The sequence below is a fragment of the Pigmentiphaga sp. CHJ604 genome (assembly GCF_036972535.1).
In the GTDB taxonomy this organism is placed as follows: Bacteria; Pseudomonadota; Gammaproteobacteria; order Burkholderiales; family Burkholderiaceae_B; genus Pigmentiphaga; species Pigmentiphaga daeguensis.
On record NZ_CP136998.1, the window covers coordinates 5,241,869 to 5,465,712 of the forward strand.

Genomic DNA, 223,844 nt, shown 5'->3' on the forward strand with positions numbered 1-223,844 from the left:
CATGGATTCCCCGAGGCGCGCCAGAATTCGATATCGGATATTCGATCTTTGATCAAATCCTAGCAAGCGGGTGACCACGATGACCAGGGGGTTTACCCGTGCCGCGCCACCGCGCGCACCCCGGCGTAAACTGCGCCCACTCTTGCGAAACCGACGACATGAAGAAGATCGCCGCGCTACTGGCCCTGGCCGCCTTCGCACTCTGGGCCGGCAACACCTCGCTGTTCCACGCCCCCCGCGACGGTCACCCGCTCCCCCTGGCGCATCGCGGCGTGCACCAGACCTATGCCGTGCAGGACCTGGACGCCGATACCTGCACCGCGGCCCGGATCCGGCCGCCCGTGCACGGCTACATGGAAAACACGCTCGCCTCGATGCGTGCCGCCTTCGAGGCCGGCGCCCGGACGGTCGAACTGGACGTGCACCTGACCCCGGACGGGAAGTTCGCGGTCTTTCACGACTGGACGCTGGACTGCCGCACGAACGGCCACGGCGTCACCCAGGACACGCCCATGACGGTGTTGCGGACCCTGGACGTCGGCCATGGCTATACCGCCGACGACGGCAGGACCTGGCCGCTGCGAGGCCGCGGCGTGGGCCAGATGCCCACGCTGGACGAGGTGCTGGACGCCTTCCCCGGCGGCCGCTTCCTGGTCAATTTCAAGAGCCGGCGGGAAGAGGAAGGCCGGGCCCTGGCGGAAATGCTCGCGGCCCATCCCGCGTGGCGCGAGGCGGTCATGGGCGTCTACGGCGGCGCCGAGCCCACGCGCGCCAGCATCGCGCGCGTGCCGGGGCTGCGCGGCTACGATCGCGCATCCACGCTGTCCTGCCTGCTGCGCTACGAACTCCAGGGCTGGAGTGGCATCGTGCCCGAGGCATGCCGCAATACGCTGGTGATCGTGCCGGTCAACTACGCCTGGGCATTGTGGGGCTGGCCCTATCGTTTCGCCGCACGCATGCGCGAGGCGGGCAGCGAGGTCATCGTGATGGGCGCCTACTCGGGCGGGGGCTTCAGTTCGGGCATCGACACGCCGGCCGACCTGGCGCGGGTGCCGGCCCGCTTTCCCGGCCATGTCTGGACCAACCGGATAGAAACGATGGGCGGCCCTATCCGGGCGCATTGAACCGGTACGCGCGCCTCCCCGTGCACCGCCCCGAGTTCGCACTTACCGCAGAAAACCTTCAAGGACACCGCATGACTCTCGCCCCGCCTCCCAGCTACCCGCGCTGCTTCATCGCCCTGGGGCCGGACGCCGCCACGCGCTTGGACCTGGCAGACCGTGCCGCGCGCTTGCCCGGAACCCCTCTGCGGCCGGCCGATTTGCATCTCACCCTGGCCTTCCTCGGCGGGTTGGACGCCGGCCAGGCCGACCGGCTGGCCGAAGCGCTGGGCGCACTGGCCACCGCCGTGCCGCCGCTGGACAGTCTCGCATTCGAGCTCTGGCCACATCCCGCGCACCCACGCGTGGCAGTGCAGGCCTACGCGCTTTCCGACAGGCTCCGCGCCTTGGTGGCCCAGGTCCAGGCCATCTTGCGAAGCATGGACCTGCCGGTCGAAACCCGGCCCTTCCGGCCGCACGTCACCCTGGCGCGGTTCGGGCACGATCGAGCAGTGCCACCGATCCCGGCTGCACCGCAGGCGCCGCCAGCGGCGTTCGACAGCCTGGGCCTGTATTGTTTGGCGGCGCGGGAAACCGGGTTGCGCTACCAGGTCCTGTATCGCTGGGCCCTGCCACGGTGACGGCGCCGGGATCCGTCATGCAGGATCCCGCCTGGGCAGGCTCCACGCGAACCACCTGCGCTCGATCCGCTCGATGGCCTGGTAAAGCAGCAAGCTCAACACGACGAGGATGGCCAACGCCACGAAAGACTGCGGCATTTTCATCATCGACGTGGAGAACAGGATCAGGTAGCCCAGACCGCTCTCGGCGGTGACGAACTCGCCCACCACCGCGCCGATCACGGCCAGCGTGATACAGACCTTGAGCGCGCTGAAGATGTAGGGCACCGCGAACGGCATACGAATGAACCAGAGTTCGCGGTTGCGGCTGGCCCGCAGCGAGCGCGAGAGCTCCAGGATTTCGGCCGGCGTCGCCCGCAATCCCGTGACCAGCGAGATCACCAGCGGAAAAAAAGTGATCAGACAGGTAATGACCACGCGCGGCAGCACGCCCGCTCCCAGCGCGACAACGATGATGGGCGCCACTGCGACGATGGGTGTCGAATGGATGACCACCAGTATCGGCACCAGCGTGCGCGACAAGAGCGGCGAGTGGGTAATCATCACCGCGACCGGGAAGCTGACGGCAATGGCGGCGACGAAGCCGGCGATCACCACCTCCACCGTGCTGCGGAAATGACCAAACAGCTGCGGCGCGGTAAACGTTCCGGCCGCGCGCACGATTTCCGACGGCGCCGGAAACACATAGGCCGGTATCGCAAACAAGCGGCAGGCAAGCTCCCAAGCCGCGAGCAGCCCGGCGGCCGTCAACAGCGGGGCATGGCGATGGGCGTAGGTAAGCAGCGGATGCATCGTCTAGGGTTCCGTCCTGCGGGTGAACACCTGTTCCCGGATGTCATTGGCCATGCGGTTGAAGCGGGAGTCGGTCAGCGTATCGAGCGAACGCGGCCTGGCGAAGGGTACGTCGATCACATCGCGCACGCGCCCCGGCCGGGCCTGCATTACGACGATGCGATCGGACAGAAGCAATGCCTCGGGGATCGAATGCGTCACAAACACGACCGTCTTGGGCGTATCGCGCAGAATGCGCAACAGCTCGAGGCTCATCTCGTCGCGCGTGAGCGCGTCGAGCGCCGAGAACGGCTCGTCCATCAAGAGGATATCGGGATCGTGCAACAGCGAACGGGCAATGCCCACCCGCTGCTGCATGCCTCCCGACAGTTCATCGGGCCGCTTGTCGATGAAATCGGCCAACCCTACCATGCCCACGAGTTCGCGGGCGCGGGCCAGCGTCGCCGGATCCACCCGGCCCATCTTGAGCTTGACGGGAAACGCCACGTTGTCGAGCACGCTCATCCACGGCAACAGCGTCGGGCGCTGGAAAACGATGCCGATTTCGTCGCGCGGCTCACTCACGGGCTGGCGATAGATGCGAATGCTTCCCGCGCTGGCGGGCAGCAGCCCGGCCATCAGCCGCAACAGCGTCGACTTGCCGCAACCCGATGGCCCGATCAGCGCGACGAACTCGTGCCGGGCAATGCCGAGGTCTATGCCGCTCAAGGCCTCCGTACTGCTGCGGTCGCTGGTGACAAACGTCTTGCCGACGCCGGCCAGTTCGATGATGGGCGACTCCATGCTCAACGATCCGGAAGCGCGCCGCGATAAACCAGCTTCTCGGGATCCACCTTGCCGGCCGGATAGTGCTCGGAGGCAGCCACCCACTCCCAGCTTTTCTTCAGCAGACCGGGTTCGAGCGTGCCTATGCCGTCGCGCCGGCTAATGGCATTGTCGATCAGCGGCATGGAGGCCGTGAACTGGGCGGCGGCGATCGCCGGATCCACTTCGGCCGATGCCTTCTGCACCGCCTTGCCGGCCGCGGCCGGATCCTTGAGCGAAAACAGCACGGCCTTGTGGAAAGCCCGCAGGAAACGCCTGAGCACCTCGGGCCGCTGCTCGATTAGCTTGTTGGACGCCACCAGGACCGTCCCATAGGTCTGCAGGCCGAACGACGACCACGGCAGCACCTCGACCTCCTTGCCACGCGGGCGCAGCAGGGAATTGGCCAGCGGCGACTGGGTGCGGAAGCTGGAGATGGCATCGACCTTGCCGGACGCCAGCATGGGCATGAGTACATTGGCGTCCACCAGTTGCAGCTTGACCTGATCGATGGCGATGCCATTGCGTTCAAGGACGACAGGCATGAGCACGCGCGAGGCCGATAGCGCGGTGGCGGCTACCGGCCTGCCCTTGAGGTCCTGCAGTGTCTTGATGCCGCTGCCCTTGACGACGAAGAAGGAATCGGGCGCCTCGGTATAGAGCGAGTACACGACGCGCATGGGCATGGCCTCCTTGGCGGCCGCGCTCAGCACCGCCGACAGTCCCGAACTGGCGATATCGGCGGCTCCGGTGGCGACCTTGGTGAGCGCATCGGACGACCCTCGCCCGGACTGCACGGTCACCTCCAATCCCTCGGCGGCGAAGAATCCCTCGTGCACGCCCACGTAGAACGGCGCCTTGTCGCCCGAAGGCAGCCAGTCGATCTGCGCGACCACCTTGTCCGCTGCGGCGGCCGGTCCGGCCAGCATGACCGCCATCCCCCACGCCGCTAGTCCCCGCAACGTCAGACGCGCCACGTGCGCGCAAGCGCCTTTCCATCTTTCCGCGCGTTCCGCGCCGGTCGTTCCTGCCAGCATAGCCCTGCCCCTCGAAATGGTTGACTGCCGAAAGATCCTCGCCCGCTCGCCCATCCGCTTGGTCAGGGGCCCAATGGACGTTCGCCGGTAATGCTGACCCGCCACATCAACCGGCGGTAACGCTCCTTGTCGTAAGGCGTGGCGCGATGAAGCGTGCATCGGTTGTCCCAAACGACGAGGTCGCGCGGCTGCCAGGCATGGCGATAGAGGAAACGCTCCGCCGTGCACCAGGCAAGCAATTCCTGTACCAACGACAGGCCGTCCTCGTCGCCCAGACCTTCTATGGATTTGACCGTCTGGCCGCCGGGATAGAGCGACAGGGAACCATCGACCGGATGGCGGCGCACCAGCGGCTGCGATACGTCCGGCGCCCGCGCCCGCTGCTCGTCGGTCGGGACTGGCACTTTGCCAGCGAACACGGGGTTGCTGGCGCGATCGGTGATCATCTTCATGTACGAATGTTCGACACGCAGTGCCTTGAGCTCGCCGCGCCGCGCCTCGGACAGGCTTTCGTAGGCCAGGCGGGTATTGGCGAACTCCGTCGCCGCGCCTTCCGGCGGCACCTCCAGGCCATACAGAAAGGTGTAAGCAGTCGGTTTGGCGAAATAGGCCTGGTCCGTATGCCAGCCGTAGCCATCGGTCGACGAACCGATCGGCCGGCCGTTTTCGACGATGTTCGAGAGAATGTAGATGAAGGGATTGCCCGGCATGCAGAACTGGTCCAGCACGCTCGGCTCCAGGGGGCCGAGCCTGGCGGCCGCGGCCTGGATCGCCGCGGGCGACAATTGCTGATCACGAAAAATGATCACGCCGTGGCGGGCCAATTGCCGGGGCAGATCGGCGTAGAACGCATCGTCCGCGCTGGCCAGATCGACACCGTGCGCGACCGCTCCCAGCGGCGCGCCGGCAACCGATTCGTAATGCCATGCAATGGTGTTCACTTCGCAAGCTCCCAGGATGGGCCGAGGTATCGGCGAACCATCATCCTAGGAAGGCAAGCGCAATCTGAAAATCAGCAAATTCAGTGCGATGCGTTCGCTTTTTCAGTACACCTGGACGCACGCGGGCAAAGCTCGGCGCCTTCGGTCGCCGCACCTACACGAGTGCGTGCATGTGCTCCGCCAGGTAGTGCACGAAACGCGAAGTCGGCACCGATAAGGTGCGACCGCGACGCGCCAGCAGCACCAGTCGGCCCTTGGCCAGGGGCGGATCGGCCAGCGCGATGGCAACCAGCTCGCCGCGCTCCACCTCGGCCGCCACGCCAACCGCCAACTGAAAAAAAACGCCGCCGGACTGACGCGCGAACTGTCCCATCAACTCGAAACTGTCCGTTTGCAACGCCGGGTTGACCACGTGGCCCGATTGGCGCGCCAAGCTTTCGATCAGGTTGCGCCCGCCAGCCAGCGCGGAGTTGGTGAGAGCCAACGGATGGGCCAGGCAATCGCTCAAGTGCAGCGTCTTGCGGCGCGCGAGCGGATGACCAGGCGCCATGACGGCATGCAGCGGTGTCCTGACCTCTACCAGCCGGGTCAGCAAGGCGTTGGGAGGCGGATTGAACAACAGGCCGAGTTCGACCGTATCGTCCTGCAGCTCGTCGAAGGTACGCGCCGTCGTCCCCATGTTGACAGTGAACGATACGCCGGGATATTCATCGCGGAAGGCGGAGATAGCCCGCGACAGCAGTTCCCGGGTAGCGGTCTCGTGCGACGTGATGCGGATGTGGCCGCGCCGCAACCCACGCAAGCTGTCGAACTGGAAGCGCAACAATTCAAACTCGCGCTCCTGCTTGCGGATGTGGGCCAGCAGCAGCTCGCCTGCGGCGGTAGCTCGCATTCCACGCGGCAGACGCTCGAACAGCTCGACGCCCAACTCCTGTTCCAGATCCAGTAATTGCCGATTCAACGCTGACGCGGCCACGTGGACCTGCTCGGCCGCCTTGCGCAGCGATCCGGCGCGCGCAATGGCATCGACATAGACAAAAACACGGGGTAGCACGGGGGGCGTCCTTCGATCGGGGGCGGCGCGCGGCGCGCCAGGATGCCCCCGACTTTACCGTGGCGCGCCGGCCGCGGCGAGCCGTCAGGCCTGCGCGCTGGGCAGGGGCGAGCTTTCCGACAGGCGGATCATCTCCACCGCCAGCGCGGCCACGAGGCGATCCCGCTGGCCTCGGGCCGACGGTTCGTTCCACAGGTCCTCGACCTCGTGCGGGTCGGCTTCCAGGTCGTAGAACTCGCACACCTCTGGGTCGTCCGACAGCGTCAGCCGGTAGCGGCCGTCGAACAGCGTACGCACCTTGAAGCGGCGGGGCCGCCCGAACGCGTATTGCAAAGGCTCGCTTTCGACCACGATGCCGGCGCGTTCGGGGACCGACGCGGCCTCGCCGCGGATGGCCGGCAGCAGGTTCGCGCCCTGGATGCCGTTGAAGGGCGCCAGGCCCGCGCGCGCCAGGATGGTCTGCGCGATGTCTATCGTGCCCGCCACGTCGTCCACCACCGCGCCGCGCCTGGGTCCGGGCAGTTGCGGGTCGTGCCAGATGAACGGGACCTGGGTCACGCTGCGATAGTGCATGACGCCCTTGAGCGCGATGCCGTGGTCGCCCATCATCTCGCCGTGGTCGGAGGTAAAGATGACCACGGTGTCCTCGCGCAGTCCCAGCTCGTCCAGCTTGGCCAGCACCCGGCCGACGGAATCGTCCACCAGGCTGATCGAGCCGTAGGTCAGCGCGGTCACCTCGCGGCACTCGCGCTCGTTCAGGGCGAACGGCACGTAGGCCTCGCGCGAGGCGCCCGCGCGAGTGCGCTCGTGCACGGCCCGCAGCAGCGCCGGCATGTTCTCCTGGTGAAAGGACGGCGGCAGCGGGATGCCGGCCGGGTCGTACATGTCCCAGTACTTGCCGGGAGGCGTGAACGGGTGGTGCGGATCGGGAAACGAGCACTGGATGAAGAACGGCGCGTCATCGTCCCGTCGCGCGTGCCGGGCCAGCCACTCGCAGGTCTGCTCGGCCACGTAAGTCGAGGGATACAGTTCCACCGGCATGCGCGTGCGCCAGGCCTGCGGCGAATCGTAGCGGTCGTCGGGAATGGCGTTCTCGCGGCCGCGCAGGCTGTCCGGATCGGGATGCCGCTCGGCCAGCCAGCGCGCGTAGTCGCCTTGCACGCGGTCGCCGTGCAAGGTGCACAGGCGCACGTCGTCGAAGCCGTAGAACGGCGTCTGTACATGGAAGGACGGATCGGCCTTCCAGTACGGCGTCCACTCGTTGTCGTACTCGCGGCCGCGACGGTGATGCCGGTGCGCATCCTTCATCGCCTCGGAAGGCGGCGTGCCGCCGTTCAGGTTTTCCCAGCCGCGGATGGGCGGATTGTTGTAGCCGAAGTTCTGCAGGTGCGACTTGCCGATCAGCGCCGTGGCGTAGCCCGCGTCGCGCAGCAGCTCGACGAAGGTGACGTCCTCGCGCGACAGCGGGATGCCGTTGTGCAGCACACCGTGCAGCGAGGGCATGCGTCCGGTCATCAGCGTAGCCCGGTTGGACATGCAGGTGGGGCTGGCCACGTAGAACTGCGAGGCCCGCACCCCGTCGCGCGCCAGTGCGTCCAGGTGCGGCGTGCGCAGGATGGGATTGCCGTAGCAGCCCAGGTGATCGGCCCGCTGCTGGTCGGTCATGACCAGCAGGATGTTGGGCCGCTTGGAAGCGCGTGGATCCATGCGATCAATCGGCCGAGATGTTGAATTCCTTGACGATCTTGCCGTAGCTCTCGTACTCGGCCCTGGCCATGCGGGCGAGATCCTCGGACGAGCCGCCCAGCGGCACTTCCCACTGCTGCTTGAGCTTGGCGGCGGTGTCCGGCTGGCGCAGCACGGTGTTGAACTCCTGGTTCAGCTTCTCGACCACGGCGGGCGGCGTGCCCTTGGGCGCGAACACGCCGTACCAGGCGCCGGTCGCGGTGTTGGGGTAGCCCTGCTCGGCCAGCGTGGGCAGGTCGGGCATCAGCGGCGAACGCTCTTTCTCGGCCATGCCCAGGGCCACCAGGCGGCCGGCGGCGATGTGCTGTGCCACCACGCCGATGCTGGCGTAGGTGATCTTCACGTGGCCGCCCAGCACGTCGGCGATCGCCGGCGCCACGCCCTTGTAGGGCACGTGCAGCATGTCCACGCCGGCCGACTTCTTGAACAGTTCGCCGGCGATGTGCATGGGCGAACCGCTGCCAGGCGTGGCGTAGGCCAGCCCCGGCTGCTTCTTCAGCAGCGCGACCAGCTCCTTGGCGTTCTTCACGCCCAGCGACGGATGGGCGACCATCATCATCGCGCCTTTGGACGGCGCGACGATGGGCACGAAGTCGTTCAGCACGTCCAGGTTCACGTTCGCGCCCTTGGGCAGCACGTGGGGAGCGATCAGGAAAGTGTTGGGCGCGAACAGCAGGGTATAGCCATCGGCCGGCGCACGCGCGACGGCGGACGCCCCCATCATGCCGCTGACGCCCGGGCGGTTCTCGACGATGACGGACTGGTGCAGGCGTGCGGCCAGCTTCTCGCCCAGCATGCGCGCGCCGATGTCCGGCCCGCCGCCGGCGGGATAGCCGACGATGATGGTGATGGGCTTGGAGGGGAAATCGTTCCCTTGCGCATGCGCGGTCAGCGCGGCAAGCGGCAGACAGCCCAGGGCCAGGGCGAATTTGCGGAGCAATGCGTACATAGGGGCACCTATCGGATACGAGGCGAACGCGAAGAAGGGCAGATTCTTCCCTGAAAATCGGCCGGCCTCCACCCCAATAACGCCTCATTAGGGCGCAATTCGTCCCGCCTGCCGATAAAATCGACGCTGCGCGATCGACGGAGGAAGAAGTGGATGTATTGAGCGAGGTCCTGTCCGGCTGCCGGGCCGACAGCGCCACGACCGGCCGCTTCACCCTGCATGCCCCGTGGTCGCTGGAATCCACCGGCCTGCAGGGCGCGATGTTCCGCATCGCCCGGGGCGCGCCCTACTGGATACAGCCCGAAGGCATGGCGCCCGTGCGGGTGCCGGCGGGCGACCTCGTCGTGCTGCCCCGCGGCGGCCGGCACATCATCTCGTCCGAGCCGGGACTCGCGCCCGTTCCCTTCGCCGAGGTGCTGGCGGCGCACGGCATGCGCGAGCGCGGGGAAAAGCCGCTGGTGTTCACCCACGGCGAAGGCGGCACGCCCACCGAACTCTTCACCACCATCGTCGACTACGGCCCCGTCGGGCAGAACACCGTGCTGCGCTTCCTGCCCGGCCTGATCCACCTGCGCGAGGACGACGTGAACCTGGCCTCGTGCCTGGCGCCCACCATGCGGCTGTTCATCGAGGAAAGCCTGAACCGCGAGCCGGGCTGGAAACTGTCGGCCGCGCGCATGGGAGACCTGCTGATGGTGCACGTGCTGCGCGCCTACCTGCTGCGGCACCGCGATACCGAGCCGAACTGGCTGCGCGGCCTGGCCGACCCCAAGATCGCGCAGGCGATCATGCTGATGCACCGCTGGCCCGAGAAACCCTGGACCCTGCCCTCGCTGGCCGACGAGGTCTGCATGTCGCGATCACGCTTCAGCGCGCGCTTCCGCGAACTGGTGGGCGTATCGCCGATCTCCTACCTGACGGCGCGCCGCATGGAGCGGGCCGCCGAACGACTGCGGCTGGGATCGGTACGCCTGGCCGACGTGGCCGAACTGGTCGGCTACGGCTCGGAAAAGATATTCGCCCGCGCCTTCCGGCGCTGGGCTGGCGTGCCCCCCGGGGAATACGGGCGGCGCGCGGGCTGAGCCAATCAGGGCTGCCGCTGGCGGACGATCAGCACGTCGCAGGGCGTGTGCTGGATCAATTGTTCCGCCACGCTGCCGATGGCCGTGCGCAGTATTCCCGTGCGGCCGTGCGTGCCGACCACCAGCAGCTCGGAGGGATGGCGCGCCACGTAGTCGGGCAACACGTCTTCCGGCAGGCCGTGCTCGATCTTCCATTCGATGTCGGGCCGGTTCAACAGCGCCGCGTTCCGTTTCATGAACTCGGTCACTTCGTTGTCGGCCTTCGCCCTTGCCTGCTCCACCACGGCCGCCTCGGCATGGGCGTTATGGGCGGAGAAGGCGTGGAACAACAGCGGGCGCGCATCCGGGAACAGCGTCAGGGCCGCTTGCAGCGCCTGGCGCGACCCCTCGGAGAAATCGACGGCGGCGACGAAATCGCGATAGTCGTGATGCGGGCGTTCGCGCACCACCAGGATGGGCTGGGCGGCCTCGCGCGCCAGCTTCTCGACCGTGGTGCCCAGCAGCAGGCGGCCCAGGGTCTCGTCGCGGGCCACCCCGGTGACGATGAGGTCGCAATGGCGTGCCTCGGCCGTCTTGCGGATGACCTCGACCGCATGCCCCGTTTCCAGCACCAGTTCGGCCTGGACGTCGACGCTGCCCAGGCCGGCCCGGAAGCGCCGCTCGGCGGCGTTGCGGTCGGCCACCTGGCTGCGGCGGGCGGTCAGCACGTCGCCCAGCGACGTCTCGTTCACGCACACCGCGATCAGCTTGGCGCCGTGCTCGCGGGCCAGTTGCACGGCCCGGTCCTGGGCGCGGTCGCAGCGCGCGCTCAGGTCGGTGGCAAGCAGGATGCAACGCAGGTTTTCGGTGGAGGGTCCTTCCATGCTGATCTCCCTGGTGTGGCGGACGCGGCGGCGCGCGTGTTGCGGCCCGTTGGGCGGGCGAGGATCCGGAGGCGGGACGGGAAGACCGCGGATCGCGCAGCGTCCCCGTCGGACCTACGATACCAACGGAAGGCGACCCTGCCAATCACGATGACGCGCGAGGGGCCTCGCGCTCGGCCGTGGAACAGGCCTCGATGTAGTCCGCCAGGCGCCGCGCCGCCGCCGACAACGGCCGCCGCTCGTCATGGGCCAGCCACAAACCCATGGTCATGGGCGGCCCGCCAGGCGACAGCTCGGCCAGGAGGCCGGATTCCACGTCCTGCCGGACCGTCTTCGCCAGCACGCACCAGATGCCCACTCCCGCCGCCGTCAGTTCCCGCACCATCCCGGACTCGGTGGCGCGCGAGGCCACCGGCGTGCCGGCGATGCCCGCGGCGCGCAGCATGTCGGCCATGTGGATCGAGAAACCCGAACGGTGCGCGGCCCGCACGAACTTGTGCCGGGCCAACTCCCGCGGCGGCACGGCGGCGCGTCCGGCCAGGGGATGCGAGGGTGCGGCAACCAGGGCGAAACGCTCGACGCCGATGGCCCGGCCGGCCACGCCCTCCTGCGGCCACCGGCTCAGGAAACAGGCCAGGTCGGCGGTGCCGTCGCGCAACTGCGCCAGGACTTCGTCCAGCGTGCCGGCCACCATGGCCAGCTCGTACTCGGGATGCTCCCGGGCGAAGCCGGCCAGCGCCGGCGGCAGCACCGAATTGGCCACCGGCCGCTGGCAGGCGAAGGCGATGCGCCGTTCTCCGGCCCCCCGGCCGCCGCCCAGGTCCTCGGACAGCCGCGCCGCGTCGTCCAGCACCGCGCGGGCATGCGCCAGCACGCGCTCGCCCGCCTCGGTCAGCGTGGCGCGCCGGCCGCGCTGGCGCAGGAACAGGACTGTTCCCGCCCTGCGCTCCAGGATCTGGATGTGCTGGCTGACCGACGGCTGGGCGATGTCCAGTTGCCGGGCGGCACCGGCGAAGCTGCCGGTCTCGGCCACCGCCACCAGCACCTCGAGTCCGCGCGGAGACAGGCTGATCATGCGTCCTCCGATAGGCCATTACCTATATCTCATATAGGGTACCGGCCCGTTGCCCCGGACCGCCCCCGACGATGATACTGCCTGGCTTCCAAGGCGCCGCCTCGCGGCGCCCATGACAACAGGAGGCATCCATGAAACGTTTGCTGGCCCCCGCGCTGGCCCTCGCGGCGCTGCTGGCCTGCGGCGCGCCCCAGGCCCAGTCCCGGCCCGACTTTCCGTCCAAGGGCGTGCACATCGTCAATCCCTTCCCGCCCGGCTCGCCGGTCGAGTACGTCGGCCGCCTGGTCGCGCAGAACCTGGAACAGGCCTGGGGCAAATACGTCGTCGTCGAAAGCCGCTCGGGCGCCGGCGGCACCGTGGGCGCCAACTACGTCGCCAAGGCGGCGCCCGATGGCCATACGCTGCTGGTCACCACGGCGTCGCCCATTTCCTTCGCCGCCGCGCTGTACGAGAAGCTGCCCTACGACCCGGTCAAGGATCTCGCTCCCGTCTGGGGCATCGTCACGCCCGGACAGGTCGTGGTGGTCAACAGCCAGCTTCCGGTCCGCACGCTGGCCGAACTCGTAGCCTACGCCAAGGCCAACCCCGGCAAGCTGTCGTACGCCTCGTCGGGCATAGGCACCGTCCAGCATTTCGGCGGCGAGCTGTTCCAGGCCCGTACCGGCACCAAGATGGTCCACGTCCCCTACCGGGGCGGCGCTCCCGCCGCCACCGACCTGGCCGGCGGGCACGTGCAGGTCATGTTCGACTCGCTCACCAACCAGCTCCGCAACATCGAGGCCGGCAAGGTCCGGCCGCTGGCCATCCTGCGATCGCGGCGCGACAGCAAGCTGCCCGACGTGCCCACCGCCGCCGAGGCCGGCGTGTCCGGCGTCGAGGTCGTCAACTGGATCAGCCTGTTCGCGCCGGCCGGCACGCCCGCCGACGTGCTGCGCACGCTGCGCCAGACGGCGAAGTCCGTCATGGCGGCGCCGGACAACGTCGCCAAGCTGACCGAGACCTTCGGCGAGGCCCAGGTCCTGGACGGCGAGCAGCTCGCGCAGATGATCCCGACCGAGGCCCGCACCTACATCGAACTGGTCGAACACGCCGGCATCCCCAAGCAATGACCGCGGCCCCCGCCGCCCCACGCAGGAACCCCGCATGAAAATCGTCCGCGTCGAAACCATCCTGCTGACCATCGCGCTCAATCGCGACTATGGCGGCAGCGTCTACAGCGTGCCCCGCAAGAACGCCATCGTCACCCGCATCCATACCGACCAGGGCCTGGTCGGCCATTGCGTGAACGGCGAAGGCAACTTCGACGTCCATCGCCAGGCGCGCGAGATCGTCGACCGGGAACTGGCCCCGCTGCTGATCGGCCAGGACCCCACCGCCATCGAAACCCTGTGGTCGCGCATGTGGACGTCCACCCATCGCGGCGGCCGCGACAAATGGGCTGCCGTGCGCGCCGTGGCCTGCGTGGACAGCGCGTTGTGGGACCTGCTCGGCAAGCGCGCCGGACTGCCCCTCTACCAATTGTGGGGCGGCGCGCGCCACGCGCTGCCCATCGTCGCCATCGGCGGCCAGTACCGCGAGGGCTACGCGCCGCAGGACTACGGCGCCGAGATGGAGGAATACCGCGCGCTGGGCCTGGCCGGCTGCAAGTTCAAGGTGGGCGGGCGCGAAGTCGAGGAAGACCTGGCGCGCACCCGCGCCGCGCGGCGCGCGGGCGGCGACGATTTCGTGCTGTTCGCCGATGCCAACCGTGCCTGGAGCCGCACCCAGGCCCTGGCCTTCTGCCGGCAGGCGGCCGACCTGGGCCTGCGCTGGTTCGAGGAGCCCTGCCACTGGGACGACGACCGGCGCGACCTGGCGCTGCTGCGCGCGCAGACGGGCATGCCCATCGCCGCCGGCCAGTCGGAGATCACCACCCAGGACTGCCGCGACCTGATGCTGGACGCCGCCATCGATGTCTGCAACCTGGACGCGAGCTGGGGCGGCGGCCCCACCGCCTGGCTGCGGGTGGCGCGCATGGCGGCCTGCTTCGGCGTGCAGATGGGCCACCACGGCGAGCCCATGGTGGGCTCGCACCTGCTGGCCGCGGTGGAGAACGGCACCTATGTCGAAACCCACCATCCCGACCGGGACCCGATCTTCCACCAGATGCTGATCGGACGCGGCGCGATAGCGAACGGGCACTACATGCTGCCCCAGGGGCCGGGCTGGGGCGTGGATTTCGATCCGGACTTCATCGAGCGGTACCGGACGGATTGAAGGCGGACGAGCCGGCTCAGAACCGGTGGTTGATACCGATCGCGAACGCCTGGTTGCCGGCCAGCGCATTGCCCACGTCGTTGGCGTTCCACACCTTGTAGAAGCCGGTGGGCGAGGTGTTGGACGCCTTGTTGTCGATGTAGGTGTAGGACGTGTACAGGCTGGTGCGCTTGGACAGATCGTATACGTAGCCGATGGCGTACAGGCGCGCGTCATGGTTGTCGGCGGTGCGGTCGTTCTTGTTGATGAACGAGACGATGACGCGGCCGCGCGCGCCGGCGGGAATGCGCGCGCCCAGCAGCAGGTCCTCGGATTTGTCGTTGACCGTGCCGGGCACGATGGATCCGCGGTTGATGACGTAGTTGACGAAGGCGGTGGCCACGCCGAAGTCGTACTTGGCGCCGATGAAGGTCATCTTGGCGTCCTTGCCCGGGGCGACGGCATCGTTGGCCTTGGCGTAGGCGATCTTCATGCCGAACGGGCCCCTGGTGTAGCCCACCGAGGCGCCCAGTTGCGAGTTCGTGCTGCTGGAACCTGCGACCTCGCCCGGGGCATATGACAGCTCGCCATTGAAACCCGAGGCGTGGCCCAGGTAGTACTTGGCGACATTGTTGGCGCGATTGCTTCCGCCCTGGCCGCCGGCCGAGATCAGGCTGGCCGAGGTGCCGGTCATGCCGGTCGAGAAGGGATCGAACTCGACCTGCGCCATGGCCACGGTCGTGTACTGGCGGCCCAGCGTGAGGCGGCCCAGGCTGCCTTCGAGCCCGACCCAGGCCTGGCGGCCGAACAGCGTGCCGCCCTGGGCCGAACTGCCGTTATCGACGTTGACGCCGCCTTCCAGCATGAAGATGGCCTTGTTGCCCCCGCCCAGGTCTTCGCTGCCCATCAGGCCGAAGCGCGAGCCGGACATGATGCCGGAGTTGAGCTTGTTGTTGGTGCCGGCGGCATTGCCGCTGTCGTGCAAGAAGCCCATGTCTACGATCCCGAACAAGGTGACGTTGGAGGTCTGGGCGAACAGGGGCGCGCTGGCGCAGGTCGCCAGGAGAGCAGGCAGAAGTCGGGTGCGAAGCTTCATGACATTTCCTTCTATGAGCACAGGGCTGGAAGAGAGGCGTTGCCGGCCAGGCGTGGGTGGCGGCCGGCAAACCGTGGGGGGCGAGCCGCGGAAGCCCGCGTCCCGCCGTGGATCACATGGCGCGGTCAGGCTCCGTAGCCGAACATCCTGGGCAGCCACAGCGACAGTCCCGGGAACAGCACCAGCAGCAGCAGGACGCCGACCAACAGGAAGCAGAACGGCCATATCGCGCGGTTGATCTGTCCGATGGGAACGCCCGATAGCGCCGACAGCACGAACAGGATCAATCCGTAGGGCGGCGAGATGATCGCGATCATGAAGTTCAGCGTCGCGACCACGCCGAAATGCACCAGGTCGATTCCCAAGGCATGGACCGCGGGCAGCAGCACCGGCACTAGCACCAGCAGCATGACGGCGCCGTCGAGCACCGTACCCAGCACCAGGAACATGAGGTTGACCAGCAGCAGGAACATCACGGGCGACAGGTCCAGGCCCATGACGTAGCCCGCCAGCGACTGACTCAGCCCTTCCGAGGTGAAGGCGTAGTTGACGATGAAGGAGCTGAAGATCAGCAGCATCACCGCCGCCGACTGGCGCATGGATTGCACGAATACGGCGGCCAGGCCGCGCAGGCCGACGTTGCGGTAGACCAGCACGCCCAGCACCATGGCCCAGAAGGCCGCGACCGTGGCGGATTCGGTGGGCGTGAAAATACCGGTCCAGATGCCCCCCAGCAGGATAACCGGCAGCGTCATGGGCACCGCGGTGCGCGCCAGCACGCCAGGCAGTTCGGACAACGGCACCGCGCGGCCGCGCGGCAGGTCGTGGCGGCGCGCCATCCACACGATCATGGCCATCAGCGCGACGGTCATGATCAGCGCCGGCACGATGCCCGCCATGAACAGCGCGCCGATCGAGGCGCCGCTGATCAGCGCATAGATCACCATCGGAATCGACGGCGGCACCATGGGGGCGAGGCAGGACGCGGCCGCGGTGATCGCCACCGACAGGCCGCCGGGATAATTCCCGACCTTGCGCATCATGCGCGTGGCGACCATCCCGGCGCCGGCGGCCTCGCTCACCGCGCTGCCCGACAGGCTGGACATGACCAGGTTCATCAGGATGGTGACGTGGCCCATGCCGCCGCGAAAGCGGCCCACCAGAGCGTCGGCCGCGCCCCAGAGCCGCTCGCTGATGGTGGCGGCGTTCATCACGTTGCCGGCCAGGATGAACATGGGCACGGCAATCAATACGGTCATCTCGAACGACGAATTCAGGGTCTGGTCGACGATGATGCCGAGGTCCTGCCCGCTCACCCACAGGTAGAGCACGCCGGAACAGAACATGATCAGCACGACCGGGAAGCGCAGCACGGCGCCCAGGACGACGACGGCGCACAGTGCCAGAAATGCGGTGCTCATGGAACGATCAGCCGAGGATGTTGGAGTTTTCTTCAGGCGCGTCGTCAGCAACGCGCTCGCGCCAGTCCGGCCGCAACAGCTGCCAGAACTGGATGACGGCACGCACGATGACGGCCACCCAATAGACGACGAAGCAGCTGAACACCGCATCGAGGCGCCAATCGAGCACCGAGGTACGCTCGCGCCACAGGAAGGCGACGTAGTCGTAGATGGTGGGCAGGGAGGCGAGGAAGGTCACGCCGATGGCCAGTGACGCCAGCAGCCCTATGCCTCGCCGGCCGCGCGGTCCGCACAGGTCGTAGACCACGTCGAACCGAACCTGCTCGCGATCGGACAGCAGCAGGCCGTCGGTCAACAGCACGACCCACAGCAGCAGCACCATCGCCAGCTCGTCCGTCCAGACCAGCGGCATGGAGAACACGTAGCGCATCACGATGCCCAGGAGCGAAATCCCGAAGATCGCCACGAAGGCCAGCGTACACAGCGCTTCCATGCCTCGCTGCAGGCGAACGAACCCTTTCCGGTACATGGCTGCCTACCTCACCGCTTCGATTTTTTCCTTCAGTCCCTTGGGCCACTTGGCGGCAATGCCCGCCTGCGCGTACTCCTTGTCGACGCTCGCGCGGAAAGCAGCCAGGTCCGGCGTCTGTATCGTCAGGCCCTTGCTCTTGAAGAAATCCACGATCTCGGCTTCTTCCTTGATGCGGCCCTGATCGTTGTAGTCGGCGGCCAGGCGGGCGGCCTGGCGTACGGCCTGCTGGCCGGCGGCGTCGATCTGGTCCCACTTCTTCTTGGCCATGGTCAGGAACACCGGCTGCACCAGGTGGCTGGTCAGCACGATGGTCTTGGTGACTTCCTGGAAGTTGTTCGCCTTGGTGATGGGCAGCGGATTTTCCTGGCCATCGATGGCGCCGGTCTTCAAGGCCAGGTAGACCTCGGACACCGCCATGGGAGTGGGCGTGACGCCCAGGCCCTTGCCGAGCGCGACCCAGCCGGGGCCGCCCGGCACGCGCAGCTTGATGCCGGACAGGTCGGCCGGCGTCTTCACGGCGCGGCCGTCGCGCAGGTTGACCTGGCGCGTGCCCAGGTACATGGGCTCGATGATCTGCAGCTCCATCTTCCTGGCCACCTCGGCGAAGTAGGCCTTGCCGATGTCGCTGTCGAACACCTTGCGGGCATGCGCGTAGTCACGGAAGAGGTAGCCCGACGAGAACACTGAGAACTCGGGAATCTGCTGTTCGACCTCGAACGTGGTCATCGTGCTCATCTCGAGGTTGCCGCGCTGCAGGGCGGGTACCTCCGTTCCCTGGCGAAACAGCGAGCTGCCGGTGTAGACCTCGACCGCGAACTTGCCCGGGGCCAGTTTCTCGAGCTGTTCCTTGAACACGCGCAGGCCGCCCGAGAGCCAGTCAGTGTCGGCCGCCGCCGACGACACGCGCAGCTTGATGGGATCGGCGGCCAGCGCGAGCGCCGGCGCCAGCGCCGCCGCAAGGCCCAGCGCGCCGGCGATCTTGGTGAAGGTCCTCTTGTCCATGGTCATGATTCCTCTGGAGTTGGGTAAAAGGGGCCTCGCCCCTTCGACGGGGCGCGGGACGCCTGAATGCGAGGTCGGCGCGGCCGACGGCAGCCGTACTAGGGCATGTGTTCGAAGAAGTGCCGCACGGAATCGGCCAGCGCATGGCTGGGTGCCCAACCCAGTTCGCGGCGCGCGGCGGAGATGTCCGAAGGCGTATGGCGTATGTGCGGAAAACCGGCGAATCCGCCCTTGGGCGTGACCGCCAACCGCACGCGCAGCCCGGGGTGCGCCGCGCGGACCGCATCGACGAAGTCATCGAAGCGATGCAGCGCGCCGCTGCCTATGGTGTAGACGCCCTGTGCCGGCTCGCGCGCATCGAGCGCGGCGACGTTGGCCCGGGCGCAATCGCGGGCATCGACGAATTCATCGCCCCCCTCCCAGACCAGCAGCGGATCGTCGATCACCGCCTCGCGGCCGGCACGGGCCGCTTCGAGCAAGGTGGCCAGCAGCTTGCCGGGCACCGAGGTGCCCGGACCGGACCATCCGCCCAGCACGGCGGCATAGCGCAACGCGACCACGTCCAGCGCATGGAGATCGCGGTACAGCAGGCCGAAGTATTCGGCGGCGACCTTGGTGCCCGCATAGATCGACGCCGGCCGATGAGCGAGCATGCGCATGGGGTAGTCCTCGGGGAAGGCCGGACCGGCGAAATCGCCGAACGCCGGGTAGTGGACGGTGGTGGAGCTGGCCAGCACGACGCGCTTGAACGCCAGACGACGGGCAAGCTCGAGGATGTTGGCGGTCCCCATCACGTTGACGCGGATACCGTCGAGCGGCGATCGGCGGATGGCATTGGACAGCAGGGCGGCGGTATGCACGACCCGGTCGACGCCTTCCTGCTCGGCCACGCGCGCCAGATGATCCAGGTCGGTCACATCGCCGGTTACGACCGAGGCCCGCGAATCGTCCACGATGGAGGCAATCGCGCCGGGAATGGGGCAGGCGTCGTAGAGCACGACCCGTTCGCCCCGCTCCGCCAGCAGACGGGCGGTATGGCAGCCGATCAGTCCCGCGCCGGTAATCAGGATGGCCATGGAATTCGCCGTTGGATATTGCTTATGCGGCGCATTCTATCCATCGAATTTTTTGCATTAAATATAAATTCCTTATTAATTTACATTTTAAAGGGAAATCCCCTAAGGGTCCCGCAAGCGCTGCAAGGCTTGCGGCACGAGGAATCTGGCGTGTTTCGCCAGCGAATCGAAGCAATGGACTTCGGCCCGGGAATGAAAGAATTTATAATTTCCGTCATACCCAACGGCGCGGCCAGGCAGGAAACGGCGCGCCCTCTCCAGGCAAATCTCCAGACACCATGGCCCAGGCACCCAAGCGTACGATCTCGGAAGTCGCCCACGAGCGCATGCGTACCGACATCATTTCCGGCGAGCTGGCTCCGGGAGAAAAGCTCAAGCTGGCCGATCTCCAGAAGCGCTACGATCTGGGCCTGAGTCCCATCCGCGAGGCCTTGCTGCAGCTGTCGGGCGAAGGCCTGGTCAACAACGAAGGCCAGCGCGGCTTCCGCGTGGCGCCGCTGTCGCGGGCGGACCTGGACGACCTCATGTCGGCGCGCATCGCCATCGAAAGCATGCTGTTCGAGGACGCCATCGCCCATGGCGACGACAACTGGGGAGCCGCCGTCACCTCCGCCTGGTACAAGCTTTCGAAGGCGCCCTTGCCCAACAGTCCGTCCGAACACGATGGCGCCGACTACTGGGAAGCCGCGCACCGCGAATTCCACCGGGCGCTGCTGTCGGCGGCCAGGTCCAAATGGCTGCTGCGGATCAACGAGCAACTGGTCAACCATTCCGAGCGCTATCGGCGCATCCGCCTGGTCCATCCGTTGTCGCAGCGCCAACTGGCGCAGGACGTGATCAGCGAGCACGAGGCCATCATGAAGGCCGCGCTGTCGGGACAGGCCTCCAAGGCCGTGGCGCTGCTCAAGCTGCACCTGATGCGCACGACCGAGGTCCTGGCCGAGCGTTTCGCCTCGGATCACTGACCGCCGTACCGGCATGAAATCCGGGAACCATTTCCGTTCCTGATTTTCAACCCGGCCGCGAGGCCGCTTCCTATGATGGCCTGACTAGAACAGCACATAGGAGGCAGTCATGACACTCTCATCGGCCGGCCGGCGCGACATGTTGCGCATGACTCGCCAGGGTCCGCTCCAACTGACGCGCGGCCGACAGCAGCGAGGTCGCATGGCGGTACAGCGCCTCGCCCGCCGCCGTCGGCTCGACGCCCCGGCCGGTCCGCCGCAGCAACGCCACGCCATGCTCGCGCTCGAGCTCCGCCAGCCGCTTGCTCACGGCACTCCTCTCCTTTTCCGCTTGCGCCCCAGGCCCCGTCAGGGCTCCGATGCCGCAGGCCGCAGACCCAGCCTGGCAGCCAGGCGCGCCAGGTTGGCCCGGTCCACGCCCAGCTCGCGCGCGGCCGCCGACCAGTTGTCGCCATGGCGGCGCAGGGCGGCGGCGATCAGGCTGCGCTGGTAGTCCTCGACCGCCTGCTTCAGCGGCTGCGCCGACACGCGGGCGGCGGCGGCCGGATCATCGTGCGCGCGAGCGGGCTGCGCCGCATGCCTTTCCTCCAGCCCAAGGTCCGCCACGGTCAGCGTCAGGATGGCCGGGCGCTTGGCCTGCCGGGACAGCGCCTTCAACGCGCTGCGACTGATCAGGTGCTCCAGTTCGCGGACGTTGCCCGGCCAGTCGTAGGCCAGCAGGGCCGCCTGCGCCTCGGCGGACAGGCGCAGGTTGCGCAGTCCCAGGCGCGAGCGGTTCTCGTCCAGGAAAGCGCCGCTGAGCAGCAGCACGTCGCGGCCCCGTTCGCGCAGGGGCGGCACCCGCAGCGGGTAGACGCTCAGGCGGTGGTAGAGGTCGGCGCGGAAGCGTCCCTTGCGGACCTCCTCGGCCAGGTCCCGGTTGGTGGCCGCGATCAGCCGCACGTCCACATGATGCTCGCGGTCCGAGCCCAGGCGCTGCAACTGGCCGCTTTGCAGCACCCGCAGCAGCTTGGCCTGCACCGGCAGCGGCAGCTCGCCCACTTCGTCCAGCAGCAGGGTGCCGCCATCGGCGAGTTCGAACTTGCCGCGCCGGTCGCCCACCGCGCCCGAGAACGCGCCCTTGACGTGGCCGAACAGCTCGCTCTCCACCAGGGCCTCGGGCAGCGCCGCGCAATTGATGCTGACGAGCGGCCGGGCCGCGCGCGGCGAAGCCGCATGCAGCGCCTGCGCCACCAACTCCTTGCCGACGCCGGTCTCGCCCGTCACCAGCACGGTCAGGTCGCTGGCGCCCACCGCACGGACTTCGTCCAGCAGGCGCCGGATGAAGGCGCTGTGCCCGAGCAGCGGACGCGGCGCGGCTTCCGCCGCCGCGGCGCGGTAGATTTCCGCGCGTTGGTGTTCGTCGCTGGCGCGCGAGGCCAGTTGCTGCAACCGGTCGGCCACGCTGACCGTGGCGGCGGCCAGGCTGGCGAACGCCTGCAAGGCGTCCAGGTCGTGCGCCGAGAAACGCCCGGCCTCCAGCGCGTCCAGCGTCAGCAGGCCCCAGGGGCGCTCGCCCACCCGCAGCACACAGCCCAGGCAGTCGTGCACTTCCAATTGCTCGCCTTCCATCCCTTCGACCAGTCCGTCGTAGGGATCGGGCAGGCGGCTGCCGGCCGGGAAGCGCGTCGGGCCGTCGGACTGGAGCAGCAACTGGAAACGGGGATGTTCGTCCACCTTGAAACGGCGGCCCAGCGTGTCGCTACTCAGGCCATCGACCGCCAGCGGCACCAGCCATTCGCCGTCCAGCCGCAGCAGGGCTGCTGCATCGCAAGGAACCAAGGTGCGCACGGCTTCCAGCAGACGCCGGTAACGCTCCCCTTCGGCAAGGTCGCGCGCCAGGTCATCCACCAATGGAACAAGGGCATGCAGCAGGGCATTTGCAGTCATTCTGACTAACAATAGGTCATAAAGACACATGAAAATTATAGGTCAATATGACTCGCCCCCGCGAAAAATGGCGCAGTGCCGCGAGAATCGGCCTGGCATGCATCTTGAAAGAGGGAAGCGAAGGCCGCCCCCTTTCCGGCCGGCCGCTCTTGCAGGAGATACCATGCTGTCCGCTCAACAACGAGCCATCATCAAGGCCACTGTCCCGCTGCTGGAAACCGGCGGCGAAACCCTGACCACCCATTTCTACCGCCTGATGCTGGCCGAGTACCCGGAGGTCCGGCCCCTGTTCAACCAGGCCCACCAGGCCAGCGGCGACCAGCCGCGCGCGCTGGCCAACGGCGTGCTGGCCTATGCGCGCCACATCGACGACCTTACGCCCCTGGGCGGGCTGGTCGGCCGCATCGTGAACAAGCACGTCGGGCTGCAGATCCTGCCCGAACACTATCCCATCGTCGGCACCTGCCTGCTGCGCGCCATCCGCGAAGTGCTCGGCCCCGACGTCGCCACCGACGAAGTCATCGAGGCCTGGGGTGCCGCCTACCAGCAACTGGCCACGCTGCTGATCGGCGCCGAGGAACAGTGCTACGCCACGCAGGAGAACGCAGCCGGCGGCTGGCGCGGCGCGCGCACCTTCCGCGTCGCCCGCAAGGAACAGGAAAGCGCCGAGATCACCTCGTTCTACCTGGTGCCCGCCGATGGCGGCGCCCTGCTGGACTTCCAGCCCGGCCAGTACATCGGCCTGAAGCTGGTCGTCGACGGCGAGGAAGTGCGCCGCAACTACTCGCTGTCCGCGCCGCCCAACGGCCGCGAGTACCGCATCAGCGTCAAGCGCCAAGGCGACGGCGTGGTTTCCAACCATCTGCACGACAAGATCGGCGAAGGCGACACACTGGAACTCTTCCCGCCCTCGGGCAACTTCACGCTGCAGGCCAGCGACAAGCCGCTGGTGCTGATCAGCGGCGGCGTCGGCATCACGCCCACCCTGGCCATGCTGCAGGCCGCCCTGGGCAGCTCGCGCGCCATCCACTTCATCCACTGCGCCCGCAACCAGGCGGTCCACGCCTTCCGCGACTACGTGGACGCCGCGGCCGGCAAGTTTCCGCAGCTCAAGCGCTTCTATTGCTACGACGAGGCCGGCGAGACGGCGCAGCGCCCCGATGCGGTCGGCCTGCTGACCAAGGAGCAACTGGCGCAATGGCTGCCGCAGGACCGCGACGTCGACGTCTACTTCCTGGGCCCCAAGCCCTTCATGCGCAACGTGCGGCGCTACCTGAAGGAGTTGGGCGTGCCGGAAGCGCAGACACGCTACGAGTTCTTCGGGCCGGAGGCGATGGCGTAAAGCGCGCCGCTACGCAAAGAAGCGCTTCATCTCCAGCCCGCGGATGATCTGCGCGGTCGCCTCCGCCAGCGGAGGCAGCGGGCCGCTGGCGGGCGTGGCCAGGGTCAGGTTGTTCATGATGACCGGCTCGACGATGGACGAGAAGGCCAGGAAGTCCTGGCCCGCCATGTCGCTCAGCGCCGAGCGCGGGATGATGGTGAACATGCCTTCCTCGGCCATGGTCTCGAGGATGGTGTGCACCACGTCCACCTCGGCCACGACGTCCAGCGTCACGTTCAATTCGCGGCAGGTGCGGTCCACCAGCGCACGGATGGTGTTGGGCGCGCTGGGCAGCACCAGCGGATAGCGGCCCAGGTCGCGCGCGCGCACGCGCGGCGGGGGCACCGGTCGGCAGGCCTTGCCATAGGCCAGCACCAGATCCTCGCGGTAGATGGACTCGAACCGCAGCAGGGACGAGGACGGCGGATCGTACAGCAGCGCCAGGTCCACCCTGCCCTTGACCAGCCATTCGTTCATCTCGGAACTCAGGCCCTCGGCCAGCGTCAGCGCGGCGTCGGGGTGCAGGCGGCGGAACGACTGCACGATGTGTGGCGCCATGCGGCGCGCCACGCGATGCGGCATGCCCAGCCGCACCTTGTCCTGGGCGGCGGCGCGAAAGGCGCGCATGTCCTGGCGCGCGTGCTGGGCCATGGCATCGAGCGTCTTGGCGTGCTCCAGGAACCGCAGGCCGGCCTCGGTGGGTTCGACGCCCCGGCCGGTGCGCGCCAGCAGATGATGGCGCAGTTCGGCTTCGAGCAACTGGATCTGCCGGCTGAGCGAGGGCTGCGAGACGCCCAGCACCTCGCCCGCGCGGGAAAGGCTGCGCATTTCGCAGACGACGATGAAGTAGCGGATTTGCCGAAGGTCCATGGACGCAATGGTATACGTTTTTCCTATATCAGAAGTCAGGCTGGGCGCATTGCTCGGCTCCGAGGGCTTGCGCATGATGCGGGGCTGACGTTCACCGCTATCCCGCCATGCCCGACTGCGCTCCTCCCCTGGCCGAGATCACGCCTGCCGCCGAGTCCCTGCCGAAGCACGCCTGCGACACCCACTTCCACGTCTTCGGTCCCGCCGACGTCTTCCCCTACGCGGACGACCGCCCCTACACGCCGCCCGACGCGCCCTTCGAACGGCTGCGCGACCTGCATCGGCGGCTGGGATTCGAGCGTGGCGTCATCGTGCATCCGGGCTGCCACGGCTACGACCTGTCGGTCACGCTCGACGCGCTGGATCGCGGCGCGGGCCAATACCGGGCCGTGGCGCTGCTGGATCCGCAAGCCGACGAGGCGCGCATCGCCGAACTCGACCGGCGCGGGGTGCGCGGCGTGCGCTTCAATTTCGTGGCCCACCTGGCCAACGCCGGCTGGGACGAACTGGCGCAGGTCGTGCCGCGCATCGCGCCCTTCGGCTGGCATGTCTGCATCCATTCGGACCAGGCCTCGCTCGAAGGCCTGCTGCCCAGGCTGAGAACCTTGCCCGTTCCGTTCGTGATCGACCACATGGGCCGCGTGGCCGCCGCCGAAGGCACGCAGGGGGCGGCCTTCCGCGCCTTGCTCGCGCTGCGCGACCACCCTCGCGCCTGGGTGAAGATTTCCGGGCTGGACCGCACGTCCAGCAGCGGCAAGCGGCCGTTCCAGGACGCCGAGCCGCTGGTGTCGGCGCTGCTGGAAGCCATGCCCGAGCGCCTGCTGTGGGGCACGGACTGGCCCCATCCGAACGTGCGCGGCGACATGCCCGACGATGGCGAACTGCTGAACACCTTCCTGCGGCTGTGCCCCGATGCCGCCACGCGCCGACGCATCCTGGCGGACAACCCCCACGAGTTGTTCCGGTTCGCGCAATGACACGGCGCGTGTTCCACTTCGCCCAGGACACCAGGAGACCTGACCATGCCTAGACTGAATCCCCCCGACGTCGAACAGATGTCCGAACACCAGCGCCGCGTCTACGACGCCATCGCGTCGGGCCCGCGCGGCAAGGTGCGCGGCCCGCTGGCGATCTGGCTGCACCGCCCCGGCCTGGCCGAGCACGCCCAGGCCCTGGGCCAGTATTGCCGCTACGACTCCAGCCTGCCCCCGCGCCTGTCCGAACTGGCCATCCTGACCATGGCCGCGCTGTGGCGGGCCCCCTTCGAATGGTGGGCGCACCACCCCATCGCGCTGAAGGCGGGCCTGGACGCCGACGTGGCCGAGCAGATCCGCGCGGGAACCACGCCCGTGTTCACCCAGCGCGACGAATCGGTCGTCTACCGTTTCGTGCGCGAGCTGGTGGAAACGCGGCAGGTCCCGGACGCGCTCTACCAGGAAGCCGTCGAAGTGCTGGGCCAGGACGGTGTCGTGGACCTGGTCGGCATGGCCGGCTACTACACGCTGATCTCGATGACGCTGAGCGTCTTCGAGATTCCCACGCCCGACGGCAGCACCGTCGAGTTCGGGCGCTGATTCATTTCCAACCATCATCAGATACGAGAGACACACCATGACTGGCCGCCTGCAAGGCAAGATAGCGATCGTCACCGGCGCGGGCAGCGTCGGCCCCGGCTGGGGCAACGGCCGCGCCATCGCCTACCGTTTCGCGCAGGAAGGCGCGCGCGTGTTCGCGGTGGACCGCGACCCCGCCGCCATGGAGGAAACCGTGGCCCGCGTGCGCGAGATCGGCGGCGAGATCGCCATCTGGCGCTGCGACGTCACCTCGTCGGACGAGGTGCGCGACATGGTGCGCGCCTGCGTCGACACCTGGGGCGGCGTGGACATCCTGGTCAACAACGTGGGCGGCTCGCGCAAGGGCGGCCCCGTGGACCTGGACGAAGCGGCATGGGACGCGCAGATCGACTTCAACCTGAAAAGCGTCTACCTGGGTTGCCGCCACGTGCTGCCGCTGATGGTGGAACAAGGCGGCGGCGCCATCGTCAACATCGCATCGACTTCCGGCACGCGCTGGACCGGCTCGGCCCAGGTCGGCTACGCCAGCGCCAAGGCAGGCGTCATCCAGCTGTCGCGCGTCGTGGCGCTGGAGTACGCGAAGAAGAACATCCGCTGCAACACCGTCATTCCGGGCCAGATGCATACGCCGATGGTGGAGGTCCGGCTGGCCGGGCAACGCGCGGGAGGCGACGTGGAAAAACTGCTGGCGCAACGGCAGTCGCGCATCCCGCTGCCCTTCATGGGCGATGGCCTGGACACCGCCAACGCCGCGCTATTCCTGGCTTCCAGCGAAGCCCGCTTCATCACCGCCACCGAAATCGTGGTCGACGGAGGCATGAGTGCGCGCTGCGACTGACGCCCCCGTGCGCTATCCCGATCCGGCCGTCATCGCGCTGGATCCGCGCTTCGAGAAACTGGTGCTGCCGCTGGCGGCCGTCGAACGCCTGGCCACGGGATGCCGCTGGGCCGAAGGGCCGGTGTGGTTCGGCGACGCCCGCTACCTGCTGTGGAGCGACGTGCCCAACGATCGCATCATGCGCTGGGACGAGATCACGGGCCAGACGCACGTGTGGCGGCCGGTGTCCGGCCACGCGAACGGCAACACGCGCGACCGCCAGGGACGGCTGGTCACCTGCGAGCACCAGGGGCGGCGCGTGACCCGCACCGAACACGACGGCCGCATCACCGTGCTGGCCGACCGCTACCAGGGCAAGCGGCTGAACTCGCCCAACGACGTCGTCGTGAAATCCGACGGCTCGATCTGGTTCACCGATCCGCCTTTCGGCATCGTCGGCTACTACCAGGGCGAAAAGGCCGAGCAGGAAATCCCCGCGGCCATCTATCGCATCGACCCGCACAGCGGCGCGGTCGATATGGTCTGCGACACGGTCAACGGACCGAACGGCCTGGCCTTCTCGCCGGACGAGAAACAGCTGTACGTGATCGAATCGCGTGCCCGGCCCCGCAACATCCTGGTGTTCGACGTCTCGGACGACGGCCGCCGGCTGGGGCCGCAACGCGTGCTGTTCGACGCCGCCGACGGCACGCCCGACGGCTTTCGCGTGGACGTGGAAGGCAACCTCTGGTGCGGCTGGGGCATGGGCACGCCCGAGCTCGACGGGGTCCGCGTCTACTCGCCGCGGGGGGAACTCCTGGGCCGCATCGCCCTGCCCGAGCGCTGCGCGAATCTCTGTTTTGGCGGCAAGCATCGCAACCGCCTGTTCATGGCTTCCAGCACGTCGATCTACTCGTTGTTCGTCAACACCCAGGGCGCCTCCGGCGGCTGAACGCCCGCGCCCGGACTTCAAAAACGATAAAGGAGAACACCATGTTCAATCCGATCCGTTTCCAAGCTCTCGCGCCGCTGGCCGCGGCGCTTCTCGGCCTGGCCGCCTTCGGCGCGCAGGCCCAGTCCGTCACCAGCATCGTCGTCGCCTTCCCGCCCGGGGGCCCCGCCGACTCGCTGGCGCGCGTCGTCGCCACCCAGCTCGAGAAAGAGCTCAAGCAGACCGTCGTCATCGAGAACAAGCCGGGCGGCAACGGCGCCATCGCCGCCAGCCAGGTGGCCCGCGCGCGGCCCGACGGCCAGACGCTGTTCCTGAGTTCGGTGGGCGCGATCTCGATCAACCCCGCCCTGTACCCCAAGCTGATCTACGATCCTGCCAAGGATTTCGCGCCGGTCTCCCTGCTGGTTTCCACGCCCGAAGTGCTGATCGTCGGCCCCAACCATCCCAGCAAGACCGCCAAGGATTTCGTCGCGCGCGCCAAGACGCAGAAGGGCGCCACGATGGCCTCCTCCGGCGTGGGCAGCATGCCGCACATGGCCATCGTGCAGTTGAAGCTGTCGACCAAGGCCAACATCCTGCATGTGCCCTACAAGGGCGCCGCGCCCGCCATTACCGACACCATAGGGGGACAGGTCGACGGCTTCATCGGCGACATCTCCGGCCTGATGTCGAACATCAAGGCGGGCAAGGCCAAGGCGCTCGCCATCGCCGCGCCCAAGCGCTCGCCCCTGCTTCCCGACGTCCCCACCTTCGACGAACTGGGCGTGCCCAACGTCTACGCCAACAACTGGTACGGCCTGTATGCGCCCAAGGGCACGCCGGCCGACAAGGTGGCCGAATTGAACGCCGCGGTCCGCAAGGTCCTGGCTTCGCCCGAGCTGAAGGCCTACGCCGAGTCGAGCGGTGTCGAACTGTCGCCCACCACGCCCAGGGAATTCGACGAACTGGGCCGCAAGGATGCCAAGAAGTGGGGTGACCTGATCCGCGCGGAAGGGATCAAGGCCGACGAGTAAGCCCGCCGCTTGCCGGCCGACCGGCGCCCACGTATCGTTGCTCCGCACCCGCACAAGGAGACGTGGGATGGAGATACGGACGACATGGCGCATGCTGGCCTGGGCCGGCTGCCTGGCCGCCGGCGCGGCCGCCGCCGAACCGCAGGCGATCGAAACGGAACTGGGCCCGGACGCGCGCGCCGTCCGGGTCGTCGGCCAGCCCGGGGAATCCCCCGCCGAACTGCGCGCCCGCCTCGACCGGCGCCTGGACGACCTGTGCCAGGGACGGGTCTATGCCGTGGCCTACCAGGAAGGGCAAACCGTCCGGCGGTGGCATGCGGCGGGCGGCTCGACCATGATGGCCACCCCCGAAGCCGTCGTTCCCTATGCCGATGCGCAGGCGGTGTGCGAACGGCAGCGGGACTGATGCCGGCGCGCGACATGGCGGGCCCGGGACGCACGCTGCAAACCCTGTATCCTGGACAGACGGCGGCGGGAAGGCTGCCGGCATTGCTGACGAGCTAGCCCATTCATGCCCAAGGACCGCTCCCTCCCTTTCGCGCCGCCCCGCCGCCAGGCCGCCGCGCCGCGCAACTCGCTGCTGTGGATCTTCGAGCCGCTGGAACGGGACGCGGGCTATTCCAGCAAGCGCATGTTCGGCTGCATCGCCGCCTACCTGGACGACCTGCTGTGCCTCGTGGTGGCGGACCGCGGCGATCCCTGGAGCGGCCTGCTGGTCTGCACGTCCAAGGACCGCCACGCCGCGCTGATCGACGACGAGCCCGCGCTGCGTCCCCACGCGGTGCTGGGCAAGTGGCTGTACCTGCCGCAGGACCACGCGGAGTTCGAAACCGTCGCGGCCAGGCTGGCGGAACTCGCACGGGAACGCGACCCGCGCCTGGGCGTCGCGCCCCGGCCACGAGCCCGGCGAGCCAGGCTGGATGCCGCGGGCTGACCGCGGTGGCCGCGTGGACGGCCCTTAGCGTGCGGGGCGTTCCTGTGCGCCGACCTCGCTCCGCTCGCGCGGCAGGCAGACCAGCACCAGCAGCGAACACGCCCCGGCGCAGATGAAGGCAAGGCCGTAGCCCCCGCCGGCCGAGACGAATATCGCGAACAGCGTGGGCGCCACCATGTTGGTCAGGTTGACCAGGATGCTGGACCCCGCGGCGGTTTCCGAAATCATGTGCGGCGGCGAGCGGCGCGCCACTTCCGCGATCTGCACGCCGTTCCAGCTCGCGGCCGAGCATCCCGCGACGAAGGCCAGCACGATGGCCGCCCACAGCGGCCAGGCCGGACTGGTGAGCCCCAGCAGCACCGTGGTCACCGCCGACAGCACGGCCGCGATCGACAGCACCGCGGTGGCCGACCGCAGATAGTCGGACAACCAGCCCAGCGCGATACGGCCGATCACGCCCCCCGCCTGCATCACCGCGAACACCATGCCGGCCCGCCCCAGGGAATAACCCAGCCCATCGACCAGATAGACCACGGTGAACGTGAACCAGCAGCTCTGGGACACGGCGAACAGGCTGCCCACGACGGAGATCTTCAGCAGGCCGCGGTTGTGCATCAGCGATGCCAGGGGCACGCCCAGGGTACGCAGCGACCGCCACGTCGGCATCGGAAAGGCGCGCCCCGTCCGCTCGGGGACCTCGTCCAGCCCCGCGCTCAGCCGCCAGGTCAGCACAATGGGCAGCAACACGACCACCGCACAGGCCAACAGGGCGATGCGCCAGCCCGCCAGCGCCACCACGGCAGGCACGAGCAGCCCCGCCATCACGCCGCCCAGCGGCACGCCGGCCTGCTTGATCGAGAACATCAGGTTGCGCTTGCCCGGCGGGGAGAATCTTTGCAGGACCTCGCTGCCGGCCGGGTTGGCGGCGCCATTGCTCAGGCCCATGGCAAAGCACGCGGCCAGCGCCACGCCCAGGCTGGGATACAGCAGGAACGCCAGGCAAACCGCCCCCAGCGACAACGTCAGTTGCAGGGTGCGCATGCCGCCGACCTGCTTGAGCAGCGCGGAGCCCGCGAGCAGGATGGCCAGTCCGCCCATCGAGTTGCTGGCGGTCAGATAACCGATGGAACTGCCGCTCCAGCCGAACTCCGCGGACATGGCCGGCGCGATGATGGGAATGAGGCGGGTCAGGAACGACGAAATGGTCTGCAGAATGCAAATGGCCACTACTGGCATCAGCCAGGCCGGTGCGGTGCGTGTCATCGAGTCTCTTGCGTCGCGCTTGTCGGGGATGCCAAGGGGGAAATGCGGCGTCCCGCCCGGTGATCCGGGGTTTGCCCTTCATGATACCGCCAGGGATCCCGGCGGTCTGCCCGGATCGCGGCGGTTGCCCAATTGCGGCAAACAGTGCAACATGGCCCACCCGGGTCACGGGCTTTTTCGCCAGACCCATTTAGGAGCGAGCAGTTTGCCCAAGGAAGATTTGATCGAAATGCGTGGCGTGGTCAACGAGGTCCTGCCTGACTCACGGTTCCGGGTCACGCTGGAAAACGGCTTCGAAATCACCGCGTATTCCGGCGGAAAGATGCGTAAATTCAACATCCGCGTACTCGCGGGCGACGACGTCACGCTCGAGATGTCCCCCTACGACATGACCAAGGGCCGCATCACGTTCCGCCATATCGCGGGCCGCCCTGCCAACCCCGGCCCCAATCCCCGGAAAAAATGACGGCCACGGCCGTCCAAATGAAAACAGCTCCCTGGGGAGCTGTCGGCTTTCAGTCAGCCTGCTTGCGCAAGCTCAAAGCACCTTGATCTTGGTCGCCGCCGGGCCCTTGGCGCCCTGGCCGGCGATGAAGCTCACGCGCTGGTTCTCTTCCAGGGAGCGGTGGCCGCTGCCCTGGATTTCCGAAAAGTGCGCGAACAGATCCTTGCCGCCCGCGTCCGGCACGATGAAACCGAAGCCCTTCTCGGAGTTGAACCACTTGACGATGCCTGTTTGTTCCATGTCATTTCCTTGGTGATAAAAAAACGGATTTCCCGTCAACTCACGACACTCAAGGAAGAAATTGGAACGACGAAGACCGCTATCGTGGACTTTGACTGAACTGGATTACGACTCTTGAAGGTCGTGGCTGGCGGACTATGGACCGGATAGCGCGAGATGTCAAATCGGCCTTGTCAGGACGCGGTCCTATCCGGGGAAATGACAAGGCACTGGTGCCGGTGAAAGGAATCGAACCCTCGACCTTCTCATTACAAGTGAGCTGCTCTACCAACTGAGCTACACCGGCAGAAGGCGGGATTGTAATGGAAATCGATGTCCGTCACGCCGGGGCGGCCGCCGCGACACGCGCCGGGTCGCAGGACCAGGCGCTCCACGAGCCCGCGTACAGCGCCGCCTTCACTCCCAGATCCTGCACGGCGGCGATCCAGTACGCGGCCGCCACGCCCGATCCGCAATAGGCCACCACCGGCCGCTCGTCGTCGTCGAACAGGCCGAGCTTGCGCGCCAGGGCCTCGCGCTGGGCGAAAGGCAGCAGGCGGCCGTTCGCATCCTGCCAGATGCCGGCGGGACTGCTGACCGCGCCCGGCAAGTGGGACGGCTGCCTGCCGTCGCCGGCATAGGCCGCCGCGGTACGTGCATCGAACAGGCGATATGCCGGGAGATCCGCGGCGATGACGTCCGTATCGATGGAAGGCAGTTCAGGCGCGGCAGCCGGCGCGGCAAGCGGCGCCGCGCCTGCGCCTCGGGCGGCCCATGCCCCCAGGCCGCCATCCAGGATGCGGACGCGAGGCAGGCCGGCCCAGGTCAGCACCCACCATGCGCGCGCGGCAGCCGAGCCATTGGCGGCGTCATAGACGACGATGTCGCCGTCCGGGTCCAGGCCGGCCTCGGCCGTCCAGCGACGGACCGCTTCGGGCGCGGGCAGCGGCAGGCGGCCGCGGGCGGGATCGCCAGGCTCGGCGTAGTGCGTCGGCAGCGCGGTCTCGATGGAACCCGGCACCGGCTCGGCCGGCGGCGGGCCCGCATCGGGGGCGACGTAGACCACGGCCACGTTTCCCGAGGCCAGGGCCGCCGCCAGGGTTTCAGCGGAGATGAAGGGGGAAAGCGTATCGGAAGCGGGAAGAACGGTGCTCATGGGGATTCCTTGTGAAGGATCAGCGTTTGGCTTGCAGAAGGTCCCGGCCGGCCGACGGCGGCATCGCGAGCGTCATGGCCGCACTGGCCAGGGCGACGGCGCCCAGGACGAGGTAGACCCAGGAATAGGCGGCATCGCCCGTGCCGGCCGCGGCCCCGCCCTGGAGCAGCAGCGCGGCCGCGGCCACGCCCATGGCCACGGTCAGGTTCTGGATGGCCAGGAAGAAGCTGGTGGCGGCGGCCAGCCGGGGCCGCGCCACGTCGGCATAGGCCAGCGTGCCGTAGGCGTTCATCTGCAACGAGCGCGCCCAGCCAAAGCCGAACAGCGTGGCCGCGTACACGACCATGGCCTCGCGCGGCGGCACCCATCCCGCCGCCGCCAGGCAGCCGGCCGCCAGCGCGCCATGCAGGAACAACCCCTTGCGGTATCCGGTCCGGCGCAGGATCTTGCCGCTGAAGAACTTCATCGCGAAGCCTCCCACGGCCGGGACCAGCACGAACAGCCCCGCCTCGAGCGGGCTGTAGCCGTCGCGCTGCTGCAAGGTCACGGGCAGCAGGAAGGGCACGCCACCCACGGCGATGCGAAACACCGAACCGCCCGCCATCGCGTCACGAAAGCTGCGCAATGTCAGCAGATCCAAGGCCAGCACGGGTTCGGCCGTGCGCCGCGCATGCCGCACATAGGCCGCCACCAGCAGTGCGCCGGCCGCCAGCGCCGCCACGGCCGGCCCGGTCCGGACCCGGGCCTCGGCCAGCGCCATCAGTCCCCACATCAGGCAGGCGAAGCCGATGCCGCTCAGCAGCGTGCCGCGCAGGTCGAAAGCGCCCTGGCCCCGGCCTTCGGTGGCGGGCAGGAAGCGCCGGACCAGCCATAGCGCGCCCAGGCACAGCGGCACGTTGATCCAGAAGATCCAGCGCCATCCCACATAGGTCGTCAGGAGGCCGCCCAGGAACGGGCCGACCATCGGCGCGATCATGGCCAGCAGGATCACCAGCGCCATCGCCTCGACCAGTTCGTGCTTGGCGGCGGTGCGCAGCACGATCAGCCGGCCCACCGGCGCCATCAGGGCGCCCGCCATGCCCTGCACGAAGCGCAGCACGATCAGGACGAGGGCGTTGGGCGCGAAGCCGCAGGCGATGGAGCTGGCCAGGAACAGCCAGATCGCGCCGGCGAACACCCGCTTGTCGCCGTAACGTTCTGCCAGCCTGCCGCTCAGCGGAATCAGGATGGTCAGCCCCAGCAGGTAGGCGGTAATGGTGGCGCTGAGCGTGACCGTGTCCGAGTTCAGGTCCGCCGCCATCGCGGGCAGCGCCGAGGCCACGCTGGTCGCGTCGAGCTGTTCGACGAAGAAAATGGACGAGACGATCCATGCGGTGCGCCGGGTCTGCGGCGACAGGCGCTCGGGCGGCGCGGCCGCCGCGGTGGCTGCTGGAGGCATCAGGCCGCCCGGCGCACACCGGCCGTGCCGGCATCCGCTTCAATTTCCGCCTCGCCGGCGATCAGTGTCCGCAGCGCCTGCCGGACCACCTGCCGCTGGGCCGGCGTTTCCCATTGCGCGCGCGGGAACTCGCCCACCACCCGCCCGGGCCGGTCGAAGACCAGCACGCGGTCGGCCATGGACAACGCCTCGTCCAGCGAATGCGTGATCTGCAGGACGGTCTGGCCACGCGCCTTCGCGATGCGCTGGAAGTCGCCGCGCAACGCGGCGGCGGTCACCTCGTCCAGCGCGCCGAAGGCCTCGTCGGCGATCATGACCTCGGGCTGGGTGATCAGCGCCCGCGCCAGCGCCACCCGCTGGCGCATGCCGCCCGACAGTTGCTGGGGATAGGCCTGTTCGTGGCCGGCCAGGCCGACCTTGTGCAGCAGTTCGACGGCCTGCGCCTCGGTGCCGGACGAGCGGGCGCGCAGGATCTCCAGCGGCACCAGCACGTTGTCGAGCGCCGAGCGCCAAGGCAGCAGGCGATCGGTCTGGAAGACGCAGCCTATCCGGCCGCGCAGGCGGTTGAAGTCGCGCAAGGGATCGACGCCCAGCACTCGCACCCGGCCGGCCGAAGCTTCCGCCAGGCCCAGGATCAGGTTGACCGCCGTCGATTTGCCGCAGCCGGTGCGGCCGACGATGCAGACGTGTTCGCCGGCGGACACGGAAAAACTCAGGTCGGCGATGGCCGGCGCGCGGCCCTTGCCGAACCGCTTCTCAACCTGGGTGAATGCAATGGCGTCAGGCATGGCTGCGTACTCCGTCATGGCCGCGATACGACAGGAAGCGGCGTTCGAGGCCGCTCAGCACCTGATTGCTCAGGATGACGAAGGCCACCAGCACGGCCGTCCAGACGATGGTCTGGTCCATGCGGAACATCTCCTGCGACACGCGCAACTGGTGGCCGATGCCGGTGATGCCGCCCAGCAGCTCGGCCATGATGGTGACGCGGGTGGCATTGCCGATGTTGATTCGCCACACCGTCAGCAGCGACGGCAGGACCGCCGGCCACCACAGGATGCGCGCCCGCTGCCAAGGCGTGGGCCGCATGGATTGCACGAGGTCCACCCAGTCGCGCGGGATGCCGCGCAGGGCGTCGCGGGCCTGGTAGAAGAACGCGGGCAGCGCCGAGGTGACTACCACGAAGGCGATGCGCGCCTCGGCATCGCGGAACCAGAGGATGGCGAAGATGACCCAGCACAGGGACGGAATGCCCTGCTTGAGCTCGACCAGCGGCACCAGGAAGCGCTCGACGTGGACGTTGCCGGCCACGGCCGCGCCCAGCAGGGACGACACCAGGAACGATGCCAGCAGGTACGCCCAGATGCGTCCGTAGGTGATGGCGATGGCGGACCAGCCTTCGGGCGAGGCCAGCAGATCGCCGCCGGTGGCCGCTATCTGTGCCAGCGAGGGGAAGAACATGGGAGTCGAATGATGCGACGCCCATTCCCACGCCCCCAGCATCAAGGCAATGGCCAGCGCGCCTTCCCATGGCACGGCCGTCCAGGCGGCCGGCCGCGCGCCGCGCCTGCGTGCCGCTACGCGAGGGTCCGCCAGGCTACTCATTCCTTCCTTCCACGTCGAAGGCGGACACCAGCGAATCGAGTTCCGCGTCGGTCAGCGGGCGCGGCAACTGGCCCCCTTCGGGCAACAGCTTCTGGGTCAGCAGCGCCACGGTCTTGATGTGGCGGCGCAGGGGCTCGATGCGGGTCAGGTCGCGATAACGTTCCAGCACGCCTTGCAATGCGTCCACCTCGACCTGCGCGTCCTTGGACACCAGACGGGCGGCCTCGGCCGGTTTTTGCCGGATGAACGCCGCCGCTTCGCGGTTGGCCGCGTAGAACTTGCGGATCAGCGCCTGGTTGGGCGCCTGGGCGATCCACGGCGACGCCACGCCCAGCGTGATGGACGGCACGAAATCCGTGCCCGAGGCCTTCTGCCAGACGGCCTTGTCGAACACCGGCAGCGCATGCAACGTCCCCTTGCCCTGCGCGACCGCGGCGGCGCCCTCGGTGGGATTGACCAGCAGGGCGTCGATGCGCCCCAGTTGCAGCTCGGCCAGTCCCGCGGCGCCGCGCGCGCTCGAGGACTTGATCGTGACCTTGCCCAGGTCCACGCCCCGGGCCTGCAGGAACCACTTCGACAGCGCCCAGCTTCCCGTGATGGTGTCGGTCTGCACCACCTTGCCCTGGAGCTGCTTGATGTCCGTGATCGCGGGATCGCGGATGACGATGTCCGACTCGAAATTGAAGATGTTCCACAGCAACGTGAAATCGGCGCCCTGCTGCTTGAAGCGGCTGACCGCGGCGATCGCGGCGCAGAAGCAGACCGGATCCCGGCCCGTGGCGAAATCGGTATAGGCCACGTTGGAAGGCTTGGGCGTAACGGTCAGTTCGAACCCGTGCTTGCGGTCCAGCCCCAGCTTCTGGATCAGCACCGGTATCCATATGCTTTGCGAAGGCGGCGAGAACACCGTGACCGCCAGCCTGGGCAGCGGCTCGGCCGCCTGGGCGAAGGATACCGTGGCGTTCACCGCCAGCCCCACGGCCAGCGCGGTGCCGACCTTGCGGAACAGCTCTTTCAGGTTTTTCATGACTATCAGTCCAGCACCGCGCGATGCAGCACGCGGTCTTGTCCCGCGTAGTTGAAGATGCCCCGATGCTGGACGATACGGTTATCCCAGATCAGCGCCGCGCCGGTCTCCCAGCGGTACTCGGTGCAGACTTCGGGCGACTTGATGAACTCGAACACGATGCCCAGCAGATGGTCGCTGACCAGCCGAGGCACGCCCAGCACCCGCTGCGCATAGAGTTCGCAGGCGAAAAGCTGGCGCGCGCCGGTTTCCGGATGCACCCGCACCAGCGGCACCTCCAGCGGTGGCGTGTCGAGCCGCGCCTGGGCCAGCCGCTCCGGATCGCCGTAGGACATGGACACCAGCCCCATCTGGTCGGCGTTGTGCAGGATGGTCAACGTGTCCAGATAGGCCGCGAAGCGTGGATCGAGCAGTTGGTAGGCCGCCGTGGCGTTCGAGAACAGCGTCCCGCCGCCGTGCCGGGGCGCCTGCACGGCGTACAGGGCCGTGAACTTCTGCGGACGCTCGCGATAGGCCTGGTCGATGTGCCAGATATAGTTGGTGCGCGTCTTCTTGCGCGCCGAATCGATGGCGTTGGCCTCGCCGCCCACGCGCGGCGCCTGGGGGTTGCCGGCGAACCGGGGCGAGCCGAACAAGGCGGCGAACGGCTCGAAGTCGCCGGCCGCGACCGATCCCGGCTCGAACGACAGGAAGCCGTACTCCAGCAGGGCGCGGTAAAGGAAGGCCTGGACTTCGTCCGGTGTCCGGACCTCGGGCTGGAAGCGGAACCCCTGGACCAGCCCCCCCACGATGGGGGAATACGGCTGGATGCGGATTTCGCCCAGGCGCGCCTCGTCGTAGCGATACAGCTCGGGGGCGAGGATGCGGGGCTGGTGCAGCTCGGTGTCCGCGGGCCGATGCAGCGGTTTGAGCAATGCGTTCATCGTCATTCGTCTCGCGAAAGAGAGCCAGAATAACGACGGCCGCCGCGGCCGCTAACGAATGTTTCCGAGTTTCGTTATGCGTCGCGTGAAAGCGGGAGAGCGCAGGCGGGGCAGTTGCCCCGCCGGCTCGGAGAGGACTTACTTGATGACGGTCAGCTTAGGCCGGCCGCGATCGGGGCCGCCCGAGGGCGCGGGATCCGTATCGTCCGGCCCTTCGTCGGACGGGGCCGGAGGCGTCTCGCCCGCCGGTACGGCGGACAGTTGCGGACGGCTGCCCGACACGTTCTCCTGGGGCTCGGCGGCAGCGGCGTCGTCGACGACCGGACTGTCGGGCGCGGCGCCCGTGCCCGCGGGCGGTCCCGCCTCGAAGGCCATGCCATGTCCGGTCTCGCGGGCGTAGATGGCCGTGACCGCATCCACCGGGACGGAAATCTGGCGCGCCACGCCGCCAAAGCGCGCCTGGAACTCGATGAACTCGTTGCCCAGTTGCAGCTTGTGGGTGGCCAGCCTGCCGACGTTCAGGACGATCTCGCCGTTCTTGACGTGCTCGCGGGGCACCACTACCCGCTCGTCGACGGTCACCGCCAGGTGCGGCGTGTAGCCGTTGTCGGTGCACCACTCGTGCAGCGCGCGGATCAGGTAAGGCTTGGTGGAGATTTCGCTCATGGTTGCATCCCTCGCGCGGCATGCCGCGGCTCGCGCACGGCCCGGACAGCAAGGGCCGCCGCGCGGGGCCGGCGGATGATCCGTGCGCTGCGCATCAGCGGCGCATGACCTTTTCGGACGGCGTCAGCGCCTCGATGTACGCCGGCCGCGAGAAGATGCGCTCGGCATACTTCTGCAGGGGGGCGGCGTTCTTCGGCAGCTCGATGCCATAGTGGTCCAGGCGCCAGAGCAGCGGCGCGATCGCCACGTCCAGCATCGAGAACTCTTCGCCAAGCATAAACTTGTTTTTCAGGAAGATCGGCGCGAGCTGCGAAAGCCGGTCGCGGATCTGCTGGCGCGCCTGTTCGAGCGCCTTCTCGTCGGCGCGGCTTTCCCGGGCTTCCAGCGTGCCGACGTGCACGAACAGTTCTTTCTCGAAGTTGAACAGGAACAGCCGCGCGCGAGCGCGCATCACCGGATCGGCGGGCATCAGCTGCGGATGCGGGAAGCGCTCGTCGATGTACTCGTTGATGATGTTCGACTCGTACAGCACCAGATCGCGCTCGACCAGGATGGGCACCTGGCCGTACGGGTTCATGACGGCGATGTCCTCGGGCTTGTTGTAGAGGTCGACGTCGCGGATTTCGAAATCCATGCCCTTTTCGAACAACACGAAACGGCAGCGTTGGGAAAACGGACACGTGGTTCCGGAGTAAAGCACCATCATGGCGGGGCCTCCGAGAGGGGATGTAAAAACGTTAAAGGGCCAGTCATCCAAGAGGATGCTGGCCCCGGACAGGTAGTTCGAGAACTACTTGACGTCCTTCCAGTACACGGCGTTCAGGCGCCAGGTGATGACCGTGAAGAAAGCCAGGAAAATCAGCACCCACACCCCCAGGCGCACGCGATGCTGCTGCACGGGCTCGGCCATCCACGACATGAACGCGACCAGATCGGCCACGTCGTTGTCGTACGCTTGCACCCGGGCCGCATCCTTGGCCGTGAAACGCGTTTCCATCGTTTCGTGGCCATGGTAGTCGGCAACCGGCTCATGCTTGACGGTGGCAGCGCCATTCACGTCGTAGGTCGTCGTGACACGCTCCCAGCCGTGCTCGCCTTCGCCCCGGTGCATGGCGACGGTGGTGAGTTCGCGCGGACCCTGGCGTTCCCACAGGACATGAGGCATGCCCACGTTGGGAAAGACCAGGTTGTTCCAGCCCGTGGGCCGAGTATCGTCGCGGTAGAACGTACGCAGGTAGGTGTAGAGGTAATCGGCGCCCGACGGTCCCGCGTTGACGGATTTCGCCCGGGCAATGACCGACAGGTCGGGAGGCGCGGCGCCGAACCATTCCTTCGCCTCTTTGGCGCTCATGGCAACGGTCATCATGTCGCCGACTTTGCCGTCCGTGAACAGGAGGTTGTCCTTGATCTGTTCGTCGGTCAGGCCGATGTCCTTGAGCCGATTGTACCGCATCGACGAGGCGGCATGACAGTTCAGGCAATAGTTGACGAACAGTTTGGCCCCGTTTTGCAGGGCCGGCAGGTCGTTCAGGCGCGAGGGCGCCTTCTCGAGGTGATACCCGCCTTCGGCTGCCTGCACCCCAGTGCAGGCAAGCATCAGAATCAGTAGACCGAGCAGCTTCTTCATCGTGATATCCGTTAGTCTGTCGGGCCGGCGCAACCGCCGCCGGCCCGGTGAACATCCTCAGTGGGCGGAGAAAGTGACACGTTCGGGCACAGGCTTGAACGTGCCGAGCCGGCTCCAGAACGGCATCAACAGGAAGAAGCCGAGGTAGAGGACCGTGCCGATCTGCGAGATGAGGTTGAAGACGTCGTTGGGCGGCTGCGTGCCCAGGTAGCCCAGCACCAGGAAGTTGACGATGAAGATGCCGTAGATCCACTTGTGCCAACCGGGACGGTAGCGGATGGACTTCACGGGCGAATGATCGAGCCAGGGCAGGAAGAACAGGATGACCACCGCGCCGCCCATCGTCAGCACGCCCCAGAACTTGGCGTCCCAGACGCGCAGCAGGACGGCGATGGCCAGCAGCACCACGACGATGGCGATCTTGGCGACGCCGCTGACGCGGCTCTTGAGCAGGAACCACACCGCCGCCGCGACCGCGGCGAACGCCAGCACCCAGGTGAAGTCGTCGGTGCAGGCACGCAGCATCGAGTAGAACGGCGTGAAGTACCAGACCGGCGCGATGTGCGGCGGGGTCTTGAGCGGATCGGCCGGGATGAAGTTGTTGTACTCGAGGAAGTAGCCGCCCATCTCCGGCGCGAAGAACACGATCGCGCTGAAGATCATCAGGAAGATCGCCACGCCGAACAGGTCGTGCACGGAGTAGTAGGGATGGAACGGAATGCCGTCGAGCGGAATGCCGTTGGCGTCCTTCTTGGCCTTGATCTCGACGCCGTCGGGGTTGTTGGAGCCGACTTCGTGCAGCGCGATGACATGCGCCACGACCAGGCCCAGCAGCACCAGGGGTACGGCGATGACGTGGAACGAGAAGAAGCGGTTCAGGGTCGCGTCGGAGACGACGTAGTCGCCGCGGATCAGGATCGCCAGGTCAGGACCGACGAACGGGATGGCCGAGAACAGGTTCACGATCACCTGGGCGCCCCAGTAGGACATCTGGCCCCAGGGCAGCAGGTAGCCCATGAAGGCCTCGGCCATCAGGCACAGGAAGATCGCCACGCCGAAGATCCAGACCAGCTCGCGCGGCTTGCGGTACGAGCCGTAGAACAGCCCGCGCAGCATGTGCAGGTACACCACGACGAAGAACATCGAGGCGCCGGTGGAGTGCATGTACCGGACGAGCCAGCCCCACGGCACTTCCCGCATGATGTATTCGACCGACTGGAACGCGCGTTCGGCGTCGGGCTTGTAGTGCATGACCAGGAAAATCCCGGTCACGATCTGGATGACCAGCACCAGGAGCGCCAGCGAGCCGAAGAAATACCAGAAATTGAAGTTCTTCGGTGCGTAGTACTCGGACAGGTGCGCTTTCCAGGTCGAGGTGAGCGGAAAGCGGGCGTCGATCCAGCCCAGAAGGCCAGTGGTCTCGACATTCTTCTCGCCAGCCATGGCTGCTGCTCCTTTTGCTCGGCGGGTTCGGCGCTGCGCTGCTTGGTGCCGCAACGCCGACGTGTTTCTATGGCTACGTTTGACAGGAGGACGCGGTTATCGCCTCCCCCGCTGCGAATGACTGACGCTCAGGCCTTGTTGTTCTTGTCGACACCGACCACGATCTTGGTATCGGACACGAACTCGTAGGGAGGAATCGTCAGGTTGTCGGGCGACGGCTTGTTCTTGTACACCCGTCCGGCCATGTCGAAGGTCGACCCATGGCAGGGGCACAGGAAGCCGCCGTGCCAATCGGCCGGCAGGTTGGGCTGGGGCCCGGTGGCGAACCGGGCGGTGGGCGAGCACCCGAGGTGCGGGCAGATGCCGACGGCGACGAGGTACTCGGGCTTGATCGAGCGGTACTCGTTGCGCGCGTACTCGGGCGTGATTTCGTTCGGGTTGCGCTCGGAGTTGGGGTCGGCGAGCTGGGCGTCGACTTCCTTCAGCGTGGCAAGCTGCTCGGGCGTCCGGCGGATGATCCAGACCGGCTTGCCGCGCCACTCGACGGTGCGCATTTCACCGGGCTGCATGTCTCCAATTTCGACTTCCACCGGAGCACCCGCCGCCTTCGCCCGTTCGGACGGGGCGAACGTGCTGACGAAAGGAACGGCCACTCCTACGGCCGCGACTCCCCCGACAGCACAGGTGGTGCCGACCCAGAAACGGCGGTCGGCGTCTACCACTTTGTCCTGACTCATTGATTGACCCTCAAGATTACTTCTTCTCTTAGCACTTGAAAGCAGATTGGCGCTCTTGGCGGACCGGCGCCTTATAGTAACCTTCGAGTATAACGCAATGCCTACAGGGCCCGACAGACTTCGTAGCACATTCGCCATCGCACTGTTACGGCCGAGCTCACCGCCACGCAGAAAAATGAGAGATACTCTCGCGCAACAACAAACGGGAGGTGGTCCATGAGCATCATGAAGGAGTTCCGCGATTTCGCGATGCGCGGCAACGTCGTCGACCTCGCGGTCGGTGTGATCATCGGCGCGGCGTTCGGCAAGATCGTCGACTCCCTGGTCAAAGACATCGTCATGCCGATCGTCAACGTCATCCTGGGCGGCAACGTCGATTTCAGCAACAAGTTCATCGTACTCCGGGCGCCGGCCGACTACACCGGCCCGCAGACCTACGACGCCCTCAGCAAGGCCGGCGCCACCCTGCTCGGGTGGGGCAATTTCCTGACTATTCTGATCAACTTCGTGCTGCTGGCCTTCGTCATCTTCTGGATGGTCAAGGCCATGAACCGCGCCCAGGCCCGCTTCACCAAGGAAGCCCCGCCGCCGGCGCCCGCGCCGACCCCGGAAGACGTCGAACTGTTGCGCGAAATCCGCGACCTGCTGAAGAGGTAGGCCCCCCCCCTACGCCCTGCGGGCGCCCCCCAGGGGGCGATGCGGGTGGACCGGCGGAGCCGGATCCACCGCATCCTGGGTCTAGTACCCAATTCTTGGGTTGCGGCACCGATGCTATCGCTGGCTGCCAGCGATAGCATCGGTGATTCAGCCCAAGATCGTTTCCCTAGACCCAGGAAACCGCGGAGCTGGCTTTGCCAGTCCGCCAGTTTCGCCCCCTTTAGGGGGCCCGCGTCAGCGGGTAGGGGGTGGGCTTCCCCTCAGACCGGGTTGTCGATGTCGATGAAATCCACCCGGATGCCGAAGCGGTCGGCGATGGCGCGGCCCAGGGCCTGGACGCCGTAGCGTTCGGTGGCGTGGTGGCCGGCGGCCAGGAAGGCGGTGCCGGTTTCGCGGGCGAGGTGGACGGTGGGTTCGGAGATCTCGCCGGTGATGTAGGTCTGGGCGCCGGCGTCGATGGCGTCCTGGAGCATGCCCTGGGCCGCGCCGGTGCACCAGGCGATGCGGCCCGCGGGACGGGAGGGGTCGCCGATCAGCATGGGTTCGCGCTGCAGGCGCTGCGCGATGCGGGCCGCCAGGTCGCCCACCGTGGCCAGGCCGGGGGCCTGGCCCAGCCAGATCAGGCCGTCATGGCCGGCGGTCTGGGGCACGCCCTCCACGAAGTGGGGGGCCAGGCCCAGCACCTCGGCCAGTTGTGCGTTGTTGCCCCACCGAGGGTGGGCATCCAGGGGCAGGTGGTAGGCGAACAGGTTCAGGTCATGGCCCAGGACCAGCGACAGGCGGGTGCGGCGGGTGCCCCGCACGCGGGGGTCCTCGTTCTTCCAGAACCAGCCGTGGTGGACCAGCAGGCCGTCCGCCCCGGCGGCGATGGCATGCCGGATGGCGGCCTCGGATGCGGTGACGGCGGCGATAATATGCCGGACCACGGGCCGTCCCTCGACCTGCAATCCGTTCGGACAGTAGTCGCGGAAGCGGGCGACCTGCAGTTCGGCGGCCAGCCAGGACGCGAGTTCCTCGGCGCTGACGCCGCCCGCGCCCCCCGCTGGTGCATGGGTTTGCGCTGAGGCCCGCTCGCCTGCGATCATTGTCAATCTCCTAAGCTAGGGAAAAGTATTTTGCACATGCGCCGACTATGGCTGATCTTTGCCCAGACCACCACCGTCTGTCTGGCCATTTTATTCATCGTCGCCACCCTGCGCCCCGAATGGCTGCCACGCCGCGGGGGCCCGGGCAGCAATAACGCCATCGTCGTCCCGTTCTTCGAGGCCTCGCCCTCGCCGACCGGCGAAGGCGGCGCGACCGCGTCCTATGCGGCGGCCACCCACAAGGCGGCGCCGGCCGTGGTGAACATCTTCACCAGCAAGGACACGCCCCAGCAGCCTGCCTATCCGTTCTCCGACGATCCGGTATTCCGGCGTTTCTTCGGCGAACCCGACACCAACCCCGAACCGGTCTCCAGCCTGGGATCGGGCGTCATCGTCAGCCCGGAAGGCTACATCCTGACCAACAACCATGTGATCGAGGCGGCGGACGAGATCGAAGTGGCGCTGGCCGATGGCCGCAAGGGCAAGGCCACCCTGGTCGGGTCCGATCCCGAGACCGACCTGGCGGTACTGAAGCTGGCGCTGCCCAACCTGCCCTCGGTCACCTTCGGCCGGGCCGAGGATCTCCAGGTGGGCGACGTGGTGCTGGCCATCGGCAACCCGTTCGGCGTGGGCCAGACCACGACCATGGGCATCGTCTCGGCGCTGGGCCGCACCCACCTGGGCATCAACACCTTCGAGAACTTCATCCAGACCGACGCCGCCATCAACCCCGGCAATTCCGGGGGCGCGCTGATCGACGCCCAGGGCAACCTGGTCGGCATCAACACCGCCATCTATTCCCGCTCGGGCGGCTCGCTGGGCATAGGCTTCGCGATCCCGGTCAGCACGGCGCGCCAGGTGATGGAGCAACTGATCACGACCGGCACGGTCACGCGGGGCTACATCGGCGTCGAGCCGCAGGACCTGACGGCCGAGCTGGCCGACGCCTTCAAGCTGTCGCGCAAGGAAGGCGTCATCATCGCCGGCGTGGTGCGCGGCGGGCCGGCGGCCAAGGCCGGCATACGCACGGGCGACATCGTGGTATCGGTCGCGGGCAAGGCCATCCTGGACACCACCACGATGCTGAACGCCATCGCCCAGTTGCCGCCGGGCGAGAAGGTGTCCATCAAGATCGTCCGTGGCGGACAGGAAATGGAAGCCAGCGTGACCATCGGCACGCGGCCCAAGCCCAGGCGCGAGGCCCAGCAACCCTGACGCCGGCCCGGACCTACTTGCGGCCCAGGCCCAGGTAGCTCTCGACCACGCGCGGATCGTCCGCCAGCTCGCGGGCCGGGCCGGCCAGCACCACCTGGCCGGTCTCCAGCACATAGGCGTAGTCGGCCGTCTGCAAGGCCGCGCGCGCGTTCTGCTCGACCAGCAGGATGGCCACGCCGCGGCGCCGCAGTTCGGCGATGATCAGGAAGATTTCCTTGACGATGCGCGGCGCGAGCCCCAGCGATGGCTCGTCCAGCAGCAGCAGGCGGGGCTTGGCCATGAGGGCGCGCCCCAGGGCCAGCATCTGGCGCTCGCCGCCGGACAGGGTGGCAGCCAGCTGGCGGCGGCGTTCCTTGAGCCGGGGGAAGAGCCCGTAGACTTCCTCCATCGACGCGGCCTGGTCGCGATGGCCCGAGCGATAGCGCTGGAAAGCGCCCAGCAGCAGGTTGTCCTCGACGCTCATCTCGCCGAACAGTTCGCGTTTCTCGGGCACGAGGTTCAGGCCGGCGGCGACCATCTGCTCGATGTCCACGCGGCGCTGTGGACGGCCCTCCAGGCTGATGGCACCACGCGCCGGCAGCAGTCCCATGATGGCCGACAGCAAGGTGGTCTTGCCCGCGCCGTTGGGGCCGATCACCGTCACGATGGTGCCCGCCGGCACCGCCAGGTCTATGCCATGCAGCGCCTCGACCTTGCCGTAGGACACCGACAGGCCCGAGACCTCGAGCAGCGGCGCGGCCATTGCCGCCGACCCCGTCATTCCACACCTCCCAGATACGCTTCCAGCACGCGCGGATCGCGCTGCACGTCCTCGGGCAAGCCCTCGGCGATCTTCTCTCCGAACTCCATCACCACCACGCGGTCGGCCAGGCCCATGACGAAATCCATGTCGTGCTCGACCAGCAGGATGGCCATGCCTTCGGCGCGCAGCGCCTTCAGGGTGTCGGACAGGGCCTGCTTCTCGAGGTAGCGCAGGCCGGCCGCCGGCTCGTCCAGCAACAGCAGACAGGGATCGGCGCACAGCGCGCGGGCGATCTCCAGCATGCGCTGCTTGCCCAGCGGCAACGAACCGGCCGCCACGTGCAGGGCGTCGCCCAGCCCCACGCGCCGGGCCTGCCGCGCCGCCTCGGCCAACAGGCGCGCCTCCTCGCGGCGTTCCAGGTGCAGGCCGCCCAGCACCAGGCCCGACAGCAGGCCCGGACGCTCCCGCAGGTGGGCGCCCAGCGCGATGTTCTCGATCACGGTCATCTGCGGCAGCAGGCGCACGTGCTGGAACGTGCGGCCCATGCCCAGCGCGGCGATCTCGCGCGAGGGCCGGCCCGTCACGTCCCGCCCGCGGAAGACCACCTTCCCGGAGGTGGGGTCGTCCACGCCGGACAGCAGGTTGAACATGGTGCTCTTGCCCGCGCCGTTGGGGCCGATCAGGGCCAGCACCCCGCCGGCGGGGACGGTGAAGCTGATGTCGTTGTTGGCCACCAGCCCGCCGAAGCGCTTGGTCAGGCCCCGGGCCTCCAATACGACTTCGCCGTGCGCCGGCTGGGCACGCCGCGCCAGCGGCCGCGCTTGCTCGTCGACGGTGCGCCGGGGCTCGGCCAGCGGCAGCCAGCGCCGGGCCAGGCGGACGATCACGGGCCAGAGCCCGTCCGGCGCGCGCTGCAAGGCGACCACGAGCAGGATGCCGAAGACGATGCTCTCGAAATTGCCCGAGGCGCCCAGGAGGCCGGGCAGCAGGTCCTGCAGCCATTGCTTGAGCATGGTGACCAGGCCGGCGCCGACCAGCGCGCCCCACACCTGCCCTGCTCCGCCGATGACGGCCATGAACAGGTATTCGATGCCGATATGCAGGCCGAAAGGCGTGGGATTCACGAAGCGCTGCATGTGCGCATACAGCCAGCCCGAGACGCATGCCAGCAGGGCCGCGATCATGAAGATCGCGATGCGCGAGCGGGCGGTGTTCACCCCCATCGACTCGGCCATCACCATGCCGCCCTTCAACGCCCGGATGGCCCGTCCCTCGCGCGAATCGAGCAGGTTGCTGACCAGCAGCATGGCCAGCAGCAGGATCGCCCAGATCAGCCAGAACAGGTGCCGGCCCTTGGACAGGTCCAGCCCGAAGATCGAAATGGGCGGCAAGCCGGACAGCCCGGTATGGCCCCCCAGGAAATCCAGCGTCCCGAACAGGAAGTACAGGCTCAGCCCCCAGGCGATGGTGCCCAGCGGCAGGTAGTGCCCGGACAGGCGCAGCGCGATCGCGCCCAGCACCCACGCGGCCACCGCGGTGACCACCAGGCCGGCCAGCAACCCCAACCAGGGCGATCCGCCCAGCCACGCGAAGGCTGGCGGCAGCGTGGCGATGGATAGCCAGGCACTGGTGTAGGCGCCCAGGCCGACGAAGGCCGCCTGGCCGAAAGAAGTCACCCCGCCCACGCCGGTCAGCAGCACCAGCCCCAGCGCCACCAGCGCGTACAAGCCGATGTAGTTCAGCAGCGTGACGGTGAACTCGGACATCCCGAACACGGCGGCGACGAGCAGGACGAGGCCGGCGCCGACGAACCAGATGGGGCGCAGCCGCATCATTCTTCCTCCACGTGACGCGAGGCGAGCGAGCGCCAGATCAGCACCGGGATGATCAGCGTGAACACGATGACTTCCTTGTAGGCGCTGGCCGCGAACGACGAAAAGGCCTCCAGCAGGCCCACCAGCACCGCGCCGGCGGCGGCCAGCGGATAGCTGGCGAGGCCGGCGATGATGGCGGCGACGAAGCCCTTCAGGCCGATCAGGAAGCCGGTGTCGTAGTAGATGGTCGTGATGGGCGCGATGAGGATGCCCGAGAACGCTCCGATCAAGGCGCACAGCGTGAAGCAGAGCTTGCCGGCCAGGCTGGTCGGAATGCCCATCAGGCGGGCGCCGACCCGGTTCACCGCCGTGGCGCGCAGGGCCTTGCCATACAGCGTCCGGCCGAACAGCACGGTCAGCGCCAGGATGAGGGCGATCGACGAACCGATCACCCACAGCGTCTGGGCCGAGACCGGAATGCCACCCAGCTCGATGCCGCCATCGGTGAACGGCGAAGTGCGCGCTCCTTCGGCGCCGAAGAACAGCAGCCCCAGCCCCACCATGGCCACGTGCACCGCCACCGAGACGATCAGCAGCACCAGGACGCTGCTCTCGGCCACCGGCTGGAAGGCCAGGCGCCAGACCATGGGGCCCATCGGCACCACCACCAGCAGCGCGAACAGGATCTGCACGGCCAGCGGCATTTGCTGGAAATCGACGAAACGCGCGGCGGCGAAGATCAATGCGGGATAGAGCAGGTTCCAGCCGGCGGCCCGCGGAACGGCACGCCAGTCCTGGCGCCGCCACGCGGTCCACAGCTCCACCAGCATGACGGCGCACCCGCCCATGGCCAGCAGCCAGACCGTTCCCGGCAACTGGCCGGCCTGCAGGCCCGCCAGGGTCAGGGCCCCCCAGGCGACGAACTCGCCCTGGGGAATGAAGATCACGCGCGTGACCGTGAAGGCCAGCACCAGCGCCATCCCCAGCAACGCATAGATGGCGCCGTTGACGACACCGTCCTGGATCAGGAAAAGGGCGATCTGTAAATCCATGTCAGCTCCGGCAGGGCCGGAGATCCGCCCTGGTCCACCAGAAAATTACTTGATCAGCTTCCAGCCACCGTTTTCGACCACGACCATGACGCGGGAACGGTTGTCCAGGCCGACGTGGTCCGTGGGGCTCATGTTGAATACCCCGTGCGCGCCCGCCACGTTCTTGACGTTCTCCAGCGCGTCGCGCAGGGCCGCGCGGAACTCCGGCGTGCCCGGCTGCGCCTTCTTCAGGGCGACGGGGACGGCCGCCTCGATCAGCTTGCCGGCATCCCAGGCGTGGGCGCCGAAGGTGGACACCGAGCCCTTGCCATAGGTCGCCTCGTACTTCTGCACGTACTCGGTGGCCGAGGCCTTGACCGGATTGTCCGCCGGCAACTGGGCCGACACCAGCACCGGACCCGCGGGCAGGAAGGTGCCTTCGATGTCCTTGCCGCCCACGCGCAGGAAGTCGTTGTTGGCCACGCCGTGGGTCTGGTAGTACGTGCCGCGGTAGCCGCGCTCCTTCAGCGTCTTCTGGGGCAGCGCGGCAGGGGTGCCGGCACCGGCGATCAGCACGGCGTCGGGCTTGGCGGCGATCATCTTCAGCACCTGGCCGGTCACCGACGTATCGGTACGGTTATAGCGCTCGTTGGTCAGCACCTTGATGCCGGCGGCCTGGGCCGCCTTCGAGAATTCCTGGTACCAGCCCTCGCCGTAGGCGTCCGCGAAGCCGATGAAGGCCACCGACTTGATCTTCTGGCCCTGCATGTGCTCGACGATGGCCTTGGCCATCTCGGCATCGTTCTGGGGCGTCTTGAAGGCCCAGCGCTTCTTGGCGTCCTGGGGTTCGACGATGACGGCCGAGGCGGCCATGGACACCACCGGGGTACCGGTTTCGGCGGCAACGTCGACCATTGCCAGCGAGTTCGGCGTGATGGTCGAACCGACCATCACGTCGACCTTGTCCTCGGTCACGAAACGGCGGGCGTTCTTGACCGCCGTCGTGGTGTCGCTGGCGTCGTCCAGCACGATGTAGTTGACCTTCTGGCCCGCGATGGTCTTGGGCATCAGGGCGAAGGTGTTCTTCTCGGGAATGCCGAGCGAGGCGGCCGGGCCCGTGGCCGAGACGTTGACGCCCACGGTGATGTCGGCCTGCGCGGCGGCGGCGAAAACGCCAAGGCCCACGGCCAGGGCCAGTTTGTTCAAGGAAAACATGAAGGTCCCCATTGTGCTTGTTCTGGAACCGAACCCCTGCCCCGGCCGCGCGGGCGGCACCGGGGCACGGCGGGTTCAGACTTTCTCGATGGCGGTCGAATCCGATTCCCGGCTCTTGACGAAGCGGGCCGCCACCAGGCCCAGTTCGTAGAGCACGCATAAAGGTACCGCCAACAAGAACTGGCTGACAACATCCGGCGGCGTGACGACGGCCGCCAGCACGAACGCGCCGACGACGACGTAGCCGCGCGCCGCGGACAGCTTGGCCACCGTGGTCACCCCGGTCTTGACCAGCAGCACCACCGCCACCGGCACCTCGAAGGTCAGGCCGAAGGCCAGGAACATCGTCATGACGAAGTTCAGGTAGGCCTCGATGTCAGGCGCCGGCGTGATCGACTGCGGCGCGAAGGTGGCGATGAAGTGGAAAACGGTCTTGAAGACCACGAAATAGCAGAAGGCCATGCCGGACAGGAACAGCACGGTGCTGGACACGATCAGCGGCAGGGCCAGCCTCTTCTCGTGCTGGTAGAGGCCCGGCGCGACGAAGGCCCAGGCCTGGTACAGCACGAAGGGCAGCGCGAGCACGAAGGACGCCAGCAGCGTGACCTTGACCGGCACCATGAAGGGCGTGATGACGCCGGTAGCGATCATGCGCGTGCCGGGCGGCAGGGTCGCCAGCATGGGCTGGGCCAGCACGTCGTAGATCGCCGAGGCGCCGGGATAGAGGAACAGCACGATGAAGACGGCCACGACCGCGATGATGGCCTTCAGCAAGCGGTCGCGCAGTTCCACCAGGTGGGAGATGAAGCTGTCTTCCTGCGATACGTCTTTGTCAGTCACGTTCTTTCACGTACCGTCGAAGCCTCGGCCGGCTGGCCGGCGGCGGGTTGATTGGCGGACGACGGCAACAGGTCCGGCGGAAACAGCGAGCCCTGCGCGAGGTCCTGCTCGGACGGCGCTTCCTGGGCGGCGGCCGGTTCGGCCCCCTCCGGCTGCGCGGACGAGGCCGCCGGAGCGGCGGGCCCGGCGGCCGGTCCCGTGGAGGACGCCTCGACCGCCGGAGCAGCTTGGGCGGCCGGCGCGTCGAGCGCGGACGCCTCGGCGGGGGCGGTCGGCTCCTGTGTCCCCGTCGCCGCATCCTTCACGTCGCGGGCGGCCCCCTCGACGGTCTGCTGGACCTCGTTGAGCCCCTTGTGCAGTTCCTCGACGTTGGTCTTGACCGTGGTCTCGAGCGAACGGGCCGCGTCTTCCATTTCCTTGCGCAGGTTGCGCAATTCCTCGAGCTCCATCTCGCGGCGGATGTCGCTCTTGACGTCGTTGACGTAGCGCTGCGCCCGGCCCAGCAGGTGGCCGATGGTACGCGCCACCTTGGGCAGCCGCTCGGGCCCGATGACGATGAGCGCCACCACGCCTATGGTGAGAAGCTCGGTAAAGCTGACGTCGAACATTCAGCGCCTATGGGAACACCCCCTACGCCCTGACGGGCGCCCCCTCAAGGGGGCGGCACTGGCGGACCGGCAGAGCCGGATCCGCGGTGCCCTGGAGTGGGTCGGTTATCTTGGCGCGGGGCGCCTTCGTGTTGATGATGGATCTGGAGGGGAAACCCCTGTCAGGTCCGTTCTTTTTCTTTGGCTTCCACGTCGATGGTGTCGGCGGAGACGCGCTTGGGGTCGGCGGAGGGGGTTTCCGAGTTGGAGGCCGCGGCGTCGCCGCCTTCCTTCATGCCTTCCTTGAATCCTTTCACGGCGCCGCCCAGGTCTTGCCCGAGGTTCTTCAGTTTCTTGGTGCCGAAGATCAGAACCACGATCACCAGGACAACCAGCCAGTGCCAAATGCTAAAGCTACCCATTACATGCTCCACGCCTTGCGGCGGAAAATCGTCCAGTCAATAGAGGCGGAAATCGCCCGGCTCAGTCGCGCTTCCAGGGGCGGGGACCGCCTATCACGTGGTAGTGCAGGTGCGGCACTTCCTGTCCACCGTCCGCGCCGTTGTTGGCCATCAGACGGAATCCCCCTTCCGGGCCGGGGCGGCAGCCCTGTTCGAGCGCCAGGCGGGGAATCAGAACCTGCATTCTACCCAACAGCGGCACGTCGCTCGCGGCCACGTCCTGCAGCGATGGAACGTGCCGCTTGGGAATGACCAGGAAGTGTACCGGCGCGATGGGATTGATGTCGTGGAAGGCGAAGATCTCGTCGTCTTCGTAGACCTTGCGCGAGGGGATTTCCCCACGCGCGATCTTGCAGAAAATACAGTTGTCGCTCATCTCATTGTTTCGGGGCATTGCCGGCTCGGGCGGCTTTTTCATCCAAACCCGACAGGCCTTCGCGCCGCGCGAGCTCGGCGACGACCTGTTCGGGACGCAAACCGTAATACTCCAGCATGACGAGGCAATGAAACCAGAGATCGGCTGTCTCGTAAATGATCTTTTCCGGCACGCCGTCCTTGGCCGCCATCACGGTCTCGGTGGCTTCCTCGCCGATCTTCTTGAGGATGCCGTCGGGCCCCTTGCTGAGCAGGCGGGCCACGTAGGAGGTCTCGGGCGAGCCGCCCCGGTCTGGCCGGCGGCTGGCGATGGTGTCGGCCAGTTGCACCAGGAAATCGTTCATTTGTAGATGCTCTCCGGGTCCTTCAGCACCGGGTCGGTCTCGACCCAGTGCGCGCCGCCCTCGGTTTCCAGGCGGCGGTAGAAGCAGCGCTCGCGGCCGGTATGGCAGGCGATCCCGCCCACCTGTTCGACCCGCAGCAGCACCACGTCGCCGTCGCAGTCGAGCCGGATCTCGCGCACGCGCTGGACGTGGCCCGATTCCTCGCCCTTGCGCCAGAGACGGTTGCGCGAGCGCGACCAGTAGGTGGCGTTGCCGGTGCGCAGCGTCTCGCGCAGCGATTCGCGGTTCAGGAAGGCGAACATGATGACCTTGTCGGTCGTGGCGTCCTGCGCGATGCCGGGCACCAGGCCGTTGTCGTCGTAGACGATGGCGTCCAGCCAGGCTTCCTGGTCGGTGGAGAGAGTCCGGGGTGCGGTATCCATCAGTCGTCCAGCCTCATGCGTATGCCGCGGTCGGCCATGAAGCGCTTGGCCTCCTGCACCGTGTGTTGCCCGTAGTGGAAGATGCTGGCGGCCAGCACCGCATCGGCATGGCCCTCGGTGATGCCGTCCGCCAGATCCTTGAGCGAACCGACGCCGCCGGAGGCGATGACGGGAATGGCCACGGCGTCGGACACCGCGCGCGTCAGCGCGAGGTCGAAGCCCGACCGGGTGCCGTCGCGGTCCATGCTGGTCAGCAGGATCTCGCCCGCGCCGTACTCGGCCATCTTGCGCGCCCATTGCACGGCATCCAGCCCGGTGGCGTTGCGCCCGCCATGCGTGAAGACCTCCCAGCGCGGCGCCTCGCCCTCGCCCGACACCCGCTTGGCGTCGATGGCGACCACGATGCACTGGGCGCCGTAGCGGCTGGAGGCCTCGCGCACCAGGTCGGGGTTGGTCACGGCCGAGGTATTGATGCCCACCTTGTCGGCGCCCGCGTTCAACAGCCGGCGCACATCCGCCACCTGCCGCACGCCCCCGCCCACGGTCAACGGAATGAACACCTGCGAGGCGACCTGTTCGATCACGGACAGGATGATGTCGCGCTGATCGCTCGACGCCGTGATGTCCAGGAACGTGATCTCGTCCGCGCCCTGGTCGTCATAGCGGCGCGCGATCTCCACCGGATCCCCGGCATCGATCAGATTCACGAAATTGATTCCCTTGACCACGCGACCAGCAGTCACGTCCAGACAAGGGATAATACGACGCGTCAACATCACAGAATTCCAAAAACACACGTTGCCGGGCGCAGAATCCCTCCGCCCAACCACTACGATACGCCCATTCCCAAGAACGCAGCCCACCTTGGGCACCGCGGATCAGCGCGGTTGTTCCTCCAGGATGCGGTGGATCCGGCTCCGCCGGTCCACCCGCATCGCCCCCTGGGGGGCGCCCGTCAGGGCGTAGGGGGGGTACCTAGTTCATCGGCACGAGCCTGCGCCGCCTGGAAATCCAGCGTGCCCTCGTAGATGCTGCGGCCCAGGATGGCGCCTTCCACGCCTTCGTCCTCGACGGCGCAGAGCTGCTCGATATCGGTCAGGTTGGCGATGCCGCCCGAGGCGATGACCGGGATGCGCACGTGCTGGGCCAGCTTGACCGTGGCCTCGACGTTGACGCCCGACAGCATGCCGTCGCGGCCGATGTCGGTGTAGATGATGGACGAGCAGCCGTAGTCCTCGAACTTCTTGGCAAGGTCGGTCACGTCGTGGCCGGTCAGCTTGCTCCAGCCGTCGGTGGCCACCTTGCCGTCCTTGGCATCCAGGCCGACGATGATCTGGCCGGGGAAGGCACTGCACGCGTCATGCAGGAACCCGGGGTTCTTGACCGCGGCGGTGCCGATGATCACGTAGGAAATGCCGTTGTCCAGGTAGCGCTCGATGGTGTCGAGGTCGCGGATGCCGCCGCCGATCTGCACCGGGATGTCATCGCCCACGGCGTCGAGGATGGCCTTGATGGAGGCCTCGTTCTTGGGTTTTCCGGCCACGGCGCCGTTCAGGTCCACCAGGTGGAGGCGGCGCGCGCCCTGCTCCAGCCAGTGGGCGGCCATGGCGGCGGGCTCTTCGGAAAACACGGTGGCATCGTCGAGATCGCCCTGGCGCAGGCGGACACAACGACCGTCTTTGAGATCAATCGCGGGAATGAGGAGCATGGCGAATCAGGATGTCGTTCGAATCAGTGGCGCTAACTGGGCTGCGGGACGGAAAAAGGGGGCCTTGTCGGCTAACGGGACTCACGGGTTCCACCGCACGAAATTCTGGTAGATACGCAGGCCCGCCCCTGCGCTTTTCTCAGGGTGAAACTGAGTTGCGAAGATGTTATCTCTGGCTACCGCGCAGGTAAAGGCGACCCCGTAATCGGATTGACCGGCAATTACCCCTAGATCGGCGGGGGCCACATAGTAGCTGTGCACGAAGTAGAAATAGGTGTCGTCGGCCACGCCGTCCCACAGGGGATGGGACAAGGTCTGCCGCACGCGGTTCCAGCCCATGTGGGGCACCTTCAGCCGCTCGGGCCCCTGGAAGGCCGGGCCGGCGAAGCGCACGACCTGCCCTTCGAAGATGCCCAGGCCGTCGGCCGGCCCTTCCTCGCTGCGCTGGAACAGCATCTGCTCGCCCACGCACACGCCCAGCAGGGGCTTGCTGCGGGACGCCTCGACCACCGCCTCGCGCAGGCCGGTTTCCTCGAGGTAGCGCATGCAGTCGGGCATGGCGCCCTGCCCCGGGAACACGACCCGGTCGGCCGCGCGCACGCCAGCCGCATCGCTGCAGATGCGCACCTCGGCCTCGGGCGCGACGTGTTCCAGCGCCCGGGCGACCGAGCGCAGGTTGCCCATGCCGTAGTCGACGATGGCTATGCGCGTCATGTCAGCTCCGCCGGGCCGCCCCAAGGGGCTGACACGCCGCCCCGGGGGGCAGCGAACGTAGCGAGCGTGGGGGCTGTTCTCATCTAGAGGACTCCCTTGGTCGAGGGCACGGTGCCGCCGGCGCGCGGATCGACTTCCAGCGCCATGCGCAGCGCCCGGCCGAAGGCCTTGAACACCGTCTCGCACTGATGGTGGGCGTTGACGCCCCGCAGGTTGTCGATGTGCAGCGTCACCAGGGCGTGGTTGACGAAGCCCTGGAAGAACTCGCGCGTCAGGTCGACGTCGAACTGGCCGATCATCGCGCGCGTGAAGGGAACGTGGAACTCCAGGCCGGGGCGGCCCGAGAAATCCACCACCACGCGCGAGAGCGCCTCGTCCAGCGGCACGTAGGCATGGCCGTAGCGGCGGATGCCGGCCTTGTTGCCGACCGCCTTGGCCACGGCCTGGCCGAGCGTGATGCCGACGTCCTCGACCGTGTGGTGCGCGTCGATGTGCAGGTCGCCGTCGGCCACGACGTCGATGTCGATCAGGCCATGGCGCACGATCTGGTCGAGCATGTGGTCCAGGAACGGCACGCCGGTCTGCAGGTTCTGCTTGCCGGTGCCGTCGAGGTTGACGACCGCGCGGATGCGCGTTTCGTTGGTGTTGCGGGTGATCTCGGCGGTACGCATGATCGTTTCCGGATGGTCGGGTTGAATGGGCGGCGGCGTCACGAGGCGCTGCCGTCGTCCAGGCGGTATTCGGCGCTGCGCGCGTGCGCCTGCAGCCCTTCGCCATAGGCCAGGGTGGCGGCGACGCGCCCCAGGGTCCGCGCGCCGGCGCCCGAGACCTTGATCAGGCTGGATCGCTTCTGGAAATCGTACACGCCCAGCGGCGACGAGAACCGCGCGGTGCGCGAGGTCGGCAGCACGTGGTTGGGGCCGGCGCAGTAGTCGCCCAGCGACTCCGAGCTGTGGGTGCCCATGAAGATCGCGCCGGCGTGGCGGATCAGGTCAGCCCAGCGCTCGGGCTCGGCGGTGGAGATTTCCAGGTGCTCGGGCGCGATGTCGTTGGCGATGGCGCAGGCTTCTTCCAGGTCGCGCACCAGGATCAGCGCGCCGCGGTTGGCCAGGCTGGTGCGGATGATGTCCGCGCGCGGCATCGTGGGCAGCAGCCGGGCGATGGCGGCCTCGACCTGCGCGATGTAGCCGGCGTCGGGGCACAACAGGATGGCCTGGGCCAGTTCGTCGTGCTCGGCCTGCGAGAAGAGATCCATGGCGATCCAGTCGGCCGGCGTCCCGCCGTCGCAGATGACCAGGATCTCGCTGGGGCCGGCGATCATGTCTATGCCCACCGTGCCGTACACGCGCCGCTTGGCGGCGGCGACGTAGGCATTGCCGGGGCCCACGATCTTGTCGACCGGGGCGATGGAAGGCGTGCCGTAGGCCAGCGCGCCCACCGCCTGGGCGCCGCCGATGGCGATCGCGCGGTCGACGCCGGCGATGGCGGCGGCGGCCAGCACCATGGGATTACGCACGCCGTCGGGCGTGGGCGTGACCATGACGACCTCGCCCACGCCGGCCACCTTGGCCGGGATGGCGTTCATCAGCAGCGACGACGGGTAGGCCGCCTTGCCGCCGGGCACGTACAGGCCCACGCGGTCGAGCGGGGTGACCTTCTGCCCCAGCACGGTGCCGTCGGGCTCGGTGTAGGTCCAGGTCTCGGCCCGCTGGCGCTCGTGGTAGACCCGGATGCGGTCGGCGGCGGCCTCCAGGGCGGCGCGCTGCTCGCGCGGCAGCGCCTCCAGGGCCGCGATCCAGTCGGCGCGGGGAATGTCCAGTTCGCGGATGGACGCGGCCTGTACGCGGTCGAAGCGGCGAGTGTATTCCAGCACCGCGCCATCGCCACGGGTGCGGACGTCCAGCAGGATGTCGGCCACGGCGCGTTCAATGGACGCGTCCTCGGACGCTTCGAAGGCCAGCAGCGCGTGCAGGCGGGCTCGGAAGTCGTCGCTACGGGTATCGAGTCGGTTGATGAGGGACATACGCTAGCTCTGCAAAATCGGTTTCCGGGAGGCAGCCCTGCCCCGCGCCGGCGGCGCGGGAGCGATGGACGACGCAGCCTCTGCATGGCGCGGCGGGCCGGCCGCGCGGCGAGCGCCCCGCGGATGCCGCCAGATCAGGCCGGCATGGCCAGGCTGGCGCGCGCGAAGGCGTCGATCAGAGGCTGCAACCGGTGTCGCCGGGTCTTCAGGGCCGCCTGGTTGACCACCAGGCGAGACGATATGTCCATGATATCTTCGACCGCGACCAGGTTGTTGGCCCGCAATGTCCCACCGGTGGATACCAGGTCGACGATCACGTCGGCCAGCCCCACCAGCGGCGCGAGCTCCATCGACCCGTACAGCTTGATCAGGTCGACGTGCACCCCTTTCGCGGCGAAATGCTCGCGCGCGGCCTGCACGTACTTGGTCGCCACGCGCAGGCGGGCGCCCTGGCGCACCGCGCTGGCGTAGTCGAAACCCTCGGGCACGGCCACGCACAGCCGGCACTTGCCGATGCGCAGGTCCACGGGCTGGTACAGGCCGCCCGGATGCTGGGCCGCATGTTCGATCAGCACGTCCTTGCCGGCCACCCCCAGGTCGGCGGCGCCGTACTGGACATAGGTGGGGACATCCGAGGCACGCACAATGATGATGCGCACGCCGGGGTCGCTGGTCGGCAGGATCAGCTTGCGGGACTTCTCCGGGTCCTCGGCCACCGTGATGCCGGCCTCGGCCAGCAGGGGCATGGTCTCGGTGAAGATGCGGCCCTTGGACAGCGCCAGGGTGATGGGCGTGTTCGGATCGGCCGGTGCGAAGGCGCTCATCGTGCCTGCCCCCCGGATCCGCTCACGCGGCGGATGTCGGCGCCCAGCTGCAACAGCTTGCGCTCCATCTGCTCGTAGCCGCGGTCCAGGTGATAGATGCGGTCTATCGTGGTCTGGCCGTCTGCGACCAGGCCCGCGATGACCAGGCTGGCCGAGGCCCGCAGGTCGGTCGCCATGACGGTGGCGCCCGACAGGCCGGCCACGCCCTTGACCACGGCGGTATGGCCGTCGATCTCGATGTCCGCTCCCAGCCGGCGCAACTCCTGCACGTGCATGTAGCGGTTCTCGAAGATGGTCTCGGTGATGACCGCGGTTCCTTCTGCGATGGCATTCAGGGCCATCAGCTGGGCCTGCATGTCGGTCGCGAAGCCGGGATATTCCAGGGTGCGGAAACCCACCGCGCGCGGCCGGCCACTCATGCCCGCCTGCACCCAGTCGGTACCGCACTCGATGGCCAGCCCGGCCTCGGCCAGCTTGTCCAGCGTGGCGCCCATGCTGGCCGGATCGGCGTTGCGCAGCACGATCTCGCCACCCGCCGCGCCCACCGCGCACAGGAAGGTGCCGGCTTCGATGCGGTCCGGCATGACCCGGTGGGTCGTGCCGTGCAACCGCGAGACGCCCTCGATGACGATGCGGTCCGTGCCGTGGCCGCTGATGCGGGCGCCCATCTTGATCAGCAGTTCCGCCAGGTCGACGATCTCGGGCTCGCGCGCGGCGTTCTCGAGCACCGTCAGCCCCTCGGCCAGCACGGCCGCCATCATCAGGTTTTCGGTGCCGGTCACCGTGATCATGTCGGTGCGGATGGTGGCGCCCTTCAGGCGCTTGGCCCTGGCCACGACGAAGCCGTGCTCGATGCTGATCTCGGCTCCCATCGCCGCCAGCCCCTTGATGTGCTGGTCGATGGGACGCTGGCCGATGGCGCAGCCGCCGGGCAGGCTGACCCGGGCCTCGCCGAAACGCGCGACCAGCGGCCCGAGCACCAGGATCGAGGCGCGCATGGTCTTGACCAGCTCGTACGGCGCTTCCAGCGATTCGACCCGGGTGGCATCCAGCGTGACGCGGTCGCCCGGCTGGCCGGCGCGCTCGGCCTTCACGCCCAGTTGGCGCAGCAGGCGCAGCGTGGTGCCGATGTCGTTGAGCTGGGGGACGTTCTCGAGCGTGACCGCATCGGCGGTCAGCAGCGACGCGCACAGGCAAGGCAGCGCGGCGTTCTTCGCCCCCGACACCTCGACCTCGCCACGCAGAGGGCGACCGCCGGTGATCTGCAGCTTATCCATTAATTGCCCGCCTTGAATTCCTGGGGAGTGAGGGTGCGCATCGACAAGGCATGGATTTCTTCCCGCATGCGTTCGCCCAGCGCGGCATAGACCAGTTGGTGCCGCGCGATGGGGCGCTTGCCCGCGAATTCGGCGCTGACGATGACCGCCTCGAAGTGCTGGCCATCGCCCTGCACGTCGACATGTTCACAGGGCAGTCCGTCGAGGATGTATTGCCGGACCTGCTCGGGAGAGGGAAGCATGGTGCTCATCTCAGTTATCCATAACGCCGCACGCGACCCAGGGCACCGCGGATCCGGCTTTGCCGGTCCGCCAGTGCCGCCCCCTGGGGGGCGCGCGTCAGCGCGTAGGGGGGGGCTTTCATCTCAGTAACGCAGTTTGTAGCCGGTGGACAACAGGCGCAGCGCGAACCCGGCCACCACCAGGAACGTGCCCGCGACCACCGCCAGGCTGTGCCAGGGGGTGACGTCGGAGACCCCGAAAAACCCGTAGCGGAAGCCGTCTATGGTGTAGAAGATCGGATTCCAGTGCGACACCGCCTGCCAGAACGGCGGCAGCGAGTGCACGGAATAGAATACCCCGGACAGGAAGGTTGCCGGCATGATCAGGAAATTCTGGAAGGCCGCCATCTGGTCGAACTTCTCGGCCCAGATCCCGGCCACCAGCCCCAGCACCCCCATGATGCCGCTGCCCAGCACCGCGAACACCAGCATCCAAAGCGGTTCGGCGAAATGCGGCGCGGCGAAGAACAGCGACACCGCGTAGATTCCCAGCCCGACGAACAGGGCGCGCACGATGGCGGCCAGCACGTAGGCCCAGAACACTTCCCAGTGCGTCAGCGGCGGCAGCAGCATGAAGACCAGGTTGCCCGTGACGCGGCTTTGCATCAGCGACGACGAGGAGTTGGCGAACGCGTTCTGCAGCATGCTCATCATCATGAGCCCCGGGATCAGGAAGGCGGTGTACGGCACGGTGCCATACACCGTGACGCGGCCTTCCAGCACGTGGGCGAAAATCAGCAGGTACAGCACCGCCGTCATCACCGGCGCGCCCACGGTCTGGAATCCTACCTTCCAGAAGCGCAGCATTTCCTTGTAGAACAACGTCAGGAAGCCGGAGCCCGCGTTCAGGTTGGGCTGCAGGCCGACGAAGCCCGCCGGCTTGCCGGCCTCGGAACCCGTGGTGGAAACGCCGCTCTCGGGCGGCCGTGCGACGACGCTCATGCCGCCTTCTCCAGCGACGCCGAGGCGGAGTCCCCGTGCATGATGTTCAGGAAAGCATCCTCGAGATCGGCGGGCAGCACTTCGATGCCGTCGATGATCCCGCCGGCCGTGCGGACCTGCGCCAGCAGGGACTCCAGTTCCGTGCTGTTGTCCAGGCGCAGCACCGCGCGGTTGCCCTGGCGCTGCACCAGCTTCTCGTCCAGGGTGCGGCTCTTGCCCGCGGGCCACCCCGATGCGCCCATGTGCAGCACCAGGCGCGAACCGCCGACCTTGGCCAGCAGCGCCCGCGTGGTATCCAATGCCACGATGCGGCCGGCCTTGAGCATGGCGATGCGGCCGCACAGTTCCTCGGCCTCTTCCAGGTAATGGGTGGTGAGCAGGATGGTGTGGCCCATGCGGTTCAGGCGCGAGATGAACTGCCACAGCGTACGCCGCAGGTCCACGTCCACGCCGGCGGTGGGTTCGTCCAGCACGATCACGGGCGGCCGGTGCACCAGCGCCTGCGCCACCAGCACCCGCCGCTTCATGCCGCCCGACAGCGCGCGCATGTTGTCGTCGGCCTTGGAGGTCAGGCCCAGGTTTTCCAGGATCTCGTCGATCCAGTCGTCATTGTTGCGCAGCCCGAAATAGCCCGACTGGATGCGCAGCGTCTCGCGGACCGTGAAGAACGGGTCGAACACCAGCTCCTGCGGCACCACGCCCAGTGCCCGGCGGGAGGCGCGGAACTGGGACACGACGTCGTAGCCGCAGATGGATACCTGGCCCGTGGTCGCGCGCGACAAGCCCGCCAGGATCGCGATCAGCGAGGTCTTGCCCGCGCCGTTCGGCCCCAGCAGCCCGAAGAACTCGCCCTGGGCGATGTCCAGGCTGACATCGTTCAGCGCCTGGAACCCATCCACCGCCTGGCCAGCGCCCACGCGCCGCCACAGGCTGGTCTGCCTGGGGTACACCTTGGAAACATGCTCGATGCGAACGGCGGATGACATGGCTTGATCAGAAAACACTACCGCGCCGGGGGGCCTCGCAGCCCCCTAAAAAGCGCAAATCCCGGCAAACGCCGGGCAATTCCCCATTATAGAGGATGGTCGGAAACAGCAAGAGCTGACTACCCGGCCTACCCCAGGGCACCGCGGATCCGGCTTTGCCGGTCCGCCAGTGCCGCCCCTGGGGGCACGCGTCAGCGCGTAGGGGGTCATTTGAATGCAGCGTTCCGCTCCGCCAGCGACTTGATCAGGCCATCGACGCCGTTCTGGCCGATCTGCTGCGAGAACTGGTTGCGATAGTTCTCGATCAGCCATACGCCCAGCACGTTGACGTCGTAGATCTTCCAGCCCTGGCCCGCCTTCTCCATGCGGTAGTCCACGGGGATGGGATCGCCGGCCGGCTGCTTGATCACGGTCTTGACCACCACGTCGGTGGCGTCGGCCGGGTAGTGCGAGGGCCGCAGTTCCACCGCGGTCTGCTGCTTCACGGACGAGACCGCGCCGCTATAGGTGCGCACCAGGGTAGTGCGGAATTCCTTGACCAGCGCCTTCTGCTGCTCGGGCGTCGCCTGGCGCCAGTAGCGGCCGGCGGCCAGCCGGGTCGTCTTTTCGAAGTCGACGTACGGCAGGATCTTCTGGTCCACCAGTTGCAGCAGGCGCTGCGGATTGCCGGACTGCACCGACGGATCGGCCTTGATGGCGGCCAGCACTTCGCCCGTGACCTGCTGGATCAGCGCCTCGGGCGTACCGGCGCCCTGCGCCCGGGCCGCCTGCATGGCGCCCATGGCCAGGATGACGCCGGCGGCCAGCGCCAGCAGCCAGTTCAGGATCCGGGGCGCGGCCGCCGCGGGCATCGTCATGTTTTTTGAAATCATGGAAATCCTTACTTTTGCAGTGCACCCGACGCCGGAGCGGGCGCCGCGGCATCGTCATCGTCGTCGTAGTTGGGCAGAGAATAGTCCGGCAACGCCCCCTCCGCGCCGCTGGCGCCGCGGATCAGGCTGGCGCGCCGCTGCAGGTAGGCATCGCGGGTGAAGGTGTAGGGATCCAGGGCGACCTGGTCGAGCAGGTTGCCCACTTCGAGCAGGTTGGCGCGCGCGTTCACGACACGCAGGCCGTAGACGCTGTTGCGCACGGGCACGTTGTCGATATTGCCGACGGCCACCGGATCGGCCAGGAAATCGACCGCCGTGCCGCCCGCGTCGCGGATGGTGCTGGGCCCCAGCAGCGGCAGCACCAGGTACGGGCCGGCGCCGACGCCCCAGACGCCCAGGGTCTGCCCGAAATCGGCCTTGTTGCGGGGCAGGCCGTTCTGCGTGGCGAGGTCGAAGCAGCCGAACACGCCCATCGTGGTGTTCAGCAGGACGCGGAAGGTGGTGTTGATGCCGTCCGGCGCACGGTTCTGCAGGAAGCTGTTGATGGCCGACATCACGTCGCCCACGTTGGCGAACATGTTGCGCACGCAGCTTCGCACCGGCGACGGCACCACGTTCACGTAGCCCTGCGCCACCGGCTTGAGCACGGCGCGATCGACCGTGTCGTTGAACTTGTACATGCTGCGGTTGAATCCCTCCAGGGGATCCCGCGGGTCGGCCGGCCGCCCTTCCGGGGCGGTGGCACAGCCCGCCAGCCCTGCCGCCAGCATCAATGCCAGGATTTTCTTATTCATCTTCATACACTCGTCGTCATTTCGCGGCGGGCTCTGCCGAGCCCGCGGAACCGCCTTCCGCCGGCTTGCCGGCACCACCCTCGGCAGCCTTGCTGTAGAGGAACTGGCTGATCAGGTTCTCCAGCACGACCGCGCTCTGGGTATAGCGGATCTTGTCGCCGGGGGCGAAATTCTTGTCGTCGCCGCCCGGTTCGATGCCGATGTACTGCTCGCCCAGCAGCCCCGAGGTCAGGATCTTGGCGGACGAATCGGTGGGAAACTGGTAGCGCGCGTCCAGGTCCAGCGTGACCACGCCCTGGAACATCTTGTCGTCGAACGCGATGCTGGACACCCGCCCCACGACCACGCCGGCGCTCTTGACCGCCGCGCGCGGCTTGAGCCCACCGATGTTGTCGAAATTGGCCGTCACCGCATAGGTCTTGCCCACCGACAGCACGCTCAGCAGGTTGCCTGCCTTCAAGGCCAGGAAGACCAGGGCGAGTGCGCCCACCAGCACGAATATTCCCACCCAGAGATCGACTTTTTCTCGCGACATCTCGTATTCCTCCGGTACCCCGCCCACGCGGCGGGTCCCTAAGCCAATTGCTTGCAACGGCCGCCCGACGGGCGCCGCGCCTTGTTTAGTTGCCGAACATCCAGGCCGTCAGCAGGAAGTCCAGGCCCAGCACCGCCAGCGACCCGGCCACGACGGTACGCGTGGTCGCGCGCGACACGCCCTCGGGCGTGGCCTTGGCGTAATAGCCCTGGTAGAGCGCGATCAGCGTGACCGCCACCCCGAAGACGATGCTCTTGAGCACGCCGTTGCCCACGTCCTTCCAGACATCGACGCCATTCTGCATTTGCGACCAGAAGGCGCCGTCATCCACGCCGATGAGCAGCACGCCCACGCCCCAGCCGCCCAGGATACCGACCGCGGAAAACACCGCCGCCAGCAGCGGCATGGCGATGATGCCGCCCCAGAAGCGCGGCGCCAGCACCCGGCGCACGGGATCCACGGCCATGACCTCCATGGCCGACAGTTGCTCGCCCGCCTTCATCAGGCCGATTTCGGCGGTCAGCGAGGTGCCGGCTCGGCCGGCGAACAGCAGCGCGGTCACGACCGGGCCCAGCTCACGCACCAGGCTGAGCGCGACCAGCAGGCCCAGCGCCTGCTCGGAACCGTAGCGGTTCAGGGTGTAGTACCCCTGCAGCCCCAGCACGAAGCCGACGAACAGGCCGGATACGGCGATGATCACCAGCGAATAGTTGCCGATGAAGTGGATCTGCTGCACCACCAGCCGCGGACGGCGCAGCGCGGTGCCGCTCTTGAACAGCAGCTCGATGAAAAACCGGGCAAAGGTGCCCAGGCCGACCAGCGATGCGCGCGTGCCGGCGCCCACCGAGATCAGGAAACGGGTCAGGGCCATCAGCGCACCCTCCGCTGGCGCTCGAGCCAGGCCTGGTAGGCAGGCGTTTCGGGATACTGGAAAGCCACCGGGCCGTCGGGCTCGCCGTGGAGGAACTGGTGCACGAACGGATCCTGCGACGCGGACAGTTCGGCCGGCGTACCGCCGGCGACGACGGTCCCGCGCCCCAGCAGGTAGACCTGGTCCGTGATGTGGAAGGACTCCTGCACGTCGTGCGTGATCAGCACCGACGCGCAGCCCAGCCGGTCGGTCATGGTCCGGATCAACTGGGCGGTCACGCCCATGGAGATGGGGTCCAGGCCGGCGAACGGTTCGTCATACAGGATCAGCTCGGGTTCCAGCACCACGGCTCGCGCCAGCGCGACCCGGCGCGCCATGCCGCCCGAGATTTCCGAGGTCCGCAGGAAGGCGGCCGCCTTCAGGCCCACGGCGTCCAGCTTGGACAACACCCGTTCCAGGATTTGCTGTTCGGTCATGGAGGTGTGCTCGCGCAACGGGAACGCCACGTTCTCATAGACGTCCAGGTCCGTGAACAGCGCCCCCTGCTGGAACAGCACGCCCATGCGCTTGCGCAGATCGAACAGGCGGTCGCCCGACAACTGCCCGATATCCTCGCCCAGCACAAGCGCCCTGCCCGCCTGGGGCGGCAACTGGCCCGTGGCCGCGCGCAGCAGCGTGGTCTTGCCCGACCCGGAGCCGCCCATGATGGCCACCACCTGCCCGCGACGGACCTGCATGTCGACGTCCCGTAGGATGACACGGTCGCCATAGCCCACCGACAGGCCGTCGAAGGCTAGCGCCACATCGGTGGGGGAATGCGTAGATCGTGCCGAATCAGGCATGTAGAGGCAAGAAGAGTTGAAAAGATGGGCGTTGCTTGCAAAAAACCGGTGGGTTCGAGGGGAATCCAGCGGGGGATTCTAACAGCAGCACGCCTGGGCACCGTGCTAACCCTTAGGCAGCAGCGGGTTTTGTCCCCCGGCGCATACGCCGCGATTTGCCGGCGGCGCATGCTCGTCCTGTCCATGGCGCGCCGAAGCCCGGCATGGCCCATGGAAGAGTGCAGATTATGAACCACGGCGCCCCGCGCCGGTTTACGTTTTTACAACAAACGCCCGGCTCGCCGGTGTATCCACATGAAAAACGCCCCGAGGTCCGGCCGGACGACTCGGGGCATGATGCCACCGCGCTTTTAAGCGCGGATTAATGTCAGCGAGGCAGCTCGGTCGCCCCCATCAGGAAGGTATCGACCGAGGCCGCGCACTGGCGGCCTTCGCGGATGGCCCAGACCACCAGCGACTGGCCGCGCCGCATGTCGCCGGCCGCGAAGACCTTGTCGACGTTGGTGCGGTAGTCGTCGGTATTGGCCCGCGCGTTGCCCCGGGCATCGCGCTCGACACCGAAGGCTTCCAGCACCTGCTGCACGGGCGACACGAACCCCATGGCGAACAGCACCAGGTCGGCGGGCAACTCGAACTCGGAGCCCTCGACCTCGACCATCTTCATCTGACCGTTGTCGCCGCGCACCCACTCGACGCGGCAGGCCACGAGCGAGGTCACCTTGCCGTTCTTGCCCTTGAAGGCCTTGGTCGACACCGCCCAGTCGCGGTCCACGCCCTCTTCGTGGGACGAGGAGGTGCGCAGCTTCAGCGGCCAGTACGGCCAGGTCAGTTCCTTGTTCTCGGATACCGGGGGCTGCGGCATGACCTCGAACTGGGTGACGGACGCCGCGCCATGGCGGTTGCTGGTGCCCACGCAGTCCGAGCCCGTGTCGCCGCCGCCGATCACGATGACGTGCTTGCCGGTGGCCATGATCTGGTCCTTGAGCTTGTCGCCCGCCACCACCTTGTTCTGCTGCCGCAGGAAATCCATCGCGAAATGCACGCCCTGCAGTTCGCGGCCCGGCACCGGCAGGTCGCGCGGGGTTTCCGCCCCGCCCGACACGACGATGGCGTCGAACTCGGCTTGCAGTTCCTGCGGCGTCTTCACGGTGGCGGAGATGCCCAGCGCCTTGGCGTCCTCGGGCCGCCCCACGAACGTCGAGGGACGGAACACGACGCCTTCCTGCTCCATCTGCGCCATGCGGCGGTCGATCTGCCACTTTTCCAGCTTGAAGTCGGGGATGCCGTAGCGCAGCAGCCCGCCGATGCGGTCGCTTTTCTCGAACACGGTCACGTCGTGGCCGGCGCGCGCCAGTTGCTGCGCGCAGGCCAGCCCCGCGGGGCCGGAGCCGACCACCGCGACTTTCTTGCCCGTCTTGGCCTTGGGCGAGGCCGGCACCACCCAGCCGTGCTCCCAGCCGTGGTCGATGATGGCGTGCTCGATCGACTTGATGCCGACGGCATCGCTGTTGATATTGAGGGTACACGCCGCCTCGCAGGGCGCCGGACAGATGCGCCCGGTGAACTCGGGAAAATTGTTGGTGGAATGCAGCACCGCCAGCGCCTGCTTCCAGTTCTGCCTGTACACCAGGTCATTCCAGTCGGGAATGATGTTGTTGACCGGACAGCCGTTCGTGCAGAACGGAATGCCGCAGTCCATGCACCGGGCACCCTGCTGCTTGGCCTGCTCGGTGTTCAGATGGAGGACGAATTCCTTCCAGTGCTTGACGCGCTGCTCAGGCGCTTCCGCGGCTTCCTGCAGACGCTGGTATTCCAGAAATCCGGTGACCTTACCCATGGCTCTTTCCTGACTATCCTGTTTGGAGCCGGCGCGTGCGCCGCGCCGGCTCCGATTCTTCATTACGGTTCACGCCGCCTCCCGGCGGCAGGGCGTGCCTAGGCGGCCAGCTTCTGCGGATTCCGGGCATCCCACATTTCGCCCAGCGCGCGCCGGTACTCCGTCGGCATGACCTTGACGAACCGGGTGCGGGCGGTCTCCCAGGCATCCATGATGTCGCGGGCGCGGAAGCTGCCGGTGTAGCGGAAATGGTTCTCGACCAGGCGGCGCAGGATGGCCTCGTCGGTATCCCGCTCGCCGCCCCGCACCATGCTGTGCCACAGGCGCTGCGAACCTTCCTTCTCCTGGACCGCCGCGGGAACGACTTCCTCGAGCTCGACCATGGCCATGTTGGCGCGCAGACGGAAGGCGCCGTCCGGGTCGTAGACGTAGGCCACGCCGCCCGACATGCCCGCGGCGAAGTTGCGGCCGGTCTCGCCCAGCACCACCACGGTGCCGCCGGTCATGTATTCGCAGCCGTGGTCGCCCACGCCTTCCACCACCGCCGCGGCGCCCGAGTTGCGCACCGCGAAGCGCTCGCCCGCCACGCCGTTGAAGTAGGCCTCGCCCGACAGCGCGCCGTACAGCACGGTATTGCCGACGATGATGTGCTCGGGCCCATGGCCGCGGAAATCATTGGGCGAGCGCACGATGATGCGGCCGCCGGACAGTCCCTTGCCGACGTAGTCGTTGCCGTCGCCCACCAGGTCCAGCGTCACGCCATGGGCCAGGAAGGCACCGAAGCTCTGGCCGGCGGTGCCGTTGCACTGGATGTGGATGGTGTCGTCGGGCAGGCCCTCGTAGCCGTACTTGCGCGCCACCATGCCGGATAGCATGGCGCCGATGGTGCGGTTCACGTTGCGCACCGTCGTGATGAACGAGACCTTCTCGCCACGCTCGATGGCGGGACGCGCACGCTCGATCAACTGGTGGTCCAGCGCCTTGGCCAGGCCGTGGTCCTGTTCATCCACGTGCAGGCGGGCCACGTCGGCCGCCACGCGCGGCTGGTGGAACACGCGGCTGAAGTCCAGGCCGCGCGCCTTCCAGTGTTCGATGCCGGCACGCATGTCGAGCAGGTCGGAACGGCCGATCAGGTCGTCGAACTTGCGTATGCCCAGCTGGGCCATGATTTCGCGCACTTCCTCGGCGATGAAGAAGAAGAAGTTGACGACGTGCTCGGGCTTGCCCTGGAACTTGGCGCGCAGGACGGGATCCTGCGTGGCCACGCCCACCGGGCAGGTATTCAGGTGGCACTTGCGCATCATGATGCAGCCTTCGACCACCAGCGGCGCGGTGGCGAACCCGAATTCGTCGGCGCCCAGCAACGCGCCGATCACGACGTCGCGGCCGGTCTTCATCTGGCCGTCGGCCTGCACGCGGATACGGCCGCGCAGGTGGTTCAGCACCAGGGTCTGCTGCGTCTCGGCCAGGCCCAGTTCCCACGGCGTGCCGGCATGCTTGATCGACGACACGGGCGAAGCGCCGGTGCCGCCGTCGTGGCCGGCGATCACCACGTGGTCGGACTTGGCCTTGGCCACGCCCGCGGCCACCGTGCCGACACCGACCTCGGACACCAGCTTGACCGAGATGGATGCCTGGGGATTGGCGTTCTTCAGGTCATGGATGAGCTGGGCCAGGTCCTCGATGGAATAGATGTCGTGGTGCGGCGGAGGCGAGATCAGGCCCACGCCCGGCACCGAGAAGCGCAGCTTGGCGATGTATTCCGACACCTTGTGGCCGGGCAGCTGGCCGCCCTCGCCGGGCTTGGCGCCCTGCGCCATCTTGATCTGGATCTGGTCGGCGCTGGCCAGGTACTCGGCCGATACGCCGAAGCGTCCCGAGGCCACCTGCTTGATGCGCGAACGCAGCGAATCGCCGGCCTTCAGCGGCACGTCGGCCACCACGCGGTCGGCGCCCAGCACCGACGCCAGGGTGTCGCCGTCCTTGATGCCGGCCTTGCCGTGCTGCAGTTCGGCGCGATAGCGCAGTTCGTCCTCGCCGCCCTCGCCCGTATTGGACTTGCCGCCGATGCGGTTCATCGCGATCGCCAGCACCGAGTGGGCCTCGGTCGAGATCGACCCCAGCGACATCGCGCCGGTCGCGAAGCGCTTGACGATCTCCTTGGCCGGCTCGACCTCGGCCAGCGGAATGGCGTGGGCAGGGTCGAACTTGAACTCGAACAGGCCGCGCAGCGTCATGTGGCGCTTGCTCTGGTCGTTGATGATCTGCGCGTATTCCTTGTAGGTGCGGTAGTTGTCCGCACGGGTGGAATGTTGCAGCTTGGCGATGGCGTCCGGCGTCCACATGTGCTCTTCGCCGCGGATCCGGAAGGCGTATTCGCCACCCTCGTCCAGCGCGCCGTCCAGCAGCGGGTCATTGCCGAAGGCCGCCTTGTGCATGCGCAGGGATTCCTCGGCCACCTCGAAGATGCCGATGCCCTCGATGTTGCTGGCGGTGCCCGGGAAATACTGCTCGACCAGCGGACGGTTCAGGCCCACGGCCTCGAAGATCTGGGCGCCGGTGTACGACATGTAGGTCGAGATGCCCATCTTGGACATGACCTTCTGCAGGCCCTTGCCGATGGCCTTGACGTAGTTGTAGATGGCCTTGTCCACGGGCACCTTGGCGTCGTGCTCGTGCTCGTGGGCCAGCGCCTCCATCGCCAGGTAGGGGTGCACCGCCTCGGCGCCGTAGCCGCCCAGCAGCGCGAAATGATGCACCTCGCGCGCCGAGCCGGTTTCCACCACCAGGCCGGTGCTGGTGCGCAGGCCGGCGCGGATGAGATGCTGGTGCACGGCCGAGGTGGCCAGCAGCGCGGGAATGGGCACGCGGTTCGCGTCGACCAGCCGGTCGGACACGATCAGGATGTTGTAGCCGCTCTTGACGGCATCCACCGCCTGGGCGCACAGCGCCGCGACCCGGGCCTGGATGCCTTCCTTGCCCCAGGCGGCCGGATAGGTGATGTCCAGCTCGAAGCTCTTGAACTTGCCGTTCGTGACGCGCTCGATGTGGCGGATCTGCGCCATGTCGGCGAAGTCCAGCACCGGCTGCGCCACTTCCAGGCGCAGCGGCGGGTTCACGTTGTTGATGTCGAGCACGTTGGGCTTGGGCCCGATGAACGACACCAGCGACATCACCATGTTTTCGCGGATGGGGTCGATGGGCGGGTTGGTGACCTGCGCGAACAGCTGGCGGAAGTAGTTGTAGAGGCTCTTGTTCTTGTTGGACAGCACGGCCAGCGGCGCGTCGTTGCCCATCGAGCCCGTGGTTTCCTCGCCCAGCGCGGCCATGGGGCGCAGGATGAACTTGTAGTCCTCCTGCGTCCAGCCGAATGCCTGCTGCCGGTCGAGCATGGGCACGGACGAGCGGCCTTCCTCGACCTCTTCGCGGACGGGTTCGGGCAGCGTGTCCAGCTTGATGCGGATGCGCTCGATCCACTGGCGGTACGGCTTGCTGTTGGCGAGCTGGTCCTTCAGTTCCTTGTCGTCGATGATGCGGCCGAGCTCCAGGTCGATCAGGAACATCTTGCCCGGCTGCAGGCGCCACTTCTTGACGATCTTGCTTTGCGGGACCGGCAGCACGCCCGACTCCGAAGCCATGATGACCAGGTCGTCGTCGGTGACGATGTAGCGCGCCGGGCGCAGGCCGTTGCGGTCCAGCGTGGCGCCGATCTGGCGGCCGTCGGTGAAGGCGATGGCGGCCGGGCCGTCCCAGGGTTCCATCATCGCGGCATGGTATTCATAGAAGGCACGGCGCGCCTCGTCCATCTCGGCATGCTGTTCCCAGGCCTCGGGAATCATCATCATCATGGCGTGCGAGATGGAATAGCCGGACATGACCAGCAGTTCGAGGCAGTTGTCGAACGTGGCGGTGTCGGACTGGCCTTCGTAGACGATGGGATAGAGCTTCTTCAGGTCCTCGCCCAGCACCGGCGACTGCATCACGCCTTCGCGGGCGCGCAGCCAGTTGAAGTTGCCCTTGACCGTGTTGATCTCGCCGTTGTGGGCGATCAGGCGATAGGGGTGGGCCAGCGGCCAGGCGGGGAAGGTGTTGGTGGAGAAACGCTGGTGCACCAGGGCCAGCGCCGTGACGGCGCGCGCGTCGGCCAGGTCGCGGTAGTAGCGGCCCACCTGGTCGGCCAGCAGCAGGCCCTTGTAGACCACGGTGCGGCTGGAGATGGACGGCACGAAGTATTCCTTGCCGTGCTTCAGGTGCATCTTCTGGATGGCGTGCGAGGCCATCTTGCGGATGACATACAGCTTGCGCTCGAGCGCGTCGGGCACCATGACGTCGCCGCCCCGGCCGATGAAGAGCTGCCGGATGACCGGTTCCATGCTCTTCACGTTGGGCGACATCGGCATGTCCTTGTCGATGGGCACGTCGCGCCAGCCCAGCACCACCTGGCCCTCGGCGCGCACGGCGCGCTCGAGCTCGGCCTCACAGGCCAGCCGCGACCCTATTTCCTGGGGCAGGAACACCATCGCCACCCCGTATTCCCCGGGAGCGGGCAGGACCACGCCCTGGGCGGCCATTTCCTCGCGGTACAGCGCATCGGGGATCTGGATCAGGATGCCGGCGCCATCGCCCATGAGGGGATCGGCGCCCACCGCGCCGCGGTGGTCGATGTTCTCGAGGATCTTCAGGCCCTGCTGGATGATGGAATGGCTTTTCTGGCCCTTGATGTGGGCCACGAAACCCACGCCACAGGCGTCGTGTTCGTTGGACGGGTCGTACAGGCCCTGGGCGTCCGGCTGGCGCGGCGCGGGCAGGCCGATGCGCGAAGCGTCGATGACGGCCGTCCGGGACGACGGGGCCGAGAGGTGATCCTGGCTGGATAGGGGCATGGTGCGCTCCGCTGGAGGACTCGCGTGCCGGGCACGAATCCGGGTACTGGACATCGGGAATTCCGGACCCGGCGCGCACAGGAGCAGCGCCAGGGGGAAAACGACGATACTGCGGCGCACCAGGGGCCGCAAGAAAAATAAAAAGGGGAACGTCCCCAATTATTATCCAGGCTACAAATCGAGGAAATTAAATTGGGGTCGCACCATTACCGTGCGTTTTCATCCTCTGCTCGCGGCTGCTTCCGGGGCCTCCCCCGCTTGCTGGCCGCGGCGCGCCGGCTGCTGGTGCCCTCGAGCGACTGCACGAAGGCCGGCCCACCCAAGGCCCATTGGCCGTATAGCGCCTGTTCGATGCGCTGCGCCGCCGAGGGCGCCACGCCCTCGGCCATTCTGGCGCGGTAGTTGGCCTGCCGGTCGAACGGCGTATTGCCGCAGGCCCAATAGTCGGCATGGTCGTGCAGCAGCCCCGCCGCCGCGGCCCCCACGTGCGCCGGGGCCGAGGACCAGCGCCACAGTTCCGCATCGCCGGCCAGCCCCTGGCGCAGCGGGACCGTCTCGAGCCAGATCAGGCAGGGCAGCACCCAGGCGCCCGGCTCGACCAGCGTGGAGCGGAACCGGCCGGCAAAGACCCTGCCTATATGTAATCGGGCGGCCAGGCGGCGTCCCAGGGACTGGATCACGGCCGAAATCCCGCCTGGGCCCGAGGGCGTGGCCAGCAGCAACAGTTGATCGAAAGTAAGCGCCCACCCGTGAACGGCCACGCCGTGCTGCCGGGCGTCGGCCTCCAGCCAGGCGGCCACCTGGTCCAGCATGGCGCCGCCGTCGCCCCCCGCCGACAGGGGAACCGTGAAACGGGCCTGGGCGAGATGGGGAAGATCCGGAGCGTACAGGCGGGGAAGGCGGGCCATGTTTATTGGGGACGCATCAATATAGAAGGTCGGAAAATGCAGGTTTCCGCGAACGATACGCCGATTTCATGGTCTATGCAGTATGAAACCCTGATCGCCCGCCCAAGCCCGGTCCCCATCGGCTCCCCTCCGGCGCCGTCCCGACCGGGTCCGCTCGCCGTGCTGCATTGCACAGCGATCGAATCGCTTTATCGCACCCATCAAAAACACCCATTAGCACTCTTTGTTCGAGAGTGCTAACCTTCAGACATGGAGGTAAGCCGTTTATGAAACGTTCGTCGAATCAGTCCAACGTCCTCGCACCCGCCACAAGCGGTCCGGGCGCGCTGGCCCTGGCCATCGCCAACCCGGGCGCCCTTGGCACGATCGAAGCCTATATCGGCGCCGTCAACCGCCTGCCGGTGCTGACGGCCGAGCAGGAACACGACCTGGCCCTGCGCTACCAGGAAAAGCAGGACCTCAACGCCGCCCGCGAACTGGTGCTGTCGCACCTGCGCCTGGTGGTGGCCATCGCCCGCCAATACCTGGGCTACGGATTGCCGCACGCCGACCTGATCCAGGAAGGCAACGTCGGCCTGATGAAGGCCGTCAAGCGCTTCGACCCCAACCGCGGCGTACGGCTGGTCTCCTTCGCCATCCATTGGGTCAAGGCCGAGATCCACGAGTACATCCTGAAGAACTGGCGCCTGGTCAAGGTGGCGACCACCAAGGCCCAGCGCAAGCTGTTCTTCAACCTGCGCAGCCTGAAACCGGACTCGCATGCGCTCACGCCGGAGCAGGTCGAGGAAATCGCCGCCAGCCTGAACGTGCGGCCGCAGGACGTGACCGAGATGGAAGTGCGCCTGTACGGGCAGGACATGGCCCTGGAAGGCCGTGGCACCGATGACGGCGAAAACGATTTCGCCCCCATCGCCTACCTGTCGGACGAGGGCCAGCACGAGCCCAGCGCCATCCTCGAAGAACGCCGCCGCGACGAACTGCACGGCAGCGGACTGTTGCAAGCCCTGGATAGCCTGGACGAGCGGTCGCGCCGCATCATCGAGGCGCGCTGGCTGAAGGACGAAGGCGGCGCCACCCTGCAGGAACTCGCGGACGAATTCGGTGTGTCCGCCGAGCGCATCCGGCAGATCGAGGCCCGCGCCATGACCAAGATGCGCGGAGCGCTGGCCGAATACGCCTGAGCTCGCAAGCATCCCCGCGCCGCTGGGCGCGGATCCAAGGCGGATGCCGGAACGCGACCGGCTCCGCCTTTTTCATCGCCGGGCCGCCCCAAGATGAAAAATGCCCCCTTGGGGGGCAGCGCCGCCGCGACGCGGCAAGCGTGGGGGCCATTTTTCATCGCCGGGCCGCCCCAAGATGAAAAGCGCCCCCTTGGGGGGCAGCGCCGCCGCGGTGGGGCCACTTGCCATGCCGGTGCCGGCACCGGTCACATCACGTTACAGAAATGGCGGAAATTTACGTGGAAACACGGGTGGCGGGTGAACTTCCCCGCCTGGGCGTGGACTAACCATCAGGTGGGACACGCTTTGGGTGCAACGCCCTCGTGTCGGAATGTCGGGCTTCCCCCCGCTCGACGTTTCTTCCGGCGCAGTCTGCCGGTACCAGCCGATACATCCGCCTCTGCTTTTCTCCTCCCTCCCCCCCACTTGAGGCGGATATTCCACGGGACACCTTCGGTGTCCCGTTTTTTTATGCTCCCCCCTACGCGCTGACGCGCGCCCCCCAGGGGGCGATGCGGGTGGACCGGCAAAGCCGGATCCACCGCATCCTGGGTCTAGTACCCGTTTCTTGGGTTGCGGCACCGGTGCTATCGCTGGCTGCCAGCGGTAGCAACCGTGCTTCAGTCCACGATGCTTTCCCTAGACCCAGGAAACCGCGGATCTGGCTCCGCCAGTCCGCCGGTTTCGCCCCCTGGGCCCGGCGCCGAGCCGCCCCAAGGCGGGCCCAGGCCCCCTCGGGGGGCTGCCGCGTAGCGGCTGGGGGCTCACCATCCAGGGCGCGCGTCAGCGCGTAGGGGGGGTTACAACAATTGGCGAATGTCGCTGGCCAGGGCGTCGACGCCGGCATTGTGGCGGGCGAAGAGGCGCAGGTGGCCGTCGGGGTCGTAGATGTAGACGCCGGCGGTGTGGTCCATGGTGTAGGAACCGGGCTCCTTGCCGGGGACCTTGGCGTAGAACACCTTGAAGGACTTGGCCACGCGGGCGGTGGCATCGGCGTCGCCGCGCAGCCCGAGGAAGCTGGGGTCGAACTGGGTCACGTACGCACGCAGGATCTCGGGCGTGTCACGCTCGGGATCCACCGTCACGAAGGCGACCTGGACCTTGTCGCCGTCCTTGCCCAGGCTGCTCTTGACCTGCACGAACTCGGCCAGCGTGGTCGGACACACGTCGGGACACTGCACGAAGCCGAAGAACACCACCAGGACCTTGCCCTTGAAGTCCTGCAGCGTGCGCGGCTGTCCGTTGAAATCCGTCAGGGACAGATCCGTTCCCAGATCCGATCCGCTCACGTCGGTGCTGTTGAACGAAGGCTTCTTCTGGCAAGCCGCCAACATCGCCGCCGCCACGGCGGCAGCGCCGGCGCGCAGGACGAAACGGCGGGAAACAGCAAACTCGGCCATGACTAACCCTCAATGACGACAAACGGAGGGAGAATCCGCCCGGACACGGGCGGACGTCCCTCACAACCAGTGATCGACCAGCAGGGCCGCGAACAGCAGCGACAGATACAGGATCGAATAGCGAAACAGGCGCCGCGCCAGCTCGTCGCTGTAGCTGCGGTAGAGCTTCCAGGCATAGCCCACGAACACCAGCCCCAGGGCCACGGCGCTGGCCAGGTAGACCAGGCCGCTCATGCGGATCACGTAGGGCAGCAGCGTGGTGGCGAACAGCGCCACGGAATACAGCAGGATGTGCAGCCGCGTGAGCTTCTGGCCGTGCGTGACGGGCAGCATGGGCAGGCCGGCGTTCTCGTAGTCCTTGGTGCGGTACAGCGCCAGGGCCCAGAAATGCGGCGGCGTCCAGATGAAGATGATCAGTACCAGCAGCCACGCCTCGGCCGGGACGCTGTCGGCCACGGCGGCCCAGCCCAGCGCCGGCGGCATGGCGCCGGAAAGGCCGCCGATCACGATGTTCTGCGGCGTGCGGGGCTTCAGGATGACGGTATAGATGATGGCGTAGCCGACGAAGGTCGCGAAGGTCAGCCACATGGTCAGCGGATTGACCAGGGTGTAGAGCACGGTCATGCCCAGGCCGCCGACCACGCCCGACATGGCGATAATCTGCAGCGCGCCGATGTCGCCCCGCGCGGTGGGCCGGTGCGCGGTGCGGGCCATGCGCGCGTCGACCTGCTCCTCGATCAGGCAGTTGATGGCGAAGGCGGCCGCCGCCAGCAGCCAGATGCCTATCGTCGCCGCGATCACGGTCTGCCACGGCGGCACGGCGGGGGTGGCGAGGAACATGCCGATGACCGCGCAGAAAACGGCAAGCTGGCTGACGCGAGGCTTGGTCAGCACCCAATATTGCCGAAGACGCAGACTGACGGTAGACACAGTAATGCTTTCCATGAGGATTCCCGAACTTCAGTAGGCCCTCGCGCCGCCATCCGGCGCGTGGCGGGCCCGTCCCAGCCTGACCAGCAGCGTCACGCACAGGATGGTCAGGACGGCGGCCCCGCCGTTATGCAGCACGGCGATCACTATAGGCCATTGCAGGAAAATGCTGGTCAGCCCGGTCAGCAGTTGCACCACGAGCATGGCCAGCAGCGCCCGCGACGGCCCCTGCAGGCCGTCGTATCGGCGCAACCTGAGCGCCAATCCGCCCAGGTAGATCAGGACCACGAACGCGAAATTGCGATGCGTCCAGTGGATGGCGGTCAGCGCGCTTTGCGAGATGATCTCGCCCGATGGCAGCTCGCCCAGCCCGCGCACGATCGAATAGCCGCCGCCGAAGTCCATGTCCGGCAGCCACTGGCCGTGGCAGGTCGGGAAATCCATGCAGGCCAGCGCCGCGTAATTCGTGCTGACCCAGCCCCCCAGCGCCAGCTGCGTATACAGCAACACCAGGCCGACCGCCACGTATTTCCGCCAACGTCCGGCTTCCGGCACGATATCCGGCAGCACGGTCTGCCTGGCCGACAGCCAGGTCAGCAGCGCCAGCAGGCTGATCCCGCCCAGCAGGTGGGCGGTGACCACGGCCGGCATCAGTTGATGGGTGACGGTCCAGGCGCCGAAGGCCCCCTGCAGGCAGACCGCCGGCAGGATCACCGTGGCCAGCCAGGGGGACTGTGCCAGCGCCTTGCGGTGGCGCCAGGCCATGAACACGATGCCGATGATCAGCATGCCCAGCAGGGTGCCCGCGTAGCGGTGGATCATCTCTATCCAGGCCTTGGATAGTGTAACCGGTCCTTCGGGCATGGCCGTCGCGGCGGCGTGGATGTCATGCCGCGCCCCGATCGGGGACGCATTGCCGTAGCAACCCGGCCAGTCGGGGCAGCCCAGGCCGGAATCGGTCAGCCGCACGAAGGCGCCGAACATGATCAGGTCGAAGGTCAGGAACATCGTGAACGCCACCAGCCTGGCGTAGCGGGCGCGGATCCGGGTGGTGCCCTCTTCGAGGCGTTGCGTGTCCATGGTCCCGCCCTAGCCGATGCGCGACGCGTGCAGCAGCTTGCCGATGTCCTCGCGCAGGCGCAGGGGATCGGGATTCTCGGGGAAGCGCAGCATCAGGTTGTTGCGAGGGTCGACCAGCCAGATGTGCTGGCCGAGCGCCGCGGGCGTGGCGTCGACGCCGGGCGGCAGCGCGAGGAAGCGCCCCACCTGCTCGGCCCGGGCGCGGACCATGTGGGTGCCTTCGTAGGCGCGGATGACCACGGTCGGCACGGGCTCGTCGTCCAGGATCAGCCAGACGCGCTCGATGCGCCCCACGTTCTTGCCCGTGCTGGCATGCGTCTGGCGCATGATGTAGAGCTTCTTGGCGCACTCGTCGCCGCAGTCGCCGCCGTGGGCGGCCACCATGACCCACTTGCCGTTCAGGCTGCGCAGGTCGAACGGCGTGCCGTCCAGGTCCGTCAATTGCAGTTGCTCGGCCGGCGGAACCGGGCGCTGCGGCTCGACCAGGTCGCCGTAGTTGGTGCCGGCGCTGCCCGGACGCCATTCCAGGAAATAGACCAGCGCGGCCGCCACCACGGGCGCGGCGCAGATCGCCAGCACCGCGTACAGGGCGAACAGCGAGCGCCGTGGCCGGACGGCGGCGCCGCTAGCGTTTCGGGCGGAGGACTCGGACAAGGATGACTCCAAAGGCGATGGCGGCGATGGCCGCGAACGAAAACCACTGCAACGCATAACCGCGGTGCGTGTCTATATTGGTAGGCGGACCGGCCCAGTCGCGGACCAGCCCGTCCGGCGCTTCGCCGGTCTGCTCCAGCACGGCGGGCAGCAGGGCCACACCCGCGGCCTTGGCGTAGGTCTCCAGCTCCAGGTTCTGCACCCGGGGCGGCGCGCCGGGCCAGCCGGGCAGGCTCGATGCCAACTCGTCGCGCTTGCGCCCGCTCAACGCGGGCAGTTCGAACAGGCGCGGCACGCGCGGGACGAGTTCGCCCCGCACGGTGACCGGGCCGGTCGGCGTACGTACGGTGACCGGGGCGTCGGGCACGGGACGCGGCAGCCAGCCCCGCAGTACGGCCACCGCCTGCCGGCCCTCGTCGTCGAACGCCAGCGGCGTCACGACCCAGAAACCCGGCCGGCCGTCCGCCATGCGGTTGTCCAGCAGCACCGTCCGGTCGGCCAGCCAGTGGCCGGAGGCCTGGGCCGACCGCCAGGGGATCAGGTCCTGGGCGGTCCGCTCCGGCCCCAGGGCCAAGGGCGGCAAGCCGCGGCCCGCTTCCAGCGCGGCCAGGGTGGCGGCTTTTTCGTGAGCCCGCCCCAGTTGCCAGCGGCCCAGCGCGACCGTGACCGCCACGGTGGCGGCCAGCAGCACCAGGGCCAGCGGGACCGACCCACCGCCGGCATGCCTGCGGCCGGCCGGCGGGATCGGCGCCGGCATGCCGGCAGGATGGGGCGCCGAGCGTTTCATGCAGCGGAAGAAGCGCACGGCACCGCGCGGACTGCCATAATCGCGGGCTGGAGGAGAGATTCGATGCGCATCATAGTAGGCATAGCCTTCGTCGGCATTCTGTACAGCTTGGGTTCCGCCCTGGTCTACCTGATGAGGGACACCGGCAATAGCAAGCGTATGGTCTACGCGCTGACGGCCCGGATCGGCCTGTCGGTGCTGTTGTTCCTGTTCGTGCTGTTCGCCCATTGGATGGGCTGGATCCAGAGCACCGGCCTGCGTTGACCGGCCCGCGCCAGGCGGCGCGGCATCTGGACGGCCCCGGCGGCCCCGAAGGGCAGGCCCCTGTCCGGCTCACCGGAAGGCCCAGCCTGCTAGTGTGCCTGCCCCCACACACCCCGGGAAGCGGCCAACTGTCGCAGGCCGCTGAGAACATGTCCCCCTTCCGTCTCACGCCCCCCCGAACCAGGGCACAGCGGATCCGGCTCCGCCGGTCCGCCAGTGCCGCCCCCCTGGGGGGGCGCGCGTCAGCGCGTAGGGGGGGGGTTCCCTTCTAGAACCAGTAGACGAAGAGGTACAAGCCCAGCCACACGACGTCGACGAAGTGCCAGTACCAGGCGGCGCCTTCGAAGCCGAAATGGTGGGTAGCCGTGAAGTCGCCCCGGATCAGGCGGCGCAGCATCACCGCCAGCATGATGGCGCCCATGGTGACGTGGAAGCCGTGGAAGCCCGTCAGCATGTAGAACGTGGAGCCGAAGGCGCCCGAGGTGAGCTTGAGGTTCAGCTCGGTGTACGCATGGAAATACTCATAGGCCTGGAAGCCCATGAAGGTCGCGCCCAGCAGGATGGTGACGAACAGCCAGAAGGCGGCCTTCGCGCGGTTGCTGGCCAGCAGCGCGTGGTGCGAGATCGTCAGCGTCACGCCCGAGGTCAGCAGCAGGGCGGTGTTGATGGTGGGGATCCAGAAGGGCCCCATCGCGGTGAAGGGCTCGATGGTCCCGGCCGGGCCGGTATTGGGCCAGGCGCCGGCGAAATCCGGCCACAGCACCATGCGGTTGTCGAGGTCCGACAGCCAGGGCGTGGTGAACGCGCGGGCGTAGAACAGCGCGCCGAAGAAGGCGGCGAAGAACATGACCTCGGAGAAGATGAACCAGCTCATGCTCCAGCGGTACGAAACGTCGACACGCTTGCTGTAGAGCCCGCCGGTGGACTCGGCGATGGCATCGCCGAACCAGCGGTAGAGCACGAAGAGGAAGCCGAGCACGCCGGCCAGCACGAACCATGGGCCGACGCTCACGCTGTTGACCCACAGGGCCATGCCCAGCAGGAAGAACAGCAGTGCCAGGCTGGCCGTGGCGGGATGCATGGATGGAGCCGGCACGAAATAGTACGGCGCCTCCTTGCCCGAAACCGAGTGACTTGCACTCATCTCAACTCTCCTTCGCGAATTCCACAAAACCGCACATGATTCGGAGACGGCCTTCCCGGCCATCCTTGTTCTTCTAGCCGACGACCGTCCTGACGATCAGCAGCAGCACTACCACAAACACCACCGCCATCACGACACCGGCGATGATGACGTAGATCGGATTGAGCTTGGCGGCATCGTTGCGGTAGTCCGCCCCGCGCCGCAAACCCGTGAAGGACCACAGCACCGCGCCCAGGGTCTGGAAGAAATTGAGCTTGCGGCCGGCGGCCGATTTCAGGTCGTCGCTCAACTCTTGCCTCCGGACCCGGCGGCGGGCCGCACGTCGGCCGACCGTCCGCCGACCTCGAAGAACGTATACGACAGCGTGATCGTATGCACATCCTTCGGCAGCTTGGGATCCACCACGAACACCACCGGGAACTGGCGCGTCTCGCGCGCTTTCAGGTCCTGCTGGGAAAAACAGAAGCACTCCAGCTTCTTGAAATACTGGCCGGCCACCATGGGCGCATAGCTGGGGATGGCCTGCCCCGCCATTTCGCGGTCCTGCTGGTTGGCGATCTCGTAGACGATGGTCGCCAGCTCGCCCGGATTGACGTCCATGGACGACTGCACCGGCCGGAACCGCCATGGACCGTGGATGTTCGCATCGAACACGATCTTGACGGTACGGCTGGTGTCGACCTGCGTATTGCGCGCGAAGGCGGCGGCATCGTCGTCGACCTTGGTCAGCACGTTGATGCCCGTCACCTCGCAAATGGCGCGGTACATGGGAACCAGCGCATAGCCGAAGCCGAACATCATCGCGATGATGACGGCCAGCTTGCCCAGCATCCGACGGTTGTCGGACGCGGGCTTGGCGGGTTGCCTGGGGTCGGGATGCGTCATGCGGGCACCTGCGACACGTATCGGGTCAGCCGAGGAAGACCTTGCGCAGGATCACCGCGAGGAAAAACGCGGCGACCAGAACTGCGAGTGCAAGGCCCGTGCGCCGGTTGCGGCGGCGCTGCTCGGACGTGACCATCTACTTGACCTGAGGCGGCGTTTCGAACGAATGGTACGGCGCCGGCGAAGGAAGGGTCCACTCCAGGCCGCCGTCCTCGGCGCCCCAGGGGTTGGCGGGAGCGGGCTCGCCATGGCCCCGGTAGGCCTTCAGCACGACGTACAGGAACAGCAGTTGCGACAGGCCGAACCAGAAGGCGCCGATGGTGGCGATCTGGTGGAAGTCGGTGAACTGGGCGGCGTAGTCCGCATAGCGGCGGGGCATGCCGGCCAGGCCCAGGAAGTGCATCGGGAAGAAGGTGACGTTGAACGAGATCAGCGACGACCAGAAGTGGATCTTGCCCAGCTTCTCGTCATACATCACGCCCGTCCACTTCGGCAGCCAGTAGTAGGTGCCGCCGAACAGCGCGAACAGCGAACCGGCCACCAGCACGTAGTGGAAGTGCGCCACCACGTAGTAGGTGTCCTGCACCTGGATGTCGATGGGCGCGACGGCCAGGATCAGGCCGGTGAAGCCGCCCATCGTGAACACGAAGATGAAGCCGATCGCGAACAGCATCGGCGTCTCGAAGGTCATCGAGCCGCGCCACATGGTGGCCAGCCAGTTGAAGATCTTCACGCCGGTGGGCACCGCGATCAGCATGGTCGCGTACATGAAGAACAGCTGGCCGGTGACGGGCATGCCGGTCGTGAACATGTGGTGGGCCCACACGATGAACGACAGGATGGCGATCGAGGCCGTGGCGTAGACCATGGAGGCATAGCCGAACAGGCGCTTGCGGGCGAAAACCGGGACGATGGCCGACACGATGCCGAACGCCGGCAAGATCATGATGTAGACCTCGGGGTGCCCGAAGAACCAGAAGATGTGCTGGTACATGACCGGATCGCCGCCGCCGGCCGCGTTGAAGAACGAGGTGCCGAAATGGCGGTCGGTCAGCACCATGGTGATGGCGCCGGCCAGCACGGGCATCACGGCGATCAGCAGGTAGGCGGTGATGAGCCAGGTCCAGCAGAACAGCGGCATCTTCATCAGCGTCATGCCGGGCGCGCGCATGTTCAGGATGGTCACGATGATGTTGATCGCGCCCATGATGGACGAGGCGCCCATGATGTGCACGGCGAAGATCGCGAAGTCCATGCCGGGGCCCATCTGGACCGACAGCGGCGCGTACAGCGTCCAGCCCGCGGCGGTGGCGCCGCCCGGCACGAAGAACGAGACCGTCAGCAGGATGGCGGCGACGGGCAGCAGCCAGAAGCTGAAGTTGTTCATCCGCGCGAAGGCCATGTCCGAGGCGCCGATCTGCAGCGGGATCATCCAGTTCGCGAAGCCCACGAAGGCCGGCATGATCGCGCCGAACACCATGATCAGGCCGTGCATGGTGGTGAACTGGTTGAACAGCTCGGGCTGGAAGAACTGGATGCCCGGCTCGAACAGCTCGGTGCGCAGCAGCAGCGCCAGCAGTCCGCCTTCCATCAGCATCGTGAAGGAAAAGATCAGGTACATCGTACCGATATCTTTGTGGTTCGTGGCGAACAGCCAGCGCCGCCAGCCAGTCGGATGGCCGTGGGCGTGGTCGTCATGATCGTGCCCGTGGGCGTGATCGATCGCGGTGCTGCTCATGATGGCTCCTTGCTGCTCCGTACTGCTGTCTTCGCTATCGTGACGAAGGCGCTCAATATGTGAAAACTGAACCGGTACTGCAGGCCGCCCCCGCGGGGCGGCCGCTCGTCCTTAGCGGGCCGACTTCACATCGGCGGGCTGCACGACGGGATCCTGGCCCTTGCCCGCGTTGCTCCAGGCATTGCGGGTATAGGTGATGGCGGCGGCGATCTCGACGTCGGACAGGTGCGCGAACGAGGCCATGGCGGTGCCGGGACGGCCCTTCAGCACGGTTTCGATCTGCTTGTCCTTGGGGCCCAGTACGGTCGGGTCGGCATCCAGCGCGGGGAAGGTGCCCGGCACGCCCTTGCCGTTGGCCTGGTGACAGGCCACGCAATTGGACGCGAACACCTTTTCGCCGCGGGTCTTCAGTTCGTCGGCCGTCCAGGTCTTGTTGGGATCGTCGGCTTGCGCGGCCAGCTTGGCCTTCTGCTCCTCGACCCACTTACTATAGTCCTCCTGGGAGACGACCTTCACGACGATGGGCATGAAGGCGTGGTCCTTGCCGCACAGTTCCGCGCACTGGCCGCGGAATTCGCCGGTTTTCTCGGCGCGGAACCAGGTGTCGCGCACGAATCCGGGGATCGCGTCCTGCTTGACGCCGAAGGCCGGCACCATCCACGCGTGGATGACGTCGTTGGCGGTGGTGATGACGCGGACCTTCTTGTTGACCGGCACGACCAGGGGATTGTCGACCTCGATCAGGTAGTTGTCGCCCTTGGGCTCGGTACCGTTGCGCTGCTCCATCGGGGTGGACAGGTTGGACAGGAAGGAGATGCCCTCGCCTTCGCCGTTCAGGTAGTCGTAGCCCCATTTCCACTGGTAGCCGGTGGCCTTCACCGTCAGGTCGGCATTGGACGTGTCCTTCATCGCGACCACGGTCTTGGTGGCCGGCAGGGCCATGCCGATCACGATCAGGAACGGAATCACGGTCCAGGCGACTTCGACGCCTATGCTCTCGTGGAACGACGCGGGCTTGGCGCCGCGCGACTTCCGGTGCGCCCAGATGGAATAGAACATCACCGCGAACACCGCGATGAAGATGACCAAACAGATGGCCAGCATCATCCAGTGCAGCCACTCGATCTGCGCCGCGATGCTGGTGACGGGCTCGTGCAGATTGAGCTGATTGACTTTCGGGCCGCCCACGCTGTCGTTGACGGCAAATGCTGCGTTGCCGGCCAGCATGCTGACCATCAACGCCCCCAACGACCCACCCAACCACTTCTTCATGTCCGACCTCGAAGAACAGCGTTTAGTGTTATTCAGGCAGCCGACACCGTGCGCAGCTTGCGCGGGCCCCCACCGCCACAAAACTCCTTACCATGCGCCTTGGAAAATAATTATGTTGCTAGCGCATAGAATCGCAGGATTATACGGGGTGCCAGACAGGACCAGCAACCCGACCCGCTTCCGAGCAGGCTCAACGCACTCCGCCACGCCGTATGGACGAGACCGGAACGTGCGTCTCGCCTGGCGCCGAACGGTACGACGCGGCCCGCCACGCATGGCCGTAGGCGACCTCGGCCGTCAGGCGGATCAGGCCGTCCGGCCCTCGTCCCGCCTCGATGGCCTCGACCAGCCGGGCGCGCCATGCGCGCGTGGCCAGCCCCCGCTTGCGGCCCCGCGCGGGATTGCCGCCCAGGCGCCGCACGTCGTCGAGCAGGCTGTCGGCATGCCGGTAGGTGAAGGTGAGCACCTCCTGGTCCATCACCGGATCCGCGAAACCGTTCTCGATCAGCAGGTCGCCGAAGTCGTGCATGTCGACGAACTCTGGCGTGGCCGTGGCAAGGCCCGCCCGCGCCACGGCCTCGCGCAGCTCGCGGAACGTCGCCGGCCCCAGGCAGCTGAACATCGCCAGCCCGCCCACGCGCAGCAGGCGGCGCCATTCGGCCAGCACCGCGTGCGGCTCGGGATGCCAGTGCAGCGCCATGTTGGACCAGACCAGGTCCAGCGACTCGGGCGGCAGGCCCGTTCCGGCCATGTCGGCCTGGACGAACGCCGGCAGTTGCGGCGCGCCGCGGCCGGCCAGCTTCAGCGCGGAATGGCGCAGCCGGGCCCCCACCAACGAGGGCAGGTGCAGCCGGCGCGCATGGGCCAGCACCGCGGCGCTGAGATCCACGCCGGTATAGGCGGCCCCGGGATAGCGCGCCTGCAGGCGCTCCAGCGCCGCGCCGGCGCCGCAGCCCGCATCCAGCATGGCCTTGGGCGCCAGCCGGATGTATTCCAGGCGCTCGAACATGCGGGCGCCTATCTCGCCGTACAGGAACTGCGCCGCCTCCAGGTCGCCCCGGCGCCCGAACTGCAGCGCGACGTGCTCGCGCGCCAGCGGCAGCGACGGCAGGCGGTCTGGATGGGAGCTTTCTGTCATTGCAACACGCACGAAAATCCAAGGAATCCCTAAACTGCGGCGCAAAAGCGCCCGGGCGCACGGGCCGCGCCCAGCCTCCATGATGCCACCGACAGGTTTTTCATGCCCGGACCCTTCCCCATGCCGCGCTGGCGGCACCTGGCGGCGCGCCTGCGGGCGCTCGTGCCGTCCGACTGCCCGCTGTGCGCCGGCCGCAGCCGGGGCGGCATGCTGTGCGCCGCCTGCGAAGACGCCGTCTGCTGGACCGCCCGCACCTCGCCGGGGCTGGGCCTGCCGTGGCGCTGCGCCCGGTGCGCGCTGCCCCTGCCGGAGCACGACACCGCCTGCCCCGACTGCGCGGGCCAGGTTCCGGCGTTCACCCGCACCATCATCGCCTTCGACTATGCGCCGCCGGCCGACGCCCTGGTGCTGCAACTGAAGAACGGCCGCCGCTATGGCCGGGCCGACCTGCTGGGCAACCTCCTGGCCGAAGCGGTGCGCCACCAGGCTCGACCCCTGGAGCCCGGGACCGTATTGGTTCCCATTCCGTCGTCCTACGCCTCGCTGCGGCGGCGCGGCTTCAACCCCGCCGCCGAGATCGCCCGCGCCCTGGGCCGCGACCTGGCGCTGCCGGTGCGGCACGACCTGCTGCGCCGCAGCCGCGAACAGGCCAAGCAGAGCGGCCTGGGGCGCCTGGGCAGGCGCGAGGCGGTGCGGGGACTGTATGCTTGCGCTCCCCGGGCCGGCGGGCTGCGCATCGGCCTGGTGGACGACGTCATGACCACGGGCAGCACCCTGCATGCAGCGGCGGCCGCGCTGCGGATGGCCGGGGCCGCCTCGGTGGTCGCATTGGCCGTCGCGCGCACCCCAGGGCAATTCCCAGCCGGTTCGCGCGCAAGGCCACGGGCAGAATGTCGGGACTGAGGCAACAAACGATTTCGATCGATTTCAAACCCGGGCTTCTTGTCAACACATTGCGGCGCAACTGGAATACCTTAGAGGGCGCCGCGATCCGGGGCATTTTCCTCGCGGCGCGAATCAGGCAAGCCTTTTCTGGAACTCCATGGCCGATATTCCCCCTCAGCCCGAACGGGCTCCGTCTTCTTCCACGTCGAACGGCAAGAAAAAACTGCGCTGGCTCTGGCTGGCGGTCGTGGTCGCCCTGGCCGGCGGCGGATACTGGTGGTGGCATGCGCGCCAGCAGGCGGCGCCCGACGCGGGCAAGCCGGGGGCCGGCGCACCGCGCGGACCCGGCGGCCCGGGCGGCCCCGGCGGCTTCCAGGCGGCCACGCCGGTCCGGGTCTCGCCCGCCCGAGCCGAGGACATGAAGGTCTATCTGAAGGCGCTGGGCACGGTTACCGCATACAACACGGCCACCGTGCGCAGCAAGGTCGACGGCGAGCTGCAGAAGATCCTTTTCCAGGAAGGCCAGCTCGTCAAGGCCGGCGACCTGCTGGTGCAGATCGACCCGCGCCCCTACCAGGTGGCGCTGGCCCAGGCCCAGGGCACGCTGGAACAGAACCGCGCGCAGCTCGACAACGCGCGGCGCGACCTCGAACGCTACCAGACCCTGTACGCGCAGGATTCGATCGCGCGCCAGCAGGTGGATACCCAGGTGGCCCTGGTGCGCCAGTACGAAGGCACGCTCAAGACCAACCAGGCCGCGGTGGACAACGCCAAGCTGCAGCTGGACTACACCCGCGTGGTGGCCCCGATCTCCGGCCGCCTGGGCCTGCGCCAGGTCGACCTGGGCAACCTCGTGCGCAGCAGCGACACCAACGGCCTGGTCATCATCACCCAGACCCAGCCCATTTCCCTGCTGTTCACCATCGCCGAGGCCGACCTGCCCGACGTGCTGGCCCAGTTGCGCGCGGGCAAGACGCTGGCCGTCCAGGCCTACGACCGGGCCGACGTGCGCCACATCGCCGACGGCGTGCTGACCACGGTGGACAACCAGATCGACACGACCACCGGTACGGTCAAGCTCAAGGCCCGCTTCGAGAACAAGGACGAAAGCCTGTTCCCGAACCAGTTCGTCAACGCCCGGCTGCACGTGCGCACGCTGGCCGGCGCCACGGTCATTCCCGCGGGGGCGGTGCAGCGGGGCACGCCGGGCACCTTCGTCTACGTCGTCAACGACGACAACACCGTGTCGCTGCGCGTGATCAAGCTCGGCCCGAGCGATGGCGAGCGCGTGTCGGTGCAGGAGGGGCTCAAGCCCGGTGACCGCATCGTGGTCGAGGGCGTGGACCGCTTGCGCGACGGCGCCCAGGTCCAGGTCGTGACAGGCAGCGAGGCCGTTCCCGAGGCCGCCGGCTCGCAGTTGCAGCGCGGCGCCGGCCAGGGCGCGCGCCGCCGAGGCAACGGACGCGCCGCGCCATGAATCCGTCGCGGCTGTTCATCCTGCGCCCCATCGCCACGTCGCTGGCGATGGTGGCGATCCTGCTGTCGGGCCTGATCGCCTACAAGATGCTGCCGGTCTCGGCCCTGCCCGAGGTCGACTACCCCACCATCCAGGTGGTCACGCAATATCCCGGCGCCAGCCCCGACGTCATGACCTCGCTGGTAACGGCTCCGCTGGAGCGCCAGTTCGGCCAGATGCCGGGCCTGAACCAGATGTCGTCCATCAGTTCGGGCGGCGCCTCGGTCATCACCCTGAAGTTCAACCTCGACCTGCCGCTGGACGTGGCCGAGCAAGAGGTCCAGGCCGCCATCAACGCCGGTTCGAACCTGCTGCCCAACGACCTGCCCGCGCCGCCCATCTACAACAAGGTCAATCCCGCCGACACGCCGGTCCTGACGCTGGCGATCAGCTCGCCCACGCTGCCGCTCTACCAGGTGCGCGACCTGGTGGACACGCGCATGGCGCAGAAGATTTCGCAGGTATCGGGCGTGGGCCTGGTCAGCATCGCCGGCGGCCAACGCCCGGCCGTGCGCATCCGCGCGAATCCGCGCGCCCTGGCCTCGGTGGGGCTGAACCTCGGCAATATCCGCACCGCCATCACCGGCGCCAACGTCAACCAGCCCAAGGGCAACTTCGACGGTCCCACGCGCGCCACCACGCTCGACGCCAACGACCAGTTGAAGACCATCGAGCAGTACCGCGACCTGATCATCGCCTACGCCAACAACGCGCCGGTGCGGCTGTCGGACGTGGCCGAGATCGAGCGCGACGCCGAGAACACCCGCCAGGCCGCCTGGGCCGGCGGCCAGCCCGCCATCCTGCTGAACGTGCAGCGCCAACCCGGGGCCAACGTGATCCAGGTGGTGGACAACATCCGCAAGCTGCTGCCCGACCTGCAGGCGGCCCTGCCCAGCACGCTGGACGTGGCCGTGCTGTCGGACCGCACCGAATCCATCCGCTCGTCCGTGAAGGACGTGCAGTTCGAGCTGATGCTGGCGGTCGCGCTGGTGGTCATGGTCACCTTCGTGTTCCTGCGCAACCTCACGGCCACCATCATCCCGAGCGTGGTCGTGCCGTTGTCGCTGATCGGCACCTTCGGCGTCATGTACCTGGCCGGCTTCAGCATCAACAACCTCACGCTGATGGCGCTGACCATCGCCACCGGCTTCGTGGTGGACGACGCCATCGTCATGATCGAGAACATCGCCCGCTATCTGGAGCAGGGCGAGACGCCGGTGCAGGCGGCCCTGAAGGGCGCGGCGCAGATCGGCTTCACGCTGATCTCGCTCACGTTCTCGCTGATCGCCGTGCTGATCCCGCTGCTGTTCATGGGCGACGTGATCGGCCGGCTGTTCCGCGAGTTCGCCATCACGCTGGCGGTCTCCATCCTGATCTCGCTGGTGGTCTCGCTCAGCCTGACTCCCATGATGTGCTCGAAGTACCTGCGGCACATACCCGACGAGGAACAGGGCCGGTTCTACCGCAAGAGCGGCGAATGGTTCGACCGCATCATCGCCGGCTACGACCGCATGCTGCGCTGGGTGCTGTCGCACCAGCCGCTGACGCTGCTGGTCGCGCTGGGCACGCTGCTGCTGACGGTGCTGCTGTACGCCGTCATCCCCAAGGGCTTCTTTCCCCAGCAGGACACGGGCGTCATCCAGGCCATCAGCGAAAGCTCGCCGTCGGTATCCTTCGCCGCCATGGCGCGGCGCCAGCAGGCCGCGGCCGACATCATCCTGCGCGACCCCGACGTGGCCAGCCTGTCGTCCTTCATCGGCGTGGACGGCACCAACGCCACGCTCAACACCGGCCGCCTGCAGATCAACCTGAAGCCCCATGCCGAACGCAGCGCTTCGGCGGCGCAGGTGATCGCCCGCCTGCAGCCGCAACTGGACAAGCTCGAGGACCTGCGGCTGTACATGCAACCGGTGCAGGACCTGACCATCGAGGACAGCGTCAGCCGCACCCAGTACCAGTTCACGCTGCAGGACCCCGACCTGGACACCCTGGGCACCTGGACCCGCAAGCTGGTCGACCGGCTCAGGCAGTTGCCGCAGCTGGCCGACGTCACCCACGACCTGCAAGACCGCGGCCTGCAGACCTACGTCGAGATCGACCGCAATGCCGCCTCGCGGCTGGGCGTGACCGCGGCCGACATCAACAACGCGCTGTACGACGCGCTGGGCCAGCGGCTGATATCGACCATCTTCACCCAGGCCAACCAGTACCGCGTGGTGCTGGAAGCGGCGCCGCAGTTCCGCCAGGACCCGTCGTCGCTGTCACAGATCTACGTGGCGACCGCCGACGGCAAGCAGGTGCCGCTGACCAACATCGTGCAGGTATCCGAACGGACGACGGCGCTGTCGATCAGCCACCTGGGCCAGTTCCCCTCGGCCACGGTCTCGTTCAACCTGGCCCATGGCGCCTCGCTCAGCGGCGCGGTGGACGCCATCCTGCAGGCCGAGCACGAGATCGGCATGCCGCTCGGCATCCAGACCAGCTTCCAGGGCGCGGCCCAGGCCTTCCAGGCCTCGCTGAACAGCACGCTGCTGCTGATCCTGGCGGCCATCGCCACGATGTACATCGTGCTGGGCGTGCTGTACGAAAGCTACATCCACCCCATCACCATCCTGTCCACCCTGCCTTCGGCCGGGGTGGGCGCGCTGCTGGCGCTGATGATCGCGGGCAGCGATCTCGACATGATCGGCATCATCGGGATCATCCTGTTGATCGGCATCGTGAAGAAGAATGCCATCATGATGATCGATTTCGCGCTCGAGGCCGAGCGCAAGCAGGGCATGGCGCCGCGCGACGCCATCCACCAGGCCGCGCTGCTGCGCTTCCGGCCCATCCTGATGACGACCTGCGCCGCGCTGTTCGGCGCCGTGCCGCTGATGCTCAGTACCGGTAGCGGCGCCGAGCTGCGCCAGCCGCTGGGCATCGTGATGGTGGGCGGCCTGCTGTTCAGCCAGTTGCTGACGCTGTTCACGACGCCGGTCATCTACCTGATGTTCGACCGCCTGGGCCACGCGATGAACCGCAGGCGCGAACGGCGCACGGCCTCGCTGGGCCAGCCGGGCGGCACGCCATGAACATCTCCGCGCCGTTCATCATGCGGCCGGTGGCCACGGTGCTGCTGGCCATCGCCGTGGTGCTGGCCGGCGCCCTGGCCTTCGTCAAGCTGCCGGTCGCGCCCTTGCCGCAAGTGGACTTCCCCACGATATCGGTGCGCGCCAGCCTGCCCGGCGCCAGCCCCGAGACCATGGCCTCCAGCGTCGCCACGCCCCTGGAGCGCGCGCTGGGCAGCATCGCCGGGATCAGCGAGATGACCTCGCGCAGCACCCAGGGCTCGGCCAGCATCACGCTGCAATTCGACCTGAGCCGCGACATCGACGGCGCTGCGCGCGACGTGCAGGGCGCCATCAACGCGGCGCGCACCATGCTGCCCAGCGCGCTGCGCAGCAATCCGACCTACACCAAGCGCAACCCTGCCTCGGCGCCCATCATGGTGCTGGCGCTGACCTCGCCCACGCTGGACCAGGGCCAGCTCTACGACGTGGGCTCGACCATCCTGGCGCAGCGCATCGCGCAGATCAAGGGTGTCAGCGACGTCCAGGTGGGCGGCAGTTCGCTTCCCGCGGTGCGGGTGGAACTGAACCCCACCGCGCTCAACCAGTACGGCATCGCGCTGGACGAAGTGCGCACCGCGCTGAACAACGCCAACGCGCGCGGCCCGAAAGGCGTGCTCGAGAACGACGAGACGAGCTGGCAGGTCGCCACCAACGACCAGTTGCGCAAGGCGCGCGAGTATCGCGGGCTGATCGTGGCCTACCGCAACGGCTCGCCCGTGATGCTGAGCGACGTGGCGCGCGTCGAGGATTCGGTGGAAGACCTCTTCAACATGGGCTTCCTGAACAACAGCCCGGCCATCCTGCTGGTGGTGGGGCGCCAGGCCGACGCCAACATCATCGAGACGGTGGACCGCATCCGCGAAGCGCTGCCGCAGATGCGGGCGCTGCTGCCGGGCGACGTGGCGCTGACCGTGGCGCAGGACCGCACGCCCAGCATCCGCGCCTCGCTGGCCGAGGCCGAGCACACGCTCATCATCGCCGTCATCCTGGTCATCCTGGTGGTGCTGCTGTTCCTGCGCAACGTCCGCGCCGCCATCATCCCCAGCGTGGCGGTGCCGGTCTCGCTCATCGCCACCTTCGCCGTGATGTACCTGTGCGGCTACTCGCTCAACACCATGTCGCTGATGGCACTGATCGTCGCCACCGGCTTCGTGGTGGACGACGCCATCGTCGTGCTGGAGAACATCTCGCGGCACCTGGAGGCCGGCATGTCGCCGCTGCGGGCGGCCCTCGTGGGCTCGCGCGAGGTCGGCTTCACGGTGCTGTCGATGAGCCTGTCGCTGATCGCGGTATTCATCCCCATCCTGCTGATGGGCGACATCGTCGGCCGGCTGTTCCGCGAATTCTCGGTCACGCTGTCCGCCGCCATCCTGATGTCGCTGATCGTGTCCGTCACCCTGACGCCCATGATGTGCGCCCGCATGCTGCGCCCGGTGCGCGAGCAGCGGCCCCCGGGGCGGATCTCCCGCCTGATGGAAGCCGGCTTCGCCGGCATGACGCGGGGCTACGGCCGGGCGCTGCACTGGGTGCTGCGCCATTCGCTGCTGACCCTGATCGTGCTGGGCGTGGTGATCGGGCTCAACGTCTACCTGTACGTGAAGGTGCCCAAGGGCTTCTTCCCCCAGCAGGACACGGGCCAGCTCATGGGCTTCATCCGCGCCGACCAGGGCACGTCCTTCCAGGCCATGCGTCCCAAGCTGGAATACTTCCGCAAGGTGGTGCTGGCCGATCCGGCGGTCGAGAGCATGGTCGGCTACAGCGGCGGACGCGGCGGCAGCAACACCAGCTTCATGATGATCCAGCTCAAGCCGCTGGCCGAGCGCAAGGTATCGGTGGACGAGGTGATGAACCGGCTTCGGGGCAGGCTGGGCAACGTGCCCGGCGCGCGCATGTTCCTGATGCCCAACCAGGACATACGCATCGGGGCCCGCATGTCCAACTCCAGCTATCAGTATTCGCTGAAGGCCTCGGAGCTGTCGGCGCTGCGCACCTGGATGCCGCGCGTGACGCGCGCGCTGGCCGCGCTGCCCGAGCTGGCCGACGTCGACGTGGACGTCGAGGACAAGGGCCGGCAGATCTCGCTGGAGATCGACCGCGAGACCGCGACGCGGCTGGGGGTGAACATGTCGATGATCGCCGCGGTGCTGAACAACTCGTTCAGCCAGCGGCAGGTCTCGGTCATCTACAACCCGCTCAACCAGTACCGGGTGGTCATGGAGGTGGACCAGCGCTTCGCGCAGAACGCGGACGCGCTGCAGCAGGTCACCGTCGTCACCTCGACCGGCGCGCGGGTGCCGCTGTCGGCCTTCGCGAAGTGGCGCACCACGAACGCGCCGCTGAGCGTCTCGCACGAGAGCCAGTTCGCCGCCGACACCGTCTCCTTCAACCTGGCCCCGGGCGTATCGCTGGAACAGGCCACGCGCGCGGTCAACGAGGCAGTCGCCCGCATCAGTCTGCCCACCACCGAGATCCAGGCGGGCTTCGCCGGCAGCGCCAAGGCGCTGCAATCGTCGCTGAGCGCCCAGCCCTGGCTGATCCTGGCCGCGCTGGTCACCATGTACCTGGTGCTGGGCATGCTGTACGAAAGCTACATCCATCCGCTGACCATCCTGTCCACCCTGCCCTCGGCCGGGCTGGGGGCCCTGCTGGCGCTGATGATGCTGGGCCGGGAGTTCTCGCTGATCGCCCTGATCGGGGTGTTCCTGCTGATCGGCATCGTCAAGAAGAACGCCATCATGATGGTGGACTTCGCGCTGGATGCGGAGCGGCGGCGCGGGCTGAGTTCGCGCGAGGCCATCCACGAAGCCTGCCTGATGCGCTTTCGTCCCATCCTGATGACCACCATGGCGGCCATCCTGGGCGCCGTACCGCTGGTGATCAGCACGGGCGCCGGCGCCGAGCTGCGCCAGCCGCTGGGCATCACCATCGTCGGCGGGCTGGTCGTCAGCCAGTTGCTGACGCTGTTCACCACCCCGGTGGTCTACCTGTATCTCGACCGCCTGCACTGGCGGGCGCAACGGCGCTGGGGCCGGCCGCGATCGGCGGGCCTTGCGCTACCCGGAGACAATCTATGACCAAGACGTGGCCCGCCGTGGCGGGCACGCCCCGCCCTTCGCCGCTTTCCGATGACCGCCCGCCGCGGACCGGCGGCGCGCGCCTGGCCGTCTGCGCCGCGCTGGCCGCCCTGCTGGCCGGATGCGCCATGGGGCCCGATTACGTGCGGCCGACCGTGAACAGCGGCGTCCAGTTCAAGGAAGCCGCCGGCTGGAAGGCCGCCGAGCCTCGCGACGACGTCCGCCGCGGCCCGTGGTGGGAGGTCTTCGGCGACCCCGAGCTGTCGCGCCTGATGGCGCAGGTCGAGACCGCCAACCAGACCATCGCCCAGGCCGAGGCGCAGTACCGGCAGGCGCTGGCCACCGTGCAGGCCACGCGCGCCGGGCAGTTCCCCACGCTGAGCGGCAGCGCCTCGGCCACGCGCAGCGGTACCGGCACCAGCAGCAGCACCACCACCAACAGCAGCGGCGTCGTCATCAGCCAGGGCGGCTCGCAAAGCATCCGCAACCAATACAGCATGAGCGCCACGGCCAGCTGGGAAGCCGACCTGTGGGGCCGCATCCGCCGCAGCATCGAGGCCGACACCGCCAGCGCCCAGGCCAGCGCGGCCAACCTGGCCAATGCCCACCTGAGCGCACAGGCCGAACTGGCGCGCAATTACTTCCAGTTGCGCATCATGGACGAGCAACAGCGCCTGCTGGAAACCACCATCAAGGTCTATGAACGCTCGCTGCGCCTGAACGAGAACCGCTATGCGGTGGGCGTCTCGGCCAAGGCCGAGATCGCCCAGGCGCGCACCCAGCTGGAATCGACGCGGGCCCAGGCCGTGGACCTGCGCTGGCAGCGCGCCCAGCTCGAGCACGCCATCGCCATCCTGGCCGGCCAGCCGCCGTCCGAGTTCAGCCTGGCGCCCACGGAATTCCGGGCCATGCTGCCCGCCATCCCGGTGGGCCTGCCCTCGGAGCTGCTGGAACGCCGGCCCGACATCGCCGCGGCCGAACGCCAGGTCCAGGCGGCCAATGCCCGCATCGGCGTCGCCAAGGCGGCCTACTTCCCGTCGTTGACGCTGTCGGCCTCGCTGGGTTATCGCAGTTCGCAGTTCTCGGACTGGCTGACCGCGCCGGCGCGCTTCTGGTCTCTTGGCCCTTCGCTGGCCGCGCCGCTGTTCGACGCCGGCCTGCGCCGCGCGCAGACCCGCCAGGCCGAAGCCACTTACGACCAGCAGGTGGCCGCCTACCGGCAGACTGTGCTGTCCGCGCTGGGTGAGGTGGAGAACTATCTGTCGCAACTGCGCGTGATGGAGGAAGAGCAGGCCGTGCAACAGCGTGCCCTGGATGCGGCGCGCGAATCGCTGCGGCTCACCACCAACCAGTTCGAGTCCGGCCTGATCGACTACCTGAGCGTGGTCACGGTGCAGACCTCGGCGCTCAGCAACGAACGCACCGCGCTGTCATTGCTGGGCAATCGCCTGACCGCCAGCGTGAACCTGATCGCAGCGCTGGGCGGCGGCTGGCACGCCGACGCCCTGGCTTCGAAGCAGGACGGCGCCAAGGCCGATACGGCCACGCAATGACGGACGGCCACACCATCGGGCGCTGCGGCCCCGCCGACGTCGCCGATTGGGCCACCCTGCGCGACGCCCTCTGGCCCGGCGAAGGCACGATGGCCAAGACCGAGCAGGTGCGCGGCATCCTGGACGGCCCACCCGACGCCGAGGCGGCCTGGATCGCGCGCGACGCCGCCGGCCGGGCTATCGGCCTGGCCGAGGCGTCGCTGCGGCGGGACTACGTGAACGGCTGCGAGACCTCGCCCGTGGGTTTCCTGGAAGGCATTTACGTGGACCCGGCCGCGCGACGCCAGGGTGTCGCGCGGCGCCTGTGCGCGGCGGCCGAGGCCTGGGCGCGGTCGCTGGGCTGCACCGAGTTCGCCTCGGACGCGGCCGCCGACGCCGTTGGCTCGCAGCACATGCACCGGGCCCTGGGCTTCGAGGAAACCGAGAGGGTCGTGTACTTCCGCAAGGCCTTGGCCGAACGCGGCTAGACGCCGCCCGCCCGTCAGACGTCCACGACGGGAACAAAGCCGCCGAATATCATGCGCTTGCCGTCGAAAGGCATGGTTTCGCCCATGCTCTTCATGCGTGGGTCGGACATCATCTTCTGGTTGGCGGCATCCCGTACTTCCTTGGACGGATACTCGAACCAGCTGAAGACGACCACTTCGTCTTCCTTGGCCTGCACGGCCCGGCGGAAATCGGTCAGCTTGCCGTCGGGCACGTCGTCGCCCCAGCACTCGACCATGCGCGTGACGCCGAATTCCTTGAACAGCGGCGCCGCGTCGGCGGCGTGCTTGATGTACTGCTCCTTGTTGGCGGCCGGCACGGCCACGAGGAAACCCTCCACGTATTTCATCGCCATCGTCGATCTCCTTTGCGGGTGTGGCGGTCCGCCCCGCGGCGAACCGGTCTTCGTTGGCGATCATGCCTCGCCAATTTGACATTTATGTTGATATCAACATAATAGCCTCATCATGTCAAAGAAAATTCCGTTCGACACCACGCAGGAAGTGCGCGACACCTGCCTGTGCCTGCACGTGCAGCGCGCGGCGCGGGCGCTGGCCAAGCGCTTCGACGATGCCCTGCGGCCGGCGGGCCTGACCAATGGGCAATTCTCGCTGCTGATGTCGCTGAACCGGCCCGAGCCTCCCCCCATGGCGCCCGTGGCCCAATTGCTGGCCATGGACAGGACGACACTGACCGCCGCCCTGAAGCCGCTGGAGCGCGAGGGACTGGTGCGGGTGGACGTGGACCCCGGCGACCGCCGCAGCCGCCTGCTGGTCCTGACCGAAAAGGGACATGCGGCCCTGGCGCGGGCACTGCCCATCTGGCGCGCCACCCATGCTGGAATCGACGCCGACCTGGGCGAGCACCCGGCCGCCGCGCTGCGGGCGGGCCTGGCGGCGCTGTCCTGATACGGGACAAGGCGCGCAACCGCCTTTTGCGTAACATAGCGCGCATCCCTTTCTCTTTCCCATCCCATGCCCAGCAAGCGCGACACCGCCACGCCCCTTTCGTCCCCTGCCGATACCGCGCCCGCCAGGGCCGCCTCCCGCCGCAGCAAGGTGCAGTCGGCCGGCACCGGCATGGCGGTGCTCAAGACCCTGGCCGCCATGGGGGGCGCCGCGCCGCTGACCGCGCTGGCGGGCCGGCTGGGGGAAAGCCCGGCCAAGGTCCACCGCTACCTGGCCAGCCTGGTCGAGGCCGGGTTCGTCATCCAGGACCCGGCCACCTCGCGTTACGTGCTGGGCCCCGAATCGCTGGCCATCGGGCTGGCCGCCATGCGGCAGTCGGACGCCCTGACGCTGGCCGCCGCCGAACTGGCGCGGCTGGGCGAATCGCACAACCTGTCCTGCTTCGTCTCGGTGCTGGGCAACGCCGGCCCGACCATCGTCCGCTGGAGCGAGCCGGTCCAGCCGGTGGCGGTGAATGTGCGTGTCGGCTCGGTCATGCCGGTGCTGTGGTCGGCCACCGGGCGGGCCTTCGGCGCCTTTGCGCGGTCGGCGGTGCTCGACGCGCTGGTCGCGGGCGAACTGGCCGGCGCCACGCCCGAGCACCGCCGCCAGGTTCCCGACCGCGAGGCCGCCGACCGCCTGTTCGCCGCCGTCCGCGCCATGGGCTGCGCCCCCGTGCGCGACGTGATGCTGAACGGCATCAGCGCGGTGGCGGCCCCCGTGTTCAACGCCGACGGTGCCGTCACCGTGGTCATCACGGCGCTGGGCCCGACCGGCGCCTTCGATCCGGAACCGGGCGGGGAGGTCGCCCGGTGGGTCCGCGAAGCGGCCGACGCCGTCAGCAAGCGGCTGGGCTACGGTATCTAGGTGTAATCGGCAGTTCTCTTTTTACGCATTGCGTACAATAATTACGCAAATTGATCCCCTTCCCGGGATCCGGCAACAGGAGACATGCCATGGCCGCACCCTCGACCCGGGCCGCAGGCTGCCCGATCCACCATGATGCCGCGCCCGCCGGCGTCGGCCCCACCGGCTGCCCCGTCAGCGCGCGCGCGGCCGAGTTCGACCCCTTCGAGGACGGCTACCAGCAGGATCCGCCCGAGTACGTACGCTGGGCGCGCGAGCAGGAACCCATTTTCTACAGTCCCCGGCTGGGCTACTGGGTGGTCACGCGCTACGAGGCCATCAAGGCCATCTTCCGCGACAACATCACCTTCAGCCCCTCGATCGCGCTGGAGAAGATCACCCCCACCGGCCCCGAGGCCAACGCGGTGCTCGAACAGTACGGCTATGCGATGAACCGCACGCTGGTCAACGAGGACGAACCGGCGCACATGCCGCGCCGGCGCATCCTGATGGAGCCCTTCACGCCCGAGCACCTGAAGCACCACGAGCCCATGGTGCGGCGGCTGGCGCGCGAGTACGTGGACCGTTTCATCGACGACGGCCGCGCCGACCTGGTCGACCAGATGCTGTGGGAAGTGCCGCTGACCGTGGCGCTGCATTTCCTGGGCGTGCCCGAGGAAGACATGGACACGCTGCGGCGGTATTCCATCGCGCACACGGTCAACACCTGGGGCCGGCCCAGGCCCGAGGAGCAGGTGGCGGTGGCCCACGCCGTCGGCAACTTCTGGCAATACGCCGGCAAGGTGCTGGAAAAGATGCGCCAGGCGCCGGACCAGCCCGGCTGGATGCGCTACGGCATCCGCAAGCAGAAAGAGCACCCCGACGTGGTGACCGACTCCTATCTGCATTCGATGATGATGGCCGGCATCGTCGCCGCCCACGAAACCACCGCCAACGCCACGGCCAACGCGATCAAGCTGCTGCTGCAGCACCCCGACGCCTGGCGCGAGATCTGCGAGGATCCCGGCCTGATCCCCAGCGCGGTCGAGGAATGCCTGCGCCACAATGGCTCGGTCGCGGCCTGGCGCCGCCTGGTCACCCGCGACACGCGCATCGAGGGCATGGACGTCCCGGCCGGCTCGAAGCTGCTGATCGTGACCTCGTCGGCCAACCACGACGAGCGCCACTTCGCCGACGCCGACTTCTTCGACATCCGCCGCGAGAACGCCAGCGACCACCTGACCTTCGGCTACGGCTCGCATCAGTGCATGGGCAAGAACCTCGCGCGCATGGAGATGCAGATATTCCTGCAGGAACTCACGCGCCGGCTGCCCCACATGCGGCTGGCCGACCAGCGCTTCACCTATGTGCCCAACACCTCGTTCCGGGGGCCGGAGCACCTGTGGGTGGAGTGGGATCCGGCACAGAACCCCGAGCGGCGGAATGCCGCGCTGCTGCGGGTCCAGGCGCCGGTGCGCATAGGCGAGCCCTCGCGCCACGCGATCGCGCGCAGCGTGGTGGTGGAAAGCGCCACGCCCGTGGCCGACGGTGTCCTCAAGCTGCGCCTGGTCTCGCCCGACGGCCGCGCGCTGCCGCGCTGGACGCCCGGTTCGCACATCGACGTCGAATGCGGCGAACCCGGACGCTCGCGCCAGTACTCGCTGTGCGGAGACCCCGCCGACGCGGCGGCGCTGGAGATCGCCGTGCTGCACGAACCCGGGGGACGCGGCGGATCGTCCTGGATACACGGCAATGTGCGCGTGGGCGACAAGCTGCGCATACGCGGCCCGCGCAACCACTTCCGCATGGACGAGACGGCCCGCAAGCTGGTCCTGGTCGCCGGCGGCATCGGCATCACGCCCATCGCCGCCATGGCCCGGCGCGCCCGCGAACTGGGCATGGACTACGAACTGCACTACAGCGGCCGCAGTCGCGCCGGCATGGCCTTCCTGGACGAACTGGCCGCCCTGCATGGCGAGCGCCTGCACGTGTACGTCTCGGAAGAAGGCCGGCGCAACGACCTGGCCGCGCTGTTGGGCCAGCCCCGGGAAGGCTGGAAGATCTGCGCCTGCGGCCCCAAGCGCATGCTCCAAGCCCTGGAAGCGCACTGCGCGGCCTGGCCCGACGACGCGCTGCGCATCGAGCATTTCGAGTCCAACCTCGCCCAGCTCGACCCGGCCAGGGAGCACGCCTTCGAGGTCGAGCTGAAGGACTCGGGCATCACCGTGACGGTCCCGGTCGACCGCACCGTGCTGGCTTCGCTGCGCGCGGCCAACATCGACGTGCCCAGCGACTGCGAGGAAGGCCTGTGCGGATCGTGCGAGGTGCGCGTGCTGGCCGGCCAGGTCGACCATCGCGACATGGTGCTGACCAAGGCCGAACGCGACGCGAACGACAGGATGATGACCTGCTGTTCGCGGGCGCGTGGCGGCAAGCTGGTGCTGGAGCTGTAGCGCGCCTGGGGGAGCCGGATGCGGTACCATCGGCGCAACCCAGTCCCGCTCCACTGCGCACCGTGTTCCACGTCGTCCTCGTCCACCCGGAAATCCCTCCCAACACCGGCAACGCCATCCGCCTGGCCGCCAATACCGGCGTGCAGCTGCACCTGGTGCGCCCGCTGGGCTTCGAGCTCGAGGACGCCAAGCTGCGGCGCGCGGGGCTGGACTATCACGAATGGGCCCAGGTCCAGGTGCACGACGACTTCGCCGCCGCCATCGCCGCCACCGGCGCGGCGGCGGACCGCGTGTTCGCCTTCACGACGCGCGGCTCCCGGCTGTTCGGCACGGTCCGTTTCCAGCCCGGCGACGCCTTCGTGTTCGGCAGCGAGACGGCGGGACTGCCCGCCGCCATTCGCGACGGCTTTCCGGAGGCCCAGCGGCTGCGCCTGCCGATGCGACCGGGCCAACGCAGCCTGAACCTGTCCAACTCCGTCGCGGTGGCGGTGTTCGAGGCCTGGCGGCAGTCGGGCTACGAAGGCGGCCTGTAAGATACGGATACGAAAAGGAGGAACGCGATGCCCATTCTGACCACCCACGTCGGCAGTCTTCCCCGCGGCGACGAACTGGCGCAATTGCTGCTTGCGCGCGACCATGGCCAGGAAGTCGATCTCGACCAGTTCGAGCGGACCGTGCAAGCGGCCATCGACGGCGCGGTGCAGAAACAGGTCCAGGCCGGCGTCGACATCATGAGCGACGGCGAACTCGGCAAGGTCGGTTATGCCACCTACATCACCGAACGGCTGGAAGGCTTCGGCGGCCACATCGACCGGCAGCCCGCCAAGGACCTGGCCGACTTTCCCGAACTGCGCAAGAAACTTGCCGCCATCATGGGCTCCCAGGAGTTCGTGCGCGCCGCCTGCGTCGGTCCGGTGAAGCTGCGCACCATGGAGCCCTGCCACGCCGACATCCGCCGCTTCAAGTCCGCCGTCGAGCGCCACGGCCAGGGCCGCCGGGCCTTCATGAACGCGGCCTCGCCGGGGCTGGTGACCGCGTTCCAGCCCAACAAGCACTATCCGACGCACGAGGCCTACCTGGCGGACCTGGTCGAGGCCATGCGCCCCGAATACGAGGCCATCGTGGCGGCGGGCTTCGACCTGCAACTGGACTGCCCGGACCTGGCCATGGCCGCCCACACCGGCTACCAGAACCTGAGCGAGGCCGAGTTCATCAAGCGGGCATGGCAGAACGTCGAGGCCCTGAACGCCGCCACTAGCAACATCCCGCCCGAGAAGCTGCGCATGCACATCTGCTGGGGCAACTACGAAGGCCCCCACCACTGCGACATCGCGCTGGAAAAGGTCATCGACCTGATCCTGGCGGCCCGGCCGGCCACCATCCTGTTCGAAGCCGCCAACCCGCGCCATGAACACGAATGGGAAATCTGGCGCGCGGCCCGGCCCGAGAACAAGATCCTGGCCCCCGGGCTGATCGACAGCTGCTCGAACTACGTCGAGCATCCGGAACTGATCCGCCAGCGGCTGGAGCGCTACGTCTCGTTCATGGGCGAAGACCGGGTGGTGGCCAGTACCGATTGCGGCTTCGGCACCTTCGCGAACTACGGCAAGATCGATCCGGCCGTGACCTGGATGAAGCTGTCGGCGCTGCGCGACGGCGCCGACCGGGCCAGCGCCGCCCGATAGGCGGACACGGAAGGAGCGGCCCGGGCAGGCGGGCCGCCTACCACTGCACCGACACGTACTTGGTCTCCATGTATTCCTGCATACCCTCCCAGCTGCCCTCCCGGCCCAGCCCGCTCTGCTTGACCCCGCCGAACGGCGCCGCCGGATCCGACACCAGCCCCCGGTTCAGCGCCACCATGCCGAACTCCAGCCGCTCCGCCAGCTTCAAGCCCTTGGCCAGGTCGCGCGTGTAGAGGTACGCGGCCAGGCCGTATTCCGTGCCGTTGGCCAGTTCCACCATCTCGTCCTCGGACGCCACGCGCACGATGGGCGCGACGGGGCCGAAGATCTCCTCGCTCAGCACGCGGCTGTCGGCGGGAACGTCGCCCAGGACGGTGGGCGGATAGAAGTAGCCCGGACCGGGCAGCCTTTCCCCACCGCACAATACTTTTGCTCCACGCGACACGGCGTCCTGGACCAATTCCTCCACCTTGTCGCGGGTCGCGGCGTCGATCAGGCTGCCAACCTGGTTGGCCTCGTCCAGGCCATGGCCGATCTTCTGTTCGCGCATGCGCTGCGCGAAGGCCCGGACGAAGGCGTCGTAGACCCCCGCTCCGACATAGAAGCGGTTGGCCGCCGTGCAGGCCTCGCCCATGTTGCGCATCTTGGCGATCATCGCACCGTCGACCGCGGCCTCCACATCGGCGTCGTCCAGCACCAGGAAAGGGGCGTTGCCGCCCAGTTCCATCGGCGTCTTCAGGACCTGGTCGGCGGCTGCCTTCAGCAGGATGCGTCCCACCTCGGTCGAACCGGTGAAGGACACCAGCCGCACGCGCGGGTCGTGCAGCCAGAGGTCCACCAACGGGCCCGAGCGCGACGTCGGCACGATGTTGACCACGCCGTCCGGCACGCCCGCCTCGGCCAGGATGCCGGCCAGCGCCAGCATGCTGAGCGGCGTCAGCGAGGCCGGCTTGACCAGCACCGTGCAGCCGGCCGCCAGCGCGGGAGCGATCTTGCGCGCCCCCATGGCCGAGGGAAAGTTCCATGGCGTGACCAGCGCGACGACGCCTATGGGCTGATGCTGGACCAGGATCCGGTAACCGCCGGCCGGCGCCTGGCTGACCGATCCCAGGTTGCGGCAGGCCTCTTCCGAATACCAGCGGAAGAACTCGGCGGCATAGCGGATCTCGGCCCGGCTGTCGGCCAGCGGCTTGCCGTTCTCCAGCGTGATGATGCGCGCCAGTTCCTCCAGCCGTTCCAGCATCAGCAGGTGGACCTTGCGCAGCACTTCGGCCCGGGTGCGCGGCGGTGTGTCGCGCCACGCGGGCAAGGCCGCCGCGGCGGCGTCGACGGCCGCGCGCGCGTCGTCCAGGCCGGCGTCGGCCACCTGGGCGACCGACTCGCCCGTGGCCGGGTCCGACACCGTGAACGAACGTGGCTGGGAAGGCCGCGCCCAGTTGCCGTCTATGTAGAGACCGGTGGGCAGATTGGCGATGGATAGCATAGGGATCTCGCGCATGGCGTCAGGCGGCGGTATCCATGGGATGACGGCCGACGAAGAAATCGCCGTTGGGCGAGTCGGTGGGCGTCAGGCCCGATTTGACCAGCGCCTGCCGCAGGCTGTTCATCGTGTTCTCGTTGATGCGCATGGTCGGCTGGCGCACCGGGCCGCCGTTGAAGCCATTGAGCCAACCCTCGAACTTCCACAGCATGCGGTTCAGGAACTGGGTCTGCGAGGAATACGAATTGGCCGCGGCCCGCGCCTTGCGCGCCGGCGTCAGCTGCCAGTAGAGCTTCGTGGCCTCGTCGTATTTCTTCTCCTGGATCAGGTTGAAGATGCGCGGGATCATGCCGCCGTAGTACTCGGTGTCGCTGGTGCCGATGAACTGGATGGGCACGAGCTGGGCCAGCGCCAGTGCGTACTGTTCGAGCGGCATGGTCACGACCACGTCCTTGCTGAACAGGCGATAGGCCTCGACCCAGCCCATGATGCTGGGCATGCCGCCCTCGGCCTTCAGCGCGGCGATGTTCGGGCAGTCGTCCAGCAGGCGCCGGATCAGCGGCGCCTCGAGGTCGGACGGGTGGACGCGCTCGAAGCCCCAGTGGGGCACCTGGAACAGCATCACGCCCAGGTCCGTCGCGTCGCAGAAGGCCTTGGTGTAGTCGTAGATGTCCTGCGAGGTGCGGGCGTAGAAGTTGGCCGGATAGGACAGCAGGATCAGCTCGGCGCCGTTGCGCTCGGCAATCTTCGCCGCCTCGATGTTCTCTTCCAGCGTGTTGAAGCTGGCATGGTGGATGAGTTTGAGCCGGCCGCGCGATTCGTCGTTCGCCCACGCGAAGAACTGCTCGTACTCGGGCAGCGTGATGGCCACTTCCGAGACCATCAGCGTGCCGGAGAAGCCCAGCTCGATCTCATGGCGGATGTCGTGGCGGATGCCCTGCTCGTTCAGGCCCTTGAGGTCGGCGGTGAACGAAGGGATCACGACGTTGGCGACGCCGCGCAGGTGTTCGTGTGCCCAGTCGCGGGCTTCGTGTCGTTGGTAGGAGGCCATGTTCCAGTTCCTGTGCGAAGAAATCTATTGTTTGTAGGTGAAGGCGATGGGCAGCTCGACGGCCAGCCCCGCGCGGGTGGCCAGGTCGAAGACGAGCTCGGCCGCGACGATGTCCTGCAAGGCCGAGCCCACCGACTTGAACATCGGCAGCCGGGCGCCGGCCGCGATCTCGCCGCGCACCAGCTGGTTGAGCGAGCGCAGCCTGGGGGCGAAATCGATGCCGCGGGCCCGCGCCTCCAGCATGTCCCCGGACTCGGCACTGACCTCGTCGGGCATGTCGCAGACGATGAGGTCGCAGCGCTCGACCACCGAGGCGTCGATCTCGCGCTGCTGCGGCAGCGTGGAGCCGACCGATACCAGCACCATGCCGTCGCGCAGCGCGTCGGCATGCAGGATGGGCGTCTCGTCGCGCGACCGCGCGGCCGCGATGCCGATGTCGGCGCCTTCCATTGCCGCCGCCGCGGTAGCCGCCGGCCGGCACGGCACGCCCAGCGCCGCTTCGAAATCACGCGCGAACTGCTCGCGGTTGGCCGGCGTGGGACTGTAGATCCGCAAGCCCTCGACCTGCCGCAGCGAGGCGATGGCCTGGACGTGGGCGCGCGCCTCGGCGCCGCTGCCCAGCACGCCCAGCCGCACCGGCCGCCGGGGCGCCAGGCAGTCGACCGCCAGCGCCGAGGTGGCCGCGGTGCGATAGGCGGTGATTTTGTTGGCGTCGAGCAGCGCGCGGATCTCGCCCGTGTCCTGGTCCGCCAGCGAAATCAGGTAGTTCATGCCGCGGTTGCGGCCGCGGCCGAACACCTTGGCGCCCATGAAGCGCTTGCCGGGCGGCACGCTGGCCAGGGCGCGCAGCGACGCGCCGTCGCCCCGGGCGAAGGTGCGGGGCGGACTGATGTGCTCGTCGTGGCGCTGGGCATAGGCCTCGCGCAGCGCGGCCACCAACGCGTCCCAGGTCAGCACCCGCTCGACCGCGTCGGTGCCGATGAAGACCGGCGCCGTGCCGCTCATTTGGCCACCTCCCGCGTCTCGGTCGCGGCGATGCGGTGCGTGATGGCCGCGATCGATTTCACGTAGGAGGCCCAGAACGCCGCGAACTGGGTTCCGGCGGAATACTTGACCTCGCCGCCCGCGCTGGACACGATCTTCTTGAACTCGGGATCGCCGGCCGCGGCCTCCACCGCCTGCCGGATCCTGCGCTCCACCGTCTGCGGCGTGCCGGAGGGAATGAAGATGGCCGTGCCCGCGACCGAGTCGAAGTCCACGCCGCCATCCTTCATCCGGGGCAGGCCGGCCGGATCGGTCCATGGTTCGTCGCCGGCGGTGGCCAGGTACTTCAGCCGCCCGGCCTTGACCTGGGTCAGCGACAGCGAGCGCGACAGCAGCGCGAAATCGACCTCGCCGGCCACCAGCGCGGTCACCAGCGGGCCTCCCCCCTGGTAGGGAATGTGCCGGACCTTGATGTGCGCCGTGTCCGCGAATGCGGCGGTGCGCACGTGCACCTCGCCGAAGAAGCCGGTCGACCCGTAGGTCAGGGCGTCGGGCCTGGCCTTGGCCGCCGCGATCAAGTCAGGAAAGGTCTTGTAGGGGCTGGCCTCGGGCACCACCATGGCCACCGGCTCGGCGCTCAGCATCGCGATGGGCGTGAGCTGCTCCAGCGTGAACGGCGGCTTCTGCTTGTTGACCACCGCCTGCTCGGGCAGGCTGGCCACGCTCAGCAGCGAACACAGGATCGTATAGCCGTCGGCCGGCGCATTGGCGACCTGGCTCACGCCTATGGCGCCGCCCGCCCCCGGGCGATTGACGACCACCACGGTCTGCTTGAGCGCGCGCTGAAGCGCGGGCTGCAGCGCGCGAGCCATGTTGTCCGCCGTGCCGCCCGGGGGAAAGGGAACGATCAGGTTGACCGGCCGGTCGGGATACTCCGCCCGCGCGCCGGGCGCGGCGACCAGCGACAGGGCGGCGAATGCCGCGGCCCACAGCGTGGTTTTCATGATGGTCTGTCTCCATGTGAAAGTGGTCTGGCGGCGCTCTGGCGGCGCCTTGCAGGCGGCCCGGCTGCCGGGCCCGCCATCCTGGCTGGATGGCCGGATCTGCCTTTCATCCGACCAATTGGTTTTATTTGGTTTTCAATGGTATTGATTTGTCGAACTATAAAGCCATTCTTCCCGCGACATTCCTGGTGTTTTCACCTAGATTCAATACCGTTCAGCGCCTTACAATGAAACCAATTTGAACCAATATAGGACCAGACATGCTCCCGTCCCCCAGCCTCCAGGTCCGCGCCGATCCTGTCCAGGCGCTGCGCGCGGAATTGCTAGACGGCCTGCGTACGGGAAAATGGGCGCCCGGCAGCCGCCTGCCGACCGAGCGCAGCCTGTGCGCGGATTTCGGCGTCAGCCGGTCCGCCTTGCGCCGGGTGCTGCAAGAGCTGCGGGACCAGGGCCTGATCGTGCAGAAGGTGGGAAGCGGAACCTATGTCTCGGACACGCCGTCCGGCGCCGCACCGGGCATCGTGGCGGCTGCGGGCAAGCTGCTGGCGATTCCGTCGGCCAGCCCGGCCGAGATCATGGAAGCACGGCTGTTGCTGGAACCCATGATCGTCGAGCTCATCGTCAGCAACGCCACCCTGGCCGACTTCGAACGGCTCGAGTCCTGCTGCGCGCGGTCCGAGGCCGCCGACACGCTGGAGGAGTTCGAGCATTGGGACAACGCGCTGCACGAGCAGCTGGCACTGGCCACCCACAACGCGCTGTTCGTCGGCATGTTCAGGCTGCTGGCGGAGGTGCGGAACAGCGGGGAATGGGGCTTCCTGAAAAAGAAGATCGTGACGCCCGAACGGCGCAGGGAATACGAGGCGGAACACCGCCGCATCGTGCAAGCCTTGAAGCATCGCGATGCGGACACCGCGCGGCGGGAAATCTTCGAACACATCGTGCACGCGCGGACCAATCTGCTGGGCCGGATCTGACTTCCCCGGCCCGGGCGGCAAGCCAGGACCGGGGGGCGTTCAGGCACGCGCCGGGCGCCGTACCGACCTGAGCGTCCCGCTCGTGCCGCCGCCGCAGAAGAAGCGGTCGGCGCCATCGGACTCCAGGCCCGACACGCCAGTGCCCGGCGGCATCTCCAGCTTCGCCAGGACTTCACCGCTGCGCGCATCGATGCGCCTCAGGTCGCTGGCGTCGCCTTCCCAGGTGCCGTGCCAAAGCTCGCCGTCGACCCAGGTCACACCGGTGACGAAGCGCTCGGACGCGATGGAGCGGAGGATCTTCCCGGTCTCGGGATCGATCTGGTGGATCTTGCGCGCGCGGTAGTGGCCCACCCACAAGGATCCTTCCGCCCATGCCAGCCCCGAGTCCTCGCCGCCGGCCGGCGACGGGATGGTGGCCAGCACCCGCCCCGTTTCCGGCTCGATCCTGCGGATGTGGCCGTCGGCGATCTGGTAGAGGTGCCGGCCGTCGAACGCGGTGCCGGCATTCGCCGGGATCTCGATGGAGCGCTGGACCTCGCCGCTGGTCGGGTCCATGGCGCTGAGCCGGTCGCCGGTGGCGAACCAGACGTTCTTGCCGTCGTAGGTCACGCCGTGCACGCCTTCGGCACCGGGAAAAGGGCCGTACTCGCGGAGAATGTGGGCTGTCGATGTCTTCATGGCTTTTGCTCGCTGGTAGGGTCAAGGAACGGGATGTCCATGGAGGCATCCTAGCCCTCCGGCAACGCGGCCGGGAGTAACAAGGTTGTCGCGAACCCGGGCACCGGCGGCATCAGCCAGCGGCGAGCCCGCCCCCGGCCGGTGGCCTGCACCCTGCCCGCTCCGGCCAGTTCGTCCAGGGCCCGCTGCACGGTACGCTGGCTGGCGCCCAGCGCCAGCGACAGCGCCGAACTCGACCACGATTCGCCGTCCGCCAGCAGGGCCAGCACCGCCGCGTGGGGCCCCTCCACGGGCCGGGCCAGCACGGCGACATCGCGCGCCCGGCGTGGCGCCAGCGCGAAGCCGCGCCGCGTCGCACCGACGTCCGCCAGTCCCGCCAGCGCCTTGCGCAGGCGGCCTATCTCCACACGCAGTCGCGCACGATGCGTCTCGTCGGGATGCCGCGTGCGGAAGGCGCGCTCGATCAGCGTCTCGCGGGCCACGTCGGCGGGCCACGCGTCGCCCAGCATGCGCGCGAGCGTGAACAAGACCGGGCGCCGCGCCAGCGGCACCACCAGCCTCCCCTCGCGCACCGCATGGCGGCAGGCATCGACCACGAGCGCATCCGAGGCCAACATCGCTTCCACCTCCGCCAGCGCGACTAGGCGCTCCTGCCCTTGCCATCTCAGCCGGGCCGCGGGCATGTCCAGGACGGCGGCGGCCTGCCTGACTTCGGCTTGCAGGGCGGGAATACCGGCGCGGTTCGCGGCCTGTTCCGCCCGTGCCAGCGCCGCCCGGGCGTCGGCGGTGCGCAGGCGCCGCATTGCAATCCCCGCCGCCAGCAGTTCATGGATGGCCGCCGCGGCAACCGTCAGCGGACCGGCATCGACCCCGGCCAGCAGCCGTTCAGCCTCCGCCAGGCGGCCGATCAACAGGCAACGCCGGATTTCCAGGTGGCGCACGTGCGCGACATTGGTCAGATCGCCATGCGCCTCGAGCGTGGCGCGCGCGGCCGCCAGCGCCTTGTCCGGCCAGGCCAGCTCACGCGACGCAAGCGCGATCTCGGCCTCGGCCACGACGCAGCGCGCGCGGGCCAGGGCCTGCCCGGGTCCGAACGCGCCAGCCGCCCGCCGCACCAGCATCCTGGCGCGGACGAATTCGCCAAGCTGGGCCATCGCGATGCCGCGCAGCGCCAGTGCCGGCGGATCGTCGCGCAGCGCCACGCGGTTCAAGGCCCCGAAGGGATCACCGGCGGCCAGCGCCCGGGCGGCCTCGGCTATCAGCGCATCCATCCGAATCCCGCCACATTTGTCACTCCCGCCGTCCGGCGGCCCGATCCTAATCTAGCACACGCCTCCCGCATGCCGATCGCGCCGATCGGGTCCGACCCGCGGGAAATCCAAGGAGAAACGATGATGCGACATACGACAGGCACACGGGAAGAATGGCTGGCCGCGCGGCTCGATCTGCTGGAGGCCGAGAAGGCCTTGACGCGCCAATCGGACGCACTGGCCCGGCAGCGGCAGGCGCTGCCCTGGGTGGCGATCGGCAAGAACTACCGCTTCGACACGGAGCAAGGCAGCGCATCGCTGGCCGACCTCTTCCAGGGACGATCGCAACTGCTCGTCTATCACTTCATGTTCGGTCCCGACTATCAGGCGGGATGCCCGTCCTGCTCGTCGATCGCCGACAGCTTCGACGGCTTCGCCGTCCACCTGGCCAACCACGACGTCACGCTGATGGCGGTCTCGCGCGCGCCGCTGGCCAGGCTGCTGGCGTACAGGCAGCGCATGGGCTGGCGCTTTCCCTGGGCCTCGTCCCAGGACGCCGACTTCAACTTCGACTTCAGCGTCTCGCACACCGAGGCCCAACAGTTCGAACAAGGCATCGCCTACAACTACCGGCGCGAACCCGCCTGCGGCTGCCACCCGGCCCCGGCTGACACCGGCCAGCGCGTCGATGGCCGCCTGGCCGCGATGTGCGGCACCGACACGAACACCTACCTGCGCGAACGCCCAGGCATGAGCGCCTTCGCGATCCAGGACGGCACCGTCTACCACACCTATTCCACCTACGCGCGCGGGCTGGACGGACTCTGGGGCATGTACCAGTGGCTGGACCGCGCGCCGCTGGGGCGCAACGAGCAGGGAGTCTGGTGGCGCCGGCGCGATGAATACGGCAGGCGCTGAGATGCGGGCGGCGTGGCGGCATGCCGGCAGGCGCTTCGTGGGCGGCACGGCGCTGGCGCTGGCCGCGACCGGCGCGTTCATGCTGGCACGAGCGGTGCATCTGGCCTGAAGCGCCAGATGGAAAATAGCCCCCGCGCTTGCCGCTGTGCGGCGGCGCTGTCCCCCAGGGGACGTTCTCATCTTGGAAAAAAGGCGCTCCGGAGAGCGCCTTGGCTTGAAGAGGACGGGCCCCGTTCAATCGAGCGTCAGGTTCAAGCGCTTGATCACCGCGCCCAGCGTCTGCTGTTCCTTCTTGATCAGCGCGGTCAGTTCGGCCGGGGTGGACGGCGCGGCGGTGAAGTACTGGGCGGTCAGCTGCTTCTGCACTTCCTCGCTCTTGATGATCTGCACCAGCTCCTTGTTCAGCCGGTCGATGATGGGCTGCGGCGTACCCGCGGGCATCAGGATGGCCTGCCAGGAGATGACCTCGAAATCGGGCACGCCCTGCTCCCCCATGGTCGGCAGGTCGGGCAGCGCCGGGCTGCGCTTGGTGCTGGTCACGGCCAGGGCCTTGAGCTTGCCGTCGCGCACCTGCGGCATGGCGATGGCGGGCACCATGAAGCCGGCCTGCACCTGGCCACCCAGCATGGCGGTCACGACCTGCGGGAAGCCGGCGTACGGCACGTGCAGGATGTCCAGGTTTTCCTTGCCCTTGAGCAATTCCATCGCCAGGTGGGCGGAGCTGCCCGCGCCGACGGTGCCGTAGTTAAGCTTGCCGGGCTCCTTCTTCACCAGCGAGGTGAAGGCGCCGACCGAGTCGACGTTCAGCGAAGGCGGCACGACCAGCACGTTGGGGCTGGTGGCGACCAGCGTGACGGGCGCGAGGTCCTTCAGCGGGTCGTAGTTGAGTTTGGTGTAGAGCGCGGGGGCGGTGGCCAGCGGTCCGTTGATGGTGAACAGCATGGTGTAGCCGTCCGGCGCGGCATGGGCCACCGTGCCGGTACCGATGTTGCCGCCGGCGCCGGGCTTGTTGTCGATCACGATCGCCTGCCCGAGCTGCTTGGCCAGCGGCTGCGAGATCACGCGCGCGATGATGTCGGGCGACGAGCCGGCGGGGAACGGCACGACCAGCTTGATGGGCCGGCTGGGCCAGTCGTGCTGGGCGAAGGCGGGGGTGGCGGCCATGAGGCCGGCGGCCACGGCCGCGCCGAGCAGGCGGCGGCGCAGGGCCGGCGCGGAGGAGGCGGAAGAATGCATGGATATCTCCGTTATTGGATGTTGGACTGGCGGGCGGGACTGCTTCACACCGCGTCGCTGTTCTTGACCCATCGGTCCACATGTACCGGCTGCGCGCTGGCCAGGCGGTCCAGCAGGCGGTCGATATCGGTGTCGACGATCAGCGCCTCGAGATGCACGGCGCGCACGAACCCCTGTTCATGGGCATGGCGCGCGAAGGCAAGCAAGGCATCGTAATAGCCGTTGGCGTTGAGCAACCCCACCGGCTTGGAGTGGTAGCCGATCTGTTGCCAGGTCAGCACCTCGAAAAGTTCGTCCAGCGTGCCAAAACCGCCGGGCAGCGCGACGAAGGCATCCGAGAGCTCGACCATGCGGGCCTTGCGGGCGTGCATGGTGGGCACGACGTACATGTCGGTCAGGCCCTTGTGCCCGACTTCCTTTTCCCACAGCCGCTCGGGGATGACCCCGGTCACCTGCCCGCCCGCCTCGAGCGCGGCATTGGCCACGTGCCCCATCAACCCGACACTGCCGCCGCCGTACACCAGCCGCATTCCCCGCCCCGCCACCGCGCGCCCGAAGTCGCGCGCCACCTCGGCGAAGAAAGGATCGTTCCCGGCACTGGCGCCGCAATACACACAAACCGCATCCATCTGAAATTCCCTTAAGAACCCCTACCGCCCCCGGCCCCAGGCACCTCCGACCCAGGATGCCGCGGATCCGGCTCCGCCGGTCCGCCAGCATCGCCCCCCTGGGGGGGCGCGCGCAAGCGCGTAGGGGGGGCTTCCACCTTCGGATCACGAGCCAGCAGGCGAGACACCGCCTGCGCCGGCGGCACGCGGTCGAACAGCACCGAGCAGACGGCCTCGGTAATCGGCATCTCGATCCCGCAGCGGCGAGCCAGGTCGCGCACGGCCGGCGCGCAGCGCACGCCCTCGGCCACCTGGGTCATGTCGCCCAGGATCTCGTCCAGCGACCGGCCGCGGCCGATTTCCAGGCCAACGTGGCGGTTGCGGGACAGGTCCCCGGTGGCGGTCAGGATCAGGTCGCCCAGTCCGGTCAGGCCGGAGAAGGTGTCGGCCTGCGCGCCCAGGGCCACGCCCAGGCGCGTCATCTCGGCCAGGCCTCGGGTGATGAGGGCGGCACGGGCGTTGGCGCCCATGCCCAGGCCGTCGCCGATGCCGCAGGCGATGGCCATGATGTTCTTGACGGCGCCCCCGACCTCGACGCCGACGATGTCCTCGCTGCCGTAGACGCGGATCGCGCCGCCGTGCAGCGCATCGGTCACGCGGTCGCGCAGTTCCGCGCTGGCGCTGGCGATGGTCAGCGCCACCGGCAGCCCGCGGGCCACCTCGCGGGCGAAGGACGGGCCGGACAGCACGCCGGTGGAAATACCGGCCGCGCCGGCGAACGCCGCCTCAGCGATGGCGTGCGGCAGCCGGCCGGTGCCCGCGTCCAGGCCCTTGCAGGTCCAGGCCACGGCGAGGTCGCTGATGCCGTGGCGGGCCACGCCTGCCGCCACGTCGCGGCAGGCCTGCTCCATGCCGGCCACCGGCACGCCCAGGATCAGCAGCGGGCGCGGGGCACCGCGCAGGTGGCCGAACAGGTCGTCCAGTTCGCTCGTGCAGCGCAGATCCGGCGGCAGCGCGACCCCGGGCAGGTAATCGGCGTTCTCGTGGGTATCGGCGATGCGGCGCGCCAGTTCGGGACGGCGCGCCCACAGCATGGTGGCATGGCCGCGGGCGCAGGCGGCGGCAAGCGCCGTGCCCCAGCTGCCCGCCCCCAGGACGGCGACGCGCAGGCCCGGCGCCATGTCCGCCATGATGCCGCGGCCGCTCAGTGCTTGGTGCCCGGCGGCAGGATCAGGCCGGCATCGTTGCCGGCCTGGGCGACTTGCTGCTCGGCGGCGGCCTGGGCCACGCGCTGCTCGTAGATGGCCTGGAAGTTCACCTCGGCCAGGTGCAGCGGCGCCATCGACGCGCGGGTGATGGCGTCGGCGATGTTGCTGCGCAGGTAGGGGTAGATGATGCCGGGGCAGGCGATGCCCAGGATGGGGTCGAGCTGCTCCAGCGGAATGTTGGCCAGTTCGAAGATGCCGGCCTGCTTGCCTTCGACCAGGTACAGGACCTTGTCGCCGACCTTGGTGGTCACGGTGGCGGTCACGGTCACTTCGAAGACGGTCTCGGCCAGCGCCTGGGCGCCGACGTCGATGGCGACCTCGACTCCGGGCTGCTCGGTTTCCAGGAAGATCTGGGGCGCGTTGGGCAACTCCAGCGACAGGTCTTTCAGGTAGACGCGCTGGATGTTGAACACGGGGGCTTGCTGCTCTTGATTGTCGGACATGGGGAGAAAGTCTGGAAACGGAAAGCCTGCTGGCTGAACCCGGCCCCCGGTACGCGCGGAGCCGAAACGTATGCACCAAAAGAACACGCCGGGGACGCGCCCCGGCTACAACGAAATCACTGGTCCTGCGTCGCCTGGCCGGCAAGCAGGGGTTGCAGCCCGCCCGCGCGGTCGAGCGCGGCGAGTTCGTCGAAACCGCCCACGTGCGTATCGCCGATGTAGATCTGCGGCACGGTGCGCCGGCCGGTGCGCTCGATCATCTCGGCCCGGCGCTCGGGCTCGGCATCGATGCGCACCTTCTCGATCTCCTGCACGCCGCGCTGCTTGAGCAGCATCTCGGCGCGCATGCAAAAGGGGCAATACCCCGTCGAATACATCAGGACTTTCTGCATGGCGCTATCCCTTCGCAATGGGCATGCCCGCCTGCACCCAGCCGGACAGTCCTCCCGACAGGCTGCTGACCTCGGCAAAACCCTGGGCCTTGAACTGGGCCACCGCCTTGGCCGCGTCGCGGCCGTTGCTGCCCACCAGGATGAGCGGCTTGTTCTTGGGCAGGCCGGCCGCCTTCTGTGCCAGGTCGGCCAGCGGCACGCTGCGCGACTGGGCGATGTGCCCGGCCGCGAAATCGGCCGCCGGGCGCACGTCGACGAACACCGCCTGGCGCTGGTTGACCGCGGCCGTGGCTTCGGCCGCGCTCATGGCTCCCCCGGCCTGGCCGCCCCGCAGCGATTGCCACAGCAGCATGCCGCCCGACACGAGGGCCAATGCGATCAGGAGAATGTTGTCGAGGATGAATTTCACGAGCGGACCCTGGAAACCTGGTGGGAGGAACACACGCCCCGCCGGCCGGACAGCCTGGCGTTACGCGCGCTTACGAATTCGCAAAACGGCGGGAAAACCACAAGATCCGCCGGATTTTTGCCGTTGCGGCGGCCCGATTCCGGCCCCGCGGCAAAGACAATGCCGCAGGATTATAAAATGTCGGGATAGGCAGCCGCTTTTTCAACGGGCTGCTGCCGTCAGTCCCCGCCGTTTTCGGGCGGGCAGCCGAATTGTATTCAACCTTTACGCGCAGCGCCCCTGCGCTCCCGGGACATGGTCAAACTCGTACTGATGCGTCATGGCGAAAGCCAATGGAACCTTGAAAACCGCTTCACCGGCTGGACCGACGTCGACCTGACGGACAAGGGCCGCGAAGAAGCCCGCAAGGCGGGCGAACTGCTCAAGCAGGAAGGGTACGACTTCGACCTCGCCTACACCTCGGTCCTGCGCCGCGCGATCCGCACCCTGTGGATCGCCCTGGACGCCATGGACCACATGTACCTGCCGATCGAGCACAGCTGGCGCCTGAACGAGCGCCACTACGGCGCCCTGCAAGGCCTGAACAAGGCGGAGACCGCCGCCCAGTACGGCGAGGAACAGGTGCTGGTCTGGCGCCGCGCCTACGCCATCGCCCCGAACCCCCTGGCCGCGGACGACAAGCGCCACCCGCGCTTCGATCCGCGCTACGCCGGCCTGCCGGCCGACGAACTGCCCGCCACCGAGTGCCTGAAGGACACCGTGGCCCGGGTCGTTCCCTACTGGAACGAGACCATCGCCCCGTCGCTGAAGGCCGGCAAGCGGGTGCTGATCGCCGCCCACGGCAACAGCCTGCGCGCGCTCATCAAGCACCTGGACGGCATCTCGGACGACGACATCGTCGGCCTGAACATCCCCACGGCCCAGCCGCTGGTGTACGAGCTGGACGAGGACCTCAAGCCGATCCGCCACTACTACCTGGGCAACGCGGACGAAATCGCCGCCGCCATGGCCGCCGTGGCTGCGCAAGGAAAGGCCAAGGCCAAGTGAAGCGGCTCGCGGCGATACTTCTGATCGCCTTGCCCGCGGCGGCGGGCTGGCCGCTTGCCGCGGCCGCCGCCGACGCGGGCAAGGCGCCCTCCGACCCGGCGGCCGTGGCGCGCGAGCGCGAAGCCCTGCGCAAGCGACTGGAAGCGCTCAAGAAGGACATCGCCGAGGGCGAGGAAGAACACGCCGACGCGGCCGACGCCCTGAAGGAGTCGGAGCAGACCATCTCCAAGGTCAACCGCCGGCTGGTCGAGCTGGGCAACGCCCAGCGCCGGGCCAATGCCGAGCTGGAGCGCCAGAAGCAGGCCATTGCCGAAAAGGAAAAGAACCTGGCCCAGCGCCAGGCCCACCTGGCCGACCTGCTGCGCCGCCAGTACGCGGTGGGTGGCCTCACGCCCTGGGGCGCGCTGCTGTCGGGCGACGATCCGCAGCGGCTGAACCGCAATCTCGCCTACCTGGGCTACATCGCGCAGGCCCGCGCCAACACCGTGACCGAGCTGCAGGGCGAGCTGGAGGAACTGGCGCAGTTGCGGGCCCAGGCCGACACCAAGCGCAGCGAGCTGGAACAACTGGCGTCCGAGGAGAACAACCAGCGCCAGGAACTGCTCAAGCAGTCCGAGCAGCGCCGCAAGGTCCTGGCCGACATCTCGTCCAAGCTGAACAGCCAGCGCCGCCAGGCCGCCAGCCTGGCGCGCGACGAGCAGCGCCTGTCGCGCGTGATCGAGGACCTGACCCGCATGCTGGCCAGGCGCGCCGAGGAAGCCCGCCGCAAGGCCGAGCAGGCGCGCAAGGCGGAACTCGCCCGCCGGGCGGAGGAAGCGGCCAGGCGGGCCGCCGCGCAGCGCGCCGCCGAACAGGCCGCGCGCGAGGCCGGCAAGCCTCCCCCGCCACCGCCCCCCGAGCCCCCGCCCGAGCGCGCGGTGGCGCGCAACGACACCCTGCCCGACGCCTCGCTGGCGGGCCAGTTCGAGAAGCTGCGCGGCCGCCTGCGCCTGCCCGTGCGGGGCGACATCGTGGGCCGCTTCGGCGCCGCCCGCGGCGAAGGCGGCACCTGGAAGGGCGTCTTCATCCGCGCCAGCGAAGGCACCGAGGTACGGGCGGTCGCCGCCGGCAAGGTGGTCTTCGCGGACTGGCTGCGAGGCTTCGGCAATCTCCTGATCATCGACCACGGCAGCCAGTACCTGTCGATTTACGGCAACAACCAGTCGGTGCTTCGCCACGTCGGCGACGACGTCAAGGGCGGCGACGTCGTGGCCAGCGTGGGCGCCACCGGAGGGCAGGCGGAATCGGGCCTATACTTTGAACTGCGGCATCAAGGCGCGCCGTTCGACCCGCTGCGGTGGGCCTCGTTGCGCTGACCCCCCTACCCGGATATCCTGATCGCACGCGCGCTTGCGCGCCTTCCCCAGCACATTCAACCTATCGACGAGAACCCGCGAGGCCCTGGGATGTCAAAGCTTGACGTCCCGAACCGGGGCCCGGAGGAATACATGGGCAGCAAGAGTAAAGTTCGCAGTATCGGCCTGGTCAGCCTGGGCGTGGTCGCCGGTGTCCTGGTCAGCCTGGGCATCACCGCCGTGGCGCAGCGGGAAACCCGTGGCCCCTTGCCGCTGGAAGAACTCCGGCAGTTCTCGAATGTCTTCGCCACCATCAAGAACAACTACGTCGAGCCGGTCGAAGACAAGAAGCTGATCGACGGCGCCATCGCCGGCATGCTGTCCGATCTCGACCCGCATTCGGCCTACCTGGACGCCGACGCCTACCGCGAAATGCAGACCGCCACGCAAGGCGAATTCGGCGGCCTGGGCATCGAGGTCGGCACCGAGGACGGCTTCGTCAAGGTCATCTCCCCCATCGAGGACACCCCCGCCGCGCGCGCGGGCGTCAAGGCCGGCGACCTCATCGTCAAGATCGACGACAAGTCCACCAAGGGGCTGCTGCTGAACGATGCGGTCAAGCTGATGCGCGGCAAGCCCAAGACCTCGATCACGCTGACGCTGGTGCGCAAGAACGAGGTCCAGCCCATCGTCGTCAAGATCGAACGCGACATCATCAAGGTCCAGAGCGTGCGCAGCAAGATGCTGGACGGCAATACCGCCTACGTGCGGATCGCCCAGTTCCAGGAGCAGACCGGCGCCGACCTGGCCACGCACCTCGAACGCCTGGGCAGGAGCGGCGCGCCCAAGGCGCTGGTGCTGGACCTGCGCAACGACCCGGGCGGCCTGCTGCACAGCGCGATCGCGGTCTCGGCCGCCTTCCTGCCGCAGAACACGCTGGTGGTCTCCACCGACGGCCGCACCGCCGACGCCAAGCGCAAGTACCAGACCAATCCGGCCGACTACCTGCGCAGCAGCGACGACTACATCAAGCGCCTGCCGGCCTGGACCAAGACCGTGCCCATGGTGGTGCTGGTGAACGCCGGCTCGGCCTCGGCCTCGGAAATCGTGGCCGGCGCGCTGCAGGACCAGAAGCGCGCCCGGGTGCTGGGTGCCCAGACCTTCGGCAAGGGCTCGGTACAGGTCATCCTGCCGATCTCGCGCGACTCGGCCATCAAGCTGACCACCTCGCGCTACTACACGCCCAACGGACGGTCCATCCAGGCCAAGGGCATCGTGCCCGACTACCCGGTCACCGACACGCCCGAGGGCGACCTGTACGAGCGGCCGCGCGAAGCCGACCTGGCCAAGCACCTGCTGAACGACAAGGATCCCAACGGCGAGATCAAGTCGGCCGCCCAGGATCCGGCCAAGGCCGCCGAGCGCAAGACCATCAAGCCGATCGAGTTCGGCAGCGCCGACGACTTCCAGCTCGCGCAGGCGCTGAACCTGCTGGCCGGCAAGCCGGTGCAGCTGGCCAAGGCCGAAGACGTGGCCAAGGCCGCCGCCGAACTGGCCGAGCGGAACAAGACTCCCGCCGAAAAGGCCAAGGACGCCACGAAGGACGAGAAGCCCGCCGCGCCCGTCCCCGCGCCGCCCGAGCAACCCGTTCCCGCGCCGGCCAAGTGAACGACGAGCAGCTACTGCGCTATTCGCGGCATGTGCTGCTGGACGAAATCGGCATCGAAGGGCAGCAGCGCCTCCTGGAGGCGCGTGCCCTGATCGTCGGGGCGGGCGGACTCGGCTCGCCCGCCGCCTTCTACCTGGCTTCGGCAGGCGTGGGCAACCTGGTACTGGCCGACGACGACACCGTCGACCTGACCAACCTGCAACGCCAGATCCTGCACACCACCGACCGCGTGGGCCGCTACAAGGCCGAATCCGGCAAGCAGACCCTGGCCGCCATCAACCCCGAGGTCGCCGTCCAGGCCCTGACCCAGCGGCTGATGGACGAGGCGCTGGACGCCCAGGTGGCCGCCGCCGACATCGTGCTGGACTGCACCGACAACTTCGCCACCCGCCACGCCATCAACCGCGCCTGTGTCCGGCACCGCAAGCCGCTGGTCTCGGGCGCGGCCATCCGGTTCGACGGCCAGGTCGGCGTGTTCGACCTGCGGCGCGGCGATGCGCCGTGCTATCACTGCCTGTTCCCCGACGGCGAGGACGTCGACGAAGTCAATTGCGCCACCATGGGCGTATTCGCGCCGCTGGTGGGCATCGTCGGTTCGACCGAGGCGGCCGAGGCGATCAAGCTGCTGGCGGGCATCGGTACCAGCCTGTCGGGGCGCCTGCTGATGCTGGACGCGCTGGCGATGAAATGGCACGAAGTGCGGGTGGGCCGGGACGCGGGCTGCCCGGTGTGCGGCGGGCGTCCCGCGCATCCACCCGCCTCCTGAACGGTATCGGCGCCCGCCCTGGGAGGTCCCCATGAAGATCAAGCACATCGCGCTGGTCGTCCCCGATCTCGAGGCAGCCGCCACCTTCTACGAAACCGCGTTCGACATGAAGCGCGTCGGGCGCGACGACCTGGAAATGGGCTCGGGCATCTACCTGTCGGACGGCAGCACCAACCTGGCCCTGCTGCAGTACAAGGAAGGCCATCCGCTGGCGCCGTCCAGCGGTTTTGCGGGCGTGCACCACTTCGGCTTCCAGGTCGACGACCTGGCCGAGGCCGAGCGCCGGATCGAGGCGGCCGGCGGCAAGTTCTTCTTCTCGCTGGGCAACGATCCGGAAAAGAAGAACTTCGAGAAGAAGTTCAAGGACCCCTTCGGCGTGGTGTTCGACATCTCGAAAAGCGGCTGGGAAGGCACCGGCCGCGACTGACTGGCCACCGGACGGCGGCGGTCAGGCCAGCATGATCTGGATCTGCACGTCCAGGAATTCCGACGGCGACTTCTTCCAGCCGCTCTTGGCGTAGCGCTGCCAGCGTCCCAGGATGAAATGCAGGATCAGGCTGGCGCGGGCATGGATGTCGTCGGTGGGAGGCAGCTCGTTCAAGGCCAGCGCGTTGCGCAGGCACTGCCGCAGCGAGGCCTCGATGCGGTCCAGGAACTGGTTCATGCGTTCCTGCAGGCGTTCGTCCTCGGACACCAGCGCATCGCCGATCAGCACCCGCGTCATGCCCTTGTTGCGCTCGGCGAAGGTCAGCAGCATCAGGATGGCCTTGCGCGCCTGCGCGAGGCCGCTGGTCTCGGATTCGGAAATCACGTTGAACAGGCCGAAAACCGAGCTTTCGATAAACTCGATCAAGCCCTCGAACATCTGCGCCTTGCTGGCGAAATGCCGGTACAGCGCGGCTTCGGAAACCTGGAGACGCGCGGCCAGCGCCGCGGTGGTGATGCGTTCGCCCTTGGGATGCTCGAGCATTTCGGCCAGCATCTGGAGGATCTGGGTCTTGCGCTCGCCCGTCTTGCTAGAGGCCATGTCGCGGTGGGTTTCCGTGCAAAGGAGGAAAAATCGCCCGCTTCGCAGGGCCGCCCCGGACGGAAACGGCTAACTACGGCGCAGGGCGCGACGCTGTAACAACAAGTGACTGACGGAGTTTACTTGAAGGTCGATGAAAAGCGGGCGTCCTCGATGCGTCTTGGCGAACGGCGTGCCCGGATGGCGGACGTAGACGGTGCGCATGCCGGCCTTGCGAGCGCCGCGCAGGTTCGCGGACGTGTCTTCGACCAACACTGAATTGTTAGCGCTTACTCCCTCCATGGCCATGACGTGGCGCATCAAAGCCGGCGAAGGCTTGACCCGGAATTCACCGTGAAAGCGCATGTCCTCGACCGCCCACAGGCTGTCGAAGCAGTGCAGGATGCCGAGATGGCGCAGGATGGTGCGGGCGTAATTGTGTGGCGCGTTCGTCAACAGGATCTTGCGTCCGGGCAGCCGTGACAACCGGTTACGCAAATCCTTGTCGGCGCGCACCAGCGGGCGGATGTCGAAGCTGTGGCTGCGGTGCAGGAACTCCGCCGGCGACACGCCGTGGTGCCGGACCATGCCGATCAGCGTCGCGCCGTAGCGCTGCCAGTAGCGCTTGCGCAGCACGTGGGCCTCTTCCTCGGACACGTTCAACGTCTCCATGACCGCCTGGGTCATGGAGAGGTCGATGTGCGAGAAGATGGCGTGCGAGGCATCGTGCAGCGTGTTGTCCAGGTCGAAGAACCAGACCGGCTCCCCCTTCCCCGCGCCCGCCGGCCGCCGCGTCACCCGCACGCGGCTCAACGGCCGCCGCACCTGCCGCCGCGGCGCCGACGCCACCGAAGGCACCCCGGTAACCGCCGCGGCAACTTCACTTATGTAGAGGTCCCCCCCTACGCGCTGCGCGCGCCCCCCAGGGGGCGATGCGGGCGGACCGGCGAACATGGCCCCCATCAGTGGCTTTTGATCATGGTTCCCACGCCTTGCGCGGTCAGGATTTCCAGCAGCAGACAGTGTTCGACGCGGCCGTCGACGATGTGCACGGAATTGACGCCGCTCTTGGCGGCTTCCAGGGCCGACGAGATCTTGGGCAGCATGCCGCCCGAGATGGTGCCGTCGGCGAACAGCTCGTCGATCTTGCTGGCGGTCAGGCCGGTCAAGAGGTTGCCGTTCTTGTCCAGCACGCCCGGGGTGTTGGTCATCATGATCAGCTTCTCGGCGTGCAGCACCTCGGCAATCTTGCCCGCCACCAGGTCGGCGTTGATGTTGTAGGCCATGCCGTCCTCGCCGAAGCCGATGGGCGAGATGACAGGGATGAACTGGTCGTCCTGCAGCGCCTTCACCACCGACGGGTCGACGGACGCGATCTCGCCCACGAAGCCCAGGTCCAGCTGCGCGCCGGGGTTGTTCTTGTCCGGCATCAGCATCTTGCGGGCGCGGATCAGGCCGCCGTCCTTGCCGGTCAGGCCCACGGCCTTGCCGCCGAATTCGTTGATCATCATCACGATGTCCTGCTGGACCTGGCCGCCCAGCACCCACTCCACCACTTCCATGGTCTCGGCGTCGGTCACGCGCATGCCTTGCACGAAGCTGCCCTGCTTGCCGACGCGCTTGAGCGCGTCGTCGATCTGCGGGCCCCCGCCATGCACGACGATGGGGTTCAGGCCCACCAGCTTGAGCAGCACCACGTCATGCGCGAAGCTGCGTTGCAGGCGTTCTTCCGTCATGGCGTTGCCGCCGTACTTGACCACGATGGTCTTGCCGTGGAAACGGCGGATGTACGGCAGGGCTTCGGCCAGCACGCCGGCCTTGATCCGGGGCGTGAGCGTAGCCAGCGGTCCGTGTTCGGGAGACGAGGAATCTGCTTGATGGGTGTCGGTCATGGCGGCGCGCCTGAGGGAAGGAATGGACAAACAGGCTCAATTGTAGCCACTGCGCCAGCCGGATTCCGTCCACAGGATATCCCGCCGTTATCCCCCGCTTGTCCCGGCCTTTTCCCCAGGCTTGTCCGCAGGGCTGTCCACGGCTTCCCCACAGGGTTCCACACAGCTTCTCCACATGAACGCCCCCGGTTTTCCACTGCCTTTCCCCAGGAAACCCACAGCTTGCCCACAGCCTTTCCACAAGGTTGCCCACATGTTGTCCACATAGGTTTCCAACGGTCTTCCACAGCCTTGCCCCCAGGGTTGTCCACAAAAGGCGCGAAGCTTGAAATACCGCGGATTGGCCGTATTTACCTTGACATGATGGGAAGGTCTAGAATCGTCCCATTCCAGGTCAGGAGATCACCATGCAGGCGTTGAACATCGGACAGGCTTCGGAGGCATCGGGCGTCTCGGCCAAGATGATCCGGCATTACGAATCCATAGGATTGATACCGCCCGCCCACCGCACCGAATCCGGCTACCGGCTCTACGGCGAAAGCGATGTCCATACGCTGCAGTTCATCCGCAATGCGCGCGACCTGGGCTTTTCGATCCCGCAGATCGGGACGCTGCTGGAACTCTGGAATGACCGCGGCCGGCCCAGCGCCGAGGTCAAGCGCCTGGCCTGCGCCCACATCGATGAACTGGACGAGAAGATCCGGGGTCTACAGGCCATGAAGGCCACGCTGGAGCAGCTTGCTTCCCACTGCCATGGGGACCACCGTCCGGACTGCCCCATCCTGAGCGGGCTGGCGACCCCGGGCATGGGCACGCGCGGCCTGGCCGAGCATACCTGCAACGGATGAAACCAATCCCCATGCCCGGGTAGCCCGCCGGTCGACCCTGTTAGCATTTCGGGTATCGGCGGCTTGCCCGCCGCGTCTATCGCAAGAAGGAGAATGCAGTGAAACGTCTACTCGCCCTGATCGCCACGGTCGCCGCGCTCGCGCTGACCGCGGGCGCCGCGCTTGCGCAGGCGCTCAATGCCGAAGGCGAGGTGCGCCGCATCGACGCGGCGAACGGCAAGGTCACCCTCAAGCACGGCCCGATCTCCAACCTTCAGTTGCCGGCCATGACGCTGGTCTTCAAGGTGGCCGACCCCTCGATGCTGAGCCAGATCAAGGCCGGCGACAACGTGCGGTTCGCCGCCGAAAAAATCAACGGCCAATACACGATCACGGCCATCCAGCCGAAATAAGGCTTACAGCACGTAGCGCGCCAGGTCCTGGTGCGCCGCGGCTTCTTCCAGCTGCCGGTTGACGTAGTCGGTATCGATGCGCACCACTTCCCCGCTCTTGCGGGTCGCGTCGAACGACAGTTCCTCCAGCAGTTTTTCCATCACCGTGTACAGCCGGCGCGCGCCGATGTTCTCGGTCTTCTCGTTCACCGCGAAGGCCAGTTCGGCCAGGCGTTCGATGCCATCGTCGGTGAATTCCAGCCTGACGCCCTCGGTTTCGAGCAGCGCGGTGTACTGCTTGACCAGCGACGCATCGGTCTCGGACAGGATGCGCACGAAATCCTTGGCCGACAGCGAATCGAGCTCGACCCGGATCGGGAAGCGCCCCTGCAGCTCGGGGATCAGGTCGGACGGCCGCGACAGGTGGAAGGCTCCCGACGCAATGAACAGGATGTGGTCCGTGCGGACCATGCCGTACTTGGTGTTGACGGTCGTACCCTCGACCAGCGGCAGCAGGTCGCGCTGCACGCCCTGGCGCGAGACGTCCGACCCGCTGGTCTCCTGGCGGGTGGCGATCTTGTCGACCTCGTCCAGGAACACGATGCCGTTCTGTTCCACGCTGGCCAACGCCTTGGTGCGCAGCTCTTCCTCGTTCACGCGGCGGCCGGCCTCCTCGTCCACCAGCAGCTTGAAGGCTTCCTTGATGCGCAGCTTGCGCGCCTTCTTCTTGCCCTGGGCCAGGCCGGCGAACATGCCGCGGATCTGCTCGGTCATTTCCTCCATGCCCGGCGGCGACATGATCTCCATCTGCGGCACCGGCTGGGCCACTTCGATCTCGATCTCCTTGTCGTCGAGCTGGCCTTCGCGCAGACGCTTGCGGAAGGTCTGGCGCGCGGCATTGTCGTCGCGCTGCGGGTTGCCCATCGCGTCGCGCGCGGGTGGCACCAGCACGTCCAGGATGCGGTCTTCGGCGGCGTCCTCTGCCTGCGTGCGCACGCGGCGCATTTCCGCTTCGCGCACCTGCTTGACGGCCACCTCGGCCAGGTCGCGGATGATGGTGTCGACGTCGCGGCCCACGTAGCCCACCTCGGTGAACTTGGTGGCCTCGACCTTCACGAAGGGCGCATCGGCCAGCTTGGCCAGGCGGCGGGCGATCTCGGTCTTGCCCACGCCCGTCGGGCCTATCATCAGGATGTTCTTGGGATGGATCTCGTGGCGCAGCGGCTCGGCCACCTGCTGGCGGCGCCAGCGGTTGCGCAGCGCAATGGCCACGGAACGCTTGGCGCGGTCCTGGCCGACGATGTATTTATCCAGTTCGGAGACGATCTCACCGGGGGTCATCATGTTCATTCCAGTACCTCGACGGTGTGATGCTGGTTGGTGTAAATGCAAAGATCGCCCGCGATCGCCAGCGACTTCCTGACGATGTCCTCGGGTGCCATGTCGGTATTCTGCAGCAGTGCCAGGCCGGCCGATTGCGCATAGGCGCCGCCCGAACCGATGGCCGCCAGGCCGTGCTCGGGCTCCAGCACGTCGCCGTTGCCGGTCAGCACCAGCGTCGATTCCCGGTCGGCCACGATCAGCATGGCTTCGAGCCGGCGCAGCACGCGGTCGGTGCGCCAGTCACGCGTCAGGTCCACCGCCGCGCGCAGCAGGTGGCCCTGGTGTTTTTCCAGCTTGCCTTCGAAACGCTCGATCAGCGTGAAGGCGTCGGCCGTGGCGCCGGCGAAACCCGCCAGCACCGAATCCTTGTACAGGCGCCGCACCTTGCGGGCGCTGCCCTTCATGACGATGTTTCCCAGGGTGACCTGCCCGTCGCCGCCCAGGGCAACGCGGTTGCCGCGGCGCACGCTGATGATGGTCGTGCCGTGGAATTGTTCCATTTGCTCTTCCTGATGGGCCCGTGGCCCCGCGCTGGCGCGCCGGGCCGACGAACGAAAACGACTTCTGGATAGTGGGGGCGACGGGGCCCGATTCAAGAGGTGGGTCTCCCGCCCTGAGCCTTATTCCCCGGAAACCGCAAACCCGCGCAGCCACGGATCGAGATGGGCAATATCGAACGTTCCTGCCTCGAACATCTGCATCATCTCCTTGTGGATACGCGCCGGTCGCCGTTGCAGGCGCCAGCCATTGATGCGCAGGAACACGTCGGCCGCGGCGAAAGCGATGCGCTCGTTGCCGTCCGCGAACGGATGATTGATCGCCATGCTTTCCATCAGGGCCGCGGCTTCGGCCACGATATCCTCGTAATAGCCGGTTTGCGGCCGAAACAGTGCCGCTTCGATTGCACCCGGATCACGTACGCCCGGCGCGCCACCGTAGCGCTGCATCAATAGCGCATGCATGCCCAGCACGTCCGCCACGGTCAGATAATCGTGCGACACGGTCTACTTGGCCAGTTCGCGATACAGACTGTCGAATTCGTCCACACTCGACGCGAACGCAGCCATGACGTGGCGGCGGGGACGTTCTTTTTGCTGCCTGTCGATGTAATCGCGCAATGCGTCATCCAGCACTGCCTGGAATTGGCGTCCCTGGGTTTCCGCGATCTGGCGCAAGGCGGCGAGCACTTCAGGGGCGGCTTGAGAGGAGAATTTCTCCCGAACGGTTGTGGTCATGGCCGTTCCATCATGATTCATCTTGATACTTCATGATAAAGCAAGTTTTCGCGAAAAAAAACGGCGCCAGAGGCGCCGTTCATACGGATCGCGCGGACGATCGCGTCAGTCGCCGTACAGCTTCTGCCGCAATTCGCGGCGTTGCTGCGCCTCCAGCGACAGCGTGGCCGTGGGCCGCGCCAGCAACCGGGCGACGCCGATGGGCTCGCCGGTTTCCTCGCACCAGCCGTACTCGCCCGACTCGATGCGGCCCAGCGCCTGCTGGACCTTCTTCAGCAGCTTGCGCTCGCGGTCGCGCGTGCGCAGTTCCAGCGCATGCTCTTCCTCGATCGTGGCGCGATCGGCCGGATCCGGCACGAAAGGCGTCTCGCGCAGGTGCTCGGTGGTTTCACCGGCGTTCTGCAGCAGTTCGCGCTCGATTTCCTGGAGCCGGCTCTTGAAAAAGGCAAGCTGCGCTTCGTTCATATAGTCGGCCTCGGGCATGGCCAACAACTCTTTTTCAGAGAGCACGGCCTCGGCCGGCTTGGTCATCACGTTTTCCAACGCGTCCTCCTGAGTGACTTTTAAGGTTTTGCTCGACGCTTTCGTTGCCATGAAAATGCTCCGCGCGAATCAATAAGGCTTTCCAATTCCCACACAGCACCGCATATTCCAATCGCTCCCGGCGAGCCGGGTATCCCACCATGGGCGCCGCGGATCCGGCTCCGCCGGTCCGCCAGCGCCGCCCCCTGGGGGCGCGCGTCAGCGCGTAGGGGGGCGACCTACACCAGGCATTGCTCCAGGCCGTGCATGAAGACGTCGCGAGGCAGGTTGCGACCAATGAAGACCAGCTTGCTGCCGCGCTTCTCGCCCGGCGCCCAGGCCCGGCCGGCATCGGCGCCCATCAGCATGTGCACGCCCTGGAACAGCATCCGGCGGTTCACGCCACTCATGTACAGAATACCCTTGTACCTCAATAAATCGGTTCCGTACACCTGCACCACGCCTCCCAGGAATTCCTCCAGGCGCATGGGATCGAACGGCTTGTCCGACTTGAAGACGAAGGCGCCGATGGCGTCGTCGTGATGGTGGTGGTGATGGCCGTGCGCATGATGGTGGCTGGGATCGTCGCAGCCGTCTACCGCGCAGTGCTCGCCGTGCTCGTGGCCGTGGCCATGATCGTGGTCGTGGTCGTGGTCGTGCGTCGCGGCATCGGGATGCTCGTCGGCCAGGAACTCCGGATCGATGTCCAGGATGGCGTTCAGGTTGAAGCCATTGATGTCCAGGATTTCCTTCAGGTCGACTTCGCCGAAATTGACCGGCGTGATCGTGGCGCGCGGGTTGATGTGGACCAGGCGCGAACGCAGGGCCTGGTAGTCGGCGTCCTCGACCAGGTCCACCTTGGAAACCAGCAGGCGGTCGGCGAACCCCACCTGGTTGAGCGCCTCGGGCTGCTCGTCCAGCGTCTGCATGCCGTGCTTGGCGTCCACCACGGTGATGACGGCATCCAGCCTGAAGTAGCTGGCCACCTCGTCTTCCATGAAGAAGGTCTGGCACACCGGGCCGGGGTTGGCCATGCCGGTGGTCTCGATGATGACCCGCTCGAAGTCCAGCGCGCCCGCGCGCCGCTTGTCCTTGAGGTCGATCAGGATGCGCACCAGGTCGCCGCGCACCGTGCAGCACACGCAGCCGTTGTTCATCTCGATGATCTGTTCGTCGCGGTCCTGGATCAGGAGATCGTTGTCCACGCCTTCCGGCCCGAACTCGTTCTCGATCACGGCGATCCGGCGGCCATGATGCTCGTTCAGGATCCGGTTGAGCAGCGTCGTCTTGCCCGCGCCCAGGAACCCCGTCAGGACAGTTACCGGAATCTGCTTCGGTGTTTTGTCCGCAGCCTTCATCTATACAGCTCCTTGCACATGCGTCCGGGGACGCGTCAATGCGTTTTGCGTTCGTCGCCGGCTTCGCGGCCGGCCTGGACGCAGGCGGGACAGCGCCCGCGAACGACCATTTCCACATCGCGCCCTTCGAAACCGTCGGGCAGGCGATCGAGATTCTGCTGGATACCCACCGGTGCATCGATACAGAACATGCGTCGGCAGACATCGCATTGGAAGTGCCCATGCGGCTCGCCGTGGTGGTGGTGCGCATGGGGCGCTCCCGCTTCGTCGCCGGGCCGGGCGACGCTGAAACGCCAGACGCGGTCTTCCCCGGCGATGCGGTGCGCGAGGCCGGACTGCACCAGCCATTCCAGCACGCGGTACACGGTGACCCGGTCGACCGACACCGACGACCCGATGCGGTCGAACAACTCCTGGTGCGACAGCGCGCTTGCCGCCTCCATCAGGGTTGCCAAGACATGCACCCGTGTCGCGGTGACTCGTGCGCCTTGGGCACGTATCGCCTCGCGGGCCAGATCCTCCACGCGTCGCTCCTTCCGTTCGGCCCGCCAAGCGGGGCCGGATTACAGCACAAGCCGCTTTGCCTGGGCAAACCCGGACTAACCCCCGGTAGGCCCTCGCGGCGCAATTGCTTTCCGCTGGAGGCGACCCCAGACAAAAAGCACCGGACGGTGTACCACGAATCGCCACCGGCAAACGCGACATGTGGGGTCGTTTTGGGGGAATTCAAGCCTTTCGGCCGATTTTGGTAACCGTTTGCGACGGCAGCGGGCACATACGTCCTGAAACGGGCCATCCGGGCAGGCGCCTGGCCCGCTCCGGCCCCGCCGCTAGACCCGCTGCAGCAGCAGCCCTTTCAGGTACTCGCCTTCGGGGTGGGTCATGCGCATGGGATGGTCGATGCCGGCCGCCAGCCGTTCCAGCAGCACGAAGTCCTGCCGCGCGTCCACGGCGGCGCCGGCCACGATCTTCTGGAACAGGTCCACGCTGATGGCGCCGGAACACGAGAAGGTCAGCAGGTAGCCGCCCGGCTTGACCAGCTTCATGCCCTTCAGGTTGACGTCCTTGTAGGCGCGCGCCGCCTTGTCCACGTGGTGCACCGAGGGGGCGAACTTGGGCGGGTCCAGCACCACGATATCGAACAACTGTCCCTCGGCGGCCAGCGCCTTCTGCGCCTCGGCCACCTTGGACACCCGGCACTCGAAGGCCGCTTCCGGCAGGCCGTTGCGGACCGCGTTGCGCGCGGCCATCGCCAGCGCATCGGCCGACGAATCCACCGACACGGCGCGCGCTGCCCCGGCGCGCATCGCCGCCAGCGAAAAACCGCCCGTGTACGAGAAGCAGTTCAACACCGTGGCGGCGGGCCCGGCCAGCGCGGCCAGCTCCGCCACCCGGCGCCGGCTCTCGCGCTGGTCCAGGTAGAAGCCGGTCTTGTGGCCATGGACCACGTCCACGCCGTAGCGCACGCCATCCTCGACGATCTCGACCTCGGCGGGCGGCTCCGCCCCCCGGAGCACGCCCGTGCGGGGTGCCAGGCCTTCGCGTTCCCGCGCCGCGGCGTCGGAGCGTTCGTACACGTCGGCGCAGCCGGTCGCGGCCACCAGCGCATCGACCAGGGCCTCGCGCCAGCGCTCGACCCCGGCAGCCAGGAACTGGACCACCAGTTGGCCGGCATAGCGATCGGCCACGAAACCCGGCAGGGCGTCGGCCTCGCCGAACACCAGCCGGACCGCGTCGGTGCGGCCGGCCAGCGCCGCGCGGCGAGCCACGGCGTCGGCCACCCGGGCGGCCATCCACCCGGCATCCACCGGCTCATCCTCGCGGAAGGTCCAGCAGCGCACGCGTATCTGCGAATCGGGACTGTAGGCGCCCCAGGCCAGGAAATTGCCGCGGCTGTCGACCACGCGCACGGTATCGCCGGCCAGCGGCCGGCCGACGGCCTGCGCCACGGCCGTGGCATAGACCCAGGGATGGCGCCGCAGCAGGGACTTTTCCTTGCCGGGCTTGAGAACGACGTCGTTCATCGGGACTTCTTCAAAGCGGAGGGATGGGGCCGGATGGCAGGCCGCCATGGTACCGCCGCCGGGCGCCAGGCCCAAATTGCTCCCCGCGCACGCCTGGCAGGGCCTGGAACGGATCCGCCCTATTCCTTCTTCCCGGGTTCCTTGCGACCCGCCCGCGGATGCGCCTTGTCGTACACCTTGGCCAGGTGCTGGAAATCCAGCCGGGTATAGATCTGGGTGGTCGAGATGCTGGCGTGGCCCAGCATCTCCTGCACCGCGCGCAGGTCCTCGGCCGATTGCAGCACGTGGCTGGCGAAGCTGTGGCGCAGCACGTGCGGATGCACGTGGGTGGGCACGCCGGCGGCCTGGCCGCGCCTGGCCAACTGCGCCTGGACCACGCGGGCCGAGATACGGCGGCCGTGCAATCCGACGAACAGCGCATGGGCATCGCCGCCCGCCGCCAGGACGGGGCGCGCCGCCAGCCAGGCGCGCAAGGCCTCGCAGGCCTGGGTGCCGACCGGCACGATGCGGCGTTTGCTGCCCTTGCCCAGCACGCTGACCTCGGCCTCGGCCAGGTCCAGCCAGCTGGATGATTCGTAGCCGGGTTCGCGCGCGTAGGCCAGGTCCAGGCCCACCAGTTCGGACAGGCGCAGGCCGCTGGAATAGAACAGTTCGAACATGGCGGTGTCGCGCAATTCGATGGCATGTCGCTGCTCGGCGCTCTGGCCGGTGACTTCGGCCGCGACGGGCGGGGTGTGATCGAGCAGGGCCTGCGTCTGGTCCACCGACAAGGCCTTGGGCAGGCCGCGCGGCGCCTTGGGGCCGCGTACGCCCGCGGCCGGATTGCCGGGCATGCCCACGCGCGGCGCCCACCATTGGTAGAAGCCGCGCCAGCTGGCCAGCAGGCGGGCCAGGCTGCGCGGGCTCATGCCCTGCGCGTGCAGTTGTCCCAGGTAGCGACGCACGTGCCCCTGCGACACGCGCTCGAGCGGCACGTCATCGGCCAGTTCGACCAGGTGGACGAGGTCCCGCCGGTAGGCGGCCAGGGTATGGGGGGAATAGCGGCGGCCCGAACCCAGGTGTTCGAGCCATTCCAGCATGGGCCGGGCCAGCGCCGGCCCCGTGGCCTCGGAACCGGGACGGGGATCGTCGGCCACGGTACGCGCTCAGGCGCGCGGCGCCTCGGTCAGGAGGCGCGAGAGCGACGCGCTGGCCAGTTCACCGATGCGCGTCAGGAAGGTCGTGCCCATCGAGGGCGTGAAGCGCTCGGCGTCGGGCGATGCCAGCACCAGCAGGCCGAAGGCTTCGGGCGCGATGCCCACGCGCAGCGGGATCAGGGCCAGCGAACGCACTTCGCGATCGAGCCAGGCCGCGGCCTCGAAGCCCGAGTTGGGGCCGCAGTACGGCGACATCAGTCCATTGGCGAAGGTTCGTGCATCGGCCGAGACTTCTCCGCGCCAGGGGGCCTCGGCATCGCCCAGGGCGGTCTCGGCCCAGATGCGCAGCGCCACGTCGGGCACGCTGAAGATCTCGCCCAGGCCGCCGGCAACGGCGGCGGGCAGCGCCTGCGGATCGCGCTCCTTGAGCAGGCCCCGGCTCCACAGCAGCAACCGGTCGGAGATGTGTTCGTTCTCGGAAGCGGCACGCACCAGTTCCGACACCCGCAGCTCCATGCCGCGCACGCGCTCGCGCAGCGCCAGCACCTGGCGCTCGGCCAGCGAGACGGCCTTGCCCTCGTGGGGATGGGGCACCTTCATGGTGGAGAATAGCTCGGCGTGCCGTTCGAAGAAATCGGTGTTGTCCTTGAGGTATTGCGCGACTTCGTTGGCGTCCATGTACGTTCCGGAATTCATTGTTGATATAAGGCAAGGGCGCGCGAAGCGCGTGGGGGGTGGATTCCCCCCCTCTAGCCCAGGAGGCGGTCGACGTCGACAGTGCCTTCGAACACGGTCACGGCCGGGCCGGTCATCAGCAGTTGCTCGCCGTCCCAGGCGATGGTCAGCACGCCGCCCCGCGTCTGCACGCGCACCGGCGACTCCAGCAGCCCCCGGCGGATGCCCGCGGCCACCGCCGCGCAAGCGCCCGTGCCGCAGGCCAGCGTCTCGCCCGCGCCGCGCTCGTAGACGCGCAGCCGGATGTCGTGGCGACCGACGACCTGCATGAAACCGGCATTGACCCGGCGGGGAAAGCGCGGATGGCTCTCGACCCGCGGACCGACGGACGCCACCGGCGCGGCGTCGACGTCATCGACCACCAGCACCGCGTGCGGATTGGAAATACCGACGGCCGACACCCAGACGATGCGTTCGGCCTCGCCCGGCGCCGACACGTCCAGCGGCCAGACGTCGTCCGCGCCTTCGCGCCGCGGCGTCAGGCCCGCCGGATCGAACGGCACGGCGGCCGGATCGAAACTGGTGCGGCCCATGTCGACGCTGACCTCGCCATCGTCCTGTTCGTTCAGCACGATGATGCCGGTGCAGATCTCGGCGCGCACCGGATTGCGGTCGGTCAGCCCCTGCTCGTGCACGAAGCGCACGAAGCAGCGGGCGCCGTTGCCGCAGTGTTCGACCTCGCCGCCGTCGGCGTTGAAAATGCGATAGCGGAAGTCGGCATCGGAACGGGTGGGCCGCTCGACCAGCAGGATCTGGTCGGCGCCGATCCCGAACTGCCGATGGGCGAGCTTGCGCGCCCGCTCGGGGGTGAGCCGGATATCTTGGCGCACGCCGTCCAGGACGACGAAATCATTGCCCGCGCCATGCATTTTGGTGAAGTGCCAGGTCATGCCGGAATTATAGTCCGCGCCCAGGCACCACGCGCCGCCGGGGGCGGAGCTTGGTATTCTGGCGACTGGCCGGTCTACTGGAACTCGCAATGGCTCGTATCGTCCCCGACGGTTGGCGGGAAATCAACGCCACCGGCGCCGCCCGCCGGGAAATCGAAACCCTGGCCACGCTCGAACGCGGCCTGCCCGATTCCTACACCGTCTACCATGCCGTCCACTGGACCAACGTGGAGCACGGTTTCTCGGTCTATGGCGACATCGACTTCGCCATCGTCAACGCCGCCGGCGACCTGCTGCTGATCGAGCAGGTCAGCGGGTTCCTGGAGGAAACGCCCGAGGGGCTCTGCAAGAAATACCCCAGCCACAGCACCAACGTGCCGATACAGATCGCCCGCCAACTGGCGGTGCTGCGCGGCCGGCTGGCCCGGCGCCCCCACCTGGACGCCATCCGCGTCGAATACCTGCTGTACTGCCCGGACTACTCGGTGCGCCACCCGGAAACCGCCGGCCTGTCGTCCGAGCGCATCGTCGACGCCGCCGAACGCGACCGCCTGTGCGCGGTCATCCAGCTCGCGCTGCCGCAGGCGCCCGCCACGCCTGCCGCGCCGGCCGTGCGCCGCTTCCTGGACGACATCATCCAGCTCGAACCCGACGCCAACGCCCTGGTCGGACAGGCGCGGGCGCTGGTCACCCGCATCTCGGGCGGCCTGGCGCACTGGGCGCGGCGGCTGGAATTCGAACCGTTCCGCCTGCGGGTGATCGGCACTGCCGGCTCGGGCAAGACCCAGCTCGCCCACGCGGAATTCCGCGCCGCCATCGACGCCGGCCGCCGGCCGCTGTACGTGTGCTTCAACCGGCCGCTGGCCGACCACTTCAACGGCATCGCGCCCGACGGCGGCCTGGCCTGCACCTTCCACACCCTGTGCGACAAGGTGCTGCACGCCGCCGGGCAGCCGGTGGACTTCTCGGGCCCCGACGCCTTCACCACCCTGGTCGCACGCGCCGCGCGCGAAGCCGTGCCCGACCACCTGCGCTTCGACACCATCATCATCGACGAAGGCCAGGACTTCTCCGACGAATGGCGCGACCAGATCCTGCGCCATGCGCGCGAGCACGCACGCATGGTCTGGCTGGAAGACCCGATGCAGAACCTCTACGGCAAGCCGGCCGTGCACCTGCCGGACTGGGTCACGCTGCGCGCGCAAAGCAACTACCGCAGCCCGCGCAGCATCGTGAAGCTGCTGGACCGGCTGTTGCCCGACGACCAGCACATCGAGCCGCGCGGCCCCATCGCCGCCGGCGGCCTGGGCGTGCTGGTCTACGACAACGAGGCGGAGCTGCTGGCGCACACCAAGAAGGCCATCTCGCAATGCCTGGCCGCCGGCTTCAAGCGCGCCGACATCGCGGTGGTCAGCTTCCGCGGCCGCGAAAGCTCGGCCGTGCTGGGCCAGACCCAGCTCGGCCCGCATGCCATGCGCACCTTCACCGGCCGCTACGACCTCTTCGGCAAGCCCGAGTTCTCGGACGGCGAGGTGCTGATGGAGTCGGTCTACCGCTTCAAGGGCCAGGCCGCCCCCGCCGTCGTCTTCACCGAGGTCGACTTCGACCACCTGGACGAGCGGACGGCGCGCAAGCTCTTCGTGGGCGGCACGCGCGCCATGCTGCGTCTGGAACTGGTGGTGTCGCGGCATGCGATGGAGCATGGCCTGGGCGCGATACTCGAAAGCGCGTCCTAGGCGCGGGACGGCCGCGCCGGCATCAGTCCACCGTCGCGCCCGACTCCCGCACCACCGCGCCCAGCTTGGCGATCTCGCTGCGAATGAAGCGCCCGAACTCCTCGGGCGTATCGCCCACCGGCTGCATGACCTGGGCCAGCAACTTGGCCTTGACCTCCTTGTCCCGCAGGGCAAGGGCGATCTTGCGGGACAGCGTCTCGACGATGGGCTGCGGCGTTCCCGCCGGCGCGACCAGTCCCAGCCAGCCGACGAACTCATAGCCCGGCAGCGTCTCGGCCACGGTGGGAACATCCGGCATCGATTCGAAGCGCTTGGCGCTGGTGACGGCCAGGGCCCGCAGCTTGCCCGATTCGACATGCGGCATGACGACGGGAATGCTCTCGAAGTCGACGCCGATCTGGCCGGCCAGCAAGGCGGCAACGGCGGGCGCGCTGCCGCGATAGGGAACGTGCGTCATGCTGGTGCCCGCCAGGCTGTTGAACAGCTCGCCCGCGATGTGCATCGAGGTGCCGTTGCCGGCGGAGCCGCGGTTCACCTTGCCCGGATGCTGGCGGACATAGGCCAGGAACTCCGTCATGTTGGCAACGGGAACGGTGGCGGGGTTGATGGCCAGCACGAGCGGATAGGTGACGGCCAGGGAAATCGGCGTGAAGTCCTTGACCGCGTCGTAGCCCAGCTTGCGATACAGCATCGGATTGATCCCGTGCGTGCTGACCGTGCCCATCAGCAGCGTATAGCCGTCGGGCTCCGCCCGCGCCACGGTCTCGGCGGCGATCACGCCGCCGCCCCCGCCACGGTTCTCGACGATGAAGGGCACGCCCATGCTTTGCGAGAGCTTGTCCCCCAGCAGCCGCGCGACCAGGTCGGTGGGTCCGCCGGGCGCGGCGCCGACGACGATGCGCACGGGTTTGGCGGGATAGCCGTTCTGGGCCGGCGCCGGTCCCGCAAGTGCGGCGGCCGACGTGAACACGATCAAGCGCAGCAAGGCATGCATGGGTGTCTCCTCGTTGCCGGAAGGGCGGCGACCGTAGCCTAGGGCCTGTTAACACAACGCAGCCCATCTGCAATCAGGGCGAAATTGATGAACCCGGTAAACATGACGTCGAGTTTGTCGAAGCGGGAGAAGATTCTGCGGAAGCCTTTGAGTCGCCGAAACAGGCGCTCGACCTCGTTGCGCCGCTTATACATCTCCCGGTCGTACTGCCATGGCTGAACACGCGTCTTCAATGGCGGCACGACTGGGATGTATCCCAAATCCAAGGCCAGTTGCCGAGTCTCGTTGCCTTCGTAGGCTTTGTCCATCAGCAAGTGCAGTGGCCGATTCGGTCTGCCCAGGCGGCGCAACAGTGCCCGCCCCTGCGGGCCATCGCCGGCTTGGCCCGGCGACAGCGCGAAGATCACTGCCGTTCGAGCATCCGCGGCAACCAGATGAATCTTGGTGGTCCAGCCTCCTCGAGACTTGCCAATGCTTTGGCGGCCTTTTTTTTGAGGGCCCCCGTACCGTCCGGATGCACTTTGACTATCGTGCTGTCCAGCGACACCGCCTCGATGCGTATCCGGACAATCTGCGACTGCTGCAGTTGCTCGAACACCCGATCCAGAACGCCGCTCTTGGACCACCGGTTCATTCTCGTATAGATCGTGTGCCAGTTGCCAAAACGCTCCGGCAACCCTCTCCATTTGCAGCCGTGCTCGGCCACGTACAGGATCGCGTTCAGCACGTTCAGATTGCTCATGCTCACATTGCCCCGCTGGCGAGGAAGGCAATGCTCTATCTGCTTGAATTGGGCTTCGCTGATTTCCATCACCGAAGTATCTCTTAATTTTCATGATTAACACCATTAGTGTTAACACGACCTAGGCGGCGGGCGCGACCACGCGGCCGTGGGTGATGTGGCGGTTGAAGATCCAGGCGTCGTAGCGCTTGCGCGTGTCGTTGAGCGCGGAATGCGCCAGGTGCCAGTCCAGCGCAGCCTGGTCTTTCCATTCCTCGAACAGGAAGACGCGGTCGTCCATCGGCGCCGACGGCGTGATGATCTTGAACTGCAGGCAGCCTTCCTCCTTGAGCGAGTTGGCGGCGTGCGTCTGCATGACCGCGAGGAACTCCGCGCGGTGCTCGGGCTTGATGGAAAACTCGACGATCAACGATATGGCTTGCATGGCGTCTTTCCGTTGCATGGGTTTGAAAGAAGGATCCGGCAGCGTTCGATGGCGATGCGTACCACCTCGTCCGGATCGCGCTCCCACCAGTCGGTGGAGAAGATCTCGACTTCGTACGGGCCGGCGTAGCCGTTGCGGGCCAGGCAGGCCAGCAGCCCCGCCAGGTCGGCGGCGCCGTCGCCCATCATGGCGCGGTCGTTGACCGGATGGCGGGTGGGGACGCGCCAATCGCACAGCTGCACGGTGGCGATGTGGGGCAGGTGCGGCGGCGCGAGGCTGTCGTACAGGTCGGGATCCCACCACGTGTGGAACACATCGAGCACGACGCCGCAGCCGGGGCCGGCTTCCCGGCACAGGCGCAGGGCCTGCGCCAATGTGTTCACGCAGCCGCGCTCGGCGGCGTGCATGGGGTGGAAAGGCTCGATACCCAGTTTCACGCCCGCCTGGGCGGCCAACGGCGCGGCTTCGCACAGCAGGTCCCGCACCTCTTCGCGCGCCCGGGCCAGGCCGGCCACCGCACCGCCTCCGCAGACGAACACGACTGCGCCCGCGCCGATCTCGGCCGCCTCATCGATGGCCTGCCGGCAATCGGCCAGCGCGGCGCCCGGCCCACGCTCGCGCAGCTGCGCCAGGTCGCCCGCCTTGCACAGCGACGGCACCCAGGCATCCGCGTCCCGCAGCAGCCGGCGAGCCCGCGCCACGCCGCATTCGGCCAGTTTGTCGCGCCAGACGCCCACGCCGTGCACGCCGTGGCGCGCGTAGCCGGCAATGGCCTCTTCCAGCGACCAGGCGGGCGTGGTGATCTGGTTGATGGCCAGCCGTTCCCGCATCATCCGCGTCTCCCGCCGCTCGGCTGCGCCATCACCGCGACCGCAGGGCGTCGATGTTGCGCACCTCGGCCACCTTGCGCACGTATTCCTCCGGCGGAGCCTGGTACAGCAGCTTGCGGCTGACGTGCACGCCGGTCATCTCCTTCATGGCCACGACCATTTCCGTCGCCTTGACCAGCAGCCGGTAGCAGTCCAGCAACGGCACGCCGTCGACCTCGAAGATGCCGCGCTGGGCCAGCAGCGTCGACGACGGCCCGGCAGGGATCACCACTTCGGCGCCGCGCTCGATGGACCGGCGCGAGGCGGCCAGGATCTGTTCCACGCAGTCATCGCCGGCGCGCGTGTCGGTGAACACGGAATCGAAGCCGCGGATGTTCGAGAACTCGATGTACTCGACCGAGGCCAGCCGGTCGCGCAACCCGTAGCCGATGGGAATCTCGCGGTAACGGGGGACCATCTTCTCGTTGGGCACGACCAGGCCGAAGCGCTCGCCCATGGTGCAGGCATGAAAGCAGCAGACCTCCATGAACGAGACCACGGGAATGTCGAGCATCTCGCGCAGCTCCACCAGCGCGGGATCCAGCGAGTTGGCCAGCACGAACGCGTCGTAGCCGCCCTGCTGGCGGATGGCCAGCGCGTTGTCGATGATCTCGCGCACGTCGTAGTTCCAGAACAGGCGGAACTGGTCGCCCAGCGCACCCTGCCGGGTGCCGCGCACTTCCACCTTGGTCCCCGGCAGCGCGGCGCCGTCGCACAGCGCCTGGGTGGCACGCAGGAAATTCGCCATGCCGGTCTCGGACGAGACGAGCTGATACCAGATACGCATTACTGCCTCCTTGGTTGGGCGGACACGGCTGCGCCATGCCCATGCAAAAGATGTTGCGCGGCGTCCAGCCGCAGGTCGGTTCCCAGCTCGCGGCTCAGGTCGCGCACTTTCTCGAGCAGCTTCAGGCCCTCGCCGTTGCGCGCCAGCCTGGGCAGGCCGTCGGGCCCCTCTCCCTCGGCCCACAGGGTGAGCGGCTGCAGCGTGAACGTGGGCGGACCGTCCCGGCCGCAGGTCAGGCGGACCAACAGGGCTTCCCAGGCCGAACGCCTGCGGTAGAAGCCGGCGCTGTCGCGCCGGGCACGGTAGACGTCGGCCAATGATTCGTCGCGCATCGCGTACGCATCGAAGAAATCCGCGGGCTGCGTGGGGAACAGGTAGGGCTGAAACACGAAGGCGCCGATGCCATGGAAGATGGGCCGGCCGCGATGCAGCTGCACGCCCCGCACGCCGTGCGCGCCGTGCCCGATGACGGCATCGGCGCCCGCCTCGATGGCGCGCCGGCCCATCTCCACCGCGAAGCCCGGCGGCATGTCGGGCCGGCTGTCGTACTCGTGCGTGTGCATGCTCAGCAGCACCCAGTCCGCGTCGCGGCGCGCCGCGCGCACCGCCGCCTCGATGTCGGCAGCGTCGTCGGGCGCGGCCCAGGACTCCACGCCGAAATCCTTGCCGCGCACGAAGCGGGCACCCAGCAGCGACAACGCCGGGCCGCGCTCGTCGTCGTAGGCCCTCGCCAGCGGATGTTCGCGATGCTTGCCCACGGGCAGGTGCTCCCGGATGCGTTCCAGCGCGGCATAGGCCTCGCCATCGACGCGGTAGCGCGTGCCGAAGCGTAGCGGCGCGACCCCCGGCCGGCCCGGCGTATCGTCTCGCGACCGCCCGGCCCGCGCGTGGTCCAGGTGGCTGGACGAGACGGCCAGCACGGCCACGCGGCCACCCCGGGTATCGACCATGGCGGGGCGCAGGGCCTGCTGCAGGTCGGCGCCGGTGCCGGCATGGGGAATTCCCAGGTCGCGAAGCGCGGCCTCGGTCTGGCGCAAACCGTCGACGCCGTAGTCGCCGGCGTGGTTGTTGGCCGTGGACGCCACGTTGACGCCCAGCCAGGCCACGTCCCCGGCCAGCGCCGCCGGCGCGCCCGCCCACGCCCCCGGCGCCTGGGCCGCTGCCACCGTCGGATGGCTCAGCAACTGGACCTCGAGGTTGGCGAAGCGCACGTCGCACTCGCGCAGGGCCTGGACCGCCGCGATGAAACCGGGATCCGTCTCGCCATGCAGCGGCTTGCCCATGTACAGGTCGCCCACGGCCCCTATCGTGATCGTCGGCGCCCTGGATGCCGGCTCGATGGATGGCATGGCGTCACTCGGCCTGGATGTTGGCGGTCTTCACGACCTTGGCGACGCGCGTCCGCTCGCGGGCGATGAAGTCGGCGAACTGCTGGCGCGTCCCCGGCGACGGCGTCGCGCCCAGGTCCACCAGCCGCTGCTTTACCGCCGCCTCGTCGACGACCTCGCGCAGCGCCGCGTTCAACTTGTCCAGCACCGCCGGCGGCGTGGACGCGGGCGCGGCCAGCCCGTACCACACCGATTCCTCGTAGCCGGGCACGCCCGCCTCGGTCGCGGTCGGCACGTCGGGCAGCAGATCCATGCGGCTGGCGCGCGCGATCGCCAGCGCGCGCAACTTGCCGCCCTTGATGTGCGCCATGGATTCGACCGTGTTCAGCGGCATGAACGAGATGCGCCCGCCCAGCATGTCGGACAGCGCGGGCGCCGCGCCCTTGTAGGGCACGTGCAGCACCTCGATGCCCGCCGCCTGCTTCAGCGACTCGCCGGCCAGATGGGCGGAGCTGCCTATGCCCGGCGATGCGTAGGTCAATTCCCCCGGCTTGGCGCGGGCGCGGGCCAGCAGGTCGCCCAGCGTCTTGAAGGGCGAGGCCGCCGGCACCGCCACCACCAGCGGTGCGGAGGCGATCATGCCCACCGGCGCGAAGTCGCGCTGGCCGTCGAACGGCAGGTCGGCGAACAGGCTGTTGTTGGTGGCGATGGAGTTGGCCACCAGCAGCAGCGTGTAGCCGTCGGCCACCGCGCGCGCCACGGCCTGCATGCCGATGTTGGAACTGCCGCCGGGCTTGTTCTCGACGATGAAGGGCTGCCCCAGCTTCTCGGCCATGCGCTGCCCCACCAGCCGCGCGACGGCGTCGGTCGCGCCTCCCGGCGCATAGGGCACGACGATGGTGACTGGATGCGTCGGCCAGGATCCGGCAGCGGCGTGCGCGGACCCGGCCAGCGCCCAGGCGGCCAGGCCCGCCAGGAAGTGTCGAACCATGCTTGTCTCCCGCATTTATTAAACCAACGTTTGAATTATTAATGGCGATTATAGGCCGCCATCGGCCACTCGCCACCGGGGTTAACCCTGGCATCGATGGTTCGAGCAGCATGCGCGCGGCAAGGCGAACGCGCCGCGGGACGGCGGGCGCAAGGGAAACGAAGGGAACGGACGCGCGGCGCGGAACCGCGCCGGAAGGCTAGTCGGCCAGCAGGCCGGCCAGGAAGAAGCGCACCATGCGGTCGACCATGTCGTCGGGCCGGTGGTGGACCTGCGGCAGGGGCGCGGACGCGAAGGCCGCGGGCGGCCGTTCCATGCGCTCCCAGCCGCCCATGGCGTAGATGATGCCGCCCACCATCAGGTTGTAGCGCCAGATCACTTCCTCCAGCGGCAGCTTGGGCAGGAAGTGCTTGAGGGCCAGGATGAAGCGGCTGCGCACGGGTTCGTAGTAGGTCTGCAGGAACTCGTTCTCGCCGGGCATGGCGAAGGCGCGCGACAGGAACTGCATGACCACCAGCGCCGAATTGTTGCTGCGGGCGTTGATCGCCGCCGTCAGTTTCATGGGCGGCTCGACGAAGGCCCGCACCACCGCTTCCAGCGTGGGGGCGCCGCTGGCCAGCGCCGCGTCCAGCAGCGCCAGCCGCTCATCGTTCAGCGGCACGACGCGGCGCCGGAACATTTCCTCGAACAGCTGGGACTTGCCGCCGAAGTGATAGGTGATGGCGGCCAGGTTCACGCCGGCCGCCTCGCTGATGGCGCGCACCGACAAGGCTTCGAACCCTTCCGCCGCGCAGATGCGCTCGGCCACGTCGAGGATGGTGGTGCGCGTTTCCTCTCCGGCCGCGTTCTGCGAGCCACGGGGCCGGACTCGCGTGGCGGGCGGGGCTGACACGGCGGAAGCGGATTTACGGGTCATGGATGGAAGGCCGTAACGGGAACGAGTCCCGATTGTACGTCGGAAGCGTTGACCGCCTTATTTTGCCGCGTCTATAATTTAAACAAACGTATGTATTTAAGGAGGAGATAGTGCCCACCCCCATCCTGACCTGCGCCATCACGGGCGGGGATGACACGGCCGGGCGATTCCCGGCCGTCCCGGTCACGCCGCGCCAGATCGCGGAGTCGGCCATCGAAGCCTGCCGCGCGGGCGCCGCCATCGCCCACATCCACGTGCGCGACCCGGCCACCGGCAAGCCATCGCTGGACCCCGCGCTCTACCGGGAAGTGGTGGAGCGCGTGCGCGACAGCGGCTCGCCCGTCATCCTGAACCTGACCACCGGCGCCGGCGCACGCTTCCTGCCCGACGCCTCCGCGCCGAACGCCGCGGCGGCCGGCTCCAACCTGCGCCCGCCGGCCGAGCGCTGCGCCCACATCCTGGCGCTGCGGCCGGAGATCTGCACGCTGGACATGGGATCGCTCAACTTCGGCAAGGGAGCGCTCATCAACGTGCCGGACCACATCGAGGCCATCGCCGCCGTGATCCGCGAGGCCGGCTCCAAGGCCGAACTGGAGATCTTCGACACCGGCCACATCGCGCTGGCGCGGCACCTGATCGATCGCGGCGTGATCGAACCCGACCCGCTATGGCAGCTGGTGCTGGGCGTACCGTGGGGCGCGCCCGCCAACAGCGAGACCATGATGCACCTGCGCGGCCAGCTGCCGGCGGGCGCGCGCTGGGCGGCCTTCGGCATCGGCCGCCAGGAGTTCCCGATGCTGGCGCAGGCGGCGCTGCTGGGCGGCCACGTGCGCGTGGGGCTGGAGGACAACCTGTACCTGTCGCAAGGCGTACAGGCGCGCAGCAACGCGGAGCTGGTCCGGCGCGCGGTGGAGATCCTGCATGCGCTCGACATGGAGCCCGCCGCGCCCGACGAGGCGCGGCGCATGATCGGACTGACGCCACGATGACCATGGAAGAACCGGTGCGCGTCGCGCTGGCGCAAGTGTGCCCGGGCCCGGACCTGGACCGCAACCTGGACGAGTTGGCGGCCATGGCCCTGCGGGCGCGCAGCCAGGGCGCCCAGTGGCTGCTTCTGCCCGAGTACGCCGCCATGCTGCACGGCAGCCGGCAGGCCATGCGGGCCGCGGCCGACCGCGCCGACGACGTCGAGGCCGCCGTGCGCAGCCTCGCGCGGGACCTGGGCATGTGGGTGTTGCTGGGTTCGCTGGTGGTTCCCGACGGACCGCGCAGCATGTTCAACCGCAGCCTGCTGTTCGATGCCGAAGGCGGCCTGGCCGCCCGCTACGACAAGCTCCACCTGTTCGACGCCACGCTGCCCGACGGCAGGACGATACGCGAGTCGTCGGCCTACACCGCGGGCGACGAGGCCGTCGTGGTCGATACCCCCTGGGGACGCGTGGGGCTGTCCATTTGCTACGACCTGCGCTTTCCCGGCCTGTATCGCGCGCTGGCACTGGCCGGCGCGCAGATCCTGGTGGTCCCCGCCGCCTTCGCCCGCGCCACCGGCGCCGCCCACTGGCATGCGCTGCTGCGCGCCCGCGCCATCGAGAACGGCGCCTTCGTGCTGGCGCCCGCGACCTGCGGCGACAGCCCCGGCGGCCGGGCCAGCTACGGCCACAGCCTGGCGCTGGGCCCCTGGGGCGACACGCTGGGCGAACTGGGCGACGAGCCCGACTGCCTGACCGTGCCGCTGGACCTGGCCGCCGTGACTCGGGTCCGCGCGGAGCTGCCCGGCCTGTCCCACGAGCGCGCGTTCAGCCTGCGGCTGGCGGGCCCTTCCCCACTTGTTCCCTCCGACGGAATGCCTCATGACACAACCGCATGAACAGCGCTCGCCCGCCCGGCCGAGCCAGCCCCCGAACCTTCGCTCGCGCTACGTCGATGCCGCCGCCATGGCCTGGCACCCGACGGACTTCCCCGGCATCGACATGAAGATCCTGTATGCCGATGCCGACAGCGGCATGTCGACCATCCTGTTCCGGATGGCGCCCGGTTCGGTCGTGCCCCTGCACGAGCACACGGCGCTGGAGCAAACCTACATCCTGTCCGGACGCCTGGTGGACGACGAGGGCGAGGTGGGTCCGGGGGGCTTCGTCTGGCGGCCGGGCGGCAACATCCACATCGCCCGCGCCCCGGAAGGGGCGACCTTCCTCTCGGTCTTCATGAAGCCCAACCGCTTCTTCGGCGGGGCGAAGTTCTTCACCGAGTGATACCCGCGCGTCATGCCGCCGGCGGGGTCTCGCCGCGTGGCGCCTTGTAGCGGTTGTAGCCCCACAGGTATTGCTCGGGACAACGCCGGATCATGGCCTCCATGCCGGCATTGACCCAGGCGGCCTGGTCTTCGGCCGTCTCGGGCACCGGGCCGGGTAGCCGCACGAAATGGACCTTCCAGCCCTGCCCGCCGGGCAGTCGCTCGCCCGCCGCCAGGACCACGGCGGCGCCGGTCTGCGCCGCCAGCCGGCCGGGCAGCACCATGCTGAAAGCGGGTTTGCCGAAGAACGGCGCCCAGACGCCTTCGCCGTTGCCGGGCACCTGGTCCGGCAGGATGCCGATGGCCTCGCCACGGCGCAGGGCCCGCACCAGCTGGCGCACGCCCTGCAGGTTGGCGGGCGCGGTGTCCAGGTTCGGACCGCGCCGGCCGCCCTCGACCAGCTGCGATACCCAGGCCTTGCGCGGCGGCCGGTAAAGCACCGTGATGGGGCCGCCCCGGTGGGCGTAGTAACGCGCCGCGACCTCGAAGCAGCCCAGGTGCGGCGTCAGGAACAGGATGCCCTTGCCCTCGTCCAGCGCGCCCTGCACCGCGTCCCAGTCGTCGGTGCGGCACTCGGCCAGCGCCCGGTCGGGACGGAACCAGACGCGCGGGATCTCCAGCGCGCCCTCCCCCGCGGCGGCGGCCGAGCGGCGCGCGAAATCCTCGCCTTCATAGCCGCCCAGGGCGGCGTTGGCGCGCAGGCGCGCGGCATAGTCGGCGGAACTGCGATACACCAGCAGCCCCAGGCAGCGCCCCAGGCGGTGCAGCCAGCCCAGCGGCAGCCGCGCGAGCAAACGATAGAAAGTCAGCAGCATCGAACGATCCGAACCTCGAAGAACAGGCCCCGCGGCCACGTTGCCGGCTGGGGGGTGGGCTCCATCGGGATTTTCCCCTAAAATGGAAAAGATCGCCGAGTTAACAGACAACTTGCGGGGCGATCGCGGCGCCGGCCCGTCCGGTGCGCGCATAAATGCCGCTAAAGCGTCGCTGCTCGCCACAGGTCCAAGACCCAGCAACGTGCAACACGCCGCGGAACCGATAGCCGGCGTGCGCGCCGGTCAGCTTTCAAAGGACTATCGAGTGGCCAATTCCTACCTCTTCACTTCGGAATCCGTCTCCGAAGGACACCCCGACAAAGTCGCCGACCAGGTCTCCGACGCCATCCTGGACGCCATCCTCGCGCAGGACCCGACCTCGCGCGTGGCTGCGGAAACGCTGTGCAACACCGGCCTGGTCGTGCTGGCGGGCGAGATCACCACGCGCGCCAACGTCGACTACATCCAGGTCGCCCGCGACACCATCAAGCGCATCGGCTACGACAACACCGACTACGGCATCGACTACAAGGGCTGCGCGGTACTGGTCGCCTACGACAAGCAGTCGCCCGACATCGCCCAGGGCGTGGACCGCGCCTCGGACGACTACCTGAACCAGGGCGCCGGCGACCAGGGCCTGATGTTCGGCTACGCGTGCAGCGAAACGCCCGACCTGATGCCCGCGCCGATCTGGTATTCGCACCGCCTGGTCCAGCGCCAGAGCGAACTGCGCAAGGACGGCCGCCTGCCGTGGCTGCGTCCCGACGCCAAGTCGCAGGTCACCTTCCGCTACGTCGACGGCAAGCCGGTCGAGGTCGACACCGTGGTGCTGTCCACGCAGCACTCGCCGGACGTCAGCCAGGACACCATCCGCGAAGCCGTCATCGAAGAGATCATCAAGAAGACCTTCCCCGATGGCCTGATCACCGACAAGACCCGCTACCTGGTCAACCCCACCGGCCGCTTCGTCATCGGCGGCCCGCAGGGCGACTGCGGCCTGACCGGCCGCAAGATCATCGTCGACACCTACGGCGGCGCGTGCCCGCACGGCGGCGGCGCGTTCTCGGGCAAGGACCCGTCCAAGGTCGACCGTTCGGCCGCGTATGCCGCCCGCTACGTGGCCAAGAACATCGTCGCCGCGGGCCTGGCCACGCGCGCGCAGATCCAGGTCAGCTACGCCATCGGCGTGGCCGAGCCCATCAACATCACGGTCGACACCTACGGCACCGGCGTCATCCCCGACGACCAGATCGCCAAGCTGGTGCGCGAGCACTTCGACCTGCGTCCGAAGGGCATCGTCAACATGCTGGACCTGCTGCGCCCGATCTACCAGAAGTCGGCCGCCTACGGCCACTTCGGCCGCTCCGAGCCCGAGTTCAGCTGGGAAGCCACCGACAAGGCGGCTGCGCTGCGGTCGGCGCGGTAACGCCTCGCTACCCGCCGAAGTCTCCGTAGACTTCGCGCGGATTGCGGACCAGGATCCGTTCGAGCACCGAACGGTCCTCCACCCACTCGGCCAGCAGGTCGAACAGGTCGCCGTCGTTGGGCATGCCCCTGCCCTGCATGTTCGTGTGGGGCCAGTCGCTGCCCCACAACAGGCGTTCGGGCGCATGGCGCACCAACGCGCGCGCCAGAGGCGTGACGGCGGCATAGGGGTAGTCCTGTGCCGTGCAGCGCATGGGGCCGGAGATCTTCACCCACACACGCCCGGTATCCAGCAGCTCCAGCAGCCGCCGGAAGGCCGGCTGCTCCACCCCGCCCGCGGCGGGAATGCAGGCGAAGTGGTCCAGCACGATGCGGTTGGGCAGCCGCAGCAGCGCATCGGCATGTTCGACCAGGTCAGTGCCATGCGGATAGAACTGGACGTGCCAGCCGAACTCGGCGATCAGCTCGGGGATGCGCGGCGACGACAATCGGGGCAAGGCGCCGCGATGGCCGTGGCTGACGAAGCGGGCGCCGCGCACGCCCAGCGCGTCGAGCTCGGCCACGCGCGCGCGGTCCACGTCGTCGGGCAGCAGCGCCACGCCGCGAAAGCGGTCCGGGAAGCGCCGCAGCACTTCGGCCAGGTGGTCCGGGTTCTGGCCGTAGCCGGCGCCGCTGACCACCACCGCGCCGGACAATCCCAAGGTGTCCTGCAAGGCGATGTTGGTTTCGGGCAGTGCGTCCGCCGAGCGGTACTTGCTGCCCGGGTGGAACGGATAGCGGCTGGCGGGTCCGAACAAGTGCACATGGCAATCGATGGCGCCCGCCGGCGCGGCCAGCCGGGGCTTGCGCGGGTGCGGGTCGGGCGGCGGCGTCAGCGGAAGCGCGTCCTGGCCGGACATGGGGTTCTCCATCAGTTCGCGGTGATGCGGGCACGCCGCACCACGTCCTTCCATTGCCGGATCTCGGCCGAGATCATGCCGGCGAAGTCCTCGGGCGTGCTGGTCCTGGGCTCCACGCCCGCCGCCTGCAACTGGCTGTTCCAGGCGGGGTCCTTGCCGATATCCGCCATCGTCCGGTGCAACACGTCGATCACCTCGCGCGGCGTGCCCGCCGGCGCCAGCACGCCCAGCCACAGGATGCCTTCGTAGCCCGGCACGCCGGACTCGGCGATGGTCGGCACCTCGGGCAGCAACGCGGAGCGCTTCGCGCTGGCGATGGCCAGCGGCTTGATCCGTCCGCTGGCGAAATGCGGCTGCGAGGTGGTGACGGTGTCCATCTTGACCGCGATCTGGCCACCCAGCAGGTCGTTGAGCGCCGGCGCCGCCCCCTTGTAGGGCACGTGCACGACCTGGATGCCCAGTCTCTCCAGCAGGAGTTCCATCGTGACGTGGGGCAGCGTGCCGTTGCCTGCCGAACCGTAGGTCAGCTTGCCCGGGTTCTTGCGGGCGAAATCGACGAAGCCCTTGAAGTCGTCGAAGGGCTGCTGGCCGTTGGCCACCAGCAGCTCGGGGATCTGCGCGATGAGTCCGATGGGCGCGAAGTCCTTTTCCGTATCGAAGGACAGGCGTGGCGTGATCGCCGGATTGATGGTGTGGTTGGGCGTGGTGAACAGCAGCGTATAGCCGTCGGGCGCCGCGCGGGCGACGCGCTGGGTGGAGATCACGCCACCGGCGCCAGGAACGTTCTCGACCACGAACTGAGCGTCGAGCCGCCGGCCGAGCTGCGCGGCCAGCATGCGCGCCACGGCGTCCACCGAACCGCCGGCCGAGAACGGCACCACCATCGTGACCGGCCGGGACGGATAGCGGGAAGCCTGGGCCGGCGCGGCCAGTGCCAGGCTGGCGCCGAGGCAGGCGGTGGCATGCAGCCACGCGCGACGGACAGGGTATGGGCACGGCATCGGGTCTCGCCTCCTGGTTTGCGGGACGCTGAGCTTAGAGGCGGTGGCCGACCCGCCTCAAATGATTGTTTTGCACCAGTCCATGAATTCCTTGCATGCCGCCCCGCTCGTGATGATGATGTCGCTGTGCCGTTTTCCTTCCGACGAGGCATCCATGCAAATCGATTTCCTCGGCATGCAGGCCTTTCTCTGCATCGTCGAGCAAGGCGGCTTCCTGCCGGCCGCCACGCACCTGAACCTGTCCCAGACGGCGGTCAGCCATCGCCTGCGCAAGCTGGAGGACAGCCTGGGCATGAAGCTGCTGACGCGCACCACGCGCGCGATCACGCTGACCGATGCCGGCCGCGCCCTGCTGCCGCGCGTGCGCAAGGCCATGCAGGAGCTGGAGCTGTCCTACGACACCGTGCGCCAGCACGCGGGCAGCGCGCCGCACTGGCTGGTGTTCGGCTGCCTGCCGACCCTGGCGGCCACCCAGTTGTCGCCGGCGCTGCTGCGCTTCGCGACGCAGCATCCGGACATCTCGGTGCGCGTGCTGGACGATTCCATCGGCGAGATCGCCGAGCACGTGCACAACGGCACCGCGGCCTTCGGCGTGTCGCTGGCCAGCTCGAACCGGTTCGGGCTGGACATGGACGTGTTCGCCGAAGAACCGTTCGTGCTGGCCTGCCCGCCCCGCCACCGCCTGGCGCGAGCCAGGGAAGTGGACTGGGAGCGCCTGCGCGGCGAACCCCTGATCCGCATCAGCCTGCCCGCCGGCAACGCGGCCACCATCGACGATGCGCTGGGCGATCGCCGCCTGCAGTTCCGCTGGGCCTACGAGGCCCAGCACACGTCGATCGCACTGGACTTCGTCGCCAACGGGCTGGGGCTGACCGTGGTGCCGGCGCTGTCGGCCACCAGGGCGCCCGGCGTGGTCACGCGGCCGCTGGCCGGTCCCTCGGTGGCACGTCATCTGGCGGTGGTCACGCGCCACGGCGCCGTGCTCGCTCCGGCCGCGCAGGCCATGCGCGACCTGCTGGTGGCCGAGATCCGGGACCGCCTGACGGCCGTCCATGAACGGCGCGCATGAATCCGCCAAACAATTCATTTGTCCGCGCCACCCCGGTTGCCTAGACTGGCGGCGAATCGACGGTCCTCCCGCATGCCTCGGCACGGGCCCGGACCGCGCCACGAGGAGACCGCCATGTTCCACCGCGCCGCGCGGCCCATTGCCGCCGCGCTGATGTTCGCCGCCACCGCCCCGCTACACGCGCAGGACGACCGCTACCCCGAGCAGCCCATACGCGTGGTCGTGCCCTTCGGCGTCGGCGGGCTGGCCGACATCTCGCTGCGCCTGGTCACGCAGCGCCTGTCCGAACGCCTGGGCCAGCAGGTCGTGGTCGAGAACAAGCCCGGCGCGGGCGGCGTGGTGGCCGCCAACGCCGTACTGGGCGCGCCGCGCGACGGCTATACGCTCGCGCTGTTCGCCAACGGCACGGCGATCAGCAAGACCCTCTTCAAGCTGCCCTACGACCTCGTCGCCGATTTCGAACCCGTCTCCACCGTCGCCTACTTCGACCTGGTGCTGCTGACCAACGCCAAGGGCAAGCTGCAATCCCTGCCCGCGCTGCTGGCCGAGGGCAGGAAACGCCAACTGGTGCTGGGCACCATCAACCCGGGCAGCACGCAGAACCTGTCGGCCGAACTGTTCAAGTCCATGGCCGGCATCGATGCCATGGTCGTGCCCTTCAAGAGCACGCCCGAAGTGCTGACCGCCTTGCTGCGCGGCGACGTCGACGTGATGTTCGAGTCCTATGCGGCGCTCAAGGGCGCCATCACGTCGGGCCAGGCAACGCCGATCGCGGCCACCGGCAGCCGCCGCTCGAGCTGGCTGCCCAAGGTGCCCACCGTGGCCGAGAGCGGCGTGCCCGGCTACGAAGTCGCCGGCTGGAACGCCTTGTTCGCACCGGCCGGCACGCCGCCCCGCAGGCTGGACCGCCTGAACGCCGCGCTGAACGAAGTACTGCGCGAACCCGCCATCCGCCAGCGCCTGGAGGAACTCGGCACGCAGGCCCAGGGCAGCACGCGCGAGGAGCTGGCGGACGTGTTCAAGCGTGACATCGCCAAGTGGGCCGACGTCATCCGCAAGGCGGGCATTCCCATGCAACAGAACTAGCAGGAGCTTTTCCGTGACCTTCGCGACTTCCCCGGCCGACGCGGTACTGGTCGATGCCCACGTCCACGTCTTCACGCGCGACATGCCGCTCGTGCCCAACCCGCGGCACAGCCCGGACTACAGCTTCACGGTGGAGCAACTGCTGGACACCATGGACCGGCATGGCGTGCACTACGCCGTCATCGCCGCCGCCAGTCCCTGGGGGGATTACAACGACTACGTGCTCGAGTCTCTGGGCAAGTCGGCGCGATTGCGCGGAACCATCATCACCGACCCCGCCGTGGAGAAGGTCTCGCTGGATGCCATGCACGCCGCCGGCATGCGGGGCGTGCGGCTGCCTTTCATCGGCCTGCCGGAACTGCCCGACCTGGACTCGTGGAACTATCGCAAGTTCCTGCGCCGGCTGGTGGACCTGGACTGGCACGTGCACGTGCACATCGAGGGTCCCCGGCTGCCGGCGGTGCTGCCCTTGCTCGAGCAATCCGGCGTGAAGATCGTCATCGATCACATCGGCCGGCCCGATCCGGTCTCGGGAACGGCCAGCGAAGGTTTCCAGGCCATGCTGCGGTCGGTCCGCAAGGGTCGCACCTGGGTGAAGCTGTCGGGCGCCTACCGGCTGGGAGCCAATGCCCGCGAATGCGCGCAGGCGCTGTACCGCGAAGTGGACGTGGACCGGCTGATGTGGGCCAGCGACTGCCCCTTCGTGGGCGCGGAATCGACCATGACCTACGAGGCCGCCATCACGTGGCTGGAAGAGACGATCCCGGACCCGGCCGACCGGCGCCGCATCTTCGGCGGCAACGCGCTGCGCTTCTATTTCTCCTGAATCCCCGCGGCCAACGCGAAACGCATAAGCATCGTCGTTTTTATTCGTTGGCCCCGCGGAGCCCGGCACCTAGGATGAACGGTCCGACTGCGCAGCGATTCGTCCTGCGCGCACCTGTCCTGGCCGGCGGCCCCGTCCGCCCGGCGCGCGTGTCCTCATGGCTCCCATACTCCTTCGTTCCCTGTCCCGCCTGGGCATAGCCCTGGCTTTCGGCGCCGCCTCGCTAGGCGCGGCCGCCCAACCTTCCTATCCCGACAAGCCGGTCCGTATCGTCGTGCCCTATCCGCCCGGCGGCACGGCCGACATCCTGGGACGGCTACTGGCCGAACGCCTGGCCCCGGAACTCGGCCAGCCCGTGCTGGTCGAGAACCGCGCCGGCGGCGGCACCGCCATCGGCGCCCGCTACGTGGCCGGCGCGCCGGCCGACGGCCATACGCTGTTCGTCGGCACGAGTACCTCGCATGCCATCAATCCGGCGTTGCAGTCCGACATCGGCTACGACCCGGTGCGCGACTTCGCCGCAGTGGCGGCGGTGGCGGAAGTGCCCTACGTCATCGTCTCGCATCCCAAGCGCGGGTTCCGCACCCTGAAGGACCTGGTGTCCTATGCGCGCGCCCATCCGGGCGAGCTGAACTACTCGTCGGCCGGCACCGGTTCGTCCAACCACCTGGGCGGCGAGCTGCTGGGCTCGGTCGAGCGGATCCGCATCACGCACATTCCCTACAAGGGCAGCGCCCCCGCGCTGAACGACCTGCTGGCCGGTCAGGTCGACTTCATGTTCGATCTGGCCCCGACCGCGCAGCAACACGTGCGCGCCGGCCGGCTGACGGCCCTGGCCGTTACCGCCGCGCATCGCAGCGCCGTGCTGCCCGACGTACCGACCACCGCCGAAGCCGGCATCCCGGGGGCGCAGATCACCGCCTGGTTCGGCGTCTTCGCGCCGGCGGGGCTGCCCGCCGGCATCCGGCAGCGGCTGGCGCAGGCCCTGACGGCCATCCTGGCCCAGCCCGATACCCGCAAGCGCCTGGCCGACCTGGGCACCAACCCCATGGCCCAGCAAGGCGCGGCCTTCCAATCCTTCGTCGCGCGGGACTACGCGCACTGGAAGGCCCTGGTCGCGCAGGCCGGCATCAAGGCGGACTGAGGAAGAAATCCATGTCCGACCGCAAGCTGCACCTGGCCGCCTTCGCCGCGGCCGGCCCCGTATCCGGCAACCACGGCGGCTGGCGCTATCCCGGCGCCGACCTCGATCTGCTGTCCGGCCGCTACTACCGCAAGCTGGGCCGCAAGCTCGAGGCCGCCTGCTTCGACCTGCTGTTCATCGCCGACATCCTGGCCATTCCCACCCGGCTGGAAAACAGCCTGGACAGCCAGCTGCGCTACGGCGCGCTGGGCGCGCTGCGGCTGGAGCCGCTGTCGGTGCTGTCCCTGATCGCCGGGCACACCGAGCACCTGGGGCTGGCCGCCACGGTCTCCACCACCTATTTCGAGCCCTATGATGTGGCCCGCTCACTGGCCACGCTGGACCACCTGAGCGACGGCCGCGCGGCCTGGAACATCGTCACCTCGTTCCAGCATGCCGAGGCACGCAACTTCGGCCGCGACGACCACATCGGCCACGACGACCGCTACGACCGGGCCGACGAATTCCTGGAAGTGGCCTGCAAGCTGTGGAACAGTTGGGACGACGGCGCGCTGGTGCGCGACGCGCAGGCCCCCCTGTTCGCCGATCCGGCCAAAGTGCGGCCCATCGACCATCACGGCCGCTGGTTCAACGTGGAGGGCCCGCTGAACGTCAGCCGGCCTCCGCAGGGCCGGCCGGTGTTCATCCAGGCCGGCGCCTCCAGCCGGGGCAAGGATTTCGCCGCGCGCTGGGCCGACGTAATCTTCGTCACCCATGCCTCGCTGGAGTCCGCGCGCGAGTTCTACCGCGAGATGAAGGAACGCGCCGCTGCGCTGGGCCGCGATCCGGACGGGCTGAAGATCCTGCCGGGCATCGCTCCGCTGACGGGGGAGACAGCCGAGATCGCGCGCGCCAAGGATGCGCTGCTGACCGGCCTGGCCGACGCCAAGGCGGGCCTGTCCACCCTCGCCTATCACCTGGACATCGACCTGTCGCAGTTTCCGCAGGACACGCCCCTGCCCGAGATCGAACAGCCAGGCATACACGGGCACTACAAGGAAGTGGCCGAGCTGACGCGCAAGCACGGCATGTCGCTGGCGCAGATCGGCAAGCAGTACGCGATCAAGACGAACCGGGACTTTATCGGCGGCTACCGCGAGGTGGCCGACCGCATCGAGCAATGGTTCACGCGGGGAGCCTGCGACGGCTTCATGATCCAGATCCCCTATCTGTTCGGCGGGCTGGACGATTTCGCCAATCTCGTGGTGCCGGAGCTGCAGCGCCGCGGCCTGTTTCGCACCGCCTACGAGGGCACGACGCTGCGCGACCGGCTCGGCCTGGCCCGGCCCTAGCGCGTATTTGCGCGCCTTCCTCGACATCGACAGGAGTCTTCCCATGCCCAACCAGGCCCTGGCCACTTCCGCCGGCCAACCCGGCACCTGGCTGCTGAAGTCCCGCCACAACTACCTCGTGTCCAGCGCGACGCCCGAGCGCGGCGGCACAGGCGAACCGTGGGTGGCCGGCGAACTGCTGGTGGCCGCGCTGGCCAGTTGCGCGGCCTCGATCGTGACCCATGCCGCCGCCCGCGACGGCGTGGCCCTGCATCATCTGGACGTGGCGGCCGCCTCGGCGCGGGACGAAAACGAGGCCGGGCGCTACGCTTCCATCACGCTGGATTTCGACCTGCGCGGCCCGACCCGGGAGGAGGCCGAACGCCTGGTCGAGGAATTCCAGGCGGCCTGCCCCATCTACGGGACGCTGTCGCGCGGCGCCCCGCTGCACGTGTCCATACGGACGGCGGATAATTAGCGCGCCGAATCGCCCCAGCGATAGACCTGGGTCAGTTCGTCCAGCCGCTGCTTCAGGTCCGCGTCCAGCACGTAGTCCGCCGCCGCCAGCGTATCGTCCAGTTGATCGGGCCGACTCGCGCCCAGCAGCGGCGCAGTGACGGCCGGATTGGCCAGCACCCACGCCACCGACAGCGTCGTCAACGACACGCCCGCCTCCTTGGCCAGCGCCTGCAACGCATCCACCGTATCGAAATACCGGTCGGCCCAGTAACGCTCCTGGTAGCGCTCGGCCGCGGTGCCCAGCGTGAAGCGGGTGCCTTCGGTGGGCGCGCCGCGGCGATGCTTGCCGGTCAGCAGGCCGCCGGCCAGCGGGTTGTACGGAATCACGCCCAGGCCCTCTTCCTGCGCCAGCGGCAGCAGTTCGCGCTCGATCTCGCGGAACAGCAGGCTGTAGCGGGGCTGCACCGAGACGAAGCGCACGAGGCCATGCAGCTCGGACTTGCCCAGCGCGCGAGCCAGGCGGTACGCCAGGAAGTTGGACACGCCCACATAGCGGGCGCGGCCGGAACGCACGATGGTATCCAGGGCCTCCAGGGTCTCGTCCAGCGGCGTGCGCGTGTCGTCGCCATGCAGCTGGTAGAGATCGACGTAGTCCGTCTGCAGACGCGCGAGCGAGGCGTCGATCGCATCCAACAGGTGCTTGCGCGACGATCCCTGGTCCCAAGGGTGCGGACCGGTCCGGCCGAAGGCCTTGGTCGCCACGACGAAGCCGGCGCGCCCGCCGGGCGCGTCGCGCAGCCAGCGGCCCAGGATTTCCTCGGTGGCGCCTATGGTGTTCAAGCCGCCGCCCAGCGGATAGACGTCGGCGGTGTCCAGGAAGTTGATGCCGCCCTGGGCCGCCTTGTCCAGGATCTGGCGGGCGACGGATTCCTCGGTCTGCAGGCCGAAGGTCATGGTGCCGAGCGCGAGGCGGCTGACGGTCAGGCCGGTGCGGCCCAGGCGGGTGGTGGCCAAGGTCATGATGGATGCGTCGGTGGAGAATGGAAGGAACCGACTATGCTAGAACACCCCGGCGCTTCCTGGAACCAATCCCTGGAAGTAAGGATATGTCGTGTCGGCGTCTCGCCCTCCGCCGGAAGGCCCATCCGTTGGCGTTACACTGCCTTCATATGACCGCCAAGTTGCCTGCTTCCGACTCCCCCAGCCTCTCTTCCACCCCCGACTCGCCCTGCGTGGCGGTGTGCTCCACCCTGTTCGACGACATCTGCCGCGGATGCGGCCGCACCGCCATGGAAGTGGCCAACTGGGTGCAGATGAGCCCCGAGGAGAAGCAGGTGGTCTGGCAGCGGATCCGGGCGCAAGGCTATCCCCGGCGCAAGGGCTGACCGGCTGCGCCTTGTCACGGCCCCCGCGTCATGACAGTCTTCGGCCTGTCACATGCCGCAGGCTAAATAGGCGCCATCGCACCGACTTCCACCGCCCATGCGCATCGTCCTCGTCACGGATGCCTGGCATCCGCAAATCAACGGCGTCGTCCACACCTGGACGTACATGCAGAAGACGCTGACGTCCTGGGGCCACGAACTCATCATCGTCAGCCCCGTCGGCAGCCGCACCATCCCCACCCCCACCGAACCCGACGTGCGGCTGTGCGTGGAACCGCGCCGGCACCTGCTGCGCACGCTGGCGGGCCGCGCGCCCGATACCCTGCACATCGCCACCGAAGGGCCGCTGGGCCTGGCGGCGCGGCGGCTGGCGCGGCAGCGGGGATGGCGCTACACCACTTCCTTCCACACCATGTTCCCGGACTATCTCCAGGCGCGGATGGGCATCCCGGCGAACTGGACCTGGCGCTTCATGCGCTGGTTCCACCGGCCCTCGCAGCGCGTGCTGGTTCCGACTCCCACCGTGCGCGACACGCTGGCGGCCAAGGGCCTGGGCAATCTCCACATCTGGGCGCGCGGCGTGGACACCGAGCGTTTTCGTCCCGAAGCGGGCGGCGCGCTGCCCTACCCCGGCCCCATCTTCCTGAGCGTCGGCCGCCTGGCCAGGGAAAAGAACCTCGATGCCTTCCTGTCCCTGGACTTGCCAGGCACCAAGGTCGTGGTGGGCGGCGGGCCGGACGAGGCGCGGCTGCGGCGCAAGTATCCCGGCGCGGTGTTCCTGGGCATGAAGCCGCACGGCGAGCTGGCGCGCTACTACGCGGGCGCCGACGTGTTCGTCTTCCCCAGCCAGACCGATACCTTCGGCCTGGTCATGCTGGAGGCGATCGCCTGCGGCACGCCGGTGGCCGCCTATCGCAGCGAGGCGCCGATGGCGGTCGTAAGCGAAGGACGCACCGGCGTCCTGCACGACAACCTGCGCGCGGCCTGCATGGGGGCGCTGGAACTGTCGGGCACCGACATCCGCCAGCACGCGCTGGAGCACAGCTGGACCGCCATCGCCGCCCGCCTGCTGGAGTTGCAGGTGCCGGCCGATCCGAAGCGCGAGAAGGCCGACCTGGACTGGTATCCGCAAGGCGCGGTGTAGCGGCCCTGAGGGTCAGGCGCCGGGCGTTCCTTCCCGAAGCGCGATGTCCAGGTCGACCAGCACCGGAGCGTTGCGCGGCAGCTCGCTCACGCCGATGACGGAACGCGGATGGCGCCCGCTATCGTCGAACAGCGCCACCAGCAGCTCGGACCCTTCGTCGGCCAGTTCCGACCACCGCCCTCGCTCGCGGCCAACCTGGAAGAAGTAGTTCACGCGCAGCACCCGGTCGACGCCGGCCAGCGAGCCGCCGGCCAGGTGCCGCACCCACGCCAGGGCGTGCAGCACGCACAGCCGGACGGCCTCGCGCCCCATGCCGGCATCCACCGACTCGCCCACGACCCCCTGGGCCAGGAGCGTATCGGCCCCGGTCTTGGGGATCTGTCCGGCGACGTGGACGGTATCGCGGTGCCGGATCGCCGGCGCGTACGAGAAAAGTGTCGGCGTGGGCGGCGGCAGCGCCAGCCCCAGCGCGCGCAGGCGTTCATCGGCATTCGGCATGGACGTCTCCTAGCGCTTCGTGGGCTTGAAGCCCACTTCCCGGGCCAGCTTGGCCCAACGCTGGTTCTCGGCCTCGACGAAGGCCGCGAACTGGGCGGCGGATCCGCCTTTCACCGACACGCCCTGCTCTTTCAGGCGCGCCGCGACCTCGGGCGACTTGAGCGCGCGGTTGAACGCCGCGTTCAGGGCCTCGACCACCTCGCGCGGGGTAGCGGCGGGCGCCACGATGCCTTGCCAGGACGTAATGTCCAGGCCTTCCAGGCCGGCTTCCTTGTAGGTCGGGATCTCGGGCGCGATCTCGATGCGCGTGGGCGAGGTCACCGCCAGGGCCTGGATCTTCCCGGCCCGGGCATGCGGCAACAGCGTGATGACCGGATCGAGCAGCAGATCGATATGTCCGCCCAGCAGGTCGTTGATGGCGGGCGCGCTGCCCTTGTAGGGCACGTGCGTCATCCGCGTACCGGCCCGTGCGTTGAAAAGCTCGCCCGCCAGGTAGGTCGAACTGGACGCCGAACCGAAGGTCAGCGCGCCCGGCTTCTGTTTGGCCAGCCGGGTGAATGCGGCCAGGTCGGCGACCGGCAGGCCGGGCTTGGCGGCGATGATGTACGGTTGGTCCGCCAGCATGACGACGGGCGTGAAATCGCGGCTCGCGGAATAAGGCAGGTCCGAGTATTGCAGCTCGTTGATGGACATGACCGGCAGGTTCGCCACCAGCAGCGTATAGCCGTCGGGCGCCGCCCGCGCCACGTGCTCGGCGCCGATGATGCCGCTTGCGCCCGGCTTGTTGTCGACCACCACGGGCTGGCCGATGTCCTGGGCCACCTTCTGGCCCACCGTGCGCGTCACGAGATCGGCCACGCCGCCGGGGGGAAAAGGCACGACCAGGTGGATCATCTTGCCGGGAAAGGACGCCGCGTGGGCGCCCGCGGCACACGACAGCGCCAGGACGGCGGCGGCAACGCGATGCATGGACATGAAAGGTCTCCTTCTTGACGGTTCAGGCCGCGGCGACCGCGACGATTTCTATGTCGCACCCGGGCGAAGCCAGCGCGGCCTGCACCGTGGCGCGGGCCGGGGCCTGGCCGGCGGCGACCCAGGCATCCCAGACTCCGTTCATGGACGCGAACAGCGCCATGTCCCGCAGGAATATCTGGCAGGACAGCAGCCGGGACCGGTTGCTGCCCGAGCCTTCCAGCAGCCCGTCGATCATGGCCAGCACTTCGGCCGTCTGTTCGCGTATGTCGCGCCCGCGTGTCTCCCGGGGCACCTGGCCCGCCAGGTACAGGACGCCGTTGAAGACCGAGATTTCCGACATGCGCTTGCCGGGCCCGACTCTGTGGATGCTCATCACGCCGCCTCCCGCGTCTCGGCCTGCATGGGTCCGAAACCCGCCTCGAAGAAGCGCAGCCAGTTCTCGCCCAGCACCATCGCGGTGTCCCGTTCGGAGAAGCCGACGGCGCGCAGCCCGGCCTCGATCCTGGCCATGTCGCGGCTATCCCGGAACCAGTCGGGCTGCGGCGGGAACCCCGGCTGCGCGGCCGATCCTTCGCCGTAGTCCATGCGCTTGGTGTAGCGCCCCATCCGCATCCACTGCACGACGGAGTCCGGCTGGTCCTGGCACAGGTCCGAACCTATGCCCAACGACTCCACGCCGGCCAGCTCGGCGGTGCGGGCCACCATCTCGCAGAACGCTTCCAGCCGGCAGGCGGACTTGTCCTTCAGGTGATGGGGATACAGGGAAAAGCCCAGCATGCCGCCGGACGCGGCCAGCGCCTTGATGACCGTATCCGACTTGTTGCGCAGCGCGGGCGCCCAGGCGTGCGGATTGGCGTGGCTGACGACGATGGGACGACGCGACAGCTCGATCGCCTCCAGCGTCGAACGCTCGCCCGAGTGGCTCATGTCGATCACCAGGCCGACGCGGTTCATCTCGCGTATGACCTCGCGCCCCATGCGCGTGACGCCACCGTCGTTCGCTTCGTAGCAGCCGCTGGCCAGCAGCGACTGGTTGTTGTAGGTGAGCTGCATGAAGCGCACGCCCAGCGTGTGCAGCACTTCCACCAGCCCGATGTCGTCCTCGATGGGCGAAGGATTCTGGCAGCCGAACACGACCGCCGTGCGCCCCTCCTCGCGTGCCCGGCGCACGTCGTCGGCGCCGCGGGCCAGGACGATGAGCTCGGGGAAAGTCTCGAACCAGCGGTTCCAGCGTTCGATGACCTGCACCATTTCGCGGAAGTTCTCGTGGTACGCGATGGTGACGTGCACGGCGTCCAGGCCGCCCTCCCGCCATTGGCGGAAGATCTTCTCGGACCAGTTGTTGTATTGCAGCCCATCGATGCGAAAGGAATGCGTCCTGTCGTTGCCCATTCCCGGTTCCAGCTCCTGCGTCATTGATGGCGAAACTGTAGAGATCCAGGCAAAATTCAGTCAAACTAAAATATATTCAATGAATTCAAATTTTCCTTAAATGAAGATCGATCAACTACGGACTTTCGTCGCGGTGGTGGACACGGGCGCGCTGGTCGAGGCGGGCGACCGGGTCGGCCGCACGCCCGCCGCGCTGTCGATGACCCTGAAGCAGATCGAATCGGAACTGGGCGGAGCCCTGTTCGAGGGCGAACGCAAGAACCGGCTGACGCCGCTGGGCCGGCACGTGCATCTCCAGGCGCAGCGGGCGCTGCATGCCTTCGATGCCGCGCTGGCCCAGATGCGCGGCTACGCGCAGGGCGGCCAGGGCATCGCCCGGATCGCCGCCGTGCCGTCGGCGGCCACCCGTCTGCTGCCGGCCGCCATTGCCCGCATGCGGGCGACCCGCCCCGGCGTGCGCATCGACCTGCGGGACATCGATTCGGCGGCAGTGATCCAGGCCGTTTCCGCCGGCGTCGTCGACTTCGGCATCGCCACGGCGCCCGCCTCCAATGCCGACCCGGACCTGAAGGCCGAACCGCTGCTGAAGGATCCCTTCGTGCTGGTCTGCCCCGCCGGGCACCGCCTGAACGCGCTGAAACGGCCGGTCCGCTGGCGCGACATCGATCCGGCCGAGTTCATCGCCAACGGCCTGTGTTCGCGCTTTTCCTCGCCCGAACTGTCGCGCCTGGTGGAACAGGCGCCGCTGAACCTGCACAACACCACGTCGCTGCTGACCTTCGTGGCCCAGGGCTTCGGCGTCACGCTGCTGCCGACCATGGCCGTCACCGCCAGCCGGACCGTCCGCCTGCTGCCCCTGGCCGACCAGGGCGCAACCCGCAGCCTCGACCTGATAACGCTGCGCGACGCCAGCCTCAGCCCGGCGTCCCAGGCCATGCTGGACCTGGTCCTGGACTGCAGCCGCACCATGGCCGCCACGATCTGAATCGCGGAATCGGGGCCGCTTGCTCAGATTTGCTCAGATAAAGATGCGATGCCCCCCTTATCCTTGCATTCTTGACTATCGGTCCATAGGCATGGACGGCAGGTCGAGAGAACTGACGTCGAAGGCAGCATTCCATGCAGGTTACCCATCCATCGCCAGCGCAGCCGGCCCTCCCTCTCTCCTTTCCCGCCCCGCCGCCCGCTTACGTCGACATGCCCGGACCCGGCGCCCGGGCCCTGGCGTTCCAGCCTGTCTCGTCGCTGCTGGATGGCACGCGCAACCTCTACCAGAGCGTCACGTCCCGCCTGCTGGCATCGCCCGACGACGACGCGCGGGACGCGCCCGGCCTTGCGCTTGTCCAGGCCGTGATGGCGGTCCTGCGTGACCACCCCTGGATCACGCTGGGCTGCTCCGTCTCGCCGGACATGCTGGCCGACGAGGCCGGCTGGGCCCCCCTGCTGGACGAACTGCGCGCCGACAACCGGCTCGCCCGGCGGCTGGTGATCGAACTGGCCCAGAGCGACGACAGGCTGGAATCGCGGCAAGCCCTCGGCCTTGCCGGCCGGCTGCGCAAACTGGGCTGCCTGCTGGCCATCGACGATTTCGGCGCGGCCGGCGGCACCGTGGACTTCCTGCTCGATGCCCGTCCCGACATCGTCAGGATCGCTCCGGCATACCTGCATCGCGCGCGCCGCCTGCACGGCGTGGGCGGCACCTCCGGCCTGATCCGCCTGTGCCGCCGGCTGGCGCCGGCGGTCGTCATCCAGGGCGTGGACGATCCCGCCGACCTGCTGCGCCTGCCGCGCGAGGCGGGCGTATGGATCCAGGGCGTCCTGGCGGGCCTTCCCGCGCTGCATGCTCCCTGGCTGCGGCCCAGCCCGTGGCGCCTGGCGGCCTGCGCGGGCGAACGTCACTGACCGGACCGCCACCATGACCGCCGCCCCCGCCCGGAACGAACCGGCCGCCCCCGCGGCCAAGGCCCGCCCCGCGCGCAAGACGCCGCGCCGCAGCGCCAAGCGCATCCCCCGCAATGACTTCGCCCTGGCCGTCGCCTCGCCCTCCCCCCCGCCCGCGCGCACCAACAAGCGCGTGCTGGTGGCCGACATGGGCAAGCGGTTCTGCGCCGACGTCTGCGACTTCCTCAGCCAGCAGGGCTGCCATGCGCGCGCCGTGCACGACCGGCGGCACCTCGTCCAGGTCCTGGCCGAATGGCAGCCGACGACGCTGTTCCTGAACGTCTCCCTGCCGAACCTCGATCTGGGAGAACTGACGCCGCTATACCCCCACTTGCCGCGGGACTTCCAGATCGTCCTCCTGCTCGAGCCCGGCGTCCCCTTCACCTTGTCCGTTCCGCCCAAGACGCCATGCCTAGCCCGTCACCTCAAGTCCCCGTGCCTGACGGATCTGCGCCACTTCCTGTGACCCGGCAGGCCACCGGCGGGGCAGGCCACGTCCGGGGCGACCGGCGCCCGCCGGCCGGATTGCGCCGCCTCCTGTCCCGTTTCGTCCGCGACTACGTCCATGGGTTGAAGCGCCACGAGCGCTATCTGATGGACCCCGTCCATGGCCGGTCGCCGTCGCTGCGGCCCGCCGCGCGGCGCTGGCCGGCCGGCAGCGGCCCCCGCTCCATGACCGCTCCCCGGGCCTTTTCCTTCCAGGGCATCGAACGCGTCCTGCCGGATTCGCGCGGCTGGCATCATCAGCCCTGGGGCCAGGACTGGATCGGCCAGCTGCACCGCTTCGACGACCTGAACGCCGCCGACGCCGAGCAGCGACGGGAGTGGCACCGGGCGCTGGTATTGAACTGGGCGGTCGCCAACGGTCCGGGCCGCGGCCCCGGATGGGAAGCGCCCAGCCTGGCGCCCCGCATCGTCAACTGGATCAAATGGGATCTGCGCGGCGGCGGGCTGGCCAGCGAGACCACCCGCCGCAGTCTCGTGGTCCAGGTCCGCTACCTGCGCCACTTCTTCTCGCGCCAGTGGCGCGACGGCCCGCGCCCGGATATCGCCAAGGCGCTGATCTTCGCCGGCAGCTATTTCGCCGACGGACGCGAGTCGCGCGCCTGGCTGCGCAAGGGCATGCGGGCCCTGGGCACGCTGGCGCCAACCGACCTGTCCACCGAAGACCTGCGGGACCTGGCGCTGCTGTCCCTGGTCTACCCGGACCTGCATCCGCCGCACGGCCACCGCTGAGCTTTACGCAACCCCGGCGGGCAGCGGCGATGCGTCGGCATGCTCGATCATGGCGGCCAGCAGGAGATCGGTCAGTTCGGCGCGCCGGCTTGCCGCGCCCGGATCGTCCCAAAGATTGCGCAGCTCCAGCGGATCCTTTTCCAGGTCATAGAGTTCGCACAGCGCCCGGTCGTCCGACTGCGTGATCCGCCACTGCCCGGTCAACAGCGTGCGCAGGCGGAAGCGCCGCGGACGTCCGAACTGGAACATGACCGGCTCGTTCTCGACCAGCACGCCCGGCCGCGGCAGCGGGGCGCCGCGCTCCAGCGCCTCGCGCAGGCTCAGGCCCTGCATGCCGTTGTAGGCGGCGATGCCCGCCCGGTCGAGCACGGTCCCGGCGATGTCCAGGGTCCCGGCCGGCGCCTCGCAGACCGTTCCGCGCCGGGTTTCCGGCAGCGCGGGGTCGCTCCAGATGAAAGGCACCCTGACCACGCCCTGATAGTGCATGGGCCCCTTCAGCATCACGCCGTGGTCCCCCATCATGTCGCCGTGATCGCTGGTGAAGATGACGATCGTGTCCTCGCGCATGCCCAGGCGGTCCAGCGTCGCCATCACGCGGCCGACCTGCTCGTCGATCAGGCCGATCATGCCGTAGGTCAGGGCCGTGATCTCGCGGCACTCGCGTTCCGAGACGGGGAAGGCGGTATAGCCCTCGCGCGTGCCGCCGCCGCGGCCGTAATCGTGCACGCTCCGCACCAGCGGCGAAGCGCCGGGTGCATGGAACGACGCCGGTAGCGGCACGCCGGCCGGATCGTACATATCCCAGAACCTGCCTGGCGGCGTGAAGGGATGGTGTGGATCGGGAAAAGAACACATCAGGAAAAACGGTGCCTTCGGCCCGGCTTGCGCGGCCAGGGACTCCAGCCAGCCGCAGGCCCGCTCGCCGATGTAGGACGAAGGATAGAGCGATTCCGGCAGGCGCGTGCGCCAGGCCTGGGGCGCCCCGTACCCCTGGGCGGGCAGCGCATGGTCCCGTCCGCGAAGGCTGTCCGGATCCGGATGGCGCCCGGCCAGCCAGCGGGCATAGTCGCCCTGCACCTGGTCGCCGTGCAGCGTGCACAGTTCGACGTGATCGAAGCCGTAGTAGGGCGTGTCGACGCGCCGGCGCCGCCCCGCCTTCCAGTCCGGCGTCCATTCGTTGTCGTAGCCTTCGCCCATGCGCGGCCGCTTGGTGGCGTCGCGCAGGCCTTCGGCGGGCGACCGGCGTCCCTCGACGGGACGCCAGGCTCGTTTGTCGGGATGGTCGTAGCCGAAACATTGCAGGTGCGACTTGCCGATCAGCGCGGTGGCATAGCCCGCGTCCCGCAGCAGTTCCACGAAGGTGGTCTGGTCCAGCGACAGGTTGATGCCGTTGTGGACGACACCGTGCACCGACGGCAGGCGCCCCGTCATCAGCGTCGCGCGGTTCGACATGCAGGTCGTGCTGGCGGCGTAGAAACGCTCGGCGCGGACGCCCGTCGAGGCCAGCGCGTCGATGTGGGGCGTGCGCAGCACGGGATTGCCATAGCAGCCCAGGTGGTCGGCCCGGTGCTGGTCGGTGATGAAGATCAGGAAGTTGGGCGCGGACATGGCTCAATCCGCCTGGATCTTGAAGCGTTTGACGATCTCGCCGTAGCGCTCGTAGTCGTCGCGCGTGGCCTTGGCCAGCACCTCGCGCGGCCCGCCCACCACCAGTTCGCCGCGCTGCTTGAAGTGCTCCACGGCATCCGGCTCGCGCAGGGCCGCGTTGATCTGCGCGTTCAACGAGTCGGCCAGCGCGGGCGCCATCCCCGCCGGACCGTAGACGCCGAACCAGATGTTCACGAACACGCCCGGGAAGCCCTGCTCCGCCATCGTGGGCAGGTCGGGGATCAGCGGGCTGCGGCGCTCGTCCACGACCGCCAGCGGCACCAGCCGTCCGCTCTCGATGTAGGGCTTGGCGCCGCCGTAGCCGAGATAGATGAGCTTGACCTGCCCGCCCAGCGCGTCGTTCAGCGCTGGCCCCACGCCCCGGTAAGGGGAATGCAGCAGCGACAGGCCGGCGGCGCGGTTGAACAGCTCGCCGGCGATGTGCATGGGCGACCCGTTGCCGGAGGTCGCGTAGGCCAGGGGCGGCCCGGTCCGGGCCAGCTCGGCCAGCTCGCGGGCGTTCTTCACGCCCAGGCCGGGATGCGCCAGCAGCAGCATGGGCGTGGAGGAAATCATCGCGATGGGCGTGAAGTCCCGCTGCACGTCGAAGCTGTAGCCCAGGTTCCGGGGCAGGACGTGAGGAGCCATGGCGAAGGTGTTGGCGGTGACCAGCAGGGTGTAGCCGTCGGGTTCGGCGCGGGCGACGATGCCGGTACCTATGCTGCTGCCGCCGCCGGGGCGGTTGCTGACCACCACCGGCTGCCCCCAGGCCTTGCCCAGCTTCTCGCTCAGCAGCCGCGCGATGGGGTCCACCCCGCCCCCGGGCGGAAAGGGCACGACCAGCGTCACCGGCCTGGCGGGAAACCCCTGGGCCAGCGCGGGCCGGGGCAGCAGGCCTCCACCCGCGAGCCAACAGGCGGCCAGCCCGGCCCCGGCGCGCAATCCCGCCCGCCGGCCCGGCCGCATGCCGTCCTTGCGCTTGCCATCCATATTCATCTCCCCGAAGGCGTTCGATGCAGACGCAGTCTAGGGTGGTCGATATTTATCGTGTAGTGGATAATCGCTTGAATCACTTTCAAGCTGCATTTGCAAATATGGACCACTTGCGGCTCATCGTCACGTTCGCCCGGGCGGCGGAAGCGGGCAGCTTCAGCAAGGCGGCCCGCACGCTGGGCGTGACGCCGCAGGCCGTCAGCGCCCAGATCCGGCAGCTCGAGCAGCAGGTGGGCGTGCGCCTGTTCTACCGCACCACCCGCAGCATCAACCTGACCGAGGAAGGCCGGGCCTTCCATGAGCGCTGCCGCGCCGGCATGGAAACCATCCAGGGCGGACTCGACGTCCTGCGCGACCGCACCGAGCAGATGGTGGGCACGGTCAGGCTGGCGCTGCCCTATGCCATCAGCTTTGAACTCGTCGCGCCGCTGATGGGGCGCTTCATGGACCGTTACCCCCAGGTCCGGGTCGACATGCTGACCCTGAACCAGTTGCCGGACGTGGTCGAACACGGGGTGGACGTGGGCATCATCGGCGGCGAGCTTCCCAGCAGCTCGCTGGTCGCCCGCAAGGCCGGAACCTTCAACCACGTGCTGTGCGCCTCGCCGGCCTACCTGGACGAATGGGGCGTGCCGGGCCACGTGGACGACCTGCGGGACCACCGCTGCGTGCTGCTGCGCCATCCGCGCACGGGCCGGCTCTGGCCGTGGACCTTCCAGTCGGGCGGCGACATCGTCACGCTCAATCCCGAGGGCGCCCTGTCGGTGCAGGACGCCGAAAGCCAGCACCGCGCGGTGCTGCACGGCGCGGGCATCGGCCAGATCGCCAGCTACTACGCGGCACCGCACATTCGCGCGGGCAGGCTGCTCCCCTTGTCCATCGGCTATGTCTCGCGCCAGGTCGACGTCCATCTCTACCTGCCCCAGCGCGACCATATCCCCCTGCGCTGCCGCGCGCTGGCCGACTATCTGCTGGCCGAGCTCAAGCGCAATCCGGACCTGGCCCCCGCGACATTCTGATACCGGATGGCCGCGTCCCGCGCCCCCGCCTGTCATGCCGGCAGCGCGGGAACCCGCTACAATGCTTGCCACCTGAGGAGCGTTGCGACGACCGGCACCACGCCAGGCCGCCAGGCTCAGGTAACGGATCGGCGGCGGCCCCAGGCGGCGCCGGTCCACGGCAACGGCGCTCGCCCCACATCCTGCCCCTTGCAGGCCATGCGGCGAGCCTTCCCGGCTCACGCCGCGGCGTCAAAGGGCAAGCACTTTGGAGTCCCCATGAACGCTGTACCCAACGCCCAGACCCCCGACTACCGCATCGCCGACATCGCACTGGCCAACTGGGGCCGCCGCGAGATCAGCATCGCCGAAACCGAAATGCCCGGCCTGATGGCGATCCGCGAGGAATTCGCCGCCACCCAGCCGCTCAAGGGCGCCCGCATCGCCGGCAGCCTGCACATGACCATCCAGACCGCCGTGCTGATCGAGACGCTCAAGGCCCTCGGCGCCGACGTGCGCTGGGCCTCGTGCAACATCTTCTCGACCCAGGACCACGCCGCCGCGGCCATCGCCGCCTCGGGCACGCCGGTGTTCGCGATCAAGGGCGAGTCGCTGGCCGACTACTGGGAATACACTCACCAGATCTTCGAATGGCCGGCCGGCACCCACGCCAACATGATCCTGGACGACGGCGGCGACGCCACGCTGCTGCTGCACCTGGGCACCCGCGCCGAACAGGACGCCACCGTGCTGGCCAAGCCCGGCAGCGACGAGGAAGTCGCGCTGTTCGACTCGATCCGCAACACCCTCAAGCGCGATCCGAAGTGGTACTCCACCCGTCTCGCCCAGATCAAGGGAGTGACCGAGGAAACCACGACCGGCGTGCACCGTCTCTACCAGATGTCCAAGAAGGGCGAGCTGGCCTTCGCCGCGATCAACGTCAACGACTCGGTCACCAAGTCCAAGTTCGACAACCTGTACGGCTGCCGCGAGTCGCTGGTGGACGGCATCAAGCGCGCCACCGACGTCATGGTCGCGGGCAAGGTCGCGGTGGTGTGCGGCTACGGCGACGTGGGCAAGGGCTGCGCCCAGGCGCTGGCCGCGCTGCGGGCCCAGGTCTGGGTGACGGAAGTCGATCCCATCTGCGCGCTGCAGGCCGCCATGGAAGGCTACAAGGTCGTGACCATGGACTACGCGGCCGACAAGGCCGACATCTTCGTCACGGCCACCGGCAACTACCACGTCATCACGCACGAGCACCTGGTCGCGATGAAGGACGAGGCCATCGTCTGCAACATCGGCCACTTCGACAACGAGATCGACGTCGCCTCGCTCAAGCAATACAAGTGGGAAGAGATCAAGCCGCAGGTCGACCACATCATCCTGCCCTCCGGCAAGCGCATCATCCTGCTGGCGCAGGGCCGGCTGGTGAACCTGGGCTGCGCCACCGGCCATCCCTCGTTCGTGATGTCGTCCTCGTTCGCCAACCAGACCATCGCCCAGATCGAGCTCTGGACCCGCAACGAGAAGTACGCCAAGGGGCAGGTCTACGTGCTGCCCAAGCACCTGGACGAGAAGGTCGCGCGCCTGCACCTGAAGAAGCTGGGCGCGCAGCTCACGCAACTGCGCGCCGACCAGGCCGCCTACATCAACGTACCGGTCGAGGGCCCCTACAAGCCCGAGCACTACCGCTACTGATCGTTCCCCTTCCGGGGCCGCCGCGCCCCGGACGCCCCCTTTTCCCCTTGGCAAGGAGTTCGCGATGACCCTGTTACTCGTCTGGTTGCTCAACGCCGTGGCACTGCTGGTCGTGGCCTATCTGCTGCCCGGCATCACCGTGGCGAGCTTCGGCTCGGCGCTGATCGCGGCGCTGGTCCTGGGCCTGCTCAATTCGCTGGTCAAGCCGGTCCTGGTGCTGCTCACGCTGCCGATCACGGTCGTCACGCTGGGCCTGTTCCTGATCGTGCTGAACGCGCTGCTGTTCTGGTTCGCGGGCTCGATCCTGAAGGGCTTCCAGGTCAACGGATTCTGGTGGGCGGTCATCGGCGCGCTGCTCTACAGTCTGATCTCGGGCCTGTTGTCGGCCATCGTGCCCAACTGACCCTCTTCCTACAGGTTGCCCGCAAGTGAGTTCATCCGTCTTTCCCGACGCGGCGCCGGCTGACGCCGCGCCGGTCTTCAGCCTGGAATTCTTCCCGCCGCGCGACACCCCGGCGCAGGAAAGGCTGGTCCGCACGGCCAAGCAATTGCAAGGTCTGCATCCCCATTTCGCCAGCGTGACCTTCGGCGCGGGCGGCTCGACCCGCGACGGCACGATGCTGGCGGTATCGATGCTGCAGAAGCTGGGCTACGAGACCGCCCCGCACCTGTCGTGCATAGGTTCGACGCCCGAGAGCCTGCGCGAGATTCTCCATACGTACCGGCAGGCCGGGATCCGGCGGCTGGTGGCCCTGCGCGGGGACATGCCGTCGGGCATGGGCGACATGGGCGAGCTGCGCTATGCGCGGGACCTGGTGGATTTCATCCGCAAGGAAACGGGTGACTGGTTCCATATCGAGGTGGCGGCGTATCCGGAGATGCATCCGCAGGCCCAGGGGCCGGAGGCGGACCTGGACCGGTTCGTGGAGAAGATGCGGGCGGGGGCGAACAGCGCGATCACGCAGTATTTCTTCAATGCGGATGCGTATTTCGATTTCGTGGACCGGGCGACGGCGAAGGGGGTGCTGGCGCCTATCGTGCCGGGGATCATGCCGATCACGAATTACACGCAGCTGGCGCGGTTCTCGGATATGTGCGGGGCGGAGATTCCGCGATGGATACGGTTGCGGCTGGCGTCGTACGGGGATGACCGGGCTTCGATCCGGGCGTTCGGGCACGATGTGGTGGTGGAGCTTTGCCAGACGTTGCTGGATGGGGGGGCGCCGGGGTTGCATTTCTATACGATGAACCAGGCGGATGCTACGCAGGCTGTTTGGGAAGAGTTGGAGCGGTGACGGTCGTTCGAGTTCTTTAGACGGTTGTTTCCGGCCTTGGGGCGCGGGGCGCTGTGAGGCGCAGCGTAGCCGGTCCCGGCTTTGCCGGGACTTCCCGGAGTTGGCGCGGTCGGCGGGGCGGGCGTGAACTCGCGCGGGGACAGTCCCCCGGACTGTCCCTACTGCCGCGCTCAGACATGCACGCCCTTGCTTCCCCGCCGACCGCGCCAACTCCGGCGGCTCCGAATGCGTCTCACAGCGCCCCGCGCCCCAAGGCCGGAAACAACCTGCGGCGTCTTATGGTGTAGCGGGTGTGGCGCCCTGGTCGGTGGTGTGGGGGCCGGGAATACAACCTTCTTCGGTGATGATGGCGTCGAGCCGCATGTCGTGCGGCTCGGGTACGTGCACGTCGGGGGCCAGGCGGCCGCAGGCGTAGGCGATGCCCAGGGCCAGGGTCGCGTGGCCGCCCTGGCGCAGGGCGGCCAGGGTGCGGTCGTAGTAGCCGCCGCCGTAGCCGATGCGGTCGCCGTCGACGGTGTAGCCCAGGGTCGGGACCAGGACGATGTCGGGGGTGCGGGCCGGGGTGGACCGGGGTTCGGGGATGCCGTAGGCGCCGGGGGCCATCGTGGCATCGGGCGTCCAGGCGCGGAACTCCAGGGGAGCGGCCTTGGTCAAGATGACGGGTAGGGTCAGTTCCAGCCGGTCGTCGCGGGCCCAGGCCTGCAAGGCGGGGCGCAGGTCGGGTTCGTCGCCGATGGGCCAGAATGCCGACAGCACCACGCGCCTGCCGCTCCTTGGGGCGGCGGCCAGGTAGTCGTGTATCCTGCCTTGCAGGAGGCCGACGATGCGGGCGTCGGCCGCGGCGCGTTCGGTGGCGCTCATGGCCGCGCGCAGGGCGCGCAGGCGTGGACGCAGGGCGGCGGCGGTGGCCTCCCTGGGTTTACCCGATGCTATTCTTGCTGCCATGGCCTATTCAGCTCTCCTCAACAGAATTCGCATTACAGCACTTGCCGCCGTGCTGGCAAGCGCCGCCATGGGCAGCGCCTGCGCGCAGGTCTCGGCACCCGGGTCCGACGACGCCCTGCTGGCGGCGCGGACCGCGGTGCAGACGGGCAACTGGGACATCGTCCGTTCGCTGATCCCGCGCCTGGAAGGCCATGTGCTGGCCGCCTATCCGCAGTACTGGCTGCTGCGGCAACAGCTGAACGATCCGCGCAAGCCGCTGCCCGAATCCGAGCTGAACGACTTCGTGGCCGCCCATCGCGGCACCTACCTGGCCGAGCGGCTGCGCGGCGAATGGCTGCTGGCCGCCGCCAAGCAGGCCGACTACGCCACCGTGCGCACGCTGGCCGACACCACGGTGAACACGCCGCAGGTGGACTGTGCGGTGCTACTGGCCATGCACGCGCGCGGCGAACGGGTCACGGCCCAACTGGCCATGTCCAAGTTCGAACCGGGCGACAGCTGCTGGTCGCTGTACGATCGGCTCCAGGCCGACGGCGTCATGCAGTGGAACGACTTCGCCACGCAGATGCGCAACATGCTGGAGACCAACTCGCTGGCCAATGCCCGGCGCATGGCGCGCTACGTGTTCGATCCGGCCCAGCAGAAGACACTGAACGGCCTGTTGGACCAGCCCATGATCTGGCTGGTGCGGCAGAACACGCTGCCGCGCGACCGCGCCGGCCGCGAGCTGGTGGTGACCGCGCTGAGCCGCCTGGCGCGCAACGATCTGCAGGTGGGCTACGACTATTTCGAGCGCAGCTGGGCCAGGCAGTTGCCGGCCGACGACGCCAACTGGGTGCGCAACCAGTTCGCGCTGCAGGCCTCGTTCAAGCTCGACCCGGTCGCCGTCGCCTGGTATCGCGCGGGCGAAGGCGGCAGGCTGACCGAATACAACCAGGGCTGGCGCGCGCGCATGGTGCTGCGCCAGCAGCCCGTGGACTGGCGCACGCTGAACCGCTACATCGAGCAAATGCCGCCCGCCATGCGCGAGGACCCCACCTGGATCTACTGGCATTCGCGCGGCCTGGTCGCGCTGGGCGCCGTGCAGGAAGGCCAGGCCGGCTACCGCAGCATCGCCGGGCAATTCAACTTCTACGGCCAGCTGGCCGCCGAGGAACTGGGCATCGCCACCACCATCCCCACGTCCACGGCGCCGATCACCCCGGACGAGCTGGCCAAGGCGCAGTACAACCCGGGCCTGCAACGCGCGGTCGCGCTGTTCCGCCTGGGCTGGCGCACGGAAGCGGTGCGCGAATGGAACTACGCGCTGCGCGGCATGAACGACCGGCAACTGCTGGCCGCCGCCCAGCTCGCGCATCGCGAGAACCTGTACGACCGCGCGGTGAACACCGCCGAGCGCACGCGCGACCAGCACGACTTCAACCTGCGCTTCCTGACGCCCTTCCGCGACCAGTTGGTGGACAAGGCGCGCGAGATCGGCGTGGACGCGACCTGGGTGTATGGCCTGATCCGCCAGGAGTCGCGCTTCGTCATGGACGCCCGCTCCAGCGTGGGCGCCTCCGGCCTGATGCAGCTGATGCCGGCCACCGCCAAGTGGGTGGCGCGCCGCATCGGCATGAACGACTACGCGCAGCACCGGGTCAACGACATGGACACCAACCTGACCCTGGGCACCAGCTACCTGCGCATCGTGCTGGACGACCTGGGCGGTTCCCCCCTGCTGGCCTCGGCCGGCTACAACGCCGGTCCCCGGCGGCCCCATACCTGGCGCGCCACCCTGCCTGGCCCGGTGGAAGGCGCGATCTTCGCCGAGACCATTCCTTTCACCGAGACCCGCGACTACGTCAAGAAGGTGCTGTCCAACGCCACGTACTACGCGGCCCTGTTCACGGGACAACCGCAATCGCTCAAGGCCCGGCTGGGAACGGTCGTCCCGCAGACGGTGGAGACCACCGCCATACCCTGAGGAAGCGCACGCCATGACCATGATCTACCCTCGCATACTCGTGCTAGGCGGTTCGGGCTTCATCGGCAGCCACCTGGTCGCCCGCCTGGCGGCCCAGGGCCGCAAGCTGCTGGTCCCGACCCGCCGCTACATGAGCGCCCGCCACCTGCTGCCGCTGCCCACGGTGGACATCGCCCTGGCCGACCTGTCCGACGACGCCACGCTGAACCGCCTGGTGCAGGGGCGCGACGCCGTCATCAACCTGGTCGGCACGCTGCACGGCGACCGCGGCACGCCCTACGGCAAGACCTTCCGCAAGCTGCACGTCGAGTTGCCGGAACGCCTGGCCCGGGCCTGCGTGGCGCATGGCGTGACCCGCATGCTGCACATGAGCGCGCTGGGCGCCGATTCCCACGGCGCCAGCATGTACCAGCGCTCCAAGGGCGACGGCGAGGCCGCCGTGCGCCGTGTGTTCGATGCCTGGCCCGAGGGCGCGCTGACCATCTTCCGGCCGTCGGTGGTGTTCGGACCCGATGATCGCTTCCTCAATACCTTCGCCGCGCTGGCGCGCTGCTTCCCGGTGCTGCCGGTGGCGGGCGCATCGGCGCGCCTGCAGCCCATCTACGTGGGCGACCTGACCGAGGCCATGGTCAACGCGCTGGGCGATCACCGTACCTACGGCAAGACCTATGCCGTGGCCGGACCGCAAGCCTATACGCTGCGGGAACTGGTCGAGAAGGCCGCCGCCTGGAGCGGCCATCCCCGCCGCGTGCTGCCGCTGCCCATGGGCCTGGGCAAGCTGCAGGCCGCCGCCATGGAAATGCTGCCCGGCGCGCCGCTGATCACGCGCGACAATCTCGATACCCTGACGCGGGACGCGGTCCTGGACGGGCCGCTGGCGCCGGAACTGGGCATCCATCCCAGCTCGCTGGAGGCGCTGGCGCCCGACTACCTCGGGCAGGGCGAACACACCCGCTTCGACATGTTCCGCATGCGCCATGGCCGACGCTGACCTCGCCCGGCCGGCGCCGGGTCCCGACCCGGCCACCGACGGACTGGCGGTCTTCGTCGTGGGCGGCGCGGTACGCGATGCGCTGCTGGGCCTGCCCGCGGGCGACCGCGACTGGGTGGTGGTGGGCGCCACGCCGGACCAGATGTCGGCCCGCGGCTTCGTACCCGTGGGCGGCGATTTTCCCGTCTTCCTGCATCCCGCCACGCGGGAGGAATACGCGCTGGCCCGCACCGAGCGCAAGTCGGGACGCGGCTACAAGGGCTTCACCTTCCACACCGGCCCCGAGGTCACGCTGGAGGACGATCTGGGCCGGCGCGACCTGACCATCAACGCCATCGCCCAGGCCCCCGATGGCCGCCTGATCGATCCCTACGGCGGCCGGGACGACCTGCGCGCCCGGCGCTTTCGCCACGTCGGCCCGGCCTTCGCCGAAGACCCCGTGCGCATCCTGCGGCTGGCCCGCTTCGCGGCGCGCTTCCACGACTTCGCGGTGGCGCCCGAGACCCTGGAACTGTGCCGCCGCATGGCGGCCGAGGGCGAGGTCGATGCCCTGGTGCCCGAACGTGTCTGGCGCGAGCTGTCGCGCGGCCTGATGCAGGAGCGGCCCTCCCGCATGCTGCAGGTGCTGGCCGACACCGACGCGCTGCCGCGTGTCGCGCCCGGCCTGGCGGTGGACGGCCGACTGCTGGCCGTGCTGGACCAGGCCGCCGATGCGGGGCTGCCGTTGGCCTCGCGCTACGCGCTGCTCTGCTCCGACAGCGCCGACCCGGCCGGATTGGGCAAGCGGCTGCGCGCCTCGAACGACTGCAACGACATGGCGCGCCTGCTGCAACTGGCCCTGGCCGAGCTGCCGCGCGCGGGCCGGGACCCCGAACGCGTGCTGGCCCTGCTGGAACGCGCGGACGCCCTGCGCAAGCCCGAGCGTTTCGAGCAACTGCTGGCGGCCGCGCAACGGCGGATGCCGGTGGACGTGGCGCAATGGACGGCGTGGCGGGACACGGTCAGGGGAGTCGATGCCGGCGCCATCGCCGCCCGGCATGCGGACCGGCCCGGCGGCATCCGCGAGGCCGTGCGGTCCGCCCGGCTGGCCGCCTTAAGCGGCACTTAAGGCAGCGTGGCTAACGTGGCACCGTTGCCACGTGGATGTCCGCCATGTCCCTCGCCCCGCCCCGCCCCGACGACCCGGCCGCAGACACCGGCCCCGCTCCCCGCGACATCCGCGGCCAGTTGCGCCTGGGCGCCACCTGGCGGCTGCTCAAGCCCTACTGGGTGTCCGACGACCGCAAGGCGGCGCTCGGCCTGCTGGCGCTGGTCGTCGGCCTGAACCTGGCCCTGGTGGCCGCCAACGTCTGGCTGACCAACTGGAACCGCGTCTTCTACAACGCCCTGGAAGCGCGCGACTTCGCCGCGTTCAAGCTGCAACTGGCGCACTTCTGCGCGATCGCGGCGGCATTCATCGTCATCGCCATCATGAAGCAGTTCTACACCATGATGCTGGAGATGCGCTGGCGCACCTGGCTGACCGGCGAATGGCTGCAGCGCTGGACCTCGGGACAGGCCTACTACCGGGTGGAGCAGTCGCACGGCGCCGATAACCCCGACCAGCGCCTGGCCGAAGACCTGCGCACCCTGGCCAGCACCAGCCTGACGCTGTCGCTGGGACTGCTCAACTCGGTGGTGACGCTGCTGTCCTTCGTCACGCTGCTGTGGACCCTATCGGGGCCGCTGGTGTTCGCGCTGGGCGGCCGGACCGTCGCCATACCGGGCTACATGGTGTGGTTCGCCGTGCTGTATGCCGTGGCGGGGTCGTGGCTGACCCACAAGATAGGCAAGCCGCTGATCGGCCTGAGCTTTCGCCAGGAACAGACCGAGGCCGACTTCCGCTACGCGCTGATGCGGCTGCGCGAGAACGCCGAGGGCGTCGCGCTGTATGGCGGAGAGCCCGCCGAACGCGCGGGACTGCGCGCATCCTTCGACCACATTCGCGAGAACTGGCGCTGGCTGATGATCTACACGCGCCGGCTGGTGTTCGTGAACTCCGGCTATGGGCAGGTGGCGATCGTCTTTCCGCTGATCGTGGCCGCCCCGCATTATTTCTCCGGCGCCATCACGCTGGGCGTGCTGATGCAGATCGCCTCGGCGTTCGGCCAGGTGCAGGGCGCGCTGTCGTGGTTCGTGGACGGCTATGCCTCGCTGGTGGGCTGGCAGGCCGCCGCCAACCGCCTGCTGGACTTCCAGTCCGCGCTGGGGGCGGCCGAGGCCGAGCACGCGACGCGCGACGGTCTGCGCGGCATCGCGCTGCTCGAACGGGACCGCACGCCGGCGCCTGGCGCCATCACCGCCGCCGGACTGGTGCTGGCCCTTCCCGGCCGGAACGAGCGGCGGCCGTTGACCGAGCCGTTCTCGATGACCGTGCGGCCGGGCGAACGGTTGCTGGTGACCGGTCCGTCGGGCGCGGGCAAGAGCGTGCTGTTCCGCGCCATGGCGGGCATCTGGCCCTACGGCCGAGGCGCCATCGAACGCCCCGCCGATGCGCGCACCCTGTTCCTGCCACAGCGCAGCTACGTCCCCAGCGGCACGCTTGCCGCCGCGCTGGACTACCCCTCGCCGCCGGGCACCCACGACGACGCCACCCTGGCCGCCTTGCTGCGCGACTGCCGGCTGGAGCGGCTGGCCGGCCAGCTGCAGCGGCGCGACAACTGGGGGATGCGGCTGTCGCCGGGCGAACAACAGCGTCTGGCCTTCGCCCGCGCCATCCTGCAACGGCCCGACTTCCTGTTCCTGGACGAGGCGACCTCGGCGCTGGACGAGGAAACCGAGGCCGCCATGTATGCCCTGCTGGTCGAACGCCTGCCGCGCGCGGCCGTCGTCAGCATCGCCCATCGCAGCACGGTCGCGCGCTGGCATGACCGCCATCTGCGCTACCGGCCGGTGCATGCGGCGGGCGAAGAGCCGCGCTACCTGCCGGCGCCCGAGGCGCTGCCGCATCCCGTCTAGGCGGCCGCCGCGTCCCTGGCCTGGACCGCCACCCGTTCGAACGCCGCGCGCAGCACGGCCAGCGCCGGCCTGTCGACATCTGCGCGGCGGCAGACGAAGGCGATCTGGCGACGGGGCCCGCCGCGCCCCAGCGGCAGTTCGCGGAAGCGGTAGGCCTTGCGCAGCGGGTCGTAGGGCTGCGGAATGATGGAGACGCCCAGCCCCGCCGAGACCATCGCGATGATGGCGTGGCTGGACAGCAGGTCGATGCGGCTTTTCATGCGCGGATGCAGCCGGCGCACATACTGCGCGGCGATGCGGCCACCGGTGGAAGTCTTGTCGAAACGTATCCAGTCGTGGCCGCGCAGCAATTGCTCGACCGTGTCGCCGCGCGCCTCGGGCGGGGCCACCAGCACCATGGCCTCGTGCATCAGCGTCTGCCAGTGCAGCCGGCTCGATCCGCCCGACTGCGGCCGCACCAGCACCGCGGCATCGATGGTGCCGTCCCGCAGTTCGCCCAGCAGCCGCTCCGAGCGGCCGCGGGCCAGGTGCACGTCCAGTTCGGGATAGTCCGATTGCAGCACTTTCATCGCCATGGGCAGCAAGGTGGCCTGGATGGAGTCTATGGTTCCCAGCGTGACCTTGCCGGACACCCGGGTCTGGCGCCGCGCGCGCAGGGCCTCCAGCGACTCCAGCGTGCCCTGGACCAGCGCCGCGAGTTCGTGGGCGAACGGCGTCGGACGCGCCTGGCGCGCCGCGCGGTCGAACAGAGGCTGCCCGAAATGCTGCTCCAGGTACTTGATGTGCTGGCTGACCGCGCCGGGAGTCAGGTTCACTTCCTCGGCCGCGGCCGCGAAGGTGCCCCGGCGCAGGACGGCGCAAAGGGTCTGCAGGAATTCCAGTTTCATCAGATTTCCTAAACTGACGCATCACGAAAAATCGCTTTTCGTAGTTTATCGAGTGTCTAGAATCCGTCGGATAACCATGACTGGAGACACCCGTGAAGATCGTCCCGCCCGCCCCTGTCTCGCTCCTTTGCCGTCCCGGCCGCCGCGCCGCCTGCCTGGCCGTGGCACTGGCCTGCTGCGCCGGGCCGGCGCAGGTCCTGGCCCAGGAAGCCTTCCCGTCCCGCCCGATCACGCTGATCGTGCCCAACCCGCCCGGCGGCTCCAATGACGTGTTCGCCCGTGCGATCGGCAAGCGCCTGGGCGATGCGCTGGGCCAGCCGGTGGTGGTGGACAACAAGGCCGGCGCGGGCGGCAGCGTGGGGGCGGGGTTGGCGGCGCGCGCGCAGCCGGACGGCTACACGCTGCTGTTCGTGTCGTCCACCTATACGACCAATGCGGCCATCCAGACCAGCCTGCCGTTCGATGCGGTGCACGCGTTCGCGCCGGTCGCCATGGTGGCCAAGGGGCCGATGATCCTGACGGTGAACAACGAACTGCCGGTCAAGACGCCGCAGGACCTGCTCGCGTTGGCGAAAAACCAGCCCGGCAAGCTGAACTACGCCAGCTCGGGCGTGGGCAGCATCAATCACTTCGCCACCCACCAGTACGCCCAGGTGGCGGGCGTGCAGATGACGCACGTTCCCTACAAGGGCATGGCGCCGGCCATCAACGACCTGATCGGCGGGCATATCCAGGTGCTGATCGCCAGCGGACCGTCCATCCTGCCCACCGTGAAGGCGGGCAAGGTACGCGCGCTGGGCGTGACCAGCGCCACGCCTTCGGCGGTCGCGCCCGGGCTTGCGCCGCTGGCCGCCAACGGCGCGCCGGGCTACGAATCGGGCCTGTGGTGGGGCATCCTGGCTCCCGCCGGCACGCCGGCCTCCGTCGTGGCTCGCCTGAACACCGAGATCAATCGTATCCTGGGCCTGGACGAGATCAAGGACCTGCTGCTGCGCGAAGGCGCCGAGCCCGACCCCAAGACGCCGGACGCATTCGGCGCCCAGTTGCGGGGCGACATCGAGCAATGGCGGCGCGTCGCCCGGCAGGCGAACATCAAGGCGGAGTGATGGCATCGTTGAAACAACGCGGTTACGAGCCCGACGCCGGCGGCCCGCTGTCGGACGTGCGCATCCTGGACCTGTCGCGGCTGGTGGCGGGCAATACGCTCACCCAGGTGCTGGCGGACTTCGGCGCCGACGTGGTCAAGGTGGAAAGCCCGGACGGCGACACGCTGCGCGCCTGGCGCACCCAGGACGTGGACACCAACTGGAAGCTGTACGCGCGCAACAAGAAAAGCCTGGGCCTGGACCTGCGCCAGCCGGCGGCGCGCGAGCTGCTGCTGGAGCTGGCGGAAAAGGCCGCGGTGCTGGTCGAGAGCTTCAAGCCCGGCGTGCTGGAAGCCATGGGCCTCGCACCCGACGTGCTGCTGGCGCGCAATCCGCGCCTGGTCGTGGTGCGCATCTCGGGCTGGGGCCAGACCGGCCCCTATCGCGGCCGCCCCGGCTTCGGCACCCTGGTCGAGGGCATCTCGGGCTTCGCCGCCATGAACGGTTTCGCCGACCGCGAGCCGGTGCTGCCGCCCATGTACCTGGCCGACACGGTGGCCGGGCTGTACGGCGTGGCGGGGCTGCTGATCGCGCTGCGCGAGGTCGAGGTCAACGGCGGGCAAGGGCAGGTGATCGACCTGCCCCTGCTCGACCCGCTGTTCGCGGTGCTGGGCCCGCAGGCCGCCAATTACCGCCTGACCGGACGCATCAAGCCGCGCACCGGCAGCCGGTCCACCAATTCCGGTCCGCGCAACGCCTATCGCTGCAAGGACGGCCTGTACGTGGGCCTGTCGGCCTCGACCCAGAAGATGGCCGAACGCCTGTTCGTCTCCATCGGCCGGCCCGACCTGGTCGAGGATCCCCGCTACCGTACCAACGCCGACCGCGTGCGCCACGCCGAGGAACTCGACGCCATCATCGGCGCCTTCATCGCACGGCGCACGCAAGCCGAGAACGTCCGCTTCTTCGAAGAGGCGCAGGTCACCATCGGCCCCATCTACGACATCTCGCAGATCGTGGACGATCCGCACTTCGTCGACCGCGAGATCCTGGCCGACTATCCCGATCCCGATATGGGCGCCTTCCCCATGCATCACGTGGTGCCGCGCATGAGCGGCACGCCCGGCGCGATCCGCACACCGGCTCCGGCCATCGGCCAGCACAACCGCGAGGTGCTGGCCGCGCTGGGCGTGGACGACGGGCGCTACCAGGCACTGGTGCGGGACGGCGCCGTGCACCAGGAAAACGAGGACCGTTGACGGTCCCGCCTTCAAGAGACCCGCCATGCGCAGCAAACTCTTCGTTCCCGGCTCCCGCCCCGAACTTTTCGCCAAGGCCCTGGCCGGCGACGCCGATGCGCTGTCCTTCGACCTGGAGGACTCGGTGCAGCCCGATCGCAAGCACGAGGCGCGCGCGGCCGTCGCTGCCTTTCTCGCGTCGTCGGCCGCCGGCACCGGCAAGCGCATGGTCGTGCGCATCAATGCCTGGAATACGCCGCATTTCGGCGCCGACCTGGACGCGGTGGCGCTGCCGGCGCTGGACCTGGTCAACCTGCCCAAGGCCGAATCCCCCCGAGCCATCCAGGCCACGGCGCAGCGGCTGGACGAGATCGAGCGCGCGCGGGGCATTGCCCGGCCGATCGGCATCCTGGTCAACATCGAGACGCCCGAGGCCCTGGCTCGGGCCGCGGAACTCGCCGGCTCCCATCCGCGCGTGGCGGGCCTGCAGGTCGGGCTGGGCGACCTGTTCGAAGACCTGGGCGTCGACCGGCGCGACAGCGCCGCCGTGCACCACGTCCTGCTGGCCATACGGCTGGCCGCCGGCCGGGCCGGCGTCTGGGCCTGCGACGGCGCCTATGCCGACATCGCCGACCGCGCGGGCTACCTGGCCGAGGCGCACATGGCCCGGCGGCTGGGCTACGTGGGCAAGAGCTGCATCCACCCCAGCCAGGTGGCGATGGCCAACGAGGCGTTCCGGCCCACGGACGAGGAAATCCGGCACGCGGCACGGGTACTGCAGGCCGAGCAGGACGCCGCGCGCGCCGGCCTGGGCGCCTTCACGGTGGACGGCCGCATGGTGGACGCGCCCTTCATCCGCCGCGCGCGCGCCATCATGGACACGGCACGCCGCCTGGGCCTGGCGACCGCCTCCTAGGGCCTGTTCACGCTAAAAGGCGCCCGCACGGGCTCTAGAGCGTATGGCTGCGGTCGCCCCGGCCGAAGCCCGACAGCGGCCGGTCCAGGCCGCGGCCCACGGCCAGCACCTTGAACAGCTCGCCCATCTCGGCCGGCGACAGCAGTTTCTGCACCGGCGCCACCGCCTGCGCATAGGCGGCCGCGTCCGCCGGATCCAAGCGCGACAGCAGCTCCATCAACCCGGCGTTCATCAGGAAGCCGGCCTGCGAGGCATAGCCCAGCACCTCCAGCCCGCCCTCGGCCGCCGCCTCGGCCATGGCGGTGAAATCGACGTGGGCGGTGATGTCCTGCACGCCCACGGCGACGAGCGGATCGGCGTGCGCCACGTGCCGCAGGTGGCACATCAGCGTGCCCTCCATGCGCTGCGGGTGGTAGTACTCGGCGCGCGAGAAGCCATAGTCGATCAGCAGCGCCGCGCCCGCCCGCAGCCACGCCCCCATGCCGCGCACGAAGGCCTCGCCCCGCGGGTTGATCTCGGACACGTAGCCCGGCAGCGGCGGCATTCTCGATGAAACGGCCTCGGCCAGGTCGGCCGGCGCGGCGCGGTCCCGCCAGACGAAGCGCGCGTTCTCGTCCAGGGCCACGCCGCGCTCCGCCAGGCCGCCTTCGGTCCAGCGGAACAGCCGCACGGGCATGGCGTCGAGCACCTCGTTGGCCACCACGCAGCCGGTAAAGGCGGCTGGCAGCACATCGAGCCATGCCACACGGTCGCCGTAGGCGGCCAGCCGGGCGCGCTGGCGATCGCGCAGGTCGGCCGAGACCTCCACGATGCGGTAGCGCGCCGCCACGCCCAGTTCGTCCAGCGCCGCCAGCATCCCCGCCGCCAAGGCGCCGGTGCCGGCGCCGAACTCCAATACCTCGATGCCGCCGCAGGCCTCGAGCACCTCGGCCACCTGGCGCGCCAAGGTCTGCGCAAACAGCGGCGTCAGCTCGGGCGCGGTCACGAAATCCCCGGACGGATGCCGTCCCCCTTCGGCCAGCTTGGCGCTGCCGGCGGCGTAGTAGCCCAGGCCGGGCGCATAAAGGGCCTGCTCCATCCATCGATCGAACGGCAGCCAGCCTCCGGCGCCGCGTATCTGCGCGGCAAGATGGTCGGCAACCAGGCGGGAATGGGCGCTGGACGCGGGGTCGAGATCGGGAAGCTTGCTCATGCCGCCATTTTCCCATGACTGCGCGCCGCAACCGGCGGACTGCCTTGCGAATACCCACTTGTAGGGATCCCGCCCCTGCGGCGGCGCTGATAGGCTGATCCGTCCCTCGTACGAACCAGATCCCATGGATAGACGTCATTTCCTGAACACCGCCGCCGCGAGCGGCATGCTGGCTTGGCTGTCCGGCTGCGGCGGCAGCGGCGCCATCGTGGCCGACCAGATCGAGTACCGCTACGGCCTCGACATGCTGCCCCAATCCCCGGCGATCGACCCCGACCTGCTGGCCGCGCCCACGCCGGGCCAGAGTTTCTCGGTATCGGTCATGATCGGCGATGCCCCGCAAGCCGGCGTGCAGGTACAGGTCTACGACGTCCGCGACATCCTGGTGGACAGCGGTACCACCGATGCCGCGGGCACATTCGTGTCCACCGCGGAAGGCCGCAATTTCCTGGTGGCCGTGGCCGACACCGCCCAGGGGCGGCTGTACGGGTTCGAATACAACTTCGGGACGAAGATCCAGCCCGTGATCGACGTCAACCTCCTGCCGACCGTCCTGGCCAGGCTTTACGAGCGCACCCGCCTGTCTCCGGCCGGCATCGATTTCGTGATGAAGAAGTTCTTCGGCGTCGACGCCTGGATCCTGCTGTCGGACCTCGGCCCGACGGGCAGCGCGCTGGACCAGGCCAGGCTCGCGCACCGCGCCCAGGCTTCGGGCCTGGGGCTGCAAGGCTACCTCGACGCGCTCGTCGACGGCATGGCCCAAGGCATCGCCGACGGCTTCGCCACGAACTACGACACGCTGTCCGGCTACGGCGCCCGGCGTTCCGCGCGATCGGCGGCCGGGGCGCCGGACGAATGCGGCGGCACGCCACGGTACGACGACCTCATCGACGAAAACATCCCCGACGAGTTGAAGGAGCTGGTCAACCGCCACTGGACCAAGGCCGCCAAGTGGGCCCTCGGCTTCGCCGTCAAGAAAGGCGCGAGCGCCATCGGCGTGCCCATCATCGGCACCGTGGGCGACCTGATCCTGGAGCAGCTTTTCCCCTCCTCCGACCCCGTCAAGGAAACCCTGGCGGAAATCAAGGCGCAGTTGCGCGACCTGTCCGCCAACATCCAGCAGATCCTGCAACGGCTGGACAAGGCAGAGTTCAATCGCAGCTTCGACGAAGTGCGCAGCGTATTCAACGCCTTCGACGCGATCTCCATCTCGATAAACCGCACCTCCGGCAACTACGAGCGCGGCGCGATTTCGCTGGAAGACTACTCGGCCGACATGCTCAGGCACTGCAACGACCTGGTGGCCCGGGACGCGCAACTGGTCGAAGCCTACAACCGCTTTGTCGGCCTGCGTTCATTCCTCGATGCCGGCGTGCTCACCCGCTGGATGGAGTACATGGGCAAGGGCCGCTATTACTCCGCCCTGGTGCAGAAGCAATACACCGACCTGCTCGATTACTTCCAGCAGTGGAACACCCTGTGCTACGCCTACCTGATCAATGCCCATGAGTCGATCGAGAAGCTCACCGGCAAGAAGGTCAACGCCGCGACCGTGCTGCGGCTGAACCAGTTGCTGGAAGCCTCCGCCATCAACCTGGAAAAGCTGCGCCCTCGGTACCTGGGCAGCCGCCGCCAGCTCATCGATCTGCGTCACGGCCTCACCTGGGTTGGCCGCTGCACGGCCACCGACCAGGTGGATGCCATGATGCCCGCGGCGCAGAGCCAGGCATTCCGGCTGCCCGGCCATCTCGACCTGCCCAGGGAGATGCGCAACACCTACGTCGATCCGTGCTCGCCCGACGACATGCCGCCCGGATGGTCGGCGGCCATCGGCGAAGACCTGATCGCCCGGTTCTCCTGGCGGCTGCCCAGCGCGGCCGAGCTCAACAGCTCGTTCGCCACCGTCATCCGCGAGCGCTACGGCAAGGCATTCAACTTCCAGACTTTCGCCGACGAGTTCAATCTATCCGACAGCACCGGCTTCTGCCGCGTGTCCCAGCCCGCCGTACCCATCGACGCCGTCGTGCTGCGAGACCCCATCGAGGGCGCGGGCCGCCGGCCCGTCGATGGCGGCAGGGGCTTTCAGCTGAGCCTGTACGACCTGGGCAAGCTGGCCTCTTACAAGCGGACGGCCTATGCGCAACCGGACAGCGGCCGGTTGCTGGGCGGCGAATACTATTTCTTCCCCGTGGCCGACATACCCCAGGAAACCCTGGCCAAATACCTGCCCTGGTCCGTCTATCAGGCGGCCGAGGACCTGAACCTGTAAACCACCCGCCTGCTCCCCCGGCCCTGGCCGGGCGGAGAGCGCGGCCAGGCGGCTCCTTGCTAAAATCCCCGTTTTGCCGCCTTTCCGGACCCGACTCGCCATGCGCGAAGCGCGCCCTTCCTCTTCCCGCCCCGTCGTCCTGGTCACCGGCGCCGCCCGCCGCATCGGCCGCGAAATCGCGCTGGCCTTCGCCCGCGCGGGCTGGGACGTGGCCGTGCACTATGCAACCTCGCGCGACGCCGCGCTGGAAACCTGCGATGCCCTGCGCGCCCTGGGCGTCCGCGCCGAGGCCCATGCCTGCGACCTGGCCGACCCGGCCGCCGCCGAAACGCTGGTCCCCGCCGTCCGGACAGGATTCGGACGCGTGGACGCGCTGGTCAACAATGCCTCCACCTTCGAATACGACGACGTCGCCTCGTTCGACACCCGGCTGCTCCAGACCCACCTGCTTCCCAACCTGGTGGCGCCCGTGATCCTGGCGCGCGCGCTGGCCGCCGACGTGGCGCGGCGCGGGCCGGATGCCCGCGGGGCGGTGATCAACCTGCTGGACCAGAAGCTCTGGAACTACAACCCGGACTTCTTCTCGTACACGCTGAGCAAGGCCGCCCTGGAAGCCGCCACGACCATGCTGGCCCAGGCGCTGGCGCCGGCGGTGCGGGTGGTGGGCGTGGCGCCGGGGCTGACCATGATCAGCCACCTACAGACGCCCCAGCAGTTCGCGCAGACCCATGCGATGTCGCCGCTGGGCCATGCCAGCCACCCCGAGGACATTGCCCAGGCGGTCCTGTTCGCGGCGCAGAACCGCTCGATCACCGGCACGACGCTGCTGGTGGACGGCGGACAGCACCTGGTCGGCTTCGACCGCGACTTCAGCATGATGAACCCGCCGGCGGGCAACGCCGCCGGCCAGACTTGAGTGGAACCATGGGCACACGCCGCATTTTCTTCAACCGCCTGGCCATCGATGCCCAGATCGGCATACTGGACCACGAACGCGGCGCCACCCAGCCCCTGCACGTGGACGCCGAGATCGACCTCGAGGGCGTGGACATGCCGGCCCATGACGGCATCCAGGAAGTACTGGACTATCGCCGGCTGCGCGAGTGCATCATCGACGAGTGCACGCGCACCCACGTCAACCTGATCGAAACCCTGTGCGACCGGCTGGCCGCGCGGCTGCTGGCCCAGTTCCCCGAGATCCGCGACGTGCGACTGCGCGTCGCCAAGCCCCAGGCCTTCGCCGACTGCGCGGCCGTCGGCATCGAGGTGTCGGCCACCCGGGCCCCCGGGGACGGCGCGCAGCGCCATGGAGCGCCGACATGAACGCCATCGTATCGCCCCTTCCGGATACCGCCGACGCGGGCCGCGCGCGGCTCAAGCAGGAACGCGAGCGCAACAAGCTGGAAAAACGGCTGATGCGCGAGGCCGGCCGCGCCATCGGCGACTTCAACATGATCGAGGCGGGCGACCGCGTGATGGTGTGCCTGTCGGGCGGCAAGGACTCCTACGGCATGCTCGACATCCTGCTCAAGCTGCGCGAGCGGGCACCCATCGACTTCGACATCGTCGCCGTCAACCTCGACCAGAAACAGCCCGGCTTCCCGGACGACGTGCTGCCGCGCTACCTGACCGAACTGGGCGTGCCCTTCCACATCGAGACCCAGGACACCTATTCCATCGTCACCCGCATCATTCCCGAGGGCAAGACGATGTGCTCGCTCTGTTCGCGGCTGCGGCGCGGCATCCTGTACCGCGTCGCCGACGAACTGAAGGCGACCAAGATCGCGCTGGGCCATCACCGCGACGACATACTGGCCACGTTCTTCATGAACATGTTCTACGGCGGACAGTTGAAGAGCATGCCGCCCAAGCTGGTGTCGGACGACGGCCGCCACACGGTGATCCGGCCGCTGGCCTACATCAAGGAAGACGACCTGGTCGCCTACGCGCAATGGAAGGCCTTCCCCATCATCCCGTGCAACCTGTGCGGCTCGCAGGAAAACCTCAAGCGCAAGGAAGCCGGCCGCCTGATCGACGAATGGGAACGGGCCTTCCCCGGGCGGATCGAGAACATCTTCAACGCCCTGTCGCGCGTGACGCCCTCGCACCTGCTCGACCGCGGCCTGTTCGACTTCGCCAACCTCCGGCCGACCGGCGTGCCCGACCCGGAAGGCGACACGGCCTTCGACCACGTCGATCCGCAACCCTCGTCCGCCAGCGCGTGCGGCGACGAGACCGGCGAACCCCTGGCCGAACGCACCGTGCGCTTCTTCCGCGACGGCGCCACGCATTGAACGCCACGCCGGTCCTGGAGGCCCGAGGCGTCGCCCGCCGCTTTCCCAACGGCGTGGACGCCCTGTCGCCGATCGACCTGACCGTGCGCGCGGGCGAGTTCGTGACCTTGCTGGGCCCGTCCGGCTGCGGCAAGACGACCCTGCTGCGCATCTTCGCCGGACTGGATATGCCCACCGCCGGCACCCTGCGGCGGCACGGCGACGTCGACGACCTGTCCTACGTGTTCCAGGATGCCACGCTGATGCCCTGGGCCTCGGTGGCCGCCAACGTGCGGCTGCCGCTGGACCTGGAACGCGGCCCGCGCCGTCTGCCCATGCAAGCGCGGCGCGGCCGGGTGCGCGAGGCGCTGGAACGGGTGGGGCTGGCCGATTTCGACACCGCGCGCCCCAGCGAGCTGTCCGGCGGCATGCGCATGCGCGTGTCCATCGCCCGCGCGCTGGCGACCGAGCCCAGCCTGCTGCTGATGGACGAACCCTTCGGCGCGCTGGACGACATCACCCGCCAGCACCTGGACGATGAACTGCTGGGCCTGGCCGCGCGTCAGAAGCTGACCGTGGTGTTCGTGACCCACAGCATCTTCGAGGCCGTCTACCTGTCGAGCCGCGTCATCGTCCTGTCGCGCCGGCCCGGCCGCATCGTGGCCGACATTCCCATCGAGGCCCCCACCCGCGACGCCGCCTTCCGCGTCTCGCCCGCCTTCGCCATGCAGGCCGCGCGCCTGCAGGCCGCGCTGCTGGAGGGACAGCAATGAACACCTGGCTGCGCCTGGGCGCCCCCGTCGTGGTCGCGCTGATCGTGATCGCGCTGTGGCAGGCCCTGGTGCGCGCGTTCGACGTCCCCGTCTACCTGGTGCCCGCACCGATGGACGTGGCCCAGGCCCTGGTGCGGGACTGGGACCTGCTGTCCGGCTCGCTCTGGGTCACCCTGGAGATCACCGGCCTCGCGCTGCTGGCCGCCACCGTGCTGGGCGTGCTGCTGGCCTTCCTGTTCGTGCAGAGCCGCGTCATCGAAGCCAGCCTCTTCCCCTATGCGGTGCTGCTCCAGGTCACGCCCATCGTGGCGGTCGCGCCGCTCATCATCATCTGGGTCAAGCACACCCTGGTGGCGCTGACCCTGTGCGCCACCATCGTCGCGATCTTCCCCATCATCAGCAACACGGTGCTGGGACTGCGCAGCATCGACCCCGGCCTGCTCGACTTCTTCCGCCTGAAGCGGGCCAGCCGCTGGCAGATCCTGTGGCGGCTGCGCCTGCCCTCGGCCCTGCCGGCCTTCTTCGGCGGCCTGCGCATCGCCTGCGGCCTGGCCCTGATCGGCGCCGTCGTGGCCGAATTCGTCGCCGGCACCGGCGGCTCGCAAACCGGCCTGGCCTACCAGATCCTGCAGGCCGGCTACCAGATCAACATCCCCCGCCTGTTCGCCGCGCTGCTGCTCATCACCGTGGCCGGCGTGGTGCTGTTCGCGGCGATGACGCTGTTGTCGCGCGTCGTGCTGCGGGGCTGGCACGAGATGCGGTAGCGGCCCCATCTGGCGACCCTCGCCCGTCCCCGGTACCATGCAACACCACCGCATTCCTTTACCCGGAGCCCGCCCATGCGTCCCTCCCACGCCCTAATCCCCTCCCTGCTGGCCACCCTGGTCCTGGCCTTACAGGCCCACGCCCAGGCCCCCGCGCCCGCCGACAAGCTCGTCTTCGGCTCGAACTGGTACGCCCAGGCCGAACACGGCGGCTTCTACCAGGCCCTGGCCGAAGGCACGTACAAGAAGCACGGGCTGAACGTCACCATCAAGATGGGCGGCCCGCAGATCAACGTGCTGCAACTGCTGCTGGCCGGCCAGTACGACGTCGCCATGGGCGACGACCTGCAGACCTACAAGGCCGTGGAACAAGGCCTGCCGCTGGTCACGGTGGCCACCACCTTCCAGCAGTCGCCCACCGTCCTGGTTTCCCACCCCGGCCCCAAGACCCTGGGCGACTTGAAGGGCAAGACCCTGTACATCGGCCAGGCCAGCGAAACCACCTACTGGCCCTGGCTCAAGACCAAGTACGGCTTCACCGACGCCCAGAAGAAGCCCTATACCTTCTCGGTCCAGCCCTTCCTGGTGGACAAGAACTCCGCCGTGCAGGGCTACCTGGCGTCCGAGCCCTACACCATCGAGACCCAGGGGGGCTTCAAGCCCACCGTGTTCCTGCTGGGCACCTACGGCTACCCCCCGTATGCACAGACCATCGTGGCCACCAAGTCGGGGCTGGATGCGAAGAAGGACGCGATCCGCCGCTTCGTCGAGGCCAGCGCCGAGGGCTGGAAGAGCTACCTGAAGAATCCCGCCCCCGGCAACGCGCTGATCCTGAAGGACAACCCGCAGATGACGAAGGCGCTGCTGGACTACGGCGTCAAGGCGCTGCGCGACGCGCGGCTGGTCGACGGCGGGGACGCCAGGACGCAGGGCCTGCTGACCATGACCGACGCGCGCTGGAAGAAGACCTATGAATTCATGGTGCGCGAGAAGCTCTTGAGTCCCAAGGTCGATTACCGGTCGGCGTTCACGACCGACATCGTCGACCAGGTCCATGTGCTGCCCTGAGCCGCGCGGCGTTCCGGCGCGGACCGGCCATGCATAACGACGAGCTCGACTGCTTCTACCAGGTCGCCCTGTGCGGCGGCATACGCAAGGCTTCCGAGCGGCTGGACCTCGCGCCCTCGGTCGTGAGCCGGCAGATCGGCCGCCTGGAATCGGAACTGCAGATCAAGCTGTTCGACCGCAACAGCCGCAACATGACCCTGACGCCGGCGGGCCAGGTCTACCTGAACTACGTCGAGAGCCTGCGCCAGAACCGCAAGCTGGTGCTGGAGGAACTGGACGCGCTCAAGGGACTGCGCACGGGGCATGTGAAGCTGCGCACGATAGAGGGCCATGCCGCCGAACTGGCGGCGTCCACGATCGCGACCTTCCGCCGGCAGTACCCCGGCATCACCTTCGAGCTTGCCATGGATGGCAGCGACCAGATCATGGCGGCCATCGAGGCGGGACGGGCCGACATCGGCATCGCCCTGTCGCCGCGCGCGGCCAGCGCGGTCGAATGTGCCGTCCGCCTGCCTGCGCCGCTGTGCGCGGTGGTCTGGCCCGGCCATCCCCTGGCCGGACGGGCCTCGGTATCGATGGCCGAGCTGCTGGCCTATCCGCTGGCGCTGCCGCCGCCGGACACCGGCATCCGGCACCTGCTGGACGCGGTGGCCCGCGTCGACAAGCTGGAGCTGGCGCCGGCCCTGGTCACCAGTTCGATCGCGGCGATGCAGGCCTTCGTGCGCGACCAGGGCGGCGTGGCGATCCTGCTGGGCCTGTCCCTGAGCCGGCAGGGGCCCGGCGCCGAGGTGGTCGGCGTACCCTTGTCCGACCCGCTGCTGGGCCGCACCGCGCTCGAGATCTGCGTGCTGGGCAGGCGCCGGCTGACGCCGGCGGTCAACGCCTACCTGCGCCACCTGCGCGCCCACGTCGAGGGCGGGAACAGGCCCTAATCCAGCGTCACGCCGGCGCGCTTGATGAAGCCGCTCCACTTCTCGGTGTCCTTGCGGACGAACTCGGCCAGCTCCTGCGGCGAGCTGGTCGCCAGTTCCGCGCCCTGCTCGGACAGGCGGCGCATGACTTCCGGCGACTGCAGGCTGGCCACCACGGTATCGTGCAGGACCTTAACCACCGGCTGGGGAATGCCGACCGGCCCCATCACCGCGTACCACAGCGAAGCATCGAAGCCCTGCAGGCCCGCCTCGGCCAGCGTAGGCAGCTCGGGCAGCACCGCCGAGCGCTTGGGCGTGGTCACCCCGATGGCGCGCAGCGCGCCGCTGCGGATGTGGGGCAGCATGGTGGGCAGGCTCTCGAAGGCCATCTGCACGCGGCCGGCCAGCAGGTCCACCACCGCCGGCGCCGTGCCCTTGTACGGCACGTGCGCGGTCTGCACGCCGGCCAGCTGGTTGAACATCACGCCCGACAGGTGCTGGATGGAACCCGCGCCCACCGACGAGAAGTTCAGCTTGTTCGGGTTGGCCTTGGCGTAGGCGATGAGTTCCTTCAGGTTGTGCGCCGGCACCGAGGGATGGATGACGAGCACGTTGGCCACGGTCGCCACCAGCGTGATGGGCGTGAAGTCCTTGACCGGATCGTAGGTCAGCTTGCTGTAGATGGCCGGGGCCGTCGCATGCGTGGCGGCGCTGGCCAGCGTCAGGGTGTAGCCGTCGGGCGCTGCCCGCGCGACCTGGGCGGTGCCGATGGTGCCGGTGGCGCCGGGCCGGTTCTCCACGACCACGGGCTGTCCCAGGCGGCTGGCCAGTTGCTCGGCCAGCGCGCGCGACAGGATGTCGTTGCCGCCGCCCGCGGTCCACGGCGATATCCACTGGATGGGCTTGGCCGGGTAGGCCTGGGCGCTGGCGCCTTGCCAGCCGAGCAGGCCGGCCGCCAGCAGGATGAAAGCGGATAGTTTCCTTGCAGGATTCATGATGGGTTCCTTAGTCAAACAAGCGCCCGCCGCACGAAATCCAGGCGATCCTGTCCGAAGAACAGTTCACCGTCGATGACGAAGCTCGGTACGCCGAATATCCCGTTGGCCAGCGCCTCGCGGGTATGGTCCTCGAACAGGCCGCGGCAGGACGGCCCGCCCCCCTCGGCCACCAGCGCGCGGCCGGGATAGCCGGCCTCGTCGGCGATCCGGACCAGCGTCTCCGGGTCGGAGATGTCCAGGTCGCGTACCCACACCCCGGCCAGGATGGCCTGCGCCAGCGGCCAGACGGGCAGCCCCGCGCGCTCGGCGGCCAGGACGGAACACGCCGCCAGCGACTCGTCCACGGGATGATGCCGCGGCTGGTCGTTGATCGGCATGCCCAGGTGCCGCGCCCAGCGCGTGCGCTCGACGCCGCGGTAGGCCCGGCGCGAGGGATGCAGGCCCGCCAGCGGCGCGCCGCCGGTTTCCCGGAACACGCGCAAGAGGTCGATGGGGCGATAGACGATGCGGGTGCCCGTCTCGGCGGCCAGTTCGTGCAGCCTCGGCCCGGCCAGGTAGACCCAGGGCGACAGCAGCGAGAAATAGAAGGTCAGGGTCTTCACGCGTGGCCTCCATCTTCCGGTTCGCGGGTCAGCAGCACGGCGTCGAGCGCCGCGGCGCCGCGGCCGGCCTCGAACACCCGGAAAGGATTGATGTCGATGGACGCGATGCTGTCGGCGTGCCGGTGCGCGAATACCGACAGGCGCACGATGGCGCGGACCAGCGCGTCCAGGTCGGCGCGGGGCCGGCCGCGCGCGCCGTCCAGCAGCGGAAAGGCCTTGAGCTCGCGCACCATCCGCATCGCGCCCTCCGCGTCGACCGGCGCGATGCGCAGCGATACGTCGTCCAGCAATTCGGCGTAGATGCCTCCCATCCCGACCATCACCACCGGGCCGAACACGGGATCGCGCTGCACGCCCAGGATCATTTCCACGCCGTCGGGCGCCATGGGCGCGAGCAGCATGCCGTCGATGCGCGCCCGCGGCGCGGCCTGTGCGACGCGTTCGCGCATGGCGGCCCAGGCCTCGCGCAGCCCCGCCTCGTCGGCGATATCCAGCGCCACGCCTCCCGCCTCGCTCTTGTGCACGATGTCGGGCGACAGCACCTTGAGCGCCACGGGATAGCCCAGCTCCCACGCGGCCGCGCAGGCCGCGTCCGGATCGGCCACCGTCCGCTCGGGCAGCACGGGAATCCCCACCCTGGCCAGGACTTCCTTGGCCGCATGCTCGTTGGCCGCCTCCAGCGCGGGGAAATGCGGCACGCGCGGCAGGCTGGCCAGGTCGGCCGGCCCGGGGCTGGGACGCGACAGCGCGCGCAGCGCGGACAGCGCCCGGATCGCGCGGGACGCATCCTCGATCATCAGGTACCCGTGCTCGGCCAGTTCGTCCTGCAGCGCCTGCGGCGCCAGCATGGACAACACCAGGGCCGGCTCGGGGAACTCGCGGCGCAGGTCCGCGAAGATCTCGGCCAGCGGCTGCTGCAGCGGCGGCGAATACGGCATCGCGGTCAGGAAGAACACCACCGCCTCGTAGCGCCCCTCGCGCAGCATCGTGCGCAGGAAGCGCCGGAACAGCGCCATGTCGCTCCAGATCTGCGCCGTGCCATCCACCGGATTGCGCACGGCGGCCAGCGGCAGCATGGCGCGCAGTTCATCCTGCGCCGGCTGCGGCAGCGGCGCCATGTCCAGCTTCTCGTGCTCGGCAACGTCGGCCATCAGCACGCCCACGCCCCCCGACACCGTGAACACCCCCACCCGGCCTTCGGTGATGCGCTTGCCGCTGCCCGCGGCGTAGGCAGCATCGAAGAAGGACTCGATGGAATCGGCGCGATGCACGCCGTACTGGCGGAACAGGCTGTCGAAGACGCGATCGTTGCCGGCCAGCGCGCCCGTGTGCGACTGCGCCGCCGCCCGGCCCACGTCCGAGCTGCCCGCCTTGACCATGACCACGCGCTTGCCGCGCTCGCGCGCCAGCGCCAGCGCGTGCACCAGCCGGTCGGGGCTGCGGCAGCCTTCCATGTAGCCCATGATGACGTCGGTCTCGTCGTCGCGCGCGAAGTGGGCCAGGCAGTCGGCCATCTCGACGTCGCACTCGTTGCCGGTGGTCACCCACGCGCCCAGCGGCAGCCCGCGGCGGCGGGCCATCACCAGCGCCTGGCCGCCGAACGCGCCGCTCTGGCTGACCAGCGCGGTGCGGCCCAGGCGCGGCAGTCCCAGGTCCACCATGAAGGCGAAGCTGGCGATCATGCCGATGCGGAAGTTCATCACACCCATGCAGTTCGGGCCGATGATGCGCATGCCGCTCTCGCGCGCCAGCGCCGACAGCCGGGCCTGCATGGCGGCGCCTTCGGGACCGACTTCCGCGAAGCCGGCGCTGAACACCGTCATCGCCTTCACCCCGCGGTCGGCGCAGGCCTGCGCGGCCTCCAGCACCGCCGAGGCCGGCAGCGCCACGACGGCATGGTCCACGCCCCACGGCAGTTCGGCCACGCTGCGCAGGGCCGGCAGCCCCTGCACCTCGCCGCCCCTCGGATTCACCGGCAACAGGGTCCCGCCATAGCCGTGCGCCTTCAGGAACTTGATGGGACGCCCGCCTATCTTCAGCGGATCGGCCGAGGCTCCCAGCACGGCGATCGAGGCGGGGGAGAACAACGGGTCCAGGGAGCCGGCCGCGTGCTCGCGGACGGGGGATTCAATGCGGTCCAGCATGGTGCAGGGGTCCTCCGGACAGGGCGGGAAAGCCACAGTCCTTGACGGCGATGACATCGATGAATTCGGCGCGGGGCGCCAGGCCCTCGGCCAGGCAGGCGCGCGCGGCCTGTGTCCAGGCGGCATAGGGCGGCACGGGCTCGCCCGCGGCGCGCAGCCTGCGGGCGATGCGGGCGCGCGTGGCGGCATCGGGCGCATCGGCGGCCTTGGCCAGCGCGCGCTCGGCGAAGAACAGGTGCAGCAGAGCCCGGGCCTGCGGGCCCGCGGCCAGTTGCGCGAAACGCTCGCGCTCGGCCTCGCAGCCCCGCTCGAAGGGCAAGGCCGCGGCGGCCAGGATCAGGTTGACGGCCTGCGGGCCGGCCTCGCGGCCGGGAAAAGCCTGCTCGGCCACGTCCAGGTAGCGCGCGCGCAGCGCGTCGGCCTGCGCGCCGTCAGGAACGGCCAGCTCGGCGGTGCGCCGCCACGGCAGGCGGCCCGACGCGATGTCGCTCGCGCGGCGCACGGCGGCGGCCACCGGATCGTCGGCCACCTCGTCCAGCAGCCCCTGGGCCAGCGCGGCCGCGGCGTCCACGCCCCGGGCCCGCGTCACCATGTCCAGAGCGGCTTCCAGGCCCACCAGGCGCGGCAGGCGCTGAGTCCCGCCGGCGCCCGGCACCAGGCCCAGGTTCAGCTCGGGCAGCATCAGCAGCGCGTCGTCGGCGCCGACTCGCGCATGGCAGGCCAGCGACAGCAGCGTGCCGCCGCCTATGCACTTGCCGCGCACCGCGGCCACGACGGGCTTGGGGAAAGTCTCGATACGCCGCGCCAGGTCGGCCATGCGGACCGTGTCGGGCGCATCGGGCCGGCCGACCTCGCGCAGGTCGCCGCCGCCCGAGAACATACGGCCCGTGCCGGCCACGACCACGCCGCGCAGGGCCCGGTCATGCTCGATGCCGGCCAGCGCCTCGGCCAGGGCGGCACGCACGTCCGCTCCGATGGCGTTGACCGGAGGATGATCGATCCACAGGATGGCGATGCCGTCCCGCAGCACGGAAGAAACGAAGGAAGAAGACACGGAACCACCCGGGAAATACCAGGCGCCCATTCTCGCGGGCGCTACCGGGGTGGACAATCACCGTGGGCGGAACAATGCGTTGCTGCGCGAGCAACGCAGCCCGGGGGCTAGGACCGCTCGATCTTCTGCACCACCTGGTCCAGGAAGTCACCGTCGGCTTCGTTCGACAGCACCCGCACCGGCAGCCAGTCATGCGCGGGCGACAGCCAGACCTCGATCTTCTGGCCATCGTCGTGGTCGCGCTCGCGCTTCAGGTGCACCGCCTCGATGCTGCCCATGGGCGTGGACAGCTTGTCGCGGCCCACCACCCGGAAGCGCCAGTTGTCCGACTGGCTCGAACCGGCGACGCGAAAGGGCACGACCTTGCCGTCGGCGAAGGCGCCGCTGTCGGCGCGGCCGAGCGAGGCCAGTTGCAGCAGCACCGACATGCGGTCCTGCGTGCCGGGCTTGAGCGGTTCCTCGTTGCCGCTGGGCAGGCGCAGGCGGCCCGCGGCGGCGTCGAACTCGGCCGTCTTGACGCGCTTGTTGCGCGTCTCCTGGTAGCGCACGGGCTGCAGGCCGTCGTCGCCGACCTTGCCGGTGCTTTCCCAGACGAAGCTGAAGAACAGGAAGCTGCCGCGGTTCACCAGCCGGTAGTCGCTGCCGTTGCGCTGCCATTCCAGCGTGCTGTCGACGTTGATCTTGAAGCCCTTGGCGGAGGCGTTCAGCTTGTAGGTCAAGACGGCCGAGGCGGGCGGCGAATAGCGTTCGGCCGCATGCAGCGCGGGCGCGGCGGCGGCCAACGCCAGGGCCGCGCAGGCGCGGGTGAAATGTCGGCGAGAGGGACGAAAGACGAAAGGCATGGCGAGTCCGGGCCGCGTTCGCGCGGCCCTCGATACGGTGATGCCTCTATCGTACTGGACCCGCGCGGCCAGGCTGTTAGCGACTGCTACCGGGCTGCCGCGGCCCCTGTCCGCCTCGTGTTACTGTTCGGCATCTTGTCCCCCCATCGCATTCCTTCCAGGCAGCCATGAAACTCGCTTCCTATCGCGACGGCTCGCGCGACGGCCAATTGATCGTCGTTTCCCGCGACCTGCGCACCGCCCATTTCGCCACCGAGATCGCGCCCACGCTGCAACGCGCGCTGGACGACTGGAATTTCATCGCGCCGCAGCTGCAGGACCTGTACGACGCCTTGAACGCCGGACGCGCCGTGCGGCCGTTCGAATTCTCGGCCGAGCAATGCGCGGCCCCCCTGCCACGGGCCTTCCAGTGGGCCGACGGCTCGGCCTACGTCAATCACGTCGAGCTGGTGCGCAAGGCGCGCAACGCCGAGATGCCCGAGACGTTCTGGACGGACCCGCTGATGTACCAGGGCGGCAGCGACGATTTCCTGGGCCCCACCGACGACATCGTCTGCGGCGCGGAAGCCTTCGGCATCGACTTCGAAGGCGAGGTGGCGGTCATCACCGGCGACGTCGCCATGGGCGCCACGCCCGCCGAGGCGGCGGACGCCATCCGGCTCATCATGCTGGCCAACGACGTCTCGCTGCGCAACCTGATTCCCAACGAACTGGCCAAGGGCTTCGGCTTCTTCCAGAGCAAGCCGGCCACCGCCTTCTCGCCCGTGGCCATCACGCCCGACGAGCTGGGCGCCGCCTGGCGCGACGGCATGGTGCACCTGCCGCTCACGGTGACCTGGAACGGCAAGGTCGTCGGCCGGCCGCATGCGGGCACCGACATGGTGTTCAGCTTCCCGCGCCTGATCTCGCACATCTGCAAGACGCGCAACTGCCGCGCGGGCAGCATCGTGGGCTCGGGCACCATTTCGAACAAGGATGCGTCGGTCGGCTACGCCTGCATCGCCGAGAAGCGGTGCCTGGAAGTCATCGCCGACGGTTCGGCCACCACCGAGTTCATGAAATTCGGCGACACTATACGCATCGAGATGTTCGACGAAACGGGCGCCAGCCTGTTCGGCGCCATCGACCAGGTCGTCGCCGCGCCCGAGCAGCAGTAGCGCCTTTCCCAGCGAGGAAACCGACATGGCCTCCCATACCGCCGGTTCCGGCAACCCTTTCGGCATCCCGGGCCTGCAGCTTCCCGGCAGCGACGGCAACATCGCCAACCCGGTGCTGCAAAGCATGGAAATGCTGCGCCAGGTCTGGGGCAGCCTGGGCGCCTTGCCGCAGACGGCGCCGATCTCGCCCGCTATGGGCCTGGACGACCTGGACCGCCGCATCAACGACCTGCGCGCCGTCGAAAACTGGCTGAACCTGAACCTGACCATGCTGCGCGGAACCATACAGGGCCTGGAAGTGCAGCGCGCCACCATCTCCACCCTGCGCTCGTTCGCGCAGACCGCCAGCGAGGCATACGGCGGGGGCGACGCCGACGCGCCGCCTTCGCCGCTGGAAGTCGCGCTGGGACTGCGGCCCGCGCCGGCCAAACCCGCCGCGAAGCCCGCCGGCCAGGACAAGCCCGACGCGGCCCCGAAGGCCGGGGACCAGGCACAGCAGGCCTCGGCCAAGTCCGCCGAGGCGCCCGCCGCGAATCCGTCCGCCGCGAACCCCTGGTGGAACATGCTGCAGGACCAGTTCAATCGCATGGCGACCGCCGCGGCCGCGTCCATGCCTACGCCTCCCGCTGCCGGAACCAAGGCGGACAAGGGACAGGCCGCCGCCGCGGCCAAACCCGCGGCCAAGCGCACCGGCACGGCGTCCCGGGCCCGCAAGCCCAAGGCCCGGCCATGACCGGGACCGCCCGGCCGAACGCGACAGGCACCCGCCCCGCCACGGGCAGGGCGCCGCGCGGCAACCGCGGGGCGGCGCCATGAGTTCGCAGTTCCCCTGGGCCCACGCCACGCACCCCGACTGGCGCATGTCGGCGTCGCTGTGCCTGGCGCAGATCGAACGGGCCAGCCGGGTCGGCGCGGGCGCCGGCGCGACGCTCGGCTTCCTGTACCTGACCGACCACCACGCCGCCGAGGCCGCCGACATCCTGGCCTTCCTGCGCGAACGCACCGGCGTGACGCACTGGATCGGCGCGATAGGGGTGGGCATCGCGGCCGGCACCGCCGAATACATCGACGAACCCGCCATCGCGCTGATGCTGGCGGATTTCGCTCCCGACGACTTCCAGGTCTTCTCGGGCGCCACCCCGCCGCCCGAGCGGCTGGCGCGCACGCCCGACGGCCGCCGCGCCGCCTGGACCGCGCTGGTCCATGCCGACGCCGCCACGCCCGACCTGGCCGACCTGGTCCATGACATGCGCGGCAAGCTGGCCGGGGCGACCGTCTTCGGCGGTGTCTCCAGCAGCCGCCACCCGCAAACCACCATCGCTGACAGCGTGCTGTCCGGCGGCCTGTCGGGCGTGGTGCTGTCCGAGAATGTCGCCGTCGCCAGCCGGGTCAGCCAGAGCTGCCAGCCCATCGGACCGGTCCATCGCGTTACCGAGTCAGCGGGCCGCCGGCTCAACCGCCTGGACGGCGTGCCCGCGCTGGACGTGCTGCTGCGGGACATGGGCGCGCCGGACATGTTGCAGCGGCGCGCCACGCCGGCCGGCGCCCCGACCATGCCGGCGGCGGTGCAGATGCTGCAAGGCACCTTCGTCGGCATGGGCAGCGGCGACGCCTTCATGCACGGCGATTACCAGGTGCGGCCGCTGATCGGCGTCGATCCGCACGAGCGCGCGCTGGCCCTGGGTTCCGACCTGGACGAGGCCGACCATGTCGTGTTCTGCCGCCGGGACCGGGCGGCCGCGCAGGCCGACCTGATCCGGGCATGCACCTCGCTGCGCGAACAGATCGAGTCCGAGCACGGCGGCATGGAGCGCGTGCGCGGCGCGCTGTACATCTCCTGCCTGGGCCGCACCGGCACCCTGTTCGGCGGCCCGTCGGCCGAGATGCAACTGGTCCAGCAGCAACTGGGCGACCTGCCGCTGATCGGCCTGTATGCCAACGGCGAGATCTTCAAAGACCGGCTATATTGGTATGCGGGCGTACTGGCCGTCTTCCTCTGACGGCGCACCCGCCGGGAGCCGCATCATGAAGCCATCCCACCCCCATCACGCGGCCGCCGCGCCGCATCCGCTGCGCCGTGCCGCCATCGTGCTGGCCACCGCGCTGCTGGCGGCAGCGGCCCTGGCCGCCATGCCCCGCGCCGCCCGGGCCGACACCCCTGCCGCAGCCGCCGGCGCCTGCCCCGCCCTGCTGGACGTGACCTTCCCCAGGCTGCAGGACGAATCGCCGCAGAACCTGTGCCAGTACCGCGGCAAGGTGCTCCTGGTGGTCAACACCGCGAGCTATTGCGGCTATACCTACCAGTACGAAGGACTGGAGCGCGTCTACGCCAAGTACCGCGACCGCGGGCTGGTGGTGCTGGCCTTCCCGTCCAACGACTTCGCCCAGGAGACCGGCTCCAAGGAACAGATCGCCGACCTGTGCTTCAACACCTACGGCGTCAAGTTCCCGATCTTCTCGAAGTCGGTGGTATCGGGCAAGGATGCCAACCCGCTGTTCGCCACGCTGGCCAAGGCGACCGGCCAGCAGCCCAAGTGGAACTTCCACAAATACCTCGTGGGCCGCGACGGCAAGCCCGTGGCCGCCTTCCCCAGCGCGGTCGAGCCCACTGACGCGCGCATGACCCGCGAGATCGAGAAACTGCTGGCGGGCTGACCGCGCCAGACCGCTACGACGCCGCGCCCTGCGCGGCCAGCGCCAGGCAATCCTCCGCCAGCCGGCGCAGCCGCTCGCGCGCCTTGTCGCGCTGGGCCGGCGTGGCCATGTTGAAGAGATCGGCCGTCAACTGCGCGCGCGCCCGTTCACCGTCTTCATGGCGTGCCCGCACCGGCGCCGCGGCCGGCGTCTCCAGGTCCGAGAAGAATGCCCGCAGACGCGAGGCCGTCTGCGGCGGCGACTTGCTGCGGACCGCCTCGTCCACGATACCGACGAATATCCGTTGCCGGTCCTGCCGCAGCGACAGGCGCCAGGCCGCGTCCGCGCCGCGCGCGTCCACCCATTGCTCGAGATGGGCGCGCTGTTCGGGGGACAGCCGCCCCAGCCAGAATTGATAGCGGTCCACCATCTGGTCGATGCGGCGCTTGCGCACGGCGTCCGCATCGGCATCCACATAGTCTTCGCGGAACTCGTCGTTGTTCTCGGCCAGCCGCGCCAGCAGGCGGCGGCGCTGCGCGGGACCGAACTGGACCAGTACCTCGGCGAACTCGTCGGCCACCCGGCCGCCCAGCACCTGCAGGCGGCCCGTCACCTGTTGTTGCAAAGCCAGCAGTTCGGACGCGCTGAGCGGCGCCGGGTCTACCAGCCTGCGTTCGGCCGAGCGCAGAATATCGGCGTAGCGCGGCAATTCCTCGCGCCGGTGCCAGGCCAGCACCCGGTGCAGGCGGTCGCGGGCCGGCTGGCGCAGGCCATCCGACAGGTCGAACCAGTCGTCCATGCGCCAGGCCAAAACCTTGTCCGCGCTGTTGTAGCCCAGCTTCACGCCGCTGCAGGCGGCCACCAGGCCCAGGATGACAACGATCAATACACTTCTGATCATATGTTCGTCTCGAAGCTGCCTTAAACTGCCACGCTTTCACCCATCTCCAACCGGAGTAGTGCTGCAAATGCTCAACATCGTGATCCTGGCCGCCGGCATGGGCAAGCGCATGAAGTCCGACCTGCCCAAGGTGCTCCACGGGCTGGCGGGCCGTCCCATGCTGACCCACGTGCTCGGCGCCGCCCGGGCGCTGGACCCCTCCCGCATCGTCCTGGTGGTCGGCCATGGCGCCGACACGGTCAAGCGCCATTACGAGCAGGACACGGACCTCGGATTCGTTTTACAACAACCCCAGCTGGGCACGGGGCACGCCGTGCAACAAGCGGTACCCGAACTGGCCGGCAGCGACGGCCCCGGCGACGTCACCCTGGTCCTGTACGGCGACGTGCCGCTGGTGAACAGCGACACCCTGAAACGGCTGCTGGACGCCCAGGCCTCGAAGCCCGGCGCCGTGGCCGTGCTGACGGTGGAACTGGACGACGCCACCGGCTATGGCCGCATCGTGCGCAACGGCGCCGGCTCCATCGACCGGGTGGTCGAACACAAGGACGCCTCGCCCGAGGAACGCGCCATACGCGAAGTCAACACCGGCATCCTGGCCGCGCCCACCGCCGCGCTCAAGCGCTGGCTGGCCGCGCTCAAGAACGACAACGCCCAGGGCGAATACTACCTGACCGACATCATCGCGATGGCGGTGGCCGACGGCGTGCCCGTGCTGTCCGCCGCCCCCGACCACGACTGGGAAACACTGGGCGTGAACAGCCGCGTGCAGCAGGCCGAGCTGGAACGCATCTACCAGCGCGCCCAGGCCGAGCGCCAGCTGGAAGCAGGCGTCACGCTGGCCGACCCGGCCCGCTTCGACGTGCGCGGCAACCTCCGCTGCGGCCGCGACGTCTTCATCGACGTGGGCTGCGTCTTCGAGGGCAACGTCGAACTGGCCGATGGCGTGTCGGTCGGCCCGAATTGCGTGCTGCGCGACGTGCGCGTCGGCGCGGGCACCCGCGTGGCGGCCTTCAGCCACCTGGACGGCGCCACCGTGGGCGCCGACGCCCGCATCGGCCCCTACGCGCGGCTACGCCCCGGCACACAGCTGGGCGACCAGACGCACGTGGGCAACTTCGTCGAGATCAAGAACAGCAGCTTCGACACCGGTTCCAAGGCCAACCACCTCAGCTACGTCGGCGACGCGACCGTGGGCGCGCGGGTGAACATCGGCGCCGGCACCATCACCTGCAACTACGACGGCGTCAACAAGTCGCGCACCGTGATCGAGGACGACGTCTTCATCGGCTCGGATACCCAACTGGTCGCGCCCGTCACGGTGGGCCGTGGCGCCACGCTGGGCGCCGGCACCACGCTGACCAAGGATGCGCCCGCTGACAGGCTCACGCTCTCGCGGGCGCCGCAGGCGACGGTGGAAGGCTGGAAGCGGCCGGTCAAAAAATAAGCCTCAGATCGCCACCCGCGTATCGAACTTGCTCCGGTGCACCGAAAAAAACGTGCGGACGTTGCGCACATTGCCCTGTGCCGTGAATGCCCGGTGCGCCAGCGCGTGATAGGCGGCCATGTCGGGCACCTGCACCACCAGCACGAAGTCCGGCCCCGTCGAGACCCGGTAGCACTGGGTCACGGCGGCCTCGCGCGCCATGGCGGCCTCGAATTCGGCCAGGCGCTCGGCCGCCTGCACGTCCAGCGTGATCTCGACGATGCCGGTCAGGCCGGCGCCCACCTTCTCGGGCGAGACGATGGCCACCTGTTTCTCGATCACCCCCTGCTCGACCAGGCGCCGGACGCGGCGCAGGCAGGTCGGCGCCGACACGTGCACGCGCGCGGCCAGTTCCTGGTTGGTCAGCGTGGCGTCGTTCTGCAAAACCGACAGAATGCGCCGATCGACGTCGTCGAGGTCCACGGTCAGGGTCATGGGCGGACTGAAGTGAAATTTTCAATAACTATTATGGTATTTTTTTAATAAAAATTCTTCTACCCGTGGCGGAGAAATTTTCACAAAAAAATACCTAAAAATAGTAATTACATTTCTTCCCGAAAAGACCAGAATTGCGCCGAACCCGTTCATCAAGGACACCAGTACCATGTGTGGCATCGTCGGCGCCGTCGCCCAACGCGACATCGTTCCCGTTCTGATCGAAGGCCTGAAGCGCCTGGAGTACCGCGGCTATGATTCCTGCGGCGTGGCGGTCCATCTCGAGGGCGAACTGCGGCGTACCCGCAGCACCTCGCGCGTGGCCGAGCTCGAGTCGCTGATCGCCGGGGAAAAGGTGACCGGCTTCACCGGCATCGCCCACACCCGCTGGGCCACCCATGGCGCCCCCGCCACCAACAACGCGCACCCGCACTTCTCGGCCGACCGCAACGGCCGCAGCCGCGTCGCGCTGGTGCACAACGGCATCATCGAGAACTACGAGGAACTGCGCGCCGAACTGCAAGGCTACGGCTACGAGTTCGAAAGCCAGACCGACACCGAGGTCATCGCCCACCTGCTCAACCACCTGTACGACGGCGACCTGTTCGCCGCCATGCAGCAGACGGTCAAGCGCCTGCAGGGTGCCTACGCCATCGCCGCCTTCTGCCGCGACGAACCGCACCGCGTGGTCGGCGCCCGCCACGGCTCGCCGCTCATCGTCGGCCTGGGCGAAAACGAGAACTTCCTGGCTTCCGACGCCCTGGCCCTGACCGGCACCACCAGCAACATCATCTACCTGGAAGACGGCGACGTCGTCGACCTGCAGCTCGCGCGCGTCTGGATCATCGACGAGAACGGCCAGCCGGTCGAGCGTCCGGCCCGCGCCGTGGTCGCGCACACCGCCGCGGCCGACCTCGGCCCCTACCGGCACTACATGCAGAAGGAAATCTTCGAGCAGCCGCGCGCCATCGGCGATACCCTGCAGGACATCGAGACCGTCACGCCCGAGCTGTTCGGCGATACCGCCGCCAGCGTCTTCGACCAGATCGACTCGGTGCTGATCCTGGCTTGCGGCACCAGCTACTACGCCGGCCTGACCGCCAAGTACTGGATCGAAGCCATCGCGCAGGTGCCCGTCGCCGTCGAGATCGCCAGCGAGTACCGCTACCGCACCAGCGTGCCCAATCCGCGCAGCCTGGTCGTCACCATCTCGCAATCGGGCGAGACCGCCGACACCCTGGCCGCGCTCAAGCATGCGCAGCAGCAGGGCATGAAGCACACCCTGACCATCTGCAACGTGGCCACCAGCGCCATGGTGCGCGAATGCACGCTGAACTTCCTGACCCGCGCGGGCGTGGAGATCGGCGTCGCGTCCACCAAGGCCTTCACCACCCAGCTCGTCGGGCTGTTCCTGCTGACGCTGGCGCTGGCCAAGAACAAGGGCCGCCTGTCCGAGGAACAGGAAGCGGACCACATCCGCTCGCTGCGCCACCTGCCGGTCGCCATCCAGGCCGTGCTGGCCCTGGAGCCGCAGATCATCTCGTGGGCCGAGGAGTTCGTGCGCAAGGAAAACGCGCTGTTCCTGGGCCGCGGCATGCACTATCCGATCGCGCTCGAAGGCGCGCTCAAGCTCAAGGAAATCAGCTACATCCACGCCGAGGCCTATCCCGCCGGCGAGCTCAAGCACGGCCCGCTGGCCCTGGTCACCGACCAGATGCCCGTGATCACCGTGGCGCCGCAGGACGCCCTGCTCAAGAAGCTGCAATCGAACATGCAGGAAGTGCGCGCGCGCGGCGGCCACCTGTACGTGTTCGCCGACGCGGGCAGCAACATCCGCTCGGAAACCGGCGTGCACGTGATCCGCATGCCCGAGCACTACGGCTGGCTCTCGCCCATCCTGCACGTGGTGCCGATGCAATTGCTGGCCTATCACACGGCCTGCGCGCGCGGCACCGACGTGGACAAGCCGCGCAACCTGGCCAAGAGCGTGACGGTGGAGTGATGCCAGTCGGCTCTGGGCGTTGCCGTCAGCGCGGCGCCCAGCACTCCAGCCGTCTCAGTACCTCCCCCTTCGGCAGCCGTTTGCGCGGGTGGTTCCAGATGCGCGAGAGTCCTTCATGGAGCATCGAGGAGTCAACGTTCCCCGACGCCTCCATCTGATCCAGCATCCACAGCAATCCATAGACGATGCAATGGCGTGCTTGGGCCTCTGTCCGTAAGAGTTTATCGCCAGAAACAAGGGCATGGCCCTGGCGTCGCGCACAACTCAGCGCGAAACAGTCCGGCAGGGACAAGCCCGGACGTTGCTTTCGGATCTGCTGCGCGAACTCGACCTCATCCGGACTCAAGGCCACGACCCCCAAGCCCAGCCTGCGCAGCAAGGGGCCATTTTCGGGCTCCAGCTCGCGAACGTAAAGCAGGTCTGGCACCACCATCGTCAAGCCACATGAAAACGCTTGCTCAAGTAGCCCACCCCTCTCCAAGTCGACCAAGACGGATGTGTCAGAAACCAGGATGATCATGGTGGGTCAGGCAGGCTGCCCCATCAATCTACGATCCAACTCACGAACGCTGATGCACAGCAACTCGGCCGCCCGAGCTTCCGATATGGCGCCTTCGGCGACAGCTCGCAAGCATAGGCGCTCCATCCGCTGCGGCACTTCCGCCTTCAGCGCGCCTGGCTCACTGGAAGCTTGGCTATTCCAGCCCAGGTCTTTGATCTGAGCCCACAAGCGCCCATAGACCGCCTTGGTGACGATTTCCAATTGCGCGCATCGCACAACCAGTGATGCGATGCTAACCTTGAACAGCTTCTTTAATTCAACCAGTTCGCCGATGGAAATGGACGTTCGATGCGATCCCAACAGCCGAAGCACCATGTCCTTGGCCATCAGGAAGGCGCCGGCGAACCGATCCGCGGCCTTTTCCTGTTCCGCATCGCTGAGCCCGCTAAAGCGCAACACCAAGTGAGCGAGCTCATGAGCGAGCGTGAATCGCTGCCGCTCCCCATTGTGCCGCTGGTTCACCACGATCACCGGCACATCCTGACTGTCGGGGCGTCGCACGAATGCCTTGGAGCCGGACACGTTCTCCGGCAATTCCAAAGCGATCACTTTGATGCCCTTGTCCTCGAGCAACTCCGACATGAACGGGATGGGGTCAATGCCAAGCTTCCAGAGCCGGCGCAATACCTCGGCCGCCCGCTCGGCGTCCTCGATGCGGCCAATTTGAAATGCTTGATCGTCGGGAGCATCCCAGGGTTGCTCCACACCGGGTAGCAACTCTTCCAGCTCCAGGTACCGCTCGACCTGATCCAACACAGTAGCTTCCACGGCACGCTCCTCCTTGGCGCCTGCATGGGGCGCTTTCCGGAAGTCCACGCCCGTCAGTTCGATTTCGCGCTCGCTCAGCAGGTACTCGGGCGAGACCTGCAGGGCTTTGGCCATCGCCAGCAAGATCGTTGAACTCGGCATCATCTCATCGCGTTCGTACTTGCCGATGGCCTGAGCCGAGACCTGCCGTTGAATAGCGGCTTCCAGTTCGCGCAGCGACAACCCGAGGGCCTCGCGCGCCCTCTTGAGTCGGTTTCCGATCATGATTTCTCCGCGCCATTGTTTACAACTTGACTATTAATATTGTCGTTTGTAAACTCATCTAAGTCAACTTCTCCGAAACGGAGGTTCGTGATGGCCAACCGGAAAACGTTCATGTCGTCCAGCGCGATAATGGCTGGGGCGCGCTACGCGAAGGCGGGCAACGCGCAACCCAGGTGTTCGACACACAGGCCCAAGCGATCGAAACCGGTCGACAAATGGCGCGCCAAGGCCAGGGCGAACTGCTGATCCACGGCCAGAACGGGCGCATCCGTGCTCGCGACTCTTACGGCAACGACCCCTGCCCGCCGAAGGACAACAAATGATCAAGTTCGATATCAAGATGCCGAGCACGGATGACCTCATGCGAGCGGCAATGGCGGAGATTGAGAAAAACATTACCCAAAGGGCACGGCGAGCGGCGGCGCCCCATGGCGGCGTGACAGTGAAGTTCGAGCGTACGCCAAACGGAACCATTAAGGCCGTTAACTTCCAGGGCTCCGAAGCCGCCATCAAGGCGGCCCAGGCCACCTTCAAGGACTAAAGGAATAGACCCTGCGCTCATTCCTCAATCGAGCTGCAGTTTCGCCCTGGCCGCTATCGCGCCCCATTTGCGGTGGTCCTCGACGCCACGCCGCTCGGCCTCCTGAAAGGGCCGTTGGTGCGGGGTTAAGCCTGGCGGCCGGTTACTCGCGCAAGCACGGCGCGCGCTTCGCCGGCGTTTGCGCCCCGCCAGGCGACGATCTGGTCGGGCCGGATGAGGGCCAGCGGCGCTTCGTACAACGCGCGCAGCGCCGGCGACGCCAAGCGGAGGGGCTTCAGGTCGATGGCCAGCTCCCGCGCGGCGATCTCGAAACCCGTGTGCGGCGCCTCGTCCTCGCCCAGCACCAGCAGCGTCCATTCGCGGTGGAACAGGTCGAACAGCGAACGGCCGTCCTCCAGCCACATGTGCGGTGGCCGGCCGCCGGGACTGGCGGTGGGGACGTACTGGTTGGGTTCGTCCGGCGGCGGCGGCACGCCGTCGCCCACGATGATGGGCGAGCCGTCGTAGCGCCCCCCGAACGTGACGCCGGGAATGTTGAACTCCAGCCGCGCATGCTCGTCCAGGTGGCGCGCGGCCGCCATGCGTTCGGCCTCGCCCTGCGGCGTATCCGCTTCCAGCACGGCCCTGGCCTGGAACAGCCCCACCGAATCGGCGAAGCGCCTGGCAAAGCCGGTATTCCGCTCGGCCAGCGGCCTGCGCTCGGCCTCGTAGCTGTCCAGCAGCGCCGGCGGCGCCTGTCCCTTCAGCACGCTGGCGAGCTTCCACGCCAGGTTCACGGCATCCTCGACCGCCGTGTTGTAGCCCAGGCCGCCGGTGGGCGTAAACAGATGTGCCGCGTCGCCGGCGATGAACGCACGGCCGCGGCGAAAGCGCCGGGCGACCAGCGCGTGCCCGGCCAGCCAGGTGCCCATGGACAGGATCTCCATCGGCACGTCCGCTCCCACGGCTTCGGCGAAGATGCGGCGGGCATCGGCCTCGGTCCAGCTTTCCGGGGTCTCTCCGGGGTGGACCGCGGCATGGAAGGCGAATTCGGCCACGCCGTCCACCGACGCCATGAAGGCGCGCCGCTGGTGGTTGACCGCGACGTACATCCAGGCCTTGGCATGGGGCAGCCTGGACAGGAGTTCGGGCGAGCGCAGGTAGATGGCGAACATCTTGCCGCCCATGAACTCGCGCTGGATGCCCGTCACGCCGCCCCACTCAATGCCCAGTTGTCCCCTGACGAAACTGCGCGCGCCGTCGGCGCCCACCAGGAACCTCGCCTTCACCTCCACGGGGTCGCCGCCCTTCACGGGCTGCACTCGCGCGACGATGCCATCGTCCTCCTCGCGGAATTCCTTCAAGGCCCACCCGTAGCGCAGGTCGATCGACGGCCAGGCCTGGGCATGCCGCCGCAGCGCCGCCTCGACGAATTTCTGCGACACGCGGTGCGGCAGTTCGGCGGCGCTCCAGGAACCCGTCATGGTCTTGATCCGTACTGCGGCCTGGGCGGCCGTGGGCAGCTTGATGCGCGCGAGCTCGTGGCCCGCGTAGCGCGTGAAGTACGCGATGTCCGTGGGATGGTCGGCAGGCAAGCCCAGCGCCCGGATCTCGTGCGCGAAGCCCAGCCGGCGGAAGTGCTCCATGGTTCGCGCCTGGGTGGCGTTGGCCTGCGGATTGAAGGCGGTGCCCGGCTTGGCGTCCACGACCAGGCAGCGCACGCCGCGCGGCCCGAGCTCGTTCGCCAGCATCAGCCCGCACGGCCCGCCCCCGGCGACCAGCACGTCGACGTCGAGCCGGTCCAGGCCCCCGACAGTAGACTGTGCGTCGTCAAGCATCGTATGTTTCCTTTTCCGGGCGGCCCGGTTCGATATTTATTTAGGTTACCAAAGCAAATGGCCCCGCACAATCCGATTCGATCCCGTGAAAACCCTTGATAGCAACGCCTACCACTGGCGTACCCACAATCCCGGCCGCGTGCTCAACAGCGCCTTGCGCCGCTTCGAGCAGCGCGTCATGGACCTGATGACCGAGGCGGGACACGCCGAGACTCGCCGCTGGCACGTGAACCTGACCCGCCACCTGGACCTGGACGGCACGCGCATCACCGACCTGGCCCGGCGCTCGGCCATGACCAACGCGGCAATGAACGAATTGATAGGACAGTGCGAGGAACTGGGCCTGGTGGAACGCGTGGCCGATCCGGCGGACAAGCGGGCCCGCATCGTGCGCTTCACACCCACGGGACTGGCGTGGCTGGATGATTTCGGGCGGGCCGTGGCGGTGGCCCAGGAAGAGATGGTCAGGGAAGTCGGCAGCCGCAACCTGTCGGTCCTGTTGAAGGACCTGGCCGCCTACGCCGGGTCGGTCGATTGAAGCGGCGCGGTATTCAGGCGGGAAGGGATTTCACCGCCTCGAATCGCATCAACGTACGCGTGCGCGCCCGCGCGTGGTCCACGACCGGCAGCGGATAGTCCCGCCCCAGCCGCAGGCCGCACGCCTTGGCATCCACCGGCCGCATCGCGGCCGGAAAATGGATGTACCGGTCGGGCACGCGCGCCAGTTCGGGCAGGTAGCGACGGATGAAGCCGCCGTCGGGATCGAACTTCTCGGACTGGGTGACCGGATTGAAAATGCGGAACCACGGCTGCGCGTCGCAGCCCGTGGACGCCGCCCATTGCCAGCCGCCGTTGTTGGCCGCCAGGTCGTAGTCGTTCAGGTGCCGGGCGAAGTGCCGCTCGCCCCGGCGCCAGTCTATGCCCAGGTCCTTGGTCAGGAACGAGGCCGCCACCATGCGCAGGCGATTGTGCATGTAGCCGGTCTGGTGCAACTGGCGCATCGCCGCATCCACCAGCGGGTAGCCCGTGCGGGCCTCGCGCCAGGCCTGCCAGAGCTCGGGCGCGTCGTCCCAGGACAGGCGATCGAAGGCGGGCTTGAAGCAGCCATGCACCACGTGCGGGTGGTGCCACAGGATCATCTGATAGAACTCGCGCCAGACCAGTTCCGACAGCCAGGCCTGCGCCCCCTCGCCGCCATGGCGGCGTGCCAGCGCGGCCAGTTGGCGGATGGACACGGTGCCGAAGCGCAGGTGAGTGGACAGGTACGAGACCCCCTTGCGCGCGGGATAGTCCCGGGTCTCGTGGTAGCGCGCCAGGCGGCGTTCGAAATCCCGCAGCAGCGCGCGGCCGCCCCGCATGCCGGTGGGCAGCGCCAGCTCGGACAGGTTGGTGGGCAGGAAACCCAGCGCCTCCAGCGCGGGCGGATGCTCGCCCGGGGGCTTGGGCGCCAGGCGAGCGGCATGGCGCTCGACCGGATAGGACGCGAGCTGGAAGCCATCCGCCCGCTGCAGCCACGCTCGCCGGTACGGCGTGAACACGCTGTAGGGCTGCCCCTGCTGCGTCAGCAGTTCATCCCTGTCCAGCACCACCTGGTCCTTGTAGTCGCTGAAGGCGATGCCGCAGTCCGCCAGCTCCCGCGCCACCCGCTGGTCGCGCGCAATGGCATCGGGCTCGTAGTCGCGATTGGCCAGGACCTCGCGCACCCCGAGTTCCCGCGCCAGCCGGACGATGCATGCCGCCGCGCCGCCGTGGCGGACGATCAGGCCGCTTCCCGCGGCTCCCGCCTCGCGCGCCAGGCGGTCCAGCGCCTCGTCCAGCTCCACCACACAGGCATGGATGAACGCCACGCGTCGATCCGCGCGGGCGGGCAGGGCATCGAGAATGTCGGTATCGAAGACGAAGGCGCAATGCACCTTCCCGTAGCGGATCAGCGCCTGATGCAGCGCCGCATGGTCGAAGCTGCGCAGGTCGCGCCGGAACCACACCAGGGCGGTCCCGGCCCGCGCGTCACTCGTCATGGACGGTGGCCCGCCTGCGGCGCGGCGCGGCGGCCTGCGCCCGCGCCTCGGTTTCACGCCGGGGCGCGCGGGCGCGCTGGCGCTCCACGCGCTCGGATACGCGGCGCGACAACTCCCGGGTGGATGGAATGCGCAGGCTGCGTTCCTCGGCCTTTTCCTCGTCCTCGGCCAGGTTGGCGATGATGCCCAGCAGCACCTTGCGCGCCACACCTATTTCGTCCGCCGTCAGCCCCCGGATGCCGATGCGGTTGACGTCCTCGGCCAGCGGGATCAGCTTGCGCTCGAGCTCGCGGCCCCGGTCCGTCAGGTACACGTACATGTTCTTCTTGTTGCCCGGCAGGTGCTTGCGCTCGACGTAGCCCAGGGCCTCCATGGCCTTGAGCGCGCTGTAGGTGGTGGGCTCCATCACGCCCGCCTCGTCGCTCAGTTCGCGCTGCGTCAGCCCGTCCTGGACCCACAGGATGCGCAGGAAGGCCCAATGTCCGAACGATACGTGATGCTCGTTCAGTCGCATCTGCAAGGCGCGGACGAAGGCGCGCGTGGCGTCCTTGACGAGGTGGGCCAGGCGGTCGTTGGGCGCCGCGCGCTGCCAATGCTCCAGGATCTTGCGGGTGTCTTCGGCGGAACTCATGGTCTTCCGGGGGGTGTGCTCGCGCAAATGATACCCGTCCGGGGGGCCTCGGAAGGGGCTTGAAAAATACTTAGGGCTTTAATATTATTCTTATAGCTCTAATAAACCAGTGTGCCCGGATGGCTGGGACACGGTTCGCGAGCAGACACGCGCCAGGAACAAGGCGCGACATCCACCCTAGGAGACCTCCATGACCCATTCCGTACACCGCCTCGTCCGAGATGCCGCCACGGCGGCCACCCGCCTGGGCCTGGTCGCGCTGCTGGGCTGTGCTCCGGCGTTGGCCAGCGCCGACGACGCGGCCGACTACCCCTCCCGCCCCGTCCGTTTCGTCGTGCCCTACGCCACCGGCGGCCTGCCCGACACGGTAGCTCGCATCATCGGCCAGCGCCTGACCGAGCACCTGGGCAAGTCCTTCGTGGTCGAGAACAAGCCCGGCGCCAACGGCGTGGTAGCCGCACAGACGCTGATGAACAGCCCGCACGATGGCTATACCTTCCTGGTCACCGACGGCTCGATGATGTCGATCAACCCGTCGCTGTACAAGGATCTCGCCTATCAGCCCAAGCGCGACTTCATGCCGGTCTCGCTGGTGGCGACCTCGCCCCTGTTCATCGCCGCCCGCCCCGACTTTCCGGCCAATACGCTGCAGGAATTCGTCGAGCTGGCCAAGAAAAGCCCCACCGGCATCACCTACGGCTCCTCGGGCGTGGGCAGCAGCCACCACCTGACGATGGAAGCCCTGAAAAGCGCGCTGAACCTGCGGCTGGACCATGTCCCGTTCCGCGGTTCGGGCCAGGCCGTGCCCGCGCTGGTGGGCAAGCAGGTGGACCTGGTGGTGGCCGCCCTGCCTTCGCTGTCGGGGTTCGCGCAAAAGGGGCAGGCCAAGATCCTGGCCACGAATTCGCTCAAGCGCTCGACGCTGGCGCCCGACGTCCCCGCCATCTCCGAGATCGTTCCCGATTTCAATTTCGCCGTCACCGTGGGCGTGCTGGCGCCTACCGGTACGCCCCAGGCCATCGTGCAAAAGCTCAGCGTCGAGATCGCCAAGGTGGTCAAGCAGCCCGAGGTCATCAAGCAATTGCAGGGGCTGGGCATCGAGCCCGTGGGCGGAACGCCGTCCGAGTATGCGCAAGCCATCGACGAGGAAGCCCGCCGCTATGCCGGCCCCATCAAGGCCGCGGGCATCAAGCCGGAAAATTGAAGGAGAAACAGCATGTTGTCGCGTGAAAAGAACGAGCGGCTGTGCCGCGTGGAGGGCGATGCCCCCATGGGCGCGCTGATGCGCCGCCACTGGCTGCCGCTGTGCCTGATCGAGGAAGTGGCCGAGCCGGACGGCGCTCCGGTGCACGCCCGGCTGCTGGGCCTGGACCTGGTCGTGTTCCGCGACACCCAGGGCCGCATCGGCGCGCTGGATGAAAAATGCCCGCACCGGCGGGTCTCGCTGGTCTATGGCCGCAACGAGGAAGGCGGGTTGCGCTGCCTGTACCACGGCTGGAAGATGGACGTGACCGGGCAGGTGCTGGACATGGCGTCCGAGCCCGAGACCAGCCCCATGGCCTCGAAGGTGCGGACCAAGGCCTACCCCACGCGCGAGTGGGGCGGCATGGTATGGGTATTCCTGGGCACGGAGGAAGACGCGCCCGAGTTCGTCCCCCCGCCCTGGGCGCCGACCCGGGACGCCAAGGTCAGCATCGCCAAGGTCATCCTGCCCTGCAACTGGGCGCAGGTCCTGGAAGGCGCGATCGACTCGGCCCACAGCTCCAGCCTGCACTCGTCGGACTTCGTGCCCGCCAAGGTCAGCGGCGCCGAAGCCACCGACAAGAACTGGCTGCGTCCGTCCACCGACAAGGCGCCGCGCCTGCAGGTCGAGCGCACGCCCTACGGTTTCCGCTACGCCGCCATCCGCCGCCCCATCTTCGACGCCGACACGCAGGACTACGTGCGCTCGACCGTGTTCGTCGCGCCGTTCACCGTGCTGGTCCCGCCCAACAACCTGTACAACGTCGCCAACGTGAACGTGCCCATGGACGACACCAACACGGCGTTCTACTTCCTGGCCTGGGGCCATCCCGCCAAGACGCCCGATACCGAGACCTGGCGCAAGTTCCTGCGGACGCAGATCGGCCCCGACGTGGACGAGCGCTACCGGCCCCACCGCAACCACGACAACCGCTTCTGGCAGGACCGCCAGGCGATGAAGGCGGGCAACTTCACCGGCATCACCGGCTTCCCCAACCAGGACATCGCCATGTGGGTGACCATGGGTCCCCTGGCCGACCGGTCCGAGGAAAGGCTGGGCACCAGCGACCTGGCCATCGTGGAGTTCCGGCGCCGGATGCTGGCCGCGCTGGACGAGTTCGCGTCGGGCGAGACGCCCATCGCTCTGGGAGAGAACGCCATCCCCAGGGACATCTGTTCGTTCCAGGCCATCGTGCCCAAGTCGGTCGACTGGCGCGAATACAAGGTGTCGCACGTGTGGGACGACGTACCCGCCCCCCAGCGACTCGACTCCAACTATGAGGTATAGCCCCCCCCTACGCGCTTACGCGCGCCCCCCGGGGGGCTCTACTTACGGACCGGCGGAGCCGGATCCGCGGTGCCCCGGGTCGGGTCATGGATTTTCGGAGGAAGTCTGATGTCGATTGCTCCATTGCGGCTGGGCGTAGCTGGGCTGGGACGCGCCTTTTCGCTGATGCTGCCGACCTTCCTGGGCGATGCGCGCATCGTGCTGGCGGCGGCTTGCGACCCTCGGGAGGCCGCGCGCGGGCAGTTCGCGCGCGACTTCGGCGCGCCGGTGCATGGCGACATCGAAGCGCTGGCGGCCGATCCGTCGCTGGACGCGATCTACGTCGCCAGTCCCCATCAGTTCCACGCCCGTCACGCCGAGATCGCCGCGGGGCATGGCAAGCACGTGCTGGTGGAAAAGCCCATGGCGCTGGCGATGGACGAATGCGACCGCATGATCGCGGCTTGCGAGCGCGCCGGCGTGCATCTGATCGTGGGGCACTGCCACAGCTTCGACACGCCCTACCTGAAGACCCGCGAACTGATCGCCAGCGGCGAGTTCGGCAAAGTGCGCATGATCCATGCGCTGAACTACACCGACTACCTGTACCGTCCGCGCCGGCCGGAGGAACTGGTGACCGCAGAGGGCGGCGGCGCCATCTTCAGCCAGGCCGCGCACCAGGTGGACATCGTGCGGCTGCTGGCCGGTTCGCCGCCCACGCGGCTGCGCGCCGCGGTCGGCAACTGGGATCCGCGCCGCGTCACCGAGGGCGCCTATTCGGCCATGCTGTGGTTCGAATCGGGCGCCTACGCCTCGCTGTCCTACAACGGCTACGCGCATTTCGATTCCGACGAATGGACGGGCTGGATAGGCGAGATGGGCAACCGCAAGTCGCCCGACGACTACGGCGCCGCGCGGCGCAAGCTGGCCGCCGTGGCCTCGCCGGAGGAAGAGGCCCGCGCCAAGGCCGCCGGCACCTATGGCGGATCGGCCTACAAACCGCCGGCCGACGACGACGAGCCCCGGTCCTATCAGCACTTCGGCCCCATCATCGTGTCCTGCGACCAGGCCGACCTGCGGCCGCTGCCCGACGGCATCGCCATCCACGCCGACAACGAGAAACGCTGGGTACCGCTGGAGCGCCCGGCCGTGCCGCGCCATGAAGTGATCGACGAACTGGTGGCCGCCGTGCGGCAAGGGCGGGCTCCCCGGCACGATGGCCGCTGGGCCCGGGCCACGCTGGAGATCTGCCTGGCCATGCTGCAGTCGTCGCGGGACGGCCAGGACGTCCCGCTGGCGCATCAACCGTCCTGGTAGTCGCCGGCCGGACGCTCCAGGAAGTCCCCCACATAGACGAGGTGCTCGAACGGCAGTTCATGCCGGCCGGCCACCTCCACCAGCGTATCGAGTGTCGCGCGCAGCACCTGCTGCCGCGCCTCGCGCCCGGCATGGCAGACGATGGCCACGGGCGTGCCGCCGGGATAGCCGGCGCGCAATTCCTCCACCACCCGGACCAGGTCGGTCCGCATCGTGAACAGCACCAGCGCGCTGCGGCTTTGCGCCAGCACCGACAGGCGGTCGCTGCCTGCATAGCCTTCGTTGGCGTTCTTGCCCAGGCTCAGGATCACCGACTGGCTCGTGGCGCCGCCCGTCACGGCGCAGCCCAGGGCGGCGTTGCCCGCGGCGAAGCTGGAGATGCCAGGCACGACCTCGGGAGCCAGATCGCGGAACGCGTCCAGGTAGCCGATCTGCGGACCGTACAGCGTCGGATCGCCCTGCGTGAGGACCGCCACGATGCCGCCCGCCGCGACGCAGGCGCGAATGGCCTGGCGGCGCGGCGCCTCTTCGGCCTCGACCTCGTCCGGCGAGGCGCGGCGTCTCGCCATGGGCGTGAACAGGCCATGGCCGGCTTCCATGAAGCGCTTGCCGGCCAGTTGTCCGGGATAGCGGGCGGGCGCGTCGGCCTGGCCCAGCACCAGGTCGGCCTCGCGCATGATGCGGTCGGCCCGCAGGGTCAGATGGTCGGGGTCTCCCGTGCCCAGGCTGACGAGATAGAGTTTGCCGGGTTGGGACGGCATCGGTTCCTCCTAGCGGCCGGTCCGCCACATGCCGTCGCGCGCCATCCTGTCCACGATCTCGCCGATCAGGCCGGCGATGGCCGATACGGCCTTGCCGGGCCCCTTGGTCTTGGCGAAGACCAGCGCGACGGTGCGCTGGAACGGCGGGTCGACGATGCGGGCGGCCTGCACCTCGCCCTTGGCGACCTCGGTCCACACCGCGTGCAGCGGCAGCACCGTGTACAGCCGCTCGCGCGCGACCAGCGAGGTCTGGAGCGGCAATGAATCGGCCTCGATCACCGGGGCCAGCGTGATGTGCTCCTGGCGCGCCATGGAATCGAGCGCGGTGCGCAGCCCGTTGGGGGCGCTGGGCAGGATGAAGGGCAGCTCGTGCAAGGTGCGGAAGGACACTTCCTCGTGCGCGGTCAGGCGATCGCCCGCGGGACCGATCAGGTAGCTGTCGACGGTGGCCAGGCACTGCTCGTGCTCGGGCAGCGTGCCACCGTAGCGGTACAGGATGCCGATGTCCACGCGCGCATCAGCCAGCCATTCCTCCACCTGGCCGCTGGAGCCTTCCAGTACTTTCAGGCTGACGCCGGGATAGCGGGCCCGCACCTCGGTAAAGAGCTGCCCCACCAGATGGTGGCCGATGGACGGCAGGGTGCCCAGCGTGACGCGGCCGCTGGCGTCGCGCGCCTGCTCGCGGATCTCGTTTTCCAGCTGTTCGGCGTCGGCCAGCAGCGCGCGGACCTGGGGAAAGATGCGCTGCCCCACGTCCGACAGCTCCACGCCCCGTCCGGTGCGCACGAACAGCCGCGTGCCGCACTCGCGCTCGAGCGCGTTCAACTGCCGGCTGAGCAAGGATTGGTTGCTGTTCAGGAACAGGGCCGCGCGCGTCAGGCTGCCCAGTTCGCCGATCGCGAGAAAGGCCCGCCATTTCTGCAGGCTGGCGGTGACGTCCAGTTGGATGCTGGTGGCTTTCGGGTGCTGCATCGCAAGCGGCGCTCGTCCGGGAAAAGAAGACGAGTTTATACCCGCCCGCGCATCGCGGGACGCCCCGCCCCGCGCCAGGCTCCTACCGCCCCTTGAACACCGGCGCCCGCTTCTCGCGGAACGCGGCCTGCGCCTCGGCGGCATCCTCGGTGGTGGCGATGATCGCCGTCATGTCCTGTTCGTAGCGATAGCCGTCGCGCAGGCTCATGTCCTCGATGGTGTTCAGCGTGTGCTTGCCCATGCGCGTGGAGACGGGGCTCTTGGCGGCGATGACGCCGGCCATCTCCATGGCGGCGGGCAGCAGGTCCTCCGGCGCGGTGCAGGCCTCGACGATGCCCAGCCGGTAGAGCTCGGTGGCCGGCACCCGGTACCCCGTCAGCATCATGCGCCGCAGCAGCGAATGGGGAAACAGGCGCATCGCGTGGCGGCATCCGCCCAGCAGGCCCACGTCGACCTCGGGCAGGCCCAGCGTGGCGCGCTCGGAAGCGATCAGCACGTCGGCCGAGGCCACCATGGCCAGCCCCGATCCCAGCGCCGGGCCGTTGATGGCCGCGACCACCGGCTTGGCGCACTCGCGGATGGCATGGAAACACTCGCGGGTGCGGCGCAGGTGCGCGGGCAGGTCGCCCGGCCCCTTGATCACGTCGGCCCGGCCTTTCAAGTCCGCGCCCGCGCAGAACACCTTGCCCGCCCCCGTCAGCACGACCACCCGGACGTCGGGCGTCTCGGATATCCAGTCCAGCGCCGCGGTCAGCTCGTCGTTCAACACACGGGTCAGGGCGTTGACGGGCGGGCTGTCCAGGGTCACCAGGGCGACGTGGCCGTCCACCCGCAGCTGCAATTGCTTGAATTCGTTCATGGAAAAGGTCGTGGTCGTGGGCAGGATACGCAGCGAGTCTAGGCGCGCGCGCCGCCCGCGCAAAGGCGGGCCCGGTCAAGGCTGCTATGCGCCCCGCGCCATAGCGCGCGCGGGCGCCGCGCCCGATAATGCGGCGAAGACGAGAGGAGCCCATGCCCAGAATCGACCTGCCCACGCCCGAAACCATGAGCCCGGAACAACGCCGGGTGCACGACAAAGTCATCGCCGGCAAGCGTGGCCGGCTGCGGGGGCCGCTGCGCGCCGCGCTGTACAACCCCGAGCTGGCCGACCGCTGGTCGGCGATGGGCGAACTGCTGCGCTACGACACCACCCTGCCGCCCCGGCTGTCGGAACTGGCCATCCTGGTCACCGCCCGGGCCTGCAGTTCCCCCTTCGAATGGGCCGCCCACAAGACCGAAGCCGAGAAGGCGGGCGTGGAAGACTGGATCATCGAGGCGCTGCGCGAACAGCGCATCCCCAATGAACTGGCGCCGGACGACGCGCTGGTGGTGCGCTACGCCAGCGAGCTGAACGCCCGCCGGTCGGTGTCCGACGCCACCTATGCCGCCGCGCTGACCCGCTTCGGCGCGCGCACGGTGGTGGAACTGACCGCGCTGGTCGGCTACTACACCCTGGTGGCGATGACGCTGAACGCGCACGAGATCCCGCTGGAGCCCGGCGTCGTCGCCGCCTTTCCGCTGCCCCAGGACGACCCGGCGGTATGGGGCCAGAGGCAATGAGCGGCGCCAGACAGGCCACGCCCATCACGGGCTGGGATTGCCACAACCACCTGCTCGGCCCCTACGACCGCTTCCCGCTGGCGGCCGAGCGCAGCTATACCCCGCCCGAGGCGCTGGTCGCGGACCACTCGGCCATGCTGGCCAGCCAGGGGCTGTCGCATGCGGTGCTGGTGCATCCCAGCGCGTACGGGGAAGACTATTCGCTGCTGTTCCACGCGCTGTCGGAGCACGACCATCTGCGCGGCGTCATCGTGGCCCGCCCCGGTACGCCGCTGGAACTCGGCTCGCTGCGCGAACGCGGCGTGCGCGCGCTGCGCTACAGTCATCGCAGCGGCGCGGCCGGGAATTTCGCCGGCAGCGCCTCGATCGACGACTTGCGGCAGATGGCGCGCGCGGTCGCCGATGCCGGCCTGCACGTCGAACTCTGGACCGACTGCCAGGCGCTGCCCGGCATCGCGCCGCTGCTGGCGAGCCTGCCCTGCCCGGTCGTGATCGATCACATGGGCAGCTTCGACGTCGACGCGGGAACGAACGATGCCGGTTTCCAGCAACTGGTCCGGCTGCTGGGCGAAGGCAGGGCCTGGGTCAAGCTGTCGGCCTACCGCAGCTTGCTGAAGACGCCGGACCTGGAACCTGGGCGCCCCTTCCATCGCGCGCTGGTCGAGGCCAATCCCGACCAGCTCGTCTGGGGCAGCGACTGGCCCCACATCCGCATCGACCCGTGGCCCGGCACGCGCCGGCTGTTCGACACCTTCCTGGCCTGGACCGGCAGCGAGCCGCTGGTGCGCCGGATCCTGGTCGACAACCCGACCCGGCTCTACGCCTAGGGCGCCTATCCTTCCAGCACGGGCTCGGTGCGGCGAAAGGACGGCCGCGCCGCGATCTCTCCGTACCAGGCGGCCAGATGGGGTGCCCGTTCGCGCCACTGCAACGCGCCGAAGCGGAAGTCCAGGTAGCCCAGCGCGCAGCCCAGGCCGACATGGCCGATGCCGAATGGCGCCGCCGCCAGCTCGCGCGCCTCGCCTTCCAGCCTTTGCAGCGACGCCTCGGTCTTGATCCGGAAGGCCTCGATGAGCGCGTCCGAGCGCTGCGCGCCGTCGCGGTCGGCCTCGTTGCGCCAGAGGATCAGCACGTCCAGCAGGCCGTCGGCGAAAGCGTGCCAACGCAGGGTCCGCCATTTCTCACTGCCCTTGGGCGGAAACAGCCTGCCGCCGGCGAGATCGTCCAGGTATTCGCAGATGACCGCCGAATCGAACAGGGCGGTGCCGTCGTCCAGCACCAGTGTCGGAATCTTGCTGAGCGGGTTGTCCCGCATGATCTGCGGATTGGGTCGCAACATGGCCGCGACCGACCGCACCAGCTCTACCCGGTCCTCCAGGCCAAGCTCATGCAGGCAGACCATGACCTTGCGCACATAGGGCGACTTGGGCGACCAGTGCAGCTTCATGTCCGTCCCCATCAGATGGCGCCCGCGGCGCGCAGCGCCTCGATGCCGGCGGCATCGTAGCCCAGTTCGGCCAGGATCTCGGCGCTGTGCTGGCCCAGCGTGGGCGGCGCCGCGAGCCCCGGCAGCGCGGCGTCGGCGAACCGCATGGGGCTGGCGACCTGGGGGACCCGGCCACCGCTGGGATGCTCCACGTGGCGCAACAGGCCGCGCGCGATCGTCTGCGGTTCCTCGAACACCTCGGCCACGGTGTTGATCGGGCCGCAGGGCACGCCTGCGCCATCGAGCAGCGCGAGCAGGCTCGCGCGGTCGCGGCGGGCAAGATCCTCGCGCAGCATGGCCGACAGTCGTTCGATGTTGCGCACGCGCTGGGCGTTGGTGGCATAGCGTTCGTCCGCCGCCCATTCCGCGTGGCCCAGGGCCTCGCACAGCTTGCGGAACTGGCCGTCGTTGCCGACCACCAGGATGATGTCTCCGTCCGCGCAGCGGTAGACGTCCTGCGGCTGGATGTTGGGATGGGCATTGCCGTTGCGCCGGGGCGGCTTGCCGGACACGAGATAGTTCATGGCCTGGTTGGCCAGGGTGGCCACCTGCACGTCGAACATGCCGATGTCGATGTACTCGCCCCTGCCCGTCTCGTTGCGCCGGGCCAGCGCGGCCAGCACGGCCACCGCCGTGTACATGCCGGTCATCAGGTCGACGATGGGCACGCCCACCTTCTGCGGACCGCCGCCCGGGCGGCCGTCGCGTTCGCCGGTCACGCTCATCAGGCCGCCCATCGCCTGTATCAGGAAATCGTAGGCGGGCTGGTCGCGGCGCGGCCCGGTCTGTCCGAAACCGGTGACCGAGCAATAGATCAGCCGGGGATTCAGCGCCCGCAGCGACGCCTCGTCCAGCCCATAGCGCGCCAGCGTGCCGACCTTGTAGTTCTCCAGCAGGATGTCGGCCCGCATGGCCAGTTCACGCACGATGCGCTGGCCCTCGGGCGTGTCCAGCCCCACCGTGATCGACCGCTTGCCGCGATTGACGGCGAGATAGTAGCCGGCCTCCTCGGTATCCTCGCCCCGGCCGTCCTTCAGGAAAGGCGGCCCCCAGGCGCGGGTGTCGTCGCCGCTGCCCGGGCGCTCCACCTTGATGACGTCGGCGCCCAGGTCGGCCAGGGTCTGGCTGGCCCAGGGGGCGGCCAGGATGCGGCTCAGGTCCAGGACTTTGACGTGCGACAACGGGCCCGTCGATCGATGCATACATTCCTCCGCGTGCGCGCCGATGGCCGGACGCGTCTCGTCCCGTCCGCGCCTGTCGCCGCTGTCCGGACTCTAGGGGCACGGCGGAGGCTTGCCTACTGCCTGCGCCGGCAAGACTGCAATGCGTCCATGCGCATAACGTGCGCTATATCCCGGGCGCGCAGGCAGAAATGCCGCGCGGGTACACCGCGCCGGCGGCGCCAACCGGAATAATGGACTGCATTCCACGGACATTCCCCGGAGACACCACCGATGGACGACGCGCACGGCCGGCCCCCGGCCCCCCCTGGCCGCATGAGGATAGGCGTCGCGGGCGCGGGCGCGATAGGCGGCTTCCTGGCCGCGCGCCTGGCCCTGGCGGGCAACGATGTCGGCGTGCTGGCGCGCGGCGCCACGCTGCGTGCGCTGGACGAACACGGCATACGGCTGGAGAGCGGCGGCACGCGGTCGGTCGCGCGCGTGCGTGCCAGCGACGACCCGCAGCGGCTGGGTCCGCAGGACCTGCTGATCCTGGCGGTCAAGTCGCCGTCGCTGCCCGGGCTGGCCGACCGCCTGGGCCCCATGATCGGACCGGACACCCTGGTATTGCCCGCGTTGAACGGCGTCCCGTGGTGGTTCTTCCAGTCGGGCGGCGGTCCCCTGGCCGGCCACCGACTGCGCGCCGTGGACCCGGACGGCCGGCTCGAACGCGCGATCCCCGCCGACCGCATCCTGGGTTTCGTGGTGTTTCCCTCCAGTTCCTGCCCCGAACCCGGCGTGGTCGTGCACGCCTCGGGATCGCGGCTGGTGGTGGGCGAACCGGGCGGCGGCCCCAGCCCGCGCGCGCAACGCGCGGCCGACTGCCTGGCCGGTGCCGGTTTCGACGCCTCGGCCAGCCCCGACATCCGCCGCGTCGTCTGGGAAAAACTGCTGGGCAACGCCTGCTTCAATCCGGTCAGCCTGCTGACGGGCTCGCACACCGATCTCCTGATCGACGACGAACGGGTCAACCGCCTGTTCCAGGCCATGATGCGCGAGCTCCTGGCCATGGGCGACGCGCTGGGCCTGCCGCTGGCCATCGAGCCCCCGGCGCGGCTGGCGGTCACGCGCAAGCTGGGCCACATCAAGACCTCGATGCTGCAGGACGTGGAAGCGGGCCGCGCGGTGGAACTGGACAGCATCCTGGGCGCGGCCGTCGAGATTGCCCAGGAACTGGGCGTGCCCGCGCCGCTGCTCGACACCGTCTACGCGCTGGCGCGGGTGCGCGCCGAACGGCTGGGCCTGTACGCCCCGCCGTTAACGCCCACGCCATAGCAGCTTTGCGCGGCGGCGCCTATCCGGCGGCGAAGCCGGCCAGATACCATGCCCGGACATCGACAAGACAGGCGGCCACGTCCGCCACGGAGGAGACTGCCATGCACGCCAGACGCCTTGCGGCATGCCTGATCGCGAGCTGCACCCTGGGGATCTTCACGGCACCGGCCATGGCGCAAGGCGCCTCGTGGCCCACGCGGCCGATCCGCTTCATCGTGCCCTTCCCGCCCGGTGGCCCCACCGACAACTATGTGCGCACCATCGCCGGCCCCCTGGGCGAAGCGCTCAAGCAGACCATCGTGGTCGAGAACCGCGCGGGCGCCGGCGGCTCGATCGGCACCGCGGCCGTGGCCAAGGCGGCGCCGGACGGCTACACCATGGGCCTGGGCGCCGGCGGCGCGCTGATGGTGATGCCCCACCTGATGAAGGTGCCCTACTCGGTCACGCAGGACCTGGCCTACGTCTCGAGCCTGGCGCAGGTGCCTGCCGTCATCGCGGTCAACGCCAGGTCCGGCATCACCAACATGGCGCAGTTCCTGGAGCGTGCCCGCAGCCATCCCGGCAAGATGAACTACGGCAGCGCGGGCACCGGCACCATGGTCCACCTGGCCGGCGAACGCTTCAAGCGCGCGGCGGGCATCGACATCGTCCACGTCCCCTACGCGGGCGCTGCCCCCGCCATCACCGATCTGCTGGGCGGGCAGGTCGAGTCCATGGTCTCGGACCTGACGCCCATCCTGCCCCACGTACAGGCGGGCACGGTGCGCGTGCTGGCGGTGACCACCGAGAAGCGGACCCCGCTGCTGCCCGACGCGCCGACCCTGGTCGAGCTGGGCTATCCCAAGGTGGTGCAGGCGACCGAGTACGGCGTCATCATGCCGGCCGGCACGCCGCCCGCCATCGTCAACCGCGTCCAGCGCGAACTGGCCACCATCATGGCCACCCCCGAGGTACGCAAGGCCTACGAGCAGATGGGCTCGCTTGCCGTGTCCAGCTCGCCCGAGCAATATCGCAAGAATGTCCTGGGCAGCTATGAGTTCTGGGGCCAGTTCATCAAGGAAACCGGCATTTCGCTGAATTGATCCAAACCACAGGAAACCTTGTCATGCCGACCTCAAGCGGTCAGACCATCGCCCAGAAGATCCTGGCCCGCGCCGCGGGCCGCGAGACCGTGGCGCCGGGCGAGTACGTCAACTGCGTGCCGGACCACGTGGTCACCCAGGAGATGGTCTGGCCCATGCACAAGCGCAACCTGGAGAAGATAGGCGCGACCGCGTTCGCCCGGCCCGAGAAGGCCATCATCGTCATCGACCATACGCCGGCGGCCGCCACCGGCTCGCCGCACGCCGCCACGCACCACATGCTCAGGCAGCTGACGCGCGACTTCGGCGTCGACAATTTCTACGGCCCCAATACCGGGCTGCGCCACCTGGTGCTGGTCGAACGCGGCTTTGCCCGGCCCGGGTCGCTGGTGTTCTCGGACGAAGGCAACATCGCCTCGATCGGCGCGGTGGGCGCGCTGAACATCCCCATGTCCACCGACGTGCTGGCGCCGCTGCTGAACGACCGGCACTGGGTCTGCGTACCGCGCACGGTGCGTATCGAGCTGGTGGGCAGCCTGCCGTTCGGCGTGACCGGGCGCGACCTGGTCCAGGCCATCATCCGCGACCACGAGGAACAGGGAACCTTCCTGCAATGC

General features: G+C 68.4%; 227 protein-coding genes, 1 tRNA gene, 2 pseudogenes and 1 riboswitch (2 of these 231 running past the window's edge). Of the genes and pseudogenes, 92 read left to right on the top strand and 138 right to left on the bottom strand.

Translation table 11 applies throughout. From position 1 onward, the window contains the following. Positions 1–3 carry the 5' portion of an aromatic ring-hydroxylating dioxygenase subunit alpha gene (locus R4823_RS25140; protein ID WP_338616530.1) on the bottom strand. Its footprint begins 1,314 nt before the window's first position, so the window shows 3 of its 1,317 coding nt (coding positions 1–3); the start codon lies at positions 1–3; the stop codon falls past the left edge of the window. A gap of 155 nt (positions 4–158) precedes the next feature. Between R4823_RS25140 and R4823_RS25145 the strand changes: the two genes are divergently transcribed. Further along, complete coding sequence (locus R4823_RS25145) at positions 159–1,124, top strand: glycerophosphodiester phosphodiesterase family protein (RefSeq protein WP_338616531.1); 966 nt, start codon at positions 159–161, stop codon at positions 1,122–1,124. Between the two features lie 71 nt (positions 1,125–1,195). Next, positions 1,196–1,741: an RNA 2',3'-cyclic phosphodiesterase gene (gene thpR / locus R4823_RS25150; RefSeq protein WP_132980618.1), complete on the top strand. Its 546-nt coding sequence runs from the start codon at positions 1,196–1,198 to the stop codon at positions 1,739–1,741. 15 nt (positions 1,742–1,756) lie between these two features. Here the strand turns inward: thpR and R4823_RS25155 are convergent, their stop codons facing one another. The 7 genes from R4823_RS25155 to R4823_RS25185 form a co-directional block, all read right to left on the bottom strand. Continuing rightward, the gene (locus R4823_RS25155) at positions 1,757–2,533 is read right to left on the bottom strand and encodes an ABC transporter permease (protein WP_132980617.1); all 777 of its coding nucleotides are present in this window, start codon (positions 2,531–2,533) and stop codon (positions 1,757–1,759) included. Positions 2,534–2,536: 3 nt separating this feature from the next. Continuing rightward, complete coding sequence (locus R4823_RS25160; RefSeq protein WP_132980616.1) at positions 2,537–3,316, bottom strand: ABC transporter ATP-binding protein; 780 nt, start codon at positions 3,314–3,316, stop codon at positions 2,537–2,539. Between the two features lie 2 nt (positions 3,317–3,318). After that, positions 3,319–4,275: an ABC transporter substrate-binding protein gene (locus R4823_RS25165; RefSeq protein WP_165963345.1), complete on the bottom strand. Its 957-nt coding sequence runs from the start codon at positions 4,273–4,275 to the stop codon at positions 3,319–3,321. A gap of 161 nt (positions 4,276–4,436) precedes the next feature. After that, positions 4,437–5,315, bottom strand: coding sequence for a TauD/TfdA family dioxygenase (locus R4823_RS25170; protein ID WP_165963344.1), 879 nt, complete (start codon positions 5,313–5,315; stop codon positions 4,437–4,439). Positions 5,316–5,469: 154 nt separating this feature from the next. Next, positions 5,470–6,369, bottom strand: coding sequence for a LysR family transcriptional regulator (locus R4823_RS25175; protein WP_132980613.1), 900 nt, complete (start codon positions 6,367–6,369; stop codon positions 5,470–5,472). A gap of 84 nt (positions 6,370–6,453) precedes the next feature. After that, complete coding sequence (locus R4823_RS25180; RefSeq protein WP_132980612.1) at positions 6,454–8,076, bottom strand: sulfatase-like hydrolase/transferase; 1,623 nt, start codon at positions 8,074–8,076, stop codon at positions 6,454–6,456. 4 nt (positions 8,077–8,080) lie between these two features. After that, entirely contained in the window at positions 8,081–9,064 is a 984-nt protein-coding gene (locus tag R4823_RS25185) for a tripartite tricarboxylate transporter substrate binding protein (RefSeq protein ID WP_087838560.1), read from the bottom strand. A 149-nt stretch (positions 9,065–9,213) separates the two neighbouring features. On the opposite strand from R4823_RS25185, the gene R4823_RS25190 reads away from it, so the two are divergent. Next, positions 9,214–10,146 carry an AraC family transcriptional regulator gene (locus R4823_RS25190; protein ID WP_087838561.1) on the top strand — a complete coding sequence of 311 codons (933 nt, stop codon included), beginning with the start codon at positions 9,214–9,216 and terminating at the stop codon, positions 10,144–10,146. A gap of 5 nt (positions 10,147–10,151) precedes the next feature. Here R4823_RS25190 and R4823_RS25195 read toward each other — a convergent pair whose 3' ends face one another. After that, positions 10,152–11,009, bottom strand: a complete 858-nt coding sequence (locus R4823_RS25195; protein WP_087838562.1) for a universal stress protein — start codon at positions 11,007–11,009, stop codon at positions 10,152–10,154. A 145-nt stretch (positions 11,010–11,154) separates the two neighbouring features. Next, positions 11,155–12,084, bottom strand: a complete 930-nt coding sequence (locus tag R4823_RS25200) for a LysR family transcriptional regulator (protein ID WP_087838563.1) — start codon at positions 12,082–12,084, stop codon at positions 11,155–11,157. Positions 12,085–12,215: 131 nt separating this feature from the next. On the opposite strand from R4823_RS25200, the gene R4823_RS25205 reads away from it, so the two are divergent. Together R4823_RS25205 and R4823_RS25210 are read left to right on the top strand one after the other, a co-directional pair. Further along, positions 12,216–13,193, top strand: a complete 978-nt coding sequence (locus tag R4823_RS25205) for a tripartite tricarboxylate transporter substrate binding protein (protein ID WP_087838564.1) — start codon at positions 12,216–12,218, stop codon at positions 13,191–13,193. Between the two features lie 34 nt (positions 13,194–13,227). Continuing rightward, entirely contained in the window at positions 13,228–14,340 is a 1,113-nt protein-coding gene (locus R4823_RS25210; protein ID WP_279815885.1) for a mandelate racemase/muconate lactonizing enzyme family protein, read from the top strand. Between the two features lie 16 nt (positions 14,341–14,356). Here R4823_RS25210 and R4823_RS25215 read toward each other — a convergent pair whose 3' ends face one another. The 5 genes from R4823_RS25215 to R4823_RS25235 all read right to left on the bottom strand — a co-directional run bounded on the left by R4823_RS25215 (position 14,357) and on the right by R4823_RS25235 (position 19,446). Then, positions 14,357–15,415: a porin gene (locus R4823_RS25215; RefSeq protein ID WP_338616538.1), complete on the bottom strand. Its 1,059-nt coding sequence runs from the start codon at positions 15,413–15,415 to the stop codon at positions 14,357–14,359. Positions 15,416–15,540: 125 nt separating this feature from the next. Next, positions 15,541–16,836, bottom strand: coding sequence for a TRAP transporter large permease (locus tag R4823_RS25220; protein WP_087783041.1), 1,296 nt, complete (start codon positions 16,834–16,836; stop codon positions 15,541–15,543). Between the two features lie 7 nt (positions 16,837–16,843). Next, on the bottom strand, positions 16,844–17,329 hold the full coding sequence (locus tag R4823_RS25225) for a TRAP transporter small permease subunit (RefSeq protein WP_158213437.1): 486 nt from the start codon (positions 17,327–17,329) through the stop codon (positions 16,844–16,846). Positions 17,330–17,371: 42 nt separating this feature from the next. Continuing rightward, the gene (gene dctP, locus R4823_RS25230) at positions 17,372–18,370 is read right to left on the bottom strand and encodes a TRAP transporter substrate-binding protein DctP (RefSeq protein ID WP_165963342.1); all 999 of its coding nucleotides are present in this window, start codon (positions 18,368–18,370) and stop codon (positions 17,372–17,374) included. A 98-nt stretch (positions 18,371–18,468) separates the two neighbouring features. Continuing rightward, a complete protein-coding gene (locus tag R4823_RS25235) occupies positions 18,469–19,446 on the bottom strand; it encodes an NAD(P)-dependent oxidoreductase (RefSeq protein ID WP_087838569.1) in 978 nt (325 codons plus the stop codon). A 278-nt stretch (positions 19,447–19,724) separates the two neighbouring features. Between R4823_RS25235 and R4823_RS25240 the strand changes: the two genes are divergently transcribed. Continuing rightward, positions 19,725–20,411 carry an FCD domain-containing protein gene (locus R4823_RS25240; RefSeq protein ID WP_087838570.1) on the top strand — a complete coding sequence of 229 codons (687 nt, stop codon included), beginning with the start codon at positions 19,725–19,727 and terminating at the stop codon, positions 20,409–20,411. Positions 20,412–20,529: 118 nt separating this feature from the next. Here the strand turns inward: R4823_RS25240 and R4823_RS25245 are convergent, their stop codons facing one another. Beyond that, positions 20,530–20,721 (bottom strand): LysR family transcriptional regulator, encoded by a 192-nt coding sequence (locus R4823_RS25245; protein ID WP_176400714.1) that lies wholly within the window; start codon positions 20,719–20,721, stop codon positions 20,530–20,532. Positions 20,722–20,759: 38 nt separating this feature from the next. Then, positions 20,760–22,340 carry a nitric oxide reductase transcriptional regulator NorR gene (gene norR / locus R4823_RS25250; RefSeq protein WP_087838572.1) on the bottom strand — a complete coding sequence of 527 codons (1,581 nt, stop codon included), beginning with the start codon at positions 22,338–22,340 and terminating at the stop codon, positions 20,760–20,762. A gap of 163 nt (positions 22,341–22,503) precedes the next feature. Between norR and hmpA the strand changes: the two genes are divergently transcribed. After that, complete coding sequence (gene hmpA, locus R4823_RS25255; RefSeq protein ID WP_087838573.1) at positions 22,504–23,682, top strand: NO-inducible flavohemoprotein; 1,179 nt, start codon at positions 22,504–22,506, stop codon at positions 23,680–23,682. 9 nt (positions 23,683–23,691) lie between these two features. Here the strand turns inward: hmpA and R4823_RS25260 are convergent, their stop codons facing one another. Continuing rightward, entirely contained in the window at positions 23,692–24,591 is a 900-nt protein-coding gene (locus R4823_RS25260; RefSeq protein WP_087838574.1) for a LysR family transcriptional regulator, read from the bottom strand. A 107-nt stretch (positions 24,592–24,698) separates the two neighbouring features. Between R4823_RS25260 and R4823_RS25265 the strand changes: the two genes are divergently transcribed. From R4823_RS25265 to R4823_RS25295, 7 genes are all read left to right on the top strand, one after another. Further along, on the top strand, positions 24,699–25,568 hold the full coding sequence (locus tag R4823_RS25265) for an amidohydrolase family protein (RefSeq protein ID WP_087838575.1): 870 nt from the start codon (positions 24,699–24,701) through the stop codon (positions 25,566–25,568). 45 nt (positions 25,569–25,613) lie between these two features. After that, the gene (locus R4823_RS25270; RefSeq protein ID WP_176400715.1) at positions 25,614–26,165 is read left to right on the top strand and encodes a carboxymuconolactone decarboxylase family protein; all 552 of its coding nucleotides are present in this window, start codon (positions 25,614–25,616) and stop codon (positions 26,163–26,165) included. A gap of 37 nt (positions 26,166–26,202) precedes the next feature. Beyond that, positions 26,203–27,003, top strand: coding sequence for an SDR family NAD(P)-dependent oxidoreductase (locus tag R4823_RS25275; RefSeq protein ID WP_087838577.1), 801 nt, complete (start codon positions 26,203–26,205; stop codon positions 27,001–27,003). Continuing rightward, positions 26,987–27,934 (top strand): SMP-30/gluconolactonase/LRE family protein, encoded by a 948-nt coding sequence (locus R4823_RS25280; protein WP_087838578.1) that lies wholly within the window; start codon positions 26,987–26,989, stop codon positions 27,932–27,934. Before R4823_RS25275 ends, R4823_RS25280 begins: the two co-directional genes overlap by 17 nt. Positions 27,935–27,975: 41 nt before the next feature. Continuing rightward, the gene (locus tag R4823_RS25285; protein ID WP_087838579.1) at positions 27,976–28,947 is read left to right on the top strand and encodes a tripartite tricarboxylate transporter substrate binding protein; all 972 of its coding nucleotides are present in this window, start codon (positions 27,976–27,978) and stop codon (positions 28,945–28,947) included. 67 nt (positions 28,948–29,014) lie between these two features. After that, positions 29,015–29,353, top strand: coding sequence for a hypothetical protein (locus tag R4823_RS25290; protein WP_087838580.1), 339 nt, complete (start codon positions 29,015–29,017; stop codon positions 29,351–29,353). A gap of 105 nt (positions 29,354–29,458) precedes the next feature. Beyond that, on the top strand, positions 29,459–29,881 hold the full coding sequence (locus R4823_RS25295; protein WP_087838581.1) for a hypothetical protein: 423 nt from the start codon (positions 29,459–29,461) through the stop codon (positions 29,879–29,881). A gap of 24 nt (positions 29,882–29,905) precedes the next feature. Here R4823_RS25295 and R4823_RS25300 read toward each other — a convergent pair whose 3' ends face one another. Then, positions 29,906–31,117, bottom strand: coding sequence for an MFS transporter (locus R4823_RS25300; RefSeq protein ID WP_254914593.1), 1,212 nt, complete (start codon positions 31,115–31,117; stop codon positions 29,906–29,908). Between the two features lie 232 nt (positions 31,118–31,349). Here R4823_RS25300 and infA point away from each other — a divergent pair, with 232 nt between their 5' ends. Next, entirely contained in the window at positions 31,350–31,610 is a 261-nt protein-coding gene (gene infA, locus R4823_RS25305; protein WP_087838583.1) for a translation initiation factor IF-1, read from the top strand. Between the two features lie 72 nt (positions 31,611–31,682). Here the strand turns inward: infA and R4823_RS25310 are convergent, their stop codons facing one another. From R4823_RS25310 to petA, 13 genes are all read right to left on the bottom strand, one after another. Beyond that, positions 31,683–31,889 carry a cold-shock protein gene (locus tag R4823_RS25310; protein WP_087838584.1) on the bottom strand — a complete coding sequence of 69 codons (207 nt, stop codon included), beginning with the start codon at positions 31,887–31,889 and terminating at the stop codon, positions 31,683–31,685. Positions 31,890–32,099: 210 nt separating this feature from the next. Beyond that, positions 32,100–32,175: transfer RNA gene (locus tag R4823_RS25315), tRNA-Thr, on the bottom strand. Between the two features lie 33 nt (positions 32,176–32,208). Next, a complete protein-coding gene (locus tag R4823_RS25320; protein ID WP_087838585.1) occupies positions 32,209–33,024 on the bottom strand; it encodes a rhodanese-like domain-containing protein in 816 nt (271 codons plus the stop codon). Between the two features lie 19 nt (positions 33,025–33,043). Further along, a complete protein-coding gene (locus R4823_RS25325) occupies positions 33,044–34,462 on the bottom strand; it encodes an MFS transporter (protein ID WP_338616548.1) in 1,419 nt (472 codons plus the stop codon). Next, positions 34,462–35,250, bottom strand: a complete 789-nt coding sequence (locus R4823_RS25330; protein WP_165963340.1) for an ATP-binding cassette domain-containing protein — start codon at positions 35,248–35,250, stop codon at positions 34,462–34,464. The genes R4823_RS25325 and R4823_RS25330 overlap by 1 nt, the downstream gene beginning before the upstream one ends. After that, on the bottom strand, positions 35,243–36,067 hold the full coding sequence (locus R4823_RS25335) for an ABC transporter permease subunit (RefSeq protein ID WP_132980599.1): 825 nt from the start codon (positions 36,065–36,067) through the stop codon (positions 35,243–35,245). Before R4823_RS25335 ends, R4823_RS25330 begins: the two co-directional genes overlap by 8 nt. After that, on the bottom strand, positions 36,060–37,094 hold the full coding sequence (locus tag R4823_RS25340; RefSeq protein WP_132980598.1) for an ABC transporter substrate-binding protein: 1,035 nt from the start codon (positions 37,092–37,094) through the stop codon (positions 36,060–36,062). The genes R4823_RS25335 and R4823_RS25340 overlap by 8 nt, the downstream gene beginning before the upstream one ends. 5 nt (positions 37,095–37,099) lie before the next feature. After that, entirely contained in the window at positions 37,100–38,017 is a 918-nt protein-coding gene (locus tag R4823_RS25345; RefSeq protein WP_165963339.1) for a TauD/TfdA family dioxygenase, read from the bottom strand. Positions 38,018–38,155: 138 nt separating this feature from the next. Further along, entirely contained in the window at positions 38,156–38,683 is a 528-nt protein-coding gene (locus R4823_RS25350; protein ID WP_087838591.1) for a ClpXP protease specificity-enhancing factor, read from the bottom strand. Between the two features lie 94 nt (positions 38,684–38,777). Then, the gene (locus tag R4823_RS25355) at positions 38,778–39,389 is read right to left on the bottom strand and encodes a glutathione S-transferase N-terminal domain-containing protein (RefSeq protein ID WP_087838592.1); all 612 of its coding nucleotides are present in this window, start codon (positions 39,387–39,389) and stop codon (positions 38,778–38,780) included. Between the two features lie 84 nt (positions 39,390–39,473). Beyond that, entirely contained in the window at positions 39,474–40,316 is an 843-nt protein-coding gene (locus R4823_RS25360; protein WP_176400721.1) for a cytochrome c1, read from the bottom strand. Between the two features lie 51 nt (positions 40,317–40,367). Next, positions 40,368–41,753 carry a cytochrome bc complex cytochrome b subunit gene (locus R4823_RS25365; RefSeq protein WP_132980597.1) on the bottom strand — a complete coding sequence of 462 codons (1,386 nt, stop codon included), beginning with the start codon at positions 41,751–41,753 and terminating at the stop codon, positions 40,368–40,370. Positions 41,754–41,881: 128 nt separating this feature from the next. After that, positions 41,882–42,490 (bottom strand): ubiquinol-cytochrome c reductase iron-sulfur subunit, encoded by a 609-nt coding sequence (gene petA / locus R4823_RS25370; RefSeq protein ID WP_087838595.1) that lies wholly within the window; start codon positions 42,488–42,490, stop codon positions 41,882–41,884. 216 nt (positions 42,491–42,706) lie between these two features. On the opposite strand from petA, the gene mscL reads away from it, so the two are divergent. Then, on the top strand, positions 42,707–43,147 hold the full coding sequence (gene mscL / locus R4823_RS25375; RefSeq protein ID WP_087838596.1) for a large conductance mechanosensitive channel protein MscL: 441 nt from the start codon (positions 42,707–42,709) through the stop codon (positions 43,145–43,147). 260 nt (positions 43,148–43,407) lie between these two features. Here mscL and R4823_RS25380 read toward each other — a convergent pair whose 3' ends face one another. Further along, on the bottom strand, positions 43,408–44,232 hold the full coding sequence (locus R4823_RS25380) for a Nif3-like dinuclear metal center hexameric protein (protein WP_087838597.1): 825 nt from the start codon (positions 44,230–44,232) through the stop codon (positions 43,408–43,410). Positions 44,233–44,268: 36 nt separating this feature from the next. On the opposite strand from R4823_RS25380, the gene R4823_RS25385 reads away from it, so the two are divergent. Continuing rightward, positions 44,269–45,447, top strand: coding sequence for a Do family serine endopeptidase (locus R4823_RS25385; RefSeq protein ID WP_087838598.1), 1,179 nt, complete (start codon positions 44,269–44,271; stop codon positions 45,445–45,447). A 13-nt stretch (positions 45,448–45,460) separates the two neighbouring features. Here R4823_RS25385 and R4823_RS25390 read toward each other — a convergent pair whose 3' ends face one another. From R4823_RS25390 to R4823_RS25525, 28 genes and pseudogenes are all read right to left on the bottom strand, one after another. Further along, positions 45,461–46,189, bottom strand: a complete 729-nt coding sequence (locus tag R4823_RS25390) for an ABC transporter ATP-binding protein (protein ID WP_087838599.1) — start codon at positions 46,187–46,189, stop codon at positions 45,461–45,463. Between the two features lie 14 nt (positions 46,190–46,203). Further along, complete coding sequence (locus tag R4823_RS25395) at positions 46,204–47,955, bottom strand: branched-chain amino acid ABC transporter ATP-binding protein/permease (protein WP_243724681.1); 1,752 nt, start codon at positions 47,953–47,955, stop codon at positions 46,204–46,206. Positions 47,956–48,020: 65 nt separating this feature from the next. Then, complete coding sequence (locus tag R4823_RS25400; protein WP_087838601.1) at positions 48,021–49,055, bottom strand: branched-chain amino acid ABC transporter permease; 1,035 nt, start codon at positions 49,053–49,055, stop codon at positions 48,021–48,023. Between the two features lie 45 nt (positions 49,056–49,100). Next, on the bottom strand, positions 49,101–50,249 hold the full coding sequence (locus R4823_RS25405) for an ABC transporter substrate-binding protein (RefSeq protein ID WP_132980595.1): 1,149 nt from the start codon (positions 50,247–50,249) through the stop codon (positions 49,101–49,103). A 75-nt stretch (positions 50,250–50,324) separates the two neighbouring features. Then, the gene (tatC, locus tag R4823_RS25410; protein WP_087838602.1) at positions 50,325–51,089 is read right to left on the bottom strand and encodes a twin-arginine translocase subunit TatC; all 765 of its coding nucleotides are present in this window, start codon (positions 51,087–51,089) and stop codon (positions 50,325–50,327) included. Between the two features lie 374 nt (positions 51,090–51,463). Then, positions 51,464–51,697: pseudogene (gene tatB / locus R4823_RS25415) on the bottom strand (Sec-independent protein translocase protein TatB); the annotation flags it as partial. A 161-nt stretch (positions 51,698–51,858) separates the two neighbouring features. Beyond that, positions 51,859–52,098, bottom strand: coding sequence for a Sec-independent protein translocase subunit TatA (gene tatA / locus R4823_RS25420; protein ID WP_132980593.1), 240 nt, complete (start codon positions 52,096–52,098; stop codon positions 51,859–51,861). A 61-nt stretch (positions 52,099–52,159) separates the two neighbouring features. Continuing rightward, positions 52,160–52,513, bottom strand: a complete 354-nt coding sequence (locus R4823_RS25425) for a histidine triad nucleotide-binding protein (RefSeq protein ID WP_087838605.1) — start codon at positions 52,511–52,513, stop codon at positions 52,160–52,162. Between the two features lies 1 nt (position 52,514). After that, entirely contained in the window at positions 52,515–52,856 is a 342-nt protein-coding gene (locus R4823_RS25430; protein ID WP_087838606.1) for a phosphoribosyl-ATP diphosphatase, read from the bottom strand. Next, on the bottom strand, positions 52,853–53,278 hold the full coding sequence (gene hisI / locus R4823_RS25435) for a phosphoribosyl-AMP cyclohydrolase (protein WP_087838607.1): 426 nt from the start codon (positions 53,276–53,278) through the stop codon (positions 52,853–52,855). Before hisI ends, R4823_RS25430 begins: the two co-directional genes overlap by 4 nt. Further along, on the bottom strand, positions 53,278–54,057 hold the full coding sequence (hisF, locus tag R4823_RS25440) for an imidazole glycerol phosphate synthase subunit HisF (protein WP_132980592.1): 780 nt from the start codon (positions 54,055–54,057) through the stop codon (positions 53,278–53,280). Before hisF ends, hisI begins: the two co-directional genes overlap by 1 nt. 176 nt (positions 54,058–54,233) lie before the next feature. Further along, a complete protein-coding gene (gene hisA / locus R4823_RS25445; RefSeq protein ID WP_087838609.1) occupies positions 54,234–54,986 on the bottom strand; it encodes a 1-(5-phosphoribosyl)-5-[(5-phosphoribosylamino)methylideneamino]imidazole-4-carboxamide isomerase in 753 nt (250 codons plus the stop codon). A gap of 81 nt (positions 54,987–55,067) precedes the next feature. Next, on the bottom strand, positions 55,068–55,700 hold the full coding sequence (gene hisH / locus R4823_RS25450; protein WP_087838610.1) for an imidazole glycerol phosphate synthase subunit HisH: 633 nt from the start codon (positions 55,698–55,700) through the stop codon (positions 55,068–55,070). 83 nt (positions 55,701–55,783) lie between these two features. After that, positions 55,784–56,371: an imidazoleglycerol-phosphate dehydratase HisB gene (hisB, locus tag R4823_RS25455; protein WP_087838611.1), complete on the bottom strand. Its 588-nt coding sequence runs from the start codon at positions 56,369–56,371 to the stop codon at positions 55,784–55,786. A gap of 38 nt (positions 56,372–56,409) precedes the next feature. Beyond that, positions 56,410–57,723 carry a histidinol dehydrogenase gene (gene hisD / locus R4823_RS25460; RefSeq protein WP_132980591.1) on the bottom strand — a complete coding sequence of 438 codons (1,314 nt, stop codon included), beginning with the start codon at positions 57,721–57,723 and terminating at the stop codon, positions 56,410–56,412. 134 nt (positions 57,724–57,857) lie between these two features. Further along, positions 57,858–58,547 (bottom strand): ATP phosphoribosyltransferase, encoded by a 690-nt coding sequence (hisG, locus tag R4823_RS25465; RefSeq protein WP_087838613.1) that lies wholly within the window; start codon positions 58,545–58,547, stop codon positions 57,858–57,860. Then, the gene (murA, locus tag R4823_RS25470) at positions 58,544–59,824 is read right to left on the bottom strand and encodes a UDP-N-acetylglucosamine 1-carboxyvinyltransferase (protein WP_087838614.1); all 1,281 of its coding nucleotides are present in this window, start codon (positions 59,822–59,824) and stop codon (positions 58,544–58,546) included. The genes hisG and murA overlap by 4 nt, the downstream gene beginning before the upstream one ends. Then, entirely contained in the window at positions 59,824–60,066 is a 243-nt protein-coding gene (locus tag R4823_RS25475; protein ID WP_152798871.1) for a BolA family protein, read from the bottom strand. Before R4823_RS25475 ends, murA begins: the two co-directional genes overlap by 1 nt. Before the next feature lie 123 nt (positions 60,067–60,189). Continuing rightward, a complete protein-coding gene (locus R4823_RS25480; protein WP_087838616.1) occupies positions 60,190–61,047 on the bottom strand; it encodes an ABC transporter permease in 858 nt (285 codons plus the stop codon). Further along, positions 61,044–62,033, bottom strand: a complete 990-nt coding sequence (locus R4823_RS25485) for an ABC transporter ATP-binding protein (RefSeq protein WP_132980590.1) — start codon at positions 62,031–62,033, stop codon at positions 61,044–61,046. The genes R4823_RS25480 and R4823_RS25485 overlap by 4 nt, the downstream gene beginning before the upstream one ends. 206 nt (positions 62,034–62,239) lie before the next feature. After that, positions 62,240–62,890, bottom strand: coding sequence for an ABC transporter substrate-binding protein (locus R4823_RS25490; RefSeq protein WP_254914584.1), 651 nt, complete (start codon positions 62,888–62,890; stop codon positions 62,240–62,242). 23 nt (positions 62,891–62,913) lie between these two features. Continuing rightward, positions 62,914–63,699: a VacJ family lipoprotein gene (locus R4823_RS25495; RefSeq protein WP_338616560.1), complete on the bottom strand. Its 786-nt coding sequence runs from the start codon at positions 63,697–63,699 to the stop codon at positions 62,914–62,916. A gap of 16 nt (positions 63,700–63,715) precedes the next feature. Then, complete coding sequence (gene mlaD / locus R4823_RS25500) at positions 63,716–64,234, bottom strand: outer membrane lipid asymmetry maintenance protein MlaD (protein WP_132980588.1); 519 nt, start codon at positions 64,232–64,234, stop codon at positions 63,716–63,718. Between the two features lie 85 nt (positions 64,235–64,319). Beyond that, positions 64,320–65,105 carry a lipid asymmetry maintenance ABC transporter permease subunit MlaE gene (gene mlaE / locus R4823_RS25505; RefSeq protein WP_087838619.1) on the bottom strand — a complete coding sequence of 262 codons (786 nt, stop codon included), beginning with the start codon at positions 65,103–65,105 and terminating at the stop codon, positions 64,320–64,322. Then, positions 65,105–65,947 (bottom strand): ABC transporter ATP-binding protein, encoded by an 843-nt coding sequence (locus R4823_RS25510; protein WP_132980587.1) that lies wholly within the window; start codon positions 65,945–65,947, stop codon positions 65,105–65,107. Before R4823_RS25510 ends, mlaE begins: the two co-directional genes overlap by 1 nt. A 367-nt stretch (positions 65,948–66,314) precedes the next feature. Beyond that, complete coding sequence (locus R4823_RS25515; protein ID WP_087838621.1) at positions 66,315–67,784, bottom strand: glutamate synthase subunit beta; 1,470 nt, start codon at positions 67,782–67,784, stop codon at positions 66,315–66,317. Positions 67,785–67,882: 98 nt separating this feature from the next. Then, positions 67,883–72,667, bottom strand: a complete 4,785-nt coding sequence (locus R4823_RS25520) for a glutamate synthase-related protein (RefSeq protein ID WP_132980586.1) — start codon at positions 72,665–72,667, stop codon at positions 67,883–67,885. 206 nt (positions 72,668–72,873) lie between these two features. Further along, the gene (locus R4823_RS25525; RefSeq protein WP_132980585.1) at positions 72,874–73,575 is read right to left on the bottom strand and encodes a hypothetical protein; all 702 of its coding nucleotides are present in this window, start codon (positions 73,573–73,575) and stop codon (positions 72,874–72,876) included. Between the two features lie 266 nt (positions 73,576–73,841). Between R4823_RS25525 and rpoH the strand changes: the two genes are divergently transcribed. Beyond that, a complete protein-coding gene (rpoH, locus tag R4823_RS25530) occupies positions 73,842–74,756 on the top strand; it encodes an RNA polymerase sigma factor RpoH (RefSeq protein ID WP_087838624.1) in 915 nt (304 codons plus the stop codon). 839 nt (positions 74,757–75,595) lie between these two features. Here rpoH and R4823_RS25535 read toward each other — a convergent pair. From R4823_RS25535 to R4823_RS25555, 5 genes are read right to left on the bottom strand one after another with little or no spacing between them, the layout of a single operon-like run. Further along, positions 75,596–76,195, bottom strand: coding sequence for an SCO family protein (locus tag R4823_RS25535; protein WP_087838625.1), 600 nt, complete (start codon positions 76,193–76,195; stop codon positions 75,596–75,598). 60 nt (positions 76,196–76,255) lie between these two features. Next, on the bottom strand, positions 76,256–77,125 hold the full coding sequence (cyoE, locus tag R4823_RS25540) for a heme o synthase (protein WP_338616564.1): 870 nt from the start codon (positions 77,123–77,125) through the stop codon (positions 76,256–76,258). Positions 77,126–77,155: 30 nt separating this feature from the next. Then, entirely contained in the window at positions 77,156–78,205 is a 1,050-nt protein-coding gene (locus tag R4823_RS25545; RefSeq protein WP_132979596.1) for a COX15/CtaA family protein, read from the bottom strand. A 9-nt stretch (positions 78,206–78,214) separates the two neighbouring features. Beyond that, positions 78,215–78,859 carry a hypothetical protein gene (locus tag R4823_RS25550; RefSeq protein ID WP_243724492.1) on the bottom strand — a complete coding sequence of 215 codons (645 nt, stop codon included), beginning with the start codon at positions 78,857–78,859 and terminating at the stop codon, positions 78,215–78,217. Then, positions 78,831–79,646 carry an SURF1 family protein gene (locus tag R4823_RS25555; RefSeq protein WP_338616565.1) on the bottom strand — a complete coding sequence of 272 codons (816 nt, stop codon included), beginning with the start codon at positions 79,644–79,646 and terminating at the stop codon, positions 78,831–78,833. The genes R4823_RS25550 and R4823_RS25555 overlap by 29 nt, the downstream gene beginning before the upstream one ends. Before the next feature lie 63 nt (positions 79,647–79,709). On the opposite strand from R4823_RS25555, the gene R4823_RS25560 reads away from it, so the two are divergent. After that, positions 79,710–79,910 (top strand): twin transmembrane helix small protein, encoded by a 201-nt coding sequence (locus tag R4823_RS25560; protein ID WP_087838629.1) that lies wholly within the window; start codon positions 79,710–79,712, stop codon positions 79,908–79,910. A 268-nt stretch (positions 79,911–80,178) separates the two neighbouring features. Here the strand turns inward: R4823_RS25560 and R4823_RS25565 are convergent, their stop codons facing one another. From R4823_RS25565 to R4823_RS25595, 7 genes are all read right to left on the bottom strand, one after another. Continuing rightward, positions 80,179–81,054, bottom strand: a complete 876-nt coding sequence (locus tag R4823_RS25565; protein WP_087838630.1) for a cytochrome c oxidase subunit 3 — start codon at positions 81,052–81,054, stop codon at positions 80,179–80,181. A gap of 73 nt (positions 81,055–81,127) precedes the next feature. Next, entirely contained in the window at positions 81,128–81,343 is a 216-nt protein-coding gene (locus tag R4823_RS25570; RefSeq protein WP_087838631.1) for a DUF2970 domain-containing protein, read from the bottom strand. Beyond that, positions 81,340–81,939: a cytochrome c oxidase assembly protein gene (locus tag R4823_RS25575; RefSeq protein WP_132979595.1), complete on the bottom strand. Its 600-nt coding sequence runs from the start codon at positions 81,937–81,939 to the stop codon at positions 81,340–81,342. Before R4823_RS25575 ends, R4823_RS25570 begins: the two co-directional genes overlap by 4 nt. 25 nt (positions 81,940–81,964) lie before the next feature. Next, positions 81,965–82,075: a cytochrome oxidase small assembly protein gene (locus R4823_RS25580; RefSeq protein ID WP_217896306.1), complete on the bottom strand. Its 111-nt coding sequence runs from the start codon at positions 82,073–82,075 to the stop codon at positions 81,965–81,967. Next, positions 82,076–83,677, bottom strand: coding sequence for a cytochrome c oxidase subunit I (ctaD, locus tag R4823_RS25585; protein WP_087838633.1), 1,602 nt, complete (start codon positions 83,675–83,677; stop codon positions 82,076–82,078). A gap of 111 nt (positions 83,678–83,788) precedes the next feature. Beyond that, a complete protein-coding gene (gene coxB, locus R4823_RS25590; protein WP_087838634.1) occupies positions 83,789–84,949 on the bottom strand; it encodes a cytochrome c oxidase subunit II in 1,161 nt (386 codons plus the stop codon). 190 nt (positions 84,950–85,139) lie between these two features. After that, on the bottom strand, positions 85,140–86,087 hold the full coding sequence (locus R4823_RS25595; protein WP_338616569.1) for a methyltransferase domain-containing protein: 948 nt from the start codon (positions 86,085–86,087) through the stop codon (positions 85,140–85,142). Positions 86,088–86,189: 102 nt separating this feature from the next. Between R4823_RS25595 and R4823_RS25600 the strand changes: the two genes are divergently transcribed. The 6 genes from R4823_RS25600 (at position 86,190) to aac(6') (ending at position 96,695) form a co-directional block, all read left to right on the top strand. Next, positions 86,190–86,990 (top strand): ComF family protein, encoded by an 801-nt coding sequence (locus tag R4823_RS25600; RefSeq protein WP_140416858.1) that lies wholly within the window; start codon positions 86,190–86,192, stop codon positions 86,988–86,990. A gap of 139 nt (positions 86,991–87,129) precedes the next feature. Further along, the gene (locus R4823_RS25605) at positions 87,130–88,449 is read left to right on the top strand and encodes an MdtA/MuxA family multidrug efflux RND transporter periplasmic adaptor subunit (protein WP_087838636.1); all 1,320 of its coding nucleotides are present in this window, start codon (positions 87,130–87,132) and stop codon (positions 88,447–88,449) included. Next, positions 88,446–91,562 (top strand): MdtB/MuxB family multidrug efflux RND transporter permease subunit, encoded by a 3,117-nt coding sequence (locus R4823_RS25610; RefSeq protein ID WP_087838637.1) that lies wholly within the window; start codon positions 88,446–88,448, stop codon positions 91,560–91,562. Before R4823_RS25605 ends, R4823_RS25610 begins: the two co-directional genes overlap by 4 nt. After that, a complete protein-coding gene (locus tag R4823_RS25615) occupies positions 91,559–94,675 on the top strand; it encodes a multidrug efflux RND transporter permease subunit (RefSeq protein WP_132979593.1) in 3,117 nt (1,038 codons plus the stop codon). Before R4823_RS25610 ends, R4823_RS25615 begins: the two co-directional genes overlap by 4 nt. Next, positions 94,672–96,228 (top strand): efflux transporter outer membrane subunit, encoded by a 1,557-nt coding sequence (locus R4823_RS25620; RefSeq protein WP_087838639.1) that lies wholly within the window; start codon positions 94,672–94,674, stop codon positions 96,226–96,228. The genes R4823_RS25615 and R4823_RS25620 overlap by 4 nt, the downstream gene beginning before the upstream one ends. Further along, positions 96,225–96,695 carry an aminoglycoside 6'-N-acetyltransferase gene (aac(6'), locus tag R4823_RS25625; RefSeq protein ID WP_087838640.1) on the top strand — a complete coding sequence of 157 codons (471 nt, stop codon included), beginning with the start codon at positions 96,225–96,227 and terminating at the stop codon, positions 96,693–96,695. Before R4823_RS25620 ends, aac(6') begins: the two co-directional genes overlap by 4 nt. Positions 96,696–96,709: 14 nt before the next feature. Here the strand turns inward: aac(6') and R4823_RS25630 are convergent, their stop codons facing one another. Continuing rightward, positions 96,710–97,063, bottom strand: coding sequence for a DUF1428 family protein (locus R4823_RS25630; protein ID WP_087838748.1), 354 nt, complete (start codon positions 97,061–97,063; stop codon positions 96,710–96,712). 118 nt (positions 97,064–97,181) lie between these two features. On the opposite strand from R4823_RS25630, the gene R4823_RS25635 reads away from it, so the two are divergent. The 5 genes from R4823_RS25635 to R4823_RS25655 all read left to right on the top strand — a co-directional run bounded on the left by R4823_RS25635 (position 97,182) and on the right by R4823_RS25655 (position 102,645). Then, positions 97,182–97,622: a MarR family winged helix-turn-helix transcriptional regulator gene (locus tag R4823_RS25635; protein WP_087838641.1), complete on the top strand. Its 441-nt coding sequence runs from the start codon at positions 97,182–97,184 to the stop codon at positions 97,620–97,622. Positions 97,623–97,688: 66 nt separating this feature from the next. After that, the gene (locus tag R4823_RS25640) at positions 97,689–98,528 is read left to right on the top strand and encodes an IclR family transcriptional regulator (RefSeq protein ID WP_087838642.1); all 840 of its coding nucleotides are present in this window, start codon (positions 97,689–97,691) and stop codon (positions 98,526–98,528) included. An 89-nt stretch (positions 98,529–98,617) separates the two neighbouring features. Next, positions 98,618–100,960 (top strand): cytochrome P450/oxidoreductase, encoded by a 2,343-nt coding sequence (locus tag R4823_RS25645; protein ID WP_338616575.1) that lies wholly within the window; start codon positions 98,618–98,620, stop codon positions 100,958–100,960. A gap of 62 nt (positions 100,961–101,022) precedes the next feature. Beyond that, positions 101,023–101,493 carry a tRNA (cytidine(34)-2'-O)-methyltransferase gene (locus tag R4823_RS25650; protein ID WP_338616577.1) on the top strand — a complete coding sequence of 157 codons (471 nt, stop codon included), beginning with the start codon at positions 101,023–101,025 and terminating at the stop codon, positions 101,491–101,493. A gap of 27 nt (positions 101,494–101,520) precedes the next feature. Further along, positions 101,521–102,645, top strand: coding sequence for a cobalamin-independent methionine synthase II family protein (locus R4823_RS25655; RefSeq protein WP_132979590.1), 1,125 nt, complete (start codon positions 101,521–101,523; stop codon positions 102,643–102,645). Between the two features lie 37 nt (positions 102,646–102,682). On the opposite strand, the gene R4823_RS25660 is transcribed toward R4823_RS25655, so the two are convergent. From R4823_RS25660 to R4823_RS25675, 4 genes are read right to left on the bottom strand one after another with little or no spacing between them, the layout of a single operon-like run. Beyond that, positions 102,683–104,128, bottom strand: a complete 1,446-nt coding sequence (locus R4823_RS25660; protein ID WP_087838646.1) for an NAD-dependent succinate-semialdehyde dehydrogenase — start codon at positions 104,126–104,128, stop codon at positions 102,683–102,685. 19 nt (positions 104,129–104,147) lie between these two features. Continuing rightward, the gene (locus R4823_RS25665) at positions 104,148–105,176 is read right to left on the bottom strand and encodes a dihydrodipicolinate synthase family protein (RefSeq protein WP_087838647.1); all 1,029 of its coding nucleotides are present in this window, start codon (positions 105,174–105,176) and stop codon (positions 104,148–104,150) included. A gap of 24 nt (positions 105,177–105,200) precedes the next feature. After that, positions 105,201–106,181, bottom strand: coding sequence for an ornithine cyclodeaminase family protein (locus R4823_RS25670; RefSeq protein ID WP_087838648.1), 981 nt, complete (start codon positions 106,179–106,181; stop codon positions 105,201–105,203). Then, positions 106,178–107,164, bottom strand: coding sequence for a tripartite tricarboxylate transporter substrate binding protein (locus R4823_RS25675; protein ID WP_087838649.1), 987 nt, complete (start codon positions 107,162–107,164; stop codon positions 106,178–106,180). Before R4823_RS25675 ends, R4823_RS25670 begins: the two co-directional genes overlap by 4 nt. A 260-nt stretch (positions 107,165–107,424) precedes the next feature. On the opposite strand from R4823_RS25675, the gene R4823_RS25680 reads away from it, so the two are divergent. Then, a complete protein-coding gene (locus R4823_RS25680) occupies positions 107,425–108,141 on the top strand; it encodes an FCD domain-containing protein (RefSeq protein WP_087838650.1) in 717 nt (238 codons plus the stop codon). 39 nt (positions 108,142–108,180) lie between these two features. Here the strand turns inward: R4823_RS25680 and R4823_RS25685 are convergent, their stop codons facing one another. Both R4823_RS25685 and R4823_RS25690 read right to left on the bottom strand, forming a co-directional pair. Beyond that, on the bottom strand, positions 108,181–108,819 hold the full coding sequence (locus R4823_RS25685; protein ID WP_338616581.1) for a PQQ-binding-like beta-propeller repeat protein: 639 nt from the start codon (positions 108,817–108,819) through the stop codon (positions 108,181–108,183). A gap of 50 nt (positions 108,820–108,869) precedes the next feature. Next, positions 108,870–110,090, bottom strand: a complete 1,221-nt coding sequence (locus R4823_RS25690) for a helix-turn-helix domain-containing protein (RefSeq protein ID WP_087838651.1) — start codon at positions 110,088–110,090, stop codon at positions 108,870–108,872. A gap of 120 nt (positions 110,091–110,210) precedes the next feature. On the opposite strand from R4823_RS25690, the gene R4823_RS25695 reads away from it, so the two are divergent. Next, the gene (locus R4823_RS25695) at positions 110,211–110,987 is read left to right on the top strand and encodes a DUF899 domain-containing protein (protein ID WP_087838652.1); all 777 of its coding nucleotides are present in this window, start codon (positions 110,211–110,213) and stop codon (positions 110,985–110,987) included. Positions 110,988–111,221: 234 nt separating this feature from the next. On the opposite strand, the gene R4823_RS25700 is transcribed toward R4823_RS25695, so the two are convergent. The 6 genes from R4823_RS25700 to R4823_RS25725 all read right to left on the bottom strand — a co-directional run bounded on the left by R4823_RS25700 (position 111,222) and on the right by R4823_RS25725 (position 115,343). Then, the gene (locus R4823_RS25700; protein WP_132979665.1) at positions 111,222–112,151 is read right to left on the bottom strand and encodes a tripartite tricarboxylate transporter substrate binding protein; all 930 of its coding nucleotides are present in this window, start codon (positions 112,149–112,151) and stop codon (positions 111,222–111,224) included. Positions 112,152–112,267: 116 nt separating this feature from the next. After that, a complete protein-coding gene (locus tag R4823_RS25705; protein WP_132979586.1) occupies positions 112,268–112,852 on the bottom strand; it encodes a TIGR00730 family Rossman fold protein in 585 nt (194 codons plus the stop codon). Between the two features lie 11 nt (positions 112,853–112,863). Beyond that, positions 112,864–114,021 (bottom strand): NAD(P)H-dependent glycerol-3-phosphate dehydrogenase, encoded by a 1,158-nt coding sequence (locus R4823_RS25710; protein ID WP_132979585.1) that lies wholly within the window; start codon positions 114,019–114,021, stop codon positions 112,864–112,866. Between the two features lie 14 nt (positions 114,022–114,035). Further along, a complete protein-coding gene (secB, locus tag R4823_RS25715; RefSeq protein WP_087838656.1) occupies positions 114,036–114,542 on the bottom strand; it encodes a protein-export chaperone SecB in 507 nt (168 codons plus the stop codon). A 116-nt stretch (positions 114,543–114,658) separates the two neighbouring features. Further along, positions 114,659–114,934, bottom strand: coding sequence for a glutaredoxin 3 (grxC, locus tag R4823_RS25720; RefSeq protein WP_087838657.1), 276 nt, complete (start codon positions 114,932–114,934; stop codon positions 114,659–114,661). A 4-nt stretch (positions 114,935–114,938) separates the two neighbouring features. Continuing rightward, entirely contained in the window at positions 114,939–115,343 is a 405-nt protein-coding gene (locus R4823_RS25725) for a rhodanese-like domain-containing protein (RefSeq protein WP_305790889.1), read from the bottom strand. A gap of 294 nt (positions 115,344–115,637) precedes the next feature. Here R4823_RS25725 and gpmA point away from each other — a divergent pair, with 294 nt between their 5' ends. From gpmA to R4823_RS25750, 5 genes are all read left to right on the top strand, one after another. Further along, on the top strand, positions 115,638–116,390 hold the full coding sequence (gene gpmA / locus R4823_RS25730) for a 2,3-diphosphoglycerate-dependent phosphoglycerate mutase (RefSeq protein WP_132979584.1): 753 nt from the start codon (positions 115,638–115,640) through the stop codon (positions 116,388–116,390). Continuing rightward, a complete protein-coding gene (locus R4823_RS25735; protein ID WP_087838659.1) occupies positions 116,387–117,745 on the top strand; it encodes a peptidoglycan DD-metalloendopeptidase family protein in 1,359 nt (452 codons plus the stop codon). The genes gpmA and R4823_RS25735 overlap by 4 nt, the downstream gene beginning before the upstream one ends. Positions 117,746–117,877: 132 nt before the next feature. Continuing rightward, a complete protein-coding gene (locus tag R4823_RS25740; protein ID WP_132979583.1) occupies positions 117,878–119,392 on the top strand; it encodes a S41 family peptidase in 1,515 nt (504 codons plus the stop codon). Next, on the top strand, positions 119,389–120,159 hold the full coding sequence (gene moeB, locus R4823_RS25745; protein WP_087838661.1) for a molybdopterin-synthase adenylyltransferase MoeB: 771 nt from the start codon (positions 119,389–119,391) through the stop codon (positions 120,157–120,159). The genes R4823_RS25740 and moeB overlap by 4 nt, the downstream gene beginning before the upstream one ends. Before the next feature lie 31 nt (positions 120,160–120,190). Beyond that, positions 120,191–120,586: a VOC family protein gene (locus R4823_RS25750; protein WP_087838662.1), complete on the top strand. Its 396-nt coding sequence runs from the start codon at positions 120,191–120,193 to the stop codon at positions 120,584–120,586. A gap of 21 nt (positions 120,587–120,607) precedes the next feature. Here the strand turns inward: R4823_RS25750 and slmA are convergent, their stop codons facing one another. The 3 genes from slmA to argB form a co-directional block, all read right to left on the bottom strand. Beyond that, entirely contained in the window at positions 120,608–121,186 is a 579-nt protein-coding gene (gene slmA / locus R4823_RS25755; protein ID WP_132979582.1) for a nucleoid occlusion factor SlmA, read from the bottom strand. Positions 121,187–121,255: 69 nt separating this feature from the next. Continuing rightward, positions 121,256–122,119: a pyrimidine 5'-nucleotidase gene (locus R4823_RS25760; RefSeq protein ID WP_132979581.1), complete on the bottom strand. Its 864-nt coding sequence runs from the start codon at positions 122,117–122,119 to the stop codon at positions 121,256–121,258. An 8-nt stretch (positions 122,120–122,127) separates the two neighbouring features. Continuing rightward, on the bottom strand, positions 122,128–123,057 hold the full coding sequence (argB, locus tag R4823_RS25765) for an acetylglutamate kinase (RefSeq protein WP_087838664.1): 930 nt from the start codon (positions 123,055–123,057) through the stop codon (positions 122,128–122,130). Between the two features lie 416 nt (positions 123,058–123,473). On the opposite strand from argB, the gene cueR reads away from it, so the two are divergent. Together cueR and R4823_RS25775 are read left to right on the top strand one after the other, a co-directional pair. Next, positions 123,474–123,905 (top strand): Cu(I)-responsive transcriptional regulator, encoded by a 432-nt coding sequence (cueR, locus tag R4823_RS25770; RefSeq protein WP_087838751.1) that lies wholly within the window; start codon positions 123,474–123,476, stop codon positions 123,903–123,905. Positions 123,906–124,003: 98 nt separating this feature from the next. Continuing rightward, positions 124,004–124,297, top strand: coding sequence for a copper-binding protein (locus tag R4823_RS25775; protein WP_087838665.1), 294 nt, complete (start codon positions 124,004–124,006; stop codon positions 124,295–124,297). Between the two features lie 3 nt (positions 124,298–124,300). On the opposite strand, the gene hslU is transcribed toward R4823_RS25775, so the two are convergent. The 11 genes from hslU to dapF form a co-directional block, all read right to left on the bottom strand. Continuing rightward, on the bottom strand, positions 124,301–125,617 hold the full coding sequence (gene hslU / locus R4823_RS25780) for an ATP-dependent protease ATPase subunit HslU (protein WP_087838752.1): 1,317 nt from the start codon (positions 125,615–125,617) through the stop codon (positions 124,301–124,303). 5 nt (positions 125,618–125,622) lie between these two features. Next, on the bottom strand, positions 125,623–126,159 hold the full coding sequence (gene hslV, locus R4823_RS25785; RefSeq protein WP_087782942.1) for an ATP-dependent protease subunit HslV: 537 nt from the start codon (positions 126,157–126,159) through the stop codon (positions 125,623–125,625). Positions 126,160–126,279: 120 nt separating this feature from the next. Continuing rightward, positions 126,280–126,660: a type II toxin-antitoxin system death-on-curing family toxin gene (locus tag R4823_RS25790; protein WP_132979580.1), complete on the bottom strand. Its 381-nt coding sequence runs from the start codon at positions 126,658–126,660 to the stop codon at positions 126,280–126,282. A gap of 3 nt (positions 126,661–126,663) precedes the next feature. Next, on the bottom strand, positions 126,664–126,894 hold the full coding sequence (locus tag R4823_RS25795) for a hypothetical protein (protein WP_087838667.1): 231 nt from the start codon (positions 126,892–126,894) through the stop codon (positions 126,664–126,666). Between the two features lie 105 nt (positions 126,895–126,999). Continuing rightward, complete coding sequence (gene dksA / locus R4823_RS25800; RefSeq protein WP_087838669.1) at positions 127,000–127,488, bottom strand: RNA polymerase-binding protein DksA; 489 nt, start codon at positions 127,486–127,488, stop codon at positions 127,000–127,002. Between the two features lie 167 nt (positions 127,489–127,655). After that, positions 127,656–128,774, bottom strand: coding sequence for a GTP-binding protein (locus R4823_RS25805; protein WP_132979579.1), 1,119 nt, complete (start codon positions 128,772–128,774; stop codon positions 127,656–127,658). Between the two features lie 35 nt (positions 128,775–128,809). Further along, positions 128,810–129,298, bottom strand: a complete 489-nt coding sequence (locus tag R4823_RS25810) for a transcriptional repressor (protein WP_132979578.1) — start codon at positions 129,296–129,298, stop codon at positions 128,810–128,812. A gap of 306 nt (positions 129,299–129,604) precedes the next feature. Further along, positions 129,605–130,798 (bottom strand): class I SAM-dependent rRNA methyltransferase, encoded by a 1,194-nt coding sequence (locus R4823_RS25815; protein ID WP_132979577.1) that lies wholly within the window; start codon positions 130,796–130,798, stop codon positions 129,605–129,607. 119 nt (positions 130,799–130,917) lie between these two features. Next, positions 130,918–131,877 (bottom strand): tyrosine recombinase XerC, encoded by a 960-nt coding sequence (gene xerC / locus R4823_RS25820; protein WP_338619230.1) that lies wholly within the window; start codon positions 131,875–131,877, stop codon positions 130,918–130,920. A gap of 66 nt (positions 131,878–131,943) precedes the next feature. Then, positions 131,944–132,612 carry a DUF484 family protein gene (locus R4823_RS25825; protein ID WP_254914586.1) on the bottom strand — a complete coding sequence of 223 codons (669 nt, stop codon included), beginning with the start codon at positions 132,610–132,612 and terminating at the stop codon, positions 131,944–131,946. Positions 132,613–132,683: 71 nt separating this feature from the next. Continuing rightward, positions 132,684–133,559 (bottom strand): diaminopimelate epimerase, encoded by an 876-nt coding sequence (dapF, locus tag R4823_RS25830; RefSeq protein WP_338616599.1) that lies wholly within the window; start codon positions 133,557–133,559, stop codon positions 132,684–132,686. Positions 133,560–133,648: 89 nt separating this feature from the next. Between dapF and R4823_RS25835 the strand changes: the two genes are divergently transcribed. Beyond that, on the top strand, positions 133,649–135,295 hold the full coding sequence (locus R4823_RS25835) for an ATP-binding domain-containing protein (RefSeq protein WP_132979574.1): 1,647 nt from the start codon (positions 133,649–133,651) through the stop codon (positions 135,293–135,295). Between the two features lie 22 nt (positions 135,296–135,317). Here the strand turns inward: R4823_RS25835 and R4823_RS25840 are convergent, their stop codons facing one another. The 8 genes from R4823_RS25840 to R4823_RS25875 all read right to left on the bottom strand — a co-directional run bounded on the left by R4823_RS25840 (position 135,318) and on the right by R4823_RS25875 (position 142,346). Next, positions 135,318–136,289: a tripartite tricarboxylate transporter substrate binding protein gene (locus tag R4823_RS25840; protein WP_132979573.1), complete on the bottom strand. Its 972-nt coding sequence runs from the start codon at positions 136,287–136,289 to the stop codon at positions 135,318–135,320. 38 nt (positions 136,290–136,327) lie between these two features. Continuing rightward, a protein-coding gene (locus tag R4823_RS25845) for an IS5 family transposase (protein ID WP_132980470.1) occupies positions 136,328–137,100 on the bottom strand; the annotation gives its coding sequence in 2 pieces (ribosomal slippage) (positions 136,328–136,776 and positions 136,776–137,100; 774 coding nt in all). 52 nt (positions 137,101–137,152) lie between these two features. After that, entirely contained in the window at positions 137,153–137,455 is a 303-nt protein-coding gene (locus R4823_RS25850) for a putative quinol monooxygenase (RefSeq protein ID WP_165963128.1), read from the bottom strand. Beyond that, positions 137,437–138,288, bottom strand: coding sequence for a sugar phosphate isomerase/epimerase family protein (locus R4823_RS25855; protein WP_087838680.1), 852 nt, complete (start codon positions 138,286–138,288; stop codon positions 137,437–137,439). The genes R4823_RS25850 and R4823_RS25855 overlap by 19 nt, the downstream gene beginning before the upstream one ends. A 28-nt stretch (positions 138,289–138,316) precedes the next feature. After that, a complete protein-coding gene (locus tag R4823_RS25860) occupies positions 138,317–139,111 on the bottom strand; it encodes an aspartate/glutamate racemase family protein (RefSeq protein WP_087838681.1) in 795 nt (264 codons plus the stop codon). Then, positions 139,111–140,460 carry a CapA family protein gene (locus R4823_RS25865; protein WP_132979572.1) on the bottom strand — a complete coding sequence of 450 codons (1,350 nt, stop codon included), beginning with the start codon at positions 140,458–140,460 and terminating at the stop codon, positions 139,111–139,113. The genes R4823_RS25860 and R4823_RS25865 overlap by 1 nt, the downstream gene beginning before the upstream one ends. Positions 140,461–140,464: 4 nt before the next feature. Next, a complete protein-coding gene (locus R4823_RS25870) occupies positions 140,465–141,430 on the bottom strand; it encodes a tripartite tricarboxylate transporter substrate binding protein (protein ID WP_132979571.1) in 966 nt (321 codons plus the stop codon). Positions 141,431–141,629: 199 nt separating this feature from the next. Then, complete coding sequence (locus R4823_RS25875; RefSeq protein WP_087838685.1) at positions 141,630–142,346, bottom strand: TetR/AcrR family transcriptional regulator; 717 nt, start codon at positions 142,344–142,346, stop codon at positions 141,630–141,632. Positions 142,347–142,456: 110 nt separating this feature from the next. Between R4823_RS25875 and R4823_RS25880 the strand changes: the two genes are divergently transcribed. The 3 genes from R4823_RS25880 to R4823_RS25890 are packed head-to-tail and all read left to right on the top strand — an operon-like array spanning position 142,457 to position 144,598. Continuing rightward, on the top strand, positions 142,457–143,335 hold the full coding sequence (locus tag R4823_RS25880; protein WP_243724488.1) for a 3-keto-5-aminohexanoate cleavage protein: 879 nt from the start codon (positions 142,457–142,459) through the stop codon (positions 143,333–143,335). Continuing rightward, a complete protein-coding gene (locus R4823_RS25885) occupies positions 143,332–144,213 on the top strand; it encodes a carbon-nitrogen hydrolase family protein (protein WP_132979570.1) in 882 nt (293 codons plus the stop codon). Before R4823_RS25880 ends, R4823_RS25885 begins: the two co-directional genes overlap by 4 nt. Then, positions 144,197–144,598, top strand: a complete 402-nt coding sequence (locus R4823_RS25890) for a cupin domain-containing protein (protein WP_087838688.1) — start codon at positions 144,197–144,199, stop codon at positions 144,596–144,598. The genes R4823_RS25885 and R4823_RS25890 overlap by 17 nt, the downstream gene beginning before the upstream one ends. Positions 144,599–144,608: 10 nt before the next feature. Here R4823_RS25890 and R4823_RS25895 read toward each other — a convergent pair whose 3' ends face one another. Next, positions 144,609–145,454, bottom strand: a complete 846-nt coding sequence (locus R4823_RS25895; RefSeq protein WP_087838689.1) for a lysophospholipid acyltransferase family protein — start codon at positions 145,452–145,454, stop codon at positions 144,609–144,611. Between the two features lie 265 nt (positions 145,455–145,719). On the opposite strand from R4823_RS25895, the gene metK reads away from it, so the two are divergent. Continuing rightward, a complete protein-coding gene (gene metK, locus R4823_RS25900) occupies positions 145,720–146,880 on the top strand; it encodes a methionine adenosyltransferase (RefSeq protein ID WP_087838690.1) in 1,161 nt (386 codons plus the stop codon). A 7-nt stretch (positions 146,881–146,887) separates the two neighbouring features. On the opposite strand, the gene R4823_RS25905 is transcribed toward metK, so the two are convergent. Then, positions 146,888–147,778: an amidohydrolase family protein gene (locus R4823_RS25905; RefSeq protein WP_087838691.1), complete on the bottom strand. Its 891-nt coding sequence runs from the start codon at positions 147,776–147,778 to the stop codon at positions 146,888–146,890. Between the two features lie 11 nt (positions 147,779–147,789). Beyond that, positions 147,790–148,779, bottom strand: coding sequence for a tripartite tricarboxylate transporter substrate binding protein (locus tag R4823_RS25910; RefSeq protein WP_132979568.1), 990 nt, complete (start codon positions 148,777–148,779; stop codon positions 147,790–147,792). Between the two features lie 82 nt (positions 148,780–148,861). Between R4823_RS25910 and R4823_RS25915 the strand changes: the two genes are divergently transcribed. The 6 genes from R4823_RS25915 to R4823_RS25940 all read left to right on the top strand — a co-directional run bounded on the left by R4823_RS25915 (position 148,862) and on the right by R4823_RS25940 (position 154,692). Beyond that, positions 148,862–149,848: a LysR family transcriptional regulator gene (locus tag R4823_RS25915; RefSeq protein ID WP_243724487.1), complete on the top strand. Its 987-nt coding sequence runs from the start codon at positions 148,862–148,864 to the stop codon at positions 149,846–149,848. A gap of 114 nt (positions 149,849–149,962) precedes the next feature. Beyond that, entirely contained in the window at positions 149,963–150,934 is a 972-nt protein-coding gene (locus R4823_RS25920) for a tripartite tricarboxylate transporter substrate-binding protein (RefSeq protein ID WP_165963127.1), read from the top strand. A 13-nt stretch (positions 150,935–150,947) separates the two neighbouring features. Beyond that, entirely contained in the window at positions 150,948–151,760 is an 813-nt protein-coding gene (locus tag R4823_RS25925) for an amidohydrolase family protein (protein ID WP_243724486.1), read from the top strand. Positions 151,761–151,917: 157 nt separating this feature from the next. Beyond that, positions 151,918–152,904, top strand: coding sequence for a tripartite tricarboxylate transporter substrate binding protein (locus R4823_RS25930; protein ID WP_132979566.1), 987 nt, complete (start codon positions 151,918–151,920; stop codon positions 152,902–152,904). 11 nt (positions 152,905–152,915) lie between these two features. Beyond that, a complete protein-coding gene (locus R4823_RS25935) occupies positions 152,916–154,235 on the top strand; it encodes an LLM class flavin-dependent oxidoreductase (protein ID WP_132979565.1) in 1,320 nt (439 codons plus the stop codon). Between the two features lie 43 nt (positions 154,236–154,278). After that, the gene (locus R4823_RS25940) at positions 154,279–154,692 is read left to right on the top strand and encodes an OsmC family protein (RefSeq protein ID WP_132979564.1); all 414 of its coding nucleotides are present in this window, start codon (positions 154,279–154,281) and stop codon (positions 154,690–154,692) included. Here the strand turns inward: R4823_RS25940 and R4823_RS25945 are convergent. Beyond that, positions 154,689–155,687, bottom strand: coding sequence for an aldo/keto reductase (locus R4823_RS25945; protein ID WP_207958623.1), 999 nt, complete (start codon positions 155,685–155,687; stop codon positions 154,689–154,691). The genes R4823_RS25940 and R4823_RS25945 overlap by 4 nt on opposite strands. 155 nt (positions 155,688–155,842) lie before the next feature. Between R4823_RS25945 and R4823_RS25950 the strand changes: the two genes are divergently transcribed. Beyond that, entirely contained in the window at positions 155,843–156,058 is a 216-nt protein-coding gene (locus R4823_RS25950) for a DUF1289 domain-containing protein (RefSeq protein ID WP_130355806.1), read from the top strand. Between the two features lie 97 nt (positions 156,059–156,155). Beyond that, positions 156,156–157,202 carry a glycosyltransferase family 1 protein gene (locus R4823_RS25955; RefSeq protein ID WP_338616613.1) on the top strand — a complete coding sequence of 349 codons (1,047 nt, stop codon included), beginning with the start codon at positions 156,156–156,158 and terminating at the stop codon, positions 157,200–157,202. A 12-nt stretch (positions 157,203–157,214) separates the two neighbouring features. Here the strand turns inward: R4823_RS25955 and R4823_RS25960 are convergent, their stop codons facing one another. The 4 genes from R4823_RS25960 to R4823_RS25975 are packed head-to-tail and all read right to left on the bottom strand — an operon-like array spanning position 157,215 to position 160,067. Then, positions 157,215–157,700: a RidA family protein gene (locus R4823_RS25960; RefSeq protein WP_279815763.1), complete on the bottom strand. Its 486-nt coding sequence runs from the start codon at positions 157,698–157,700 to the stop codon at positions 157,215–157,217. Positions 157,701–157,709: 9 nt separating this feature from the next. Continuing rightward, positions 157,710–158,675, bottom strand: coding sequence for a tripartite tricarboxylate transporter substrate binding protein (locus tag R4823_RS25965; RefSeq protein ID WP_338616616.1), 966 nt, complete (start codon positions 158,673–158,675; stop codon positions 157,710–157,712). Between the two features lie 22 nt (positions 158,676–158,697). Beyond that, positions 158,698–159,048 (bottom strand): RidA family protein, encoded by a 351-nt coding sequence (locus R4823_RS25970; protein ID WP_338616619.1) that lies wholly within the window; start codon positions 159,046–159,048, stop codon positions 158,698–158,700. Continuing rightward, entirely contained in the window at positions 159,048–160,067 is a 1,020-nt protein-coding gene (locus R4823_RS25975) for a membrane dipeptidase (protein ID WP_338616621.1), read from the bottom strand. Before R4823_RS25975 ends, R4823_RS25970 begins: the two co-directional genes overlap by 1 nt. Positions 160,068–160,167: 100 nt before the next feature. Between R4823_RS25975 and R4823_RS25980 the strand changes: the two genes are divergently transcribed. From R4823_RS25980 to R4823_RS25995, 4 genes are all read left to right on the top strand, one after another. Beyond that, the gene (locus tag R4823_RS25980; RefSeq protein ID WP_130355812.1) at positions 160,168–161,052 is read left to right on the top strand and encodes a LysR family transcriptional regulator; all 885 of its coding nucleotides are present in this window, start codon (positions 160,168–160,170) and stop codon (positions 161,050–161,052) included. 212 nt (positions 161,053–161,264) lie between these two features. Next, the gene (locus R4823_RS25985; RefSeq protein ID WP_165404393.1) at positions 161,265–161,969 is read left to right on the top strand and encodes an EAL domain-containing protein; all 705 of its coding nucleotides are present in this window, start codon (positions 161,265–161,267) and stop codon (positions 161,967–161,969) included. A gap of 13 nt (positions 161,970–161,982) precedes the next feature. Next, positions 161,983–162,474: a hypothetical protein gene (locus R4823_RS25990; RefSeq protein ID WP_087838709.1), complete on the top strand. Its 492-nt coding sequence runs from the start codon at positions 161,983–161,985 to the stop codon at positions 162,472–162,474. Beyond that, positions 162,471–163,244, top strand: coding sequence for a hypothetical protein (locus R4823_RS25995; protein ID WP_087838710.1), 774 nt, complete (start codon positions 162,471–162,473; stop codon positions 163,242–163,244). The genes R4823_RS25990 and R4823_RS25995 overlap by 4 nt, the downstream gene beginning before the upstream one ends. A gap of 3 nt (positions 163,245–163,247) precedes the next feature. On the opposite strand, the gene R4823_RS26000 is transcribed toward R4823_RS25995, so the two are convergent. Further along, positions 163,248–164,852 (bottom strand): sulfatase-like hydrolase/transferase, encoded by a 1,605-nt coding sequence (locus tag R4823_RS26000; protein ID WP_338616626.1) that lies wholly within the window; start codon positions 164,850–164,852, stop codon positions 163,248–163,250. A gap of 3 nt (positions 164,853–164,855) precedes the next feature. After that, entirely contained in the window at positions 164,856–165,881 is a 1,026-nt protein-coding gene (locus R4823_RS26005; RefSeq protein WP_338616627.1) for a tripartite tricarboxylate transporter substrate binding protein, read from the bottom strand. A gap of 104 nt (positions 165,882–165,985) precedes the next feature. On the opposite strand from R4823_RS26005, the gene R4823_RS26010 reads away from it, so the two are divergent. From R4823_RS26010 to metF, 4 genes are all read left to right on the top strand, one after another. Then, positions 165,986–166,903 carry a LysR family transcriptional regulator gene (locus tag R4823_RS26010; protein ID WP_165963126.1) on the top strand — a complete coding sequence of 306 codons (918 nt, stop codon included), beginning with the start codon at positions 165,986–165,988 and terminating at the stop codon, positions 166,901–166,903. 68 nt (positions 166,904–166,971) lie between these two features. Next, positions 166,972–167,082: riboswitch (S-adenosyl-L-homocysteine riboswitch) on the top strand. A 79-nt stretch (positions 167,083–167,161) separates the two neighbouring features. Next, positions 167,162–168,580, top strand: a complete 1,419-nt coding sequence (ahcY, locus tag R4823_RS26015) for an adenosylhomocysteinase (RefSeq protein WP_087838713.1) — start codon at positions 167,162–167,164, stop codon at positions 168,578–168,580. Positions 168,581–168,644: 64 nt separating this feature from the next. Next, positions 168,645–168,983 carry a phage holin family protein gene (locus R4823_RS26020; RefSeq protein WP_087838715.1) on the top strand — a complete coding sequence of 113 codons (339 nt, stop codon included), beginning with the start codon at positions 168,645–168,647 and terminating at the stop codon, positions 168,981–168,983. A 25-nt stretch (positions 168,984–169,008) separates the two neighbouring features. Further along, positions 169,009–169,875, top strand: coding sequence for a methylenetetrahydrofolate reductase [NAD(P)H] (gene metF, locus R4823_RS26025; RefSeq protein WP_087838716.1), 867 nt, complete (start codon positions 169,009–169,011; stop codon positions 169,873–169,875). A 276-nt stretch (positions 169,876–170,151) separates the two neighbouring features. On the opposite strand, the gene R4823_RS26030 is transcribed toward metF, so the two are convergent. Continuing rightward, the gene (locus R4823_RS26030; RefSeq protein ID WP_132979555.1) at positions 170,152–170,820 is read right to left on the bottom strand and encodes a 5-formyltetrahydrofolate cyclo-ligase; all 669 of its coding nucleotides are present in this window, start codon (positions 170,818–170,820) and stop codon (positions 170,152–170,154) included. Positions 170,821–170,869: 49 nt separating this feature from the next. Between R4823_RS26030 and R4823_RS26035 the strand changes: the two genes are divergently transcribed. From R4823_RS26035 to R4823_RS26050, 4 genes are read left to right on the top strand one after another with little or no spacing between them, the layout of a single operon-like run. Next, positions 170,870–172,786: a transglycosylase SLT domain-containing protein gene (locus tag R4823_RS26035; RefSeq protein WP_338616632.1), complete on the top strand. Its 1,917-nt coding sequence runs from the start codon at positions 170,870–170,872 to the stop codon at positions 172,784–172,786. A 13-nt stretch (positions 172,787–172,799) separates the two neighbouring features. After that, a complete protein-coding gene (locus tag R4823_RS26040) occupies positions 172,800–173,777 on the top strand; it encodes a complex I NDUFA9 subunit family protein (RefSeq protein ID WP_338616633.1) in 978 nt (325 codons plus the stop codon). Continuing rightward, positions 173,764–174,885 carry a CCA tRNA nucleotidyltransferase gene (locus R4823_RS26045; protein ID WP_338616635.1) on the top strand — a complete coding sequence of 374 codons (1,122 nt, stop codon included), beginning with the start codon at positions 173,764–173,766 and terminating at the stop codon, positions 174,883–174,885. The genes R4823_RS26040 and R4823_RS26045 overlap by 14 nt, the downstream gene beginning before the upstream one ends. Before the next feature lie 44 nt (positions 174,886–174,929). Next, positions 174,930–176,774, top strand: a complete 1,845-nt coding sequence (locus R4823_RS26050) for an ABC transporter ATP-binding protein/permease (protein ID WP_338616637.1) — start codon at positions 174,930–174,932, stop codon at positions 176,772–176,774. On the opposite strand, the gene R4823_RS26055 is transcribed toward R4823_RS26050, so the two are convergent. After that, on the bottom strand, positions 176,771–177,661 hold the full coding sequence (locus R4823_RS26055; RefSeq protein ID WP_087838723.1) for a LysR family transcriptional regulator: 891 nt from the start codon (positions 177,659–177,661) through the stop codon (positions 176,771–176,773). The genes R4823_RS26050 and R4823_RS26055 overlap by 4 nt on opposite strands. Before the next feature lie 92 nt (positions 177,662–177,753). Between R4823_RS26055 and R4823_RS26060 the strand changes: the two genes are divergently transcribed. From R4823_RS26060 to R4823_RS26070, 3 genes are read left to right on the top strand one after another with little or no spacing between them, the layout of a single operon-like run. Further along, complete coding sequence (locus R4823_RS26060) at positions 177,754–178,767, top strand: tripartite tricarboxylate transporter substrate binding protein (protein WP_254914592.1); 1,014 nt, start codon at positions 177,754–177,756, stop codon at positions 178,765–178,767. Then, the gene (locus R4823_RS26065; protein ID WP_243724482.1) at positions 178,767–180,005 is read left to right on the top strand and encodes a CoA transferase; all 1,239 of its coding nucleotides are present in this window, start codon (positions 178,767–178,769) and stop codon (positions 180,003–180,005) included. Before R4823_RS26060 ends, R4823_RS26065 begins: the two co-directional genes overlap by 1 nt. Positions 180,006–180,030: 25 nt before the next feature. Beyond that, positions 180,031–180,900 carry a CoA ester lyase gene (locus R4823_RS26070; RefSeq protein WP_338616640.1) on the top strand — a complete coding sequence of 290 codons (870 nt, stop codon included), beginning with the start codon at positions 180,031–180,033 and terminating at the stop codon, positions 180,898–180,900. 34 nt (positions 180,901–180,934) lie between these two features. On the opposite strand, the gene R4823_RS26075 is transcribed toward R4823_RS26070, so the two are convergent. Then, positions 180,935–182,092, bottom strand: a complete 1,158-nt coding sequence (locus R4823_RS26075; protein WP_132979553.1) for an SAM-dependent methyltransferase — start codon at positions 182,090–182,092, stop codon at positions 180,935–180,937. 124 nt (positions 182,093–182,216) lie between these two features. On the opposite strand from R4823_RS26075, the gene R4823_RS26080 reads away from it, so the two are divergent. From R4823_RS26080 to R4823_RS26115, 8 genes are all read left to right on the top strand, one after another. Further along, positions 182,217–184,361 (top strand): hypothetical protein, encoded by a 2,145-nt coding sequence (locus R4823_RS26080; RefSeq protein WP_132979552.1) that lies wholly within the window; start codon positions 182,217–182,219, stop codon positions 184,359–184,361. A gap of 100 nt (positions 184,362–184,461) precedes the next feature. Continuing rightward, the gene (locus tag R4823_RS26085; RefSeq protein WP_132979551.1) at positions 184,462–185,277 is read left to right on the top strand and encodes an SDR family oxidoreductase; all 816 of its coding nucleotides are present in this window, start codon (positions 184,462–184,464) and stop codon (positions 185,275–185,277) included. 8 nt (positions 185,278–185,285) lie between these two features. Continuing rightward, positions 185,286–185,684, top strand: a complete 399-nt coding sequence (gene folB, locus R4823_RS26090; RefSeq protein ID WP_087838732.1) for a dihydroneopterin aldolase — start codon at positions 185,286–185,288, stop codon at positions 185,682–185,684. Then, entirely contained in the window at positions 185,681–186,655 is a 975-nt protein-coding gene (gene ttcA / locus R4823_RS26095; RefSeq protein WP_087838733.1) for a tRNA 2-thiocytidine(32) synthetase TtcA, read from the top strand. The genes folB and ttcA overlap by 4 nt, the downstream gene beginning before the upstream one ends. Then, entirely contained in the window at positions 186,652–187,407 is a 756-nt protein-coding gene (locus R4823_RS26100; RefSeq protein ID WP_338616642.1) for an ABC transporter ATP-binding protein, read from the top strand. Before ttcA ends, R4823_RS26100 begins: the two co-directional genes overlap by 4 nt. Then, positions 187,404–188,171: an ABC transporter permease gene (locus R4823_RS26105; protein ID WP_087838735.1), complete on the top strand. Its 768-nt coding sequence runs from the start codon at positions 187,404–187,406 to the stop codon at positions 188,169–188,171. Before R4823_RS26100 ends, R4823_RS26105 begins: the two co-directional genes overlap by 4 nt. Before the next feature lie 75 nt (positions 188,172–188,246). Beyond that, positions 188,247–189,239: an ABC transporter substrate-binding protein gene (locus R4823_RS26110; RefSeq protein ID WP_132979548.1), complete on the top strand. Its 993-nt coding sequence runs from the start codon at positions 188,247–188,249 to the stop codon at positions 189,237–189,239. A gap of 29 nt (positions 189,240–189,268) precedes the next feature. Next, positions 189,269–190,171 (top strand): LysR substrate-binding domain-containing protein, encoded by a 903-nt coding sequence (locus R4823_RS26115; RefSeq protein ID WP_338616645.1) that lies wholly within the window; start codon positions 189,269–189,271, stop codon positions 190,169–190,171. Here R4823_RS26115 and R4823_RS26120 read toward each other — a convergent pair. The 5 genes from R4823_RS26120 to R4823_RS26140 all read right to left on the bottom strand — a co-directional run bounded on the left by R4823_RS26120 (position 190,168) and on the right by R4823_RS26140 (position 195,790). Continuing rightward, positions 190,168–191,145 (bottom strand): tripartite tricarboxylate transporter substrate binding protein, encoded by a 978-nt coding sequence (locus R4823_RS26120; RefSeq protein ID WP_338616647.1) that lies wholly within the window; start codon positions 191,143–191,145, stop codon positions 190,168–190,170. The two genes, R4823_RS26115 and R4823_RS26120, sit on opposite strands and share 4 nt — an antisense overlap. A 14-nt stretch (positions 191,146–191,159) precedes the next feature. Then, positions 191,160–191,750, bottom strand: a complete 591-nt coding sequence (locus R4823_RS26125; protein WP_338616649.1) for a 2-hydroxychromene-2-carboxylate isomerase — start codon at positions 191,748–191,750, stop codon at positions 191,160–191,162. Beyond that, on the bottom strand, positions 191,747–193,894 hold the full coding sequence (locus tag R4823_RS26130; protein WP_338616652.1) for an acetate--CoA ligase family protein: 2,148 nt from the start codon (positions 193,892–193,894) through the stop codon (positions 191,747–191,749). The genes R4823_RS26125 and R4823_RS26130 overlap by 4 nt, the downstream gene beginning before the upstream one ends. After that, positions 193,878–194,948 (bottom strand): enoyl-CoA hydratase/isomerase family protein, encoded by a 1,071-nt coding sequence (locus tag R4823_RS26135; protein WP_338616654.1) that lies wholly within the window; start codon positions 194,946–194,948, stop codon positions 193,878–193,880. The genes R4823_RS26130 and R4823_RS26135 overlap by 17 nt, the downstream gene beginning before the upstream one ends. Before the next feature lie 107 nt (positions 194,949–195,055). Then, positions 195,056–195,790 carry a DUF3108 domain-containing protein gene (locus R4823_RS26140; RefSeq protein ID WP_338616656.1) on the bottom strand — a complete coding sequence of 245 codons (735 nt, stop codon included), beginning with the start codon at positions 195,788–195,790 and terminating at the stop codon, positions 195,056–195,058. Between the two features lie 167 nt (positions 195,791–195,957). Between R4823_RS26140 and R4823_RS26145 the strand changes: the two genes are divergently transcribed. From R4823_RS26145 to R4823_RS26160, 4 genes are all read left to right on the top strand, one after another. Next, positions 195,958–196,947 (top strand): fumarylacetoacetate hydrolase family protein, encoded by a 990-nt coding sequence (locus tag R4823_RS26145; RefSeq protein ID WP_087837994.1) that lies wholly within the window; start codon positions 195,958–195,960, stop codon positions 196,945–196,947. A gap of 25 nt (positions 196,948–196,972) precedes the next feature. After that, positions 196,973–197,680 (top strand): PhaM family polyhydroxyalkanoate granule multifunctional regulatory protein, encoded by a 708-nt coding sequence (locus tag R4823_RS26150; RefSeq protein ID WP_087837995.1) that lies wholly within the window; start codon positions 196,973–196,975, stop codon positions 197,678–197,680. A 79-nt stretch (positions 197,681–197,759) separates the two neighbouring features. Then, on the top strand, positions 197,760–198,947 hold the full coding sequence (locus R4823_RS26155; protein ID WP_087837996.1) for an FIST N-terminal domain-containing protein: 1,188 nt from the start codon (positions 197,760–197,762) through the stop codon (positions 198,945–198,947). Between the two features lie 25 nt (positions 198,948–198,972). Continuing rightward, positions 198,973–199,602 (top strand): glutathione peroxidase, encoded by a 630-nt coding sequence (locus tag R4823_RS26160; protein WP_087837997.1) that lies wholly within the window; start codon positions 198,973–198,975, stop codon positions 199,600–199,602. A gap of 13 nt (positions 199,603–199,615) precedes the next feature. On the opposite strand, the gene R4823_RS26165 is transcribed toward R4823_RS26160, so the two are convergent. After that, complete coding sequence (locus R4823_RS26165) at positions 199,616–200,482, bottom strand: DUF6279 family lipoprotein (protein ID WP_132979544.1); 867 nt, start codon at positions 200,480–200,482, stop codon at positions 199,616–199,618. A 67-nt stretch (positions 200,483–200,549) separates the two neighbouring features. Between R4823_RS26165 and glmU the strand changes: the two genes are divergently transcribed. Further along, complete coding sequence (glmU, locus tag R4823_RS26170; RefSeq protein ID WP_087837999.1) at positions 200,550–201,929, top strand: bifunctional UDP-N-acetylglucosamine diphosphorylase/glucosamine-1-phosphate N-acetyltransferase GlmU; 1,380 nt, start codon at positions 200,550–200,552, stop codon at positions 201,927–201,929. 3 nt (positions 201,930–201,932) lie between these two features. On the opposite strand, the gene R4823_RS26175 is transcribed toward glmU, so the two are convergent. Continuing rightward, a complete protein-coding gene (locus R4823_RS26175; protein WP_087838000.1) occupies positions 201,933–202,403 on the bottom strand; it encodes an Lrp/AsnC family transcriptional regulator in 471 nt (156 codons plus the stop codon). A gap of 169 nt (positions 202,404–202,572) precedes the next feature. Here R4823_RS26175 and glmS point away from each other — a divergent pair, with 169 nt between their 5' ends. Then, a complete protein-coding gene (glmS, locus tag R4823_RS26180; protein WP_087838001.1) occupies positions 202,573–204,405 on the top strand; it encodes a glutamine--fructose-6-phosphate transaminase (isomerizing) in 1,833 nt (610 codons plus the stop codon). A 25-nt stretch (positions 204,406–204,430) separates the two neighbouring features. On the opposite strand, the gene R4823_RS26185 is transcribed toward glmS, so the two are convergent. Together R4823_RS26185 and R4823_RS26190 are read right to left on the bottom strand one after the other, a co-directional pair. Further along, on the bottom strand, positions 204,431–204,925 hold the full coding sequence (locus R4823_RS26185) for a hypothetical protein (RefSeq protein ID WP_087838002.1): 495 nt from the start codon (positions 204,923–204,925) through the stop codon (positions 204,431–204,433). Positions 204,926–204,931: 6 nt separating this feature from the next. Beyond that, positions 204,932–205,999: an XRE family transcriptional regulator gene (locus R4823_RS26190; RefSeq protein WP_087838003.1), complete on the bottom strand. Its 1,068-nt coding sequence runs from the start codon at positions 205,997–205,999 to the stop codon at positions 204,932–204,934. Positions 206,000–206,118: 119 nt separating this feature from the next. Here R4823_RS26190 and R4823_RS26195 point away from each other — a divergent pair. Together R4823_RS26195 and R4823_RS26200 are read left to right on the top strand one after the other, a co-directional pair. Next, a pseudogene (locus R4823_RS26195) lies at positions 206,119–206,322 on the top strand (DUF2188 domain-containing protein); the annotation flags it as partial. Next, positions 206,319–206,540 carry a hypothetical protein gene (locus R4823_RS26200; RefSeq protein WP_087838004.1) on the top strand — a complete coding sequence of 74 codons (222 nt, stop codon included), beginning with the start codon at positions 206,319–206,321 and terminating at the stop codon, positions 206,538–206,540. The pseudogene R4823_RS26195 and the gene R4823_RS26200, both read left to right, overlap by 4 nt. A 125-nt stretch (positions 206,541–206,665) precedes the next feature. On the opposite strand, the gene R4823_RS26205 is transcribed toward R4823_RS26200, so the two are convergent. Beyond that, entirely contained in the window at positions 206,666–208,357 is a 1,692-nt protein-coding gene (locus R4823_RS26205; protein ID WP_087838005.1) for an FAD-dependent oxidoreductase, read from the bottom strand. An 85-nt stretch (positions 208,358–208,442) separates the two neighbouring features. Here R4823_RS26205 and R4823_RS26210 point away from each other — a divergent pair, with 85 nt between their 5' ends. Further along, positions 208,443–208,895 (top strand): MarR family transcriptional regulator, encoded by a 453-nt coding sequence (locus R4823_RS26210; protein ID WP_243724481.1) that lies wholly within the window; start codon positions 208,443–208,445, stop codon positions 208,893–208,895. 13 nt (positions 208,896–208,908) lie between these two features. Here R4823_RS26210 and R4823_RS26215 read toward each other — a convergent pair whose 3' ends face one another. Both R4823_RS26215 and R4823_RS26220 read right to left on the bottom strand, forming a co-directional pair. After that, positions 208,909–210,375, bottom strand: a complete 1,467-nt coding sequence (locus R4823_RS26215) for a deoxyribodipyrimidine photo-lyase (RefSeq protein ID WP_132979543.1) — start codon at positions 210,373–210,375, stop codon at positions 208,909–208,911. Next, positions 210,365–211,006, bottom strand: coding sequence for a MarR family transcriptional regulator (locus tag R4823_RS26220; RefSeq protein WP_087838016.1), 642 nt, complete (start codon positions 211,004–211,006; stop codon positions 210,365–210,367). The genes R4823_RS26215 and R4823_RS26220 overlap by 11 nt, the downstream gene beginning before the upstream one ends. A 190-nt stretch (positions 211,007–211,196) precedes the next feature. Between R4823_RS26220 and R4823_RS26225 the strand changes: the two genes are divergently transcribed. From R4823_RS26225 to R4823_RS26235, 3 genes are all read left to right on the top strand, one after another. After that, the gene (locus R4823_RS26225) at positions 211,197–212,210 is read left to right on the top strand and encodes a tripartite tricarboxylate transporter substrate binding protein (protein WP_087838017.1); all 1,014 of its coding nucleotides are present in this window, start codon (positions 211,197–211,199) and stop codon (positions 212,208–212,210) included. Positions 212,211–212,222: 12 nt separating this feature from the next. Continuing rightward, the gene (locus R4823_RS26230) at positions 212,223–213,536 is read left to right on the top strand and encodes a Rieske 2Fe-2S domain-containing protein (RefSeq protein WP_132979542.1); all 1,314 of its coding nucleotides are present in this window, start codon (positions 212,223–212,225) and stop codon (positions 213,534–213,536) included. Positions 213,537–213,644: 108 nt separating this feature from the next. Beyond that, positions 213,645–214,832 (top strand): Gfo/Idh/MocA family oxidoreductase, encoded by a 1,188-nt coding sequence (locus R4823_RS26235; RefSeq protein WP_087838019.1) that lies wholly within the window; start codon positions 213,645–213,647, stop codon positions 214,830–214,832. Here the strand turns inward: R4823_RS26235 and R4823_RS26240 are convergent. From R4823_RS26240 to R4823_RS26250, 3 genes are all read right to left on the bottom strand, one after another. Further along, positions 214,817–215,593, bottom strand: a complete 777-nt coding sequence (locus R4823_RS26240) for an SAM-dependent methyltransferase (RefSeq protein ID WP_338616669.1) — start codon at positions 215,591–215,593, stop codon at positions 214,817–214,819. The two genes, R4823_RS26235 and R4823_RS26240, sit on opposite strands and share 16 nt — an antisense overlap. Positions 215,594–215,602: 9 nt before the next feature. Next, positions 215,603–216,565, bottom strand: coding sequence for a LysR substrate-binding domain-containing protein (locus R4823_RS26245; RefSeq protein WP_087838021.1), 963 nt, complete (start codon positions 216,563–216,565; stop codon positions 215,603–215,605). Positions 216,566–216,647: 82 nt separating this feature from the next. After that, on the bottom strand, positions 216,648–217,424 hold the full coding sequence (locus tag R4823_RS26250; protein ID WP_087838022.1) for an enoyl-CoA hydratase/isomerase family protein: 777 nt from the start codon (positions 217,422–217,424) through the stop codon (positions 216,648–216,650). A 152-nt stretch (positions 217,425–217,576) separates the two neighbouring features. On the opposite strand from R4823_RS26250, the gene R4823_RS26255 reads away from it, so the two are divergent. Further along, positions 217,577–218,164: a carboxymuconolactone decarboxylase family protein gene (locus R4823_RS26255; RefSeq protein ID WP_132979540.1), complete on the top strand. Its 588-nt coding sequence runs from the start codon at positions 217,577–217,579 to the stop codon at positions 218,162–218,164. Then, positions 218,161–218,991 carry an amidohydrolase family protein gene (locus R4823_RS26260; protein ID WP_132979539.1) on the top strand — a complete coding sequence of 277 codons (831 nt, stop codon included), beginning with the start codon at positions 218,161–218,163 and terminating at the stop codon, positions 218,989–218,991. The genes R4823_RS26255 and R4823_RS26260 overlap by 4 nt, the downstream gene beginning before the upstream one ends. A 5-nt stretch (positions 218,992–218,996) precedes the next feature. Here the strand turns inward: R4823_RS26260 and R4823_RS26265 are convergent, their stop codons facing one another. Together R4823_RS26265 and R4823_RS26270 are read right to left on the bottom strand one after the other, a co-directional pair. Beyond that, positions 218,997–219,611, bottom strand: a complete 615-nt coding sequence (locus R4823_RS26265) for a glutathione S-transferase (protein ID WP_087838148.1) — start codon at positions 219,609–219,611, stop codon at positions 218,997–218,999. A gap of 11 nt (positions 219,612–219,622) precedes the next feature. Beyond that, entirely contained in the window at positions 219,623–220,852 is a 1,230-nt protein-coding gene (locus R4823_RS26270; RefSeq protein ID WP_087838025.1) for a CaiB/BaiF CoA-transferase family protein, read from the bottom strand. A 252-nt stretch (positions 220,853–221,104) separates the two neighbouring features. Between R4823_RS26270 and R4823_RS26275 the strand changes: the two genes are divergently transcribed. From R4823_RS26275 to R4823_RS26285, 3 genes are all read left to right on the top strand, one after another. Further along, positions 221,105–222,145 (top strand): 2-dehydropantoate 2-reductase, encoded by a 1,041-nt coding sequence (locus tag R4823_RS26275; protein ID WP_338616672.1) that lies wholly within the window; start codon positions 221,105–221,107, stop codon positions 222,143–222,145. A gap of 101 nt (positions 222,146–222,246) precedes the next feature. After that, positions 222,247–223,227 carry a tripartite tricarboxylate transporter substrate binding protein gene (locus R4823_RS26280; RefSeq protein ID WP_132979538.1) on the top strand — a complete coding sequence of 327 codons (981 nt, stop codon included), beginning with the start codon at positions 222,247–222,249 and terminating at the stop codon, positions 223,225–223,227. Positions 223,228–223,250: 23 nt separating this feature from the next. Next, positions 223,251–223,844, top strand: partial view of an aconitase family protein gene (locus tag R4823_RS26285; protein WP_279815688.1) — the 5' end (the start) only. The gene runs 693 nt beyond the window's last position; only the first 594 of its 1,287 coding nucleotides appear in the window; the start codon lies at positions 223,251–223,253; the stop codon falls past the right edge of the window.

Coding starts and splice junctions, on each gene's coding strand:
- R4823_RS25145 (WP_338616531.1), top strand. CDS start 159: ATGAAGAAGATCGCCGCGCTACTGGCCCTGGCCGCCTTCGCACTCTGG.
- thpR (WP_132980618.1), top strand. CDS start 1,196: ATGACTCTCGCCCCGCCTCCCAGCTACCCGCGCTGCTTCATCGCCCTG.
- R4823_RS25155 (WP_132980617.1), bottom strand. CDS start 2,533: ATGCATCCGCTGCTTACCTACGCCCATCGCCATGCCCCGCTGTTGACG.
- R4823_RS25160 (WP_132980616.1), bottom strand. CDS start 3,316: ATGGAGTCGCCCATCATCGAACTGGCCGGCGTCGGCAAGACGTTTGTC.
- R4823_RS25165 (WP_165963345.1), bottom strand. CDS start 4,275: ATGGCGGTCATGCTGGCCGGACCGGCCGCCGCAGCGGACAAGGTGGTC.
- R4823_RS25180 (WP_132980612.1), bottom strand. CDS start 8,076: ATGGATCCACGCGCTTCCAAGCGGCCCAACATCCTGCTGGTCATGACC.
- R4823_RS25185 (WP_087838560.1), bottom strand. CDS start 9,064: ATGTACGCATTGCTCCGCAAATTCGCCCTGGCCCTGGGCTGTCTGCCG.
- R4823_RS25195 (WP_087838562.1), bottom strand. CDS start 11,009: ATGGAAGGACCCTCCACCGAAAACCTGCGTTGCATCCTGCTTGCCACC.
- R4823_RS25200 (WP_087838563.1), bottom strand. CDS start 12,084: ATGATCAGCCTGTCTCCGCGCGGACTCGAGGTGCTGGTGGCGGTGGCC.
- R4823_RS25205 (WP_087838564.1), top strand. CDS start 12,216: ATGAAACGTTTGCTGGCCCCCGCGCTGGCCCTCGCGGCGCTGCTGGCC.
- R4823_RS25210 (WP_279815885.1), top strand. CDS start 13,228: ATGAAAATCGTCCGCGTCGAAACCATCCTGCTGACCATCGCGCTCAAT.
- R4823_RS25215 (WP_338616538.1), bottom strand. CDS start 15,415: ATGAAGCTTCGCACCCGACTTCTGCCTGCTCTCCTGGCGACCTGCGCC.
- R4823_RS25220 (WP_087783041.1), bottom strand. CDS start 16,836: ATGAGCACCGCATTTCTGGCACTGTGCGCCGTCGTCGTCCTGGGCGCC.
- R4823_RS25225 (WP_158213437.1), bottom strand. CDS start 17,329: ATGGAAGCGCTGTGTACGCTGGCCTTCGTGGCGATCTTCGGGATTTCG.
- dctP (WP_165963342.1), bottom strand. CDS start 18,370: ATGGACAAGAGGACCTTCACCAAGATCGCCGGCGCGCTGGGCCTTGCG.
- R4823_RS25235 (WP_087838569.1), bottom strand. CDS start 19,446: ATGGCCATCCTGATTACCGGCGCGGGACTGATCGGCTGCCATACCGCC.
- R4823_RS25240 (WP_087838570.1), top strand. CDS start 19,725: ATGGCCCAGGCACCCAAGCGTACGATCTCGGAAGTCGCCCACGAGCGC.
- norR (WP_087838572.1), bottom strand. CDS start 22,340: ATGACTGCAAATGCCCTGCTGCATGCCCTTGTTCCATTGGTGGATGAC.
- hmpA (WP_087838573.1), top strand. CDS start 22,504: ATGCTGTCCGCTCAACAACGAGCCATCATCAAGGCCACTGTCCCGCTG.
- R4823_RS25260 (WP_087838574.1), bottom strand. CDS start 24,591: ATGGACCTTCGGCAAATCCGCTACTTCATCGTCGTCTGCGAAATGCGC.
- R4823_RS25265 (WP_087838575.1), top strand. CDS start 24,699: ATGCCCGACTGCGCTCCTCCCCTGGCCGAGATCACGCCTGCCGCCGAG.
- R4823_RS25270 (WP_176400715.1), top strand. CDS start 25,614: ATGCCTAGACTGAATCCCCCCGACGTCGAACAGATGTCCGAACACCAG.
- R4823_RS25275 (WP_087838577.1), top strand. CDS start 26,203: ATGACTGGCCGCCTGCAAGGCAAGATAGCGATCGTCACCGGCGCGGGC.
- R4823_RS25285 (WP_087838579.1), top strand. CDS start 27,976: ATGTTCAATCCGATCCGTTTCCAAGCTCTCGCGCCGCTGGCCGCGGCG.
- R4823_RS25290 (WP_087838580.1), top strand. CDS start 29,015: ATGGAGATACGGACGACATGGCGCATGCTGGCCTGGGCCGGCTGCCTG.
- R4823_RS25295 (WP_087838581.1), top strand. CDS start 29,459: ATGCCCAAGGACCGCTCCCTCCCTTTCGCGCCGCCCCGCCGCCAGGCC.
- R4823_RS25300 (WP_254914593.1), bottom strand. CDS start 31,117: ATGCCAGTAGTGGCCATTTGCATTCTGCAGACCATTTCGTCGTTCCTG.
- R4823_RS25310 (WP_087838584.1), bottom strand. CDS start 31,889: ATGGAACAAACAGGCATCGTCAAGTGGTTCAACTCCGAGAAGGGCTTC.
- R4823_RS25320 (WP_087838585.1), bottom strand. CDS start 33,024: ATGAGCACCGTTCTTCCCGCTTCCGATACGCTTTCCCCCTTCATCTCC.
- R4823_RS25325 (WP_338616548.1), bottom strand. CDS start 34,462: ATGCCTCCAGCAGCCACCGCGGCGGCCGCGCCGCCCGAGCGCCTGTCG.
- R4823_RS25330 (WP_165963340.1), bottom strand. CDS start 35,250: ATGCCTGACGCCATTGCATTCACCCAGGTTGAGAAGCGGTTCGGCAAG.
- R4823_RS25335 (WP_132980599.1), bottom strand. CDS start 36,067: ATGAGTAGCCTGGCGGACCCTCGCGTAGCGGCACGCAGGCGCGGCGCG.
- R4823_RS25340 (WP_132980598.1), bottom strand. CDS start 37,094: ATGAAAAACCTGAAAGAGCTGTTCCGCAAGGTCGGCACCGCGCTGGCC.
- R4823_RS25345 (WP_165963339.1), bottom strand. CDS start 38,017: ATGAACGCATTGCTCAAACCGCTGCATCGGCCCGCGGACACCGAGCTG.
- R4823_RS25350 (WP_087838591.1), bottom strand. CDS start 38,683: ATGAGCGAAATCTCCACCAAGCCTTACCTGATCCGCGCGCTGCACGAG.
- R4823_RS25355 (WP_087838592.1), bottom strand. CDS start 39,389: ATGATGGTGCTTTACTCCGGAACCACGTGTCCGTTTTCCCAACGCTGC.
- R4823_RS25365 (WP_132980597.1), bottom strand. CDS start 41,753: ATGGCTGGCGAGAAGAATGTCGAGACCACTGGCCTTCTGGGCTGGATC.
- petA (WP_087838595.1), bottom strand. CDS start 42,490: ATGAGTCAGGACAAAGTGGTAGACGCCGACCGCCGTTTCTGGGTCGGC.
- mscL (WP_087838596.1), top strand. CDS start 42,707: ATGAGCATCATGAAGGAGTTCCGCGATTTCGCGATGCGCGGCAACGTC.
- R4823_RS25380 (WP_087838597.1), bottom strand. CDS start 44,232: ATGATCGCAGGCGAGCGGGCCTCAGCGCAAACCCATGCACCAGCGGGG.
- R4823_RS25385 (WP_087838598.1), top strand. CDS start 44,269: ATGCGCCGACTATGGCTGATCTTTGCCCAGACCACCACCGTCTGTCTG.
- R4823_RS25390 (WP_087838599.1), bottom strand. CDS start 46,189: ATGGCCGCGCCGCTGCTCGAGGTCTCGGGCCTGTCGGTGTCCTACGGC.
- R4823_RS25395 (WP_243724681.1), bottom strand. CDS start 47,955: ATGTCCGAGTTCACCGTCACGCTGCTGAACTACATCGGCTTGTACGCG.
- R4823_RS25400 (WP_087838601.1), bottom strand. CDS start 49,055: ATGGATTTACAGATCGCCCTTTTCCTGATCCAGGACGGTGTCGTCAAC.
- R4823_RS25405 (WP_132980595.1), bottom strand. CDS start 50,249: ATGTTTTCCTTGAACAAACTGGCCCTGGCCGTGGGCCTTGGCGTTTTC.
- tatA (WP_132980593.1), bottom strand. CDS start 52,098: ATGGGTAGCTTTAGCATTTGGCACTGGCTGGTTGTCCTGGTGATCGTG.
- R4823_RS25425 (WP_087838605.1), bottom strand. CDS start 52,513: ATGAGCGACAACTGTATTTTCTGCAAGATCGCGCGTGGGGAAATCCCC.
- R4823_RS25430 (WP_087838606.1), bottom strand. CDS start 52,856: ATGAACGATTTCCTGGTGCAACTGGCCGACACCATCGCCAGCCGCCGG.
- hisI (WP_087838607.1), bottom strand. CDS start 53,278: ATGGATACCGCACCCCGGACTCTCTCCACCGACCAGGAAGCCTGGCTG.
- hisA (WP_087838609.1), bottom strand. CDS start 54,986: ATGCTCCTCATTCCCGCGATTGATCTCAAAGACGGTCGTTGTGTCCGC.
- hisH (WP_087838610.1), bottom strand. CDS start 55,700: ATGACGCGCATAGCCATCGTCGACTACGGCATGGGCAACCTGCGCTCG.
- hisB (WP_087838611.1), bottom strand. CDS start 56,371: ATGCGTACCGCCGAGATCACCCGCAACACCAACGAAACGCGCATCCGC.
- hisD (WP_132980591.1), bottom strand. CDS start 57,723: ATGTCCCTCATCAACCGACTCGATACCCGTAGCGACGACTTCCGAGCC.
- hisG (WP_087838613.1), bottom strand. CDS start 58,547: ATGAGCGCCTTCGCACCGGCCGATCCGAACACGCCCATCACCCTGGCG.
- murA (WP_087838614.1), bottom strand. CDS start 59,824: ATGGATAAGCTGCAGATCACCGGCGGTCGCCCTCTGCGTGGCGAGGTC.
- R4823_RS25475 (WP_152798871.1), bottom strand. CDS start 60,066: ATGCTTCCCTCTCCCGAGCAGGTCCGGCAATACATCCTCGACGGACTG.
- R4823_RS25480 (WP_087838616.1), bottom strand. CDS start 61,047: ATGAGCGTCGTCGCACGGCCGCCCGAGAGCGGCGTTTCCACCACGGGT.
- R4823_RS25485 (WP_132980590.1), bottom strand. CDS start 62,033: ATGTCATCCGCCGTTCGCATCGAGCATGTTTCCAAGGTGTACCCCAGG.
- R4823_RS25490 (WP_254914584.1), bottom strand. CDS start 62,890: ATGACGATGCCCGCGGCGGCCGCGCCCCGGATCCTGAACTGGCTGCTG.
- R4823_RS25495 (WP_338616560.1), bottom strand. CDS start 63,699: ATGAATAAGAAAATCCTGGCATTGATGCTGGCGGCAGGGCTGGCGGGC.
- mlaD (WP_132980588.1), bottom strand. CDS start 64,234: ATGTCGCGAGAAAAAGTCGATCTCTGGGTGGGAATATTCGTGCTGGTG.
- mlaE (WP_087838619.1), bottom strand. CDS start 65,105: ATGGCCCTGACCCGTTTCCTGATCTCGGTGGGCGCCGGCACGCGCGCA.
- R4823_RS25510 (WP_132980587.1), bottom strand. CDS start 65,947: ATGCCTGATTCGGCACGATCTACGCATTCCCCCACCGATGTGGCGCTA.
- R4823_RS25515 (WP_087838621.1), bottom strand. CDS start 67,784: ATGGGTAAGGTCACCGGATTTCTGGAATACCAGCGTCTGCAGGAAGCC.
- R4823_RS25520 (WP_132980586.1), bottom strand. CDS start 72,667: ATGCCCCTATCCAGCCAGGATCACCTCTCGGCCCCGTCGTCCCGGACG.
- R4823_RS25525 (WP_132980585.1), bottom strand. CDS start 73,575: ATGGCCCGCCTTCCCCGCCTGTACGCTCCGGATCTTCCCCATCTCGCC.
- rpoH (WP_087838624.1), top strand. CDS start 73,842: ATGAAACGTTCGTCGAATCAGTCCAACGTCCTCGCACCCGCCACAAGC.
- R4823_RS25535 (WP_087838625.1), bottom strand. CDS start 76,195: ATGGCCGAGTTTGCTGTTTCCCGCCGTTTCGTCCTGCGCGCCGGCGCT.
- R4823_RS25545 (WP_132979596.1), bottom strand. CDS start 78,205: ATGGACACGCAACGCCTCGAAGAGGGCACCACCCGGATCCGCGCCCGC.
- R4823_RS25555 (WP_338616565.1), bottom strand. CDS start 79,646: ATGAAACGCTCGGCGCCCCATCCTGCCGGCATGCCGGCGCCGATCCCG.
- R4823_RS25560 (WP_087838629.1), top strand. CDS start 79,710: ATGCGCATCATAGTAGGCATAGCCTTCGTCGGCATTCTGTACAGCTTG.
- R4823_RS25565 (WP_087838630.1), bottom strand. CDS start 81,054: ATGAGTGCAAGTCACTCGGTTTCGGGCAAGGAGGCGCCGTACTATTTC.
- R4823_RS25575 (WP_132979595.1), bottom strand. CDS start 81,939: ATGACGCATCCCGACCCCAGGCAACCCGCCAAGCCCGCGTCCGACAAC.
- R4823_RS25580 (WP_217896306.1), bottom strand. CDS start 82,075: ATGGTCACGTCCGAGCAGCGCCGCCGCAACCGGCGCACGGGCCTTGCA.
- ctaD (WP_087838633.1), bottom strand. CDS start 83,677: ATGAGCAGCACCGCGATCGATCACGCCCACGGGCACGATCATGACGAC.
- coxB (WP_087838634.1), bottom strand. CDS start 84,949: ATGAAGAAGTGGTTGGGTGGGTCGTTGGGGGCGTTGATGGTCAGCATG.
- R4823_RS25595 (WP_338616569.1), bottom strand. CDS start 86,087: ATGACAGAAAGCTCCCATCCAGACCGCCTGCCGTCGCTGCCGCTGGCG.
- R4823_RS25600 (WP_140416858.1), top strand. CDS start 86,190: ATGCCCGGACCCTTCCCCATGCCGCGCTGGCGGCACCTGGCGGCGCGC.
- R4823_RS25605 (WP_087838636.1), top strand. CDS start 87,130: ATGGCCGATATTCCCCCTCAGCCCGAACGGGCTCCGTCTTCTTCCACG.
- R4823_RS25610 (WP_087838637.1), top strand. CDS start 88,446: ATGAATCCGTCGCGGCTGTTCATCCTGCGCCCCATCGCCACGTCGCTG.
- R4823_RS25615 (WP_132979593.1), top strand. CDS start 91,559: ATGAACATCTCCGCGCCGTTCATCATGCGGCCGGTGGCCACGGTGCTG.
- R4823_RS25620 (WP_087838639.1), top strand. CDS start 94,672: ATGACCAAGACGTGGCCCGCCGTGGCGGGCACGCCCCGCCCTTCGCCG.
- R4823_RS25630 (WP_087838748.1), bottom strand. CDS start 97,063: ATGAAATACGTGGAGGGTTTCCTCGTGGCCGTGCCGGCCGCCAACAAG.
- R4823_RS25635 (WP_087838641.1), top strand. CDS start 97,182: ATGTCAAAGAAAATTCCGTTCGACACCACGCAGGAAGTGCGCGACACC.
- R4823_RS25640 (WP_087838642.1), top strand. CDS start 97,689: ATGCCCAGCAAGCGCGACACCGCCACGCCCCTTTCGTCCCCTGCCGAT.
- R4823_RS25645 (WP_338616575.1), top strand. CDS start 98,618: ATGGCCGCACCCTCGACCCGGGCCGCAGGCTGCCCGATCCACCATGAT.
- R4823_RS25655 (WP_132979590.1), top strand. CDS start 101,521: ATGCCCATTCTGACCACCCACGTCGGCAGTCTTCCCCGCGGCGACGAA.
- R4823_RS25660 (WP_087838646.1), bottom strand. CDS start 104,128: ATGCTATCCATCGCCAATCTGCCCACCGGTCTCTACATAGACGGCAAC.
- R4823_RS25665 (WP_087838647.1), bottom strand. CDS start 105,176: ATGGCCTCCTACCAACGACACGAAGCCCGCGACTGGGCACACGAACAC.
- R4823_RS25670 (WP_087838648.1), bottom strand. CDS start 106,181: ATGAGCGGCACGGCGCCGGTCTTCATCGGCACCGACGCGGTCGAGCGG.
- R4823_RS25675 (WP_087838649.1), bottom strand. CDS start 107,164: ATGAAAACCACGCTGTGGGCCGCGGCATTCGCCGCCCTGTCGCTGGTC.
- R4823_RS25680 (WP_087838650.1), top strand. CDS start 107,425: ATGCTCCCGTCCCCCAGCCTCCAGGTCCGCGCCGATCCTGTCCAGGCG.
- R4823_RS25685 (WP_338616581.1), bottom strand. CDS start 108,819: ATGAAGACATCGACAGCCCACATTCTCCGCGAGTACGGCCCTTTTCCC.
- R4823_RS25690 (WP_087838651.1), bottom strand. CDS start 110,090: ATGGATGCGCTGATAGCCGAGGCCGCCCGGGCGCTGGCCGCCGGTGAT.
- R4823_RS25695 (WP_087838652.1), top strand. CDS start 110,211: ATGATGCGACATACGACAGGCACACGGGAAGAATGGCTGGCCGCGCGG.
- R4823_RS25700 (WP_132979665.1), bottom strand. CDS start 112,151: ATGGCCGCCACCCCCGCCTTCGCCCAGCACGACTGGCCCAGCCGGCCC.
- R4823_RS25705 (WP_132979586.1), bottom strand. CDS start 112,852: ATGGATGCGGTTTGTGTGTATTGCGGCGCCAGTGCCGGGAACGATCCT.
- R4823_RS25710 (WP_132979585.1), bottom strand. CDS start 114,021: ATGGCGGACATGGCGCCGGGCCTGCGCGTCGCCGTCCTGGGGGCGGGC.
- secB (WP_087838656.1), bottom strand. CDS start 114,542: ATGTCCGACAATCAAGAGCAGCAAGCCCCCGTGTTCAACATCCAGCGC.
- grxC (WP_087838657.1), bottom strand. CDS start 114,934: ATGCAGAAAGTCCTGATGTATTCGACGGGGTATTGCCCCTTTTGCATG.
- gpmA (WP_132979584.1), top strand. CDS start 115,638: ATGGTCAAACTCGTACTGATGCGTCATGGCGAAAGCCAATGGAACCTT.
- R4823_RS25740 (WP_132979583.1), top strand. CDS start 117,878: ATGGGCAGCAAGAGTAAAGTTCGCAGTATCGGCCTGGTCAGCCTGGGC.
- R4823_RS25750 (WP_087838662.1), top strand. CDS start 120,191: ATGAAGATCAAGCACATCGCGCTGGTCGTCCCCGATCTCGAGGCAGCC.
- slmA (WP_132979582.1), bottom strand. CDS start 121,186: ATGGCCTCTAGCAAGACGGGCGAGCGCAAGACCCAGATCCTCCAGATG.
- R4823_RS25760 (WP_132979581.1), bottom strand. CDS start 122,119: ATGTTCGCCGGTCCGCCCGCATCGCCCCCTGGGGGGCGCGCGCAGCGC.
- argB (WP_087838664.1), bottom strand. CDS start 123,057: ATGACCGACACCCATCAAGCAGATTCCTCGTCTCCCGAACACGGACCG.
- hslU (WP_087838752.1), bottom strand. CDS start 125,617: ATGACCCCCGGTGAGATCGTCTCCGAACTGGATAAATACATCGTCGGC.
- hslV (WP_087782942.1), bottom strand. CDS start 126,159: ATGGAACAATTCCACGGCACGACCATCATCAGCGTGCGCCGCGGCAAC.
- R4823_RS25795 (WP_087838667.1), bottom strand. CDS start 126,894: ATGACCACAACCGTTCGGGAGAAATTCTCCTCTCAAGCCGCCCCTGAA.
- dksA (WP_087838669.1), bottom strand. CDS start 127,488: ATGGCAACGAAAGCGTCGAGCAAAACCTTAAAAGTCACTCAGGAGGAC.
- R4823_RS25805 (WP_132979579.1), bottom strand. CDS start 128,774: ATGAAGGCTGCGGACAAAACACCGAAGCAGATTCCGGTAACTGTCCTG.
- R4823_RS25815 (WP_132979577.1), bottom strand. CDS start 130,798: ATGAACGACGTCGTTCTCAAGCCCGGCAAGGAAAAGTCCCTGCTGCGG.
- xerC (WP_338619230.1), bottom strand. CDS start 131,877: ATGCTGGAATGGCTCGAACACCTGGGTTCGGGCCGCCGCTATTCCCCC.
- R4823_RS25825 (WP_254914586.1), bottom strand. CDS start 132,612: ATGGACGCCAACGAAGTCGCGCAATACCTCAAGGACAACACCGATTTC.
- dapF (WP_338616599.1), bottom strand. CDS start 133,559: ATGACCTGGCACTTCACCAAAATGCATGGCGCGGGCAATGATTTCGTC.
- R4823_RS25835 (WP_132979574.1), top strand. CDS start 133,649: ATGGCTCGTATCGTCCCCGACGGTTGGCGGGAAATCAACGCCACCGGC.
- R4823_RS25840 (WP_132979573.1), bottom strand. CDS start 136,289: ATGCATGCCTTGCTGCGCTTGATCGTGTTCACGTCGGCCGCCGCACTT.
- R4823_RS25850 (WP_165963128.1), bottom strand. CDS start 137,455: ATGCAAGCCATATCGTTGATCGTCGAGTTTTCCATCAAGCCCGAGCAC.
- R4823_RS25855 (WP_087838680.1), bottom strand. CDS start 138,288: ATGATGCGGGAACGGCTGGCCATCAACCAGATCACCACGCCCGCCTGG.
- R4823_RS25860 (WP_087838681.1), bottom strand. CDS start 139,111: ATGCGTATCTGGTATCAGCTCGTCTCGTCCGAGACCGGCATGGCGAAT.
- R4823_RS25865 (WP_132979572.1), bottom strand. CDS start 140,460: ATGCCATCCATCGAGCCGGCATCCAGGGCGCCGACGATCACGATAGGG.
- R4823_RS25870 (WP_132979571.1), bottom strand. CDS start 141,430: ATGGTTCGACACTTCCTGGCGGGCCTGGCCGCCTGGGCGCTGGCCGGG.
- R4823_RS25875 (WP_087838685.1), bottom strand. CDS start 142,346: ATGACCCGTAAATCCGCTTCCGCCGTGTCAGCCCCGCCCGCCACGCGA.
- R4823_RS25885 (WP_132979570.1), top strand. CDS start 143,332: ATGACCATGGAAGAACCGGTGCGCGTCGCGCTGGCGCAAGTGTGCCCG.
- R4823_RS25890 (WP_087838688.1), top strand. CDS start 144,197: ATGACACAACCGCATGAACAGCGCTCGCCCGCCCGGCCGAGCCAGCCC.
- R4823_RS25895 (WP_087838689.1), bottom strand. CDS start 145,454: ATGCTGCTGACTTTCTATCGTTTGCTCGCGCGGCTGCCGCTGGGCTGG.
- R4823_RS25905 (WP_087838691.1), bottom strand. CDS start 147,778: ATGTCCGGCCAGGACGCGCTTCCGCTGACGCCGCCGCCCGACCCGCAC.
- R4823_RS25910 (WP_132979568.1), bottom strand. CDS start 148,779: ATGCCGTGCCCATACCCTGTCCGTCGCGCGTGGCTGCATGCCACCGCC.
- R4823_RS25915 (WP_243724487.1), top strand. CDS start 148,862: ATGAATTCCTTGCATGCCGCCCCGCTCGTGATGATGATGTCGCTGTGC.
- R4823_RS25920 (WP_165963127.1), top strand. CDS start 149,963: ATGTTCCACCGCGCCGCGCGGCCCATTGCCGCCGCGCTGATGTTCGCC.
- R4823_RS25930 (WP_132979566.1), top strand. CDS start 151,918: ATGGCTCCCATACTCCTTCGTTCCCTGTCCCGCCTGGGCATAGCCCTG.
- R4823_RS25935 (WP_132979565.1), top strand. CDS start 152,916: ATGTCCGACCGCAAGCTGCACCTGGCCGCCTTCGCCGCGGCCGGCCCC.
- R4823_RS25940 (WP_132979564.1), top strand. CDS start 154,279: ATGCCCAACCAGGCCCTGGCCACTTCCGCCGGCCAACCCGGCACCTGG.
- R4823_RS25950 (WP_130355806.1), top strand. CDS start 155,843: ATGACCGCCAAGTTGCCTGCTTCCGACTCCCCCAGCCTCTCTTCCACC.
- R4823_RS25955 (WP_338616613.1), top strand. CDS start 156,156: ATGCGCATCGTCCTCGTCACGGATGCCTGGCATCCGCAAATCAACGGC.
- R4823_RS25960 (WP_279815763.1), bottom strand. CDS start 157,700: ATGCCGAATGCCGATGAACGCCTGCGCGCGCTGGGGCTGGCGCTGCCG.
- R4823_RS25965 (WP_338616616.1), bottom strand. CDS start 158,675: ATGTCCATGCATCGCGTTGCCGCCGCCGTCCTGGCGCTGTCGTGTGCC.
- R4823_RS25970 (WP_338616619.1), bottom strand. CDS start 159,048: ATGAGCATCCACAGAGTCGGGCCCGGCAAGCGCATGTCGGAAATCTCG.
- R4823_RS25975 (WP_338616621.1), bottom strand. CDS start 160,067: ATGGGCAACGACAGGACGCATTCCTTTCGCATCGATGGGCTGCAATAC.
- R4823_RS25980 (WP_130355812.1), top strand. CDS start 160,168: ATGAAGATCGATCAACTACGGACTTTCGTCGCGGTGGTGGACACGGGC.
- R4823_RS25985 (WP_165404393.1), top strand. CDS start 161,265: ATGCCCGGACCCGGCGCCCGGGCCCTGGCGTTCCAGCCTGTCTCGTCG.
- R4823_RS25990 (WP_087838709.1), top strand. CDS start 161,983: ATGACCGCCGCCCCCGCCCGGAACGAACCGGCCGCCCCCGCGGCCAAG.
- R4823_RS26000 (WP_338616626.1), bottom strand. CDS start 164,852: ATGTCCGCGCCCAACTTCCTGATCTTCATCACCGACCAGCACCGGGCC.
- R4823_RS26005 (WP_338616627.1), bottom strand. CDS start 165,881: ATGGATGGCAAGCGCAAGGACGGCATGCGGCCGGGCCGGCGGGCGGGA.
- R4823_RS26010 (WP_165963126.1), top strand. CDS start 165,986: ATGGACCACTTGCGGCTCATCGTCACGTTCGCCCGGGCGGCGGAAGCG.
- ahcY (WP_087838713.1), top strand. CDS start 167,162: ATGAACGCTGTACCCAACGCCCAGACCCCCGACTACCGCATCGCCGAC.
- R4823_RS26020 (WP_087838715.1), top strand. CDS start 168,645: ATGACCCTGTTACTCGTCTGGTTGCTCAACGCCGTGGCACTGCTGGTC.
- R4823_RS26030 (WP_132979555.1), bottom strand. CDS start 170,820: ATGGCAGCAAGAATAGCATCGGGTAAACCCAGGGAGGCCACCGCCGCC.
- R4823_RS26040 (WP_338616633.1), top strand. CDS start 172,800: ATGACCATGATCTACCCTCGCATACTCGTGCTAGGCGGTTCGGGCTTC.
- R4823_RS26045 (WP_338616635.1), top strand. CDS start 173,764: ATGGCCGACGCTGACCTCGCCCGGCCGGCGCCGGGTCCCGACCCGGCC.
- R4823_RS26050 (WP_338616637.1), top strand. CDS start 174,930: ATGTCCCTCGCCCCGCCCCGCCCCGACGACCCGGCCGCAGACACCGGC.
- R4823_RS26055 (WP_087838723.1), bottom strand. CDS start 177,661: ATGAAACTGGAATTCCTGCAGACCCTTTGCGCCGTCCTGCGCCGGGGC.
- R4823_RS26065 (WP_243724482.1), top strand. CDS start 178,767: ATGGCATCGTTGAAACAACGCGGTTACGAGCCCGACGCCGGCGGCCCG.
- R4823_RS26070 (WP_338616640.1), top strand. CDS start 180,031: ATGCGCAGCAAACTCTTCGTTCCCGGCTCCCGCCCCGAACTTTTCGCC.
- R4823_RS26075 (WP_132979553.1), bottom strand. CDS start 182,092: ATGAGCAAGCTTCCCGATCTCGACCCCGCGTCCAGCGCCCATTCCCGC.
- R4823_RS26080 (WP_132979552.1), top strand. CDS start 182,217: ATGGATAGACGTCATTTCCTGAACACCGCCGCCGCGAGCGGCATGCTG.
- R4823_RS26085 (WP_132979551.1), top strand. CDS start 184,462: ATGCGCGAAGCGCGCCCTTCCTCTTCCCGCCCCGTCGTCCTGGTCACC.
- folB (WP_087838732.1), top strand. CDS start 185,286: ATGGGCACACGCCGCATTTTCTTCAACCGCCTGGCCATCGATGCCCAG.
- ttcA (WP_087838733.1), top strand. CDS start 185,681: ATGAACGCCATCGTATCGCCCCTTCCGGATACCGCCGACGCGGGCCGC.
- R4823_RS26105 (WP_087838735.1), top strand. CDS start 187,404: ATGAACACCTGGCTGCGCCTGGGCGCCCCCGTCGTGGTCGCGCTGATC.
- R4823_RS26110 (WP_132979548.1), top strand. CDS start 188,247: ATGCGTCCCTCCCACGCCCTAATCCCCTCCCTGCTGGCCACCCTGGTC.
- R4823_RS26115 (WP_338616645.1), top strand. CDS start 189,269: ATGCATAACGACGAGCTCGACTGCTTCTACCAGGTCGCCCTGTGCGGC.
- R4823_RS26120 (WP_338616647.1), bottom strand. CDS start 191,145: ATGAATCCTGCAAGGAAACTATCCGCTTTCATCCTGCTGGCGGCCGGC.
- R4823_RS26130 (WP_338616652.1), bottom strand. CDS start 193,894: ATGCTGGACCGCATTGAATCCCCCGTCCGCGAGCACGCGGCCGGCTCC.
- R4823_RS26140 (WP_338616656.1), bottom strand. CDS start 195,790: ATGCCTTTCGTCTTTCGTCCCTCTCGCCGACATTTCACCCGCGCCTGC.
- R4823_RS26145 (WP_087837994.1), top strand. CDS start 195,958: ATGAAACTCGCTTCCTATCGCGACGGCTCGCGCGACGGCCAATTGATC.
- R4823_RS26150 (WP_087837995.1), top strand. CDS start 196,973: ATGGCCTCCCATACCGCCGGTTCCGGCAACCCTTTCGGCATCCCGGGC.
- R4823_RS26155 (WP_087837996.1), top strand. CDS start 197,760: ATGAGTTCGCAGTTCCCCTGGGCCCACGCCACGCACCCCGACTGGCGC.
- R4823_RS26160 (WP_087837997.1), top strand. CDS start 198,973: ATGAAGCCATCCCACCCCCATCACGCGGCCGCCGCGCCGCATCCGCTG.
- R4823_RS26165 (WP_132979544.1), bottom strand. CDS start 200,482: ATGATCAGAAGTGTATTGATCGTTGTCATCCTGGGCCTGGTGGCCGCC.
- glmU (WP_087837999.1), top strand. CDS start 200,550: ATGCTCAACATCGTGATCCTGGCCGCCGGCATGGGCAAGCGCATGAAG.
- R4823_RS26175 (WP_087838000.1), bottom strand. CDS start 202,403: ATGACCCTGACCGTGGACCTCGACGACGTCGATCGGCGCATTCTGTCG.
- glmS (WP_087838001.1), top strand. CDS start 202,573: ATGTGTGGCATCGTCGGCGCCGTCGCCCAACGCGACATCGTTCCCGTT.
- R4823_RS26185 (WP_087838002.1), bottom strand. CDS start 204,925: ATGATCATCCTGGTTTCTGACACATCCGTCTTGGTCGACTTGGAGAGG.
- R4823_RS26190 (WP_087838003.1), bottom strand. CDS start 205,999: ATGATCGGAAACCGACTCAAGAGGGCGCGCGAGGCCCTCGGGTTGTCG.
- R4823_RS26200 (WP_087838004.1), top strand. CDS start 206,319: ATGATCAAGTTCGATATCAAGATGCCGAGCACGGATGACCTCATGCGA.
- R4823_RS26205 (WP_087838005.1), bottom strand. CDS start 208,357: ATGCTTGACGACGCACAGTCTACTGTCGGGGGCCTGGACCGGCTCGAC.
- R4823_RS26215 (WP_132979543.1), bottom strand. CDS start 210,375: ATGACGAGTGACGCGCGGGCCGGGACCGCCCTGGTGTGGTTCCGGCGC.
- R4823_RS26220 (WP_087838016.1), bottom strand. CDS start 211,006: ATGAGTTCCGCCGAAGACACCCGCAAGATCCTGGAGCATTGGCAGCGC.
- R4823_RS26225 (WP_087838017.1), top strand. CDS start 211,197: ATGACCCATTCCGTACACCGCCTCGTCCGAGATGCCGCCACGGCGGCC.
- R4823_RS26230 (WP_132979542.1), top strand. CDS start 212,223: ATGTTGTCGCGTGAAAAGAACGAGCGGCTGTGCCGCGTGGAGGGCGAT.
- R4823_RS26235 (WP_087838019.1), top strand. CDS start 213,645: ATGTCGATTGCTCCATTGCGGCTGGGCGTAGCTGGGCTGGGACGCGCC.
- R4823_RS26240 (WP_338616669.1), bottom strand. CDS start 215,593: ATGCCGTCCCAACCCGGCAAACTCTATCTCGTCAGCCTGGGCACGGGA.
- R4823_RS26245 (WP_087838021.1), bottom strand. CDS start 216,565: ATGCAGCACCCGAAAGCCACCAGCATCCAACTGGACGTCACCGCCAGC.
- R4823_RS26250 (WP_087838022.1), bottom strand. CDS start 217,424: ATGAACGAATTCAAGCAATTGCAGCTGCGGGTGGACGGCCACGTCGCC.
- R4823_RS26255 (WP_132979540.1), top strand. CDS start 217,577: ATGCCCAGAATCGACCTGCCCACGCCCGAAACCATGAGCCCGGAACAA.
- R4823_RS26260 (WP_132979539.1), top strand. CDS start 218,161: ATGAGCGGCGCCAGACAGGCCACGCCCATCACGGGCTGGGATTGCCAC.
- R4823_RS26265 (WP_087838148.1), bottom strand. CDS start 219,611: ATGAAGCTGCACTGGTCGCCCAAGTCGCCCTATGTGCGCAAGGTCATG.
- R4823_RS26270 (WP_087838025.1), bottom strand. CDS start 220,852: ATGCATCGATCGACGGGCCCGTTGTCGCACGTCAAAGTCCTGGACCTG.
- R4823_RS26275 (WP_338616672.1), top strand. CDS start 221,105: ATGGACGACGCGCACGGCCGGCCCCCGGCCCCCCCTGGCCGCATGAGG.
- R4823_RS26280 (WP_132979538.1), top strand. CDS start 222,247: ATGCACGCCAGACGCCTTGCGGCATGCCTGATCGCGAGCTGCACCCTG.